Below are 163,462 nucleotides of genomic sequence, written 5' to 3' on the forward strand. Positions count from 1 at the left end.
TGGCCTTTGTGATTGACCCCAAGGTCGAAGGCGCGAATCTGCTCAAACCGCGTTTCGAAGCCTTGCTGGAAGGCGTGATCCACGCGCGGGTGTTTCCCCACAGCCAAGGCGCACGCCAGTGGATGCTGCAGCAACTCGGCCGCGCCTGAAAAAACTAAAATCAGGGGGTGAACACCATCCTGAACATCTCCACCTACAAATTCGTTCCTATCAGCGATGCCCCAGCCTTGCGGGAGCTGCTGCTGGCGCGGGCTACAGCGCTGAACCTCAAGGGCACCATCCTGCTGGCCGAAGAAGGCATCAACCTGTTCCTGGCTGGCCCGGCAGACGATGTGCGCGGCTTTGTGGCCCAGCTGCACACCGACCCGCGCTTCGCCGACATTACGCCCAAGGAGAGCTGGTCGGACACGCAACCGTTCAAGAAGATGCTGGTGAAGGTCAAGGGCGAGATCATCCGCATGAACCACCCCACCATCAAACCTGCTGACGGCCGCGCACCTGCCGTAGCGCCCGCCACGGTGAAGCGCTGGCTGGACCAGGGCCACGATGACGAAGGCCGCCCCGTGGTGACACTGGACACGCGCAACGACTTTGAGGTGGACGAAGGCACGTTCGACGGCGCCATCGACTGGCGCATCACCAAGTTCACGGAGTTTCCCGGCGCGCTGCGCAGCCACCTGGACGACCTGAAAGACAAGACCGTGGTGAGCTTTTGCACCGGCGGCATCCGCTGCGAGAAGGCCGCCATCCTGATGCGCGAAGAAGGGCTGCAGCACGTCTACCAGCTCGAAGGCGGCATCCTCAAGTACTTCGAGGAGACCGATGGCAGCCACTACCACGGTGGCTGCTTTGTGTTTGACGAGCGCCGCGCGCTAGGCGCCGATCTGCAGACCGTGGGCCTGGCCCAGAGCGCGGAAGAGTCGGCCGCTTAGCGCAGCGTGCCAACCGGCTGCGCGGTGAGTTTGGCGCGCTGCATCCAGTCGAACACCGAATCTACCGTCACCGTCTCGATGCGGTCCGAGAAACGCTTGGCGTTCGGGTGGTCGTCAAATGCGATATTGGCCGCCGTCATGCGGCCACCCAAACGCGTCAGGGGACCAATCTTCAACGGCGTGGGCTGGTAGTCCTTGGCCATTAGCCAGGCCTGCGCCTGCGCCCTGCCCGCCTGGCCACCGGTGCTCGTTGCCCCCATGGCCAGCGCCAGAGTTTCAATCGCCCACTGGTTGGATTGCTGGTACTTCTGGCTCCAGGCGTAGCTGACCATGCTGTAGGGCTTGTGGTGCAGCAGCACCGAGCGCGGTTCGTCGCGCAGCACCTGCATCAGTTGCGCCTGCACCTCTGGCGTGAGCACCACCCAGGCCGCCTCATAGCGCCACAGGTCGTCCATGAAAAACTCGCCCAGCCCCTGGCGGTAAATGGCAGACACCGCAGAGCCGCAGAGATTGAGCTTGTGCAGCACCCGCCACACGGGCGCGCCGCCCGCGTCGGTTTGCCGGTAGGCAAAACCAAAGTGGGAATAGTGCAGGCCGTACTTGGTCAGGTCCTGGCCTGCGCGCGCCAGCAACACCACATCGGCCCCGCTGGCGTCCAGCGCGGTGAGCGTGAGGGTGGCCAGCGCCAGGCTGCGCTCCAGCACCGCCGCTTTGAGCGGCATCGGAGTATCGCAATTGCGCCCGGCCTGGGCCGGCAGCACGGCCCACAGCAGCGCCCAGGCCAACGCGGCCCGCGCTATCCAGCGTGCGCTCACAGGGCCACGCGCTCGTTGTGCAACAGCGCACGCCCCAGCGCATTGGGGATAAAGGCCAGCACTTCGCCCGCTGCGGACAACACGGTACCCGCACCAATCACGCTCACTGTCACGGCCGTGCCTACGGCAGCAGACGCGAGAACTGCGCCGCCCGACAGCACCTGCACGCTGACCTGGGCGCCATCCGATGCCCGCTCCAGCAGGTACACCGTGCCCTTGGCGCTCACCTCCACGGCCTTGATCACCAGCACGGTGCCGGCGGTGGACAGCATGACCGGAACGGCCACCACAGCCCCCGCAACGGCACTGGCGCCCACCACCACCGAGGCCACGGGCATGGCGGAAATGGCGCTGAGTGCGGACGCCTCGCTCTGTGCTTTGGCATCAAGACTGGCCATAGCCCCCATGGATATTGCGCAAGCAGCTATCAAAAGTGTAGTGAATGGACGTCGCATGGTGAACTCCTGAAGGAACAATAACGTTGACTTACTCGGCATCGGCCGCACTGCGTTGCATGCGACCCTGGATGCGGGCTTCCATCAGATCGGCCTCGTGACGGTCGCGCAGGGTCTTGGCCAGCGTAAAGGTGCAGGTGATCAGGTAGAGCCAGCTCACGCCCAGAAAGGCCTTGTAGGTGTCGTTGAGCTCCATGCGCAGCAGGCCCCAACCGGTCAGGCCCATGGCCAGGAAGAAGCCACCCCACACCACCAGGCCGAACATAGGGGTGTCGCCCTGTCGGTCTTCGCGCTTGGTCTTTTCGTTGTCCCGCACAAACTTGGCCAGCACAAAGGCGGCCGACAGGCAGAAGAAATAACCCATGACCATGAACACACGGTCCAGGTCGGCACCAGGCAAATAGGCCAGACCCACGGCGCACAAAAACACGGCCAGGCCGAACGATACCCAGACCTGCAGGGTCCAGGCCTTGCTGTCACGGTGAATCAAAACTTTGCTACCTGCTTGCATGGTGGTCCTCATTGAAAAAGTGGTTACGCGAAACGGATGCTAGCCAGCCCCGCGCCCAAAGGCGCGACAAGCTGAACCAGTTTAGAGAAAGAAGGCTATGGGTATCGGAAACCGATACCACTAGGCAGCCAGAAGCTGGGCTACCCGCTGCTGCAGCAGTGCGGGCTGCACCTCGGCCGGTGCTATTGGCGTGCCGGCGTTCAGGCCCACGCGGCTGAACATGCCGCGGCGGAACGGGCGCACCATGGCACCGCCCTTTTCCACGCGGCTGAAGAACGAGCCCCAGAGGTTGGTGAGCGCCATGGGCACGACCTGCACGGGCGTGCCGGCGGCCATGGTGCGCTCCAGGATCTTCATGATGCCGCCCTTGAATTCCTGCAACGTGCCATCGCGGGTGATGCCACCCTCGGGGAATATGCAGACGAGGTCGCCATCGGCCAGCACCTTGGCCGCCGAGGCAAATGCAGCCTCATAGGCTTCTGGGTCCTGCGCCCGCGGCGCAATGGGAATGGCCTTGGCCAGCTTGAACAGCCAGCCCAGCACCGGCACCTTGAAGATCTGGTGATCCATGAGGAAGTAGATGGGCCGAGGGCTGGCCGCCATGAGCAGCACCGCATCTACAAAGCTCACATGGTTGCACACCAGAATAGCCGCGCCCTCGGTGGGAATGTTGTCGTCGCCCTGCACCTTGAAGCGGTAGATGAAGCGCGAAGCCACCCAGGCCACAAAGCGCAACAGGTACTCGGGCACCAGCAGGAAGATGTAGGCCGCCACCACCGCATTGGCAATGCCGGTGGCCAGAAAGACCTGGGGCACGGTGAAGCCCATGCTTAGCATGGCGCCCGCTGCCACCGAGCTCACGATCATGAACAGCGCGTTCAGGATGTTGTTGGCGGCAATGATGCGGGCGCGGTGCGAGGGCGCGCTGCGCAACTGGATCAGCGCATACATGGGCACGCTGTACAGGCCCGCAAACAGGCTCAGCAGCGCCAGGTCCGCCATCACGCGCCAGTGCGCAGCCTGGCCCATAAACTGCCCCACCGTTTGCGCGGCAGCAGGTGGCAGGCCGCGCGATGCGAAGTACAGATCGATCGAGAACACGCTCATGCCAATGGCGCCCGCAGGTACCAGGCCAATTTCCACGTGCCGCTTGGACAGCAGCTCGCACAGCAGCGAGCCAATGCCGATGCCAATGGAGAACACCACCAGCAGCAGCGAAGCCACATGCTCATCACCATGCAGCACATCCTTGGCAAAGACCGGGAAGTTGCTGAGGAACACGGCACCAAAGAACCACATCCAGCTGATGCCCAACAGCGAACGGAAGACCACCGTGTTGCCATGCGCCAACTTCAGGTTGCGCAGCGTTTCGCTCACGGGGTTCCAGTTGATGCGCAGGCCGGGATCGGTAGCGGGCGTGGCGGGCACATACTGCGCCGTCACGCGGCCCAGCAGCGCAGCGCCCACACAGGCCACGCCTACATAGGTGGCACCCACGCCGGGCAGTGCGATGAGCAGGCCGCCGGCCACGTTGCCCAGCAGGATGGAGACAAAGGTCCCCATCTCCACCATGCCGTTACCGCCGGTCAGTTCACGCTCGTTCAGGTGTTGCGGCAGGTAGGCAAACTTCACAGGGCCAAACAGCGTGGAATGCAGCCCCATGAGGAACACGCAAGCCAGCAGCACACCGGGGTTGTGGCTCACAAAGCCGACCGCGGCCAGCAGCATCACGCCGATTTCCAGGTTCTTGACGAAGCGGATGACCGCCGTCTTGTCGTACTTGTCGGTGATCTGCCCGCTGGTGGCCGAGAACAGCAGGAACGGCAAGATAAACAGCGCACCGATGGCCAACCCCGCCTTCTCCGGTGGCAGCCAGCTCACCTGCAACTGGTAGGTCACCATGACGGTGAACGCGAACTTGAACAGGTTGTCGTTGCCGGCGCCCAGGAACTGGGTCCAGAAAAAAGGCGCAAACCGGCGCTGGGACAGCAGCGCAAACTGATTCGGATGCTCGTTGTGACTCATCGGGTCTCCTGGGGTCTGTGGGTCATCTGATTTTTTAAACCGCTTGGGCCAACGCCCCGCAGCTTTTCTTTTGGGCGCCATTGTGCATGACGCCCAGCACCGGCCAGGCGGCCATGGCCGCAGCCACATGCTTCAGGCTGTGGCCGGATACCCAGCCGTGGGTTGCGGTGAAGACCTGGTGGTCACCCAGCTCCAGCAGCTTGGCCAGCGCATACCAGGCAATGACTGCCACCAGCGGCAGGCCCCAGCCTTCGGCCAGCTTGGGGCGCAGGGCCATGGCCAACACCAGCACCATGCCGCCGCCCTGCAACACGGACCACGGCAGCAGATTGCCACTGGCTGACCAAACCGCCACACTCACCGGGCCCAGCAACAACACAACCAGCGCCAGCACCCAGCCCATGCGTACGCTCACCCGGTCCGCCACGGCCAGGCCCAGCAGGCCCGCAAAGGCCAACACCATGCCGGTGCGATCCACCACCAGACCGGCGTTGTCGGGCTGCCAGTGGTAATAGCCCGAGCACACGGCGGTCACCACCAGACCCGCAAAGAACAGCGAGGCCAACTGCACCCGCGCATCGCCCCAACTGGCACGCAACAGGGCCAAGCGCCGCAGCCCCAGCAAGCCCGCCAAGGCAAACGGCAGGTTGGAGAGCACATCCAGCGCACAGGGCAGGCCCAGCCAGCTGCGCTGGTCGGCAAACGCGTGGTAGTGCGCGTATTGCTCCACAAACGGGCCCCAGCAGGCCAGTGCGAGTGCGGCCAGCAAGGCGCCGGTCAGTGTGGTTTCGGTGCGGGTGAGCGGTTGCATGGTGTTCATCTCCTTCAGTGCATGAAAGAGCCTCAGTGTGCGGACGGGTCTCTCGAAATTGACACTCCAACTGCCCTTGTGTTGTGTTGCGCTACGAAAAGTATCAATAATCGATACCTATGAGCACCACCGCCGACCTCGTCACCGCCCTGAAAAAGGAACTCAAATCCGCCCAGATGACCTATGCGGACCTAGCCACGGCCCTAGGCATGGCCGAGTCCAGCGTGAAGCGGATGCTGGCCAAGGGCGATATGCCGCTGTCGCGCATCGACGCCATCTGTCGCGCGCTGACGCTGGACTTTGCCGACCTGGCGCGGCGTGTGGCCGACAACCAGCCGCTGCTGGCACAACTGAGCCAGACGCAGGAAAGCGCCGTAGTGGCGGACAAGAAGCTGCTACTGGTCGCCATCTGCGTGCTGAGCCAATGGACGCTGGAGCAGATCGTTGGCACCTACCGGCTGACAGAAGCCGAGTGCATCCAGACACTGGCCCAACTGGACCGCATCGGCATCATCGAACTGCGGCCATTGAACCGCTACCGATTGAAGCTGGCCAAGACCTTCCGCTGGCGCCCACACGGCCCGGTGATGACCTACTTCCGAGAACACGCGCTGCTGGACTATTTTTCAGGTGGCTTTGAGGGGGCCGGCGAAGGCCTGTTGCTGGTGCACGGTTCCGTCAGCCGCAGCCTGGCACCTGCGTTTCTGGAGCGCCTGCAGCGCGTGGCGCAAGATTTTGCGCAACAACACCTGGCGGACCAGAAGGTGCCGGAATCCGAGCTGGAGGGCTACACGCTGCTGCTGGCGATGCGGCGTTGGGAGTTTGAGGCGTTTAGTCTGCTGCGGCGCTAAGGCATCGTGCATGCGGCCGGCAAAGCGTCGGGGAACAGTCGCGGCAATCGACCCAATGCGGACACTCACCCGTCAAGGAGGCAGTCACTCAACGTTTGAGGTAAGCCGCCCGCTTTAGCGGGTCGGTTTGACCGACAAGTTAGGAGTACTTCGCACGAATCGCTCTATGAAACTGTTCTTGTGTCGAAGTTTCGGAAAGCGCAAGAAGCTCCTCGTGAGACCAAGCGCGAAGGCCTCGCTCCTTGGCGGTGGACGTCGCCCCCCCGAAGAACATCGCATCATGCACCTCATCAGGGGGGGGGGGCCCGTCAGTGGAGAGCTCCAAGTACTTCAGATGAGGCCAGACTTCTACTGCCGCCTTAATTGCAGCAACAGCACCCGCGGCTTGGACACGAGCTCCAACCCAAATGCACGCTGAATCATCTAGAGAGTCAAAATTTCTTTCAGTCTCTAAGTGCGAGTCGTAATTCTGCGGCTCGAAACCCGCGCCACGTAGCCGAGAAAGAACTTCTTTTGAGCCGGGGCATTGACCATTCACCTCAATGTGAAAACTTCGATCTACAGCCGAGGGAACAACTGTCTTATCTCGGGTAGTGCGCGACGTCCGCTTGGGCGCTGCCTTCTCTTGGTCTATCAAGCCGGGAGAGTATGAGTTTTTGTCTTTCAGCCACTGAGCGTACTCCTTCCCTTCTTGCAAGTGCGGGCGGAACAAAGTAAGCATCAAAGTGACGCAGCCGATAACGATGAGAGTCACAACTGAGGAGAAGACGACCAGATAACCAGAAGCCCAGTCAGGACTTTTGATGTTTGCCGCAGCAGCAAGAAGGACGGAATCGAGAAGGATCAGCATGGCGAACCACGCCGCCATTAGCTGAATGGGGCTAGTGATCTTCTCTGGCGCCAACTTTGTACCAGCCAATGAGTACTCCTAACGTAATGTATAGAGCAAAACCTGCTCGATAAACTGGCACGTACTCGATATTCTGACCATTGGATCCCCAGGAAACTGGCTTGCGGTCTGGCTTGTAAACAATGCGTTGTTTACTCGCACAGCTATAAAATTTCTGTGAAATACCGCAGTATGTTGCTGCCGATTTTGACGCTCCAACAAACGTTTGCCCATCCCCCAAACGGGGGAATCTGCGAACGTCCGCTGTTGGCGCTAAGCCCCATTTGACCCGAAGCTGATACCCCCCATGAGCATCATTCAGCAGACAGCATTCGCCGCTTTGGCTCCCTACTATGCAGGTACACAGCAAAAGTATCCCAAGGCAACGGTAGAGAAAGCTGCGTCATGATTCGACCCACTTCACCGCGGTGATATCCACCGTGGGTGACGACGTGGATCAGCATCTCTTCGCGCGTCATGTACCCGCTGTCTCCGTCCGTGAAAACAAATGACACCGATTCGGATAGCGACTCTGCAGTCACCTCTCTCAGATATTCAAGGTACCAACGGTCCGATGCCGCGATGGCCCTGTGCAGATCTCGCAGCGACGGCGTCCCCGGCGTGTTGTCTGCAGAAAATTTGTGTTTCTCGCCAACGAGGTGAGCCGCAAATATCTGGTTGACGACAAGGGAGTGGTTGATCAATCGCAAAGCGGTGTGATGCTCTTCTTTGTGTTGCTTCGGGTCGAACCCTTCCATCTTTTTCAATAGCTCGTCATTTGCCCAAGCCTGATAGCTGAAGAGTGCGTGAAGCGATTCTGGTGCGCTCATTTTGTAGATCCTTCGAAATTTCTAAAATGCGAGTAATGTGTTGATATTTTGATTTTGGAGAGCCACTTTGACTACTCGCATTCCCATGGCCGACTCTCCCATGCGCAAGGAGCCGCGCCAAGCGCGTTCTCGCGCGACGGTCGGATCGATCGTGCAAGCCGGAGCTCGCGTTTTGGGTGAGTTGGGATGGGCCGGCTTCAATACGAACGAGGTAGCCGACAGGGCTGGGGTAAGCATTGGGTCTCTCTACCAATACTTTCCGGACAAACAGGCATTGGTCGAAGCGATTCGACAACGACACCTTGATGACGTTCTTGCAGTTCTGCCCAAGCCGCAAGAAAGCGATGTGCCACTCCAACAACTTGTCGACGATCTGGTCACAGGCATGATTGCTGCACACAGCGTCCACCCGGCGTTGCATCGAGAGCTACTTGAAGTGGCACCGCCACATTCAGGGCAAAGCGCCGCACAGGCCTTATTTCAGGAAGAATATTTGTCCCGCTATCGGGCAATAGTGGCGGCGTCGCCACGATCCAAGGGCAAGTCTGGGAACGAAATGGTGGTGCAAGTGCTCAGCGCCACTGTTGAAGGAGTGATCCATAGCGCTGCACGATCTGGGTCACTGAAATCAGCAGCCCTTAAGACTGAACTTGTACACATGGTGTGCTCATACTTGGTGCCAAGGGAGCGTTGAAGCAGAGTTGGCAGTCGACCCTAACTTGTCACACCAGTCGACCCCAAAAACCTTTCTTCGGCGGCTACTAAAACCGCGTCGCAAAGCAGCCGGGGGACTAACACCGTGGCACAACGCACTCCAACGGCCACCTAAATGCCGGCGCTTTTAAATGCGATGTCCCCCTCGTAGAATTGCGCAGTAAAGGGTCAACATAAAACGCACCGGCAAGCAAACTGCTCAGAATATATCCCTCTCTCCATGTTGAACCCCAACAACCTGCGTAGCTTTGCCAGAACGCTCGTTATCGTCAATGTAGCGATCTTGGCCCTATTGTTGCTGACCCTGGCCCTTGCCCTCCAATCCAGCCGCCAATCCTATTTGGCACGTGCGCGGCAGGCTGCCGAGAATCTTGCCAGCACTTTGAGTTTGGCAGTTGGCGCAGAGATCAGGCAGGTTGATATTGTCTTGCGTTCAACAGCACTGCAACTTAACAGGTTGGATGCGTTGGGCAACCTCAATGCCGCGCTTGCAGCAAAAATAGCCGATGAACAGAAGGCGCAGGTGCCGCAGGTGGACACTGTGCGTTGGACCGATGCCAATGGCTTGGTACTCAACGCCGGGGGGCCTCCGATGGTTTCTGTGGCTGATCGAGATTACTTCCAGAAGGCCCGCAAGAAGCCGGATGAACTAACCATCTCAGAGCCCATCCGGGGCCGCATTCTCAAGAAATGGGGCATTGCGCTTGCACGTGCGCGTGTCGCGGAGGATGGCCGCTTTAAGGGCGTGGTGTACGCCAATTTGGCCAGCGATCATTTTGTAGATCTGTTTGACGACATTTTTTTGGGTTCAAAAGGCGCGGTGACACTGCGCGCGGAAGGCTCTCTTCAACTGATTGCACGCTATTCGCCGATGGAAAAGCAGACCACTGCCGCCATCGGAACTTCCAACGTTTCGGTGCAATTTGAGGAAGCGCTTGCAGGCAACCCTTTAAGTGGTCACTTCATCGCCCACGCAGCATTGGACGGCATAGAACGGGTATCAGCTTACGTGCGTGTGCCAGGGTACCCGATGGTATTGTTGGTCGGCCTGAGTACAGATGATTTCTACGCTTTATGGCGCAACGAGGCGCTGGTCTTGGCCTCTCTGACGTCACTGCTGGAAATATTAGTGATCGGGGCGTCAATACTCTTCTATAAGCGCCTTGCGATTCAGGTAGAAACCCAAGAAAAAATCGCCCGTCTGGCCGCGGAGCGGGAAGCTTTGCTGCAAAGTGGCTTGGTGGGGATGACCAAAGTAAAAAATCGCGTCTCACTATGGCACAACCATGCGCTGAGCGACATCTTTGGGTATGGTCATGGCGAATTGGATGGACACGCTACTCGCCTGCTATATCCCGACGAAGATTCATATGAACAAGTGGGCAAGGCTTACAGCCAATTGGCGGAGGGCGGCCAGTACCGCACGCAATTGCAATTGCTACGCAAGGACGGACGACTAATTTGGATTGACTTGAGTGGTACTTCACTTCCACACGGGGAGTCCTTATGGATTATGGTGGATATCACTGCTGTCAAAGAAGGCGAGATGCAGGCCAGGCACTTAGCACAGCGCGACTCCCTGACGGGCCTGGCGAATCGCATGCATCTGATGCAAGCCCTCGACTATGCTTTGCGCGACGCCGAACGAAACAATCGCAGTTTAGCGGTGTGTTATCTCGACCTGGACGGATTCAAGGCTGTCAACGACCAACATGGCCATGAAGCGGGAGACTTGTTGCTGCGGGAGGTCGCACGGCGACTGGTAGAAAGTGTGCGCGGCAACGATCTAGTGGCCCGCATGGGAGGCGACGAGTTCGTTATCTTGCTAAACGACTTCAATGAAACCACTCAGCTTGATATAGCGCTTCGTCGGCTGCTAGGCGCCATGTCTGAACCCGTAGACTTGGGACACGGGGCATCCGTTACTGTTGGCGCAAGCATAGGTGTAGCCCTGTACCCAGAGCACGCGGCGCAGGCGGATCTATTGCTCAAACTATCTGACCAAGCGATGTATGACGCTAAGCGCGGTGGTAAGCATCGGTTTCATATCTACAAAACACTTATAACCGTCAATGCTATTGAAGAAGTTCAGGCAGCTTGGCGCAAGCCTCGAGGCACACATGACGAATCCTGAACAGATATTTACCGAGCCCGACCACTTTACCCGAGCCGTCACAGAACTGGGCGAGAAGCGATCGGTTTTGACGACGACTGCAATCTTCAATGAAACAGGCGTGAAGATCGTTGAAAAAGGAACGCTAATTAACGCCGGCATGTACGAAAGGCTGATGCAGCACAAGCTGTCCCAGCCTATCGAAAATTCGGTTGCAACCACCCCGACCGTCAACGGCGACGTGCTGCGAAAGACCGCGGAAACTCTTTTCCGAGACATTTCATTTTTTGAGCGCATGGCCGCGGAACCTGGCGTGCGGGCCCTGCTGCTGGATTCGGTTTCTCATATTCCTTTGCCGCCACCCATTGCCTTTCAAGCAACTCTGTGCTGTGAAGTGCGGTATGAAGGATTTGTCCACTCTGTGCAAGTCGCGCTGATTGCTGCGTGGCTGGCCAAGACACCCACCGCATTGCGCTTTGACGTTGGCATGGCCGCATCTGCAGGCCTGTTGCATGACCTCGGTATGTTGCACTTGGATCCCATACTTTTGCAGCCGAAAAAAAGCCTCAGCAGAGCCCATCGACGTCAGCTGTACACGCACCCACTGATCTCCACCATACTGCTAAAGAACCACCGCGAATATCCCAAAGAAGTGATACGGGCGATAGAGGAACACCATGAATACCTCAACGGCTCCGGTTACCCACGTAATCTGGCAAGTGACGCAATTAGCCCGTTGGGCCGCATTTTGGGATTGGCCGAGGTTGTGTCAGCCATGTTCGGTGCTGATCGGGTCGCACCAGAGATGCGTCTGTCGGTGTTGCTGCGTATGAACAAACACCGCTTTGACGCGGTTTTGGTAGACCGGGTCATGCAGCTATTGAAACCAGAGCGTGACGCTGCCAGTGCGATAGGTCTTGTGTTGAACGACCCTATAAGGCGATTGTGCGATATCGAAGAAGCCATTGCACAATGGCCCAGTTCTTTGGTAGATGCACCTGATCTTTCTCCAGAACGACTGAAAGGTCTACATGAGCTTGCAAGGCAAACAACGCAGTTACGGCGCACCCTTGCTACTGTAGGCATCGCACGCGAACAGTTGCTCCAGATTGGTGATGTCGAAATGGACAACACTGTAAAAGTAGAGCTGTCTATGTTGGCGCTGGAGGCCGCTTGGCAATTGCGCGCCATGGCGAGGCAAGCACGGCGTCGGTGGCGTGTTGGAGTCGACGGTGTTTACCCTGCTGAGATGCAAGTGTGGCTCGATAGGGTAGATGCTTTGGTAGCGGAAGGTGGCGCTCAATCCAGTATGGAAGAACTTGAAGCGTAGTCGATGGGACAGAATCTCAGATCGGCCGACCAGTCAATTGCACTGTTTAAAGCTTTCGGAGCAGGACTACAAATTCTCCTATAGCCCCTTGAGCGACCGCAGTTGGCCCAAAACAGCCCTGCTACAAAACTCACCACTTGCGGTCCTCCACAAAAAAGCCCCCTGCACTCACGCGCAGGGGGCTTGGCTTCAGCGTAAAACGCTACTGACTTAACCGCGCTTGGCAGCCAGCGCAGCAATGCGCTCGCCGTACTTACGGCCAGTTTCCAGGTCGCCGGGGTTCATTTCGTCGGCACTGGCATCACCCGGGGTTTGGGCGATGGGGCCAGCGTTGGAGGCCATGTAGTTGATGTCCGTGCGCTTGGCGGCCTTGGTGTTGTTGAACGCAATGCCGGTACCGACCCACAGGCCTCCGTGTTGCATGGCCAGGGTCATGAAGTAGTGCAGAGTGGAGTGCTTGTCGCCGTCCACGTTGGCACTGTTGGTGAAGCCGCCAAAGATCTTGTCCTTCCAGGCCTGCACATACCAGGGCTTGCTCGACGCGTCGGCGAACTTCTTGAACTGCCAGCTCACGCTGCCCATGTAGGTGGGCGAACCGAAGATGATCGCGTCAGCCGCGGCCAGGGTGTCCCAGGCGGCTTCGGGCACATTGCCTTCAGCGTCGATGGTGATCAGGTCCGCACCGGCGCCCTGCGCCACGGACTGTGCCAGGCGTTGCGTGTGACCGTAACCCGAATGAAATACCACTGCTACTTTTGCCATGTCAAAGCTCCTTGAAAAGGTGAAGGTAAAGGCGAGAACGAAGGGCCCGCTGCGTGCGGGCCCAAAGGGGGATTACTTGCCGCGCTTGGCGTCCAAGCTCAATGCGCCGGCGCCGAATGCCACCAGGGCCAGCAGACCGCCGGCAATGGCGATGTTTTTCATGAACATGATCTGGGTAACCATCACTTGGTCAGCAGGCACAGACCAGTAGGGGTGAAAGAACACACCTGCAGCCAGTGTGAACACGGCCAGTGCCAGTGCAGCGAGGCGAGTCTGGAAGCCCAGCAGCAGCGCGATGCCACCGCCAGCTTCGGCCAAGATGGCCAGCACGGCGCCCACGGCGGGCAGCGGTAGGCCCACCGATCCGATGTAGCCCACGGTGCCGGCAAAGCCTGCAATCTTGCTGATGCCTGCAGGCACAAACAATGCAGCCAGCAGAATGCGCGCGGCCAGGGCCAGGGGGTTTTGGAATTTGTCAAACATCACTCTCTCCTTCGTTGGTTAAAAAATCAGGCTTCCAGGTCAAACACCAAGACTTCGGCGTTGGACCCGTGGGCCAGGGTAATGCGGCTTTCGCCCTCCAGCAGTGCCGCATCACCCGTCGTGAGTTTGGCACCGTTGACTTCTACTCCACCGCGCAGCACCTGTACGTAGGCCTTGCGGGCGGGGTCCAAGGCCAGTTCGGCGCTCTGTGCACCGTCAAACAGACCGCTGTAGAGCTTGGCATCCGCATGGATCAACACGCTGTTGTCTGCGCCGTCGGGCGACGCTACCAGCCGCAGCTTTCCCTGCTTCTCTGCAAGGTCAAAACTCTTTTGCTCGTAGCTGGGCGGGATGCCACGCACATTGGGCTCGATCCAGATCTGGAAGAAGTGCGTGGTCTCGCCCTGGGCGTGGTTGAACTCACTGTGCTGCACGCCGCTGCCGGCGCTCATGCGCTGCACATCACCGGGTGGGATGCCCTTGACGTTGCCCATACTGTCCTTGTGCGCCAGATTGCCCGACATCACGTAGCTGATGATTTCCATGTCGCGGTGGCCGTGGGTGCCAAAGCCGGTGCCGGGGGCAATGCGGTCCTCGTTGATGACGCGCAGGTTACCCCAGCCCATGTGGGCGGGGTCGTAGTAGCCGGCGAACGAAAAGCTGTGGAAAGACTTGAGCCAACCATGGTCGGCTTGGCCACGGTCTTGGGATTTGCGTAAGGTCAACATACGGTGTCCTTTCTCTGGGTGTCTTGCTGATGGAGTGAACTTTAGGCTTCGGGAGGGTGTTTTCCATCCATGTTGTTTGATGGCATCATTCAAACCAATTCAACTTAAAGGCATGCTTCATGCAAAACGCCCGTGACTTTCTGACCCCGGATGCACTCTCCATGCTCCAGACCATCGCGGTGGCCGGCAGTTTTGCCGCTGCGGCGCGCGAGATGGGTATGGTGCCCAGCGCCCTGACCTACCGGGTGCGCCAGATTGAGGATGCGCTGGACGTGCTGCTCTATGACCGCAGCTCACGCCAGGCCCAGCTTACCGAGGCCGGGGCCGAGCTGTTGCGCGAGGGCGCACGCCTGCTGGAAGACATTGACGCCGTGGCCAACCGCGTCAAACGTGTGGCCACAGGCTGGGAGCCCCAGCTCACCATCGCCGTCGACACCGTCATCTCCAAACCCACCATGATGGAGCTGTGCGAGAGCTTTTTCAGCCAGTCGCCGCCCACACGCATCCGCCTGCGCGAAGAGACCTTGTCGGGCACGCTGGAGGCATTGACGCGTGGCCAGGCCGACCTGGCCATAGGCGTGGGGCCCGACTCGGCGCGCACGGCAGGGGTGCACAGCAAGCCGCTGGGCCACATCACCTTTGTTTACGCGGTGGCACCGCACCACCCCCTGGCCAATGCGCCTGAGCCGCTCAGCGACGACGTCATCCAGAAACACCGCGCCGTGGCCGTGGCCGACTCCATCAGCCGCGGTGCCGGCCAGACCTTTGGCTTGCTCAGCGGGCAGGATGTGTTCACCGTGCCCACCATGCATGCCAAGCTGGACGCCCAACTGCGTGGCCTGGGCGGCGGCAACCTGCCGCGCTACATGGCCGACAGCTACATCGAGACAGGCCGCCTGGTGGTCAAACGGACCGAGCGCGCCCAGCGCCAGGTGCCCCTGCACTACGCCTGGCGCACCAGCAAGGCCAACCAGCAAGGCAAGGCGCTGCAGTGGTGGCTGAGCCAACTGGAAAGCGCCACCACACGCAACGCGCTGCTGGAAGAACACCGCAGCGCGTAAGCTGGCGAGCCCCGGCCAGCGTGTATAAAGACATCACTACAACTATTGGAGATTGCGCCCATGACCACACCGCAACATATCGCTATCGTGGGCGCCGGCATGGCCGGTATCGCTTGCGCACGCACGCTGGTGCAAGCGGGCCACCGTGTCACGGTGTTTGACAAAAGCCAGGGGTTGGGTGGTCGCATGTCTACGCGCAGCAGCGCATTTGGCACGTTTGACCATGGCGCGCAGTACTTCACGGTGCGAGATGCACGCTTCGAGCTGGCCCTGCAGACCACGCCCGGCCTGTGCCGCCCCTGGAGCGCCAACACCGTGCGCGTGCTTGACTCCCACGGCCGCGTGGCCGCCGCCGGCCTGCCTGCGCGCGAGTCGCACTGGGTACCTACCCCAGGCATGAATGCCCTGGTCAGCGCCTGGGCCAAACCGCTCACGGCAACCGGCAGCATAGAACTCCAAGCCAAGGTTACGGCCATTGAACCCGATGCTCTGAACAAGCAACAGTGGCAGCTACGCACCGCAGGTGATGGCGGAAGCAGCCATGTGTACAGCGGCTTTGATGCCGTGGTACTGGCCATTCCCCACCCGCAGGCCCAGGCCCTGCTGGCCACCACGCCCAAAGGTGCTGCCCTGGCCAAAAAGACCGGCAAGGTTTCCGTGGCTCCCTGCTGGACGCTGATGCTGGCCTATCCCCAGGCCGTGCAACCCGGCCTGACAACCCTGGGCCCGCAGTGGAACGCTGCACGCAGCACCCACCACCGCATTGCCTGGCTGGCGCGCGAGTCCAGCAAGCCCGGCCGCGGCCGCGTCGAACGCTGGACCGTGCAGGCCAGCGCCGCCTGGTCGCAAGAACATTTGCAGGACGACGCCCCCCGCGTGCAGGCCAAGCTGATCAAGGCGTTTGCCGAGATCACCGGCATCCGCGCCGAACCGGCCCATGTGGATGTGCACCGCTGGATGTATGCCAAGACTGAAAAGGCCTTGGGCACCAGCCATCTGTGGGATACCAAGGCCGGCTTGGGTGTGTGCGGCGACTGGTGCCTGGGCCACCGCGTGGAAGATGCCTTTGTCTCCGGACTGGAGCTGGCACTGTCTATGGCGTGACCCAGCGCATGAGCTACCGGGGGCGCTTCGCGCCCTCCCCCACGGGCCCGCTGCATGCGGGCTCGCTCGTTGCAGCGCTGGCCAGCTGGCTGGACGCTCGGGCGCATGGGGGCCAGTGGCTGGTGCGTATCGAAGATGTGGACACGCCGCGCTGCGTGCCGGGCGCTGACCAGACCATCCTGCAGCAGTTAGCCGCCTGCGGCCTGCAGTCTGACGAAGCACCGGTCTGGCAAAGTCAGCGCAGCGCGTTGTACCTGCAGGCGCTGGACCAACTGGTGGCCGCCGACCTGGCCTACCCCTGTGCCTGTTCTCGCAAAGACATTGAACTGGCGCTGGCTGCCCAGGGTGGTGGCAAGTCGCGGCACGGTGAACTGGTCTACCCCGGCACCTGCCGCCATGGCCTGCACGGCAAAACGGGGCGCACCTGGCGCTTACGCACCGACAGAGATAGTTTTGAAGGAAATAAGCCTCTAGCCCCCATAAAACCTACGCAAACAGCTCCTAAAACCATAGCACCTATAGATCCGTCGCTGCATTGGACCGACCGCCGCCTGGGCCCCCAAAGCCAGAACGTGGCCCAGGAGGTGGGCGACTTTGTGCTCAAACGGGGAGACGGTTTGTGGGCCTACCAGTTGGCCGTTGTGGTGGACGACGCGGCGCAAGGCATCAGCGATGTGGTGCGGGGCGAAGACCTGACCGACAACACGGCACGGCAAATTCTGCTGCAACGGGCACTGGGCCTGCCCACACCGCGCTACCTGCACACCCCGCTGGTGCTGGGGACCAACGGCGAAAAACTCAGCAAGCAAAATGGTGCCCAGGCGCTGGACACCGCCACCCCCGAGGCGGCATTGCACGCCCTCCAACAGGCTGCCCGCATGCTGGGGCTGCCCGCAGCACCAACCCATTCCAGCCGCGGCGACCAACTTGCGCTCTGGACCCAGGCGTGGCGCTCAATCCAGATCAGCCGCTAGGGTATCTCCGGCCTCTGCCTCGCGGTCGGAACGCCGCTTTTTCATGTGCGCCTTGGACTGGTACATGCGCTGATCGGCCTCAGCAATGCAGTGGTCCAGCGAGACATCGGCACCGCTGCGCATGGCGTGGCCCATGGCGGCGCTGGGCCGGCCCCACTCGCCGGATACCGCGGGGTGGCTGGTTTGGGCGCAGCGTTCACGCAGCGCCTCTAGGCTCAGCAGCACCTGGGGCTCCTGCGTGGCCGGCAGCACCATCAAGAATTCGTCGCCCCCAATGCGGAAGAAATGCCCCTGGGGCCACTGCTGGCGCACCAGGTCCGCAAACAGCACCAACAGCGCATCGCCGGCCGCGTGACCAAAACTGTCGTTCACGCGCTTGAGGTTGTTCAGATCCGCCACCACGATGGCTTGCGGGTAGACGGCTGGAATTTCCTGGTCTGCCTTGTGGCTGAAGTAGTTGCGGTTGTGAAAACCGGTTAGCGGGTCGGTGTAGAGAAACTGCTCACGCTCAGTGAGGAACTGGGTGCGTGCCTTTTGCTCCGCCAGCTTGCGCACCACTTTGATGACCACCAGCAGAATGCCGACCAGCACCACCAAAAGCCCCGCCACAATCAGAATTAACTGCCGATTGGCCTCGTTGCGCAAGGCCGGAACGCTCTGGATGCCGGCGTACTTGGCATCCTCAAAACGGATCAGCGGGATCACCTTGTCCATGATGGACGCCAGTTCGGCTTGGCGGCGGCTCACGCCGAAGTACACGAACGAGTCCTTGGAGGTGTTGCCCCGTTTGACCACATCGGTGTAGCCCAGGCCGTTGATGTAGAACTCCACCACGGTCGGGTTTTCAATCATGTAGTCCACATCGCCGCTGCGCACCAGCCGCAGCGATTCCATGATGTCGGCCGTGCGCACAATCTGCGGGTTCTTGAGGTTCTTGCGCAGATACTCCTCGTGCCAGAAGCCGTCAATCACGGCCACCTTCTTCCCGTCCAGGCCGTACACATCCTGCACCGGCGGGCTGCTTTTCAGGCCGACGATGATGTCGCGCTCATTGCTGATGGCATGGGGAAAGATGAAGTCCTTCAACCGGTCTTCGGTCTTGGCCATATTCACCACATCCACATCCCCCGTGCGCGCCTTTCCCATGATCTCGGCAAAGCTGCCGCTGACCACCTTGAAACGTATGCCCACGGTATCGCCAATGCGCTTGAGCATCTCGCCTGCAATGCCCCGGTACTCGCCGCTCTCGTAGTAGTCGAACGGCAAATAGTCCTCGGCCACGCCCACCGTGGCGGTGCCGCTTTTCTCCAACCAGCGCAGCTCCGCCTCGCTGAGCCGCAGGATCTTGCGGTTGTACAGGCGCTGTGCGCTGTCCTTCATGGCGCGGATGGCCACTTCGCGCTGCGCGATGTACTGATCCAGAATGCCCGCCAGCACCTGCTCGTCCCTGGCCACGGCCATGGTCATGTCCGAGGTGATGGCCCGCAGCTCTGCCACCAAGGCCAGCTTGGGGTGCGCATAGAGAAACTCATACTCCAGCCCGCCGCCTGCCGTCACAAAGCCATCCACCTGCCCACCCTCCAGGGCTTGCAGGCCCTTCTCCTGCTCGTCAAACTCCACGGGCTGCAGGTGCACGTTGGGAAACTCGCGGGGCAGTTGCTCGATGACAAAGTCGTTGCGGATAAAGCCAACGCGCTTGCCGTCCAGATCACCCAGCGTCTGCACCGTCGAATCGTTGCGGGCGAACACGGTGTAGGGGTACTTCCACACGGGCCGGGTAAACCGCATGATGCGCTCGCGTTCAGGCGTAGGGTTGGCGCCATAGAGGATGTCGATGTCCCCCTGCACAAACCGGCTGTACGCGTCGTCCCACCCCTTCACCTGGGCGGGCACCACGCGCAGCCCCAGTTGCTCCTGCATGTCCTTGAGCAGCGCGTGCAACAGGCCTATGCGGTTGCCGCGGAACTCAAAGCTGTCCATGCCTGCAAACGGGTCAAACCCCACGGTGTAAGTTTTGCCCTTGTGGGCCGCCAGCCAAGCTTGTTCTTCGGCGCTGATCTTCAGGCCCTCGGGTGCCGCCTGCGCCAGGCCTGAAGTCAAACTGCCCAGTACCAACAGCACAGCCACGCGCAGCCAGGCGGCGTAACGCGGAAGCAGGCGGGTCAACAGCATGGTTGGGCCTTGCAGATGAGTGGGGTTATAGAGGATGGGCCGCCGGCAATTCTGCAGGCAATGTCCGGCGCCCCGCAACCGCATCGGCCAGCGCCTGCAGCGCGGCCTGAATCGCACTGGCGATGGCGGGGGTGGCCACCATGCCCTCTTCATCCAACCGGGCACCGACCAAAGGCAGCGTGACGGAGGCTGGCTCCACAATCACCGCGGCCATGGTGGTCAACACCTCGCGCAGGGCATCGTCCGCATGGTGGGCCCGTGGCGAGGCGTTGAGTACAGCCACGGGCTTGTAGGCAAAGGGCTCAAAGCTCACCAGCCAGTCCAGCGCGTTCTTGATAGTGCCCGTCATGCCATGCGCGTACTCGGGGCTGGCAATCAGCAGGGCATCGGCCTGCGCCACCTGGGCGCGGAACTGCTGTACGGCCAGCGGCGGTGCGGCTTCCAGGTCCGGGTTGAACAGAGGCAGCTCGCCCAGACCGGGACACTGCGGGACCTCGATGCCCGCGGGCGCGAGTCGGGCTGCGGCACGCAGCAGCGCAGAATTGATGGACGCGGCGCGCAGGCTGCCCGAGACCGCCAGCAAACGCATCACCATTTGGGCGCGATACGTGCACCGGGCATGAGGTCATAGGGCGCGACCCAGCCCGACAGTGCCTTCATGCGCTGCGCCCAGGCACCCACATGGGGGTAGCGGGTGTGCAGGTCCAGGCCGTTTTCCTCTTCCGGGTAAAAGGCGTAGCCACACATGGAGAAGTCGGCAATCGTGGGCGCATCGCCCACCATGAAGGGTGTGTGGGCCAAGTGCTTGTCGACGATGTCAAAGGCAACCTCAATCCGGCCCTTAAGCCAGGCCATCACGGCCGGATCGGGGGCTGCGGGGCCAAAGGATTTGCTGAAGCGGTAGCTGGCAAAGTAGCTGGTGAACTTGTGGTTGTCGAACAGGATCCAGCGCAGCACCTCCAGCTTTTCCTCGGGCGTGGTGCCCCCAAAGGCGCCATGCTTGTCAGCCAGGTAAGTAAGGATGGCGCCGGACTGGGTGATGCGGCGCGCGCCGTCTTCCAGAATCGGCGCCTCGCCCATGGGGTTGGTGGACTCGCGCCATGCAGGGTCGCGCGAGGCGCCGTTCATGAAGTCCAGAAACACGGGCTCATACGGCTGGCCTAGGGCGCGCAGGAAAAAAGCCACCTTGAAACTGTTGCCCGATTGGGCGAAGCAATGCAATTTGTACATTACGTATGTCCTCTAAATTCGGTAAATAGTGCCTCGAAAAGCCTTAAATTTGACGCGACGGCTATTGGGGCAGCAAAGATCATGATCCAATTCATGAACCTCCAACGCAGATCTGGTCTTCCCAAGTGCCTTCACTCGTGAAAGATACCACCTGCCACCCCAAGAATCATGCTGCTTTTTCTCGCCAAATTTGGACAATGCCTCGACGCCTCGAAGGCTGTGGCCCTCAGCCGACACTCAGGCGCAAGGGTAACCGTCATACTCGTTGCGGGCCTATTGGGCCTTTGCCAACTGGCCCCAGCAGCGGCAATATCTGCGGCATCGCTAAAAGCACCCGCAGACAGCGTATTCCTCGAAAATCTGACGTCCTTCGAGCTCAAAAGCTTGATTGCGAACGGAACCACGACGGTCTTGGTTCCTATTGGTGGCACCGAACAAAACGGCAAGCACATGGCGCTGGGCAAGCACAACGTGAGAGTGAAATATCTTGCGGGGACGATCGCGCAGCGACTTGGAAATGCGGTGGTCGCCCCGGTCGTCGCCTATGTGCCAGAGGGCTCCATTGCGCCGCCCGCGGCCCATATGCGCTTCACTGGAACGATCTCAATCCCGGATGCCACCTTTGAATCACTCTTGGAATCCACCGCAAAAAGCTTGAAACAGCACGGATTTCTGCATGTCATATTCCTGGGCGACCATGGAGGCTATCAAAAGAATGAAGTAAATGTTGCCAATAAAATCAATGCGGCAAAAAGCTCAAATCCCGGCTTCGGCGTGTTCGCTCTGGCCGCGTATTACGAAGCTTCGCAAGGGCCGTGGATTGAAGTGTTGCGAAGCAAGGGCTTCTCCGACGCAGAGATAGGTACCCATGCCGGTCTTTCGGATACATCCCTCATGATGGCCATCGACAAGTCCTTGGTTCGGGACAAGCTCCTCGACAGTGGGGTTGCAATGAGTCCCTCCGAGGGGGTGTATGGCGACCCCCGAAAGGCATCTGCCGAGTTGGGCGCGATCGGCGTTGAACTCATTGTGAGCCGGTCTGTGAAGGCAATTCAAGATGCGTTGACCAAGATGTCGACGCAGAAATAGGTAAATGGATCAAGGTAGTTTGTGGTTTTCAAAATTCAAAAGTTTTTCGCATTAGCAGTCTTCACTATTTTGCTGGTCATTGGGGCGCTCAAAGTCTCAACATTTTCAATTGCAGCAGACCAACCCGACGGGCTAGACCTCAAGGCCAGTTCTGAGTTGTTTTTGAATGTGTACCGCAACGCCAGAGCCGACAACTTGAGTCCCGCGGTGATGGATGACTTGAACCGCGTCTATGTACCCGAGCTTCGTGGCAACTCCGTTGCTGTCATAGATCCAGAGACACTAAAGGTGATTGACCGCTTTTCTGTGGGCCGTAGCCCCCAGCACATCATTCCCTCCTGGGACCTGCGTACGCTCTGGGTTGCCAACAATGCAGAGCGCCGCAAGGATGGAAGTCTTACGCCTATTGATCCACGCACGGGAAAACCAGGTACGCCCGTGAGCGTGGATGACCCCTACAACATGTACTACACGCCCGATGGGCAACATGCCATTGTTGTGGCGGAAGCCAAGCACCGTCTTGATTTCAGAGACCCCAAGACCATGCAACTGGAGTACTCCATTGAGGCCCCGCAGTGCGGGGGCATCAACCACGGAGATTTTTCCTCCGATGGGGGATACGCCATCTTTACCTGCGAGTTCGATGGAACCATCGTAAAAATCGATTTGGACCAAAAATTGGTTATGGGGTACCTCAAACTGACCCTACCCAAAACACGCTACCGAGACAGCACGGGCCCCGCGGCCCCCTTGGAATCAGAGATTTGTACCTCTACCAAGGCCATGCCTCAAGACATACGCATCGCTCCCAACGGCCGCCTCTTCTATGTGGCCGACATGGAATCCGACGGCGTACACCTCATTGACGGAGAAACTCTCACCGAAGTGGGGTTTATTGCAACAGGTGTCGCTGCCCACGGCCTTTATCCCAGCCGGGACGGGAACAGCCTGTATGTCACCAACCGCGGATCTCATGCGATACATGGAAAAAAGAATGGCCCGGGCAGCGTCACGGTCGTCAACTTTTCCACGAACACGGTGACTGCCAACTGGTCCATCCCCGGTGGAGGGAGCCCCGACATGGGCAACGTCAGCGCAGACGGAAAGTGGCTCTGGTTGTCGGGACGCTATGACGATGACGTCTACCGTTTCAACACCGCATCAGGCGCTGTCGACAAAATCCATGTGGGCAGTGAACCACACGGGCTTACCGTCTGGCCACAGCCCGGCAAATTTTCCCTGGGCCACACGGGAAACATGCGCTGACCCGCACCTTCGATCGTCCAAATCCAAGATTGCTGCCCGCCTGCCTACAATGCAGGCCCTAGCCTTGCGCCACCGTTGCTGACCATGACCACCCCTACGCCCGACTCCACCCCGCCTGAGCAATCCGCCGAAGAAGGCGCCAAGCCCTTCATGCGCACCATCAAGAGCTTTGTGAAGCGCGCGGGCCGCATGGGCAGCGGGCAGATCAAGGCGATGGAAGAGCTGGGACCGAAATTCCTGTTTCCCTACCAACCATCTGCTATCGATTTCGAAGCTGCTTTTGCAGGAGCGGCGGGGGCTGGCGGCCAAAATGGTGCCAAACGCCCTGTGGTGCTGGAGATCGGCTTTGGCATGGGCGAGGCCACGGCCAAGATTGCAGCCACACTGCCCGACACCAACTTCCTGTGCTGTGAAGTGCACGAGGCCGGCGTAGGCGCCCTGCTCAAGCGCATTGGCGAAAACAACCTGACCAACATCCGCATCTGCAACCACGACGCTGTGGAGGTCATCGACCATATGCTGCCATTGGGCAGCCTGGACGGCGTGCACATCTTCTTCCCTGACCCCTGGCACAAGACCAAGCACAACAAGCGTCGCCTGATCCAGAGTCCGCTGGTGGCCAAGCTGGCCGCCCGCCTGAAGCCCGGCGGCTACCTGCACGCGGCCACCGACTGGGAGCCTTATGCCCAGCAGATCCTGGAAGTGCTGAGCGCCGAACCCAAGCTCAAGAACCGCGCGCTGGCCAACCACCCGGAGCTGGCCGGATACGCGCCCAAGCCACACTACCGCCCGCTCACCAAGTTCGAGAACCGCGGCATCAAGCTGGGCCATGGCGTGTGGGACGTGGTCTTCGAGCGCATCTAGTCCGCTGGCATGGCGCGCCCCCGCCCCAATGCCCCGCCCCCACGCAACGGGGTGGGCCCGAGTTCTGTCGTGCTGCCCCAGGGGCCCTGGACCACGGTGCTGGAATTTCTCGTGCAACGCTTCCCCGCTATCAGCCAGCCCCAATGGCTGCAGCGCCTGCAGGACGGCGATGTGGTGGACGACGTCGGCCAGGTGCTGACGCCGCAAGAGGCTTACACCCCCAAGCGCAGGCTCTACTACTACCGCGCACTGGAAACCGAGCCGCCTATTCCCTTTGATGAGGTGGTGCTGTGGCAGGACGAGCACCTGCTGGTGGTGGACAAACCGCACTTTTTGCCGGTCATGCCCTCGGGCAAATACCTGCAGGAAACCGTGCTGGTGCGCCTGAAAAACCGGCTGGCCCTGCCCGACCTGACCCCCATCCACCGCATCGACCGCGACACTGCGGGACTGGTGCTGTTCTCCATCAACCCCGCGACCCGCAATGCGTACCACGCCCTGTTTCGTGACCGGGTGGTGGACAAAACCTACGAGTGCATCGCGCCCTGGAACCCCGCCCTGCCCTGGCCCGTCCACCGCGAAAGCCACATCACCGTGGCCGCGCACTTCATGCAGCAAACCGAGGTGGACGGGGCGGTGAATGCCATCACCGACATCACCCCGCTGGAAACCCTGGGGAAGTGGGCGCGTTATCGCTTGCACCCCCTGACTGGTCAGCGCCACCAGCTGCGCGTGCACATGGCGGCGCTGGGCCTGCCTCTGCTGTTTGACGGTATCTACCCCACGCTCACGCCGGAAGACTCCACCGACTACGCCCGCCCGCTGCAACTGCTGGCCCAGCGCATTGCCTTCACCGACCCGCTGAGTGGCCAGCCACGCCAGTTTGACAGCCAGCGCCAGCTGCTCTCGCTGCAGGACTTGCAAGAAATTGACCGCCAGCCCCTGTGAAATATGCGCCAACAGCTCCTAAAATAATAGCGCCACACAAGCCGCATGGCTGGCGGTACACTGCGCCAGCGCTCTGCATGTTCGTCCCGGCCGCGAGGTGTCTTTGAACAAGAAGCTGACCATCACCATGGCAATCCTCGCCGGCCTGCTGGCCGGAGCGGTCCCGGTTGTCGTCTCCCTGCACCTTGCCCAGCAACAAAGCCTGCAGGCCGAACAAGAGCACATGCTGGGCTATGCCCGCGACGTGCTGCTGCGCTCCGAGAACACCACGCGCGAGGCCTACCGGGGCATAGACCGCCTGATCCAGGCCCGTGCCCAAGACCCCTGCTCCGCCACACAGATTGCACTGATGGGCGAGATTGACCTGGTGTCCGCATCCATCCAGACCATGGTCTATATCGACAAGGGACAGTTGGTCTGCACCTCGCTGGGCAAACTTCCCCAGGCCTTGCCCGTGGAGGCCGAACAAACGGCCACCATCAAGGAAGGCGTCACGCTCTACACCAAGGTAAAGCTGCCGTTTGCGCCTGGCGTCACCTTCATCGTGCTGGAACACGGGGGCTACGCGGCGGTCATCCACGAGGCGATCACGCTGGACATTCCCACCAACCCGGCCAACGTGTCGCTGGCTACCTACTCACCGCGTGCGCGCAGCATCCGTTCCTCGCGCGGCTATGTGCGCCAGGAGTGGATGGAACACCCGCGCCCCGACGGCGAGACCACTTTTGTCGCCGACGGCTACCTGGTGGCGCTGGTGGAGTCGAGCCACTTTTCCACCGTCACCATGGCCGCCGTGCCGCTGTCGCAGCTGCATGCGCGCACCGTGGCGGCCGCCAAAAACCTGGTTCCCCTGGGCATTGCCGCCGGGCTGGCGCTGGCATTCCTGGTGCTGCTGGCCACCCGCCAGCAAATGGCCCTGCCTGCAATGATCCGCGCCGGGCTGCGGCGCGGCGAGTTTTTTGTGCTGTACCAGCCCATCGTGAACCTGCAGACCCTGCAGTGCGTGGGGGCCGAGGCCCTGGTGCGCTGGCGCCGCACAGACGGCAGCATCACCCCGCCCGACCGATTCATTCCCGCGGCCGAAGAGTCCGGGCTGATCCAGTCCATCACCCACCGTGTGCTGGCGCTCTGTGCACGCGACCTCAAGGACTTGCTGCAGCGCCATCCGGGCTTTCATCTGGGTGTCAACCTGTCTTCGGTCGACCTGCAGTCCAACGACACCATCACCCATCTGCGCACCCTGAGGCAGGCCACCGGTGCCGGGCCACAGCAACTGGTCATGGAAGCCACCGAACGCGGACTGATGAACGCCGAGCAAGTGCGCGCCATCATCCACGGCATCCGCGCACTGGGCATGGAAGTCGCGGTGGACGACTTTGGCACCGGCTACTCCAGCCTGTCCTATTTGGGCACGTTTGAGCTGGACTACCTGAAGATCGACAAGTCCTTCGTAGACACCCTGGGCACCGACGCCGCCACCAGCCACGTGGCCATGCACATCATCGACATGGCCAAGAGCCTCAACCTCAAGATGATTGCCGAAGGTGTGGAAACCGAGGAACAGGCGGCACTGCTGCGCGCACGCGGTGTGCAGTTCGCCCAGGGCTGGCTGTTTGGCAAGCCCATGCCCATGGACGAACTGGCCAGGCGACTGGAAGAAGAAGCTACGCAAGCCGTAGCGACCCTGCCGCCAAGCACCTAATTGTCGTTGGCTGGCTTGGGGGTTTTGGCCTTCTTCAGGGCGTCGGCAATGGCTTGGGGGTCTCCGCTGCGCAGCTCCTGTGACAGCGCCCGGGCCGCCTCGGCCCGCTGCGCGGCGTAGGCCTGCAAGGCTTCCAGGGTCTTGGCCGATGGGGCAGCACCACCCGGTGTGGCCGCTGCCAGTTCTTCAAAGCTGCGCTGGTATCCGGCCGCCACCTCGGCGTCAATGCGACCGGCCAGCTGCTCGAACGACTGGCCGCTATGGGGCGCGACGTCCAGCAAACTGCCCCAGCGCTGGCTGATACGCTGGTCTTCCTGCAAGAACTCGGCAATCGACTCACGCGCCTTGAGCTCTTCACCAAACAGGTAGGCCGGCGCTGGCAACTTCCACACCAGCCCGGCAACGACCAGCACCAGGGCCAGGGCCGCGCCCCATTGCAAGCGCCGTGTGGAGGGACTCTGCGCCGTCCAGGGCCGTGCCAGCAGGCTGCCGATCAACGCGCCCGCGACAAATCCACCCGCGTGGGCTGCGTTGTTGATGCTGACAATGAACTGCCCCAGCCCCAACATGAGCGCAGAAAACGCCAAAGCGCCACCGAACAACCATTTGAACTCGCCGGCCTCCACCTGCCGGCGCTCACGCCACAAAAAGGCAAGCAAGGCCCCGTACAGGCTGAACACTGCGCCCGATGCACCGCCTGACACCGCCTGGTTGCCCTGCACCACCAGGGGCAGCAGGTTGCCCACAATGCCACTGCCAACGTACAGCAGCAGCAGACGCCACGGCCCTAACAGGCGCTCCACCAGGCGGCCTGCATCCCACAACGCCCACATGTTCACCGCCAGGTGCACCACGCCCCGGTGGACAAACATGGCGGTGACCATGCGCCACCACTGACCATCCTGCGTTGCCGGCCCGAAGTTGGCGCCCCAGGCCAGTTGCACCTCGTTGGGGGAATGCCACCACCCTGCACCGGCCAACACCATGGCAAGAAACACCAGCACGTTGACCGTGACCAAGGTGGTCACCATGGGCACCGTACGTGCGGGGCTGCGCATCAGGTCCGTGAGAGCGGGCGGGCGGGCGGAAGCAGGCAAAGTCATAGGTAGTGTGTGCGCCTCTCAGCGCCCAAACGGTGCTGCCAAGGGTTCCCCCACAAACACGCCTTGCGCGGGCCAGGCCACGCTGCGCCAGTAGGCCTCCAGGGCGCTGGCGCCCTGAGCGTAGTGCGCCAGCAGCAAGGTGGGATGGGGAAACTTCTGCGTGTGGTTGCAAGGCTCACTCACCGTGCCATAGCTGGCCGTGGCACCCGCCTCCAGCCAGTCCAGTGCACTCATCTGGCCCTGCGCGTTGAGGAGCTGCCCACCAAACGACGTAAGGTGGTCCGCCAGTGCGCCGGGTAGCCAGGAGATGCGCGCCATGTGCTCCTCGCGCAGCGTCCCGGTCTGGTAGAGGATCACGCGGGGCAAGGGATCTGATTGGCTGCTGTCCACACGGTCGATCTGCAGGCCCACGGCGGATACCACCGCCGCCTCGGGGAACAGAGGAGCGCGCACGTTGCGCGCCTTGTCTGGAGTAGACACGAACACGGCATGCGCCAACGGCACCCCGCGCTTGCCCAACTGCTGGTCCGCGGCCAGACCGCGGTCTATCAACGCCTTGGCACTGTCGATGCTGCGGGCGGCCAACAGCATGGAGGGCCGCAGACCGTCATCGGTATGCGCTGGGGTGAGCACGCGGTTGTACAGTGGGGAGGGCTTGCTGGGGGCGCACGTGTTTTTGCAGACCTCGGCATCAAAGCCCAGGGTGACGGCGGCGGTAATGCCATTGCACTCCACCGCATAGGGCTGGGCCCAGGCCAGTACCAAAGCACGGGTTTTGCCACCAAAGGCCATCTTCAGTTGCGCTTGAAAGGGTTCAAACTCGGCCGCACTGAGCACGGGCTTCACGGGCAGGTCCACAACCACCACCTGGCTGGCATCGAGGCCGCGCTGGCGCGCATAGTAGTCGCCCACCGCCACCGAATACGGGTCGGCCTGGTTGATCACCAACCCCAGGTCGGCGGGCAACAGGCGCTTGGGGCCCTGGGCCTGCACCTGTACGCCCACGCCTGCACCGATCAGCAACAGCGCGCAGAGCGTCCTACGCGGCCACGAGCTCAGCATCCAGCCACCCCCGCAAACTGTTGACAAAGGCCAGCCCCTGCGCACGCCGCAAGTCTTCAATGCGCACGACCGCCTCGGTCAAACGGCCACTTTGCAGGTGTACGGCCCGCCCAACGCCGGGCAACAAGCCACTGCTCAGCGGGGTCGTAACCCAGCGGCCATCCAGCAGTACCGCGACGTTGCCCCGCGTGCACTCGGTCACCTCACCCTGCGCATTGAACAGCACGGTATCGAACACGCGGGCGTCGGCAGGTGTGAACGCGTCGTAGTGCGCGCGGCGTGTGGTCTTGAAGCGCACAAACTCGCTGTGGGCCTCTGCCAACGGCGCATTGGCCAACTGCAGCCGCACGGGCTGCGGTGTATCCGCGAGCCCAAAGGCCTGGGCCTGAAAATATCCGTTGGCGGGCAGCAGCAATCGCACGCGGTACGTGCCCTGGGGATGGGTGGCGGCCAAGGTCTGCAGCGCCTGCAACGCGCGCGTCCGGTCCCATGGAGTGCCGAAGTGCTGGGCAGCTGTGGCCATGCGGTCCAGATGCAGATCGACGTGATGCAACGCCCCGTCCCGCAGCGCCAGGGTTTCCAGTAGTTCAAACGGCTGGCTGGCGCGCTCCAGAAACATGCGCTTGCTGCGCCACTCCTTCCACTCGCCTTCGGCCTGCGCATCAAAGGTAATGCCGCTGCCAATGCCACAGCGGGCCGCATTGCCTTGCACGGTGGCCGTGCGAATCGCCACATTGAAGGTGGCATGGCCGCCGGGTCGCACCACACCCACGGCGCCGCAGTACACGCCGCGTGCCTCGGGCTCCAGTGCCTGGATCATGCGCATGGCCTGCACCTTGGGCGCACCGGTGATGGAACCACAGGGGAACAGCGCTGTGAACACATCCAGCAGCGTGGTGCCGGGGCGCGTGGCTGCCTCCACATCCGAGGTCATTTGCCACACGGTGGGCAGTGCCTCCAGGTGAAACAGGCGTGGCACCTGCACGCTGTGCGGCTGGGCAATGCGTGAGAGGTCGTTGCGGATCAGGTCGACGATCATCACGTTCTCGGCCCGTTCCTTGGGCGTGTTGCGCAGCTGCGTGGCGTTGGCGGCATCGTCCACCGGGGTAGCGCCACGCGCGGCCGTGCCCTTCATGGGGCGGCTGAGGATGCGCTCACCATCCCAGTCAAAAAACAGTTCGGGCGACACGGACAGCACCTGCTCTGACCCGGCATCAATGAACGCGCTGTACGCACGCGGCTGTGCACGGCGAAGTGCCGCAAAGTAGGCCAGCGGACTCCCGGCAAACTGCGCTTGCAGCGGCGCCGTGTAGTTGACCTGGTACAGCTCGCCGGCCGCTATGGCGCGGTGGATTTCGGCCATGTTGCTGTCAAACACCGACCTGTCCAAGCCGGCGTCCCACACGACCGTGGGCTCCGCCGGGTTGTCTGCCAGGGGTTCTGCCAATGGCTGGGTGTGCACGCCAAACCATGCCAGCGGACCATCGGCTGCATGCACCTGAAAGGCGGCATCAAAGGCGGGCGCCGCCTCGTAGCGCACGTAGCCCACGCACCAGCGGCCTTGGCGGCTCAGCGCGTCTACCTGCGCCAACACCCCGGCCACCTCGTCCACCGCATGCGCCACCAGCACCTGATCGGGTACACCGAACGCCAGCCGCAGCGGAGCTGCGCCGGTGTTGTGCGGGTCACCAAAGTCGATCAGGGCATGGGGCATAGGCAAATGGGAGGCGCGAGTCAGGCCATTCAGGCAACAATTTCCTTGGCGCTGATTTGGTACTTGAAATCGTCGGGTGCGTAGGAGTCCAAACGGCCCGCCGCAGTCTCGGCCGCGGGGTACATGAAGAAGCCGAGCTTGGGACCCTTGGACTGGGGCAGCACCACGTCGTGCGCCACGTTGTAGGCCATCCAGTTACCTTCCCAGCCGCCAAACAGGCCCTTGTTCACCGGGGCCACCAGCGGGTTCTTGGCGGTCTTGATCCACTCGGGGGTTTCCTGGCGCATCACCTTGGCTACGTCCGCCGGGTCCATGCCCACCCAGCCGTGGCCCTTGAGGTACACCTCGGCGCGGCAGTGCTGCGCGCCCTTGAGGCTGGCGGAGTTGCCGCCCAGTTCGCGGTAGCCAAAGGCGCTGGGCGCCACGCGCAGGCCGTACACATCGCGTGCGGGAATGCCCACCGCGCGGCACAGGCCCACAAACAGCGCGTTCAAGTCGGCGCACTTGCCGCCCAGGTTGTTGGTTTCCAGCATGGTCTTGATGTCGCCTTCGCCACAGCCGCGCACCTTGGGTTCGCGGTAGGTGTTGGTAACGATCCAGTCAAACAGCATTTGTGCCTTCTCCACATCGGTCTTGGCGCCGCGGGTGGCTTCCACGGCCGTGCTGCGCACGATGCCATCGGTCGGCAGCAGGTCGGTGGGTTGGGTCCAGTATTTCAGCGTGGCGGCGTCTTCGGCCACAACGCCTTTGCGCGACCAATCCTGCTTGCGGTTTTGCGTCTGGATGCGGCTGGTCAGCTCCACATAGGGCTTAGCCTCGTTCTCGGCAAACTCCACAAACAGCATGCGCGCGCCCGTGGTGTTGTCGTCTTCGATGCGAGCCGCGCCATTGCTGCTGTAGCTGCTTTCCAGCGATTTTTGCCAGTCGCTGTTGACCGAGGGAATCGGCAGCCACAGGCGCGTGCCGCCCTGGGGCTTGGCAATGTCCACGCGGGTGGTGACCTCAAAGGTGCGCCAGGCACCGGGAACGGGAGAGAACTGGCGCTCGGCCGTGCTCGCCGATTGCGCAAAATTGATAGCAGGCAGCGCAGCGCTGGCGAGGGCTACAGCCGTTTTTTGGATAAAAGTACGACGCGAAGCCGCGCGGGAGGCCACGGGGGCAACAGAAGTAACGGGGGTCATACAGAGATCTCCGGGTGAATGAAAAGGCAGCGCGTACGGCGTAACACAAAGTACCCCGGGGTAGCGCAAGGGCGATTATCCCTGCTGCCTGTATATTCAGCCCTCCCCCGCGCTGAAGGTCCCCCGTTTGTCCGACTTTTCCTCCCTGCCGCCAGCCAGCGCCGCCCTGGCCCAGCACGCCCTGCATGCCTTCGAGCAAGTGGTGGGCAGCACGTCTGGCTTTCGTCGCCGCCCCGGCCAGCACCAAATGGCCGAAACCGTGGCTGCCACACTGGCGCAGGCCGACATTGGCGAGCACCCCAACCCGACCAAGGCCATTGCCGTCATCCAGGCCGGCACCGGCGTGGGCAAGAGCGCGGCCTATGCCAGCACGGCCATTGCCATGGCGATGGAGCGCAAGACGCGCGTCATCATCAGCACCGCCACCGTGGCCCTGCAAGAGCAGCTGATGACCAAGGACCTGCCCGCGCTGGCGCGCAGCATGGACCAGCCCTTTGCCTACGCGCTGGCCAAGGGCCGCGGCCGCTACGTCTGCAAGGTCAAGCTGGAACGTCTGGTAGGCAGCGGCGCAGCCGAGGACGACATGTTTGACGACGACATGCCGCAGCCCAAGGTGAGCGCCCTGTCGCAAGAGGCCATTGAAGAACGCCGCCAATCGCTTTACGAAAGCATGGCGCACAAACTGGCCGTGGTGAGCTGGGACGGCGACCGCGACACTCTGGCCGACACACCCGACCCGCGCGACTGGTCGGCCGTAGCCGCCGAGCGCCACACCTGCACCGCACGCCACTGCCCGCGCTACAAGGAATGCAGCTACTACAACGCACGCACCAAGCTGGCCGAGGCCAATGTCATCGTGGCCAACCACGACCTGGTGCTGGCGTCCTTGGGCATGAAGACCCTGCCCGACCTGGACAACTGCCTGGTGGTGTTTGACGAAGGCCACCACCTGCCGGCCGTGGCGCTCGACCAGTTCTCCAGCGCCATGGACCTCTCCAACCTGCGCTGGCTGGACAAGCTGCCCAAGGCCATGAACGAGGTTGCCGGCAAGCTGGCCCTGCATGTGGGCGAAGACGTGCAAACCGTGACCAGCCAGCTCAAGGGTGCACTGACCACGCTGGCGCGCCTGGCTATGGACCTGGTGTGGGCCCACACGGGGCAGAACGCGCGCGGTGAAGGCAATGATGGCACGCTGCGCTTTGCCAACGGCGTGCTACCCGATACGCTGCATGAGCCGGTGACGCAAATCCATGCGCAGGCCCATGGCCTGTCCAAGGCACTGGAGGCGCTGGGTGTGGACGTGAAGGCTGTTGCCAAGGAAGACCCATCGCAGGCCGTGCTGTGCGCCCAGCTCTATGCGCAGCTGGGTGGCTTGGCACCGCGCCTGGGCAGCCTGGTGTCTACCGCGCAGCTGCTGCTGGAGCATGGTGAACAGCCGCTGGCCAAATGGCTGCAGGCCGAGAGCGAAAACGGCTACCTGACGATGACGGCGCACGCCTGCCCCATCGTGCCCGGTGACCTGCTGCGCCAGTTTTTGTGGAGTCAGGTGCGGGGTGCCATCGTCACCAGCGCGTCCCTCACCAGCTGCGGCAGCTTCGATTACTTTTTGAAGGAAGCGGGCCTGTCCAACAAACCCTACGTGACTGCCTTAGAAGTGGCCAGCCCCTTCAACTACGCCAAGCAGGGCAGCCTGACCGTGGTCCACACCCAGGCGGACCCCAAACATGCCGACACCTACACCGCCGAGATGGTGCGCGCGCTCATGGAGGACATCGAACAGGTAAAGCGCGGCGCGCTGGTGCTGTTTACCAGCCGTGCGCAAATGCGCACCGCCACCGACGCACTGCCCGGCCATTTGATGGACATGGTTCTGGTGCAGGGCACGCAGTCGCGCACACGCCTGCTGGCCGCGCACGCAGAACGCGTCGAGAGCGGCATGCCCTCGGTGCTGTTTGGCCTGCAGAGCTTTGGCGAAGGCCTGGACCTGCCCGGCGCGCTGTGCGAGACCGTGTTCATCGCCAAGCTGCCGTTTGCCCCGCCCAGCGACCCGGTGGACGAGGCACGTGCCGAGTGGCTGCGCAGCGTGGGGCGTGATCCGTTCAACGAACTGGTCATCCCCGCCACCGGCGTGAAGCTGCTGCAGTGGACCGGCCGCGCCATCCGCACCGAGGAAGATCGCGCGCAGGTGATTTGCTACGACAAGCGGCTGACGCAGACGAGTTATGGCAAACGCATGCTGGCGGGCTTGCCGGCCTACAAGTTGGGAACGCGGGTGGTGGGCGGGTAGGATGGACTACCGTTTTGCGGCGTTGTCAGTCGTTGGCGAAAGTCTGCTTACTGGAAGTTAGTCAGTGAATCAGTCAGCAGGCAATCGTAGACTTCACGTTTGCCGCGATAGATGAATTTCCGGGGCAAGACTCAACTTGTTGCAATACCCGTAGTCGTTCCACACACTATTCCTTAGTCAACATGCGAAAGCACCTTGCTCTAATTTCGGTCATCACATTGATACACGGCAGCGCCGTTGCTGCAGGTCTAGAAGGCACATGGTTTTCGTGTCTTCCTGAAATGAAGAGCTCGGACATACTCTCAATCGAGCGCGAAGGATCCAAGTACTTATGGAAGTTTTGGTGGGGCCAGCACGAGTCGGGTGAAGGATATGTAGAGTTCGCAGGCAAAGAGGCGATTCTCTTCGGTTGCAAATCCTACCGGGGTGAAGTTGAAAAGGACTGCAATGAACTGAATCCGCCTGAAGCAGCCAGATTGTTCGTGGCTGAACTCAAGCAAAAACACAGATCACGTGTTGCGGCGTTAAAAGGCGGGGTTTGGATACGTACGACTGATGTTGGTTTGCGCGACCTTGACCGCGAATGTGACGCGGTCCGAGAAACACCGTAGACACCTCTGCAAAGCGGCGGAAGCAGTCATCCTGCAAGCAGGCTCGGGTTTTTGCGAGTCAGACGACTTTTTCATGCATTATTCGTAGTCATCAAAAAATTTCCATTGCAACCAATCGCATGGCCTCAATCAAAATCATTTTCGCTGCGGTTGTACTCACCCCCTTTTTCTCTATATCTTGGGCTCAAAATCAACCGAAGCCCGTGCCAACTGATGTTTGGTTTCAGTCCATATATCCATTAATGACTGAGGATTTTTGTAAGCCTGAAAGCCCGTTTCGCCGGGAATACCGTGGCAAGGCCACTGAGTGCCAAGTCATGGTCGCGGTCTGGATGAATCATTGCTATATGGATGTGTTGCGGCAACGGTTCCCTGCGGCATTGAATACACAGCAAGAGGGTGTCAAAGCAGGCGAAATTCTCGGTTTGTGCGTCTATCAAAGCCAGCAGAAGGAAAATTCGACCACGGCTTCGACACCTAAGTCATAACAGGTTGATCGGTACGGATGCGCAGCAGCACAGTGCCGTTTCTTGGCACCTGCTGCTGACCGGGCATCTGAACGACTGCATGTTCTTGCCATTCTGTGCCAGGATGCGCGCCAAGTTAGTTTGGAGTCGCTGCTACATCACCAAAGTGATTCAATTGAATTTGGATCATTCTTTTTGCACTAAAAATCATTGGTACGACTGACAGCAACAATGGAGGTGCAAAGAACAGCAGTGGAATCATTGAAATAATGCCGCCAGCAATGCCCAATCTGTAGCCAAGTGAAAACTTGAATGGCTTGCTGTTCATAGTTCGAAAAACTAGCTTCCAATATTGAAAGAGACTATGCGCCGCAATTACCGCTGCCATCAGTACAAAAGAGCTTTCGAACGATAGCCAATGGGTCACTTCAAACATTGCAAACAGGAGTAGCCCGTATGCTCCCAAAGTCAATACTGTTACCGGCAATCCGCATACCAGCGCAAATGCCCAAAGTTGCCTCTTGGAACGGGTCAAATTTATAACCTCATGGATGAACTGGGTTGCCAAATAGTTCCCAGAGACTATCAGACTCAGCACATCTGGGTAGCTCTTGGACTAAGGCTGTAGGACCGCTCACAGTCCATGACAGCAGCACACGCCGACGAACAACTTTCCGCGAAGCTGCCCCTAGAACTAGGATGCCAATGTCCGCTCTGACGCTTGTTAGGTGTCAATAGCTTGGGCAGCTGTCAGTCTGCTAGCGCCTCAGTGCACCGGCAAAAACAGACATCGGTAAAAGCTCGTGTCTGGCCCTTATAAAAATCAGATTCAAGCTGCAGGCGAGCTGAGAGAATACCGCTTTTTCCCAGAAGGTACTTGTGAACCCATCCCCCGCCCACGCTGATCTCATAGCCACCTACCGCAGGGCGGAGGCCGAGGCTGCGCACAAGTTGGGATTGATCAAGGCGGCGACCAGCAAGGGGCCGAAGGCCATTCAGGCGGCCACCGACACCGCAGCCAAGGCCGCCAAGCGCCGGGATTCGTTGGCCAAGAAGCTGAGCGCCCTGGGCGTGGAGCTTAGGGATTGAGGGCGGGGTTACCCGCCGTGCCCATGGCCTGCTGTTTGCGCGCTGCGTGGTAGGCCGTCAGCACCTGCGTGGCCACCATGTCCAGCGCCGGGCGTGTGTTGCCTTGTTTGTCGGTCCAGACTTTGGGGGTTAAGGCACCCGCGATTGCGACCGCGTCCCCATCGTCCAAGGCCATCAGCGCCGCACTGGCCTCGGCCGCAAACGCAATCACGTTGACGATCAGACTTTCGCCATCCCCCGCCGTTGCCTTGACCTTGGCCAGCGCGAAGCTGCTGCCGTTCTTACCCTGCCGGGTTTCGGCCAGGCCCACCAGGGTGCCTGCCATCAATCCTTCCACCATCGTGCTTCCTCTCGCCCCGCAGGGCAACCACTACAATCGCGCACCTTTTTCACGTGCGCTTTCCATGACCGACACCAATGCCACCTGGCGAAACCGCAGCCTGCAGGCCGTCTGGCACCCGTGCACCCAAATGAAGCTGCACGGCACACCTGACAGCCCGCGACAACCGCTGGTCCCGATTGTGCGGGCAGACGGCGTGTGGCTGGAAGACGCCGAGGGCCGGCGCTACCTGGACGGCATCAGCTCCTGGTGGGTCAACCTGTTTGGCCACAACCACCCCGCTATCCGCGCCGCACTGGTGGACCAGTTGGAACGGCTGGACCACGTGATGCTGGCCGGGTTCACGCATCCACCCGTGGTGCAACTGTCCGAGCGACTCACACAGCTCACCGGCCTGGGCCATGCCTTCTATGGCAGCGACGGTGCCTCGGCCACCGAGATTGCGCTCAAGATGAGCGCGCACTACTGGCGTAACACCGGCCGCCCCGAGAAGTGCCAGTTTGTGGCGCTGGAGGGCGGCTACCACGGGGAGACGGTGGGCGCCTTGGGCGTGACCGACATTCCGCTGTTCCGCACCGCCTATGCGCCTTTGCTGCGCCTGGCGGCCACGGTGCGAAGCCCCGATGCACGCCGCGCTGTGAATGGGCAAACACCCGAGCAGCATGCAGAAGCGGCAGCGGAGCAATTGCGGGACTGGCTGGAACAGCACCACACGACCACGGCCGCAATCATTCTGGAGCCTCTGATCCAGTGCGCCGCAGGCATGGCCATGCACCACCCGCGCTACCTGCAGCGCGTGCGGGCGCTGTGCGACCAGTACGAGGTGCACCTGGTGGCCGACGAGATTGCGGTGGGCTTTGGCCGCACCGGCACCATGTTTGCGCACCAGCAGGCGGGCATTCGACCCGATTTCATCTGCCTGTCCAAAGGCCTGACCGGTGGCACCCTGCCCTTGTCGGCCGTGCTGACCACCGACACGGTGTACCAAGCGTTTTACGACGAGGATGTGGCACGCGGTTTTCTGCATTCGCACAGCTACACCGGCAACCCGCTGGCCTGCCGCGCCGCGCTGGCCACGCTGGACCTGTTTGCGCAGACCGGCATTCTGGAAAAGAATGTCCAGGCATCCGAACGCCTGTGGGCCCAGTTCGCCCCGCTGACCCAACACCCCCGTGTGCAACATGCGCGCCGCCTGGGCATGGTGTTCGCGTGGGACGTGCCCAACCGCCTGCCCGACTTTGCCAAGCGCTTTGCCGCCCATGCGCTGGCGCGTGGTGCCGTGCTGCGCCCCATAGGCCACACGGTCTACGCCATGCCGCCCTATGTGATCAGCGAGGCCGAAGGCACGCTGCTGGCGCAAGCCGCGCTGGGGGCGCTGGAAGCCACTCTGGCCGAGGAGGCTGCGGACCAGCCCTCCTTCGTTGCGGGAGTCGTCGATGGCGTCTGAACCTGCCTGCCTGTTTGTCACCGGCACCGACACGGGGGTTGGCAAAACCCTGGTGAGCGCCGCCCTGCTGCACGCGCTGCGTCGCCGCTATCGGCGCGTGGTAGGCATGAAACCGATGGCCGCAGGGCTGGAGTTGCGCAATGGCCAGTGGGTCAGCGACGATGCGCTGGCGCTTGCCGAGGCCTCCAGCATCATCGCACCAGCGCGACTGGCCAACCCGGTGGCCCTGCGCCATGCCATGTCCCCCCACCTAGCCGCTCGGCTGGAAAACAGCCACACCACGGTGGCCGATCTGCTGGCTGCCCAGCGCGAACTTGCCACACTGTGCGACGCCATGGTGGTGGAAGGCTCGGGCGGCTGGCGCGTGCCCATCAACGACTCCGAAACCCTGGCCGATTTCGCCATTGCAATGCAAGCCCCCGTGGTGCTGGTAGTAGGCGTGCGCCTGGGCTGCCTGAACCACGCCCTGCTGACCGCCGAAGCCGTACGCCGCGATGGCCTGACGCTGGCAGGCTGGGTGGCGAACACGCTGACACCGGACATGCCCGCACTGACTGAGAACATAGACACCCTGCGACAGACTTTGGGTGCGCCGCTGCTGGGCGTGGTGCCCTGGTCGGCCGCTCCCGATGCGCGCCATATCCCCATGGAGTTGCCATCGCTATGACCGCTAGTTGGCTAGATGAATTTGCGCCACGCATCACCGCACTGGAAGCCCAAACCCTGCTGCGCCGCCGCCGCGTGGTCACCCCCATGGATGGTGCCCGCCTGATGGTGGATGGCGAGTCCCTGTTGGCGTTTTGCAGCAATGACTATTTGGGCCTAGCCCAGCATCCCTTGCTGCGCGCAGCGGTGCATACGGCAGTGGATGCGTATGGCGTGGGCGCAGGCGCTTCGCCCATGGTCAGTGGCTACAGCGCGGCCAACGCGGCGCTGGAAGACGAGCTGGCCCTGGCTGTAGGTCTACCGCGTGCGCTGTATTTTTATGCCGGCTACTCCACGAATGCCAGCGTGCTGCCGGCGCTGGTGGGTGCCGGGGACGCGCTGTTTTCCGACAGCCTGAACCACGCCTGCCTCATCGACGGAGCGCGCCTCTCCAAAGCCAACATCCAACGCTACGCCCACTCCGATCTGGCAGCCCTGGAGCGTTTGCTGGCGGAATCAACTGCGCGCAAGAAGCTGGTGGTTAGCGACGCCGTGTTCAGCATGGACGGCGATGTGGCCAACATCCCTGCGCTGCTGGCACTGTGTGAACAGCACGACGCGCTGCTGATGCTGGATGATGCCCACGGCTTCGGCGTGCTGGGGCCGCAGGGTCGTGGCTCGCTGGCTGCCGCAGGATTCATCGGACCAACCGCCTCGCGCCGCGTGCTCTATATGGCTACGCTGGGCAAGGCCCTGGGCGTGGCCGGTGCCTTTGTGGCGGGGGACGTCACGCTCATTGAATGGCTGCTGCAAACCACCCGCAGCTACACCTACGCCACGGCAGCCCCAGCGTTGCTGGCAGAGGCCGTACGTGCGGGCTTGCAATGCGTGCTGGGGGAAGAAGGCGAACACCGACGCGCGCATTTACAACAACTGATCGCGCAGCTGCAGGCGGGCCTGGCACCGGGCGCCCACCCCGCGGTGGATGCGCGAGGCTGGACGCTGATGCCGTCCAGCACACCCATCCAGCCGCTCATCATCGGCAGCAATGCCGATGCCATGGCGTTGACCCAGCAACTGCGGGCGCAGGGGTTCTGGGTACCGGCCATCCGCCCACCCACGGTGCCTGCGGGCACGGCACGCCTGCGCATTGCGCTGTCGGCCGCACACACGCGGCACGATGTGCAGCAGCTGCTCGGCGCGCTACAGGCGCTGGCGTCCGCCGCTTAGGCGGCGGGAATGGTGGAGCGGGTCTTCAGGCCCAACTTACTCAGTAGGGTCACGTCGGCCCCCACATCGGGGTTGCCGGTCACCAACAGCTTGTCGCCATAGAAGATGGAGTTTGCGCCGGCCATGAAGCACAGGGCCTGCACCGCGTCGCCCAGCTGCTGGCGCCCGGCCGATAGCCGCACACGCGCCTTGGGCATGAGGATGCGGGCCACGGCAATCACGCGCACAAAATCAAACGGGTCGATGGGGTCGCTGTCGGCTAGCGGGGTGCCGGGCACGCGCACCAGGCTATTGATGGGCACCGACTCGGGGTACGGCGACAGGTTGGCCAGTTGGGCCAGCAGGCCGGCGCGGTGGGCCGGCGTTTCGCCCATGCCGACAATGCCGCCACAGCAGACGCTGATGCCGGCCGCACGCACATGGCCCAGCGTGTCCAGGCGATCTTGGTAGGTACGGGTGTCCACCACTTCGTTGTAGTACTCGGGGGCGGTGTCCAAGTTGTGGTTGTAGTAGTCAAGCCCCGCGTCACGCAGCTGCGTGGCGTGGTGCGATTCCAGCATGCCCAGCGTGGCACAGGTCTGCATGCCCAGTCCCTTCACCGCGCTGACCAGCTCGGCCACCTTCTCCACGTCGCGGTCCTTGGGAGCGCGCCAGGCGGCACCCATGCAGAAGCGCGTGGCACCCGCATCCTTGGCGGCCTGCGCGGCGCGCAGCACCTCGTCCACCTCCATGAGTTTCTGGGCCTTCACGCCGGTGTCGAACTCTGCGGCCTGCGGGCAGTAGCCGCAGTTCTCGGGGCAGCCACCGGTCTTCACCGACAGCAGTGTGGCCAGCTCAATATCGCCCTCGGGCCAGTGCTGGCGATGCACGGTCTGCGCCTGGTGCACCAGGTCCAGCAGTGGCGTGTCCAGCAGGGCTTGCACGGCGTCCACGCTCCAGGTGGTGGAGGCACTATGCCCGCTCTCTGTGCGCTTGGGTTGAAAGTGCAGGGTTTGGGTGGCGGGGGCGTATTCCAGTGTTGTTGTCATCTGTCTCTCTCAAAAAATCCAACGAAAGCGGTTGAAAAAAAGCGCCCCTCAGGACGCTTTTTTCTTGTCCGGCCAAGCCGCTTATTGTTCTACAAAAGCGCGCTCCACGACATAGTCCCCTGGGGTAGTCGTGTTGCCTTCCTTGAAGCCCTTGGCATCCAGAATTTCGCGCATGTCCTTGTTCAGGCCCGGGCTGCCGCAAATCATGATGCGGTCGGTGGCCGGATCGAGCGGGGGCAAGCCCAGGTCAGCCGGCAGCTTGTCAGACTCGATCAGTGTGGTGATGCGGCCCTGGTGCTCAAACGCCTCGCGGGTAACCGTAGGGTAGTAGAGCATCTGGTTGGTCACCATTTCACCCAGGAACTCGTGCTTGGGCAGCTCGTTCTTGAAGTAGTCGTAGTAGGCCAGTTCCTTGACTTCGCGCACACCGTGCACCACGATGACTTTTTCAAACTTCTCGTAGGTCTCGGGGTCACGCGCCACGCTCAAGAACGGGGCCAGGCCCGTGCCGCTGCCCAGCAAATACAGGTTCTTTCCGGGCAAGAGGTAATCAATCAGCAGCGTGCCGGTGGGTTTGCGACCCACCACAATCTTGTCGCCCACCTTGATGTGCTGCAGCTTGGAGGTGAGCGGGCCATCTTGCACCTTGATACTCAGAAACTCCAGATGTTCTTCGTAGTTGGCACTGACAATGGAATAGGCGCGCAGCAACGGCTTGCCATTCTCCTGGCGCAGGCCAATCATGGTGAAGTGACCATTGGAAAAACGCAGGGCCGGATCCCGAGTGGTGGTGAAGCTGAACAAACGGTCTGTCCAGTGGTGTACGCTTAAAACTGTTTCTTCCAGAAATGCACTCATGGGGGCCTTGGGTGAGGGTCAGTCAGTGGGGGATGCCCGCGGCCACTTCCGGCTAGGGCGAAACCCTATATTGTAAAACTCCATACCCCCACGACTTGTTATATCGATATTGATTTGAGTCATTAGCGCGACCGATATGCCCCACGCCTCTGCCCCGCCTGAATCCCCTCTCACTGGACTGCTGGTGGTCTGTCTGTGCGCCCAGTGGTGTGGCACCTGCACCGAGTATCAACCCCTGTTTGCGCAGCTGCAGACCGACTTTCCGGATGCGCGTTTTATGTGGGTGGATATTGAGGACGAAGCAGACCTGGTGGACCCGATCGAGGTGGAGAACTTCCCGACCATCCTGATCAGCCACAGCGATCAGCCCCGGTTTTTCGGCACAGTGACGCCACATCTGGACACCCTGCGCCGACTCATCCAGTCCAGCAGTGCAGCAGACGCCCGCCCCGTGGAGGTCCCGGAGGTCGTGGCCCTGGCTCAGCGCTTGCGCGCACGCTGAGGCTGGAGCAGGGGTTGCCAAAGGCGGTCGCCCTCGGGGCCGGCCCAGTCCAGCGCGCCGCGTACCACGCCACGCACTTGGCTTTCGGTATCCATCAACACGGTGGAGGGGTAAATGCGAATGCCCCAGGCTTTGGCGATGTCACCTTGCACGTCCCGCACCACGGGCAAGGCTAGTCTCGTGTTGTTGATAAAGCGGGCAATGGCGTCGAACGACTCTTTGAGGTTGATGGCCAGCACCACCATGCGCTCCGATTCCCGCGCGGCAAGGGTTTGCAGCGCAGGCATCTCGGTGCGGCAGGGTTCACACCAGCTCGCCCAGAAGTTGAGCAGCACCACGCGGCCACGCAGGTCGGGCAGGCTCCAGTGTTGCCCTTCCAGGTCCACCAGATCGCCCGCAGGCACCGCCTGTTTGGGCCCCCAGGGCTGAACGTCATAGCCGGGGTTGGACACAGCAGCCGCAACAGTTGGCACCAGACTGGCTGCGCCCAGCAGGCCCAGCAGTTGCCGGCGCATCATTGGCACTTATGCATCAAATACGGCCCTAGCCCGCATGGAATATGCGCAAGCAGCTTCATTTTTGATAGCGCCACGCTGTCCTGTCACAGCTTGGCAGTCACCCAGGCCTGCACGCTGGCCAGCGCGCCAGCCAGCTTGGCGGGCTCGGTGCCGCCGGCCATGGCCATGTCGGGCTTGCCGCCGCCCTTGCCACCCACTTGCGCGGCCACAAAGTTGGCCAGCTCACCGGCCTTGACCTTGCCCGTGGTGTCGTTGGTCACGCCGGCAGCGATCTGCACCTTGTCGCCGTCTACCGCGCCCAGCACGATGACGGCGGTCTTGAGCTTGTCCTTGAGCTTGTCCATGGTGTCGCGGAGGGTCTTGGCGTCGGCGCCGTCCAGCTTGGCGGCCAGTACCTTGACGCCGTTCACGTCCACAGCGCTGCTCATCAGTTCATCGCCTTGGGCAGACGCCAGCTTGCCCTTCAGGGCCGCCACTTCTTTTTCAAGCGCCTTCACCTGGTCCAGCACCTGGCCCAGGCGGCCGCCCAGCTCAGCCACCGGGGCCTTGAGCGTGGCTGCCGCTGCGCCCACGGTGTCTTCGAGATCCTGCAGGTAAGCCAGCGCATTGGCGCCAGTCACGGCCTCAATACGGCGCACGCCAGCGGCCACGCCGCTTTCCGCCACAACCTTGAACAGGCCGATGTCACCCGTCGCTTTCACGTGGGTACCACCGCAGAGCTCGCGGCTGGAGCCGATATCGAGCACGCGCACGGTCTCGCCGTACTTCTCGCCGAACAACATCATGGCGCCAGTCTTCTGGGCCGACTCGATGTCCATCACACGCGCCTGGGCGGCCGCGTTGGACAGAATTTCGGCGTTGACGATGGTTTCGATCTGGCGAATCTGCACGTCGGTCACGGGTGCGTTGTGCGCAAAGTCGAATCGGGTACGCTCGGCGTTCACCAGCGAGCCCTTTTGCTGCACATGCTCGCCCAGCACTTCGCGCAAGGCTTTGTGCATCAGGTGGGTGGCGCTGTGGTTGCGCACGGTGGCGGCACGCACCGCGGCGTCCACATGGGCCGTCACCGCATCGCCAACCGCCAGGATGCCGGTTTGCAGCACGCCATGGTGGCCAAACACATCGGCCTTGATCTTCTGCGTGTCTTCCACCTGGAACAGGCCTTCGTCGCTGAAGATGGCGCCCTGGTCACCGACCTGGCCGCCGCTTTCGGAATAAAACGGGGTGGTTTCCACTACCACCACGCCGGACTGACCGGCTTTGAGCGTGGCAACCGGCGTACCGTCTGCGTAGAGCGCTACGATTTTGGTTGCTTGGGTCAAGTGCTCGTAACCGACAAAGGTGTTGCCCGCACCGGTGTACTCCAGCGCTTTGTCCATCTTGAACTTGCCCGCCGCGCGGCCTTTGGCTTTTTGCGCTTCCATGGCCGCGGCAAAGCCGGCACTGTCCACTTCCACGCCATTTTCGCGGCACACGTCGGCCGACAGATCGAGCGGGAAGCCATAGGTGTCGTGCAGCTTGAACGCCACCTCGCCGGGCAGCACTTTCACGCCGCCGGCCAGGGCCTCGTCCAGGATCTGCATGCCGGTGGCCAGGGTTTCAAAGAAGCGCTCTTCTTCCACCCGCAACACTTCGGTGATGCGGGCCTCCTGCGACGCCATGTTGGGGTAGGCCGCACCCATCACCTGCACCAGGTCCTTAACCAGCTTGTGGAAGAACGGGGTCTTCTGGCCCAGCTTGTAGCCATGGCGGATGGCGCGGCGCACGATGCGACGCTGCACGTAGCCGCGGCCTTCGTTGCTGGGGATCACACCGTCGCTCACCAAAAAGGCGGTGGCGCGAATGTGGTCAGCAATCACGCGCAAGCTCTTGTTGTTCAAGTCCGTGCAGCCGGTTTCGCGGGCCGCTGCCTTGATCAGTGCGTCGAACAGGTCGATTTCGTAGTTGCTGTGCACGTGCTGCAGGATGGCGGCCAGGCGTTCCAGGCCCATGCCGGTGTCCACGCAGGGGGCGGGCAGCGGCGTGACGGAACCGTCCTCGGCCATGTTGAACTGCATGAACACGTTGTTCCAGATCTCGATGAAGCGGTCACCGTCCTCCTCGGGGCTGCCGGGAGGGCCGCCGGGGATGTGGTCACCGTGGTCGTAGAAGATTTCCGAGCAGGGACCGCAGGGGCCAGTATCGGCCATCATCCAGAAGTTGTCACTCTTGTAGCGGCCGCCCTTGTTGTCCCCAATGCGGATCACGCGCTCGGGCGGCAGGCCGATTTCCTTGGTCCAGATGTCAAAGGCCTCGTCGTCCTCTTCGTAGACCGTGGCCAACAGGCGCTCTTTGGGCAGTTTGTAGACCTCGGTCAGCAGCTCCCAGGCCCATTTGAGCGACTCGCGCTTGAAGTAGTCGCCAAAGCTCCAGTTGCCCAGCATCTCGAAAAAGGTGTGATGGCGGGCGGTGTAGCCCACGTTTTCCAAGTCGTTGTGCTTGCCACCGGCACGCAGGCAGGCTTGTACCGAAGCGGCACGCACGTACGAGCGCTTGTCGGTGCCCAGAAACACGTCCTTGAACTGCACCATGCCCGAGTTGGTGAACATCAGCGTGGGGTCATTGCCGGGCACCAGCGGGCTGCTGGCCACCACGGTGTGGCCCTTGGAGGCAAAGAAGTCGAGGAAGGTTTTGCGAATGTCGGCAACACTCATTACGGGCTGGGTCATGTCTGGTTTTCTTCGCGCGTGGGGTCTATGGAACCCACTATTATCGCCGCCCCCGGTACCCTGCTGACTGCACAGCGCAAGTCTGGGCAGCGCCCGCCTGGGCACGGGTTACTACCAACTCCGGACATCGCAAACAACAACTAACATGTTAGTCATGACGCAGCCCAGTATCACCCCCATCGCCGATGAGGCCACCAGCCAGCGTGCGCGGGCTTACCAGGGCTTTACCCAGCAGATCTTCAACGGTGGCATTCGCGCCGGGCAATTCATTTCCCAGCGCGAGCTCATGCTGCTGCTGGACATGCCACTGGGCGCCGTGCGCGAGATGATCCCCCGGTTGGAGGCGGCGGGTCTGGTGAAGACCGTGCCCCAGCGTGGCCTGCAGGTCGCGCATGTGGACTTGAAGCTGATTCGCAACGCGTTTCAGGTGCGTTCCATGCTGGAACGCGAGGCGGTGCAGCAGTTTGTGCAGACCGCCAGCGACGCTGAGCTGGCCGCGATTGAGGCCAGCCACCGCCAGATCCTGGAACGTGCCAACGCGGCGGATGCCCTGAACGACCGCACCCTGCTGGACGATGCCCAGGCCGTGGACTGGGGCCTGCACGACCGCATGGTTGATGCCCTGGGGAACGACATCCTCTCCGACATGTACCGCGTCAACAGCCTGCGTGTGCGTCTGATCAAGCTGGAGCACAGTGTGATCACGCCTGGCCGACTGGTGCCCGCCATGCAAGAACACCTGCGCTTCATTGATGCGCTGCGCCAACGCAATGCGGCATTGGCCGTGGAGCTGTTGGAGGCGCATATCAGCAGCGCCCGCAACCGTGTGATGCACGCACCGCTGGAACAGGTGCGCAGCGAATGGACACTTCCCCCCCAATCCGACAGGAGAACCTCTTGACCCCAGCTATCCATGGCCTGTGGCCCGCCTTGCTGCTGCCCGTCAGCACCACAGGCGTGTTAGACACCCCCCGCACCATTGCCCATGCCCAGCGCCTGCTGGCCGCGGGCTGCGATGGCATCACCCTGTTTGGCACCACCGGGGAGGGCCCGGCCTTCACCATGGCCGAGCGCAAAGGTCTGCTGAAGTCCATGCTGGGCAGCGGGGTGAAGCCGGACCAGATTGTGGTGACCATCACAGCGCTGGCGTTGGGCGACGCCATCGAGCTGGGCCAACACGCCGCCCGCTATGGCGTGCACCGCCAGATGCTCATGCCACCCTTCTTCTTCAACCAGCCCAAAGACGCCGGCATTGTCGAAGCGGTGTCGCAAGTGGTGCGCGGCATTGGGGACGACGACCTCAAGCTGCTGCTCTACCACTTCCCTGCCATGAGCACCTTCGGGTTTTCGCATGCCGCCATCGCCGAGCTGGTGCGGCGTCACCCGCAGCAGGTGGTAGGCGTCAAAGACAGCAGCGCCAACCTGGAACACTCGCTGGGGCTGGTGAAAGCCTTCCCGCAGCTGTCCATTTTGGTCGGCGCCGAGCCCCATGTTGCGCCTGTGATGGCCCAGGGCGGCACCGGGTCCATCAATGGATTGGCCAATATTGCCCCGCGGCTGATGCGGCGGGTAATGAGCAACCCCAGCCAGATTGACCCGGCAGATGCGCAGCTGATTCTGGATATCCTTGCGCTGATGTCGGTGCGTCCGGACATGCCGTTTGTGGGCGTGTACAAGGGCATGCTGGCCGAGCAGACGCGCGACGATGCCTGGCTGCACATGCGCGCCCCATTGAGTCCCCTGGACCCCACTGAGCTGGCCATTGTGCGCAGCGGTTATCGTGCGCTGGGGGCGGCGCTGGACCGGCTGTAAGCCAGCGCCATCCCAAGACCCATAAAAAACACAGGAGACAAGACCATGACCGAAACAAGCCACCTGAACCGCCGCGCCCTGCTGGGTGTCGTTGCTGCGCTGAGTGCCAGCGCCCTGCCCGCACTGGCCCAGACCAAGACTGTGCTGCGCATTTCCACCCCCGCCGTTCCCGACGATTGGCACGCCAAGATGTGGACCGTGTTCAAGGAGCAACTGGACAAGACCGCACCCGGCGAATTCGATGTGCAGATCAACCTGAATGCCACCCTCTTCAAGCAGGGGGCAGAGCCCGCGGCCATGGCGCGCGGCAACCTGGAGCTCTCCAGCATATCTGCGTTTGACATCGCCAAACTGGTACCCGAGTTTTCCATCTTCACGGCGGGTTATGTGGTGCGCGACCCAGAGCAGCAACAGAAGATTTTCAACGGCCCCATTGGCGCCGAGCTGTTCAAGGCCGTGTCCGAAAAAATGGATGTCACGCCGTTGGCAACGGTCTATCTGGGTACTCGCCAAGTCAACCTGCGCGAAGCCAAGCCGGTGAAGACCCCTGCCGACCTCAAGGGTGTGAAACTGCGCATGCCAGGCTCCAAGGAATGGCTGTTTCTGGGCGACGCTCTGGGCGCCACCGCCACGCCGCTGGCTTTCGGCGAGGTGTACATGGGACTGAAAACCGGCACCATCGATGGCCAGGACAACCCGCTGCCCTCGGTGCGCGCAGCCAAGTTCTACGAAGTAACCAAACAACTGGTGCTGACCAGCCACCTGGTGGACGGCATTTTCATTGCCATCTCCAACAAGAGCTACAACGCGCTGACCGTTGCGCAAAAGCAAAAGGTGACCGCAGCGGCCCAGGCTGCCGCCGCCTACAACAACGAAAACCGTATCAAGGAAGAAAGCCAGTTGGTGGAGTTCTTCAAGAAGGAAGGCCTGCAAGTCAGCACACCGGATGTGGAGGCGTTCCGCAAATCGGTGCAAACCACTTACCAGGCGTCTGACTACGCCAAGGTCTGGCCCAAGGGCTTGCTGGACCGCATCAACGCGACCAAGTAAGTATGGCGCGCCGACTACAACAGGCTGCCAACATTCTGGGCGGCGGCCTCTTTCTGGCCCTGTTTTCCATCTTCATCATCCAGATCGCGGCGCGCTTCGGTTTCAACAAGCCGCTGCCTTGGACCGACGAAGCGGCGGTAATTCTCTATGTCTGGATCATCCTTTGGGGCGCGGCGGCGGTGGTGCCTGAGCGCGAACACGTGGTGTTTGACCTGGTGTGGAATAGCGTAGGCCTGCGGGCCCGCCAGGCCATGCGCATTGCTGGCAACCTGCTGGTGGGCGGGCTGGCGATGGTGGGTATTCCGGCCAGTTGGGACTATGTGCACTTCATGGCGCGCGAAGGGTCGCCCGTGCTGGGCATCTCCTTCATGTGGATTTACCTGCCCTTTGTGCTGCTGCTCATCGCCCTGGTGATCCGCAGCGCCTGGGCCATCTGGAACGCCGTGCGTGGCATCGGCCTGGAAACGGAACTGCGACTATGACCAATGGAATCTGGATTCTCATCCTCGTGCTGGTCGCGGGGATGCTGCTGCGCATGCCGATTGGTTTCTCCATGCTGGTGTCCGGCATTGCCTACCTGCTGGTTAAGGGGCAGGACATCGGGCTGGTAGCCGAGCAGATCTGCAATGGCCTTTACAACAGCTACGTGCTGCTGGCGGTACCGCTGTTTGTGTTTGCTGCCAACATCATGAATGCCGGAACCGTGAGCGAACGCATTTTTGACTTCTGCCGCATCCTGGTGGGCCGCATGCGCGGCGGGCTGGCGCAGGTGGACATTCTGGTCAGCGTGATCTTCTCAGGCATGAGCGGCAGCGCCATCGCCGACGCCGCCGGCCCTGGCTTGGTCACCATTCGGCAGATGCTCAAAAAGCCGGAGTACACGCGCGGCTTTGCCGGGGCGGTCGTAGTGGCCAGCGCCACACTGGGGCCCATCATCCCGCCCAGCATTCCCATGGTGATTTACGCGCTGGTGTCGGGGGCATCGGTCGGAGCCCTGTTTCTGGGTGGCGTGGTACCAGGATTCTTGATGGCGGCACTCATGATGGGCGTGGTGCACATCATTGCCGTCAAACGCAATATGCCGCGCGATGAGCCTGTGCCTCGCTCCGAATGGGCTGGCTTGATCTTTCGCGGAGCGTTGCCCCTGTCCATGCCTATCGTACTGTTGGGAGGCATCTACTCCGGTGCCTTTACCCCCACTGAGGCCGCCGCCGTGGCGGCACTGCACGCGCTCATCCTGGCGGCCGTAGTGTTTCGTGCGCTGACGTGGCGCAGTTTTTGGGGTGTCGTGATGGAGTCCACGCGCGGCAGCGCGGTGATCACCCTCATCCTGGCTGGTTCTTTCATGCTGAACTACGCGTTCACGGCCGAGGGCGTCCCGCAAAGCATGGCGATGTGGGTAGACAGCATGCACCTCACCAGGCTGCAGTTTTTGCTGTTGGTGAACGTGATGTTTCTGGTGCTGGGCTGCTTTCTGGACGTGTCGGTGTTGCTGCTCGTCTTTGTCCCCATGCTGCTACCCGCAGCCAAATTGCTAGGCGTGGACCTGGTGCACTTCGGAGTGCTGGTGGTGCTCAATATGATGATTGGACTGATCCATCCGCCCTTTGGCATGCTGCTGTTTGTGACCAAGGCACTCACGGGTATCCCGATTGGCGAGATGATGAAAGAGGGCTGGCCCTTTCTCATCATGCTGCTGGCCCTGCTGCTGGCCATGACCGTGTTTCCACCAATCGTCTTGTGGTTGCCCCAAACTATGGGCTACATCACTCACTAACACGCCCACTCGCCATGCAACTTACCCCCGAAAACACATTGCCCGTTGACGGCACCACAGGCGCGCTGGCCGCCCGCATCTGGCGCGAAGACCAGCAAGGCCCCAGTGTGGTGGCCCTGCGCGATGGCCAGGTCATCGACATCACGCGAAGCTACCCCACCATGCGCGACCTGTGCGAAACGGCGGACCCCGCCGCCGCCCTGCGTCAGGCCACGGGCAATGTACTCTGCAATGTGGCGGAGTTGCTGGGCAACACCGTCGTACGCAATCCGACGCTGCCTTGGCTGCTGGCGCCTTGCGACCTGCAGGCCATCAAGGCCGCCGGCGTGACCTTTGCCACGTCCATGCTGGAGCGGGTCATCGAGGAAAAGGCGCGCGGGAACCCAGCCGCTGCTGCCGCTATCCGCACGGAAATTCAGGCCCTGATTGGGGACGATTTGTCGCGCCTGAAACCCGGATCGGAGGCGGCTCTGGCCTTGAAACAAGTGCTGATTGCCCAAGGCGCCTGGAGCCAGTACCTTGAGGTAGGTATTGGACCAGATGCCGAAATCTTCACCAAGGCCCCTGCCATGGCCGCCGTGGGCACGGGCGCTGAAGCAGGCCTTCACCCCGCCTCCAACTGGAACAACCCGGAGCCTGAAGTGGTGCTGGCAGTGAACTCCCAAGGCCATATCGTGGGCGCCTCTTTGGGCAACGATGTGAACCTGCGTGATGTGGAGGGGCGATCCGCCCTGTTGCTGGGCAAGGCCAAGGACAACAACGCCTCGGCGGCCATCGGCCCGTTCATCCGCTTCTTCGACGCCAGCTTCACGCTGGACGATGTGCGCCAGGCCACACTGACCCTGCGCGTGGAGGGTACCGATGGATTTGTCATGGACGGCTTCTCCAGCATGGCCCGCATCAGTCGGGACCCGGCGGATCTGGCGGCGCAAATGATTGGCCCCCACCACCAATACCCGGACGGTGCCATGCTGTTCTTGGGCACGCTATTTGCTCCTGTGCAGGACCGTGACACACCGGGTGGTGGCTTTACCCACAAGCTCGGTGATGTGGTCACTATCACCACGCGCAAGCTAGGTACTCTGACGAACCGCATGCAACGCACCGACCAGTGCCCACCGTGGACTTTTGGCGTCTCCCACCTGATGCGCAATCTGGCGCAACGAGGATTGCTGTAAATCATGGCTGAAACACGTTTTCCCACCCAACTGCTTATCAACGGCCAACGCGTTACCGGTGAGGGACGTTCAGAGCCCATCCTGAACCCGTCTACTGGCGAACAGCTGTGTGAGGTGCGCGAGGCCAGCGCCGACCAGTTGCGCTTGGCGGTAGCTGCCGCGCATGCAGCCTTCCCCGCCTGGGCGGCGCTTACCCCCAAGGACCGTGGCGCCTATTTGTTCAAAATTGCCGAAGCCATTGAGGCGCATGGGGACGAGTTCGCCATGCTGGAATCTCTGAACTGCGGCAAACCGCTGGCCGCGGCGCGCAATGACGAGGTACCTGCGATTGCCGATGTGTACCGCTTTTTTGCCGGCGCCATCCGCAACATGTCGGGCGCCCTGGCCGGTGAATACCTGCCCGGTCACACCAGCATGATCCGCCGCGACCCGTTGGGTGTGGTGGCCTCCATCGCGCCATGGAACTACCCGCTCATGATGGCGGCCTGGAAGCTGGGACCGGCCATTGCCATGGGCAATACCGTCGTGCTCAAACCTTCCGAAATGACGCCGCTAACCACGCTGCGCATGGGAGAGCTGCTGGCAGACATTTTGCCGCCCGGTGTAGTCAACATCGTGTGTGGCCGGGGTGACACCGTGGGTGCCCCGTTGATCCGTGACCCGCGCATCCGCATGGCGTCTCTGACCGGCGATGTCTCTACTGGCAGCAAGATCATGGAGTCGGCCGCACACGGCATCAAGCGCACCCACCTGGAGCTGGGCGGCAAGGCCCCGGTCATCGTGCTGGACGACGCGGACTTAGGGCAAGTGGTCGAAGGTCTGCGCACCTTTGGCTACTACAACGCAGGACAGGACTGCACCGCCGCCTGCCGCGTCTACGCCACCCAAGGTATTTACGAGAAGCTGGTAGCCGACCTCAGCAGCGCCGTCTCCACCATCAAGACCGGCACCCAGCAGGAGCCCGGTGTGGAGATGGGCCCACTGATATCGGCCCGCCAACGCGACCGCGTGGCCGGCTTTGTAGACCGCGCCAGCCAGTTGCCGCATGTGGAAATCACGGCGGGTGGTAACACAGTGGGCAACAACGGATTTTTCTACAAGCCCACGGTGGTCGCCGGAGCACTGCAAGACGATGAAATTGTGCGCAGCGAAGTTTTCGGACCGGTGGTTTCCATCACCCGTGTGAAAGATGCCGAGCAGGCCGTGGCTTGGGCCAACGATTCGGACTACGGACTTGCCAGCTCGGTGTGGACCCGTGATGTGGGCCAGGCCATGGGCATTGCCTCACGCCTGCAGTACGGCTGCACCTGGGTCAACACCCACTTCATGCTGGTGTCCGAAATGCCACACGGTGGCATGAAGCACTCGGGCTACGGCAAGGACATGTCGGTCTATGCCCTGGAAGACTACAGCTGTGCCCGCCACATCATGGTGAAGCACGGACACTAAGGCGTGTGACCCAACAGCCTATCCGGGCTCGCCACTCTGCCCCATCACAATTCGCTTGTCCAGGAAGCTCCAAAGGCGCTCGTCGGCACAAAAAGCGACGTTAAATCGCAACCAGCCGGTGGGCCGTGGCTCCACCAGAAAAAGCTGCCCGGGCCCCAACATGATGCCCTCACTGGTGCCCGCCTGCGAGATCTCCGCACTGTCGGGAATGTCTGGATGCCGGGCCCATAGGTACATGCCGGCTTCGGGCTCGTGGAACAGCTCAAACCCCAGCCCCAACAAACGGCGACTGACTTTGCGGTGGGCGTCACCCAGACGATCGCGCAAGGACTTCAGGTGTTTGCGCCAGCGCCCATCGGTAATGGCACCGAAGGTGATGCGCTCTGCAATATCGGAGGACGTGAGACCGGCAATCATTTTCAGTTGCACAAACTGCGCAGAAAGGTCTGGCCGCGCCAGCAAGTAACCCACACGCAAGTTCGGCGAAATGGTTTTGGAATAGCTACCCACGTACACCACCCGCCGCAGTTGGTCCAAGCTTGCCAAGGTGGTGCGCGAAGCCACATCCATATCCGCATAAATGTCGTTTTCCACCAGCAGGAAATCGTGTAGCTCTGCCAATTGCAGCAGGCGATGCAATTGGGCCACAGAAGCTACCGAACACGTAGGGCTTTGCAAGCGGGGTTGGGTGAAAAAAACCTTGGGCTTGCGGGTGGCCAAAATGCCCTCAAGAGCAGCCAGGTCGTAGCCCACGCCGGTGCGCGGAACGCCGATGACCTCGGCCCCCAGAAAGCGCAGCATGAACAACAAATTGGGGTAGCCCGGGTCGTCCACCAGCACCGTATCGCCGGGCTTGAGCAGGCAGCGCGCCACCAGATCCAAGCCCTGGCTGGAACCATGGGTCAGTAGCACCTGGCCGGGGTCTGCCGATATCTGGTGCTCCGCCAGCGACTCCGCAATGATCATGCGCAGGGCCATGTGCCCGTAGGGCAGGCCGTAGCCGTCCAGCTCGGAGCCATCGCTGGAGAGCTGACGCATGCTGCGGCGTACGGCATCGCCAAACAGCCAGTCGTGCGGCAACCAGCCGCAACCGGGTTTGAGCGGCAGATTGCGATTCTCAAAAATCTGCTTCAGGTACCAGCTGGCATCAAAACGGGGCGTTTCTGCCTCACGGACAGGTGCCCCCACGCTGCCGCCCTCGTCTCTGCGTTTGACAAAAAAACCAGCATGAGCACGCGATACCAACCATCCCTGGGCCACCAGGCGGTCATAGGCCTCTACCACCGTGAATACGCTGACATTGTGCGAAACAGCAAACGCCCTGATGGAAGGCAATTTGCTACCGGGTTTCAGTACCTGACCGGCAATCAGCCCACGCAATCCGTCCACGATCTGGCTTACCAAAGGCGTCGCAATATCCGGGCTGAGTGTGAGCATCAAATGAAGGTGAAGTGGGGTCTCTGGCGCATCGAAATGCACCAGATTAGGGATTCTCTGTACAGGATTTTAGACCTGCACAGTGTCTCGAAACTTTCATCATGGTGTACATGGTTGTTTGTGTAAACGCTTCCTATAGTTCCGCCACCCGATCAACAACACCGGACCACTTTATGCAAGCCGATCGCAAACTGCTCAATGCTGCCCTGTATGCCCGCCGCCAATCTGCCGTTGCCCGCGGCGTTGGTCAAGCGCACGAGATTTTCATCAAAAACGCGCTGAACGCAGAGTTTTGGGATGTCGAAGGCCGCCGCTTCATCGACTTTGCAGGCGGCATTGCTGTGCTCAACACCGGCCATCTGCACCCCCAGGTGATGGAGGCTGTTAAAGCCCAACTCGATCTGTACACCCATACCTGCTTCCAGGTGATCGCCTACGAACCCTATGTGGAAGTGTGCGAGCGCCTCAACGCCATGGCACCAGGGAACTTCGCCAAAAAGAGCCTGCTGTTGACGACTGGCGCCGAAGCCGTGGAAAACGCCATCAAGATCGCCCGCGCCTACACCAAACGCCCCGGCGTGATCGCCTTCACCGGTGGCTACCACGGCCGTACCAACTTCACACTGGGCCTGACCGGCAAGGTCGCCCCTTACAAACTGGGCTTCGGCCCCTTCCCTGGCGAAGTGTTCCATGCCCAATTCCCCAACGAACTGCATGGCGTGAGCGTGGCCGATGCGCTGCATTCGGTCGAACTGATCTTCAAGAACGATGTGGAGCCCGAGCGGGTGGCTGCCTTCATCGTGGAGCCGGTGCAGGGGGAAGGCGGCTTCTATGTGGCGCCCCCGGAGTTCATCTCTGGTCTGAAAGCCCTGGCTGATAAGTACGGCATCCTGCTGATCGCGGACGAAGTGCAGACCGGCGCCGGCCGCACCGGAACCTGGTTTGCCTGCGAGCAGTGGCCTGTGGCGCCTGACTTGATCACCACCGCAAAATCGCTGGCTGGTGGCTTCCCCTTGTCGGGTGTGGTGGGCCGTGCCGACGTAATCGATGCCCCCGCTGCCGGCGGCCTGGGTGGTACCTATGCAGGCAGCCCGGTGGCTTGTGCCGCTGCACTGGCGGTGATGAAGGCATTTGAAGAAGAGAAACTTTTGCAACGCAGCAAGGATATGGGTGCCTTCCTGGTGGAAAAGCTCAAAGCCATTGCCACCAAGATCCCGGCCATCGGTGACGTACGCGGCCTGGGCGCCATGGTCGCCATCGAGCTGTTTGAAGGTGGCGACGTACACCGCCCTGACGCCGTGCTGACCAAGAAGGTGGTGACAGAAGCGGCCCGTCGTGGGCTGATCCTGTTGTCCTGCGGCACCTATGGCAACGTGATCCGTATTCTGGTGCCCCTGACCGCGCCGGATGCTTTGCTCGAAGAAGGCCTGGCCATTCTGGCCGACAGCTTTGCAGCTATGGCTTGATCGCCTTGTCTGAATCTGCTCCTCAAAGAACACATGTCCTCTACAGAACCCTTGGTGCGCTTTAGCGGCGTACAAAAAACGTACGACGGCGAACAGCTGGTGGTGCGGGAGCTGAACCTCGACATCCAGCGCGGTGAGTTCCTCAGCCTGCTGGGCCCTTCGGGCTCCGGCAAGACCACCACCCTGATGATGCTGGCTGGGTTCGAGTCCCCCACGGCGGGCGACATCCTGCTCGATGGCAAGCAGATCACCCGCACCCCGCCCCACAAGCGCAACTTTGGCATGGTGTTCCAGAACTACGCCTTGTTCCCCCATATGACCGTGGCACAGAACGTGGCCTACCCGCTCACCGTGCGCAAAGTGCCCAAAGACGAGCAAACCAAGCGCGTGCAAAAGGCGCTGGACATGGTACGTCTCACCGGCATGGGCGAGCGGTTGCCCACCCGCCTATCGGGCGGCCAGCAGCAGCGCGTGGCGTTGGCGCGCGCGCTGGTGTTTGAGCCCCAGCTGGTGCTCATGGACGAGCCCCTCGGTGCGCTCGACAAGCAGCTGCGCGAGCACATGCAACTCGAACTCAAGGAACTGCACCGCCAACTGGGGGTGACCTTTGTGTATGTCACGCACGACCAGGGAGAAGCCCTGACCATGAGTGACCGCGTGGCGGTGTTCAACGAGGGCGTGATCCAGCAACTGGCCGATGCCCAGAGCCTGTATGAAACCCCGAGCAACCGGTTTGTGGCCGGCTTTGTGGGCGACAGCACGGTGCTGCGCGGAACGCTGGGTGGTACTGCGCAGGCCCCGTGCATTGAGCTCGGCCTTGGCCAGACGCTGCAGGGCATCAATGTCAATCAAGCAGCCGCGGGCTCTGCGGTGGAAGCCTGCGTGCGACCCGAGCGCATTGCGCTGCATGTGCAGGCCCCAGCCGCTCTGAATACGGTGTCTGCACAGGTGGCCGGCATTGTGTATTACGGTGACCACATGCGTCTGCAGTGCGACTTGGGTGCCGGTCAGGCGCAAGCCACCGTCAAGCTGCCGCTGACCCATGCCTGCGCCCTCACACCGCCCGCCGTGGGCCACACGGTGCACCTGGAGTTTCCAGCCCCGTTTACGCGCATTTACGCACTCTGAATTTTTCCCCCGTCCCTTCCTCAACCTCTAAAGGAAATTTCTCCATGAAAAAAAGCCTGATCGCGTTGGCATCTCTTGCTGCCTGCGTTGCGATGAATGTTCACGCTGAAGACACCATCACCGTGGTGAACTTCGGTGGTGCCAATGCCAACGCCCAGAAAGCTGCCTACTACGAACCGGTCGCCAAAGAAGGCCTCAAGGTCACGGCAGTCGAATACAACGGCGAGCAGGCCAAGATCAAGGCCATGGTGGAAACCAAGAACGTGACCTGGGACCTCGTGGAAGTCGAATCCCCCGACGTGGCCCGCGGCTGCGACGAAGGCTTGTTTGAAAAACTGGACTACAGCAAGATTGCGCCCAAAACCGACCTGCTGCCTTCCGCAGTCAGCGAGTGCGGCGTGGGCGTGTTTGTGTGGTCCACCGTGATGGCCTACAACGGCGACAAGCTGAAGAAAGCCCCCACCAGCTGGGCTGACTTCTTCGACACCAGCAAAATTCCCGGCAAGCGCGGCATGCGCAAAGGCGCCCGTTACAACCTCGAATTTGCCTTGCTGGCCGACGGTGTGAAGCCTGCCGACGTCTACAAGGTGCTGGCCACCAAAGACGGTGCCGAGCGCGCATTCAAGAAGCTGACCGCCCTCAAGCCCAACATCCAGTGGTGGGAAGCCGGTGCCCAGGCGCCCCAGTTCCTGGTCGCCGGTGACGTGGTGCTGTCCACCGTGTACAACGGCCGCATCGACGCCGCCAACCGTGAAGGCCGCAACCTGCAGATATTCTGGCCCGGTGGCATCTATGACCTGGACTACTGGGTCATCCCCAAAGGCACGGCCAAGAAAGACGCGGCCTACAAGTTCCTGAACTTCGCCATGAAGCCTGAGAACCAAGCCGTCTACGCCCAGAACATCGCTTACGGTCCCACCAACAAGAAGGCTCTGGCCAAGTTGGACAAGAAGGTGCTGGATGACCTGCCGACTTCCGATAAAAACGCCAAGGAAGCCTTGCAGTTCAACACCACCTTCTGGGCGGACCAGGGCGAAGCTCTGGAAAAACGCTTCGCTGCCTGGGCCACGCAGTAATCCGCAGACCGTCAGGAGCCTGAACCCATGTCCATGCAAGCCAGTGCCATCCAGCCCCCGGGCGATCTCCGTGCGGCACTCTCCCGTGCGGAGTCCCGCCGCAAATGGCGGGCCTTCAGCCTGACACTACCCTTGCTGGTGTTTTTGCTCCTGACCCTGCTGGTTCCCATCGCTGCCCTCTTGATGCGGGCGGTGGAGAACCCCGAAGTCGCCAAGGCCCTGCCCACGACGGTAGAGGCCTTGGCCAGTTGGGACCGCACATCCCAGCCCCAAGCGGCTGCCTATGCAGCCCTAGTGCAAGATTTATCGCACCTGCCTGACACGGCAGATGCTGGCGCGCTGGCGCGCCGCCTGAACACCGAAGCCCCCGGCGCCCGCTCGCTGATCATGGGCGCTTACAAGAGCTTGCCCATCGAAGGCGATGCCGAAACCGTTCGCCAGCAGTTGCTGGACAAAGACGCCCGCTGGGCCGAACCCGAGTTCTGGCAAGCCATTGCCAAAAACGGCTCGCGCTGGACACCGGACTACCTGCTGGCCTCGGTGGATTTGAAGCGCGATGCCAACGGCCACATCGAGCGTATGCCCGAAGAGCAACGTGCTTACAGCGGCATTCTGGTGCGCACCTTCCAGATCAGCTTCACCGTCACCCTGCTGTGCCTGCTGCTGGCGTATCCGCTGGCCTACTGGCTGTCCACCCTGCCCGAACGCAAGGCCAATGTGCTGATGATCCTGGTGCTGGTGCCGTTCTGGACCTCCATCCTGGTGCGGGTGGCGGCCTGGATTGTGTTGCTGCAATCCGAAGGCTTGGTGAACGGCGCACTATTGGGCATCGGCGTGATCAGCGAACCGCTGGCCCTGCTGTTCAACCGCACGGGGGTCATCATCTCCATGGTGCACATCCTGCTGCCCTTCATGATCCTGCCCTTGTACAGCGTGATGAAGAGCGTTCCACCTACCTATGTGCGTGCCGCCGTCTCGCTGGGCAGCGCGCCGCTGACTGCGTTTGTCCGCGTCTATATGCCGCAGACCTTTCCCGGTGTGGGCGCAGGTGCCCTGCTGGTGTTCATCCTGGCCATTGGCTACTACATCACACCCGCCCTGCTGGGTGGCGCAGATGACCAGATGCTGAGCTACTACATCGCCCGCTATACCAACGTGGAGGTGAACTGGGGCATGGCCTGCGCGCTGGGCGCGTTGCTGCTGATCACCACCATGGTGCTGTATGGCGTGTACCGCCGCATCGGCAAATCTGACCTGGCGCTGGCCTGAGGAACGCACCCATGTTCAAACTGCCCGAATTCCCCCTGTACTTCACGCTGGCCGACAAGGCTGGCTGGTGGCTGCTGCGCATCGTGTGTGTGCTGGTACTGGGCTATCTGCTCGCACCCATCCTGGCCATCATCCCGCTGTCGTTCTCCAGCTCGTCCTTCCTGACCTACCCGATCCCCGGGTGGTCACTCAAGTGGTACCAGAACCTGTTCCATGCGCCCGAATGGTCCAGCGCCATGCGCAACAGTTTCATCGTGGCGCCGGCCGCCACCGCCATCGCCACCGTGCTGGGCACCCTGGCCGCCGTCGGCCTGACGCGCACCGAATTCCGCTTCAAAGGCCTGCTGATGGCAGTCCTGATCGCCCCCATGGTGGTGCCGGTGATCGTGATCGGTGTGGCCACCTACCTGTACTTCGCCCCGCTGGGCCTGAGCGACAGCTACATAGGCCTCATTGCCGTGCATGCCGCCATGGGCGCGCCCTTTGTACTCACCACGGTGCTAGCCACACTGTCCAACTTCAACCACAACCTGGTGCGCGCCTCGCTGAGCCTGGGCGAAACCCCGTTCAACACCTTCATGCGTGTCACCCTGCCGGTGATTGCCCCGGGTGTGATCTCGGGTGCGCTGTTCGCGTTTGCCACCTCGTTTGACGAAGTGGTGGTCACGCTCTTTCTGGCCGGTGCAGAGCAAACCACCCTGCCGCGCCAGATGTTCACCGGCATCCGCGAAAACATCTCCCCCACCATCGCCGCCGTGGCCACCTTGCTGATCCTGTTCACCACCAGCATGCTGCTGGTGCTGGAGTGGCTGCGCGGCCGCAAGGCCTGATCATCGACATGGAACTGAACCAACCTCTCTCCGGCAACGCGATGCCGCGCTTTGGCGGCATCGCCAGCATGATGCGCCTGCCCCAGGCCACCACCGCCCAGGGGCTGGACGCTGCCTTCATCGGCATCCCGCTGGACATCGGCACCTCGCACCGCCCCGGTGCGCGCTTCGGCCCGCGCCAGATCCGCGCAGAATCTTGCCTGCTGCGCCCCTACAACATGGCCACGGGCGCGGCCCCGTTTGACGCCCTGCAGGTGGCGGATCTGGGTGATGTGCCCATCAACACCTATTCGCTCACCAAGTCGGTGGACATCATCACGGCGTACTACACCGAGGTGCTGGGCCACGGCTGCATCCCCCTCACACTGGGGGGCGACCACACCATCGCCCTGCCCATCCTGCGCGCCATCGCCGCCCAGCACGGGCCGGTGGCGCTGGTGCATGTGGACGCTCACGCCGATGTGAACGAAGACATGTTCGGTGAACGCATTGCCCACGGCACACCGTTTCGCCGCGCCGTCGAAGAAGGCCTGCTGGCCTGTGACAAGGTCACCCAGATCGGCCTGCGCGGCACCGGCTACGCGGCAGACGACTTTGACTGGCCACGCCGCCAGGGCTTCACCATCGTGCCTGCGCACGAGGTCTGGTACCAGTCGCTGGCCCCGGTCATGGAACAGGTACGCCAGCGCGTGGGCAACACGCCCTGCTACCTCAGCTTTGACATTGACGGCATCGACCCCGCCTATGCCGGGGGCACCGGCACGCCGGAAATCGGCGGCCTGACCGTACCCCAGGCGCTGGAAGTTATCCGTGGTTGCCGCGGGCTTAATATCGTTGGTGCAGACTTGGTGGAGGTATCGCCTCCCTATGACACCACGGGCAACACGGCCCTGCTGGGCGCCAATCTCCTGTACGAGATGCTCTGCGTGCTGCCAGGTGTTCCGCTGCGATAAGGCCAGGTCCGGTTTCGCTACATTTTTCATAGCTGCTCGCGCATATTCCATGGGGGCCAGCAGCCCATTTACTGATTTTTTGGAGCCATGATGTCGAATTTCCCCCTTTCCCTGCTCAAAGACCCCAGCCTGCTCAAGACCGACGCGCTGGTCAACGGCGCCTGGCTGCGCGGCGCCAGCCGCTTCGACGTGCTGGACCCCGCCACCGGCCAGAAGCTGGCCGACGTGGCCAACCTGGGCCCCAAGGACGCCGAAGCCGCCATCGCCGCCGCCAACGCCGCCCTGCCCGCCTGGAAGGGCAAGACAGCCAAGGAGCGCAGCATCCTGCTGCGCAAATGGTTTGACTTGCTGATGGCCAACCAGGACGACCTGGCCCGCATCATGACGGCCGAGCAAGGCAAGCCCTTTGCAGAGGCCAAAGGCGAGATCGCTTATGGCGCTAGCTTTGTGGAGTGGTTTGCCGAAGAGGCCAAGCGCGTCAACGGCGAAACCCTGCCCCAGTTCGACAACAACCGCCGCCTGATGGTGATCAAGCAGCCGATTGGCGTATGCGCCGCCATCACGCCCTGGAACTTCCCGCTGGCCATGATCACGCGCAAGGTGGCACCCGCCTTGGCGGCCGGCTGCACCGTGCTCATCAAACCCGCCGAACTCACGCCGCTGACGGCGCTGGCCGCCGCCGAGCTGGCCATCCGCGCCGGCATCCCGGCCGGTGTGCTCAACCTGCTCACCGCCGACAGCGAACAGTCGATCGCCGTGGGCAAGGTCATCTGCGCGAGCGACGTGGTGCGCCATCTGAGCTTCACCGGCTCCACCGAGGTGGGCCGCATCCTCATGGCGCAGAGCGCACCCACCATCAAGAAGCTCTCGCTGGAGCTGGGCGGCAATGCGCCCTTCATCGTGTTCGACGACGCCGATGTGGATTCGGCCGTGGAAGGCGCGATTGCCAGCAAGTACCGCAATGCAGGCCAGACCTGCGTGTGTGCCAACCGCTTCTATGTGCAGGCTGGCGTGTACGAGCAGTTCGTCGCCAAGTTCAGCGCCAAGGTCAAGGCCATGAAGGTCGGCAACGGTTTTGAAGACGGCGTGCTGCAGGGCCCGCTGATCGAGGACGCCGCAGTCGAGAAGGTCAAGCGCCATGTGGCCGACGCCGTGGCCAAGGGTGGCAAGGTGGAAACCGGCGGCCATGCGCTGCAGGGCCAGTTCTTCGAACCCACAGTCGTATCGGGCGCCACTGCAGACATGCTCTGCGCACGCGAAGAGACCTTCGGCCCCTTCGCTCCGGTCTTCAAGTTCAGCACCGAACAGGAAGCCGTTGACGCCGCCAACGCCACCGAGTTCGGCCTGGCCAGCTACTTCTACAGCCGCGACATCGGCCGCATCTACCGCGTGGGCGAGGCGCTGGAGTACGGCATGGTGGGCGTGAACGTCGGCATCCTGGCGACCGAACACGTACCCTTCGGCGGCGTCAAGCAGTCCGGCCTGGGCCGCGAAGGCTCGCACTTCGGCATGGACGACTATGTGGAGGTGAAGTACCTCTGCCTGGGCGACATCCTGAAGTAATCGCGATTGACCCAAAAAAAACGCCGGTTGACCCGGCGTTTTTTTTATTGGACTGCAACCAGCGTTCGATAAGACGGTACCGCAGCAAAGGCGTCAGCGGGCTTGCTGAAATCAATGGCCCGACCCGCAGCATCCTGTAGCTGCTCTCCCCACGCTTTCATGCGCTGGATCAAAGCGGCCCTGTCCTTGGAGTCCCGCAACGCATCCTCGCTCCAGTCGGACACTCGGGTGCCGCTGAACCCCAGCACATCGGCCATCAACCGAAGATCCATGACGTAAATGCGCCCACCACTGCGGGTTTGTGTCACCTTGATCGAGAAGAAAGTCGCTGGCCCAGACTGCGACTGGAAGCTGTCCGCATCAATCGTCATGCAGTTGTCGTAGACACCTGCGCCTTTTTTGAGAGTCACCACATGAGAACCGCCGCACGGGGTGCCCAAGGTGAACTGGTTTTGCCCCGTCGTCGTCAAATTTACGGCCATGGACAAGGACCCAACCACGTCCCCACTGGCGTCCACTTGCAGCATCGTCCCATATCCGCGCTTGATGGACTGCGCATCGCCCTGAGTGGAAGACATGGTTCCGCCGAGCTCAAGCAAGTGCCACGTGCCTACGTCATGCAGCATTGCATAGCCACCGATGGTGGTAGCAGGTGCAATGGCTGCACCTTTGACAAACTCGATCGGCTTTCCATCCTCAAAAAGGTCTACTGCAAAAACCGAAGACGCGGCCATTGCAAGCGCCACAAAAGTACCAACCAAACGCATAAAACTCCCTGATAAAAATAAGCGTTTGATCGTATTGACCATGCGGTCAAGAAACCATCCCCCATTCGAGTGAATTTGAAGGCAGTCGCCACTTCAATGCCTTATCAATGAAAGCCCAGACAAAAACAGCCTTGACAATTATTGCCTAAGCAATTAATATTAAGGCCATGCAAGATTCCGACACCCCCCCCAGCTTCTATTGCGCGGCAGGCTACAAGCCTGAGGGCAGCGTGGGCTACTTGATGCGACAAATCATCAACCATGTGGGGCAGGAGGTGGAGCGCCAGCTGGCGCACACCGAACTGACCAACGCGCAGTGGATTCCGCTCTACAAGCTGTACACCAAGCGCGCATCCACTGTGGCCGAGCTGGCCCGTGAATGCCAGCTGGACGCCGGCGCCACCACCCGCATGCTGGACCGGCTGGAAGCCAAAGGCCTGTGCCAGCGCAAGCGCTCGGAAGAAGACCGCCGCGTGGTGCACATTGAACTGACGGAGGCAGGCAACAACGCTGCCTCTGAAATTCCCCGGGTGTTGAGCGGGGTGCAAAACGCTCACCTGGAAGGCTTCTCGGCAGAAGAATTTGAACTCCTCAAGAGCCTGTTGCAGCGCATCTTGAACAACTCCAAAGCTATCGCCGCTACGGCCATGGCCCCCAATACAACCACCACAGGAGGCCCCGATGCGGCTTGATTCCCCCACTTCCGCCCGCTGGGCACGCCACACGCTGACCGTCGTGGCCCTGGCATCGCTTACCGCCTGTGCCAATTTCTCCGGCATCTTTTCGCAGGCCAAGCCGATTGCGCCCCAGGCCGTGGGCCTGTCGCAAGAGGCCATTCCCGCGGCCAACCCCGCGCTGGACGCCCAGTGGTGGAAGACATTTGGCGACAGCCAGCTCAACACCCTGGTAGACCAGGCGTTGGCCAAGAGCCCCTCACTGCGCGTGGCGCAAGCCCGGCTGCAGCGCGTACAAGCGGCCATTGACGGCGTGGATTCCAATACCCTGCCCCAGGTCAACGCCAGCCTGGACGCTACCCAGCAGAAGTACACCAAGAACGGCATGATCCCCGCACCGCTGGCCGGCTCTATCCGTGACAGCGGCACCTTGCAGGCCAGCGCCAGCTGGGAGTTGGACCTGTTCGGCAAGAACCGCGCGGCGCTGGATGCCGCCATCGGCCAAAGCCGCGCCGCCCAGGCCGATGCCCAGGCTGCACGCATGCTGCTGGCCAGCAACGTGGCCCGCACCTACTTCCAGTGGGTGCGCATTCAGGGCCAGTTGGACGTCGCCCAGCGCACGCTGGCACAGCGCCAGCAAGCCCAGCAACTGGTGCAGGACCGCGTGAAGGCCGGGCTGGACACCGCACTGGAGCAACAACAAAGCGACAGTGCCCTGCCTGATGCGCGCTACCAGATCGAAGCGCTCAAAGAGCAGGAAGCCCTGCTGGTGAATACCCTCACCGCCCTGACTTCACAGCCAAACGGTGCTCTAGCCCTCGTCAAACCTGAGCCAGCAGCTATCAATACCGTAGCAAATGCGCAGACGGAAGTGAAGTCTATCCCGCTGGACTTGCTGGGTCGCCGGGCCGATGTGTCCGCCGCCCGTTGGCGCGTGGAGGCGGCCACGCAGGACGTGAGCAACGCCAAGGCGCAGTTCTACCCCAACATCAACCTGACCGCATTCGCCGGCTTTTCCAGCATCGGGCTGGAACGCCTGGTGGAAACCGGTAGCGACCAGTGGGGTGTGGGCCCGGCTATCCGTCTGCCCATTTTTGAAGGCGGCCGCCTGCGTGCCAACCTCAAGGGCAAGACCGCCGACCTGGACGCCGCCATCGAGACCTACAACGGCGCAGTGATCGACGCCGTGCGTGACGTGGCCGACCAGTTGACCAGTACCCAGGCCATTCGCCGCCAGCAGGCTGAGCAACGCGCTGCGCAAAGCTCGGCCGAAACCGCCTATGCCATTGCCGTGCAGCGCTACGAGGCAGGCCTGGGCAACTACCTCAACGTGCTCAACGCCGAAACTGCCGTGCTGACACAGCGCCGCTTGGGCGTGGACCTGGCCGCCCGCGCACTGGACACACAAGTACAGCTGATCCGCGCGCTGGGTGGTGGCTACACCGAGCCCGACTCCACCACCGCTGTGGCCACCGCCAAGTAATTTGAACCGAACCCCATATCTCTACAGGTACCCATCATGAACGCACCTACAACCTCCGCTCCCGCTCCAACCGACGCACCTAACGGCAAGCGCAAAAAGGCCCTCACCGTCGTATCCATCGTGGTTCTGCTGGGCTTGGCCTATGGCGGCTTCCAGTGGTATGGCTCGCGCCATTCCGAGGAAACCGACAACGCCTATGTGCAAGGCAATGTGGTACAGATCACACCGCAAATTGGCGGCACCGTGACGGCCATCCTGGCCGACGACACCGACTACGTGAAAGCCGGCCAGCCCCTGGTGCAACTGGACCCTGCGGACGCCAAGGTGGCGCTCGACCAGGCAGAAGCCAATCTGGCCCAGGCCGTGCGCCAGGTGCGCACCCTGTACGCCAACAACGGCAGCCTCTCGGCCCAAGTAACCCTGCGTGAATCAGACATTGCCAAGGCGCAAACCGAAATTGCCCGCGCCACCGATGACCTGAACCGCCGCCAAGCCTTGTCGGGCAACGGCGCCGTGTCCAAGGAAGAGCTCAACCACGCCAAGTCGCAGCTTGCCACCGCACAAAACGCGCTGGCCGCCGCCCAGGCCGGTGTGGCCGCCGCACGCGAACAGCTGAGCAGCAACCAGACGCTGACCGAAGGCACCAATGTAGAAGGCCACCCCAGTGTGATGGCCGCTGCCGCCAAGGTGCGTGAGGCCTATCTGGCGCTGCACCGCGCCGCCTTGCCTGCGCCCGTGGACGGCTATGTGGCCAAGCGCACCGTGCAACTGGGTCAACGCGTGGCCGCCGGCGCACCGCTGATGTCCATCATCCCGTTGAACCAGCTGTGGGTGGATGCCAACTTCAAGGAAGTGCAGTTGCGCAACATCCGCATTGGCCAGCCTGTCACCCTGACTGCTGACCTGTACGGCAAACGCATGGAATACAAAGGCACCGTGGCTGGTCTGGGTGCCGGTACCGGTGCAGCGTTTGCATTGCTGCCTGCGCAAAATGCCACGGGCAACTGGATCAAGGTGGTTCAGCGCGTGCCTGTGCGCGTGGCACTGGATGCAGAGCAACTCGCCCAGAACCCGCTGCGTGTGGGCCTGTCCATGGAAGCTACCGTGGATGTGACCGACCAAACCGGCAAGTCTCTGGCTGACGCCCCTCGCACCGCGAGCAGCGTGCAAACCGAGGTGTACTCCGCACTGGACGGCCAAGCCAGCAACGAGGTGAAGCGCGTCATTGCCGCCAACCTGGGCCACAGCGCCCCGCGCACCGCTGGCCACGCTGTAGCCCACGCAGCTGCGGCTGCCACCCTGGTTCAGGCCAACTAAGCCCGGGTCTGCATGAGCTCCCCTGCCGCTTACACGCCGCCGGCGCCACTGCAAGGCTCCGCGCGGCTGTGGGGCACCATTGCCCTATCCGCTGCCACGTTCATGAACGTGCTGGATTCCTCCATTGCCAACGTCTCGTTGCCTGCCATCGCAGGTGACCTGGGCGTCAGCCCCAACCAGGGCACCTGGGTCATCACCAGCTTTGGCGTGGCCAATGCGATTGCGCTGCCACTGACAGGCTGGCTGTCACAACGCTTCGGACAGGTGCGCCTGTTCGTCACCAGCGTGCTGTTATTCGTGCTCTCGTCGTGGATGTGCGGACTGGCTCCCAACATGAACACGCTGATTGCGGCCCGTGCGCTGCAAGGCTTTGTTGCTGGCCCCATGATGCCGTTGGCCCAAACGCTGCTGCTCTCCAGCTACCCGCCGGCCATGGCCGGCATGGCCATGGCACTCTGGGCCATGACCACGCTGGTGGCGCCTGTGATGGGGCCGCTGTTGGGCGGCTGGATCACCGACAACGCGCACTGGGGCTGGATCTTTTTCATCAACATCCCTGTCGGTCTGCTCGCAGGATTCATCACCTGGACCATCTTCCACAAGCGTGAAACGCCAACCCGCAAACTGCCTATCGACACGGTGGGCTTGGGCCTGCTGGTGGTGGCCGTCACCGCCATCCAGATGATGCTGGACCGTGGCAAAGAGCTGGACTGGTTCCACTCCACCGAAATCGTCACGCTGACCGTGGTATCGGTGATTGCCTTTGCCTACTTCATCGTCTGGGAGTTCACGGATGACCACCCGGTGGTGGATCTGAAGCTGTTCAAGGTACGCAACTTCTGGACTGGCACGGTGTCCATGTCTGTGGCCTACAGCCTGTTCATGGGCAACCTGGTCTTGCTGCCCTTGTGGTTGCAGCAGTTCATGGGCTACACCTCGACCCAGGCTGGCATGCTGATGGCACCTGTGGGGCTGTTCGCCATCATCCTGTCGCCACTGGTGGGGAAGAATATTGCCAAGTTCGATCCGCGCAAGCTCACCACCTTTGCATTTATCGTGTTTGCTGTGGTGCTACTCATGCGGTCCCATTTCAATACCTCGGCAGACTTTGGCACGCTGATGATCCCCACGGTGATCCAGGGCGTGGCGTTGGCGTTCTTCTTCATCCCGCTGACCACGATCACGCTGGGTGGTGTGCCGGGGGACAAGATCGCCTCCGCCTCCGGGCTCTCCAGCTTTGCACGGGTCTTGGGCGGGTCGTTTGGCACCTCCATTGCCATCACCATCTGGCAGGACCGCACGACCATGCATCACGCCCAGCTGACGGAAATGATCAACCGCGGCAGCAGCGCCTCGAACACCGCCTTGGCAGGTCTGAATGCCTCGGGCATGAACAACGAGCAGGCACTGAGCCAGATCAACCGCATGATTGACCAGCAGGCCGCCACGCTGGCCGCCAACGATGTGTTCTACGCCTCGGCCGTGATCTTCCTCCTGCTCATTCCGCTGGTGTGGCTGGCGCGCCCCAAGCGCATGGGCGCTGCAGCCGCCAAAGAAGCCGCCGCCGGCGCCCACTGACGGGCACGCTGCTTTGCAGGCAACAAAAAAAAGGGGCTTGAAGCCCCGTTTTTTTGTTGCTGAACTGCGCTACGTTTAGCGGCCCAGTTCCGGGCCCTGCGGCGCAGCCGTGGCACGGCTGTTGCGCGCGCCGTTGTTCACGGACCAGGGAATCACGGGCGACTGTTCAATGGGTTTGGCCTTGGTGAACAGCGCCTGCCAGAAGAAGCCTCCCTGGAAGGCAATCACTTCAAACAGGATGTAACTCTGCGAGCTGCTGGACAACCAGAGGTTGTAGGTGGGGTAGAACACGATGGGCGACACCAACAGGGGCAACACAATGCGACCCACCTGCACCGACTCCAGGCCCTTGCCCATGTTGAACAGGTCCCAGTAGTAGTTGGAGAACATGCCCATCACCATCCAGCAGGCAAGATGCCACACAAACACGATGCCGTGGTTGCGCACCAGCAAGGCAATCCAGGGCTGCGAGCCCTCGTCCGCATTGACGATGAGAACCATGAAGGCACCCGTGGTGATCAGCACCACGGCGTAAATGAACATCAGGAATTTAAGAGCTCTGGACATGTTTTCCCCGGGTTTGAAATGGCGATCGCATCTTACCCGGTGTCAGCAGGCTCTCAGAGCAGGGGAACCCCTGTTTTCTCCTGCAGCTCTTCACGGCTCACGCCCGGTGCCAGCTCCACCACTTTCAGGCCTTCGGGCGTCACGTCCATCACGGCCAGGTCCGTGATGATGCGGTCCACCACGCCCACGCCAGTCAGCGGCAAGGTGCACTGGGGCAGGATTTTCAAGTCCGTGGTGCCGTCCTTCTTCTTGGCCACGTGCTCCATGAGCACGATGACGCGCTTCACGCCGGCCACCAGGTCCATGGCACCGCCCATACCCTTGACCATCTTGCCGGGAATCATCCAGTTGGCCAGGTCACCCTTGGCGCTGACCTGCATGGCGCCCAGGATGGACAGGTTGATTTTGCCGCCGCGGATCATGGCAAAACTCTGGTCCGAGCCAAAAATGCTGCTGCCCTTGATGGTGGTCACGGTTTGCTTGCCGGCGTTGATCAGATCGGCATCCACTTCATCTTCGGTGGGGAACGGACCGATGCCCAGCATGCCGTTCTCGCTTTGCAGCCAGACTTCCTTGTCCGCGGGCACATGGTTGGCCACCAAGGTGGGAATGCCGATGCCCAGGTTCACATAAAAGCCGTCTTCCAGCTCATGGGCCGCGCGGGCCGCCATTTGGTCTTGGTTCCAGGCCATGGTCAGACTCCTTCTTTCGGGGTAATGGTGCGTTTCTCGATACGCTTTTCAGGATTGGCGTTCAACACAATGCGGTGCACGTAGATGCCGGGCAGGTGTACCTGGTCGGGCGCAATGGCGCCGGTTTCCACGATCTCCTCCACCTCCACCACCGTGATCTTGCCGGCCATGGCGGCTGCGGGGTTGAAGTTGCGTGCGGTAAAGCGGAACTGCAAATTGCCCGACTTGTCGGCACGGTGCGCCTTCACCAGCGCCACATCGGGCACCAGGGCGCGCTCCATCACATAGGTCTCACCATCAAACTCGCGCAGCTCTTTGCCCTCGGCCACGATGGTGCCAACACCCGTCTTGGTGAAGAAGGCCGGAATGCCTGCTCCACCGGCACGCAGCTTCTCGGCCAGCGTGCCCTGGGGGGTGAATTCCAGCTCCAGTTCACCCGCCAGGTACTGGCGCTCGAACTCCTTGTTCTCGCCCACGTAGCTGGAGATCATCTTCTTGATCTGGCGGGTTTCCAGCAGCTTGCCCAAGCCAAAGCCGTCCACGCCCGCGTTGTTGGAGATGGCGGTCAGGTTCTTCACGCCGCTGTCGCGCAGCGCGTCAATCAGCGCCTCGGGAATGCCGCAGAGGCCGAAGCCGCCCACGGCCAGCAACTGGCCGTCCTTGACGATGCCTTCAAGTGCCTTGGCGGCACTGGGATAGATTTTGTTCACTGCGCGTATCTCCTAGGTGGATGAAAACAACATGGCCGCTACGATACTACTTATAGAACTACGTAGTTTTTCGTAAAGCCTAACCCTCGAACCTTTGTCCCACTCCTTCACTCCATGGACATCGATTACCGCCTGGCGTTCAGCATGGCCCCCGTGGGTCTGGCCCTCTCACGCAACCGCACCATCGTGGACTGCAACCAGCAACTGTGCGACATGTTTGGCGCCGCGCGCGAGCAGCTCATCGGCCAATCTTTCCAGATTTTGTACCCCAGCGCCGACGAGTTTGAACGCACTGGCGCCCGCATCGCCCCCATCATGAACCGGGATGGAGCCTATGCCGACGACCGCATCATGAAGCGCGTGGACGGCCGGTTCAAGGGCGAGGCCTTTTGGTGCCACGTGACCGGACGCGCGCTGAACCAGAATGCGCCGCACGAAGCCGGCATATGGTGCTTTGAAGACCTGAGTGCCCGCCGCCCCGTGAAAGCCGAGCTCACCCCGCGTGAACGCGAAGTCGCTGCGCACTTGATGCAGGGCCTGACGTCCAAGCAAATCGGCAAGACACTCGCCATCAGCCACCGTACAGTGGAGATCTACCGTGCGCGGCTGATGCGGAAATACAAGGCGTCAACCACTGCGGACTTGGTACACAAATTGATGGCGGGGTGAGCCTTCACCCACGCCCCATGCAAACTTGCTAGAACAGCAGGAGGAGAACATGACAAAGCTCGACGCCAATCCAAGCCCATCAGCATCGGACCTCATCTCCCAGCGAATCGCCGATCTCGGGGACTGGCGGGGAGAAACCCTCCGCAGGATGCGCGCGTTGATCCAGGAGGCGGACCCGGCCATGGTCGAAGAATGGAAGTGGATGGGTACCCCGGTCTGGTCGCACGACGGCATCATCTGTACCGGTGAGTCGTACAAGGACAAGATCAAACTCACCTTCGCCAAGGGCGCGTCCCTGCCAGACCCATCTGCACTCTTCAATGCCAGTCTCGACGGAAACACACGTCGCGCGCTGGACATTTACGAGGGGCAAGAAGTAGACCCATCCGCCTTCAAGGCGCTCGTTCTTGCGGCGGTTGCGTTGAATAGTGCGGGTAAAGCCAAGTCTGCGAGAAAAACCAAGTCCTGACGGCTCGCCATGCCACGTCTAGCCCAAGCGCCAAACCTGCAGATCGCCACGCTATGGGCTGATGCGCTCCAGGCCGAGGGCATTGAAGCGAGTGTCCAACGGCAATACCTGGGAAGTGCTGCCGGCGAGCTCCCTCCGGACCAATGCCTGCCGGAAGTCTGGATCAAGCACCCCGAGCAAGAGGCCAACGCCCGAACACTGTTGCACCATCTGCAGAACGTTCCGCAGCACCGCTGGCAATGCGAATGCGGCGAACTGGTCGAAGGCGGATTTGAGCAGTGCTGGAACTGCGGCACCTGGATGCCGCGCTAGCTCGCGCCCTTCACGCCTCGCCGGGTTGCGGTCCGTCAAACCCTTCAATGAGAAGGATGTCCGCCGTAGCAGCGCCCAAGCGAAGGCTTTTGGCGTGCTGGTACTCCGGGGAATTCCAGCAGTCCTGCGCAGCCTGGTAGCTGGGAAATTCGATGATCACATTGCGCTTGCGAGCGCTGCCCTCCACAACCTCGTAGGCTCCGGAGCGCACCAAAAAGCGCGCCCCGTATTTGGCAAACGGGATGGCGTTGGCGGTGACATAGCCCTGGTACTTTTCCATGTCACTCACGTCCACGCGGGCGATCCAATAGCCTTTGGTCATTGTTCTTGCTCCTCAGTTCAAATCAGGTTGCGCATGGCGCGCGCAGTTTCCTGCAACACGGGCAACACGCGGGCGGTGGCCGCCTCGGTGGACTCCTTGCCCATGGGCATCGTCACATTCAGCGCCCCCACCAGCACGCCGTGCCGGTCTATCAAGGGTACCGCCACACCACGGTAGTTCAGTTCCAGCTGTTGTTCGGATGCGGCCCAACCTTGCTGGCGGATGCGCGCCAGCTCTTGGCGCAACTGGTCCTTGCTGGTGATGGTGTGGGAGGTGTAGGCCTTAAGTTCGTGGTTGCGCAGCCAGCGCTCCAGCCATTCCGGTTCGCGCATCGCAAGAATAAGCAAGCCAGCCGCCGTCACCTGGGCCTGCACGCGGGCACCGAGCACAAAGCCCGTGTTCATGCTGCGGTTGCTGCCATTGCGGGCGATGTAGACGATGTCGTCCCCGTCCATCACGCTCACATAGGCAATCTCCTGGATGCCCGCCGTCACACGCTGCAAAAAAGGCTGCACCGTGCGCGGCAAGCGGGCGGACTCCAGGTAGGACTGGCCCAGCCGCAGCACGCGTGGCGTCAACCAGAACAGCTTGCCGTCCGTAGCCACATAGCCCAGGTGCTGCAGCGTCAGCAGGTAGCGGCGTGCGGCGGTACGTGTCATGCCACAGCGCTCGCCGGCCTGGCTGGCGGTCATGCGGGGGTGGGCATCGTCAAAGACTTCAATGATGGCAAGCCCCTTCTCCAGACCCGCAATCCAGTCCCGGCGGTCCAACACGGAAGCAGGTGGCTCGGCCTGCAACGGCATGCTGGAAGGCGGGGCCTGCATAGAGGGCATGGGGACTACCGGCACTACTTCAAACATGGCAAAAACCCTTGCATCGATCGTTTATCGATCATAAATGATCGATAAACGCACAAACAACCCCAAAAACCGGTTTCTAAAACCACCCTGCCTCACTACAGTCACGCGCAACCTGACTCCCAAAAAGAAACCCATGGCCATCGCCTCCAGCCCCTCCCGCCCCAGTGGCGCAGACCGCGAACACATTGACGAAGGCCCCAACCCGCTGGGTCTGGAAGGCATCGAGTTCATCGAATACGCCACCTCCAAGCCGCAGGCGCTGGGCCAGGTGCTGGAGGCCATGGGCTTCCGCCCGATTGCACGCCACCGCTCGCGCGAGGTGCTGCTGTACCGCCAGGGCGACATCAATGTCATCGTCAACGCCCATGGCCGCGGCGCCGCGCTGACCGAGAAACCGGTGATTGCCGCCATTGCGCTGCGCGTGCACGACGCCTCGGCCGCCTACCAGCGCGCGCTGGAGCGCGGGGCCTGGGCCGTACCGGTGCAGGTGGAGGTGATGGAGCTGCACATTCCCGCCATCCACGGCGTGGGCAACAGCCGCATCTACTTTGTGGACCGGCACCGTGAGTTCTCCATTTACGACGTGGACTTCACCCCCGTGCCGGCGGTGGACAAACACCCATCCGCCATTGCGGGGCTGCACTTCTTTGGCGTGGTGCAATACATCGGCAATGACCGCAGCGACGACTGGACCGAGTTTTACAGCGCGCTGTTTGGCTTCACCGCCCTGCCCGCAGACACCCGCTTTGGCATCCTGCCCAAAGGGCTCATTCTGCAAAGCCCTTGCAAGACCTTCTACCTCCAACTCATTGAGCCCGAGCCCGGGGTATTGGATGTGGAAGATGATGAATGCTTCCAGCGTGTGGGCCTCGGTACCCCCGATGTGCCGGCCACCGTGGCCGCGCTGCGCGCACGCGGCGTGGAGTTTGTGCCCAGCAAGGACCCCGCACAGGACAGCAAGGGCGCGCTAACCCGGCCCACCATGGGCAATGCCATGTTCGAGCTGGTGTTGCACACCCGGAGCTGACCCCATGAGCCAATTCGAAGGCAGATTTGACGACTTCGGGATGGACACCATCTCGTTGGCTGGGCCGCTCAAGGCCAAGCTGGACGCCATGCGCGCTGCTGGCTTTGGCCAGGTGATGCTGGCCGCCCGCGACCTCGTAGGCCACCCCCAGGGCTGGGAGGCCGCCGTACAGGAGGTGAAAGACAGCGGCCTGCGCGTCACCGGCTTTCAGGTGCTGCGCGACTTTGAAGGCCTGTCGGGCCACCTGCATGCCTACAAGGTAGACATTGCCAAAAGCATGATGGAGATGTGCCAGGCCCTGGACTGCCGCGTGATGCTGGCCTGCTCCAGCACCTCCTCCCACGCCACGGGCGACACCGATGCGCTGGTGAAGGACCTGCGCAAGCTGGCCATGCTGGCCATTCCCATGAACATCAAGGTGGCGTTTGAAGCCCTGTCCTGGGGCCGCACCATCAACGAGTTTCCACAGGCCTGGGATGTGATCACCCAGGCCGACATGCCCAACCTGGGCCTGGGCTTTGATTCCTTCCACTTGTTCGCCACTAAGACCCCGCTGGACGAGCTGGAGATGCTAGACCCCAGCAAGATTTTTCTGGTGCAGCTGGCGGACTTCATGTGGAACGAAATCAAGACCGTGGAAGAGCGCATCAGCACCGCGCGCACCTTCCGCGTGTTCCCCGGTGAGGGCGTGCACAGCGCGGCGCTGGCCGAGCTGGTGCTCAAGCTCCACCAGTTGGGGTACCGCGGCGACTATAGCTTTGAGGTTTTCAACGACGACTACCAGCAAATGCCCCTGCCCACCGTGGCCGCGCGCGCGCGCCGTGCTGCGCTCTGGCTGGGCGAAGACGTGCTGCGCCGCTCCGTGCCCCTGCCCAACCAGCTGCGCCTGAAGCAGACTGCCAAGTACTAAATCGCTGCGTCCTGATACGGCTTTGATGCGGCAACTCCGCTTAAGGGAAAGCCCTAGCCGATATTGAAGAACCGGTATATGCCGTTTGAAGCTCTGTATTGGCGCAAGCCGATACAGAGACGTAACCTGAGATGCAGATTCTCACTGCATCGTATTGGTTATGAAAACACAAAATCGTTGGATCTGGACTTGGGTCGCCATCGTCAGTGCGCTCGCAGGGCCTTGCGCCCAGGCAGCCACAGACATTACCGTGGCCACGGTAAACAACCGGCAGATGATTGAAATGCAGAAGCTCAGCGTGCATTTCGAAAAGGCCAACCCCGACATCCACGTCAAGTGGACCACCATGGAAGAGGCCGACCTGCGCCAGCGCGTGAGTGCCGACGTGACCAACAAGGGCGGCCAGTTCGACGTGGTCACCATCGGCATGTACGAGACGCCCATCTGGGCCGCCAAAGGATGGCTGCGCGAGATCACGCCTACCGACGCCTACAACGTGAAGGACCTGATCCCCACGGTGCGCGATGGCCTCTCATACAACAAGCGCCTGTACGCCGCGCCCTTCTACGGCGAAGGCTCCATGACCATGTACCGCACCGACCTGTTCGACAAGGTCGGCCTCTCCATCAGCAACCGCCCCACCTGGGAGCAGATCGCCGCCGCTGCAGCCAAGATCCACAACCCCGCGGCCGGGTTGTATGGCATCTGCCTGCGCGGGCGTGCGGGCTGGGGCGACAACATGGCCCTGCTCAGCACCATGGTCAACACCTTTGGCGGCCAGTGGTTTGACATGGGCTGGCACCCGCAGATCAACACCAAGCCTTGGAAGGACGCCATCTCGTTTTACATCAAGCTGCTGACCCAATATGGCCCGCCCAATGCGGTGAACAACAGCTTCAACGAGAACCTGGACCTGTTTGCCCAGGGCAAATGCGGCATCTGGGTGGACGCCACCAGTGCCGGCGGCGCGCTGATCGATCCCAAGTTCAGCAAGGTAGCCGCCCTGACGGGCTTCTCGCTGGCCCCCACGGCAGTCACCACCAAAGGCGCGGGCTGGCTCTGGTCCTGGGCACTGGCGATTCCGGCCAGCAGCAAAAATGCCGACGCGGCGCAGCGCTTTGTGCAGTGGGCTACCTCTGAGCCCTACCTGCGCTTGGTGGCCGACACCAATGGCTGGGCCGCCATGCCATCCGGCACACGCCTCTCCACCTACCAGCGCCCCGAGTTCACGAAGGCAGCGCGCTTTGCCATGACCGAGGCCATTGCCATGGTGACGGCCAATCCGCGTGATGCGACCGAGGGCAAGGCGCCCTATGTAGGCGTACAGTTCGTCGCCATTCCCGAGTTCCAGGACATCGGTGAGATCACCGGTGCCGAAATCCGCGATGCACTGGCCGGCAAGCAGACCGTGGACCAGGCCTTGCAAAAAGCGCAAGCAAAAACCGACCAGCTGATGCGCGGAGCGGGGTATTACAAATGACAAGGAGCAGCACCATGCCCACCACTTCTTTTTGGACCGTAGGCCGCCAACTGGGCGCGGCCTTTGCCGCCATGGTGGCGCTGGGCCTCATGCTGGCGCTCACCGGCTGGAGCCGCATTGCTGCCATCAACCAAGACCTTGAGTCGCTGGTAGACCAAACCCTGCCCACGCTGACTGCGCTGAGTGAGGTGAACGACCGGCTGCAGGTGGTGCGCACGGCCGAACTCAGCCACCTGGCAGCCCTGACCATGCCCGCCAAGGACCGCGAAGAGGCCGCGGTAAAAACCGCGGTGAAGGCGCTGGACACCGCGCTGCAGCGCTACACCGCCACAGGCGGCGCGCAAGACCAGGGTGCCGAGGTGAAGACGCTGACCGATGCGCTGGCCAAGTTCAATGCCTCGCGCGCCACCTTCCTGCAAATGTCCAACTCCGCCGCGGGGGCTGAGTCGGAACGCGCGGTGGAGGCCAGCGACTATTTCAGCGGCCCCAGCCAACAGGCCTACCAGGGCGCATACGACGCCGTGCAGAAACTCTGGGCCGCCCACGTGGCCCAAGCCGAAGCCGCCAAGACACAAGGGCGCGCCTCCGTCATGCGCGCCAACCTCATGCTGCTCAGCGTCTCGGGCATTGCGGTGCTGGTGTCCATCGTGCTGGGCGTTTTCATCACGCGCCGCCTGCTGGGCGAGCTGGGCGGCCAGCCGGCCTACGTGGCCCAACTGGCCCGCGCCATTGCCGATGCCAACCTGGCCACGCCGATTGCCGTGCGCGAGGGCGACAGCACCAGTGTGGTGGCGGCCATGGCGCGTATGCAGGCCTCGCTCACAAGGATCGTGCACGCGGTGCGCCATGGTGCCGATGGTGTGGCCAACGCCAGCTCGGAGATCGCGCAGGGCAACCACGACCTCAGCAGCCGCACCGAACACCAGGCCAGCGCACTGGAAGAAACCGCCTCCAGCATGGAAGACCTGAACGCTAAGGTGCGGCAGAACGCGCTGAGCGCGGGCCACGCCAACCAGCTGGCGCTGGACGCCTCCGCTGTAGCCGTGCAAGGCGGCGATGTGGTGGGCCAGGTGGTGCAAACCATGAAGGGCATCAACGAGGCCAGCCGCAAGATTGCCGACATCATCAGCGTGATTGATGGCATTGCCTTCCAGACCAACATCCTGGCGCTGAACGCGGCCGTAGAGGCTGCGCGTGCCGGTGAGCAGGGGCGCGGCTTTGCGGTGGTGGCGTCCGAAGTGCGCAGCCTGGCTGGGCGCAGCGCCGATGCCGCCAAGGAGATCAAGCAGCTCATCGGCACCAGCGTGCAGCGCGTGGAGCAAGGCACCGCGCTGGTGGACCGCGCCGGTAGCACCATGGCCGAGGTGGTGGGCGCGATCCGCAAGGTGAGCGATATCGTGGCCGAGATCAGCGCGGCCAGCTCGGACCAGAGCGCGGGTGTCTCGCAGATTGGCGAAGCGGTCAACGAGATGGACCAGGTGACCCAGCAGAACGCAGCCCTGGTGGAGCAGATGGCCGCGGCCGCCAGCGGCCTCAAATCCCAAGCCAGCGAACTGGTGCGCGTGGTGGCCGTCTTCCAGACCGACGACAGCGCGCTACCAAATCAGGAGCTGCTTGCGCTTAATTGACGGGGGCTAGCAGCCTATTTGACTTCAAACTGTCGGCACCAGGCAGTGCTGCACAGGCCTGGGCTACAAACTCGCGCAGCAGGCGCAGCGCCGGGGTGAGCTGGCGCCGGTCCGGCAGCACCATGTACAGCGGCACATGTTCGGTCTCCCACTCGGGACACAGCGCAACCAGCCGGCCGGCCGCCAGATCATGGGCCACGTCGATCCATGCCTTGTAGGCCACACCGCGCCCGGCCAGGGCCCAGCGCCGCACCACGTCGCCGTCGTTAGTCACATGGCCACCCTGCACGCGCACGGCCAAGGTCTGGTCGTCGCGCGAGAAATTCCAGCGGTCATTCACCTCGCCGCCCAGCATGAAGCACAGGCAGTCGTGCTGCGTTAAATCCTGCGGCGTGTTGGGCGTGCCACGCACTTGCAGATAAGCCGATGAGGCCACCAGCACGCGCCGGTTGTCGGGGGCCACAGGCAGCGCCACCAGGCTGGAGTCGCGCGGCTTGCCGTGGCGAAAAGCTGCATCCACCGGCTCGCTGTACATATTGGCCATGCGGTCGGACAGCGTCAGGCGGTACCGCACCTGCGGGTGCTGGTCCTGAAACTCCTCCAACCAGGGCAGCAACACATTGCGCCCCATATCGGACGAGGCCGCCAGCCGCAGCACGCCCTGCACCTGGTGGCGGCCCGTGCTCAGGGCCTGCTGGCCTTCGCCCAGGGTGGTCAGCGCCAGGCGGGCGTGTTCCAGAAATACCGCACCCTCGGGCGTTAGCCGCAGGCTGCGGGTGGAGCGCACCAGCAGGCTGGTGTGCAGCTCAGCCTCCAGCCGCTTGAGCGCGGCGCTGGCCGCCGCCGGGGTGATGTCCAACGCCCGTGCGGTGGCCGAGAGGCTGCCGGTGTCCACGGTGCGCACAAAGATGTCCAAGTCTTGCAGGGCTTTCATTTTCAAATTTTATTTGAAGGAGGAATCAATCTAGATCCTATTTTTCTTTCAAAGCAGAAGACTGAAGATTCAGTCCTCTGTTCACTCTGCAAGGAAATTCCCCATGAAAGCCATTGGCTACACCCAGGCCCACGCCCTCTCCGCCCCCGTCGGACTGCAAGACATCACCCTGCCCACGCCCGTGGCGCAGGGGCACGACCTGTTGGTGGAGGTGCACGCCATATCGGTCAACCCCGTGGACACCAAGGTGCGCGCAAGTGCCGCGCCTGCACCGGGCCAGGACTACAAGGTGCTGGGCTATGACGCCAGCGGCATCGTGCGCGCCGTTGGGCCGGAGGTGACGCTGTTCCGGCCCGGCGACCGCGTGTACTACGCCGGTGCCATCCAGCGCCCCGGCACCAACAGCGAGCTGCACCTGGTGGACGAACGCATCGTCGGCCACATGCCCACCAGCCTGGACTTTGCGCAGGCCGCCGCCCTGCCCCTGACCACCATCACCGCTTGGGAGCTGCTGTTCGACCGCCTGGGTGTTCAACCCGGTAAAAAACCCAACCCCAGGAGCCTGCTGGTGATTGGCGCAGCTGGCGGCGTGGGCTCCATCCTTGTGCAGCTGGCGCGCCGCCTCACGGCACTCACCGTCATTGGCACTGCATCGCGCCCCGAGACCCAAGCTTGGGTCAAGGAACTGGGCGCCCACCACGTGGTTGACCATAGCAAACCGCTGACAGAGCAACTGGCGCGCATCGGAATGCCTCAAGTAGACATCGTCATCAGCCTGAGCCACACGGGCCAGCACCTGCCGCAGATTCTGGAAGCGCTGGCGCCGCAAGGCCAGTTTGGCCTCATCGACGACCTGCCCGCGCTGGATGTGATGCCTTTCAAGCGCAAGGCCGCCTCGGTGCACTGGGAGATGATGTTTGCCCGCCCCATGTTCAACACGCCCGACATGATCGCCCAGCACCACTTGCTGAACGAGGTGGCGCAGCTGGTGGACGCGGGCCTGGTGCGCACCACGCTGGCCGAGAACTTTGGCCGCATCAACGCCGACAACCTCAAGCGCGCGCACGCCTTCGTCGAGTCGGGCACGGCCCGCGGCAAGGTGGTGCTGGAAGGCTGGAACTAAGCTGCGCTGGGCAGGGTTACCGTGATCGTGGTGCCCTGCGGGTCCGATGCATCCAGCGCCACGTCGCCATGCTGGGCATTCGCCAGCACCTTGGCCGAGTAGGTGCCCAAGCCCGTGCCGCCAGGTTTTCCGTGGGTCACAAACTTCTGGAAAAAGCAGTCCTGGATTTCCAGCGGCACTGCGCCCTGGTTGTGGACCACCACTTGCAGCGGCTGGGTGGCCGATAGGCGCACCGACACCGTGCTGTCGGCTGGCGCGGCCTCGCAGGCATTTTTGATGAGGTTCTGGAACAGCGAATAGCACAGCATGGTGTCGCCCAGCGCCTGCGGAGCGGCCTCCAACGGCCCACCAGTTTCCAGCGCCAGCGTGAGCGGCTTGCTGGCATAGGTGTGGCGCGCAATTTCCACCAGACGGAACAACACGTCTGCCACCTTGACTGGCCCCGCCTGCAGCGTGAAGCGCCCCGTCTCGATCTTGTAGAGCTCGGAAGAAAGGTTGATCATGTCCAGCACCTGCAGCGTGGTCTCCTCGGCCAGCCGCAGCTGCGCGGTCTGTGCAGCCTGCAGGCTGGTGTCGCCCGCCAGCGTTTGCACCAACCCCAATACACCGGCCAGCGCACCTTTGAGGTCATGGCGCGTGATGTGCTCCACGTCCTCGCGTAACCGCGCAGCCTCCTGCATCGAGTCGTAGTCCGCCTGTAGCTGCTTGTGCAGCTCCACATAGCGCATGAAGTTGCGCACACGCGGCTTGAGTACGTCGGGGTCCACCGGTTTGGTCACAAAGTCCACCGCGCCCAACGACAGGCCTTTGAGCCGCGCATCATCGTCGGTCATCGCGGTGACAAAGATCACCGGAATGTGCTCGGAGCTGGGGTGCTCACGCATACGCTGCGCCACCTCAAAGCCATCCATGCCCGGCATCATGATGTCCAGCAGCACCAGGTCGGGCGGCGTGTCCGAGTGGCAAATAGCCAGCGCTTTTTCACCACTGGAGGCCACACGCACCTTGTAGTCGTCCTTGAACAGCGCCGACAACAAATGCAGGTTGTCCGGCGTGTCGTCCACCACCAGAATGGTGGGGCGTGCCGCAACCGCCGTGGCAGCGCTTGCGGGCGCTGCAGTTTCGGAGCCACCAACATCACCCGCCAGTTGCAAGGGAGCCGCGGGCTGCAGTGCTCGCGCAATGCGCGACTCCAGATTGGCAGCCGAATACGGCTTGACCAGAATATTGCTGACGCCGCAGGCAATGGCCTCCTGGATACGGGCACGCTCCACCTCGGCCGTGATCATGACAAAGGGCAGATGGCGCAGCTTGCTGTCGCTGCGAATGGCCTTGAGCAAATCAAGCCCATGCATGACCGGCATGTTCCAGTCCGAGATCACCACATCAATGGTTTCAGAATGCAAGACCTTCAGCGCCTGCACGCCGTCCTTGGCCGTGAAGATGCGGGTGTAGCCCAGACTCATGAGCTGGGTGCTGGTGACTTTGCGCATGGACTCGAAATCGTCCACCACCAGAAAGCTCAGCTGTTTCATGTCGCGGGTCCGTCGGCCTCGTTGGCGCTCTTGAGAAAGTCGGCCTTCTTCTCCAGATCGCTATCGGAGTCCGCGTAGCGCTGTGCAATGCCACGAAAGACTTCCTGAATCTCCAGGAAACCATCCACGATGTCAGGATCGAAATGGCTGCCTTTGCCTTCCACGATGATCTCCACCGCTTGCGCGTGAGACATGCCTTCCTTGTAGACGCGCCGGCTGATCAGGGCGTCGTAAACATCGGCCAGCGCCATCATCCGGGCCGAGATGGGAATGGCGTCGCCGCTCAGCCCCTCCGGGTAGCCCGTGCCATTCCATTTCTCCTGGTGCGACAGCGCAATTTCCTTGGACATGCTGAGAAACTCCACCTGCGTGTCCAACGCCTCTTCTGCATGGGCGATCGCATCACGGCCCAGCGTGGTGTGGGTCTTCATGACCGCGAACTCTTCGGTGGTCAAGCGCCCGGGCTTGAGCAGGATGCGATCGGGAATGCCCACCTTGCCAATGTCATGCAGGGGGGCGGATCGGAACAGCATTTCGATGTTGTAGGGCGTCAGGAACGCCGAGAACCGCGGATGCGTCCGCAAATGCTCCGCAAGCGCCTGCATGTAGTGCTGGGTGCGTCGGATATGGTTGCCCGTGTCCGAATCCCGTGTTTCTGCCAGCGAGGCCAACGCCAGAATGGTCACCTCCTGAATGGCCATGACCTCCTGGGTGCGCTTGGCCACTTCCTGCTCCAGAAAATCATTTTTATCGCGCAAAAAATCGGCGCTGGCCTTGAGCGAGAGCTGGGTGGCAACGCGCGCCATGACGATGGGCGGGCTAATGGGCTTCGTAATGTAGTCCGCCGCGCCCAGCTCCAAGCCTTTCCTTTCGTCCTCCGGGTCCGACTTGGCGGTCAGGAAGATGACCGGAATTTCGCGCGTGGCGGGATGCGCCTTGAGCCGGCGGCACACCTCGTAGCCATCCATGTCCGGCATCATGATGTCCAGCAAAATCAAATCGGGAGGATTCTCGGACATGGCAATTTTCAAACCCTTCTCGCCATGGTTGGCCACCTTGACCTTGTAGGTGTCTTTCAGCAGCGCCGCCATGAGGGTCAGGTTTTCGGGGGTGTCATCCACCACCAATACCGTGGCTTTTTCTGTGAAGTCGAGAGAGTCCATAGCCCGTTACCCCTATTCAAATCAAACCTGTATGCCCGCCTGCAGCAACGCCTGGTTCAAGGCGTCCAGCGCAGCTTCAAAATCGAAACCATCGACCGCAGCCTCCACGGCGCGGTAGCCTGAGCCCAGCGCTGCTTTCAGCAAAGGCGCGTGGTCCCTGAGTACGTCTGCGGCTTCGGAATCGTCATCGCCCAGCAGCGCCGCCAGGCGACGGCTGACCGTGGCGACCTGACCCGGGTCTGCCGCCGCACCCACCGCTGCCGCCTCGGGTGGCAGGGCCACCGCCAAATCGGCCAACAGCTGCGCCAGCAACTGTCTGGGTTTTTCCATCAAGGCATGCACCTGCAATGAAGGCTCCTGGTCGTGCAGGGCGCGCTCCACCAAGGCCATGGCGGTCTGCAGGTCACTGGCGCCAATGTTGCCCGCCACACCTTTGAGGGTGTGGGCCAGGCGCTCCGCGGTAGCGCTGTCACCGGCCTCCAGTGCCTCCACAATGGGCGCCAGGCCGGCCTGCTGCCCAGCCACAAATTTGCGCAACAGACTCAGGTACAGGGCTTCCTTGCCCATCACGCGCCGCAGGCCCAGCTGGGTGTCCAGCCCCGCGATACCGGTGGGAACCTGCACCTCGGTCGCATCTGCATCTGCCGCAGCCAAGGGCCCGGCGGCATCGCTCTCCAATGCGGGCGGCTGGCCCAGCCCGGCGCGGGGCCGGATCCAGCGCACCAGGGCTTGCCACAGGGCATCGGGATCTATGGGCTTGGTCACAAAATCGTCCATGCCCGCGACGATGCAGCGATCCCGGTCCACCTGCATGGCGTTGGCCGTCATGGCCACAATGGGCAGGTTGGCATGGCGCGTGTCCTTGCGAATTTCCAGAGTGGCACTTACGCCATCCATCACCGGCATTTGCATGTCCATCAAGACAATGTCGTAGGCGGACTGCGCCGGGTCCATGATCTTGTCCAGGGCAATGCGGCCGTTGTCGGCCACATCCACCAGAAAACCCGCATCCTGCAGCAATTCCATGGCAATCTGCTGGTTCAGATCGTTGTCTTCGACCACCAGAATGCGCGCGCCACGCAGCGGCGCCAGTTCTTGCATGCTGGAGGGCTTGCTACCTGGTCGGGCCACACCATCGCCGGCGGTATGGCCGAGCAACCGCAGCATGGTGTCAAACAGCACGGAAGCGCTGACAGGCTTGATCAGCACATCCTCAATCCCGGCTTCTTGCGCGCCCTTGATCACCTCTTCACGGCCATAGGCGGTGACCATGATGGGACGTGGGTGCGAAGGCAGCTGCAGGGCTGCAATGCGTTGGGCCGCCTCAATACCGTCCATCTCAGGCATCTGCCAGTCCAGCATCACAAAATCGTAGGGCTTGCCGTGCAAGCCCGCCTCGCGCACGGCATCCACCGCCGTAGCCCCCGAATGCACCGAGGCCACGGTGAAGCCGATGCCTTCAAGCAAATCTGCCAGCACGGTGGCCGCGTGCTCGCTGTCGTCCACCACCAGCACACGGCGGCTCTGCAGCTCGTGGCGCGAGATATGCAGCTTGGCCCTCGCCTCCCCCAGCCCCAGTCGCGCGGTGAACCAGAAGGTGGAACCCTTGCCGTGTTCGCTCTCCACGCCCACGGCTCCGCCCATGAGTTCGGCAAGGCTCTTGCTGATGGCCAGGCCCAGACCCGTACCCCCGTATTTGCGCGTGGTGGAGGTATCAGCCTGCTGAAAACTCTGGAACAGGCGCGCCATCTGCTCGGACGTGAGGCCAATGCCGGTGTCGCGTACCTCAAAGCGCAACAGGGCCTCATGGTCAGCACCCTCTTTCAGGCGCACCACGATACTGATCTCTCCGCGCTCGGTGAACTTGATCGCGTTGTTGGCGTAGTTGATAAGCACCTGCCCCAGCCGCAGCGGGTCGCCGATCAGGTTCTGCGGCACCTCGGGCGCGACATCGCAAATAAGCTCCAGACCCTTGGCACTGGCCTTGTCCACAATCACCGTCGCCACGTTTTGCAGCACCTTGTCCAGCTCGAACGGGATGTGCTCCACCGTAAGCTTGCCGGCCTCCACCTTGGAGAAATCCAGGATGTCGTTGATGATGCCCAGCAGGTGCTGGCCCGACTGCTGGATCTTGCTGATGTAGTCGTGCTGGCGCGGGGTGAGCTCGGTTTTCAGCGCCAGGTGCGACATGCCGATGATGGCGTTCATGGGGGTGCGGATTTCATGACTCATATTGGCCAGGAAGTCACCCTTGGCCTGGCTGGCCGCATCGGCCGCATCCTTGGCGCGCTGGAGTTCTTCGGCGGCCAGGCGGTCCTTCGTGATGTCTTCAATCACCCATACCGTGCCCCACTCGGGATGCTCCATATCCAGCGCGCGGCCATGCACACTGGCCCAAAAGCGGCTGCCATCCCGGCGCCGGTACTCTTGCTCACCGACGTACAGATTCCCTTGGGAAATCACTTGGTAGGGTTCGGCGCCGGCCTGGGCGTAGCCCTCAGGGCTGGCATACAGCATCTCTGTAGACTGGCCGCGCAAGTCCTCTGGACCGTAACCAAACATGGTTTCAATGGCACCGTTGAAGCGCCTGATAGTGCGGTCCACGGTGAGCAGCACCCCCAGGCTGACCGCCTCAAATATCACACGCTGCTCCTGTGCGGCCTCGGCAATGGCGCGCTCGGCGGCCTTTTGCTCCGCCACGTCCACAAAGGTGCCCACCAGGCCGGCTGGCGCCCCATCCGCGCCGGCAAAGCCCGAGACGAAATAGAGCGTTTCGTGCAAGCGCCCATCGGCAAACGGCATGACCATCTCACGCTGGGCATTGCCCAAGTTGGCAATGATGCCCTCATCCTCCAATTGGTAGGCCTGCCGGTCCTCGGCTGGCAGGTATTCCAGGTCCAGTACCCGCTTGCCCAGCAGGCTGTCGCGCTCCACGCCAAACACGCGCTCGTACGCACGGTTCACCCCCCGGAAACGCGAGTCGGCGCCCTTGTAGAACACCGGGTAGGGGATGGTGTCCACCAGCGCACTCTGGAAGCTGGCTTGCTGGGCAAGGTGGTCCTCCATGGCTTTGCGCTGGCTGATGTCTTCCAGCACCCAGATGGACGCGACCTCAAAGCCCTGCACCCGCAGACGACGGCTAACCAGCTTGCCTTCAAAGGCACTGCCATCCAAGCGCAGGAAGCTGCCCTCCAGCACCAGTTGGTCATCCTGCGCGGTGGGTTGCAAAAATGCGTCACGTTCTTCGGGGCGCGCGAATAGAAACCCGGCGCCCTCGCCCATTGCCACTTCGGGGCTTGCTCCGGTAATGGCACAAAAGCCCGCGTTCAGTTGCTGAACCTTGCCATCGCCCAACAACACCAAGCCCAGCGGGATATTCTCAAAGATGATCTGCTGCTGCTGGAGCAGGGTTTGCAGCTGCGCATCGCGCTGCTTCAGGTCGTCAATGCTGCGGACAAAGCCGGTCCACAGCGTGCTGCCATCCGCCTCGCGCCTGGGCGTGGCTGCCAGGTTGACCCAGTGCAATTCCCCCCCTGGCAGGCCCATGCGCATATCCAGGTTGCAGGGCTCCAGGGTTTGCGCAGCCGCCGCACCAAAGGCCTGGAGTTGGCGGCTGTCTTCTACATGCACGCGGCTGAAAAAAGCCGCACTGTCAGCCACGATGGATGAGGCCTGTACACCGGACAAGTCCTCGATCTGGTGGCTGAAGTAGGTAAAGCTCAGGCGGCCTGCCACATCACGCCGGGCCCGAAAAATAGCGAGCGGCAAGGCATCCGTAATCTCGTGCAGTTCCTGCTGTGCAGCGCGCAAGGCTGCGTCTTTTTCAAGGCGGGCTGCGGCGCTGGCCAGCTCCATCTGGCTGTGCATGGACGCGGCCTGCGCGGCAATGCGCTGGCGATTCTGGCGCAATGTGGCAATGGCAAACAGCAAGGTCAACCCACACAGAAAACCGGTCAACGCAGCATTGGTGGTGAGCTGCGATTTGACTTCCGCCGTGCGGGCATCCACCGTGAGCGCGGAGGACTGCCCGGCTTCCACGGTCAGATCCCGGATTGGGTCTTTCAGCGTGTCCAGCAACTGCTTCATTTCCTGAAACACTGCCGGATCGGGCAAATGCCGGGCGTCCGTACTGCCGAAGGTGCGGTCTGCCAGGGCCATGAACGCTTTGAGCGAAACCAGCGCGTCCTTGTAGACATCCTGGTTATTGATAAGCCCGCGGACGTCCGCACGGTCCAGGGCGCCGGTGCGGCTGACAAAGATCTCGTAGCGCAACTGCAGCTGCTCCAGCGTGATGCTGTCGGGCGACAGCACGCGCTGCGTCAGCGCATTGCAAAATCGCAGGTATTCGCTTTCCAGTTGAAAAAACGTCCAGAGCGCCTCACGGTCACTCTTGAGCATGACCCTCTTGAGGCTTTCGTCCTGGCGAAACTGCACCACACCGATGGCCAGGTACAACCCGGCCAGGCCTGCAATGATCAACAACATCAGCAGTTTGCTGCGCTTCATGGGCCGCCCTGCGCCTGTCGCTGCGGTGTTTACTGCACGATGAGTCGGGACAGCTGCCAGGCTGACCGGTTGTAGTACACCTGTGACTGCAACTCAGGCTTGGAGTCCAGCGGGTAGACAATGAATAGCGGTCCTTTTTCTCGCACTGGCATGGGCTTGCCATTCATGAGGCGCGCCAGAATGACGTCATGCTGCGTGACGTCATCAAACGGAATATCCGTCTTGTAGTCATTCAGGGCCACGGCCACCAACTTGCTGCCCTTGGCGCCCGCCGCTGCCAGAACATCGCGTAGCAAAGGCCCTGTGAACTCGGCACCGTCCGGGTACCAAGGCGACTTGGTGAACACCTTGTGCTGTGGCAGCTTGGCCAGCATCTCCATGCTGAAAACCGCATTCTTGCCCACGTTGGGGACGCTGACCTGTCCCGAAATTGTCAGCACCACAGGGTCCGAAGGCTTGTCCAGTGCCCAGGCGGCGGGGGCAAGTGCTAGAAAGGCGCCCAGCAACACCGTCAAAAAGGAAGAAACTGTGGCGCTGTACGTGCTCTTGGCAGATTTCATATGGGTTCCCCTGAATCGCTTTTTGCAGACTGCGCACCGCATAAAGCTGCGCTTGCAAGCGACATGTGCATGTATATCACACGCAGCCTGAATTCGGGTGGTACCGGGCTACACGTCTGGCGATGGCTTCGCCGCCCATTAGGAGGCTCCCAATTGACTGCTTGGGGTTGCTCACAAAACCCTCAAATTGCTATTAAATTGGGAGCTAATAGTTCATATTTCACGGGGGCTGTAGCCAAATTCAATTCAAACTTCTTTCCCCCAAAGGAGTGTGCATAATGCGGGCGAGGGAGGCCCCATCTGGGGCGACACACCATGCAAGCGGATGTCTTCTCATTAAGGTTTTTCCAGGCGCCACAGCGGCCCCATGCTGCACTCCGCTGGGCTGCACGCTTGGGTCTGTGGATCGTATTTGCAGCTATGGGCTGCGCTTGGGCCGAGCCGCTGACACTGGCGGTGTCGCGCACCCCACTCTCCTTGCCGCTGTACGTCGCACAGCAGAACGGCTACTTCAGCGCAGAAGGGTTGGAGGTCAAGTTCAACGAATGTCTGGGTGGCCACCGCTGCCTGCGCCAGGTGCTGGACGGCCACGCCGACGTAGCCACGGTGGGGGAACTACCCGTAGTCATGAACAGTTTCTCCAGCAGCGACTACGCGGTGATTGGCACGTTCACCAAGTCCAGCGACGACGTCAAGCTGGTCGCCAACGCACGCGCTGGCGTCAAAACGCCGGCCCAGTTGGAGGGCAAGCGCATAGGTGCTATCAAGGGCACAGCCAGCGAGTATTTTTTGGAGCTCTATCTGTTGACCGCCGGTGTGGACCCGCAAACCCTGACCGTGGTGGACGTGCAACCCGAGGATATGGTGCAGGCCCTGCAGTCTGGCAAGGTGGACGCGATCTCGGTCTGGCAGCCCTATGGCTACCTGGCGCTGAAGGTCATGGGTGCAGGTGCTGCCATGCTTCCCAGTGGTAGCTCCTATATCCAGAACTTCAATCTGGTCAGCCACCGAAAGTTGGTGGGCGCCCGCGACGGCGCGCTGGTCAAGCTGCTGCGCGCCGTGGAGCGGGCCGAGCGTTTTATCCAGGACCAGCCTGCCGACGCTAAAGGGATTCTGATGCGACAGCTCGCGCTGGAGCAGAGTTTTGTTGAGGCGGTGTGGCCAGGGATGCACTACCGGCTGGGGCTGGACCAGGCCCTGCTCGTCACCATGGAAGGCGAAGCCCGCTGGGCACGCCGTGAAGGCCATGCCACCGGCCCGCTCAAGCCCAACTTTCTGCAGTTAGTGCACAGCACGCCACTGCGCAATGTCAAACCCGACGCTGTAGCCACCCTGCGTTAACCGATCATGAAACTGCGCAATCTGTTGTTTAGTGCCAGCCTGGTGTCCTTGGCCGTTGGCCTGGCGGCCATGCTGGCCGTAGTAGACGCTGGGCGCGAGGAAAACCGCACCAGCGCCATTCGCACCCAGGCCCAGGAGGCCTCTCACGAGGTCTCTGGCCTGTTGGTGCTGACCCAGGAGTACGCGCGCCATGCTGAGCCGCGCGCCGCCGAGCAATGGCACCAGCGCCACAACACCATTGCCAAGGTCTTGGGCAACTACGAGCTGACACTGAACGAAGACCCAGCGCTCACGGAACTGCGCGACGTGAGTCAGTCCCTGCCAGAACTGTTCGAGGCGCTGGAAAAGATTCCGCAAGACGACCGCCCTTTCAATCTGCGGCGCAAGGAGGTGCTGCTGGACCAATTGCTCACCAGCACCCAGGCCATGAGCGACTACGCCTACCAGTGGTACCAGAACGCAACCCAGACCCGCCATGCTGCAGACCGGCGCTTTCAACTGCTGGCCTTTGTCACGCTGTCCGTCATGCTGCTGATCCTGCTGTCACTGGCATTCCTGGTGCACCGGCGCGTGCTACGGCCCCTACGCAACCTGGACGAGGCCACCGCTGCCGTGAGCCGTGGCGACATGTCCCCGCGCACTGCCAGCTTGGCCAACGACGAGCTGGGCGATCTGTCCCGCCGCTTTGACGGCATGACGCAGACCCTGGCCCACAACCGCCAACAACTGCAGAATTCTGAGAAGCGCCTGCGCTTGATCACCGATAACATGCCCAGCCTGATCGCCTACATCGACCGCGATCTGCGCTACCAGTTCGTAAACGCCTACTTTCAGCAACTGCTGGCGATCGACCCAGTCAATTTGGTGGGCAAGCGGGTGGTCGACGTGCTGGGACATGTCAACTATGGCTCGCTGCAGCCCCATCTGGAGGCGGCCCTGGCAGGCCAGCGACAGCACTTTGAACGCATGAACATGGTGCGTGGCAAAGAGGTCTGCCTGCTGACCGACTACATCCCCGACTTCAATGAGGCAGGCGAGGTGGTTGGCATCTTTGCCACCGCCAAGGACATCACTGAGTTGAAGGCCATTCAGGCGGCCCTTGCAGAAGGCGAACAACGCTTGCGCGCCATCACCAACAACATCCCCGCCATGGTGGGCCACTTCGACACCCAAGAGCGCTGCCTGTTCGCCAACGACACGGTGCTGAAACTGCAGGGCATTGATGCAAAGGACGTGTCCAAGCACACGCTGCACTCCGGGCTGCGGGACGACAGCTACGCCCAGCATCTGCCGTATGTGCGTCGCGTGTTGCAAGGAGAGATCTGTGGCTTTGAAGGCCATATCCAGCGCAATGGGCAAGACGTCTATTTCCAGGCCCACCTTGTGCCTGATGTGGACTCGCAGGGTGAAGTGCAAGGCTTCTACCTGATGTCATTTGATGTCACCAAAGTGCGCCGTGCCGAGCAGGCGCGAAAGCGCAGCGAACAGCGGCTGCGCCAGATCACTGACAACCTGCCGGTATTGATCTCTTACATGGACCAGCAGTGCGTCGTGCATTTCGCAAACGAGACTTACCGCACCTGGTTGGGTGTCGACCCCAAGACCATGTTGGGGCGTCCAATCCACGACATCGTGGGTGCCGCGCTGTACGAGCCGCGCCGCCCCTTTGTGGAACGCGCGCTGCGTGGCCAGCGAGTGGACTTTGAGGCCGAAATCATCGCTATGGGCGTCACCCGCAGCCTGACTACCAGCTACATCCCTGACATTGACAGTGACGGCAAGGTTTTGGGGATCTACGCCCTCAGCTCCGACGTCTCTGCCCTGAAAGCCTATGAGCGACAGTTACAGTCGCTGGCACGGTTTGACACGCTCACCGGCCTCCCTAACCGCCTGCAGTTCAACGAAAAGATGGCCGAAGCGTTGGAGCGCGCTGAGCGCTCCAAAGACGGTTTGGCGCTGATGTTCCTGGACGTAGACCGCTTCAAGTCCATCAACGATACGCTGGGTCACGCCTCGGGAGACGCAGTGCTGCGCGAATTCGCCAAGCGCCTGCAGGCCAACGTGCGCCAGGTGGACTTGGTGGCCCGGCTGGGTGGGGATGAGTTTGTAGTGATTCTGGAAGGGCTACACAGTCGCGCAGAGGCGGCCTCCGTGGCACGCAAGATTGTGGATGCTGCATCCGTTCCCATGGCCCTGGACGGTGGGCCGCTTCTGGTCACCACAAGCATCGGTGTCGCCTTCCTGGACCCCAGCGATCCCGCAATGACCGTACCCCAACTGCTGGCCCGTGCCGACGAAGCGCTGTACGATGCCAAGGCCGCTGGACGCGATACTTTTCACATGGCATGAACCGGTTTCCCACCCTCCGTTTTCCCCGCCTGGCCACACTATTGGCAGCATGGGCCTGTGGCTGTGCAATGGCCACCCCGCTGAACCTCGCGGTGTCCAACGGCCCCGTGTCGCTGCTGGTGTATGCGGCGGAAGGCAATGGTTATTTCAAAAGCGAAGGCATAGAGCTAAACCTGGTGGAATGCAGTAGCGGGCGCAGTTGCCTGAGGCTGTTGACCGATGGCACAGTCGATCTGGCGACGGCCGCGGACGTGGTGGTCGCGATCAACAGTTTTGCTCGGTCTGACCTGGCCATCCTGGGGACCCTGAGTGCCTCGTCCCACCAGATCAAGCTGATCGCACGGCGCAGCGCTGGCATTGCTTCCCCTGAACAGGTGGTGGGCAAGCGCTTGGCCACGGTGCAAGGCACATCGGCCCAGTATTTTTTGGACAGTTGGCTGCTGTTCCATGGCATTGAAGGCCGCATGGTGCAGCACATCTTCCTACCACCCGACGAGCTGGGGCTCGTGCTGCAGCTCAAGGACGTGGATGCCATTGCAATTTGGGAGCCGCTTGCGTCCAATGCCATGAAGCTGTTGGGTGACGACGCGCTGGCTCTGCCCAACCCGCGGGTTTACACCCAACATTTCAACCTGGTCAGCACCCGGGGCGCCATGGCTGCGCGCCGGGCAGAAATCGTCAAGGTACTGCGCGCGCTGGCCCGGGCCCAGCAATTCATTCGCGAGCAACCCGATGCTGCCACGCAACTGCTGGCGCGGCGGCTGGGCATAGACGCTGCCTCCGCCTCGGCCCAGATGAAAGAACAGGATTACCGCGTGCGGCTGGACCAGTCCCTGGTCAGCACCCTGAGCAGCCAGCTCCGCTGGGCCGTGCGCGAGGGCCACGCCAAGCCGGACGCAGAGCTGCCCAACTCCCTGCGCCTCGTCGAGCCTGCCCTGCTGCGCGAGGCTGCCCCGTCGGCGGTCGACACCATCAAATAGGCGACAGCGCTAGACCTACCCACCGACCACTTCGTTGGCTGTGCGAAACGCCTCCACCGACGCAGGCACACCGCAATAAATCGCCGCGTGCAGCAGCACTTCCTGAATTTCGGCCGCAGTCGCGCCGTTGTTCAGCGCGCCGCGAACGTGACCTTTCAGTTCGTTTTGCTTGCCCAGCGCCGTGAGCATGGCCACGGTGACCAAGCTGCGGGTTTTCAAATCCAGCCCTGGGCGCTGCCAGACGTCGCCCCATGCCGCGCGGTTGATGTGGTCCTGTATCGGCTGGGTGAATGGGGTGGTACTGGCAACAGCATTTGCCACAAACGCTTCACCCATCACCTGCTTGCGAGTGGCCAGGCCCTGGTCGTGGGCAGTTGTGGCGGGGGATGCGGAGGAAGTTGCAGGCAGGGCTGTCATGAAAGCTCCGGAAAAAACAACATGGTAGCGGCACGGGATACAAGTCGTTTAGACTGGAGACGCAAAAAAGACGGAGCTTGCATGCCAGCGAATGTGCCGGAATTTGGAGCGCCGCCGCCTGCCAAAACCACCGGTACGTCCGCCCCCCTTTCTGAACGGCGACAACTGCTGTGGCTGGCAGCGGCAGTTGTGGTTGTATCGGCCGGCCTGATCGCCGCGGTCTTGGCCTACCTGCGCGCGGAGGCCATCGATACGGCCGAGCGGCTGACCAGCTCCTTTGCGCAGGTTATTGAAGAGCAGACCACGCGCACGCTGCAGTCGGTGGCACAAAGCCTGCAAATCACGGCCACCACGCTGGCGCAGATGGAATCGACCGGAACCCTGAACGAGGAATCGGCTGGCCATCTGCTGCACGACCAGTTGCAATCCATGCCCTTCGCCCGCGTGATGTGGCTGACCGACGCGCAAGGACATGTCCTCTACGACTCAGGCACTGGGCTTGCGGGCATCGACATGTCAAGCGCCGCGTTTTTCCGAGCCTTGCAGGGGGCGCCTCAAACCCCATTCCTCGTCGGCACACCGGTCAAGAGCCCATCCGACGGGTTGTGGCTGATACCGGTGGCCAGGCCTTTGCTGGGTGCGGGCGGCGCCTTTGCCGGCACCGTCGTCGCGGCCGTCGACCCGCTGTATTTCGACAAGTTGTGGCGGTCCATCGACCTGGGGGCGAACGGCTCGGTCACGCTGTTCCGCAAGGACGGCACCATGATGGCGCGAAGCCCCTTTCACGAATCCAGCATGGGCAAAAATTTCAGCAGCAACACAGTGTTTGCTGATTACTTGCCCAAGAGCGCCTCCGGACAGCTGCAAAGCATCAGTGGCGTGGACGGCGTGTCGCGCCTGTTTGCCTACCGCACGCTGTCGGCCCAGCCCGAGCTGGTCGTCATCGTCGGGCAGTCGTTCGAACTGGTGCTCGAGCCCTGGCGCAAGCTGGCCCTGCTGGCCTTTGCCATCTGGCTGGCAGCAACCATCGCCATTGCGCTGATGTGCTGGTTTCTCAGCCGGGCCTGGCGGCAGAAAGCCCTGGTGCAGGCCGAGGCCGCGCAGTCAGCCGAACGGCTGCGGCTGGCCACCGACGCTGCGGAGATCGGCATCTGGGAATGGGATGTCACCCGTGCCGACCAGTGGTTCGCGACCCCCACCTACTTCACGATGCTGGGCTACGAACCCTCGGAGGGCATGGCCGACCGGGCGCAATGGATCGCCCGCCTGCACCCCGAGGATCGCGAAGGCGTCAGCAGCCACATCCAGGCGGTGCTGGGGGGCAAAGACATCCCCTACCAGTACGAGGCCCGCATGTTGCACGCCAACGGCAGCTACCGCTGGATCCGTGTAGTGGGGCGCGTGCTGGCGTTCGATGCCGATGGCAAAGCCAGCCGCATGATCGGCGTGCGCTTGGACATTACCGAGCGCAAGCAGGCCGAAGAGGCCCTGCGCCAGAGCGAGGACAACCTGTCCATCACGCTGCAATCCATCGGCGACGCCGTCATCGCTACCGACGCAGCGGGCAACATCACCCGCATGAACGCGACCGCCGAACGCCTGACAGCATGGACGCTGCAAGACGCCCAGGGCTTGCCACTGACACACGTGTTCCGCATCGTTCACGCACAGACGCGCAAGCCGGCCGTAGACCCGGTTCGGCTGGTCATGGAGAAAGGCGAGGTGGTGGGCTTGGCCAACCACACAGCGCTGCTGGCCCGTGATGGCAGGGAGTACCAGATCTTCGACAGCGCCGCGCCCATCCGCGACCGTGCGGGGCAGATTGTTGGCGTCGTGCTGGTATTCAGCGATGTGACCGAGCAATACCGGGTGCGCGAGGAATTGGCCACCACCATGGAGCTGATGGAGCGCACCAACGCGTTGGCCAAAGTCGGGGGGTGGAAAATGGATTTGCGGACGCAGCAAGTGACCTGGTCACCGCAAACCTACCGCCTGCTGGAGGTTGACACACAGGTAACACCGGATGAGCAAAGCGCGATGGGCTTTGTGGCCGAACATGCCCTCCCGACGATGGAGGCCGCAGTGCACGCAGCCTTCGAACTTGGCACCCCCTGGGACCTGGAGCTACCGATGATCACCGCCAAGGGCCGTCACATCTGGGCCCGCGTGCAGGGCTTTGTTGATGTGGACGACATGGGCGCCCCCCTGCGGCTGCTGGGCACGTTTCAGGACATCACCGAGCGGCGGGATGCGCAGGCCCTGGTGCTGCAAAGCGAAAGCCGCTACCGCGCGCTGTTCGAGTACGCGCCGGACGGCATCCTGATCGCCGATGCCCAGAGCAACTACCTGGATGCCAATGCCAGCGCCTGCCGCATGCTGGGCTACACGCGGGACGAGCTGATCGGGCTGCATGCTTCAGACATCGTGCTCCCGTCGGAAATACCGCATGTCGAGACCGCGCTGGGTGCCATCACCCAGCAGGAGGACTACTACCGAGAGTGGCAATTCCGGCGCAAGGATGGCAGCGTCTTTCCCGCAGAAGTCATCGCCACGCAGATGCCAGACGGCAATCTGATGGGCATGATCCGTGATGTATCGGATCGCAAGCGCGCCGAGGCCGCCATGCGCGAAGCCATGGTGCACACGCAAACCATTCTGGACAACATCGTGGACGGCGTGGTGACCTTCAACGACCAAGGCATTGTCGAGTCCTTCAACCAGGCGGCCAGCGCCATCTTTGCGTACGCACCGCATGAAATCATTGGTCGTGACGCGGCTCAGCTGATCAGCGACCCGGACGCGCATTTTGAGGAAGACTACCTGCGCCACCGGTTCAGCTCGAAGCGCACTGGCGTTGCGAACCTCTCACGCGAGGTGCAAGGCCGACGCAAGGACGGCCGCCTGTTCCCCATCCACCTGTCCGTATCGCGCATCTTCCGCAACGAAGTGGTCCACCTGATTGCCATCGTGCGCGATGTGACGCAGCAACGCCACGATGAGGAGGAAATCCGCCGCCTGGCCTTCTTCGACCCCTTGACCTGTCTGCCCAACCGCCGCCTCCTAATGGACCGGCTCAAACAGGCCATGGCAACGTCGGCACGTACCGGCAAGCATGGCGCGCTGATGTTCCTGGATCTGGACCACTTCAAACAGCTCAACGACACCCAGGGGCACGACGTGGGCGACCTGCTTCTGCAACAGACCGCGACCCGCCTGACCGCCTGTGTTCGCGACGACGACACCGTAGCCCGGCTGGGGGGTGACGAGTTTGTGGTCCTACTGGAAGCCCTGAGTGGCAACAGCCATGAGGCGGCCCAGCAGGCCGAGGCCGTTGCCACCAAGCTGCTGGATGCGTTCAAGACACCCTACAGCCTGAACAGCTACAACCACGAAGGCACGACCAGCATCGGTATCGTGATGTTCATGGGCGACCTTGACTCCATGGACGACTTGCTGAAAAAGGCCGACCTGGCCATGTACCAAGGCAAGTCCGCAGGCCGCAACACCGCGCGCTTCTTCGATCCCGCCATGCAGGCTGCCGTGGCCCAGCACGATGCACAAGAAAAGGACTTGCGCCGCGGCATTGCCATGCGCGAGTTCGTACTGCACTACCAGATCCAGGTGAACCGCGACGGCAAGCCGATTGGCGCAGAGGCGCTGGTACGCTGGAACCACGCGCGCCTGGGCCTGGTAACCCCTGCACATTTCATTGCACTGGCCGAGCAAACGGGATGCATCCTCACACTGGGTCAGCAGGTGCTGGAGATGGCCTGCGCGCAGCTGGCGGCTTGGGCGGACCAACCCGATCGCGCATCGTGGACCCTGGCGGTCAATGTCAGCGCTTCGCAATTCGCACAGGCAGGGTTTGTCGCCAATGTCTCACACGCGCTGGCGCAAACCGGCGCCAAACCCAAGTTGCTGAAGCTGGAGCTGACCGAAAGCATCCTGGTGCACGATGTGGAGGATGTGATCGTGAAGATGACGGCCTTGAAGAACCTCGGCGTAGGCTTCTCGCTCGATGATTTCGGCACCGGCTATTCCTCACTGTCCTACCTGAAACGGCTGCCGCTGGACCAGCTGAAGATCGACCAATCCTTTGTGCGCGATGTGCTGACCGACCCCAGCGACGCCGTCATCGCCCGCACCGTGCTGGCCCTGGGCCACAGCCTGGGCCTGACGGTGATTGCGGAGGGCGTGGAGACCGAGGGCCAGCATGCATTTCTGACAGAGGCTGGCTGCGACGCCTTCCAGGGTTACTACTTCGGGCGCCCGCAGCCAGCGGACGCCCTGACGTAGTTCGCTATTGAATCAGGAGCGCCTACCGCTGTATTAACGGGGGCTAGCGCCCTATTTGACCCTGCGATTCGCTAGCACCGGCCCGCGGCCTCAAAGATCAAAGCGGTCCAGGTTCATCACCTTGGCCCAGGCCGCGACGAAATCCTTGACCAGCTTCTCTTTCCCGTCCGCGCTGGCGTACACCTCGGCATAGGCGCGCAGCACCGCGTTGGAGCCGAACACCAAATCGGCGCGTGTTCCGGTGTACTTCACTGCGCCCGTCTTGCGGTCTTTGCCGTGGAACACTTCGCCGCTGCCGTCAGCGGCCTTCCACTCCGTGCCCATATCCAGCAGGTTGACGAAGAAGTCGTTGGTCAGCGCACCGGGTGTGCTGGTGAACGCGCCGTGCTGGCTGCCATCGGCATTGGTGCCCAGCACGCGCAGGCCACCGACCAGTGCAGTCATCTCGGGCGCGGTCAGTGTCAGCAGTTGGGCCTTGTCCAGCAGCAGCGCTTCGGTCGCAGCACCAATGGGGCCCCGCTTGTAATTGCGAAAGCCATCGGCGAGGGGTTCCAGCACGGCGAAGGATGCGACATCCGTCTGTGCCTGTACCGCGTCAACGCGGCCCGGTGCAAACGGCACGCTCACGTTGACCCCGGCCGCTTTGGCGGCCTGCTCCACACCAACACCACCGGCCAGCACGATCAAATCGGCCAGCGACAGCTTGCCGGCAATGCCCTGTAGCTTGGCGACCGCCTTGGCTACACCCTTGTTGACGTCCCAGTCCTTCTGCGGCGCCAGCGCCAGCCGCGCACCGTTGGCGCCGCCGCGCTTGTCGCCGCCGCGGAAGGTGGAGGCCGAGGCCCAGGCCACGGACACCAGCTCGCTGACCGACAGCCCCGAAGCGGCGATCTTGGCCTTGGCATCCGCAATGTCGGCGGCCGTGGGCTTGAGCGTGGCAGCAGGCAATGGGTCTTGCCAGATCAAATCAACCTTGGGCACTTCAGGGCCGAGGTAGCGCGCCTTGGGGCCTAGGTCGCGATGGGTCAGCTTGAACCAGGCGCGGGCAAAGGCTGCGGCGAAGGATTGCGGGTCGTCATGGAAGCGCTTGGAAATCTTGCCGAACTCGGGATCGAAGCGCAGCGTCAAATCGGTGGTCAACATCGTGGGTTTGTGGAATTTGCCCTTCACATGCGCGTCGGGGATGATGTCCGGCGCATTCTTGGCGACCCACTGCTTGGCGCCCGCGGGCGACTTGGTGAGTTCCCATTCGTACTTGAACAGGTTCTCAAAGAAGTTGTTGCCCCACTGCGCGGGGGTTGTGGTCCAGGTCACTTCCAGGCCGCTGGACACGGTGTCTTTGCCATGACCGCTGCCATAGCTGCTGCTCCAGCCCAAGCCTTGCGCCTCAATGCCTGCACCCTCGGGCTCGGGGCCTTTGTGGTGTTCAGGCGCAGCACCGTGGGCCTTGCCGAAGGTGTGGCCTCCGGCGATCAGCGCCACGATCTCTTCGTCGTCCATCGCCATGCGGTAGAAAGTGGTGCGGATGTCCTTGGCCGCAGCCAGGTAGTCGCCGCTGGCGTTGGGTCCTTCCGGGTTCACGTAGATCAGGCCCATGTGGGTGGCGGCCAGGTTCTTGTCCAGTTCGCCTTCGCCCTTGTTGCGATCAACGCCACCGCTGAAGCGCTTGTCAGCAGCCAGCCAGGAGGTCTCGGAACCGAAGTTCACATCCATGTCGGGTTCCCACACGTCTTCGCGGCCACCGGCAAAACCGAAGGTGCGAAAGCCCATGGATTCCAGCGCCACGTTGCCGGCCAGGATGAACAGGTCGGCCCACGAAATTTTCTGGCCGTACTTCTGTTTGATGGGCCACAGCAGGCGGCGCGTCTTGTCGATGTTGACGTTGTCGGGCCAGGAGTTCAGTGGTGCGAAGCGCTGCTGGCCGCGCCCGCCGCCTCCCCGGCCATCCAGCGTGCGATACGTGCCAGCACTGTGCCATGCCATGCGGACCATTTGCGGGCCGTAGTGGCCAAAGTCGGCGGGCCACCAGTCTTGCGAGTCGGTCATCAGCTTGACCAGGTCGGCCTTGAGCGCGGCGTAGTCCAGTTTCTTGAATTCTTCGGCGTAGTTGAAGATTTCACCCAAGGGGTTGGACTTGTTGCCGTGCTGGTTCAGCAGATCCACGCGCAACTGGTTCGGCCACCAGTCTTTGTTCGTGGTGCCGCCACCGGCGGCGTGGTGGAAAGGACACTTGGCTTCGTTCGACATGGCTTGTTCTCCTTGGGGTGTGGGTACGGGGACTGTCGGAGCCAGTGTAGATTTTCAAACCCTATCAAACAAGATAGTTTTATTAATGAAATCTATAGACAAAGACAATGCCCAAGACCAGAGCTAATGCGGGCTTAGGATGTCGCCAGGAGACACGTCCATGACCAGCCCCACCCCGCGCTACCCTTTGCCCGATCTGAATACCCTGCCTGAAGACATCCGTGCCAAGATTCTGGAGGTGCAGGAAAAGTCCGGCTTTGTACCCAATGTGTTTCTGGCGTTTGCACGCCGCCCGGCCGAGTGGCGCGCCTTCTTTGCCTACCATGACGCGCTCATGCTGCGCGAAGGCAGCAGCCTGACCAAAGGCGAGCGCGAGATGATCATCACGACGACGAGCGCGGCCAACCACTGCCTCTATTGCGTGGTGGCCCACGGCGCCATCCTGCGCATCTACGAAAAAAAACCATTGGTCGCCGATCAAGTGGCAGTGAACTACCGAAAGGCCGACATCACAGCGCGCCAGCGCGCGATGCTGGACTTTGCGATGAAGGTCTGCCTGCACAGCGCCACGGTGGAAGACGCCGACTTTGACGCGCTGCATGCGCACGGCTTTGACGACGAAGACATCTGGGACATCGCGGGTATCACCGCCTTCTTCGGCCTTTCCAACCGCATGGCCAATGTCACCAGCATGATGCCCAACCCCGAGTTCTACCTGCTCGGCCGGGTGCCCAAGGCGAAGTGAGCACCATGCCGCGCATCTGCACGCTGGCGCCCACGGCCCTGTTGATCGCCATGCTGACAGGCTGCGCCAGTGCGCCGCCCGCCTTGCAGTACAGCACGCCCGTGCAACCCGAAGGCGCCACCGGCAGCAGTGCCAAGCCCGGCTGGGCCACCCGAACCTACGCGGTGGCCGCCGCCAATCCGCTGGCCACCGATGCCGGCCTGCAGGTGCTGCGCGCAGGCGGCAGCGCGGTGGATGCTGCCATCGCCGTACAAATGGTGCTGGCCCTGGTGGAGCCGCAAAGCAGTGGGCTGGGTGGCGGGGCCTTTTTGCTGCACTTTGACGGCAGGAAAACGCAGGCATTTGATGGTCGCGAAACCGCACCTGCCGGCGCCACCCCCGCGCTGTTTCTGGACCCACTGGGCAAGCCCCTGGAGTTTGCCGACGCGGTGGTGGGGGGGCGCTCAGTGGGTGTGCCGGGCGCTGTCGCCATGCTGGCGCTGGCGCACCAGCAACACGGGCGCCTGCCCTGGGCACAACTGTTCACTCCGGCCATCACACTGGCCACCCAGGGCTTTGCAGTCAGCCCACGCATGGCCACCTTGCTCGCCAGCGAACCGTATCTCAAGAGGGACCCGGTAGCCGCAGCGTATTTTTACGATGCAAGTGGCACCCCCTGGCCCGCCGGCCATGTGCTGCGCAACCCCGAACTGGCTGCCGTGCTGCAACGTATTGCCAACGAAGGGCCTGCGGCTTTGTTGCAAGGCGAGATGGCCCAGGCCATCGCCCGCAAGGTGCAGGGACACCCCAGTAACCCCGGCACGCTCAGCACCCAAGACCTGGCCCGCTACCAGCCGCTGGTGCGAGAGCCACTGTGCTTTGACTACGCCGTCCCGGCCACGGCGCGGGACTACCGGATCTGTGGCATGCCGCCCCCCAGCTCGGGGGCCATTGCCATCGGGCAGATCCTCAAATTGCTGGACAACACCCCGGCAGACCGCCTGCCCCTGGCGCAAGGAATGCCCACCGCCGACTGGCTGCACCTCTACACCGAAGCCGCCCGCCTGGCGTTTGCCGACCGCGCACAGTTTGTGGCGGACCCGGCCTTTGTGCAGCCGCCAGCTGGTAACTGGCAGAGCCTGCTGGCCCCAGCCTACCTGGCCCGCCGTGCCCAGGCCATTGACGCCAGCCCCACGGGCCGCAGCATGCAAACCGCGCCGCCTGGGAATCCCGGAGCCACGCCCGTGGCCTATGCGCCCATGCCCAACCAATTGGAATACGGCACCTCACACATCTCGGTTGTCGATGCCTATGGCAACGCGCTGGCCATGACCAGCACGATCGAAGACGCCTGGGGCTCACGCCAAATGGTGAACCGCGGTGTGGGTCTGGCGGGCGGCTTTTTGCTGAACAACCAGCTCACCGATTTCAGCTTTTTGCCCAATGGGGCAGATGGCCTGCCGATTGCCAACCGTGTGGAGCCCGGCAAGCGGCCGCGCTCCAGCATGTCGCCCACGCTGGTCTTTGACAAGGCCTCCGGACAGTTGGTCATGAGCGGCGGCAGCCCGGGCGGCGCGCTCATCATCCACTTCACCGCCAAGACGCTGTACGGCGTGCTGCACTGGGGCCTGAACACCCAGCAGGCGATTGACCTGCCCAACTTTGCCTCGCTCAACGGCCTCACGCTGCTGGAGGAAAATCGGTTTGATGCAGCCACCCTCGCCGCCCTGAAGGCAAGGGGCCACACGGTAGTAGAAATTCCCATGCCCAGCGGGCTGCAAGCCATCCAGCGCACCGCCGGAGGCTATTTTGGCGGCGCCGACCCGCGGCGCGAGGGCGTAGTGCTGGGGGATTGAAACAGGACGATTCGATGCCAAATTGGCACCTAGCCCCTGTGGAATATGCGCAGGCAGCTATACAAACCATAGCAAATCCAGAACCAAGTCGGCAATTCCGCGCCGGGCCGCCCCAAGCGGAATTAGCCCCCTTTGGGGGGCAGCGACCCGCGTAGCGGCGGAGCGTGGGGGCCACGTTCCTACAATCACCCCATGGCCATCCCCCAAACCTTCATCCAGGAACTGCTTGCGCGCACGGACGTGGTGGAGATCGTGGGCCGCTACGTGCAGCTCAAGAAGGGCGGCGCCAATTTCATGGGCCTGTGCCCCTTCCATGGCGAAAAGTCACCCTCCTTCTCGGTCAGCCCCACCAAACAGTTCTACCACTGCTTTGGTTGCGGCAAGAACGGCAACGCCATCAGCTTCCTGATGGACCATGCGGGCATGACCTTCATCGAGGCGGTGAAGGACCTGGCCGGCCAGTACGGCATGGTGATCCCCGAGGAAGAAAGCAGCCCGCAGGACCGCGCCCGCGCCCAGGAGCAGCGGCAAAAGCAGAACACCCTGACTAGCGTGCTCGAAAAGGCCGGCGACGCCTACAAGCGCGGCCTGAAAGAATCGCCGCGTGCCATCGAGTACCTCAAGGGCCGCGGCCTGTCGGGCGAAGTGGCCAAGCAGTTTGGCCTGGGCTACGCGCCCGAGGGCTGGCGCAGCCTGGCCAGCATCTTCCCGCAGTACGACGACCCGTTGCTGATTGAGAGCGGCCTGGTCATCCTGCACGAAGCCGAAAACGGCGGCGACGAAAAGCGCTACGACCGCTTCCGCGACCGCGTGATGTTCCCCATCCGCAACATCAAGGGCGAGTGCATAGGCTTTGGCGGGCGCGTGCTGGGCGACGAAAAACCCAAATACCTCAATTCGCCCGAAACCCCGGTCTTCAGCAAGGGCCGCGAACTCTATGGCCTGTTTGAGGCCCGCAGCTCGCTGCGCGAGTTTGGCTATGTGCTGGTGACCGAAGGCTATATGGATGTGGTGGCACTGGCGCAGCTGGGTTTTCCCAACGCCGTGGCCACGCTGGGCACGGCGTGTACCAACGAGCATGTGCAAAAGCTGTTCCGTTTCACCGACGCTGTGGTCTTCAGCTTTGACGGCGACGCGGCCGGCCGCCGCGCCGCGCGCAAGGCGCTGGACGGCGCCCTGCCCTTTGCCACCGATGTGCGCAGCATCAAATTCCTGTTCCTGCCCGCCGAGCACGACCCCGACAGCTTTATCCGTGCGCACGGCAAGGAGGCGTTTGCCGACTACGTGTCCAAGGCCACACCGCTGAGCCGCTTCCTCGTCGAAGCGGCCCAAGAGGGCTGCGACCTGAGCACCGCCGAAGGCCGCGCCCATATGTCCAGCAATGCCAAGCCCCTGTGGACGCAGTTGCCCGACGGTGCGCTCAAGTTGCAGCTGCTGGCCGAAATCGCCAGCCTGGTGCAGCTCAACAGCACCGAGCTGGGCGCGCTATGGGCCAGTTCCGGCGGCAAGCCGGCCGCTGAACCGCAGCGCCGCAAAGCCACATCGGCACCGCCTCCGTCTTACGACGGTGCGCCCGACGACGGCCACTACGCCTACGAAGAACCGTCGGAACCCTGGATTCCCCAGGAAGAGTGGAAGAAGAAAACCGACTGGAAGAAAGAAGGCTGGACGCCGCGCAGCGGCAAGTGGGAGGGAAAGGGCGGCAGCCGTTTTGGCGCCCGCGAGCCCCGCCCGAGCGGCCCGCGTGCCAAGCTCGACAGCCGCCCTGACCACGCCGCGCGCATTCTGCTGAGCCACAGCGAGCTGTGGGAGGTGCTGTCCAGCGAAGACCACGGCCTGCTCTGTGAGCTGCCCGCCCCCCACGGCGAACTGTTTATATGGCTGGAAAGCCAGCTGCATGAGCACGGCCCGGTCTCGCGCGGCACGTTACGCGATGCCATCGTCGGCCATCCGGCTGAAGACTTGGCGCTGCGCCTGCTGGCCGGCCCCAGCGTGGCCACCGAGCCATTGGCCGAGTCCGGGCCCGAACTGCGCGATCTGGTCAACCGCATGCTGATTGACCGCATCAAGGAGCTGGAAACCGAGGCCATTGCTGCCTCCGCCCACGACGCCGGCGCCCTGCAGCGCTACCGGGAACTGCAGCTGCGCCGCAAGCAGCTGGAGCTGGCAGTCCAGCCCAACGCGGCCGCTTAACACAAAAATTGAATAAATCCGATTCCCGCCTATAATGCTGGATTGTTTCGGCAAGAGCGACAGCAGCACCTCCGGGCCAGGCCAACCGTTGACACTAGTTCACGACCGGCCACCTTACCGCAAGGACTGCATCCCAAATGATCGCCCTCCCTTCTTGCCATTGGGGAATGACCTTCCCTGTCTTGCCACCTACTTCGCCTGTCGCGTGACGTAGCTGGTCTCTGTTCTGTTTGCCAGTTTTTTTGTTGTTCTGAGGTTTTTGCATGCCCGCTTCAAAATCCGCCAAGCCCGTCCAGCCCGCCAGCAAGTCCGCGTCGAAGACCGAAAAGAAAGCCTCCTCCGTGCCCGCCTCCAAATCCAAAGCCGACCTTCTTGCCGCCGCCGACGAGTTACTGAAGAAAAAGAAACCCGGACGCCCCGCCAAGGCTGCAGCGGCTGAGTCCGAGGCGCCCGCCAAGGCCACGACAGGTGCCAAGCGCGGCCGCAAGCCCAAGGCTGCGGCCGAATCCTCGGGTGACGATATGGACATGTCGGACATTGAAGCCGACCTGGCCGGTGAACCGGAAGTCGCTGCGGCGGCCGGCGAAAAGGTCAAGCCCCTGCGCATGAAGATCAGCAAGGCGAAGGAACGCGCCTTGATGAAGGAATTCGGCCTGGACGAAACCGTGCTCTCCGAAGAAGACATGGCCAAGCGCCGTGCACGCCTGAAGGCCCTGATCACCTTGGGCAAGACCCGCGGCTACCTGACCCACGGAGAAATCTCCGACCACTTGCCCGACAAGCTGGTCGACGCAGAAACGCTGGAAGTCGTGATCTCCATGTTGAACGACATGGGCGTGGCGGTGTACGAGCAAACCCCTGACGCAGAAACCCTTCTGCTGAACAACAACGTCTCCACGGCCGCTACGGCCGAGGAAGCCGAAGAAGAAGCCGAAGCCGCGCTGTCCACCGTGGACAGCGAGTTCGGCCGCACCACAGACCCCGTGCGCATGTACATGCGCGAAATGGGTACCGTGGAACTGCTGACGCGCGAAGGCGAAATTGAAATCGCCAAGCGCATTGAAGGCGGTCTGATGGCCATGATGGAGGCGATCTCTGCATCGCCTGCCACCATCGCTGAGATCCTGCGCCTGGGCGAGGAAATCCGCGAAGGCAAGGTTGTCATCACCACCATCGTGGACGGCTTCTCCAACCCCAACGAGGCCGACGACTATGTGGCCGAAGAAGACTTTGATGAGTTTGACGAAGCCGACGACGACGACGGCAAGGGTGGCTCCAAGGCGCTGACCAAAAAGCTCGAAGAGCTGAAGAAGCAGGCACTGGAACGCTTTGACAAACTGCGCGAGCTGTTCGAAAAAGTGCACAAGGTCTACGACAAGGAAGGCTATGGCACCCCCGCCTACGTCAAGGCGCAGAAGGCCCTGAGCGAAGAGCTGATGACCATCCGCTTCACCGCCAAGGCGATCGAGAAGCTGTGCGACATGGTCCGCGGCCAGGTGGACGATGTGCGCAAAAAGGAGCGCGAGCTGCGCCGCATCATTGTGGACAAGTGCGGCTACCCGCAAGAGCACTTCATTACCGACTTCAGCGGCCGCGACAAGAACGGCAACAAGATTGCCTCCAACCTGCTGAACCTCAAGTGGATCGAGAAGCAAGCCGCCTCCGGCAAGCCTTGGGCTGCCGTTATGGGCCGCAACATTCCGCCCGTACAGGACCTGCAGCAAAAGCTCATGGACCTGCAAGCGCAAGTCGTGGTGCCCCTGGACCAGTTAAAAGACATCAACAAGCGCATGAACGAGGGCGAGTACTCGTCCCGCGCGGCCAAGAAGGAAATGATCGAGGCCAATTTGCGCCTGGTGATCTCGATTGCCAAGAAGTACACGAACCGCGGTCTGCAGTTCCTGGATCTGATCCAGGAAGGCAACATCGGCCTGATGAAGGCGGTCGACAAGTTCGAATACCGCCGCGGCTACAAGTTCTCGACCTACGCCACCTGGTGGATTCGCCAGGCCATCACCCGCTCCATTGCGGACCAGGCGCGCACCATCCGTATCCCGGTGCACATGATCGAAACCATCAACAAGATGAACCGCATCAGCCGCCAGCACCTGCAGGAGTTCGGTTTTGAGCCGGACGCATCCGTGTTGGCTGCCAAGATGGAGATTCCGGAAGACAAGATCCGCAAGATCATGAAGATCGCCAAAGAGCCGATCTCCATGGAAACGCCAATCGGGGACGATGACGACAGCCACCTGGGCGACTTCATCGAAGACAGCGCCAACACCGCACCCATGGAAGCCGCCATGCAGGCCGGTCTGCGCGATGTGGTCAAGGACATCCTGGACAGCCTGACGCCCCGCGAAGCCAAGGTGCTGCGCATGCGCTTCGGTATCGAAATGACTTCGGACCACACGCTGGAAGAAGTAGGCAAGCAGTTTGACGTGACGCGCGAACGCATCCGCCAGATCGAAGCCAAGGCGCTGCGCAAACTCAAGCACCCCAGCCGTTCGGACAAGCTTCGCAGCTTCACCGATACGCTGTAAAGTCCACCGGCTTTTACAAGCCATTTAGCGCCCCAGCCCACATGGAATGTGCGCGGGGCGCTATTTTTTTGATAGTACTTTTTGCATTCCTACCCGATGGCCAACGATCAACTGTACCGACTTGCCGGCGTCATGGGCTGGCCCGTAGCCCATTCCCGCTCGCCGGTCATTCACTCGCATTGGATTGCAGAGCACCGCCTGCGCGGCGCCTATGTGTTGCTGCCCGTGCAGCCTGATCGAATTGAACAGGCACTGCGCGCCCTGCCCACCTTGGGTTTTGCTGGCTGCAATCTGACGATCCCGCACAAGGTGGCGGCCATGTCCATCGTGGACCACCTGGAACCCCTGGCCCAACGCATTGGCGCGGCCAATACCATCGTAGTCGGGGACGATGGATCGCTGACCGGCCGCAATACCGATGCATTCGGCTTCATCCAGAGCCTGAGGGATGCCGCGCCGGCCTGGCGGGCCGATGCCGGCCCGGCGTGCGTGATAGGTGCCGGTGGCGCAGCCCGGGCCGTGATTGCAGGTCTGCTCGACGAGGGGGCGACTGAAATCCGCCTCTGTAACCGCAGCGACTCCAAGGCGGTAGACATGGCCCAGGAGTTTGGCCCACAGGTGCACGCCGTACCCTGGGCTGAACGCCATGGCGCACTGGAAGGCGTGGCGCTGCTGGTCAACACCACCAACCAAGGCATGCACGGCCAACCCGCGCTGGATCTGGATTTGCACGCCCTGCCCGCCAGCGCCCTGGTGTCAGACATCGTCTACGTGCCGCTGGAAACTCCGCTGCTCACCGCAGCCCAAGCACGTGGCAACACCACAGTGAACGGCCTTGGCATGTTGCTAAACCAGGCACGCCCGGCGTTTGAAGCCTGGTTTGGAGTACTGCCTTCGATTTCGCCCGCGCTGCTGGCCAAGGTGACAGCGACTTTCTGACGCAGCCTGTCAGAGGTTGGCTTTGGCCGAGCGCTCGCGCACAAAGCCAAAAGCAAACTGCAGCACCTCTTCCAGCGACAGCTCGATGGCGTGGCGCTCCTGCTCGGTCAGGTAGAACATCATGTCCACGTCGTGGCGCACATAGCGCGCCGGCAGGCGGTTCAGCGCCACACAGGCCACATCAGCCAACATGTCGTTGGTGAAATCCTCAAACATGGGCGCACGGCGCACCACTTCCTCGAAGACCAGGCGCTCGTAGTAGTTGTGAACCTGCTCAAAGTTGAAATTCATTTCCAGTCTCCAGATAGGGCGTGCCAACGCGCCTTGACAGGCTGAACTTAGCATCTCCCCGTAGGGCTGGCAAGAGCGTCCGCACGGTTGCATAAATGGTGTTTTTAGGGGTTAGCCCCCGAAAAGTGAGCCCCACCAGCTATGAAACTTGTAGCAGCCAGAAATCTGCGATATAGTTTCCCCTCATTTCAGCGGTTTGTGCCAAGGCGCACAACCAGTCATGGTCTAGACAAAGGGTAAGGTAATGAGTGCAAAAGAAACGGTCGCTGTGGGTCAATTGCTGGGATTGCTGGAATCCCGCTACGCGATTCGTGTTTTGTGGGCCTTGCGAGACGGCCATGCACAAACCTTCCGTTTGCTGCAAGACAGCGTGGGTGGCATTACGCCCAACACCCTGAACACCCGCATCAAGGAACTGCGCGAAGCCGGCCTGCTAACCCATGGCAGCGACGGCTACATCGTCACCCCCGCAGGCGCCGACCTGCTCAAGCGCTTGGGCGATTTGCAGGCCTTTGCCGTGAAATGGTCCACCAGCCTGGCCAAGAAGGCCAAGTAACCCCAGCTCCGGGCCCCTGATGGGCCCTGCTCCCCCACAGACAGGTTTAACCTGTCTTTTTTTCGTCTGCGGCATAATTTAAGGTTTTCTGGCTCTGGCGCCGCTGTGCGCCATATGCTGCCAGCTACCATTTTCATAGCAAAAGGATTTTCCATGCCAACCACCGCTTCCGGCCTGCAATTTGAAGACACCATCGAAGGTACCGGCCCCGTGGCCACCAAGGGCCAGAGCGTCAAAGTGCATTACACAGGCTGGCTGTACAACGATGGCACGCAAGGCGCCAAGTTCGACTCCAGCAAGGACCGCAATGACCCCTTCGTGTTCCACCTGGGCGCCGGCATGGTCATCCGCGGCTGGGACGAAGGCGTGGCCGGCATGAAGGTGGGTGGTGCACGCACGCTGATCATCCCCGCGGCCCTGGGCTATGGCGCCCGCGGCGCCGGTGGCGTGATCCCGCCCAATGCCACACTTAAATTTGATGTGGAATTGCTGGGCGTATCGGGCTAAACACCCTTGAAATGGCGCCCCTGGACACCAACTGGGGCGCAATCCCGCCTAACTTCGATCCAAACGCATGTCTGACACTTCATCCTCCCCCACTCCCAATCCAACGGCCGCCGACTACCAAAGCACCGAGGAAATGGTCGCAGCCCAGGCCGCCAACGAAGCGGATGCCTTGGCTCAGGCACAGGCAGAGCTGGCCACCCTGCAGGCCAAGAGCAGCGATCTGGCAGACCAGTTTCTGCGCGCCAAGGCTGAGGCTGAAAACGCCCGCCGCCGCGCCGACGACGAAATCGCCAAGGCCCGCAAATTTGCCGTCGAGTCGTTTGCCGAAAGCCTGCTGCCCGTGGCTGACAGCCTGGAAGCCGGCTTGGTGATCAAGGACGCCACCGCCGACCAAATCCGCGAGGGCGCCCAAGCCACCTTGCGCCAACTGGTTGCAGCGCTGGAACGCAACAAGGTCATCGCCATCGCGCCCACGGCAGGTACCAAGTTTGACCCACACCAGCACCAGGCCATCAGCGTGGTGCCTGCCGAACAGGAGCCCAACACGGTGGTGAGCGTGCTGCAAAAAGGCTACTCCATCGCGGATCGCGTGCTGCGACCGGCGTTGGTGACGGTGACCGCTGCGAAATAAAGCAAGCGCCCTAAAAAATAACACTTTGAGCGCTGTGGGCTCTTGAAAAGAAAAAAGTAACCCACACGTTATCCACATCTGAATTTTCAAATTAGCAGGAGTAAATCATGGGAAGAATCATCGGCATTGACTTGGGAACCACCAACAGCTGCGTCGCCATCATGGAAGGCAACACTGCCAAAGTGATTGAAAACGCGGAAGGTGCACGCACCACACCCTCCATCATTGCGTACCAGGAAGACGGCGAAGTGCTGGTCGGTGCATCCGCCAAGCGCCAGTCGGTGACCAACCCCAAGAACACCCTGTATGCGGTCAAACGCCTGATCGGCCGCAAGTTTTCCGAAAAAGAAGTGCAAAAGGACATCGACCTGATGCCCTACACCATTGCGGCCGCCGACAACGGTGACGCCTGGGTGGAAGTGCGCGGCAACCGCATGGCCCCCCAACAGGTCAGCGCCGACATTCTTCGCAAGATGAAGAAGACAGCCGAAGACTACCTGGGTGAGGAAGTGACCGACGCCGTGATCACCGTTCCCGCCTACTTCAACGACGCACAACGCCAAGCCACCAAGGACGCCGGCCGCATTGCCGGTCTGGACGTCAAGCGCATCATCAACGAACCCACCGCAGCTGCGCTGGCCTTTGGCCTGGACAAGAACGAAAAGGGCGACCGCAAGATTGCCGTGTACGACTTGGGCGGTGGTACGTTTGACGTGTCCATCATTGAAATCGCCGACGTCGATGGCGAGAAGCAATTTGAAGTGCTGTCTACCAACGGCGACACCTTCCTGGGCGGCGAAGACTTCGACCAGCGCGTGATCGACTTCATCATCTCCGAATTCAAGAAAGAGCAAGGCGTCGACCTGTCCAAGGACGTGCTGGCCCTGCAGCGCCTGAAGGAAGCCGCTGAAAAAGCCAAGATCGAGCTCTCCAGCAGTTCGCAGACTGACATCAATCTGCCCTACATCACTGCTGATGCATCTGGCCCCAAGCACCTGAACATCAAGCTGACCCGCGCCAAGCTGGAAGCCCTGGTAGAAGAGCTGATCGAACGCACCATTGCACCTTGCCGTACAGCGCTGAAGGATGCTGGCGTTTCCGCGTCTGATATCCACGATGTGATTCTGGTGGGTGGCATGACCCGCATGCCCAAGGTGCAGGAAAAGGTCAAGGAGCTGTTCGGCAAAGACCCCCGCAAGGACGTGAACCCCGACGAGGCAGTGGCCGTGGGCGCCGCGATCCAGGGACAAGTGTTGTCGGGTGACCGCAAGGACGTGCTGCTGCTGGACGTGACGCCCCTGTCTCTGGGTATTGAAACCCTGGGCGGCGTGATGACCAAGATGATCAGCAAGAACACGACCATCCCGACCAAGTTTGCACAGACCTTCTCGACGGCTGAAGACAACCAGCCGGCTGTGACGATCAAGGTGTTCCAGGGTGAGCGCGAAATCGCCGCCGCGAACAAGATGCTGGGCGAGTTCAACCTCGAAGGCATTCCGCCCGCAGCACGTGGCACACCGCAAATTGAAGTATCCTTTGACATTGACGCCAACGGCATCTTGCACGTGGGCGCCAAGGACAAGGGTACCGGCAAAGAAAACAAGATCACCATCAAGGCCAACTCCGGTTTGTCCGAAGCAGAGATCCAGCAAATGGTGAAAGACGCCGAGCTGAATGCTGCCGACGACAAGAAGAAACTGGAATTGGTGCAGGCCCGCAACGAAGCCGAAGCCAACGCCCACAGCGTCAAGAAGAGCCTGACCGAGTACGGTGACAAGCTCGAAGCCGGCGAAAAGGAAAAGATTGAAGCGGCCATCAAGGACGTGGAAGACAGCCTGAAGTCTGACGACAAAGACACGATCAAGGCCAAGAGCGAAGCACTCATGGCCGCCAGCCAGAAGCTGGGCGAGAAAATGTACGCCGACATGCAGGCCAAACAAGCCGCGGAAGGTGGCACAGAAGCTGCTCCCGAAACAGGCGCACAGGCTTCCAAGCCAGCAGATGACGACAACGTGGTCGACGCGGAAGTCAAGGAAGTCAAAAAAGGCTGATTGCGCTGACACGCGCAGCTGAAAGATGCCGCGTTGAACGCCAGCTGGGGTTCAACGCGGCTTTTCTGTTGTAAACAGGCACAGAGACACACATGGCCAAACGAGACTATTACGAAACCTTGGGCGTAGCCAAAAACGCGTCCGAGGAAGAGATTAAAAAGGCCTATCGCAAGCTGGCGATGAAGCACCACCCTGACCGCAACCAGGGAGATAGTGCCAAGGTCGCGGAAGAGAAATTCAAAGAGGCCAAAGAGGCCTACGAGATGCTGTCGGATGCGCAAAAGCGCGCTGCGTATGACCAGTACGGCCACGCGGGCGTGGACCCCAACCGGGGCGGCGGCGGGGGGGGAGAAGGCTATGGCGGTTTTGCTGAAGCCTTTGGCGACATCTTTGGCGACATGTTTGGCCAGCAACGCGGCGGTGCCCGCGGTGGGCGCCAGGTCTACCGTGGCAGCGACCTCAGCTACGCCATGGAAGTGACACTGGAAGAAGCCGCCCGTGGCAAGGATGCGCAAATCCGAATTCCCAGCTGGGACAGCTGCGACACCTGCAAGGGCAGCGGCGCCAAACCCGGCACCCAGGTCAAGACCTGCGGCACCTGCAATGGTGCAGGCTCGGTGCAGATGCGCCAAGGTTTCTTCAGCGTGCAGCAAACCTGCCCCACCTGTCGCGGCAATGGCAAGGTGATTCCGGAGCCCTGCACCGTCTGCAGTGGCCAGGGCAAGATCAAACGCCAGAAGACACTGGAGGTGAAGATCCCTGCAGGTATCGACGGTGGCATGCGCATCCGCAGCGCGGGCAACGGCGAACCCGGCACCAATGGCGGCCCGCCCGGTGACCTGTACATCGAAATCCGCCTGAAGAAACACGATATTTTTGAGCGCGATGGCGATGACCTGCATTGCTCGGTGCCCATCAGCATCGTGACGGCTTCGCTGGGTGGAGAGATCGACGTGCCCACGCTGGCTGGCAAAGCTGCTATCGACATTCCCGAAGGCACGCAGACGGGTAAACAGTTCCGCCTGCGTGGCAAGGGCATCAAGGGTGTGCGCTCCAGCTACCCTGGCGACTTGTATTGCCACATTGCCGTGGAAACGCCCGTCAAGCTCAGCGAGCACCAACGCAAGCTGCTCAAGGAGTTGGACGAGTCCTTCAAAAAAGGCGGCAGCAAACATTCCCCGTCGGGAGACAGCTGGACCGATCGCTTGAAGAGCTTCTTTAGCTGATCCAGGTCAAGAAAAGCGGGGCTTACTCGCACTTCCCACAAGCCGCCCGGTCTATAAACGATCCGGCGGCTTTTTTCTTGGAGAATTCCATGGGCGTTTCCATCACTTTTCTCGGCGCAGCGGGCACGGTCACGGGCTCCAAGTACCTGGTGCAGCACGGTGACCAACGCTTGCTCGTGGACTGCGGATTGTTCCAGGGCTACAAGCCCCTGCGGCTGCGCAACTGGACCCCTTTGCCCGTAGCGCCCGACCAGGTGGACGCAGTGTTGCTGACCCACGCGCATCTGGACCACAGCGGCTACCTGCCACTGCTGGTCAAAGAAGGCTATCGCGGCCCCATCTACGCATCGTCGGGAACGCGTGATCTGTGCCGCATCCTGCTGCCCGACAGCGGGCACATCCAGGAGGAAGATGCCGCGTTTGCAAACCGGCACGGCTTTTCCAAACACAACCCTGCCTTGCCGCTCTATACGCGGCAAGATGCCTTGGACTGCCTGCCCCTGATCAAAACCGTGCGCCACCGCAGTACCATTCAGCCCCTGCCTGGCTGGCGAGCCACCTTCCAACCAGCAGGCCATATCTTGGGGGCATCCAGCATCCTGCTGGAAGTCGCAGGGCGCAGAATTTTGTTCTCTGGTGACCTCGGGCGCCCTGATGATTCGCTGATGAATCCGCCGGATGCCGCACCGGCTGCCGACACCGTGCTGATCGAATCCACCTATGGTGACCGCAGCCATCCGCAGGACAACCTGCTGGCCGAACTGGGGCCTGCTCTGCAGCGCTTGGCGGCTCGTGGCGGAGTTGCTGTGGTGCCCGTGTTTGCCGTAGGGCGCGCCCAGGCCCTGTTGCATGCCATTGCCCAACTAAAGGCCAATGGCACGCTGCCCCACAGCCTGCCGATTTTTCTGGACAGCCCCATGGCAGTTCACACCACCCATTTGTTCGAACAGCATGCGGGAGAACACCGGCTCAGTCGCGACGAAGTGCATGCCATGACACACGCTGCCATCATGCTCCAAAGCACCGATGAATCCAAGGCCCTCGCTTCACGCCATGGTCCGATGGTGATTCTCTCGGCCAGCGGCATGGCCACCGGTGGCCGGGTACTGCACCACCTGGCCCACCACGCGGGCAACCACCGCAACATGGTCATCCTTACTGGATATCAGTCTCCGGGCACGCGTGGCGCCACATTGGCAAGTGGTGCACGCAGTGTGCGCATCCATGGGCGGGACGTGGAGATCCAGGCCGAAATCGTGCAACTGGAATCGGCCTCCGCCCACGCAGACGCGACTCAGCTCTTGGACTGGTTACGCAAAAGCCCCACCACGCCGGGCCAGGTCTATGTCGTGCACGGGGACATGTCCGCCGCCGACACCTTGCGCGGCCGCGTTGAACACGAACTCCTTTGGCGCGCCATGGTGCCCGAACACGGATCCACCTGGCCCTGCTAACCCCCCAAGCGCTGCCCCAAGGCACAATTGCCCTATGTCTCCTCATCGCTACCTGACTGCCGCTTTCTACAAGTTTGTGGACCTGCCCGACTACGCCGAACGCAAACCGGCGTTGTTGGCTTTCTGTGAAGCGCGCAACGTCAAAGGCCTGATCCTGCTCGCCCGCGAAGGTATCAACAGCACCATTGCCGGCGCCCCCGAAGACGTGCGCGCGGTGTTGGCCCATCTGCGAGCCGACCCGCTGCTGGCTGATCTGCAGCACAAGGAATCGTTTGCGGACAAAGCCCCCTTCTACCGCATGAAGGTGCGTTTGAAAAAAGAGATCGTCACCATGCAGGTGGATGGCATCAGCCCCACCCGGATGGCAGGCACCTATGTCAAACCCCAAGACTGGAATGCGCTCATCGCCGATCCCGAGGTGGTGGTGGTAGACACCCGCAACGACTACGAAGTGGAGATTGGCACCTTTGCCGGCGCCATCAATCCGCATATCAAGACTTTTGCCGAGCTGCCGCGGTGGGTGCAGCAGTCCGAAGCACTGCAAGCAACAGGGAGCAAGAAACCCAAAGTTGCCATGTTTTGCACCGGTGGCATCCGCTGCGAGAAATCCACCGCATATATGCGGGCACAAGGCTATGACGAGGTCTACCACCTGGAAGGCGGCATCCTCAAATACTTGGAGACCGTCGCACCGGAAAATAGCCTGTGGCAAGGCGAGTGCTTTGTATTTGATGAACGCGTTTCGGTCGGCCATGGTTTGGTACCCGGCCACCACGGCCTGTGCCGTGCCTGTCGGCAGCCACTGGAAGATGGCGCCACGGAATCCCCCTTGTACGAGGCCGGCGTGAGCTGCCCGCGCTGCCACGCCCACACCAGCGACACCCAGAAAAACAGTGCCCGTGAACGCCAGCGCCAATGGGAACTGGCCAAGACACGCCAGCAGGTGCACATTGGTGCGGTTCTGCCCAAGCCCGTAGCAGGCTAAGGTGGGCATGCCTCTACCGGTGCTGTACTCGTTTCGGCGCTGCCCTTATGCCATGCGCGCGCGCATGGCCGTAGCGGTGAGCCAGCGGCACTGCGAACTGCGCGAAGTGGTGTTGGCCCATAAACCTGCGGAGCTGCTGCAGGCCTCCCCCAAAGGCACGGTCCCCGTTTTGGTGCTGGCTGACGGCACAGTGATTGACCAGAGCCTGGACATCATGCTGTGGGCTCTAAAGACCCATGACCCGGAACACTGGTTACCAGATACACAAGCCGCATGGGAGCGAGCCCGTGCCTGGATCGCCCAGAACGATGGCCCCTTCAAACAGGCGCTGGACCGTTACAAATACCCCCACCGCTTTGGCCTACCCGACGGCGTGGTGCACCGGACCGACGGTTCGGCGTTTTTGCAAGCACTGGAGGCGGTGTTGCGCAACCAGGCCTACCTGGCCGGCCCACAATTCGGGCTGACCGATGCCGCGCTGGCCCCCTTTGTGCGCCAGTTTGCCCACACCGATGCCCTGTGGTTTTCGCAACAACCCTGGCCTAGCCTGCAGACATGGCTGACGCAGTTCGAGCAATCGCCGACGTATCTGCGCGTGATGGACAAGTTCCCGGCATGGGAATCCGGGCAAGCCAGTGTGACTTTTCCATCCATTTGACGGAAATTTACAACTCGTTACGAGAAACTGTGTATCAAGCGGGTAAATCTGGGCGCGTGGCTGTGCCGGGGCCTAGGGATGGGGCATGGTCCATGCGATCATTCCGCATCAGAAATTCAGTCGATGGACGAGCGGTTCGCAGGCCACAGAGGTCGCGTCACCTTTCAGTAGTACATGAGCGCATTTCAGCCCTTCTCAGCCAGCAACAGCACCCCGGAGTCGCGCGCACAGGCGTTGCGGTTGGTGCGCGCAATGATGGGCAAGACGCTGGGGTATTTTGAAGACCGCGAAGACGCCCAACTGAAACAGCTTCGCATCCACCTGCTGGATCTGGCAGACAGCAAGCTGCCCTTGCTGCAATCGCAAAACCTGCGCACCGCGGCCATGCTGCTAGACCGGCAGTCCACGGCCTTCAACCGCCTCTACCGCGATGCCTTGCAGCAAACTCTCAACGAGGAAGTGCGCAATGTCTGGCCCGAAATGGAAACACTGGGCGCCAAGCCAGCGGCACCACTGACCGACCACGCGCTGGACGGCATGACCTTGAGCCTCATTGATGTGGACGAGGTGCACCGCATTCTGCTGCTGGACCGGGTGGCCCAGCAGTTCAACAACCACTACGATGCCACGCTCGCCCCGCTGACGCAGAAGTTGGGCGCCCTGTTTGGCTTGGAGTCCCCCTCCACGTCCACTAACCCGTTTCGCCCCGAGATTCTGCTGCGTGCCTTCATGGTGGCCTGGGAAAAAGGCGAGTTCGACCCCCAAGCCACAGAGCACTTGGTGCAAGCCCTGGCACCTGCCCACACCATCAACCTGGCGCCGCTGTACACCGACCTCACGGCCACACTGACCCAGGCGGGTGTGCAAGCACAAACAGTGCACCGCATTCGCAAATCGGTATCGTCTACTTACGTCCCGCTGACCGGGTCCGCGCCGCTCAGCGAATCGGGCGCGCAGAGCAGTCAAGCACCGTTGCAATCGGCCCCAGCACCTTTGAGTGGCGGCAGCGGCCCCGGACCATCGGGCGCAGCAGCCTTTGCCCAAGAGCCCGCACGCAGCCCCTGGAGCGCGCTGGCACCCGCCGGACAGCACATCGCCACCCAGGTCAAGGCCTTTTTGCAACGCTTAGGTGTGGGGTCTGCTGCCGTGGGCCCCCGTGCAACGCAGGGTGCAGGGTCGGGTACGGCTGGGCATGGGCCATTGGGATATGGCGGCGGCGCCCCGGGAGGCGGTGGCATGCACGCCGGTACCCACGATGACTTTGACGGCAGCACCCAGGGCCAGCAGTATGACTACGTGCCCGGGCAGTACAGTGGAGGCGCGCCAGCCGACCCCGCGCTGCTGAATTACCTGGGGCAAATGCAGGCTGGTGCCGGTGCGGGCCAGGTGTCCTCGCGCTTCCAGTTTTTGCAGCCGCAGGAAGATGGCCCCGGTCACCACAACGTGCTGCGCCAGATCCGCGAACAGGAAGAAATACGCCAGGCCCCGGAGCTGGACCGCGGCACCGTGGATGCGCTGGCCGAGGTGTTCGATTACGTGTTCGCCGACCAAGCCATCCCCTCGCAAATGAAGGTGGTCATTGGCCGCCTGCAGATTCCCGTGCTGCGCGCCGCCATGATGGACCGGGACTTTTTCCTGAGCAGCGAGCATCCTGCGCGCAAGCTGGTGGATACGCTGGCCTCATCGTCCGTGGCCTGGACCCCGGAAAAGGGCGAGCAGGACCCGCTGTACGTGCGCATCGAGCACACCGTGCAACGCGTGCTCAACGAGTTCGAGGACGACCTCACGCTGTTCAGCCTGCTGCTGGCCGAATTCACCGAATTCCTGTTCGAGAGTGAGCAGCAGGCGCAGCAGCAGATTGAGCCCGTTGCTGATGTGCAGCGTGACGAGGAAGCGCTGAATGCCGCGCTGGCCCATGCCGATGAAATCATCCATGCCCGCATCAGCGCCCTGCCCGACAGCCTGCCGCTGGTGCCTTTCCTTAAGCCCTTTCTGACCACCGAGTGGCGTCAGGTGATTGCTGCGGCCTGGATGGGCGAAGACCATGAACCCGGCCGCTGGAACGCCGCGCTGCAGACCATGGACCAGCTGATCTGGAGTACTCAGCCCAAGACCACCTCGGAAGAGCGCAAGGAACTGGTGGCCGTGCTGCCCGAGCTGGTGCGTGTGCTGAACGTGGAGCTGGATGCCATCCACTGGTACGGCGACCCGCGCGCCACCTTCACGCGCCGCCTGATCGGCACGCACATGCTGGCCATCCGCATGAAGGCGCCGCCGCCCATCGACACGCAAAGTGCGGCACTCGAAGAAAGCGCGGGCGAAGCCGCCATGGAAGCGCTGGACCAGCGGCGTGCCACGCAGCTCACGGTGCAAGACCCGTGTGCCATGGACGATTTCGACGCCAGTGCCCAGCTGCTGACGCGCGGTGTGTGGTTTGAGGTGGCAGAGCCCGACGCAACGCCACACCGCTGCCGCCTGAGCTGGGTCAGCCCCATGCGCACGCGTTTCCTGTTCACCAACCGCGAAGGCTTTGACGCCTTTGTGCGCTCCGAGCGCGAGGTGGCCAACATGCTGCGCCTGGGCCACCTGCAGTTGCTGGAGCAGGCGCCTATCGTGGAACGCGCGCTGAACCGCCTGATGGCCGACAACGAAGAAGAGTTGCGGCTACAGGCCTGAGTATTTCAGGGCGCTCCAAAAAGAATAGCGCTCCGCGCAGATTCTGCGGGGGCTAGAGGCCAAAAAACTTTAAAACTACGCGTAGGTGCGCGCCAGCAGCTCGGCCTTGGCCACCGCGTATTCGCGCTTGAGCTGGGCCACGTACTCGCCCGCCGGCTGTACCTTGGTCACCGCGCCAATGCCCTGGCCGCAACCCCAGATGTCCTTCCAGGCCTTGGCCGATGCACCGCCAAAGTTCATCTTGCTGGGGTCGCTCTCGGGTAGCGCTGCCGGGTCGAGGCCCGCGGCGCGGATGCTGGGGGCCAGGTAGTTGCCGTGCACCCCAGTAAACAGGTTGCTGTAGACGATCTCGTCGGAGTCGTGGGCCACGATCGCGTCCTTGTACGCCTGCGCGGCGCGCGCCTCGTCGGTGGCGATGAAGGCCGAGCCGATGTAGGCAAAGTCGGCGCCCATGGCCTGGGCCGCCAGCACGGCAGCGCCGGTGGAAATGGAACCGCTCAGCGCCACGGGGCCGTCGAACCACTGGCGGATTTCCTGGACCAACGCAAACGGGCTCTTCACACCCGCATGGCCACCAGCACCTGCGGCCACGGCGATGAGACCGTCAGCGCCCTTCTCGATGGCCTTGTGCGCGTGCTTGTTGTTGATGATGTCGTGCAGTACCACACCGCCATAGCTGTGTGCCGCGGCGTTGATTTCTTCGCGCGCGCCCAGGCTGGTGATGATGATGGGCACCTTGTACTTCACGCACAAGGCCATGTCGTGCTCCAACCGGTCATTGCTCTTGTGCACGATCTGGTTGATGGCAAAGGGTGCTGCGGGCTTGTCGGGGTGGGCCGCGTTATAGGCGGCCAGTGTTTCGGTGATTTCCTTGAGCCACTCTTCCAGCAGTTCGGCCGGGCGGGCGTTGAGTGCGGGCATGGAGCCCACCACGCCGGCAATGCACTGGGCAATCACCAGCTTGGGGTTGCTGATGATGAACAGCGGCGAGCCGATGACCGGAAACGGCAGCGCGTTCAGGGGTGCAGGCAGTTTGGACATGGTCAGAACGCCTCCAGTGCCAAGGCAGTCACGCTCTCCGCGCCTTCCACAATGCTGTCGCGCAGGCCACCGGCCTTGCTCAGCAGATGGTCGGCGTAAAAACGCGCGGTGGTGATCTTGGCTTGCATGAAGGGCACGTCGTTGCCAGCGGCAATCTGCTTCTCGGCCACCAGCAGCGCGCGCGCCAGCTGCCAGCCTGCCATCAGGTTGCCGGCCAGCATTAGGTAGGGAACGCTGCCTGCAAACACGGCGTTGGGGCTCGCCTTCGTGTTGCCGGCCACAAACTCCACCACGTCGATAAACGCCAGGCGCGCAGCCTTCAAGCGCTTGGCCACGGCCAACGCATCGGCGGAGCCACTGGCGGCCAGTTCGGCTTCGGTCTTCTCGATCTGCGCGGCAATGCCCTTGGCCGTCTGGCCGCCATCGCGCGAGGTCTTGCGACCCACGAGGTCATTGGCCTGGATGGCGGTCGTGCCTTCGTAGATGGTCAGGATCTTGGCATCGCGGTAGTACTGGGCTGCGCCCGTTTCCTCGATGAAGCCCATGCCGCCGTGCACCTGCACGCCCAGGCTGGTGACTTCCAGGCTCATCTCGGTGCTGTAGCCCTTGATGAGCGGCACCAGATATTCATAGAAGGCCTGGTTCTGCTTGCGCGTATCGGCATCGGGGTGGTGGTGGGCCGCGTCGTAGGCGCTGGCGCCCACGCTGGCGAGCGCCCGGCAGCCCTCGGTATAGGCGCGCATGGTCATGAGCATGCGCTTCACATCGGGGTGGTGGATGATGGGTGCGCTGGCGGCAATGGAGCCATCCACGGGGCGGCTCTGCACGCGGTCCTTGGAGAACTGCACAGCCTTCTGGTACGCGCGCTCGGCAATCGCAATGCCCTGCACGCCCACGCCGTAGCGCGCGGCGTTCATCATGATGAACATGTACTCCAGGCCCCGGTTTTCCTGGCCCACGAGGTAACCGATAGCGCCACCATGGTCGCCGTACTGCAGCACCGCAGTGGGGCTGGCTTTGATGCCCATCTTGTGTTCGATGGAAACGCAGTGCACGTCATTGCGCGCGCCCAGCAAACCATCCTTGTTGACCATGAACTTGGGCACGACAAACAGGCTGATGCCCTTCACACCTTCGGGCGCGCCGGTCACGCGTGCCAGCACCAGATGGACGATGTTCTCGGCCATGTCGTGCTCACCCCAGGTGATGAAGATCTTGGTGCCAAACACCTTGTAGGTACCGTCGGGCTGCGGCTCGGCGCGGCTGCGCACCATGGCCAGGTCGGAGCCCGCCTGGGGCTCGGTCAGGTTCATGGTGCCGGTCCATTTGCCGCTCACCAGGTTTTCCAGGTAGGTGGCTTTGAGTTCGTCGGAACCCGCCGTCAGCAGCGCTTCAATCGCGCCATCGCTCAGCAGCGGGCACAGCGCAAAGCTCATATTGGCGCTGTTGACCATCTCGCCACAGGCGGCACCGATGGTTTTGGGCAGACCCTGACCGCCAAAGTCGGTGGGGTGCTGCAGGCCTTGCCAGCCGCCGTCAGTGAATTGTTTGAAGGCCTCCTTGAAGCCGGGGGTAGCCGTGACCACTCCATCTTTCCAGCTCGAGGGGTTCTTGTCGCCTTCCCAGTTCAGCGGTGCCAACACGCCTTCGGTGAACTTGGCGGACTCTTCCAGCACGGCCTGGGCCGTGTCCAGACCGGCGTCTTCGAAGCCGGGAAGTTGCGCGATCTGTTCAATGTTGGCCAGGTGTTCGATGTTGAACAGCATGTCCTTGACGGGGGCGACGTAGCTCATGGGAGTCTCCAAAAATTCTTGTTGCAGGCGGGGTACACAGGCCTTCAGGCCAAAAAAAAGGGCACCGCAAGCGATGCCCTTTTTGATACTGGCATCAGAGCGCCGCAATCAGTTCGGGCACGGCCACGAACAGGTCGGCTTCCAGGCCAAAATCAGCCACGCTGAAGATCGGTGCTTCGGGGTCCTTGTTGATCGCCACGATGACCTTGCTGTCCTTCATGCCAGCCAAGTGCTGGATGGCACCGCTGATACCGCAGGCCACATACAGCTGGGGCGCCACGATCTTGCCGGTCTGACCAACCTGCCAATCGTTGGGCGCATAGCCCGCATCCACCGCAGCGCGCGAAGCACCCAGTGCAGCACCCAGCTTGTCGGCCAGGGGCGTCATGACTTCCATGAACTTTTCGCTGGAGCCCAAGGCGCGTCCACCAGACACGATGATCTTGGCAGCGGTCAGCTCGGGGCGGTCGTTTTTGGCGATCTCGGAACCTACAAAGGTCACGTTGGCGTTGGTCGCGGCGGCGGCCACGGTCTCCACGGCAGCAGAGCCGCCGTTGGCAGCAGCAGGGTCAAAGCCGGTCGTGCGTACGGTCAACACCTTCACGGCGTCTGTCGCTTGCACGGTGGCAATGGCGTTGCCAGCGTAGATGGGGCGCTCAAACGTGTCGGCGCTGATGACCTTGGTGATGTCGGACACCTGACCCACATCGAGCTTGGCCGCCACGCGGGGGGCGATGTTCTTGCCCGATGCGGTGGCTGGGAACACGATGTGGCTGTAGGCCGAAGCGATGGCCAGCACTTGGGCGGCCACGTTTTCGGCCAGGCCGTGCTCGAAGGACGCGCTGTCAGCGTGGATAACCTTGGACACTCCGGCGATTTGCGCAGCGGCCGCAGCAGCAGCGCCAGCATTGCTGCCAGCCACCAGCACGTGCACATCACCACCCGCCTGGGCGGCAGCAGTCACGGTATTCAGGGTCGCACCCTTGATGGATGCGTTGTCGTGTTCGGCGATTACGAGTGCGGTCATGGTCAGATTACCTTTGCAACGTTCTTCAATTTGTCCACGAGCGTGGCGACATCGGGCACCTTGATACCGGCGCTGCGCTTGGCCGGTTCGGCCACGCTCAATGTCTTGATGCGCGGAGCCACGTTCACACCCAGGTCCTCAGGCTTGAAGGTGTCGAGCTGCTTCTTCTTGGCCTTCATGATGTTGGGCAAGGTCACATAGCGGGGCTCGTTGAGGCGCAAGTCGGTAGTGATGATGGCGGGCAGCGTCACAGACAAAGTTTCCAGACCACCGTCCACTTCACGCGTCACATTGGCCTTGCCGTCGGCCACTTCCACCTTGGAGGCAAAGGTGGCCTGGGGCAGATCGGCCAGAGCTGCCAGCATCTGGCCGGTCTGGTTGCAATCGTCGTCAATGGCTTGCTTGCCCAGGATCACCAGGCCGGGTTGCTCTTTGTCGATCAGGGCTTTGAGCAGCTTGGCCACGGCCAGGGGCTGCAGCTCTTCTGTAGTTTCCACCAGAATGCCGCGGTCAGCACCAATGGCCATGGCGGTACGCAGGGTCTCCTGGCACTGGGCCACACCGCAAGAGACAGCGATCACCTCGGTGACCACGCCCTTTTCCTTCAGGCGCACGGCTTCTTCCACCGCAATTTCGTCAAAAGGGTTCATGCTCATCTTGACGTTGGCGATGTCTACACCGGTGCCGTCCGATTTGACTCGGACCTTCACGTTGTAGTCGACCACGCGCTTGACGGGTACCAGGACTTTCATTGCTGCCACTCCAGAGGTTAAAAATGGGTCTGTTTAGTTGACGTGCACGTCAATCAGTCGATTCTATGCGGGACGGGCTTCCGGGCCTGACTATCGTCTGTGCCCCCATCATAAACACAAAATAGAACGATCGTGCTTTTTTACGATTATAGCGGCGCCAATGCCGCCTTCTGCCGCTTTGGTGACTTAACTTAGAGGCAGCGCATTAAAAGTGCCGGATGGTCAGCGCGTGTGAACCACGCGCTGTGGGTAGGGAATGTCGATGCCATGCGTGCGCAAGGCGCGCAGGATGGCCAAATTGATCTCCGAGCGCAGATTGCTCTGCCCGTTTTGCAGGTCATTGATCCAATAGCCGACGGTGAACTCCAGACCATCTGCACCAAAGTTGGCCAAACTGATGGACGGTGCTGGGTCGCGCAGAACGCGAGGCTGGCTCAACGCTGCCTCCAGCAGCAAGGCCATGACGCGCTCCACATCGCTCTCGTAGCCCACCGCCACATTGATGACCTGGTGCACACGGCTGTCGGCCAGGGACATGTTCTCTACCCGCTGGGTGATCAGCATCTCGTTGGGCACGATGGACTCGCGCCCGGTTTGCGAACGGATCACGGTGTAGCGCGCATTGATCTCGGTGATGGTGCCTTCGAAGTTGTCCACGCGAACCACGTCGCCAATGCGCATGCTGCGCTCGGCCAGAATTACAAAGCCGCTTACGTAGTTGGCCGCCAGCTTCTGCAGGCCAAAGCCGATCCCCACCCCCACCGCACCGCCCAGTACCGAGAGTGCAGTCAGGTCAATGCCCACGGCGGACAAGGCCAGCATCAGCCCCACAAACATCAGCAGCGCGCGGGCCGCATTGCTCACGGCTTTGCGCAGTGACAACTCACCCCCTGTCGCTGAACGCAGAAGGCGCGACTCGATGCCCGCCGAGATCCACAGTGTGATGATAAGCACCGCACCAGCGGTGATCAGGCCCTCGATGATGTTGCGCACTGACAAGGTGGTGCCACCCACCTTCCAGGTAATCTGGTCCAGCTCATTGAGGATGACCGGCAGCAAGCCGCTCACCCACAACACCATGGCCAGCCAGGCCACCCACGAAATGGTTTGCTCCAGCGGCTTGATCCAGCGCGATTCGGTAAAGCTGGCCTGCAGCACTTTCACCCCGACACGAATCACCACCAGCGACATCAGCACCGGAATGGCGATGCGAAAAACCGCCACCGGCACAAAATTACTCAGCAACTCCAGCGACACATAGCCCAAGCACAGAAATACCAGCGGGAATAGCACACCGTCCACCACGCGCTTGCCAAACCAGATCGAGCGCTCGTCCTGCTGGCCCAAGGTGCGTCGCAGGGCCGCCACCGTGCCCCAGGCCAGTGCCACGCTGAGGGCCAGCGCCAGCAGCTCGACCAGCACCGTGGGCTGCGTGAAGGCTGCCAGCCAGCCCTCAAAATCATCAATGGGTCGGGGGGTGGGAAGGTGTTTGAGGATGGTCATCACAAATCGGCCAGCACCCGCACGTGGGCTTCCACACTGCGGGCCAGGGCGTCCAGGTTGTAGCCACCCTCCAGGCAGGACACGATGCGCCCCTGCGCATGGCGCTCCGCCACGGCCTTGAGCTGTTGGGTGATCCAGGCATAGTCTTTTTCGACCAGGCCGAGCTGGCCCAGGTCGTCGTCACGGTGCGCGTCAAAACCCGCGCTGATAAAAATCATCTCGGGCCGGTAAGCCTCCAGCCGCGGCAGCCAGTGCTGCGCAATCAGTTCACGTACGTGTTCACCCTTGGTATAGGCCGGAACCGGTACATTGACCAGGTTGCTTGCACTGGAACGTGAGCCACCTTCCGGGTAAAACGGGTGCTGGAAAAAACTGACCATGAGGATGCGCTGGTCACCGGCCACGATGTTCTCGGTGCCGTTGCCATGGTGCACATCAAAGTCGACGATGGCCACGCGCTTGAGACCGTGGCGCTCCAAGGCATACCGGGCCGCCACCGCCACGTTGTTGAAAAAACAAAAGCCCATGGCCTTGTCCTTGCAGGCATGGTGGCCCGGCGGGCGTACGGCACAAAACGCATTGGCCACCTCTCCGGCCATCACGGCATCCGTTGCCGCCAGGGCCGCACCAGCAGCACGCAGAGCAGCGTCCCAGGTGTGGACGTTGATACAGGTATCGGGATCGATTTGCGCGTGGCTGGGGCCGCCAGCATTAATGTCTTCGCGCAGCCCATCCGTGAGCCCGCGCAGCGAGGCCACATACATGCGGCCATGCGCCAGTTCCAGATCGGTAATGGGGGCTTGTGGTGCCTCGCGCTGGTCCAGCGCATCGGCCACGCCAGTGATGAGCAACCGGTCTTCAATCGCATCCAGGCGCTCCGGGCATTCCGGGTGCCCGTGGCCCATGTCGTGCTTGCGGCAATCGCGGTGCGAAAAGTATCCGGTCTTGTTCACCAATGCGCTCGTCATTCAGGATTTTCGGGTAACGTCGTGCTATGGATGCACAACACAAGCTTAAATCATTGCTGGCTCAGCTTAACACGGTGATTGTGGGGAAACCGACCCAGTTGCAGGACTGCGTGGCCTGCCTGCTGGCCGGCGGTCACTTGCTCATTGATGATGTACCCGGAGTGGGAAAAACCACGCTCGCACACGCACTGGCGCGCAGCTTTGGGCTGCAATTTTCGCGGGTGCAATTCACCTCGGACCTGATGCCCAGCGATCTGTCGGGCGTATCGATTTACGAGCGCGGCAAAGAGGCCTTTGTGTTCCACCCCGGCCCCATCTTTGCGCAGGTGCTACTGGCGGATGAGATCAACCGCGCCAGCCCCAAAACACAAAGCGCGCTGCTGGAGGCCATGGAGGAAAAGCAGGTCACCGTAGAGGGTGAAACACGCCCCCTGCCACACCCGTTTTTTGTCATCGCCACGCAAAACCCGCTGGACCAGCTGGGCACCTATGCCCTGCCCGAGTCGCAGCTGGACCGCTTCCTCATGCGTATTTCCCTCGGCTACCCGGACCGCGCCTCCGAGCGCGCGCTGTTGGCAGGCGAAGACCGCCGCGCCATGGTGGACGCCCTGCCCAGCCTGCTGGGCGAAGGCGAGCTGCTGCAACTGCAGGCCGCCGTGCTGGCCGTGCACGCTGCCGGACCGCTGCTGGACTATGTGCAGGACCTGATCGCCGCCACGCGCTCGGGCCAGTGGTTTTTGCAAGGCTTGTCGCCACGCGCCGGCATCGCTGTAGTGCGTGCGGCCAAGGCGCAGGCACTGCTGAGTGGGCGCGACTATGTGGCGCCTGACGACGTGCAGGCCGTGCTGCCGCAAACCATTGCCCACCGGCTCATCCCCGTGGGCGACGCGGGGCGCGGCGCCGTAGAACAAGTGCGCGCCATGCTGCAGGCGGTGCCGCTACCGTAAAACATGGCTCCCCCCCGAAGCGCCTCCGGCGCCTCCCCCCCAGGGGGGCGCACCCTGTGGCCCGGCAAAGCCGGTTCCACGGGAGCCCTGACATGGAACCCCATGGTGCTGGTGCGCCGCCGTTTCCAGGCGTGGTGGCAATCGCGCTTGCCGCTCAAGGACAGCACCACGCTCACCCAGCGCAATGTCTACATCCTGCCTACCCGCCCCGGCCTCATGCTGGGCCTGACACTGGCGGTGCTACTGGTGGCCAGCATCAACTACCAGCTCAACTTGGGTTATGTACTGACGTTTTTGCTGACCGGTGCGGCGGTGATCGGCATGCACGTGTGCCATGGCACGCTACGTGGCATTACTATGCATTTGGTAGCACCCGACGCACAGTTTGCGGGGGCTAGCGTGCATATTCCCATCCACGTTCAAAGCGACCGCAAAGGCGTGCGCTACGGCATCGGGCTGGCGGTGCTGGGTTCCGACCACTGGAGCTGGACCGATGTGCCCTCGCAGGGCAGCGCCAAGGTGCAGGTGGCCTTCCAGTCCGAGCGGCGTGGCCTGCACCGCGTGCCTGCTCTGACGGCCGAGACGCGCTTTCCGCTGGGCACCTTCCGCGTGTGGACCGTCTGGCGACCCGCCGCCCAGGTGCTGGTCTACCCCGCACCTGAAGCGCACCCGCCTCCACTGCCACCTGGCGAACCGCGCGCCGGTGGCGCGGCGACTGTGCGCCCACAAACGACCGGGGAGTTTGACGGCGTGCGTGCCTACCGCCGCGGCGACCCGCTCAAGCTGGTGGTCTGGAAGAAAGCTGCCAAAGCCGACGAGCTGGTGAGTCGCGACGCCCAGCAGTCGCAACGCTTTGAGCTTTGGCTGGATCTGGCCCATGCCGCACAGGGCCTGGGCAATTCCCGTGAACACGCCCTTTCGCGACTATGTGCCTGGGTGCTGCTGGCCGAAAAGCAGGGCTTGCGCTACGGCCTGCGCCTGCCCGGCACCGAACTGCCGCCCGACAGTGGCCCGGCCCACCAGAAGAACTGCTTGCAGGCGCTGGCACTGGCTTAGGTCTCTCCATGTTCCAACGCCTGAACCATCTGCCCCGCGAAGCGCGTGACACGCTGTTTCTGCTGCTGGTCATTGCCTGGACCATTGGGCCGCAAACCGCCCAGTTGCCGCTGTGGTGCAGCAGTATGGCCGCGGCCGTGCTGCTATGGCGCGGCTGGCTGGCCGTTCAGGGCCAGCCCCTGCCGTCGCGCTGGTGGCTTATGGCCCTGCTGGTGCTGGCCACGGCGGGCACGGCTTTCACCTACAAGACCATCCTGGGACGCGATGCGGGGGTGACCTTCATCGTCGTGCTGCTGGCACTCAAGACGCTGGAGATGCGCGCCCGGCGCGATGCGTTTGTGATCTTCTTCCTGGGCTTCTTCACCCTCCTCTCCAACTTCTTTTTTTCGCAAAGCCTGCTCACTGCTGCCTCCATGCTGGTGGCGTTGCTGGGGCTGCTTACTGCGCTGGTCAATGCGCACATGCCCGTAGGCCGTCCGCCCCTGATGCAGGCCGCTAAAACTGCCGGCTGGATGGCACTGCTGGGTGCGCCCATCATGGCGGTGCTGTTCATGCTGTTTCCGCGCATTGCGCCACTGTGGGGCCTGCCAGGTGATGCCATGAGCGGACGCAGTGGCCTGTCGGCCAGCATGCAGGTAGGCACCATCGCCAGTCTGGCGCTGGACGACAGCATTGCCATGCGCATCCGATTTGACGGACCGCCACCTGCACAGGCTGACCTGTATTTCCGTGGCCCAGTGTTCTCCACCTTTGACGGACGCGAATGGCGCCCGCTGCGCTCCAACTTTCCACCGCGCTACCAACTGCAATCCGATCTGCAGGTGCAGGGCGAACCCGTGAAGTACCAGGTCACCCTGGCCGCCAATAACCGCCCTTGGCTCTTGGTGCTGGACGCCACCCCCACCAAGCCCGAGATCGTGGGCTACGCGCCCAGCATGTCGCCCGATCTGCAATGGCTATCGGACCAGCCGATTGCGGACCTGGTGCGCTACCGTGCCACCAGCTACCCGCAGTTCCGCCATGGGCCGAACAAGCTCTCTGTGGGCCTGCAAGACTATGTAGACCTGCCGCCAGGCTTCAACCCGCGCACACTGCAGCTGGCCGCTGAGATGCGGCGAAGCCCCGCATTGGCGCGCGCCGGCACGCTTCAGCTAGTCGACGCCGTGATGGAGCGCCTGCGTACCGGCGGCTACCAGTACACGCTGGAACCGGGTGTGTATGGCACCCACACGGCCGACGAATTCTGGTTCGACCGCAAGGCCGGGTTTTGCGAACACATTGCCTCCAGCTTCGTACTGCTGATGAGGGCCCTGGACGTGCCTGCGCGCGTGGTCACCGGCTACCAGGGCGGCCAGGTGAACAGCGTGGACGGCCTCTGGACCGTGCGCCAGAGCGACGCGCATGCCTGGGCCGAGGTCTGGGTGGCAGGCCAAGGCTGGGTGCGCGTGGACCCCACCTCGGCCGTATCGCCGGCGCGCACCGGTTCGTTCACACGGCTGCAGGCGCCGCAAAACGTGTTCGCCCAGGCGCTCAATACCATGAGCCCGGGCTTTGCCGTCAACCTGCGCGCCATCTGGGAAGCCGCCAACAACCGCTGGAACCAGTGGGTGCTGAACTACAGTCAGGCCAAACAGCTGGACCTGTTGCGCAACCTGGGGTTTGAGACACCCGGCTGGGAAGACCTCAGCTACGTGCTGATCGCCCTCATCGTGCTGGCCAGCCTGATGGGCGCCGCTTGGACGCTTTGGGAGCGCTACCACCGGGACCCTTGGCTGCGCCTGCTGCATGGCGCCCAGCAGCGCCTGCAACGCGCCGGCCTGACAACCTCTGCCCAGACACCACCGCGCCAACTGGCCACGCTGCTGCAACAGCAGTGGTCGGGCGATCCTGCGCAGACACAGCAACTCAGCGACTGGCTACTGCGCATGGAAGCCTGGCGCTATGCCCCCAACCCAACCGCAGCGACGCTGGGTACACTGCGGCGAGAATTTCGGCAACTGCCCTGGCCCGCGCGCCAGCCCTGACCATTGGACCCTGTGATCTTTTCTCTCCGCCTCACTGCTACGTTTTTAATAGCTGCTTGCGCAGTATCCGCGGGGGCCAGCACCCCAAAATATCACAAGCCCGCCACAAAACACGCCCACCGGGCCAAAGTGGCAGCACCATCGCCAGTCGCGGCCAACGCCGGACCGCTGTACGCCACGCGGCCCGAGGTAATGCTGATCGCTGACGACATCGCCCAACGCCGCAACCTGGACCGCGACTGGGTGCGCAACGCCGTGGGCCAATCGCGCATGGTGGCCTCCGTGGTGCGCGCCATCACGCCGCCCGCCGTGGGCACGCCCAAGAACTGGGCCGTCTACCGCAGCCGCTTTGTGGAGCCCATACGCATCAAGGCCGGCGTGAAGTTCTGGCAAGACAACCGCGAGACCCTGGAGCGCGCCGAGCGCGAGACCGGCGTGCCCGCCAGCATCATCGTGGGCATCATTGGGGTGGAGACCATTTACGGCCAGCAGACCGGCACCTACAGGGTGATGGACGCGCTGGCCACGCTGGCGTTTGACTTCCCCAGCGCCCACCCGCGCAAGGCCGAGCGGGCCGCTTTTTTTCTGTCCGAGCTGGAAGCCTTCTTGAGCCTGACCGCCCGCACCCAGACCGATCCGCTGGCCCTGCGCGGCAGCTACGCTGGCGCCATGGGCTTGCCGCAGTTCATGCCGTCGAGCTGGGCCAAGTACGCGGTGGACTTTGATGGCGACAGCCGCGTAGACCTGTTCCACAGTGCGTCCGACGTGATCGGCTCGGTGGCTAACTATTTTGTGGCCTACAAGTGGCAGCGCGACCTGCCCACCCACTACCCTGTGCAGCTGGACCCCGCCCGCCTGGACCGCGCTACGTTGCTGGCGCCCGACATCGTGCCCAGCTTCACGCCCCAGAGCATGGCCGACAAGGGTGTGCTGCTGGACGCGGCCGCCTTGGCCCACCCCGGCAAGCTGGCCCTGGTGGAGCTGCAAAACGGCGCCGATGCGCCCCTCTACATCGCGGGCACCGACAACTTCTACGCCATCACGCGCTACAACTGGAGCAGCTACTACGCGCTGGCCGTCATTGAACTGGGCAACGCGGTAGCGGCTGCGGTCGCCAGCGCCCCCGCCGTGCCAAAATAAACCATGGCCACCGCCCCCACCACTGCCCTGGACAACACGGACGAACACTCCACCACCGCGCTTTACCGCGCGGCGATTGGAGATGTCAACAGCGCGTACTACCTGCCACTGTTCACGCGCTTTGAAGCGGCGGACCGCGCTGGCCTGAGCTGGAACTGGTCGGCAGCGCTGTACACGCTGAACTGGCTGGCCTTCCGCCAACTGTGGAACGCAGCGCTGCTGTACCTGGGCTGCGTGGTGGCGCTAGCGCTCTCGGTGTTTGGCATTGGGCGCCTTGTGTTCCAGTTTTCCGAAGGGACACAGTGGGGTCTGCTGGCCACGTTGCTTGTCATCGCGGTAGCCGCGCCCGGTCTGGGCGGCAATGCCCTGCTACACAGCGCCACGCGCAAACGCATGCAGGCTGCACTGGCCGCCAGCGCCACGGTGCCCGAGGCCTGCGCCCTGCTGGCGCGTCAGGCCAGCACACGTCGGCGCCTGATCGTACTGGCCGCTCTCAACCTGCTTGTCGCTGCGGCAGCCGTCTATTCATGGACCCACTTCAGTGGTTTCGAACCCCTGCCGGGATACGCCGACAAGGCCATCGACAAATTGGCCGACGCCCGCAATCTGGCCGTAGGCCGCGCCACCGATGCCACTGCCGCAGCGCCGTCAGCATCGGCACCTTTGGCAGCTCAGCCCGCTGCACTGCCGGCATCGGCGCCCGCATCTGCGGCGGTGGCATCTGCGACCGCAGTGGTTGCAGCCTCAGCCCCCAAGCCGGCAGCTTCAGTTCCGATTGCCAAAAATACTCCGATGCCAACCGTGGCGGCGGGTAGCAGCATTGCAGCGGCATCCGCCGCCAAGCCTGCTGCCAGCGCCGCAAGCAAGGCCGCCGCGGCCAAGCCCGTCGACGCCAAACCCGCCACCATGCCCAAGCCCGCAGCAGTGCCGCCCCCACGCACCAAAGCCAAGCCTCCGGCAGATCCACAAACCGCCCCAACAGTGAGCCCCCGCGCTGCGCCCACGGGTCGCTACATCGTCAACGTAGGCGTGTTTGCCGACGAGAACAACGCACGCAACGCGTTCACGCGGCTGATGGATGCCAACCTGCCCGCCAACTCCAAAGCAATTCAGGCCCGCAAGGGACCGCGCACCCGCGTATGGGTGGGGCCGTTCGAAACACAAACCGAAGCCGATACCGCGGCAGAAAAAATCCGTACTTTTGGTTTGGATGCCTTGGTGGCGCCGGAGTAAGCCGCCCCGATGGGCGAGGCTGGACTAGAAACCGACAGGCCCCTCAAACTGGGGTTGCAGCGCATCCAGCCACTGTTCCATTTCCACTTCACTCACATGCAAGTGGGCCAGGCAGGCCGTGCCGTGCTGCTCCCACTCCTTGTGCGCCTGCACACCTTCGTGCATCAGCACCAAGCGCTCCGCCAGCAATGACATCGCCACCAGCGCGCGCACCTCGGCAGGAAATCGCACGTCGTCCAGTATGCTGAAATCATGGTGCAAGCGCACCGCAATCGCCACCACAGGGGGCAGCCGCCAGGTTTTGGCCACAATGGCGCCCACCACCGCATGGTCGGTGCGATGCGCAGCATTTTCCACATCCGTAAAGGTGCGATCCATGTGGGCGGTGGCTTCGTGCAGCGTGGCGTCATAACCCGGCAAGCTCTGCAGCAAAATCGGCAAGCCTACGTGGCAAAACAGACCACAGGTATGGGCGATGTCAGCATTCATGCCGTACATCTGGCGCGCTATGTAGCCCATGGCATAGGCGCGGCGTGTGGAGGACTCCCAAAAATGCTCAAGCAAGGGAGACTGCACATGAATGACGTCGCGGAGCAAGAATCCGGTGAGGATGGACACAGTGTGCGCAATGCCCAGCATGGCCACGGCATCGGCCACCGTCGAGGCCGCTCGCGAACGCGCATAGACCGCGCTGTTGGCGATTTTGATCAGTGCCGCAGCCATCGCTACGTCGCGCGAAGCAATCGCTACGACCGCAGCAGGCTCAGGGTCAGGCCGACTGAGCTCCGTGCGCAGGTCAATCAGCAGCCCGGGGCAAGGCTGGATGACGATCTCACGCAGCGGGCCGTCTGCTTTGGCCGCGTCAATCTCCCGGTCCACATCGGCAACTCGCATGCATGCTCCTTGTTACATGCATTATGCTGAAAAGCCTATCCGGGGGCTATTTGGCTGGCCAAATCATTTCCTTGGGCGATCCACCTGAACCCAACTGAAGTTGATGAACTTGGCGTCCGGCAAAAACACTGTTGCGCAGATCATCCATGACCTGCTGCGCGCCTCCAAACGGGACTAACAAATCAATGATCCAGATTTGATCTCCCGACTTCCAGTCGTTCGCCGTCAATTGATGTGGCGCAGCCGCATAGCGAAATGCCGCTGCATCCGACAACATCGCCCAAGATACATAGGCAACGGGGGAGTCGTCGCGCATGTAGAGCTTGGCCTGCTCCAGCACCAACGCAGGCATCACCGTCCACTCCAATTCGCTCAACAAGGTGTGGCGCGTCGCAGTTTGCTGCATCATCAACCAGCTCACTGCTCCCAACAACGGCAGTTTTCCAATGACACGCTTGGCTTGCTTTTTTAGCAATGAAGCAAGGTCAGCAACATCCGTAGGGTTCAGATCTGGTGAGTCGCTTTTCGCCAGCACGGGGGACACTTCTGTATTGTTCATTTCAAACTCTGTCTATTTTTGTTCACTACGGATAATTGAACTATCCAGCTCTGCGACGTCGTCTTCTGTCAATCCTCCTGCCGCCGCCTTGAGCTTGAGCCCCTGAATTGCGATCTCCGCGCGCGCCTTGGACAGGTCTCTCAATGACGCATACAACTGCTGCTCCGCGTTCAACACATCCGGGTTGATACGGGTACCTATGCGAAATCCAATCTTGTTTGATTCCACCGCATTTTTTCCCGCCTCCACGGCCTCCCGCAAAGCAGTCACTTGCGCTTGCCCATTGAGCACGCCGGCAAATGCCTGGCGTACTTGGCTTGCCGCATTGCGACGCGCCAAGGTAAGCTCATCCTGGGCTTTGCCCTCCAGTGCCAATGCCTCGCGCACACGGGATTGCACCCCGCCCCCTGCGTACAGCGGTATTGTCAATTGCACGCCCGCCTGATTGGAGTTCACACGTGTTGACAGATCCGCGGGGGAACTCAGCGATCCCGAACTGAAATTGACAGCACGATTCAACACCAAATCTAAAGTAGGCAAATGTGCAGCCTCACTCTTGGCAACCTCTTTACGGGCTATATCGAGTGCCGCCTGCTGAACTTTTACCTGCAAATTCTTCAGGTCAGCCTCCATAAGCCAATCGGCAAGAGGCTTCAGCACACCCTTGGACAATCCAGCCTCATTGAACTCTCGTGTATCCACCCGTGGGGGCTGCCCCAACATTTTCTCCAGTTCTGACAGTTTGTTGTCTCGCTCAATATTCGCGGCAACACCTTGTGCTTGACTCAAGGCCCACTTCGCTTTTGCTTCGTGCACATCGGTAATTGTTCCGGTGCCTACCGAATAAGTCCTTTGCGCCAGGGCCAATTGCTCACCCATCGCCACCACCTGGGTTTGCATGACCTCGGCATTTTGCACGGCGACCAACACATCGAGATAGGCTTGTGAAACACGCAGGATCAAATCCTGCTCCGCCAAAGCGAACTGCGTGGCAGCCTGCTGCGCCAGCGCATTGGCTTGTTGATAACCGACCCAACTGGCCCACCGGATCAACGGCTGGGTGAGTTGTGCGTTCCAGGACCAGGACTGCACGTCCCGATCGATGGGATCTGCGTCTGCAAATGCAGCTGAACCGAACTGGCGATTTTTACTGGCATTCAAACTCACAGACGGCAACAACCCTGCACGAGCTTGAGGCAATTTTTCCAACGATGCCACGAACGCCTTTGTGGCAGCCAAATATTGCGCATCTTGCAACTTAGCCTGCTGATATACAGCCCATAGCCCCTGTGAAAAAGCGGACTGCACACCAATGCAGAGGTACAAAGAAAGTGCCCCGACAACGAACCTACGGATTCCTGAATTGCTAGCGCTCACGCAACGCCTCCTGCTTGTATCGCAACATGGGAGCCAGAAGGTAGTCGATCAATCGTCGTTGATCAGTGCGGATCTCCGATGTGACACTCATCCCTGCTTTGATGAATCCATTGCGTCCATTAACGGCTGTTGGCGTCTCGGTGCTGGCCAACTTGATTCGAACAGGGAACACAGGACCCATTTTGGGGTCTTGGACTGCATCTGTTCCAACCCACAGCACCTCACCCTCAATGTATCCATATCGTGTGAAATCATAGGTCTCCACCTTGTTGATTACGCGCTGCCCAACACGAACATGGCCTATATCCCGATTCATTACCTGCGCCTCTAACTCAAGCGGAGAGTTTTCTGGAACGATCGTCATCAGCGGTTGCGCTGGCGTCACCACACCGCCAACCGTGGTTACCGCCAATTGCTGAACCACGCCGTCGATAGGCGATCGCAGCGTCTGCAGTGCCAGACGTTGGCTAACCTTGATGAACTCTTGCTGCGCTATGTCCCTTTTTTTGATCGCTTCGAGCAATTCGCTGCTGGTTCGAGCCCTGAATTCCGCTATCGCTTGCGCACGTTGCTCTACCGCCGACTGGTAGCCAGCCTCTGATTCCTTGAGCCTATTTCCTTGCACCGCCAAGTCTTTCTCTGCGTTGATCAGCTCCATGCGTGATTCGATGACACCTGCCTGTGCAATGTGCCCAGTCTTAGCCAAGTCTTCCCGCATGCTGTGCTTCTGCTGAATGAGCGGGAGGCTCACGCGCTGTTGCGCGAGTCCACTGCCTATGGCGTCGGCATCTGCTTTGCGCTTGCCTAAATCAGCCTCCAAGGCGGAAAGTTTCGCTCGCTGCTCTGCCAGGCGGCTCTGCAACACCGCCGTCTGATTGCGGGCGATTTCCGCAGGCATATCGGCCATGCCGGCAATTTGAATTTGTCCCGCAAGTTGGGCCGTGGCTCTAAGAACTTCAGCCTTGGCTTCCCATAATTCGTGCTGCACGCGATCTCTGTCAGCCCCCGTGCTGGTCAAATCCAGCTCCACCAAGACATCGCCCACCTTCACCGCCTGTCCGTCACGCACGGAGATCGCGCGCACCACACCGGACTCCAGTGGTTGCACCACTTTGCTCTTGCCTGCCGGAATCACCTTACCCTGTGCAGATACAACGACATCCATTTGGGCGAAGTACGAAAACACCAATGCCATGCCGACCATGACACAGATGGCAAGCGACACCATGCGTACCACATAGGATGGAGGCTGCGCCATGATGGCCAGTGCTGCTGAGCTGAATTGGTTGAATTCAGTTTTCCGCGAATTGGGGCTCATGCAAGAGCTCCCTCAAGCTGCAACACTTGATGCGCGCGATAAAGTGATGCATACCGCCCGTCTCGTTCCAGCAGCTGAGGATGACTACCAGTTTCAATCAATCTGCCATCGTCAAATACAAAAATCCGATCTGCCAAACGCAATGTGGACAAACGATGTGCGACGATGAATACTGTGCGGCCTTGCGCGATCTCGGCCATCTTGTCTTGAATCAAACGTTCACTTTCATAGTCCAACGAAGCAGTAGCTTCGTCCAGCAACAACATCGTCGGATTCGTTGCCAACGCACGCGCAATAGCAATCCGCGCCCGCTGCCCGCCACTGAGTCGGCTGCCACGCTCCCCAATCACTGTGTCATAGCCATCAGGCAATTTCAAAATGAAGTCATTGGCGCCCGCCAAGCGTGCTGCGGCCATAACAGCCGCCATATCCAACCCGGGATCTGTCAACGCGATGTTGTCTCGCACGCTGCGGTTGAACAGCAAAGTATCCTGACCAACAATACCCATCTGGCGGCGAAGCCATGAGGTGTCAACCAAATTAACATCCACCCCGTCTATCATGATGCGGCCAGTCTCAGGGGTGTAAAGACGCTGCAGCAGACGCATCAGCGTTGTCTTTCCAGACCCGGATACGCCTACGATACCAATCACCTCACCGGACTTCACATCAAAACTCACGTCATTGAGAACGGTAAGACCTTTGGGTGAGTACTTGAAAGTGACGTGTTCGAAGGTAACCTGCCCACTTACATCGGGCGGAACAGATCTATCGGGACGAAATGCAGGCTCAGGTGAAGAGTCCAAAATATCACCCAACCGCTTGATGCTGACCTTCATCTGGGTAAAGTCTTGCCACAGGGAAGACAACTTCAAGATGGGCGCATTTACCCGTCCACTCAACATGTTGAAGGCGATCAACCCTCCTACCGTCAACGCCCCATCTATCACCTGCCGGGCCCCCAACCACAGTAAAGCCACGGTAAGCACCTTGCTTGCCATCCCAATGAACTGATTGGTTGCATTTCCCAGGTGCCCTCCCTCAAAGGAGGTGTTGACATAGCTTGCAAGACGCCGCTCCCAGGCACCTTGCCATTGAGGCTCCACGGCATGACTTTTCAACGTCTCCATGGAGGTAACCGTTTCCACCAAGAACGCCTGGTTCTCGGCACCAAGAGCGAACTTGTCTTCTAGTTTTCTGCGCAACAACGGAGTAATGATGGCAGAGGCACCAAAGAACACGGGAAGCGCAGCAAGGACTACCAGCGTCAATGTCACGCTGTAATAGAACATGACAGCGATATACACCAAGGCAAACAGCAGATCCAACCAACTAGTGAGTGCTTGCCCAGTCAAGAAATTACGCGCGTTGTCCAACTCTCGGACACGGGCCACGGTATCACCACTGCGTCTGCTTTCAAAGTATGACAGCGGCAGGTGCAACAAATGCTTGAACAGTTTGGCACCCAGCTCCACGTCAATACGGTTGGTTGTATGGCTGAGCAAATAGTGGCGCATGGCCCCGAGCACAACCTCAAAAAGGCTTACGCCCAAGAGCGCCACCACCATGACATCCAAAGTCGAAAGTGTGCGATTGGTCAATACCTTGTCAATCACCACCTGAAAAATTAACGGCGTAATCAAGGCCATGATCTGCACAAACAAGGACGCGAGCAGAATTTCTGCCATCAATCCCTTGTACTTTTTAAGCGAACGCCAGAACCAGCCCAGACCGAACTTGCTCGCATCATTTGCGCCGCCATGGATACCTGCAGTTGGTATCGCATCGGCGAGTCGGGCCTTGATCCATTCACCAGCAAATAGCGCATCAAATTCGGCCAGCGCAATTTGATGCGCCCCAGGCTCGCCTGCGAGCTGCAAAACGACGGAACCCGTGAGACCTGCTGTATCAATCTTGCCAACCAGCATCAGCCCGCCGTCTCGTGTTGGCATCAACGCAGGCAAGGAAATTTGTGAAATGGCCTTGATGTTTCCTCGTTGTAATTTGGCTTCAAAACCCAGTTGCTGCAAGACCAGTATTACCTCCCCGACGCCAAACTTGGGGTTACCGCCGACGTCGAAAATGCTGCTGAACTGATGGTTTAACTGTGATGTATCAAGGTGGAGATGATGAAGTTTTGCGTAGAGCCCAATAAGCTGTAATTTCGATTGCACTGGAAATGTCCCCGGATATCTCTCTTTTTGTTGTGCAGTCGGCAACACCGACCTCACTGCGTCAAGCAAAGTCATTGGTTCACGGTAGGTACGGTTGGTTTGAAACTAACCTACGCGGTTACTTTGACGCAAGCGGGATAATTTACCGATTCCAGATTGGTCAGTACATCCCCCAAACGAGTGAATTTGCAGTCATGTGCAAGACATGACTGCATTCAGGAGGGACACCTTGAAGGCGACTAGCGTCGCTTTTTGGCAGCCTTCTTCGGCGCTGCGGCCGCTTTGGCGCCTGCCTTGGCATTGCGTGCCGGCTTGGCACTGGCGTGCTGGCGCACCTTGGTTTTGTAACTGGTGCTGCCAGGCATCTCTGCATCGGAACGGTCGACAAACTCGGCACGCCCTTTGCCCTCACGAGGTGCACCTTTGTCTGAACCCGTCCGAGGCTGCAAACTTTGCCCTTCCTGGACCAATCGGAAATCGATCTTGCGACCATCCAGGTCCACGCGGCTTACCTGGATGCGCACCCGCGTACCGATGGCGTAGCGGATGCCCGTGCGCTCACCACGCAGTTCCTGGCGCGCCTCGTCAAAGCGGAAGTATTCGCCACCCAACTCGGTGATGTGCACCAAGCCTTCGACGTACATGGCATCCAGTGTGACGAACAAACCGAACGTAGTGGCAGAAGTGACCACACCGCCATATTCCTCGCCCAAATGCTCGCGCATGTACTTGCATTTGAGCCATGCCTCCACATCGCGACTTGCTTCGTCCGCACGACGCTCGTTGGCACTGCAATGCAGGCCGGCAGCTTGCCAAGCCATGCCCTCCGCGTTCATTTTCTTGGGCTTGATACCGGGCTCCGCCACACGGCTGGCCAGGTTCTTCTCCAGGCGGCGTGCCAACTTGGCATGTGCCTCGCCCGGTGTGGGCAACGCGGGCAGCTGATACTTGGTCTTCGCCAGAATCGCCTTGATGACGCGGTGCACCAGCAAGTCGGGGTAGCGGCGGATAGGGCTGGTGAAGTGGGTGTAGGCGCTAAACGCCAAGCCGAAGTGACCGCTGTTGATGGGCGTGTAAATCGCTTGTGACATGGAGCGCAGCAGCATGGAATGGATTTGCTGCGCGTCCGGCCGGTCTTTGGTGGCGTTGGCAATGGCCTGGAATTCACCGGGCTTGGGGTTGTCTCCAATCGTCAGGCCTATACCGGATGCCTTGAGGTAGTTGCGCAGGGTTTCCTGCTTCTCGGGCGTCGGGCCTTCGTGCACCCGGAACAGGCCGGGGTGTTTGTTTTCCGCAATGAAGTCAGCGCTGCACACATTGGCTGCCAGCATGGCCTCTTCGATCAGACGATGGGCTGTGTTGCGGGTGCGCGGCACGATCTTCTCGATACGGCCGTTTTCATCGCAAACAATTTGCGTCTCGGTGGTTTCGAAATCCACCGCGCCACGCTTCTGGCGTGACTTCAGCAACGCCTGGTACACACCATGCAAGTCCAGCAGCTGGGGCACCAGATCGCGGCGCTTGTTGGCTTCGGGACCGCGGGTGTTACCCAAAATGGCGGCGACCTCGGTGTAGGTGAAACGCGCATGGCTCCACATCACCGCAGGGTAAAACTGGTACGCGTCGACCTCGCCGTCGGCGGTGACGAACATGTCGCACACCATGCACAGGCGCTCCACCTCGGGGTTCAGCGAGCACAGACCGTTGGACAGCTTCTCGGGCAGCATGGGAATCACGCGGCGCGGGAAGTAGACGCTGGTGGCACGGTCATAGGCGTCCACATCGATGGCTGAGCCTGTCTCTACATAGTGGCTCACATCGGCAATGGCCACCAACAGGCGCCAGCCCTTGAGTGCGGTCTTGCCCCGGCCCTTGGTCGCCGGTTCGCAGTACACGGCATCGTCAAAGTCACGTGCGTCTTCGCCGTCGATGGTGACCAGCGGAATGTCCGTCAGGTCAACGCGGTGCGCCTTGTCCTGTGGGCGTACCTTGTCAGGCAGCGTGCGGGCCAATGCCACGCAGGCGTCTGAAAATTCGTGCGGCACGCTGTACTTGCGCACGGCAATTTCAATCTCCATGCCGGGGTCGTCCACTTCGCCCAGCACTTCCTTGATGCGCCCCACGGGCTGGCCAAACAAGGCGGGGGGCTCGATCAACTCAACCACCACCACCTGCCCGGCTTTGGCCACGCTGGTGGCCCCCTTGGGGATCAGCACGTCCTGGCCATAGCGTTTATCTTCAGGCGCTACCAGCCACACGCCGCTTTCCTGCAGCAGGCGGCCGATGATGGGTTGCGTGGAACGCTCCATTATTTCGGCCACGCGCCCTTCGGGTCGCCCCTTGCGGTCACTGCGAACGATGCGGACCTTCACGCGGTCCTTGTGTAGCACCGCACGCATCTCGTTCGGGGGTAAATAAATGTCGGGAGCACCGTCGTCGCGGGACACAAAACCGTGCCCGTCGCGATGACCTTGCACAATTCCTTCAACTTCTTCCAGCAATTGGCTGTTAGGGCTTAAATTTTTGATATACTTCTCTCTTTCCTGAGATGCCCAGATGGCGGAATTGGTAGACGCACTAGTTTCAGGTACTAGCGAGTAACATCGTGGAGGTTCGAGTCCTCTTCTGGGCACCAACAATGGTAATGTAGATATAGAAAAGCCGCTGTGAAAACAGCGGCTTTTTTTTGCCTGTTTGATTCATGCCACTGACCTGTTGCTGCATGGTCAGTGGCAGTGAATTTAAATGGGCAAGGCCACGAGATCGTGCCCTTGTGCGCTCACAATGCGCGCCTTGGTGAACTCACCGACTTTCAGCGTTTTGCTGATCTTCTCGGGTGGCAGCAAACGCACCACACCATCAATCTCGGGGGCATCGGCATAACTGCGCCCCACCCCGCCCTTGCGACCCAGCGCTGGCGCAGAATCCACCAGCACCTGCATCACAGAACCCACCCGGCGTTGCAAGCGCGCGGCAGACACCTCTTCGGCCACGGCCATGAAGCGCGCCCGGCGTTCTTCACGCACTTCAATCGGCAACATGCCCGGCAAATCATTGGCCGTAGCGCCATTCACTGCGCTATAGGCAAAGCAGCCAGCACGGTCAATCTGCGCTTCGCGGATGAAGTCCAGCAAATGCTCAAACTCCGCTTCGGTCTCACCCGGAAAACCGGCAATGAAGGTGCTGCGCACCACGAGCTCGGGGCAGGCTGCACGCCACTGCTGCAAACGGTCCAGATTCTTCTCGCCGCTGGCAGGGCGCTTCATGCGACGCAGCACATCCGGGTGGCTGTGCTGCAGCGGCACATCCAGATAGGGCAATACGCGGCCTGTGGCCATGAAGGGGATGATGTCGTCCACGCTGGGGTAGGGGTACACATAGTGCAAGCGCACCCAGGCACCGTAGGGTTCGGCAATGTCGCCCAGCGCCTGCACCAGCTCCAGCATGCGGGTCTTGACCGGCTTGCCATCCCAGAAACCGGTGCGGTATTTCACGTCCACACCATAGGCCGATGTGTCCTGGCTGATCACCAGCAGCTCTTTTACGCCACCTTCAAACAGCGCTTTCGCCTCGGTCAACACATCACCAATCGGGCGGGACACCAAGTCGCCGCGCATGCTGGGAATGATGCAGAAAGTACAGCGGTGGTTGCAGCCTTCGCTAATCTTCAGGTACGCGTAGTGACGCGGTGTGAGCTTGACGCCCGCTACACCAAAGGACTGTGGCACCAAGTCTAAAAACGGATCATGGGGTTTGGGCAGATTCAGGTGCACCGCATCCATGACTTCTTGCGTCGCATGCGGGCCGGTCACGGCCAGTACCTTGGGGTGCATCTGGCGCACCATGTTGTCACCACCCTCGGTGGTTTTGGCGCCCAAGCAACCGGTCACGATCACACGGCCGTTTTCAGCCAGCGCCTCGCCAATGGTGTCCAGGCTTTCCTTGACCGCATCGTCGATGAAGCCGCAAGTGTTCACGATCACCAGGTCTGCGCCCTGGAAGGTCTTGGAGGTTTGGTAACCCTCAGCGCTCAGTTGCGTGAGGATCAACTCGGAATCGGTCAGGGCTTTGGGGCAGCCCAAGCTGACAAAACCGACTTTGGGAACTGGGGAGGTGCTGACAGGGGATAAAACTTCGCTCATCCCCCTATTGTCCCAGCATTCAGCCTAGGAGCCCAGACCAAGGGGCTTCGGGCATATTTTGCGTCAGCGTTTAAGGCCGAAAGTACCCAAGAATTGCTCGGTCTGCTTTTGCATCTGCTCCTGCATTTGCTGGAACATATTATTGCCAGCCACGCCCGGCACCATGGGCATTTGCATGTCCATCAACGCCTGCATGTTCTTCTCCAGATAGCCACCCATCATGCCCTGCATGGTGTGGCCATAAAACCGGATGATGTTGGCCAACACTGGCGTGGTGAACATGGGGGAACCATTGGCTTCTTCTTCCAAAATGATTTGCAGAAGAATGCTGCGCGTCAGATCCTCACCGGTTTTGGCGTCTACCACTGCAAAGGCCTCGCTGTCCATCACCAGGCGCTTGATTTCTGCGAGTGTGATGTAGGTCGACGTGTCGGTATCGTAGAGACGGCGGTTCGGGTATTTCTTGATGACCCGTTGTGACGACTTGGAATCTTTGGAGCTAGGTTTTTGCATTGCGATCGCCGCCACTCAATGTGAAGGTCAAAATAAGTGTTGCACTGCAACACATTCTAGGGGCGGGCCGCCCCGTTACGACCTAGGATAACCCTAGCGCGAAAGACGCTACTGCAACTGAATCGGTATCTTCTTGAGCCGTTTGTAGAGATGGGGGTACTGGAAAGCAATGCGCTTGAATTCCAGCTCCGCCTGTTTAGTCGTCAGCTTTTGATTGCGAAATAGTGCTGCGTACAACACGGCAAAATTCTTTTCAAACACCCAACGGTGGTGCAGGTTGACAAAAACCGCCTCCCGCGAGAGGGTTGCCGAGGTACCAAATGTCCGCCAAGTTCCATCACCTACACCGACGGCGCGGTCAGACTGGGTGAAGCCGGTGTAAGACACATCGCGCATCGCCAGATAGTCCCCGGTCTGCGCCAGCATTTCCTCGTAGCTTCCCAAAATCTGAAAGTCGCTCAGCTTTAGCGTGTTGTTGAGCTTCGCCCCCCAGGCCTGCAAAAAGCTTTCAGCCAGATTCCGCGTCACCTTGCCAGGCCCGAAAAGCGTATTCACTCCTTTGCTTCCGTCCTGGCTGGCATTGCCAACCAGCGTGGCATGGCGCCCGGGCATGGTGGTGATGAAAAATTCTGTACCCGGAGCGAGTGATGGCAAAACCGGCGAGAAACCACGTGAGCGTTCGTCGGCGGCGTAAATGGCCACGTAGCGCTTCACGTTGCGACCCAAGGTGATCCTGCGGGTGTCAAAGTTGCCAGAGCCCGGAACAGGATCACAGGCAAAAATGTTGATCGGTATGTTGGACCAAGCTTCGATCTCGGCCAGTGCATTCGCAAACATATGGCATGTCACACCGCCACGACTCCAGCCCACGACATTCACACAGTCAATGGGCTTGTTCTTGCGCATGATCTGGATTTTTCTCTGCTGGAGGGCCTGCGGCGAGATGCGAGCATGCAAATCAAAATTGACCGTCTTGGTTGCACCTAGCAAAGCTCTTTCAACCCTGCCAGTGCGCTCTACGGTGTCCACCCCCACCCCGGCAGCCCGAAGAATTTTCGTCTCCGCACGGGTATGAGCCTTGCGCTCCTCGTAGTTCGTGCCTATCAGCACGGCCACAGCATGCTTGACGTTTTCTTCCCAGCCCTTGCCCTGCAGAGTGCCGCGGAGCCCCGAATAATTGCCCGCTGGCACCCACTTTTCTGCTTCCTGAATATTGCCGCTGCCCGGGCCATCCACGATGATCCAGTCCACGAACTCATGTCCCGCATGGTTCTTTGCCAACGTGGAGATCAGCTCGCCCTGGTGGTAGTTCGTATTGGCAAAGTCGTAGCCATTCGAACCAGTCCCGCAGAAAAAGATGGTGAATGCAGCCATTCGCGCCATTCTAGAGCCAAGCAAACGGCTACGACAGGCAACAAAAAAGCACTTCACGTTGCCGTCAAGTGCTTGGTATTTCTCTGAAAATTGGTAGGCGCAATTGGACTCGAACCAACGACCCCCACCATGTCAAGGTGGTGCTCTAACCAGCTGAGCTATGCGCCTACATATTCGAGAGGTGAGAGTATAGCAGCAAACCAGGCGGTGCCCGGACGACCATCGACTGGATCCTGCATTTACAGCATTGCGCTGCGCCATAATTGACGTTTACGTAAACGTAAACAAACCCAACCAACCCAAGGAGTTTTCTATGGATATCGCAGGCAAAGTCTTTATCGTCACTGGTGGTGCTTCGGGCCTGGGCGAAGGTACGGCCCGCATGCTGGCGGCCAAGGGGGGCAAGGTGGTGATTGCCGACATGCAGGCAGAAAAGGGCGAAGCCATTGCCAAGGACATCGGTGGCGCATTTGTGAAATGCGATGTGAGCAATGAAGCCGACGGCCAAGCCGTTGTTGCCAAAGCCGTCTCCCTGGGCAAGCTCATGGGCCTGGTGAACTGCGCAGGCATTGCGCCCGCCGAGAAAACCGTGGGAAAGAACGGCGCACACGCGCTAGCCTCGTTCAGCAAGACCATCACGGTGAACCTGATTGGCAGCTTCAACATGATTCGCCTGGCTGCGGACGCCATGAGCAAAAACGACCCCGAAGCTACCGGGGAGCGTGGCGCGATGATCTCCACGGCATCGGTTGCTGCCTATGACGGGCAGATTGGCCAAGCCGCCTACAGCGCCTCCAAAGGCGGCGTGGTGGGCATGACCCTGCCGATCGCACGCGACCTGGCGCGCAATGGCATTCGCAACATGACGATTGCCCCCGGAATCTTTGGCACGCCCATGCTCTTCAGCATGCCGCAGGAAGTGCAGGACGCGCTGGCGGCCGGTGTGCCCTTCCCTTCGCGCCTTGGCACGCCACAGGACTACGCCAAACTGGCTGTGCACATTTTTGAGAACGACATGCTCAACGGCGAAGTCATCCGTCTGGACGGCGCCATTCGCCTGGCACCGAAATAAGTCAACGGCTCTATCCGTCCGCTCACTTTTTAGCGATGCGCCCGGATAGACGCGATGATGCCCAGCACAAACACCCCGCTGGCCAGCAGCTGCTGCCAGTGGGGCCACACCCCATAACCCACAAACGCATAGAACAAGGCAAACAGCGTCTCACTCACGATAAGCTGGCCGCACAAGCTGGCGCTCAAGCGGCGACTGGCAATGTTCCACAGCACGGTGGCCAGCCATGCCGATCCCACACCAGTTGCTATACAAACCATAGCTGATCGCGCAATATCCTCGCGGGCTAGCAGCACATTCGACTCTGAACCCAGCACCAACCACAAGGCCACAGCCCCCAGTCCGGACGCAATGCCAAGCCAGTTCGTCCAATCGGTCACATTCACCGCATGGTGGTGCTTCAGCCAGGCTGCGTTGAGCACTGCAAACGCCGTCCAGCAGGCCATGGACAAGAGCGCGAAGCCAATGCCACGCCAGTACACCCAGCCACCGGAGGTGTGTTCTGCGACACCTGCCGTCTCCGCACCCATCATCAACAGCACGCCCGTGATGGTGAGCAGCAAGCCCGGCAACAGGCTGCGCCACAGCAGATGCTCCGGCTTGCCGAGCAGCATCACCCAGATGGGAATGGTGCCGATGATGAGCGTGGGCACCTCCACCCCCGCGTCGCGGATGGATAGCACCAGCAGCAGGTAGTAGCCAGAGAAGCCCAGCACACTCAAGCCCAAAGCCGCACCCATCTGTCGCCAAGTGGGCCAGTGCCGCTTGCCGCGCGCCAGCAGCATCACCAGCAAGGCGGTCAGTCCATAGCTGGCAAAGCGGCCGGCGGCGAGATCCACCGCGGCCAAGCCGGGCGCCAATGCAGGCGCTACAAACACCAGCCCCCATAGCGCCCCGGCGGCCAGCCCGGCCAGGACGCCGACTAGCAAACGCGCACCTGACCGTCCAAACGCAAATCCTCAGATACCAAAGCCATCGTCCGCAGCAATCACCGCTCCGTTGATGAAATGGCTTTGGTCCGAACACAGCGTGACCAGAATGGCGTCCAGGTCTTGGGGGTGGCCAATACGCTTGCGCGGCAGCATCTGCACCAGCTTCTGCCCTCCATCGGTTTGCCAGTGGTGGTGGTTGATCTCGGTATCGATGTAGCCTGGGCACAGCGCGTTCACGTTGATGCCGAACTTGCCCCACTCCAGCGCCATGGCCTTGGTCATCTGGATCACGGCCGCCTTGCTCATGCAGTACACGCCAATTTGCGGCAACGGCCGCAGGCCCGCCATCGACGCCACATTCACAATGCGCCCGCCGGTGTAGTTGCCCGGCGCTGCACCCTTGGCGCGCGCCAGCATGCGCTTGCCAACTTCCTGGGCCACAAAAAATGCACCCTTCACATTCGTATTGAACATGAAATCGTAGTCTTCGTTGGACACATCCTGCAGGCGCTGCGTGGTGCTCACTCCTGAGTTGTTGACCAGTATGTCGATAGACCCGACCTCGGTTTCGGCGCGCGCAACGGCGGCCCCAATGGAATCCTGGTCGGTCACGTCCAGCTCCACCACATGGGCGTCTCCCCCCATGCCTTCAATCTGCGCGCGCAAATCCTTGAGTTTGTCCACTCGGCGACTGGCCAGCACCACCGCGGCACCCGCGCTCGCCAATGTTTTGGCAAACTGCGCGCCGAGTCCACCGGATGCGCCCGTAATGAAAGCTACACGCCCTGAGAGATCGATGCTGTAAGCCATTTAGAGTGCCTCCTCAAAATAAAAAGAACGGTCGTTCTTTTTTGTGAATTCAGCGAATAAAATCCAACTCCAGTTCGGTCCGCCTTTGAGTACGCGTGCCAATCAGAAGACCACCCATTATTAAGCGAGACACCCCATGACAAACCAGGAAATTCTGGCCCAGTTCGGCCCCCGTGAATCCATGGAGTACGACGTGGTCGTCGTCGGTGGTGGCCCCGGTGGTCTGGCGACCGCCATCCGCCTGAAACAACTGGCGGCAGAGAAAGGCACAGACGTCTCGGTGGTGGTGTTGGAGAAGGGTTCCGAGCCCGGCGCGCACATTCTGTCGGGCGCCATCATGGACCCCAAGGCACTAACCGAACTGATCCCGAATTGGAAAGAACTGGGCGCCCCGCTGAACCAGCCGGTGACTGATGATGCCTACGTCTTCCTGGGTGAAAAAACCGGCGTACGCGTACCCAATTTGGCGCTGCCGCCGTTTGCCCATAACCACGGCAACTACATCATCAGCCTGGGTGCCGTCACCAAATGGCTTGCCGAACAAGCAGAAGCGCTGGGCGTGGAGATCTTCCCTGGCTTTACCGCAGCTGAAGTGCTCTACAACGACGACGGATCGGTGAAAGGCGTGGCCACCGGCAACATGGGCGTGGGCAAGGACGGCGAGCCCATGGAAAGCTTCCAGCTCGGCATGGAGCTGCTGGGCAAATACACCGTGTTTGCCGAAGGCGCACGCGGCCACCTCGGCAAGCAACTCATCGCCAAATTCAAACTTGACGAAGGCCGTGACCCGCAAAGCTGGGGCATTGGCATCAAGGAACTGTGGGAGATTGACCCCAGCCGCCACAAGCCGGGTTTTGTGATGCACACCGCGGGCTGGCCCATGGAGTCCGACACCTATGGCGGCGCCTTCCTATACCACCTCGACGGCAACAAGGTGGCTCTGGGCTTTGTGACTGGCTTGGGCTATTCCAACCCCTACTTGAGCCCCTTCGAGGAATTCCAGCGCTGGAAGACGCACCCCAATGTGCGCTACTACCTCGAGAACGACAAGGGTGAAATCACCGCCAAGCGCCTGGGGTATGGCGCGCGCGCCATCAACGCCAGCGGCATCAATGCCCTGCCCAAGACCGTGTTCCCCGGCGGCGCACTGATTGGTTGCAATGCGGGCTACCTGAACGTGGGGCGCATCAAGGGCAGCCATGCGGCCATCAAGACCGGCATGCAGGCCGCCGAAGCCGCCTACGACGCGGTCGTGGCAGGCCGCCAGCACGACGAGCTGAGCGCCTACCCCGAAGCGTTCGAGAAAAGCTGGCTGCACACCGAGCTGAACAAGGACCGCAACTTCAAGAACTGGTTCAAGTACGGCCTGACCATTGCGACGTTGATGAACGGATTCGAACAGCTCGTCCTGCGCGGCCATATCCCCTGGACGCTGCGCCGCACCAAACCGGACTACGCTTACCTCAAGCCCGCGGCCGAGTGCAAGCCCATCGTCTACCCCAAGCCCGATGGCAAGCTGACGTTTGACCGCCTGTCCAGCGTGTTCATCAGCAACACCAACCACGAAGAACAGCAGCCCGCGCACTTGACGCTGAAAGACGCATCGGTGCCCGTCAAGATCAACCTGGCCAAGTACGCAGGCCCCGAAGCCCGCTACTGCCCCGCAGGTGTGTACGAGTTTGTGAAGAACGAGGACGACACCGACCGCCTGCAGATCAACGCGCAGAACTGCGTGCATTGCAAGACCTGCGACATCAAGGACCCCACGCAAAACATCGTCTGGGTCACACCCGAAGGCGGCGGCGGGCCGAACTACGCCGGCATGTAAAAAACGGGGCTTCGGCCCCGTTTTTTATTTATGCCAAGGAATTACGCCGGCGCTGCCACGCTCCACTGCCGTGTCACCTCACCGGCGCTGTTCACGCTTTCCAGCGCCACCCCAAAGCCCCAGAGGCGCGCCGTGTGCTTGAGCACTTCCAACGTGCTGTCGCCCAGCGGCCGGTTCTGAAACTGGGTGTGGCGCAGCGTGAGCGTGCGGTCGCCGCGCAAGTTCATGTTCCAGACCTGGATGTTGGGCTCGCGCGTGCCCAGGTCGTACTGCTGCGACAGGGACTGGCGTAGCTCCCGGTAGCCCAGTTCGTCGTGGATGGCGGCCACCTCCAGCTGTGCCTTCTTCTCATCGTCATGCACGGCAAAGAGGCGCATGTCGCGCATGAGCTTGGGCGAGAGAAATTGGCCGATGAAGCTCTCGTCCTTGAAATTGCGCATGGCGTGGTCCAGCGTGGGCAGCCACGGACGACCGGCAATATCGGGGAACCAGAAGCGGTCTTCGTCCGTCGGCGCATCGCAGATACGTTTGATGTCGGTGTACATGGCAAAGCCCAGCGCATAGGGGTTGATGCCGCTGTAGGCGCGGTGCCCCACGGGCGGCTGAAAGATCACGTTGGTGTGCGAACTCAGCCATTCCATCATCATGCCGTTGCTCAGATGTCCATCGTCGTACATGGTGTTGAGCAGCTTGTGGTGCCAGAACGTGGCCCAGCCTTCGTTCATCACCTGGGTCTGGCGCTGCGGGTAAAAGTACTGGGCAATCTTGCGCACTAGCCGCACCACTTCACGCTGCCAGGGCTCCAACAGCGGCGCATTTTTCTCAATGAAGTACAACAAGTTCTCTTGCGGTTCGGCGGGAAAGCGCTGGCTCTCGGGTGCATCCTCGGGCTTATCGGCGCCCTTGGGCACCGTGCGCCACAGGTCGTTCACCTGCTGCTGCGCGTAGGCCTCACGCGCGCGCCGCGCACTGAGTTCCTGCGCCAGGCTCTTTTTGCTGGGCCTTCGGTAGCGGTCCACCCCAAAATTGGCCAGCGCATGGCAGGAGTCCAGAAAAAGCTCCACCGTCTCCAGGCCGTAGCGCTCTTCGCACTCACTGATGTAGCGACGCGCAAACACCAGGTAGTCGATGATGCTGGAGGCGTCCGTCCACATGCGGAACAGGTAGTTGCCTTTGAAGAAACTGTTGTGCCCATAGGCCGCATGCGCAATCACCAGTGCCTGCATGGCGGTGGTGTTTTCCTCCATCAGGTAGCTGATGCAGGGGTCCGAGTTGATGACGATCTCGTACGCCAAACCCATGTGGCCGCGGCGGTAGCGCTTGTCGGTGGCGATGAACTCCTTGCCATAGCTCCAGTGTCGGTAGTGGATAGGCATGCCCACGCTGGCATAGGCATCCATCATCTGTTCAGCCGTGATGATTTCCAGCTGGTTGGCATAGGTGTCCAGGCCAAAGCGGGCGGCGGTTTCGCGGATCACATCGTGGTAACGCTCAATCAGTTCAAAGGTCCAGTCGCTGCCGTCCGGCAAGGGCTCATTCGCACGCGGCGGCGCTGGCATGGGCTCTTGCAAGACAATGCGCGTGCGGCGCTCGCCGCTCGGCGGAATGCGGGCCGGGTCGTCCAGATGACGGTGCTCCACCGGGCGCTGCGCGAGGATGGGAAGCAGGTCACTCATACAGTCTCGCCTTCCTTCTTGAACAGGTCTCGGAACACCGGGTAGATGTTCTCGGGACTGGTGACCTTGCGAATGGCGAAGTTGGCGTGCTCTTCGGCCAGCTGCGCATATTCTTCCCACAGGTCCTGCTCAGTATCGGCCACCTGCACATAGGCAAAGTAGCGGCACAGCGGCAGCAGCGCGTCGCTGAGCAGATCGCGGCAACGCCCGCTGTCGTTGCTGAAATTGTCCCCATCACTGGCCTGGGCGCCGTAGATATTCCATTCCGACGCAGGGTAGCGCTGCTCCAGAATTTTTTGCATCAGCTCGAGCGCACTGCTGACCACCGTACCGCCGCTCTCGGTAGCGTGGAAGAAGGTGTCTTCATCGACCTCCTGCGCCTGCGTGTGGTGGCGGATGAAGACGATGTCGATCTTTTCGTAGTGGCGGGTCAGAAACAGATAAAGCAGGATGAAGAACTGCTTGGCCAAGCCCTTACGCTCCTCATCCATGGAGCCAGACACGTCCATGAGGCAGAACATCACGGCCTTGGAAGTGGGCACAGGTGTCTTCACCCGACCGCGGAACCGCAGATCCACCGGATCCAGAAACGGGATCTTCTTGATCCGCAGCTCTAGCTCCTGGATCTCCAGGCGCAGCGTGCGTATCTCGCGCTCGTGACCCGAGGGATCGCGTTCCAGTTGCGCCAGCAACAGCCTCTTCTGTGCCAGCTCCCGCCGCGCGCCGGTACCCAGCGCCAGGCGACGGCCAAGAGCACCGCGCATGGAACGCAGGATGTGCAAGTTGTTGGGTGTGCCGTCCCGCGTGTAGCCTGCGCAATGGGTCTTCCACTCGGGTGTCTCGCCAATCTGGGTGCGCATCAGGTGGGGCAAGGCCAGCCCTTCAAAAAACACCTGCATGAACTCTTCCTTGCTGAGCGTGAAGACAAAATCATCTTCGCCCTCGCCCGAATCACTGGCCTGCCCTTTGCCCCCGCCTGCACCGCCCTGGGGGCGCTTGATGCGGTCACCACGCAGGTGGTCGGTGTTGCCGGGGTGCACCGTGTCGCGCACACCACCCTCCCCGTGGTGAAACACAGGCTCGCTGATGTCTTTCTTGGGAATGGTGACGTTCTCGGCTTGCTCGATGTCACGAATGCCGCGGCCTGCCACGGCCTTGCGCACAGCTTCGCGGATCTGGTCTTGGTGGCGGCGCAAAAACCGCTCCCGGTTGCCAATGGACTTGTTCTTGCCCGCCAGTCGGCGGTCAACGATTTGCAGGGCCATCTTCAACCTTTCGTGCCGGACTCCTTACGAACTCTTGCGCACCCTCAGGTACCACTCGCATAGCAGGCGCACCTGCTTGGCGGTGTAGCCTTTTTCCACCATGCGTGTCACAAAGTCTTCGTGCTTCTTGGCCTCATCGGCACTGGCCTTGGCATTGAAGCTGATCACGGGCAGCAGCTCCTCGGTGTTCGAGAACATCTTCTTCTCGATCACCTGGCGCAGTTTCTCGTAGCTGGTCCACGCCGGGTTCTTGCCCTGGTTGTTGGCCCGCGCGCGCAGCACAAAGTTGACGATCTCGTTGCGAAAGTCCTTGGGATTGGCAATGCCTGCCGGCTTCTCGATCTTCTCCAACTCGGCGTTCAGGGCCACGCGGTCAAACACCTCGCCCGTATCGGTGTCCCGGTACTCGTTGTCCTGGATCCAGTAGTCCGCATAGGTGACATAGCGGTCAAAGATGTTCTGCCCATATTCGCTGTAGCTCTCCAGGTAGGCGGTCTGGATTTCCTTGCCAATGAACTCTGCATAGCGCGGGGCCAACAGCTCTTTGATGAAGCCGGTGTACTTCTGTTCCAGATCAGCCGGGAACTGCTCCCGCTCAATCTGTTGCTCCAGTACATACATCAGGTGCACGGGGTTGGCCGCCACCTCAGCGCTGTCAAAGTTGAACACCTTGGACAAAATCTTGAATGCAAAGCGCGTGGACACGCCGGTCATGCCCTCGTCCATGCCTGCGTAGTCCCGGTACTCGTGGTAGCTCTTGGCACGCGGGTCGGTGTCTTTCAGGCTCTCGCCGTCGTACACCTCCATCTTGCTGAACAGGCTGGAGTTCTCAGGCTCCTTCAGCCGCGTGAGGATGGCAAACTGGCTCATCATCTTGAGTGTTCCCGGGGCACACTTGGCCTGGCCGAGTGACGAATCGCGGATGAGTTTTTCGTAAATCTTGACCTCTTCGCTCACACGCAGGCAGTAAGGCACCTTGACGATGTAGATGCGGTCCAGAAACGCTTCGTTGTGCTTGTTATTGCGGAAGGCTTTCCACTCGCTCTCGTTGCTGTGGGCCAGCACCACGCCGTCAAACGGAATGGCGCCAAAGCCTTCGGTGCCCTTGAAGTTGCCTTCCTGTGTGGCCGTCAGCAGCGGGTGCAGCACCTTGATGGGCGCCTTGAACATTTCCACAAATTCCAGCAGCCCCTGGTTGGCCAGGCACAGGCCACCCGAGAAGCTGTAGGCATCGGGGTCGTCCTGCGAAAAGCTCTCCAGCTTACGGATATCCACCTTGCCCACCAGGGACGAAATGTCCTGGTTGTTTTCGTCACCGGGTTCGGTCTTGGCCACACCGATCTGGCGCAGAGTATTGGGATAACGCTTGACCACCTTGAACTGGCGGATGTCGCCACCAAACTCATCCAGCCGCTTCACGGCCCAGGGCGAGAGGATGCGTTGCAGGTACCGCGGAGGAATGCCGTAGTTCTCCTGCAGCACCGGGCCATCTTCCTGCGCATCAAACAGACCCAACGGACTTTCGTTCACCGGCGAGCCCTTGATGGCATAGAACGGCACCTGCTGCATGAGGTGCTTGAGTCGCTCGGCCAGAGAACTCTTGCCACCGCCCACAGGGCCCAGCAGGTACAGAATCTGTTTGCGCTCTTCCAGCCCTTGCGCCGCGTGGCGGAAGTAGCTCACCACCTGCTCGATGGCATCTTCCATGCCATAGAACTCGGAGAAGGCGGGATAGACCTTGATCAGCTTGTTGGCAAAGATACGCGAGAGCCGTGGGTCGTTGCGGGTGTCCAGCACCATCGGCTCACCGATGGCTGCCAGCATGCGTTCAGCCGCCGTGGCATATGTGAGCGGGTTGCGTTTGCACTCAGCCAGATACTCGTCGAGAGTCATCTCTTCTTCGCGGCTGCGTGCATGGCGGGCTACGTAGTTACCAATGGCGTCCATAAGACCTCCGGGCTGGAACAACAAACCTGAATCCCTCACGATGGATTCTTGATTTCAGTATATGCCTTGGACTGCGGCACAGTCCAGTTGGTTCCCCATCTCGGTGTTGTTTGGAAGGCGAATAAACACGCGGCTATGCCCCTGCTTTTCAGAGGACTTCTTTTCTCGCTAGGCGTGCTGCGTATCCAGTGCGTTCAGGCCCGCCACCATCTGCGCGCGGCAATGCTCCATGAGCGCGGGCATATCGTTCAACGTCATGCCCTTGGTGGCGATAGGCGGCAGAGTTTGGATGGTGATGGATCCGCTGTGCCAGCGGTTGAGGTCCATGCTGCGCTTGTAGTTGCTGCAGCACAGCGGAATAATGGGCACGCCGGCGTTGATGGCCATCTGGAACGCGCCCTTCTTGAAAGGAAGCAAACCCTGGCCAAGGTTGCGTGTCCCTTCCGGGAACACCCAGATCGATGTGTCCTGGTGTTGCATCACGTCAGTGGTTTTGAGCATGGCCTGCTTGGCCTTGAACGCATTGCCACGGTCAATCAGGATGTTGCCTGCCAACCAGTAAATCTGGCCAAAAAAAGGAATCCATTTCAGGCTCTTCTTACCCAGGGACACGGTGCGACGTGGCACAGCGCCCCCCAGCACAAACAGGTCCCAGTTCGACTGGTGATTGGCCACGATGATGAAGGGGTTGGACAGTGTCAGCATGCCCAGCGTGTCCAACTGCACCTTCAGACCCAGAATGCGAAGCGCCGGTGCGGAATACACCCAGCCACACAGCCGCGAGTTGTCGGGGTTGAATGGACGGGCAAAGCAGATGACAAAGTTGATGGCCGAAGCCAGCAGGAAGTACAGACCCAGCAAGGCCAGGCGAAGGATAAGGAGCATGCGCGCAAGTTTAGGTGAGCCGCTGCGGCCCCACTTTGCGGTGGGTCAGAGATCGCGCAACCCATCTGGGTTGGCCAGGTCGTGGCGGCTGGTTTAGAATTCCGACCAGTCAGGAGAGAGCTTCCCGTGTGGAGGCCGCCGAAGGCGCAGGACGGCTGATTGCAGCGGTCTGAACGCTCAGGCAAAAGGACTGACATCCGTTGGCGGCTTGGCTGCCAACGACACCCCACTGGAGAGAGGCTACACACGCTGCAGCCCACCGAAGGAGCAACCCGCAGTCTGCGCACACTGTGCACGCAGGCCCGGCGAATCTCTCAGGTAAAGCGGACAGCGGGGGCAGCACCGGGCGGGCGCAGCCATGCACCCACCCCGGTTTTTGACTTGCCCCTACCTGGATTGCCGCCATGTCCGCCACCGACGCCGCTTTGTTGACCACACCGCTCAACGCCCTGCACATCGAACTGGGTGCCCGCATGGTGCCGTTTGCCGGCTACTCCATGCCCGTGCAGTACCCCGCCGGCCTGATGGCGGAACACCACCACACCCGCAACGCCGCCGGCCTGTTTGATGTGTCGCACATGGGCCAGTTGCGCCTGGTGGGGCCGGACGCCGCCGCCGCGTTTGAAACGCTGATGCCCGTGGACGTGATCGATCTGCCGGTTGGCAAGCAGCGCTACGGCCTGCTGCTGACGGACGAGGGCACCATCATTGATGACCTGATGTTCTTCAACAAGGGCGACAACGAACTCTTCGTCATCGTCAACGGCGCCTGCAAGGTGGGCGACATCGCGCACATCCAGGCCAAGATCGGCAGCCGCTGCCAGGTCGTCCCCCTGCCCGACTACGCGCTGTTGGCGCTGCAGGGCCCGCAGGCTGTGACCGCCCTGTCCCGCCTGGCGCCCGGTGCGGAGAAGCTGGTGTTCATGACCGGTGGCAACTTCACCGTGGACACCGGCACCCAGAAGATTGACGTGTTTTTGACGCGCAGCGGCTACACCGGCGAAGACGGGTTTGAAATCTCCGTCCAAAACGACCACGCGGAAGCCCTGGCCCGTGCCCTGCTGGCCCAGCCCGAAGTGAAGCCGATTGGCCTGGGCGCGCGCAACTCGCTGCGCCTGGAAGCCGGCCTGTGCCTGTATGGCAACGACATCGATACGACCACCAACCCGGTGGAAGCCAGCCTGCTCTGGGCCATGCAAAAGGTGCGCCGCACTGGCGGAGCACGGGAAGGCGGCTTCCCGGGTGCTACAAAAATACTAGCTGCTATCGCAGACTCTACGGGGGCTGTAGCCCGGAAACGCGTAGGACTGATCGCGCTGGAGCGCATCCCCGTGCGTGACCACACCGAGCTGCAGGACGGCGCCGGCAACAAGATCGGCGAAGTGACCAGCGGCCTGCTCGGCCCCACCATCGACAAGCCCGTGGCCATGGGCTATGTGGACGCGGCCTGGGCGGCTGTGGGCAGCAAGGTGGTGGCCATCGTGCGTGGCAAGCCCGTGCCCATGGAGGTCAGTGCCATGCCCTTTGTGCCCACACGCTATTACCGCGGCTAAACCCGGCGCCGGGGCGGCTAAAGTCTGCCTTGGCAGGTTCGTTTTTATTGTTTGATTCCTTTTCTATTACCCGTTTTTCAGGAGTTCTCCATGTCTATCAAATACACCCCCGACCACGAATGGCTCAACGTTGAAGGCGGCATCGTCACCGTGGGCATCACCCACCACGCGCAAGACGCGCTGGGCGATGTGGTGTTTGTGGACCTGCCCGAAGTGGGCGCGTCGATCGACGCCAAGGCCGTGGCCGGCGTGGTGGAGTCCGTCAAGGCCGCTGCCGACGTCTACATGCCCGTGAGCGGCGAGATCACCGAAGTGAACGAAGCCCTGCGCGCCGACCCCAGCCTGGCCAACACCGACCCGCTGGGCGCCGGCTGGTTCTTCAAGGTCAAGCTGTCCAACCCCTCTGAGTTGGACGGCCTGATGGACGAAACGAGCTACACCGCCTTCTCCGCCAGCTAAACACCTGCCGCCTGCCTGCCATGCCAACGACCTCTGCCCCCACCTCCACACCCACGCTCAGCCAGCTGGAAAACGCCAGCGAATTCCACGCACGCCACATTGGCATTGATGCCGCCGACGAAGCGCTGATGCTCAAGGCCATCGGCGAGACCTCACGCCGTACGCTGATCGACAGCTTCGTGCCGCGATCGATCGCACGATCCAGCAAGATGGACATTCCCGCTGCGATCACCGAAGCCGCGGCGCTGGCCGAGATCAAGGTGCTGGCAGGCAAGAACAAGGTGCTCAAGAGCTTCATTGGCCAAGGCTATTACGGCACACACACGCCCGGTGTGATCCTGCGCAACATTCTGGAGAACCCCGCCTGGTACACCGCCTACACGCCCTACCAGGCCGAGATTTCGCAAGGCCGCATGGAAGCGCTGGTCAACTTCCAGACCATGGTGTGTGACCTGACCGGCATGCCGATGGCCAACGCGTCCATGCTGGACGAAGCCACGGCAGCGGCCGAAGCCATGACGCTGGCCAAGCGCAGTGTCAAAAGCAAGAGCAACGTGTTTGTGGTGGCCGGCGACTGCCACCCGCAAACCATTGAGGTGATTCAGACCCGCGCCAAGCCGCTGGGCATCACCGTGCAACTGGCCAACTCCGCGCCCGAGTGGGAAACCGCGCTGGCCGGCGACTACTTTGCCGTGCTGGCGCAGTACCCGGCTACCAGCGGCCGCATTGACGACCTGCGTGCCGATGTATCCACCGTGCATGGCAAGAACGCCGCCTTTATCGTGGCCGCCGACCTGCTGGCGCTCACACTACTCACGCCGCCCGGCGAGTTTGATGCGGACATTGTGGTCGGCACCACGCAGCGCTTCGGCATGCCGCTGTGCAACGGTGGCCCGCACGCCGCCTACATGGCCTGCCGCGACGAATACAAACGCTCCATGCCCGGCCGCATTGTGGGCGTGAGCATCGACACCCATGGCAACCCGGCCTACCGCCTGGCGCTGCAAACGCGCGAGCAGCACATCCGCCGCGAAAAAGCCACCTCCAACATCTGCACTGCTCAGGTGCTGCCGGCGGTTATCGCCAGCATGTACGCCGTGTACCACGGCCCCGAGGGCCTGACCCGCATCGCCCAGCGCGTGGCCAAGTTCACTGCCATCCTGGCCAAGGGTCTGGAGCAGCTAGGTGCCCCGGTGCGCGCGCAGGCCACCTTTGACACGGTAACGTTGAAGACTGAGGACGCTACCAATTCGATAGCTGCTCGCGCAGTATCCGCGGGGGCCAACCTGCGAATTTACTTTGAGAACTACCTGTGCATCAGCCTGGACGAAACCACCACGCGTGACGACCTGGCGCTGGTGTTGAGCCTGTTCGCCAAGCCCGGCCAGGCCCTGCCCAGCGTGGAAGCGCTGGAGGGCACCGCCGACTCGCTGATCCCCGCCGCACTGCGCCGCACCAGCAAGTTCCTCACGCACCCGGTGTTCAACACCCACCATTCCGAGACCGGCATGCTGCGCTACATCCGCATGCTCTCTGACAAGGACCTGGCGCTGGACCGCAGCATGATTCCGCTGGGCTCTTGCACCATGAAGCTCAACGCCACCAGCGAGATGATCCCCATCACCTGGCCCGAGTTTGCGAACATTCACCCATTCGCCCCCGCCGACCAGCGCCAGGGCTACACCGAGCTGGACGCGCAACTGCGCGCCTGGCTGTGCGCCGCCACCGGTTACGCCGGCATCAGCCTGCAACCCAACGCCGGAAGCCAGGGGGAATATGCTGGTCTGCTGACCATTCAGGCCTACCACGCCAGCAAGGGCGAAGGCCACCGCAACATCTGCCTGATCCCCAGCAGCGCGCACGGCACTAACCCCGCGTCTGCCCAGATGGTGGGCATGCAAGTGGTGGTGACCAAGTGTGACGACAACGGCAACGTGGACATGGCCGATCTGCAAGCCAAGTGCGAACAGCACAGCGCCAACCTGGCCGCAGTGATGATCACCTACCCCAGCACCCACGGCGTGTTTGAAACCAGCGTGAAAGAGCTGTGCGCCCTGGTGCACCAGCACGGCGGCCGTGTGTACGTGGACGGCGCCAACATGAACGCACTGGTGGGCACTGCCGCCCCCGGCGAGTTTGGCGGCGACGTGAGCCACCTGAATCTGCACAAGACCTTCTGCATCCCCCACGGCGGTGGCGGCCCCGGTGTCGGCCCCGTGTGTGTGGTGGCCGACCTGGTACCCTTCCTGCCCGGCCACGCCACCGGTGGCGTGCCTGGCACCGGCGCGGTCAGCGCGGCGCCCTTGGGTAATGCGGCGGTGCTGCCGATCAGCTGGATGTACTGCCGCATGATGGGCGCGGACGGCCTGCAGCACGCAACCGAAGCGGCCATCCTGGCGGCCAACTACATCAGCGCACGATTGACCGACCACTACCCCACGCTGTACGCATCGGCCAACGGCCACGTGGCGCACGAGTGCATTCTGGATCTGCGCGGCTTCAAGGACACCTGCGGCGTGATGGCCGAAGACGTGGCCAAGCGCCTGATGGACTATGGCTTCCACGCGCCCACGCTGTCCTTCCCCGTGCCTAACACGCTGATGGTGGAGCCCACCGAGAGCGAAACGCTGGCCGAGCTGGACCGTTTTATCAACGCGATGATTGCCATCCGCGGCGAGATTGCCCGCGTGGAAAAAGGCGAATGGCCGCAAGACAACAACCCACTCAAGCACGCCCCGCACACGGCTGCTAGCCTGCTCGGTGGCGAGTGGGACCGCCCCTACAGCCGCGAGGTGGGCGCCTTCCCGGTGGCCAGCCTGAAAGCTGTGAAATACTGGCCCAGCGTGGGCCGGGTGGACAACGTGTATGGCGACCGCAACCTGTTCTGCAGCTGCGTTCCGTTGACGGAATACGCCGAAAACTAAGTTGAAATTCAGGGTGGCACTGCATTGCATGCAGCCACCCTGGCCAGGCTGGACCTGGCATCGCAGCGGGAGAGCCTGGCGCCTAAAAGCGCCAGCGCCGAAGGAGCAACCACCCCGGAAACTCTCAGGCAAAAGGACCGCTTCGATCATTAGCACTCTGAAGAGCTGCCGCGGCCAGTCCCGCAGCACACCGCAGGAGCAAGCCGTGGGCCCACAAGGCCGGCGGTGAATCTCTCAGGTCTCAAACAGAGGGGGTCGTCACCGGCACATGGTGTGCGGGTGGGCGACCTCTTTGTTTGCGACTGTTCTTTACGAGAGTGCTTCATGAAACACATTGCCATCATCGGCGGCGGTATCACCGGCGTCACCAGCGCTTACACCCTGGCCCAGGCGGGTTACCAGGTCACCCTGATCGAGAAACACCGCTACGCGGGCATGGAAACGTCCTATGCCAACGGCGGGCAGCTCTCCGCGTCCAATGCCGAGGTCTGGACCCACCCCAGCACGATTGTGAAGGGGCTGAAGTGGATGTTCACCAAGGACGCGCCCTTGTTGATGAACCCCACGCCCACCTGGCACAAGCTAAGCTGGATGGCCGAGTTTGTGGCCGCCATTCCCAAGTACCGCGACAACACCGAGGCCACCACACGCTTGGCCATTGCCGCGCGCCAGCACCTGTTTGGCTGGGCCGAGAAGGAAGGCATTGACTTCGACCACAAGCGCCAAGGCATCTTGCACATCTACCGCAACAAGGCGGGCTTTGACCACGCGGGCAAAGTGTCCACCATGCTGGCCGCCGGTGGTCTGGCGCGCCGCGCGGTGACGCCAGAGGAGATGCGCGCGATTGAGCCCACGCTGCAGGGTCAGTACTACGGCGGTTATTACACGGAGAGCGATTCCACCGGCGACATCCACAAATACACGCACGGCCTGTCACAGGCCTGCGCCCGCCTGGGCGTGACGTTCTTGTACGGCCACCAGGTGCTCAAGGCGTCCGCCGATGGCACACGCGCAGAGCTGGTGTTGCAGAGTGAAGCAGGCACCGAAACCCAGACGTTTGACGGCGTAGTGGTGTGTGCCGGTGTGCATGGCCGCAGCATTGCCGCGCAGTTGGGCGACCGTTTGAACATCTACCCGGTCAAGGGCTACTCCATCACCGTGCACCTGAATGACGAGGCCAGCCAGCAAGCCGCGCCACAGGTGAGCCTGCTGGACGATGAAACCAAGTTGGTGACCAGCCGTCTGGGCCAGGATCGCTTCCGCGTGGCGGGCACGGCCGAGTTCAATGGCTTCAACCACGACATCCGCGCTGACCGCATCCGCCCCCTGGTGAACTGGGTCAACCAATGCTTCCCCGGGGTGAGCACGCGCCGTGCAGAGCCCTGGGCCGGCCTGCGGCCGATGATGCCCAACATGCTGCCGCGCGTCGGTGCAGGCAAAAAAGCCAACGTGTTCTACAACACCGGTCACGGCCACCTGGGCTGGACCCTGTCGGCCATCACCGCGCACCAATTGGTGGGGCATGTGCAACAGCACTTTGCAACACAAGCCACTTCATCCACACTAAGCACCCTAGGAGCCCCCCATGGCAGTATCCGTATTTGATCTCTTCAAGATCGGCATCGGCCCCAGCAGCTCCCACACCGTGGGGCCCATGCGAGCAGCGCGGCAGTTCGTCACGCGGCTGCAGCACAGCGGTCTGCTGACACAGACGGCCACGGTGCGCTGCTGGTTGCACGGCTCGCTGGGCGCCACGGGCAAGGGCCACGCCAGTGATGTGGCCGTGCTGCTGGGCTTGAGCGGTTTGGAGCCCGACACGGTGGAGGTAGAGCAGATCGCGCCCACGCTGGCACAACTCCGCAGCAGCCAGCGCATCACGCTGGGCGGCGTGCAAGCGATTGACTTCCGCGAGAAAGACGACCTGCTCTTCATGCGCGCGCCCCTGCCCTTCCACGCCAACGGCATGCGCTTTGTGGCGCTGGATGCGGCAGGCAACGAGCTGTCGGAGCGCATCTACTACTCGGTGGGCGGCGGCTTTATCGTGAGCGATGAGGTGGCGGCCGACGGCACACGGCAAAAGGTGATCGCGCCCGACGCCACCGTGCTGCCCCTGCCCTTCACCAGCGGCGAGGCGCTGCTGCAGCTCACGCAACAGCACAGCCTCAGCATTGCGCAGATCATGCGCCGCAACGAGCAGCATTGGCGCAGCGACGCCGACATCGACAGCGGCCTGCTGCGGATCTGGCAGGTCATGCAAGCCTGCGTGCAGCGCGGCTGCGCCACCGAAGGTGTGCTACCCGGCGGCTTCAAGGTCAAACGCCGCGCCAAGGCCCTGCGCGATGCGCTGGTGGCCAAGCCCGAGGAAGCGCTGCGCGACCCGCTGCAGGTGCTGGATTGGGTCAACCTCTACGCCCTGGCCGTGAACGAAGAAAACGCCGCCGGTGGCCGCGTCGTCACCGCACCCACCAACGGCGCGGCCGGCATCATCCCGGCCGTGCTGCACTACTACACACGCTTTGTGCCGGGCGCCACGGACGCTGGCGTCATCGACTTCCTGCTCACCGCCGCCGCCATCGGCATCCTCTACAAGGAAAACGCCAGCATCAGCGGGGCCGAAGTGGGCTGCCAGGGCGAGGTGGGCGTGGCCTGCAGCATGGCCGCCGCCGCACTGTGCGCGGTGATGGGCGGCACGCCCGCGCAGGTGGAAAACGCTGCCGAGATTGGCATGGAACACCACCTGGGCCTAACCTGTGACCCCGTGGGCGGGCTGGTGCAAATTCCCTGCATCGAACGCAACGCCATCGCGTCCGTCAAGGCCATCAATGCCGCCCGCATGGCGCTGCGCGGCGACGGCAGCCACTTTGTGAGCCTGGACAAGGTCATCAAGACCATGCGCGAAACCGGCGCCGACATGAAGACCAAGTACAAGGAAACTGCACGCGGCGGGCTGGCGGTGAATATTGTGGAGTGCTGAGGCCTTTATCACACGTGCAAGTCTTTTCAAATAACCAACAAAGGTAAGTTTTATAAAATGGACAATTGAACATCCAACCTGGACAAACCTGCTCTTCCGTATTTCGGTGTGTTTGCAGGTGTTACATGTCCCCTACTGCAAGCAATGTCTAGTCGCGAAAGATCCACTACAGCCCGCAAACTTCTGTTGCCGAAGTTCGAAATAACCGAACTTAGTGATGAAACTGATGCTGAGGCGACAACGGTACAGGTACTTGATACAACATACTTTGTTCGCCCCAAACTGGTCCCCGATCACACCATTCGTCGTGATGGCAAACCGCGATGGACACCTCATCAGTTCAACCTCTATCCGGTGGTCCTAGACTCTCATGGGGTTCCTTGGGCAGAAGCTAACGTTTACATACTTGCTCGCCTAGAAGATGCCTTCCGACCTGCGATGTCCACATACGCAGGCATTGCAGACGACCTTGCGGCATACCGAAGATTTTTGGATGAGCGCGACATTGATTGGTTAGACTTTCCCCTTAATAAACATACACGGCCTACTTACCGCTTCAACGGGTACTTAAAGACCGCGATCTGAATCGCCCCGGGTTTTGTAGACACCTGATAACCTCAATTCCAAGAGGTAGAAGTGTTTATGAACAAACAAACGAA

The 163,462-nt window shown here is 61.6% G+C and carries 137 protein-coding genes, 2 tRNA genes and 3 riboswitches (1 of these 142 only partly in view); of the genes, 79 read left to right on the plus strand and 60 right to left on the minus strand.

Annotated elements, in window-relative coordinates; translation table 11 throughout:
- A protein-coding gene (locus tag AC07OE_RS09690; protein WP_495070354.1) for a hypothetical protein crosses the window boundary here: on the plus strand, positions 1-149 show its final stretch. The gene continues 268 nt to the left of window position 1, outside the view; only the last 149 of its 417 coding nucleotides appear in the window; the start codon falls outside the window, past its left edge; its stop codon occupies positions 147-149.
- 18 nt (positions 150-167) lie between these two features.
- Complete coding sequence (locus AC07OE_RS09695; protein ID WP_495070355.1) at positions 168-932, plus strand: sulfurtransferase; 765 nt, start codon at positions 168-170, stop codon at positions 930-932.
- Here AC07OE_RS09695 and AC07OE_RS09700 read toward each other — a convergent pair.
- The 5 genes from AC07OE_RS09700 to AC07OE_RS09720 all read right to left on the minus strand — a co-directional run bounded on the left by AC07OE_RS09700 (position 929) and on the right by AC07OE_RS09720 (position 5,549).
- Positions 929-1,654, minus strand: coding sequence for a DUF2145 domain-containing protein (locus AC07OE_RS09700; protein WP_495070486.1), 726 nt, complete (start codon positions 1,652-1,654; stop codon positions 929-931). The two genes, AC07OE_RS09695 and AC07OE_RS09700, sit on opposite strands and share 4 nt — an antisense overlap.
- Before the next feature lie 89 nt (positions 1,655-1,743).
- A complete protein-coding gene (locus tag AC07OE_RS09705) occupies positions 1,744-2,202 on the minus strand; it encodes a hypothetical protein (RefSeq protein WP_495070356.1) in 459 nt (152 codons plus the stop codon).
- Positions 2,203-2,233: 31 nt separating this feature from the next.
- Positions 2,234-2,713 carry a YiaA/YiaB family inner membrane protein gene (locus tag AC07OE_RS09710; protein ID WP_495070357.1) on the minus strand — a complete coding sequence of 160 codons (480 nt, stop codon included), beginning with the start codon at positions 2,711-2,713 and terminating at the stop codon, positions 2,234-2,236.
- Between the two features lie 120 nt (positions 2,714-2,833).
- Positions 2,834-4,738, minus strand: coding sequence for an MFS transporter (locus AC07OE_RS09715; protein ID WP_495070358.1), 1,905 nt, complete (start codon positions 4,736-4,738; stop codon positions 2,834-2,836).
- 34 nt (positions 4,739-4,772) lie between these two features.
- Positions 4,773-5,549: a hypothetical protein gene (locus AC07OE_RS09720; protein WP_495070359.1), complete on the minus strand. Its 777-nt coding sequence runs from the start codon at positions 5,547-5,549 to the stop codon at positions 4,773-4,775.
- 119 nt (positions 5,550-5,668) lie between these two features.
- On the opposite strand from AC07OE_RS09720, the gene AC07OE_RS09725 reads away from it, so the two are divergent.
- Positions 5,669-6,400: a helix-turn-helix domain-containing protein gene (locus AC07OE_RS09725; RefSeq protein ID WP_495070360.1), complete on the plus strand. Its 732-nt coding sequence runs from the start codon at positions 5,669-5,671 to the stop codon at positions 6,398-6,400.
- Between the two features lie 139 nt (positions 6,401-6,539).
- Here AC07OE_RS09725 and AC07OE_RS09730 read toward each other — a convergent pair whose 3' ends face one another.
- Entirely contained in the window at positions 6,540-7,250 is a 711-nt protein-coding gene (locus AC07OE_RS09730) for a hypothetical protein (protein ID WP_495070361.1), read from the minus strand.
- 353 nt (positions 7,251-7,603) lie between these two features.
- Positions 7,604-8,119 (minus strand): DinB family protein, encoded by a 516-nt coding sequence (locus AC07OE_RS09735; protein ID WP_495070362.1) that lies wholly within the window; start codon positions 8,117-8,119, stop codon positions 7,604-7,606.
- A gap of 85 nt (positions 8,120-8,204) precedes the next feature.
- Between AC07OE_RS09735 and AC07OE_RS09740 the strand changes: the two genes are divergently transcribed.
- The 3 genes from AC07OE_RS09740 to AC07OE_RS09750 all read left to right on the plus strand — a co-directional run bounded on the left by AC07OE_RS09740 (position 8,205) and on the right by AC07OE_RS09750 (position 12,276).
- Positions 8,205-8,813: a TetR/AcrR family transcriptional regulator gene (locus AC07OE_RS09740; protein WP_495070363.1), complete on the plus strand. Its 609-nt coding sequence runs from the start codon at positions 8,205-8,207 to the stop codon at positions 8,811-8,813.
- Between the two features lie 240 nt (positions 8,814-9,053).
- The gene (locus AC07OE_RS09745) at positions 9,054-10,967 is read left to right on the plus strand and encodes a bifunctional diguanylate cyclase/phosphodiesterase (protein WP_495070364.1); all 1,914 of its coding nucleotides are present in this window, start codon (positions 9,054-9,056) and stop codon (positions 10,965-10,967) included.
- Positions 10,954-12,276 (plus strand): HD-GYP domain-containing protein, encoded by a 1,323-nt coding sequence (locus AC07OE_RS09750; RefSeq protein WP_495070365.1) that lies wholly within the window; start codon positions 10,954-10,956, stop codon positions 12,274-12,276. Before AC07OE_RS09745 ends, AC07OE_RS09750 begins: the two co-directional genes overlap by 14 nt.
- 210 nt (positions 12,277-12,486) lie before the next feature.
- Here AC07OE_RS09750 and AC07OE_RS09755 read toward each other — a convergent pair whose 3' ends face one another.
- The 3 genes from AC07OE_RS09755 to AC07OE_RS09765 form a co-directional block, all read right to left on the minus strand.
- Positions 12,487-13,038 carry a flavodoxin family protein gene (locus AC07OE_RS09755; protein WP_495070366.1) on the minus strand — a complete coding sequence of 184 codons (552 nt, stop codon included), beginning with the start codon at positions 13,036-13,038 and terminating at the stop codon, positions 12,487-12,489.
- 72 nt (positions 13,039-13,110) lie between these two features.
- Positions 13,111-13,521, minus strand: coding sequence for a DoxX family protein (locus tag AC07OE_RS09760; protein ID WP_495070367.1), 411 nt, complete (start codon positions 13,519-13,521; stop codon positions 13,111-13,113).
- Between the two features lie 26 nt (positions 13,522-13,547).
- Positions 13,548-14,249 (minus strand): pirin family protein, encoded by a 702-nt coding sequence (locus AC07OE_RS09765; RefSeq protein ID WP_495070368.1) that lies wholly within the window; start codon positions 14,247-14,249, stop codon positions 13,548-13,550.
- 119 nt (positions 14,250-14,368) lie between these two features.
- Between AC07OE_RS09765 and AC07OE_RS09770 the strand changes: the two genes are divergently transcribed.
- From AC07OE_RS09770 to gluQRS, 3 genes are read left to right on the plus strand one after another with little or no spacing between them, the layout of a single operon-like run.
- The gene (locus AC07OE_RS09770) at positions 14,369-15,310 is read left to right on the plus strand and encodes a LysR family transcriptional regulator (RefSeq protein ID WP_495070369.1); all 942 of its coding nucleotides are present in this window, start codon (positions 14,369-14,371) and stop codon (positions 15,308-15,310) included.
- A 60-nt stretch (positions 15,311-15,370) separates the two neighbouring features.
- Positions 15,371-16,414 carry an NAD(P)/FAD-dependent oxidoreductase gene (locus AC07OE_RS09775; protein ID WP_495070370.1) on the plus strand — a complete coding sequence of 348 codons (1,044 nt, stop codon included), beginning with the start codon at positions 15,371-15,373 and terminating at the stop codon, positions 16,412-16,414.
- Positions 16,415-16,422: 8 nt separating this feature from the next.
- Positions 16,423-17,388, plus strand: a complete 966-nt coding sequence (gluQRS, locus tag AC07OE_RS09780; protein WP_495070487.1) for a tRNA glutamyl-Q(34) synthetase GluQRS — start codon at positions 16,423-16,425, stop codon at positions 17,386-17,388.
- Here gluQRS and AC07OE_RS09785 read toward each other — a convergent pair.
- From AC07OE_RS09785 to AC07OE_RS09795, 3 genes are read right to left on the minus strand one after another with little or no spacing between them, the layout of a single operon-like run.
- Positions 17,368-19,560, minus strand: coding sequence for a diguanylate cyclase domain-containing protein (locus AC07OE_RS09785; RefSeq protein ID WP_495070371.1), 2,193 nt, complete (start codon positions 19,558-19,560; stop codon positions 17,368-17,370). The two genes, gluQRS and AC07OE_RS09785, sit on opposite strands and share 21 nt — an antisense overlap.
- Before the next feature lie 25 nt (positions 19,561-19,585).
- A complete protein-coding gene (locus AC07OE_RS09790; protein ID WP_495070488.1) occupies positions 19,586-20,149 on the minus strand; it encodes an NADPH-dependent FMN reductase in 564 nt (187 codons plus the stop codon).
- Positions 20,149-20,790: a glutathione S-transferase family protein gene (locus AC07OE_RS09795; RefSeq protein WP_495070372.1), complete on the minus strand. Its 642-nt coding sequence runs from the start codon at positions 20,788-20,790 to the stop codon at positions 20,149-20,151. The genes AC07OE_RS09790 and AC07OE_RS09795 overlap by 1 nt, the downstream gene beginning before the upstream one ends.
- Before the next feature lie 168 nt (positions 20,791-20,958).
- Between AC07OE_RS09795 and AC07OE_RS09800 the strand changes: the two genes are divergently transcribed.
- From AC07OE_RS09800 to AC07OE_RS09820, 5 genes are all read left to right on the plus strand, one after another.
- Entirely contained in the window at positions 20,959-21,879 is a 921-nt protein-coding gene (locus AC07OE_RS09800) for a creatininase family protein (RefSeq protein ID WP_495070373.1), read from the plus strand.
- 21 nt (positions 21,880-21,900) lie between these two features.
- Positions 21,901-23,145 (plus strand): YncE family protein, encoded by a 1,245-nt coding sequence (locus AC07OE_RS09805; RefSeq protein ID WP_495070374.1) that lies wholly within the window; start codon positions 21,901-21,903, stop codon positions 23,143-23,145.
- An 84-nt stretch (positions 23,146-23,229) separates the two neighbouring features.
- Entirely contained in the window at positions 23,230-24,009 is a 780-nt protein-coding gene (gene trmB / locus AC07OE_RS09810) for a tRNA (guanosine(46)-N7)-methyltransferase TrmB (protein ID WP_495070375.1), read from the plus strand.
- 9 nt (positions 24,010-24,018) lie between these two features.
- Positions 24,019-24,957: a pseudouridine synthase gene (locus tag AC07OE_RS09815; RefSeq protein WP_495070376.1), complete on the plus strand. Its 939-nt coding sequence runs from the start codon at positions 24,019-24,021 to the stop codon at positions 24,955-24,957.
- A gap of 127 nt (positions 24,958-25,084) precedes the next feature.
- Positions 25,085-26,659: an EAL domain-containing protein gene (locus AC07OE_RS09820; RefSeq protein WP_495070377.1), complete on the plus strand. Its 1,575-nt coding sequence runs from the start codon at positions 25,085-25,087 to the stop codon at positions 26,657-26,659.
- Here AC07OE_RS09820 and AC07OE_RS09825 read toward each other — a convergent pair.
- The 4 genes from AC07OE_RS09825 to AC07OE_RS09840 are packed head-to-tail and all read right to left on the minus strand — an operon-like array spanning position 26,656 to position 31,719.
- A complete protein-coding gene (locus AC07OE_RS09825; RefSeq protein WP_495070378.1) occupies positions 26,656-27,762 on the minus strand; it encodes a rhomboid family intramembrane serine protease in 1,107 nt (368 codons plus the stop codon). The genes AC07OE_RS09820 and AC07OE_RS09825 overlap by 4 nt on opposite strands.
- 18 nt (positions 27,763-27,780) lie before the next feature.
- Positions 27,781-28,824, minus strand: a complete 1,044-nt coding sequence (locus tag AC07OE_RS09830; protein WP_495070379.1) for a TIGR03790 family protein — start codon at positions 28,822-28,824, stop codon at positions 27,781-27,783.
- Complete coding sequence (pabB, locus tag AC07OE_RS09835) at positions 28,802-30,538, minus strand: aminodeoxychorismate synthase component I (RefSeq protein ID WP_495070380.1); 1,737 nt, start codon at positions 30,536-30,538, stop codon at positions 28,802-28,804. The genes AC07OE_RS09830 and pabB overlap by 23 nt, the downstream gene beginning before the upstream one ends.
- Before the next feature lie 29 nt (positions 30,539-30,567).
- Positions 30,568-31,719, minus strand: coding sequence for a transglutaminase-like domain-containing protein (locus AC07OE_RS09840; protein WP_495070381.1), 1,152 nt, complete (start codon positions 31,717-31,719; stop codon positions 30,568-30,570).
- Between the two features lie 127 nt (positions 31,720-31,846).
- On the opposite strand from AC07OE_RS09840, the gene dinG reads away from it, so the two are divergent.
- The 3 genes from dinG (at position 31,847) to AC07OE_RS09855 (ending at position 35,105) form a co-directional block, all read left to right on the plus strand.
- On the plus strand, positions 31,847-34,006 hold the full coding sequence (gene dinG, locus AC07OE_RS09845; protein WP_495070382.1) for an ATP-dependent DNA helicase DinG: 2,160 nt from the start codon (positions 31,847-31,849) through the stop codon (positions 34,004-34,006).
- Positions 34,007-34,188: 182 nt separating this feature from the next.
- Positions 34,189-34,617, plus strand: coding sequence for a hypothetical protein (locus tag AC07OE_RS09850; protein ID WP_495070383.1), 429 nt, complete (start codon positions 34,189-34,191; stop codon positions 34,615-34,617).
- A gap of 119 nt (positions 34,618-34,736) precedes the next feature.
- Complete coding sequence (locus AC07OE_RS09855; RefSeq protein WP_495070384.1) at positions 34,737-35,105, plus strand: hypothetical protein; 369 nt, start codon at positions 34,737-34,739, stop codon at positions 35,103-35,105.
- A 115-nt stretch (positions 35,106-35,220) separates the two neighbouring features.
- Here AC07OE_RS09855 and AC07OE_RS09860 read toward each other — a convergent pair whose 3' ends face one another.
- Positions 35,221-35,619, minus strand: a complete 399-nt coding sequence (locus AC07OE_RS09860) for a hypothetical protein (protein WP_495070385.1) — start codon at positions 35,617-35,619, stop codon at positions 35,221-35,223.
- 344 nt (positions 35,620-35,963) lie between these two features.
- Here AC07OE_RS09860 and AC07OE_RS09865 point away from each other — a divergent pair, with 344 nt between their 5' ends.
- On the plus strand, positions 35,964-36,173 hold the full coding sequence (locus tag AC07OE_RS09865) for a hypothetical protein (protein ID WP_495070386.1): 210 nt from the start codon (positions 35,964-35,966) through the stop codon (positions 36,171-36,173).
- Here the strand turns inward: AC07OE_RS09865 and AC07OE_RS09870 are convergent.
- Positions 36,163-36,513: a single-stranded DNA-binding protein gene (locus AC07OE_RS09870; RefSeq protein ID WP_495070387.1), complete on the minus strand. Its 351-nt coding sequence runs from the start codon at positions 36,511-36,513 to the stop codon at positions 36,163-36,165. The genes AC07OE_RS09865 and AC07OE_RS09870 overlap by 11 nt on opposite strands.
- A gap of 64 nt (positions 36,514-36,577) precedes the next feature.
- Here AC07OE_RS09870 and bioA point away from each other — a divergent pair, with 64 nt between their 5' ends.
- Genes bioA through AC07OE_RS09885 form a run of 3 tightly spaced genes read left to right on the plus strand, consistent with a single transcriptional unit; the run spans position 36,578 to position 39,835 of the window.
- Entirely contained in the window at positions 36,578-37,960 is a 1,383-nt protein-coding gene (gene bioA, locus AC07OE_RS09875) for an adenosylmethionine--8-amino-7-oxononanoate transaminase (RefSeq protein ID WP_495070388.1), read from the plus strand.
- A complete protein-coding gene (gene bioD / locus AC07OE_RS09880) occupies positions 37,950-38,627 on the plus strand; it encodes a dethiobiotin synthase (protein WP_495070389.1) in 678 nt (225 codons plus the stop codon). The genes bioA and bioD overlap by 11 nt, the downstream gene beginning before the upstream one ends.
- Positions 38,624-39,835, plus strand: a complete 1,212-nt coding sequence (locus AC07OE_RS09885) for an aminotransferase class I/II-fold pyridoxal phosphate-dependent enzyme (protein ID WP_495070390.1) — start codon at positions 38,624-38,626, stop codon at positions 39,833-39,835. The genes bioD and AC07OE_RS09885 overlap by 4 nt, the downstream gene beginning before the upstream one ends.
- Here AC07OE_RS09885 and bioB read toward each other — a convergent pair.
- Both bioB and AC07OE_RS09895 read right to left on the minus strand, forming a co-directional pair.
- Positions 39,832-40,863: a biotin synthase BioB gene (gene bioB, locus AC07OE_RS09890; protein WP_495070391.1), complete on the minus strand. Its 1,032-nt coding sequence runs from the start codon at positions 40,861-40,863 to the stop codon at positions 39,832-39,834. The genes AC07OE_RS09885 and bioB overlap by 4 nt on opposite strands.
- A gap of 81 nt (positions 40,864-40,944) precedes the next feature.
- On the minus strand, positions 40,945-41,721 hold the full coding sequence (locus AC07OE_RS09895; protein WP_495070392.1) for a ferredoxin--NADP reductase: 777 nt from the start codon (positions 41,719-41,721) through the stop codon (positions 40,945-40,947).
- A 136-nt stretch (positions 41,722-41,857) separates the two neighbouring features.
- Between AC07OE_RS09895 and AC07OE_RS09900 the strand changes: the two genes are divergently transcribed.
- On the plus strand, positions 41,858-42,223 hold the full coding sequence (locus AC07OE_RS09900) for a thioredoxin family protein (protein WP_495070393.1): 366 nt from the start codon (positions 41,858-41,860) through the stop codon (positions 42,221-42,223).
- Here the strand turns inward: AC07OE_RS09900 and AC07OE_RS09905 are convergent.
- A complete protein-coding gene (locus AC07OE_RS09905; RefSeq protein WP_495070394.1) occupies positions 42,202-42,738 on the minus strand; it encodes a TlpA family protein disulfide reductase in 537 nt (178 codons plus the stop codon). The genes AC07OE_RS09900 and AC07OE_RS09905 overlap by 22 nt on opposite strands.
- 86 nt (positions 42,739-42,824) lie before the next feature.
- Positions 42,825-45,449 (minus strand): alanine--tRNA ligase, encoded by a 2,625-nt coding sequence (alaS, locus tag AC07OE_RS09910; RefSeq protein ID WP_495070395.1) that lies wholly within the window; start codon positions 45,447-45,449, stop codon positions 42,825-42,827.
- Between the two features lie 154 nt (positions 45,450-45,603).
- On the opposite strand from alaS, the gene AC07OE_RS09915 reads away from it, so the two are divergent.
- From AC07OE_RS09915 to AC07OE_RS09945, 7 genes are read left to right on the plus strand one after another with little or no spacing between them, the layout of a single operon-like run.
- A complete protein-coding gene (locus AC07OE_RS09915) occupies positions 45,604-46,350 on the plus strand; it encodes a GntR family transcriptional regulator (protein WP_495070396.1) in 747 nt (248 codons plus the stop codon).
- Complete coding sequence (locus AC07OE_RS09920; RefSeq protein ID WP_495070397.1) at positions 46,347-47,261, plus strand: dihydrodipicolinate synthase family protein; 915 nt, start codon at positions 46,347-46,349, stop codon at positions 47,259-47,261. The genes AC07OE_RS09915 and AC07OE_RS09920 overlap by 4 nt, the downstream gene beginning before the upstream one ends.
- A gap of 45 nt (positions 47,262-47,306) precedes the next feature.
- Entirely contained in the window at positions 47,307-48,311 is a 1,005-nt protein-coding gene (locus tag AC07OE_RS09925) for a sialic acid TRAP transporter substrate-binding protein SiaP (RefSeq protein WP_495070398.1), read from the plus strand.
- A gap of 2 nt (positions 48,312-48,313) precedes the next feature.
- Entirely contained in the window at positions 48,314-48,793 is a 480-nt protein-coding gene (locus AC07OE_RS09930; RefSeq protein ID WP_495070399.1) for a TRAP transporter small permease, read from the plus strand.
- Positions 48,790-50,088: a TRAP transporter large permease gene (locus tag AC07OE_RS09935; RefSeq protein WP_495070400.1), complete on the plus strand. Its 1,299-nt coding sequence runs from the start codon at positions 48,790-48,792 to the stop codon at positions 50,086-50,088. Before AC07OE_RS09930 ends, AC07OE_RS09935 begins: the two co-directional genes overlap by 4 nt.
- A 14-nt stretch (positions 50,089-50,102) precedes the next feature.
- Complete coding sequence (locus tag AC07OE_RS09940; RefSeq protein WP_495070401.1) at positions 50,103-51,266, plus strand: fumarylacetoacetate hydrolase family protein; 1,164 nt, start codon at positions 50,103-50,105, stop codon at positions 51,264-51,266.
- Between the two features lie 30 nt (positions 51,267-51,296).
- Complete coding sequence (locus tag AC07OE_RS09945) at positions 51,297-52,715, plus strand: gamma-aminobutyraldehyde dehydrogenase (protein ID WP_495070489.1); 1,419 nt, start codon at positions 51,297-51,299, stop codon at positions 52,713-52,715.
- 18 nt (positions 52,716-52,733) lie between these two features.
- On the opposite strand, the gene AC07OE_RS09950 is transcribed toward AC07OE_RS09945, so the two are convergent.
- Positions 52,734-54,152 (minus strand): aminotransferase-like domain-containing protein, encoded by a 1,419-nt coding sequence (locus AC07OE_RS09950; RefSeq protein WP_495070402.1) that lies wholly within the window; start codon positions 54,150-54,152, stop codon positions 52,734-52,736.
- Between the two features lie 173 nt (positions 54,153-54,325).
- On the opposite strand from AC07OE_RS09950, the gene gabT reads away from it, so the two are divergent.
- From gabT to AC07OE_RS09985, 7 genes are all read left to right on the plus strand, one after another.
- On the plus strand, positions 54,326-55,618 hold the full coding sequence (gene gabT / locus AC07OE_RS09955; protein ID WP_495070403.1) for a 4-aminobutyrate--2-oxoglutarate transaminase: 1,293 nt from the start codon (positions 54,326-54,328) through the stop codon (positions 55,616-55,618).
- A gap of 33 nt (positions 55,619-55,651) precedes the next feature.
- Entirely contained in the window at positions 55,652-56,746 is a 1,095-nt protein-coding gene (locus AC07OE_RS09960) for an ABC transporter ATP-binding protein (RefSeq protein ID WP_495070404.1), read from the plus strand.
- Between the two features lie 44 nt (positions 56,747-56,790).
- Positions 56,791-57,822 (plus strand): ABC transporter substrate-binding protein, encoded by a 1,032-nt coding sequence (locus AC07OE_RS09965; protein ID WP_495070405.1) that lies wholly within the window; start codon positions 56,791-56,793, stop codon positions 57,820-57,822.
- A 27-nt stretch (positions 57,823-57,849) separates the two neighbouring features.
- On the plus strand, positions 57,850-59,091 hold the full coding sequence (locus tag AC07OE_RS09970; protein WP_495070406.1) for an ABC transporter permease: 1,242 nt from the start codon (positions 57,850-57,852) through the stop codon (positions 59,089-59,091).
- Positions 59,092-59,102: 11 nt separating this feature from the next.
- Entirely contained in the window at positions 59,103-59,921 is an 819-nt protein-coding gene (locus AC07OE_RS09975) for an ABC transporter permease (RefSeq protein WP_495070407.1), read from the plus strand.
- Between the two features lie 2 nt (positions 59,922-59,923).
- Entirely contained in the window at positions 59,924-60,874 is a 951-nt protein-coding gene (gene speB / locus AC07OE_RS09980) for an agmatinase (RefSeq protein ID WP_495070490.1), read from the plus strand.
- 90 nt (positions 60,875-60,964) lie between these two features.
- Positions 60,965-62,437, plus strand: coding sequence for an NAD-dependent succinate-semialdehyde dehydrogenase (locus tag AC07OE_RS09985; RefSeq protein WP_495070408.1), 1,473 nt, complete (start codon positions 60,965-60,967; stop codon positions 62,435-62,437).
- Between the two features lie 44 nt (positions 62,438-62,481).
- On the opposite strand, the gene AC07OE_RS09990 is transcribed toward AC07OE_RS09985, so the two are convergent.
- Positions 62,482-63,246, minus strand: coding sequence for a hypothetical protein (locus tag AC07OE_RS09990; RefSeq protein ID WP_495070409.1), 765 nt, complete (start codon positions 63,244-63,246; stop codon positions 62,482-62,484).
- A 125-nt stretch (positions 63,247-63,371) separates the two neighbouring features.
- On the opposite strand from AC07OE_RS09990, the gene AC07OE_RS09995 reads away from it, so the two are divergent.
- Genes AC07OE_RS09995 through AC07OE_RS10010 form a run of 4 tightly spaced genes read left to right on the plus strand, consistent with a single transcriptional unit; the run spans position 63,372 to position 68,256 of the window.
- Complete coding sequence (locus tag AC07OE_RS09995; protein ID WP_495070410.1) at positions 63,372-63,896, plus strand: MarR family winged helix-turn-helix transcriptional regulator; 525 nt, start codon at positions 63,372-63,374, stop codon at positions 63,894-63,896.
- Positions 63,886-65,361 carry an efflux transporter outer membrane subunit gene (locus tag AC07OE_RS10000; protein ID WP_495070411.1) on the plus strand — a complete coding sequence of 492 codons (1,476 nt, stop codon included), beginning with the start codon at positions 63,886-63,888 and terminating at the stop codon, positions 65,359-65,361. Before AC07OE_RS09995 ends, AC07OE_RS10000 begins: the two co-directional genes overlap by 11 nt.
- A gap of 36 nt (positions 65,362-65,397) precedes the next feature.
- Positions 65,398-66,678: an HlyD family secretion protein gene (locus tag AC07OE_RS10005; RefSeq protein ID WP_495070412.1), complete on the plus strand. Its 1,281-nt coding sequence runs from the start codon at positions 65,398-65,400 to the stop codon at positions 66,676-66,678.
- Positions 66,679-66,690: 12 nt separating this feature from the next.
- Positions 66,691-68,256 carry a DHA2 family efflux MFS transporter permease subunit gene (locus tag AC07OE_RS10010; protein ID WP_495070413.1) on the plus strand — a complete coding sequence of 522 codons (1,566 nt, stop codon included), beginning with the start codon at positions 66,691-66,693 and terminating at the stop codon, positions 68,254-68,256.
- A gap of 75 nt (positions 68,257-68,331) precedes the next feature.
- Here AC07OE_RS10010 and AC07OE_RS10015 read toward each other — a convergent pair whose 3' ends face one another.
- Genes AC07OE_RS10015 through AC07OE_RS10025 form a run of 3 tightly spaced genes read right to left on the minus strand, consistent with a single transcriptional unit; the run spans position 68,332 to position 70,225 of the window.
- Positions 68,332-68,823: a hypothetical protein gene (locus tag AC07OE_RS10015; protein WP_495070414.1), complete on the minus strand. Its 492-nt coding sequence runs from the start codon at positions 68,821-68,823 to the stop codon at positions 68,332-68,334.
- A gap of 53 nt (positions 68,824-68,876) precedes the next feature.
- Positions 68,877-69,515, minus strand: coding sequence for a CoA transferase subunit B (locus AC07OE_RS10020; RefSeq protein WP_495070415.1), 639 nt, complete (start codon positions 69,513-69,515; stop codon positions 68,877-68,879).
- A 2-nt stretch (positions 69,516-69,517) separates the two neighbouring features.
- Complete coding sequence (locus AC07OE_RS10025; RefSeq protein ID WP_495070416.1) at positions 69,518-70,225, minus strand: CoA transferase subunit A; 708 nt, start codon at positions 70,223-70,225, stop codon at positions 69,518-69,520.
- Positions 70,226-70,339: 114 nt separating this feature from the next.
- Between AC07OE_RS10025 and AC07OE_RS10030 the strand changes: the two genes are divergently transcribed.
- From AC07OE_RS10030 to AC07OE_RS10040, 3 genes are read left to right on the plus strand one after another with little or no spacing between them, the layout of a single operon-like run.
- Entirely contained in the window at positions 70,340-70,894 is a 555-nt protein-coding gene (locus AC07OE_RS10030) for a LuxR C-terminal-related transcriptional regulator (RefSeq protein ID WP_495070417.1), read from the plus strand.
- A 49-nt stretch (positions 70,895-70,943) separates the two neighbouring features.
- On the plus strand, positions 70,944-71,363 hold the full coding sequence (locus AC07OE_RS10035) for a DUF1801 domain-containing protein (protein WP_495070418.1): 420 nt from the start codon (positions 70,944-70,946) through the stop codon (positions 71,361-71,363).
- A 9-nt stretch (positions 71,364-71,372) separates the two neighbouring features.
- Positions 71,373-71,675 (plus strand): DUF2007 domain-containing protein, encoded by a 303-nt coding sequence (locus tag AC07OE_RS10040; protein WP_495070419.1) that lies wholly within the window; start codon positions 71,373-71,375, stop codon positions 71,673-71,675.
- Positions 71,676-71,685: 10 nt separating this feature from the next.
- Here AC07OE_RS10040 and AC07OE_RS10045 read toward each other — a convergent pair whose 3' ends face one another.
- Complete coding sequence (locus AC07OE_RS10045; RefSeq protein WP_495070420.1) at positions 71,686-71,997, minus strand: DUF1330 domain-containing protein; 312 nt, start codon at positions 71,995-71,997, stop codon at positions 71,686-71,688.
- A 17-nt stretch (positions 71,998-72,014) separates the two neighbouring features.
- Complete coding sequence (locus tag AC07OE_RS10050; protein WP_495070491.1) at positions 72,015-72,800, minus strand: IclR family transcriptional regulator domain-containing protein; 786 nt, start codon at positions 72,798-72,800, stop codon at positions 72,015-72,017.
- A 190-nt stretch (positions 72,801-72,990) separates the two neighbouring features.
- Here AC07OE_RS10050 and AC07OE_RS10055 point away from each other — a divergent pair, with 190 nt between their 5' ends.
- From AC07OE_RS10055 to AC07OE_RS10070, 4 genes are all read left to right on the plus strand, one after another.
- A complete protein-coding gene (locus AC07OE_RS10055) occupies positions 72,991-73,884 on the plus strand; it encodes a 4-hydroxyphenylpyruvate dioxygenase (protein ID WP_495070421.1) in 894 nt (297 codons plus the stop codon).
- A gap of 4 nt (positions 73,885-73,888) precedes the next feature.
- Positions 73,889-74,794: a sugar phosphate isomerase/epimerase family protein gene (locus AC07OE_RS10060; RefSeq protein ID WP_495070422.1), complete on the plus strand. Its 906-nt coding sequence runs from the start codon at positions 73,889-73,891 to the stop codon at positions 74,792-74,794.
- 160 nt (positions 74,795-74,954) lie between these two features.
- Entirely contained in the window at positions 74,955-76,274 is a 1,320-nt protein-coding gene (locus AC07OE_RS10065) for an ABC transporter substrate-binding protein (protein WP_495070423.1), read from the plus strand.
- A 14-nt stretch (positions 76,275-76,288) separates the two neighbouring features.
- Positions 76,289-77,902, plus strand: coding sequence for a methyl-accepting chemotaxis protein (locus AC07OE_RS10070; protein ID WP_495070424.1), 1,614 nt, complete (start codon positions 76,289-76,291; stop codon positions 77,900-77,902).
- Here AC07OE_RS10070 and AC07OE_RS10075 read toward each other — a convergent pair.
- On the minus strand, positions 77,895-78,836 hold the full coding sequence (locus AC07OE_RS10075) for a LysR family transcriptional regulator (RefSeq protein WP_495070425.1): 942 nt from the start codon (positions 78,834-78,836) through the stop codon (positions 77,895-77,897). The two genes, AC07OE_RS10070 and AC07OE_RS10075, sit on opposite strands and share 8 nt — an antisense overlap.
- A 103-nt stretch (positions 78,837-78,939) precedes the next feature.
- On the opposite strand from AC07OE_RS10075, the gene AC07OE_RS10080 reads away from it, so the two are divergent.
- Complete coding sequence (locus AC07OE_RS10080; RefSeq protein WP_495070426.1) at positions 78,940-79,959, plus strand: zinc-binding alcohol dehydrogenase family protein; 1,020 nt, start codon at positions 78,940-78,942, stop codon at positions 79,957-79,959.
- Here AC07OE_RS10080 and AC07OE_RS10085 read toward each other — a convergent pair.
- Genes AC07OE_RS10085 through AC07OE_RS10100 form a run of 4 tightly spaced genes read right to left on the minus strand, consistent with a single transcriptional unit; the run spans position 79,956 to position 87,723 of the window.
- The gene (locus AC07OE_RS10085; protein WP_495070427.1) at positions 79,956-81,494 is read right to left on the minus strand and encodes an ATP-binding response regulator; all 1,539 of its coding nucleotides are present in this window, start codon (positions 81,492-81,494) and stop codon (positions 79,956-79,958) included. The two genes, AC07OE_RS10080 and AC07OE_RS10085, sit on opposite strands and share 4 nt — an antisense overlap.
- Positions 81,491-82,657 carry a response regulator gene (locus AC07OE_RS10090; protein ID WP_495070428.1) on the minus strand — a complete coding sequence of 389 codons (1,167 nt, stop codon included), beginning with the start codon at positions 82,655-82,657 and terminating at the stop codon, positions 81,491-81,493. The genes AC07OE_RS10085 and AC07OE_RS10090 overlap by 4 nt, the downstream gene beginning before the upstream one ends.
- 21 nt (positions 82,658-82,678) lie before the next feature.
- Positions 82,679-87,163, minus strand: coding sequence for a PAS domain-containing hybrid sensor histidine kinase/response regulator (locus AC07OE_RS10095; RefSeq protein WP_495070429.1), 4,485 nt, complete (start codon positions 87,161-87,163; stop codon positions 82,679-82,681).
- 29 nt (positions 87,164-87,192) lie between these two features.
- Positions 87,193-87,723, minus strand: coding sequence for a putative pterin-binding protein (locus tag AC07OE_RS10100; RefSeq protein ID WP_495070430.1), 531 nt, complete (start codon positions 87,721-87,723; stop codon positions 87,193-87,195).
- Positions 87,724-88,116: 393 nt separating this feature from the next.
- Between AC07OE_RS10100 and AC07OE_RS10105 the strand changes: the two genes are divergently transcribed.
- From AC07OE_RS10105 to AC07OE_RS10115, 3 genes are all read left to right on the plus strand, one after another.
- Positions 88,117-89,064: an ABC transporter substrate-binding protein gene (locus AC07OE_RS10105; protein ID WP_495070431.1), complete on the plus strand. Its 948-nt coding sequence runs from the start codon at positions 88,117-88,119 to the stop codon at positions 89,062-89,064.
- 6 nt (positions 89,065-89,070) lie between these two features.
- On the plus strand, positions 89,071-91,413 hold the full coding sequence (locus tag AC07OE_RS10110; RefSeq protein ID WP_495070432.1) for a PAS domain-containing protein: 2,343 nt from the start codon (positions 89,071-89,073) through the stop codon (positions 91,411-91,413).
- 68 nt (positions 91,414-91,481) lie between these two features.
- Entirely contained in the window at positions 91,482-92,393 is a 912-nt protein-coding gene (locus AC07OE_RS10115; RefSeq protein ID WP_495070433.1) for an ABC transporter substrate-binding protein, read from the plus strand.
- A 15-nt stretch (positions 92,394-92,408) separates the two neighbouring features.
- Here AC07OE_RS10115 and AC07OE_RS10120 read toward each other — a convergent pair whose 3' ends face one another.
- On the minus strand, positions 92,409-92,810 hold the full coding sequence (locus AC07OE_RS10120; RefSeq protein WP_495070434.1) for a carboxymuconolactone decarboxylase family protein: 402 nt from the start codon (positions 92,808-92,810) through the stop codon (positions 92,409-92,411).
- 81 nt (positions 92,811-92,891) lie between these two features.
- Between AC07OE_RS10120 and AC07OE_RS10125 the strand changes: the two genes are divergently transcribed.
- Positions 92,892-97,106, plus strand: coding sequence for a bifunctional diguanylate cyclase/phosphodiesterase (locus AC07OE_RS10125; protein WP_495070435.1), 4,215 nt, complete (start codon positions 92,892-92,894; stop codon positions 97,104-97,106).
- Positions 97,107-97,196: 90 nt separating this feature from the next.
- Here AC07OE_RS10125 and katG read toward each other — a convergent pair whose 3' ends face one another.
- Positions 97,197-99,353: a catalase/peroxidase HPI gene (gene katG / locus AC07OE_RS10130; protein WP_495070436.1), complete on the minus strand. Its 2,157-nt coding sequence runs from the start codon at positions 99,351-99,353 to the stop codon at positions 97,197-97,199.
- Positions 99,354-99,513: 160 nt separating this feature from the next.
- Here katG and AC07OE_RS10135 point away from each other — a divergent pair, with 160 nt between their 5' ends.
- The 5 genes from AC07OE_RS10135 to AC07OE_RS10155 all read left to right on the plus strand — a co-directional run bounded on the left by AC07OE_RS10135 (position 99,514) and on the right by AC07OE_RS10155 (position 107,608).
- Entirely contained in the window at positions 99,514-100,098 is a 585-nt protein-coding gene (locus AC07OE_RS10135) for a peroxidase-related enzyme (RefSeq protein ID WP_495070437.1), read from the plus strand.
- Positions 100,099-100,103: 5 nt separating this feature from the next.
- Entirely contained in the window at positions 100,104-101,933 is a 1,830-nt protein-coding gene (locus AC07OE_RS10140; RefSeq protein WP_495070438.1) for a gamma-glutamyltransferase family protein, read from the plus strand.
- A 192-nt stretch (positions 101,934-102,125) separates the two neighbouring features.
- The gene (gene dnaG, locus AC07OE_RS10145; RefSeq protein WP_495070439.1) at positions 102,126-104,126 is read left to right on the plus strand and encodes a DNA primase; all 2,001 of its coding nucleotides are present in this window, start codon (positions 102,126-102,128) and stop codon (positions 104,124-104,126) included.
- A 263-nt stretch (positions 104,127-104,389) separates the two neighbouring features.
- Positions 104,390-106,669 carry an RNA polymerase sigma factor RpoD gene (gene rpoD, locus AC07OE_RS10150; protein ID WP_495070440.1) on the plus strand — a complete coding sequence of 760 codons (2,280 nt, stop codon included), beginning with the start codon at positions 104,390-104,392 and terminating at the stop codon, positions 106,667-106,669.
- Positions 106,670-106,765: 96 nt separating this feature from the next.
- Entirely contained in the window at positions 106,766-107,608 is an 843-nt protein-coding gene (locus tag AC07OE_RS10155; protein ID WP_495070441.1) for a shikimate dehydrogenase, read from the plus strand.
- Between the two features lie 9 nt (positions 107,609-107,617).
- Here AC07OE_RS10155 and AC07OE_RS10160 read toward each other — a convergent pair whose 3' ends face one another.
- Positions 107,618-107,899: a late competence development ComFB family protein gene (locus tag AC07OE_RS10160; protein WP_477887113.1), complete on the minus strand. Its 282-nt coding sequence runs from the start codon at positions 107,897-107,899 to the stop codon at positions 107,618-107,620.
- 244 nt (positions 107,900-108,143) lie between these two features.
- On the opposite strand from AC07OE_RS10160, the gene AC07OE_RS10165 reads away from it, so the two are divergent.
- From AC07OE_RS10165 to AC07OE_RS10205, 9 genes are all read left to right on the plus strand, one after another.
- Complete coding sequence (locus tag AC07OE_RS10165; RefSeq protein ID WP_479597968.1) at positions 108,144-108,455, plus strand: winged helix-turn-helix transcriptional regulator; 312 nt, start codon at positions 108,144-108,146, stop codon at positions 108,453-108,455.
- Between the two features lie 153 nt (positions 108,456-108,608).
- Entirely contained in the window at positions 108,609-108,962 is a 354-nt protein-coding gene (locus AC07OE_RS10170; RefSeq protein ID WP_495070442.1) for an FKBP-type peptidyl-prolyl cis-trans isomerase, read from the plus strand.
- 67 nt (positions 108,963-109,029) lie between these two features.
- Positions 109,030-109,593, plus strand: a complete 564-nt coding sequence (grpE, locus tag AC07OE_RS10175) for a nucleotide exchange factor GrpE (RefSeq protein WP_495070443.1) — start codon at positions 109,030-109,032, stop codon at positions 109,591-109,593.
- A gap of 107 nt (positions 109,594-109,700) precedes the next feature.
- Positions 109,701-111,644 carry a molecular chaperone DnaK gene (dnaK, locus tag AC07OE_RS10180; protein WP_495070444.1) on the plus strand — a complete coding sequence of 648 codons (1,944 nt, stop codon included), beginning with the start codon at positions 109,701-109,703 and terminating at the stop codon, positions 111,642-111,644.
- A gap of 92 nt (positions 111,645-111,736) precedes the next feature.
- A complete protein-coding gene (dnaJ, locus tag AC07OE_RS10185; RefSeq protein WP_495070445.1) occupies positions 111,737-112,870 on the plus strand; it encodes a molecular chaperone DnaJ in 1,134 nt (377 codons plus the stop codon).
- Between the two features lie 89 nt (positions 112,871-112,959).
- Positions 112,960-114,324 (plus strand): MBL fold metallo-hydrolase, encoded by a 1,365-nt coding sequence (locus tag AC07OE_RS10190; protein ID WP_495070446.1) that lies wholly within the window; start codon positions 112,960-112,962, stop codon positions 114,322-114,324.
- Between the two features lie 34 nt (positions 114,325-114,358).
- Positions 114,359-115,309, plus strand: coding sequence for an oxygen-dependent tRNA uridine(34) hydroxylase TrhO (gene trhO / locus AC07OE_RS10195; protein ID WP_495070447.1), 951 nt, complete (start codon positions 114,359-114,361; stop codon positions 115,307-115,309).
- Between the two features lie 7 nt (positions 115,310-115,316).
- Positions 115,317-115,967 (plus strand): glutathione S-transferase, encoded by a 651-nt coding sequence (locus tag AC07OE_RS10200; protein ID WP_495070492.1) that lies wholly within the window; start codon positions 115,317-115,319, stop codon positions 115,965-115,967.
- A 174-nt stretch (positions 115,968-116,141) separates the two neighbouring features.
- Positions 116,142-118,643: a DUF1631 family protein gene (locus tag AC07OE_RS10205; RefSeq protein ID WP_495070448.1), complete on the plus strand. Its 2,502-nt coding sequence runs from the start codon at positions 116,142-116,144 to the stop codon at positions 118,641-118,643.
- A gap of 75 nt (positions 118,644-118,718) precedes the next feature.
- Here AC07OE_RS10205 and AC07OE_RS10210 read toward each other — a convergent pair whose 3' ends face one another.
- From AC07OE_RS10210 to AC07OE_RS10235, 6 genes are all read right to left on the minus strand, one after another.
- Positions 118,719-119,684 (minus strand): NAD(P)H-dependent flavin oxidoreductase, encoded by a 966-nt coding sequence (locus tag AC07OE_RS10210; RefSeq protein ID WP_495070449.1) that lies wholly within the window; start codon positions 119,682-119,684, stop codon positions 118,719-118,721.
- A 2-nt stretch (positions 119,685-119,686) separates the two neighbouring features.
- A complete protein-coding gene (locus AC07OE_RS10215; protein ID WP_495070450.1) occupies positions 119,687-121,477 on the minus strand; it encodes an acyl-CoA dehydrogenase in 1,791 nt (596 codons plus the stop codon).
- Positions 121,478-121,571: 94 nt separating this feature from the next.
- Positions 121,572-122,504: an electron transfer flavoprotein subunit alpha/FixB family protein gene (locus tag AC07OE_RS10220; protein ID WP_495070451.1), complete on the minus strand. Its 933-nt coding sequence runs from the start codon at positions 122,502-122,504 to the stop codon at positions 121,572-121,574.
- Between the two features lie 2 nt (positions 122,505-122,506).
- Complete coding sequence (locus tag AC07OE_RS10225) at positions 122,507-123,256, minus strand: electron transfer flavoprotein subunit beta/FixA family protein (protein ID WP_495070452.1); 750 nt, start codon at positions 123,254-123,256, stop codon at positions 122,507-122,509.
- 222 nt (positions 123,257-123,478) lie between these two features.
- Positions 123,479-124,759: a mechanosensitive ion channel family protein gene (locus AC07OE_RS10230; RefSeq protein WP_495070453.1), complete on the minus strand. Its 1,281-nt coding sequence runs from the start codon at positions 124,757-124,759 to the stop codon at positions 123,479-123,481.
- Positions 124,759-125,712 (minus strand): histone deacetylase family protein, encoded by a 954-nt coding sequence (locus AC07OE_RS10235; protein WP_495070493.1) that lies wholly within the window; start codon positions 125,710-125,712, stop codon positions 124,759-124,761. The genes AC07OE_RS10230 and AC07OE_RS10235 overlap by 1 nt, the downstream gene beginning before the upstream one ends.
- A 41-nt stretch (positions 125,713-125,753) precedes the next feature.
- Here AC07OE_RS10235 and AC07OE_RS10240 point away from each other — a divergent pair, with 41 nt between their 5' ends.
- The 5 genes from AC07OE_RS10240 to AC07OE_RS10260 all read left to right on the plus strand — a co-directional run bounded on the left by AC07OE_RS10240 (position 125,754) and on the right by AC07OE_RS10260 (position 132,127).
- The gene (locus AC07OE_RS10240; protein ID WP_310338250.1) at positions 125,754-126,674 is read left to right on the plus strand and encodes an AAA family ATPase; all 921 of its coding nucleotides are present in this window, start codon (positions 125,754-125,756) and stop codon (positions 126,672-126,674) included.
- 3 nt (positions 126,675-126,677) lie between these two features.
- Positions 126,678-127,730 (plus strand): DUF58 domain-containing protein, encoded by a 1,053-nt coding sequence (locus AC07OE_RS10245; RefSeq protein WP_495070454.1) that lies wholly within the window; start codon positions 126,678-126,680, stop codon positions 127,728-127,730.
- An 8-nt stretch (positions 127,731-127,738) separates the two neighbouring features.
- Positions 127,739-129,754 (plus strand): transglutaminase TgpA family protein, encoded by a 2,016-nt coding sequence (locus AC07OE_RS10250; RefSeq protein WP_495070455.1) that lies wholly within the window; start codon positions 127,739-127,741, stop codon positions 129,752-129,754.
- Positions 129,755-129,883: 129 nt separating this feature from the next.
- Positions 129,884-130,894 (plus strand): lytic murein transglycosylase B, encoded by a 1,011-nt coding sequence (gene mltB, locus AC07OE_RS10255; RefSeq protein ID WP_495070456.1) that lies wholly within the window; start codon positions 129,884-129,886, stop codon positions 130,892-130,894.
- 3 nt (positions 130,895-130,897) lie between these two features.
- Positions 130,898-132,127: an SPOR domain-containing protein gene (locus AC07OE_RS10260; RefSeq protein WP_495070457.1), complete on the plus strand. Its 1,230-nt coding sequence runs from the start codon at positions 130,898-130,900 to the stop codon at positions 132,125-132,127.
- Between the two features lie 24 nt (positions 132,128-132,151).
- Here the strand turns inward: AC07OE_RS10260 and AC07OE_RS10265 are convergent, their stop codons facing one another.
- The 6 genes from AC07OE_RS10265 to rnr all read right to left on the minus strand — a co-directional run bounded on the left by AC07OE_RS10265 (position 132,152) and on the right by rnr (position 140,950).
- A complete protein-coding gene (locus AC07OE_RS10265) occupies positions 132,152-133,021 on the minus strand; it encodes an HDOD domain-containing protein (protein WP_495070458.1) in 870 nt (289 codons plus the stop codon).
- A gap of 46 nt (positions 133,022-133,067) precedes the next feature.
- Entirely contained in the window at positions 133,068-133,580 is a 513-nt protein-coding gene (locus AC07OE_RS10270) for a toxin-activating lysine-acyltransferase (RefSeq protein WP_495070459.1), read from the minus strand.
- Between the two features lie 12 nt (positions 133,581-133,592).
- Complete coding sequence (locus tag AC07OE_RS10275) at positions 133,593-134,957, minus strand: TolC family outer membrane protein (RefSeq protein ID WP_495070460.1); 1,365 nt, start codon at positions 134,955-134,957, stop codon at positions 133,593-133,595.
- Positions 134,947-136,275, minus strand: coding sequence for an HlyD family type I secretion periplasmic adaptor subunit (locus tag AC07OE_RS10280; RefSeq protein ID WP_495070461.1), 1,329 nt, complete (start codon positions 136,273-136,275; stop codon positions 134,947-134,949). Before AC07OE_RS10280 ends, AC07OE_RS10275 begins: the two co-directional genes overlap by 11 nt.
- Entirely contained in the window at positions 136,272-138,524 is a 2,253-nt protein-coding gene (locus AC07OE_RS10285; RefSeq protein ID WP_495070462.1) for a type I secretion system permease/ATPase, read from the minus strand. The genes AC07OE_RS10280 and AC07OE_RS10285 overlap by 4 nt, the downstream gene beginning before the upstream one ends.
- Before the next feature lie 164 nt (positions 138,525-138,688).
- Positions 138,689-140,950, minus strand: coding sequence for a ribonuclease R (gene rnr / locus AC07OE_RS10290; protein ID WP_495070463.1), 2,262 nt, complete (start codon positions 140,948-140,950; stop codon positions 138,689-138,691).
- 49 nt (positions 140,951-140,999) lie between these two features.
- On the opposite strand from rnr, the gene AC07OE_RS10295 reads away from it, so the two are divergent.
- A tRNA-Leu gene (locus tag AC07OE_RS10295) sits at positions 141,000-141,084 on the plus strand.
- Positions 141,085-141,190: 106 nt separating this feature from the next.
- On the opposite strand, the gene rimO is transcribed toward AC07OE_RS10295, so the two are convergent.
- The 4 genes from rimO to AC07OE_RS10315 all read right to left on the minus strand — a co-directional run bounded on the left by rimO (position 141,191) and on the right by AC07OE_RS10315 (position 144,646).
- On the minus strand, positions 141,191-142,591 hold the full coding sequence (gene rimO, locus AC07OE_RS10300; protein ID WP_495070464.1) for a 30S ribosomal protein S12 methylthiotransferase RimO: 1,401 nt from the start codon (positions 142,589-142,591) through the stop codon (positions 141,191-141,193).
- 63 nt (positions 142,592-142,654) lie between these two features.
- Entirely contained in the window at positions 142,655-143,104 is a 450-nt protein-coding gene (gene phaR / locus AC07OE_RS10305; protein WP_495070465.1) for a polyhydroxyalkanoate synthesis repressor PhaR, read from the minus strand.
- 108 nt (positions 143,105-143,212) lie between these two features.
- Positions 143,213-144,478 (minus strand): hypothetical protein, encoded by a 1,266-nt coding sequence (locus AC07OE_RS10310; protein WP_495070466.1) that lies wholly within the window; start codon positions 144,476-144,478, stop codon positions 143,213-143,215.
- A 91-nt stretch (positions 144,479-144,569) separates the two neighbouring features.
- Positions 144,570-144,646: transfer RNA gene (locus AC07OE_RS10315), tRNA-Val, on the minus strand.
- A 145-nt stretch (positions 144,647-144,791) separates the two neighbouring features.
- Between AC07OE_RS10315 and AC07OE_RS10320 the strand changes: the two genes are divergently transcribed.
- Positions 144,792-145,550 carry a 3-hydroxyacyl-CoA dehydrogenase gene (locus AC07OE_RS10320; RefSeq protein WP_495070467.1) on the plus strand — a complete coding sequence of 253 codons (759 nt, stop codon included), beginning with the start codon at positions 144,792-144,794 and terminating at the stop codon, positions 145,548-145,550.
- A gap of 29 nt (positions 145,551-145,579) precedes the next feature.
- Here AC07OE_RS10320 and AC07OE_RS10325 read toward each other — a convergent pair whose 3' ends face one another.
- On the minus strand, positions 145,580-146,479 hold the full coding sequence (locus AC07OE_RS10325; protein WP_495070468.1) for a DMT family transporter: 900 nt from the start codon (positions 146,477-146,479) through the stop codon (positions 145,580-145,582).
- Between the two features lie 30 nt (positions 146,480-146,509).
- The gene (locus tag AC07OE_RS10330; RefSeq protein WP_495070469.1) at positions 146,510-147,292 is read right to left on the minus strand and encodes an SDR family oxidoreductase; all 783 of its coding nucleotides are present in this window, start codon (positions 147,290-147,292) and stop codon (positions 146,510-146,512) included.
- A 136-nt stretch (positions 147,293-147,428) separates the two neighbouring features.
- On the opposite strand from AC07OE_RS10330, the gene AC07OE_RS10335 reads away from it, so the two are divergent.
- The gene (locus tag AC07OE_RS10335; RefSeq protein ID WP_495070470.1) at positions 147,429-149,120 is read left to right on the plus strand and encodes an electron transfer flavoprotein-ubiquinone oxidoreductase; all 1,692 of its coding nucleotides are present in this window, start codon (positions 147,429-147,431) and stop codon (positions 149,118-149,120) included.
- Positions 149,121-149,161: 41 nt separating this feature from the next.
- On the opposite strand, the gene AC07OE_RS10340 is transcribed toward AC07OE_RS10335, so the two are convergent.
- The 4 genes from AC07OE_RS10340 to AC07OE_RS10355 all read right to left on the minus strand — a co-directional run bounded on the left by AC07OE_RS10340 (position 149,162) and on the right by AC07OE_RS10355 (position 154,893).
- Positions 149,162-150,679 carry a SpoVR family protein gene (locus tag AC07OE_RS10340; RefSeq protein ID WP_495070494.1) on the minus strand — a complete coding sequence of 506 codons (1,518 nt, stop codon included), beginning with the start codon at positions 150,677-150,679 and terminating at the stop codon, positions 149,162-149,164.
- A gap of 113 nt (positions 150,680-150,792) precedes the next feature.
- Positions 150,793-152,061: a YeaH/YhbH family protein gene (locus AC07OE_RS10345; protein ID WP_495070471.1), complete on the minus strand. Its 1,269-nt coding sequence runs from the start codon at positions 152,059-152,061 to the stop codon at positions 150,793-150,795.
- A gap of 24 nt (positions 152,062-152,085) precedes the next feature.
- Entirely contained in the window at positions 152,086-154,008 is a 1,923-nt protein-coding gene (locus tag AC07OE_RS10350) for a PrkA family serine protein kinase (protein ID WP_495070472.1), read from the minus strand.
- 168 nt (positions 154,009-154,176) lie between these two features.
- Positions 154,177-154,893, minus strand: a complete 717-nt coding sequence (locus AC07OE_RS10355) for a lysophospholipid acyltransferase family protein (protein ID WP_495070473.1) — start codon at positions 154,891-154,893, stop codon at positions 154,177-154,179.
- 100 nt (positions 154,894-154,993) lie between these two features.
- A riboswitch (glycine riboswitch) is annotated at positions 154,994-155,096 on the plus strand.
- Between the two features lie 16 nt (positions 155,097-155,112).
- Positions 155,113-155,234: riboswitch (glycine riboswitch) on the plus strand.
- 63 nt (positions 155,235-155,297) lie between these two features.
- Here AC07OE_RS10355 and gcvT point away from each other — a divergent pair.
- The 5 genes from gcvT to AC07OE_RS10380 all read left to right on the plus strand — a co-directional run bounded on the left by gcvT (position 155,298) and on the right by AC07OE_RS10380 (position 162,803).
- On the plus strand, positions 155,298-156,446 hold the full coding sequence (gcvT, locus tag AC07OE_RS10360; RefSeq protein WP_495070474.1) for a glycine cleavage system aminomethyltransferase GcvT: 1,149 nt from the start codon (positions 155,298-155,300) through the stop codon (positions 156,444-156,446).
- 90 nt (positions 156,447-156,536) lie between these two features.
- The gene (gene gcvH, locus AC07OE_RS10365; RefSeq protein ID WP_495070475.1) at positions 156,537-156,905 is read left to right on the plus strand and encodes a glycine cleavage system protein GcvH; all 369 of its coding nucleotides are present in this window, start codon (positions 156,537-156,539) and stop codon (positions 156,903-156,905) included.
- A gap of 20 nt (positions 156,906-156,925) precedes the next feature.
- Entirely contained in the window at positions 156,926-159,829 is a 2,904-nt protein-coding gene (gene gcvP / locus AC07OE_RS10370; protein WP_495070476.1) for an aminomethyl-transferring glycine dehydrogenase, read from the plus strand.
- A gap of 56 nt (positions 159,830-159,885) precedes the next feature.
- Positions 159,886-159,979, plus strand: a riboswitch (glycine riboswitch).
- Between the two features lie 174 nt (positions 159,980-160,153).
- Positions 160,154-161,434: a D-amino acid dehydrogenase gene (locus AC07OE_RS10375; protein ID WP_495070477.1), complete on the plus strand. Its 1,281-nt coding sequence runs from the start codon at positions 160,154-160,156 to the stop codon at positions 161,432-161,434.
- Positions 161,415-162,803, plus strand: a complete 1,389-nt coding sequence (locus AC07OE_RS10380) for an L-serine ammonia-lyase (RefSeq protein ID WP_495070478.1) — start codon at positions 161,415-161,417, stop codon at positions 162,801-162,803. Before AC07OE_RS10375 ends, AC07OE_RS10380 begins: the two co-directional genes overlap by 20 nt.
- The last annotated feature ends 659 nt before the right edge of the window (positions 162,804-163,462 follow it).

The sequence above is a fragment of the Rhodoferax sp. GW821-FHT09E07 genome (assembly GCF_059416145.1).

Excerpts from the sequence above, each read along its gene's own strand:
- AC07OE_RS10225 (WP_495070452.1), bottom strand. The coding sequence starts at position 123,256 with ATGAAAGTCCTGGTACCCGTCAAGCGCGTGGTCGACTACAACGTGAAG.
- AC07OE_RS10265 (WP_495070458.1), bottom strand. The coding sequence starts at position 133,021 with ATGCGAGTTGCCGATGTGGACCGGGAGATTGACGCGGCCAAAGCAGAC.
- AC07OE_RS09855 (WP_495070384.1), top strand. The coding sequence starts at position 34,737 with ATGGCCTCAATCAAAATCATTTTCGCTGCGGTTGTACTCACCCCCTTT.
- AC07OE_RS09785 (WP_495070371.1), bottom strand. The coding sequence starts at position 19,560 with ATGCTGTTGACCCGCCTGCTTCCGCGTTACGCCGCCTGGCTGCGCGTG.
- AC07OE_RS10250 (WP_495070455.1), top strand. The coding sequence starts at position 127,739 with ATGTTCCAACGCCTGAACCATCTGCCCCGCGAAGCGCGTGACACGCTG.
- AC07OE_RS09975 (WP_495070407.1), top strand. The coding sequence starts at position 59,103 with ATGTTCAAACTGCCCGAATTCCCCCTGTACTTCACGCTGGCCGACAAG.
- AC07OE_RS09930 (WP_495070399.1), top strand. The coding sequence starts at position 48,314 with ATGGCGCGCCGACTACAACAGGCTGCCAACATTCTGGGCGGCGGCCTC.
- AC07OE_RS10095 (WP_495070429.1), bottom strand. The coding sequence starts at position 87,163 with ATGAAGCGCAGCAAACTGCTGATGTTGTTGATCATTGCAGGCCTGGCC.
- AC07OE_RS10190 (WP_495070446.1), top strand. The coding sequence starts at position 112,960 with ATGGGCGTTTCCATCACTTTTCTCGGCGCAGCGGGCACGGTCACGGGC.
- AC07OE_RS10380 (WP_495070478.1), top strand. The coding sequence starts at position 161,415 with ATGGCAGTATCCGTATTTGATCTCTTCAAGATCGGCATCGGCCCCAGC.
- bioD (WP_495070389.1), top strand. The coding sequence starts at position 37,950 with ATGGCGTCTGAACCTGCCTGCCTGTTTGTCACCGGCACCGACACGGGG.
- AC07OE_RS09705 (WP_495070356.1), bottom strand. The coding sequence starts at position 2,202 with ATGCGACGTCCATTCACTACACTTTTGATAGCTGCTTGCGCAATATCC.
- AC07OE_RS10240 (WP_310338250.1), top strand. The coding sequence starts at position 125,754 with ATGGATGCACAACACAAGCTTAAATCATTGCTGGCTCAGCTTAACACG.
- AC07OE_RS09735 (WP_495070362.1), bottom strand. The coding sequence starts at position 8,119 with ATGAGCGCACCAGAATCGCTTCACGCACTCTTCAGCTATCAGGCTTGG.
- AC07OE_RS09800 (WP_495070373.1), top strand. The coding sequence starts at position 20,959 with ATGCTGCTTTTTCTCGCCAAATTTGGACAATGCCTCGACGCCTCGAAG.
- AC07OE_RS09870 (WP_495070387.1), bottom strand. The coding sequence starts at position 36,513 with ATGGTGGAAGGATTGATGGCAGGCACCCTGGTGGGCCTGGCCGAAACC.
- AC07OE_RS10000 (WP_495070411.1), top strand. The coding sequence starts at position 63,886 with ATGCGGCTTGATTCCCCCACTTCCGCCCGCTGGGCACGCCACACGCTG.
- AC07OE_RS10285 (WP_495070462.1), bottom strand. The coding sequence starts at position 138,524 with ATGACTTTGCTTGACGCAGTGAGGTCGGTGTTGCCGACTGCACAACAA.
- AC07OE_RS09750 (WP_495070365.1), top strand. The coding sequence starts at position 10,954 with ATGACGAATCCTGAACAGATATTTACCGAGCCCGACCACTTTACCCGA.
- AC07OE_RS10080 (WP_495070426.1), top strand. The coding sequence starts at position 78,940 with ATGAAAGCCATTGGCTACACCCAGGCCCACGCCCTCTCCGCCCCCGTC.
- AC07OE_RS10310 (WP_495070466.1), bottom strand. The coding sequence starts at position 144,478 with ATGGCTGCATTCACCATCTTTTTCTGCGGGACTGGTTCGAATGGCTAC.
- AC07OE_RS09990 (WP_495070409.1), bottom strand. The coding sequence starts at position 63,246 with ATGGTCAATACGATCAAACGCTTATTTTTATCAGGGAGTTTTATGCGT.
- AC07OE_RS10160 (WP_477887113.1), bottom strand. The coding sequence starts at position 107,899 with ATGAATTTCAACTTTGAGCAGGTTCACAACTACTACGAGCGCCTGGTC.
- AC07OE_RS10155 (WP_495070441.1), top strand. The coding sequence starts at position 106,766 with ATGGCCAACGATCAACTGTACCGACTTGCCGGCGTCATGGGCTGGCCC.
- AC07OE_RS10345 (WP_495070471.1), bottom strand. The coding sequence starts at position 152,061 with ATGGCCCTGCAAATCGTTGACCGCCGACTGGCGGGCAAGAACAAGTCC.
- AC07OE_RS10230 (WP_495070453.1), bottom strand. The coding sequence starts at position 124,759 with ATGACCATCCTCAAACACCTTCCCACCCCCCGACCCATTGATGATTTT.
- AC07OE_RS10070 (WP_495070424.1), top strand. The coding sequence starts at position 76,289 with ATGCCCACCACTTCTTTTTGGACCGTAGGCCGCCAACTGGGCGCGGCC.
- AC07OE_RS09745 (WP_495070364.1), top strand. The coding sequence starts at position 9,054 with ATGTTGAACCCCAACAACCTGCGTAGCTTTGCCAGAACGCTCGTTATC.
- AC07OE_RS09960 (WP_495070404.1), top strand. The coding sequence starts at position 55,652 with ATGTCCTCTACAGAACCCTTGGTGCGCTTTAGCGGCGTACAAAAAACG.
- AC07OE_RS09710 (WP_495070357.1), bottom strand. The coding sequence starts at position 2,713 with ATGCAAGCAGGTAGCAAAGTTTTGATTCACCGTGACAGCAAGGCCTGG.
- AC07OE_RS09900 (WP_495070393.1), top strand. The coding sequence starts at position 41,858 with ATGCCCCACGCCTCTGCCCCGCCTGAATCCCCTCTCACTGGACTGCTG.
- grpE (WP_495070443.1), top strand. The coding sequence starts at position 109,030 with ATGTCTGACACTTCATCCTCCCCCACTCCCAATCCAACGGCCGCCGAC.
- AC07OE_RS10050 (WP_495070491.1), bottom strand. The coding sequence starts at position 72,800 with ATGCCGTTGCAGGCCGAGCCACCTGCTTCCGTGTTGGACCGCCGGGAC.
- pabB (WP_495070380.1), bottom strand. The coding sequence starts at position 30,538 with ATGCCCCATGCCCTGATCGACTTTGGTGACCCGCACAACACCGGCGCA.
- phaR (WP_495070465.1), bottom strand. The coding sequence starts at position 143,104 with ATGCAAAAACCTAGCTCCAAAGATTCCAAGTCGTCACAACGGGTCATC.
- AC07OE_RS09895 (WP_495070392.1), bottom strand. The coding sequence starts at position 41,721 with ATGAGTGCATTTCTGGAAGAAACAGTTTTAAGCGTACACCACTGGACA.
- rpoD (WP_495070440.1), top strand. The coding sequence starts at position 104,390 with ATGCCCGCTTCAAAATCCGCCAAGCCCGTCCAGCCCGCCAGCAAGTCC.
- dnaK (WP_495070444.1), top strand. The coding sequence starts at position 109,701 with ATGGGAAGAATCATCGGCATTGACTTGGGAACCACCAACAGCTGCGTC.
- AC07OE_RS09755 (WP_495070366.1), bottom strand. The coding sequence starts at position 13,038 with ATGGCAAAAGTAGCAGTGGTATTTCATTCGGGTTACGGTCACACGCAA.
- gcvH (WP_495070475.1), top strand. The coding sequence starts at position 156,537 with ATGTCTATCAAATACACCCCCGACCACGAATGGCTCAACGTTGAAGGC.
- AC07OE_RS10205 (WP_495070448.1), top strand. The coding sequence starts at position 116,142 with ATGAGCGCATTTCAGCCCTTCTCAGCCAGCAACAGCACCCCGGAGTCG.
- AC07OE_RS10165 (WP_479597968.1), top strand. The coding sequence starts at position 108,144 with ATGAGTGCAAAAGAAACGGTCGCTGTGGGTCAATTGCTGGGATTGCTG.
- dnaG (WP_495070439.1), top strand. The coding sequence starts at position 102,126 with ATGGCCATCCCCCAAACCTTCATCCAGGAACTGCTTGCGCGCACGGAC.
- AC07OE_RS10355 (WP_495070473.1), bottom strand. The coding sequence starts at position 154,893 with ATGCTCCTTATCCTTCGCCTGGCCTTGCTGGGTCTGTACTTCCTGCTG.
- AC07OE_RS10260 (WP_495070457.1), top strand. The coding sequence starts at position 130,898 with ATGGCCACCGCCCCCACCACTGCCCTGGACAACACGGACGAACACTCC.
- AC07OE_RS09935 (WP_495070400.1), top strand. The coding sequence starts at position 48,790 with ATGACCAATGGAATCTGGATTCTCATCCTCGTGCTGGTCGCGGGGATG.
- AC07OE_RS09770 (WP_495070369.1), top strand. The coding sequence starts at position 14,369 with ATGCAAAACGCCCGTGACTTTCTGACCCCGGATGCACTCTCCATGCTC.
- AC07OE_RS10020 (WP_495070415.1), bottom strand. The coding sequence starts at position 69,515 with ATGGCCTGGAACCAAGACCAAATGGCGGCCCGCGCGGCCCATGAGCTG.
- AC07OE_RS10090 (WP_495070428.1), bottom strand. The coding sequence starts at position 82,657 with ATGGACTCTCTCGACTTCACAGAAAAAGCCACGGTATTGGTGGTGGAT.
- AC07OE_RS10030 (WP_495070417.1), top strand. The coding sequence starts at position 70,340 with ATGGACATCGATTACCGCCTGGCGTTCAGCATGGCCCCCGTGGGTCTG.
- AC07OE_RS09795 (WP_495070372.1), bottom strand. The coding sequence starts at position 20,790 with ATGTACAAATTGCATTGCTTCGCCCAATCGGGCAACAGTTTCAAGGTG.
- AC07OE_RS10010 (WP_495070413.1), top strand. The coding sequence starts at position 66,691 with ATGAGCTCCCCTGCCGCTTACACGCCGCCGGCGCCACTGCAAGGCTCC.
- AC07OE_RS10135 (WP_495070437.1), top strand. The coding sequence starts at position 99,514 with ATGACCAGCCCCACCCCGCGCTACCCTTTGCCCGATCTGAATACCCTG.
- rimO (WP_495070464.1), bottom strand. The coding sequence starts at position 142,591 with ATGAGCGAAGTTTTATCCCCTGTCAGCACCTCCCCAGTTCCCAAAGTC.
- AC07OE_RS09740 (WP_495070363.1), top strand. The coding sequence starts at position 8,205 with ATGGCCGACTCTCCCATGCGCAAGGAGCCGCGCCAAGCGCGTTCTCGC.
- AC07OE_RS09995 (WP_495070410.1), top strand. The coding sequence starts at position 63,372 with ATGCAAGATTCCGACACCCCCCCCAGCTTCTATTGCGCGGCAGGCTAC.
- AC07OE_RS10100 (WP_495070430.1), bottom strand. The coding sequence starts at position 87,723 with ATGAAATCTGCCAAGAGCACGTACAGCGCCACAGTTTCTTCCTTTTTG.
- AC07OE_RS09790 (WP_495070488.1), bottom strand. The coding sequence starts at position 20,149 with ATGCGTTTGCTGGCGGTCTCGGGCAGCCTGCGCGCCGCGTCCATCAAT.
- dnaJ (WP_495070445.1), top strand. The coding sequence starts at position 111,737 with ATGGCCAAACGAGACTATTACGAAACCTTGGGCGTAGCCAAAAACGCG.
- AC07OE_RS09720 (WP_495070359.1), bottom strand. The coding sequence starts at position 5,549 with ATGCAACCGCTCACCCGCACCGAAACCACACTGACCGGCGCCTTGCTG.
- AC07OE_RS10215 (WP_495070450.1), bottom strand. The coding sequence starts at position 121,477 with ATGAGCTACGTCGCCCCCGTCAAGGACATGCTGTTCAACATCGAACAC.
- AC07OE_RS10340 (WP_495070494.1), bottom strand. The coding sequence starts at position 150,679 with ATGCCAGCGCCGCCGCGTGCGAATGAGCCCTTGCCGGACGGCAGCGAC.
- AC07OE_RS09905 (WP_495070394.1), bottom strand. The coding sequence starts at position 42,738 with ATGCGCCGGCAACTGCTGGGCCTGCTGGGCGCAGCCAGTCTGGTGCCA.
- AC07OE_RS09850 (WP_495070383.1), top strand. The coding sequence starts at position 34,189 with ATGCGAAAGCACCTTGCTCTAATTTCGGTCATCACATTGATACACGGC.
- AC07OE_RS09915 (WP_495070396.1), top strand. The coding sequence starts at position 45,604 with ATGACGCAGCCCAGTATCACCCCCATCGCCGATGAGGCCACCAGCCAG.
- trmB (WP_495070375.1), top strand. The coding sequence starts at position 23,230 with ATGACCACCCCTACGCCCGACTCCACCCCGCCTGAGCAATCCGCCGAA.
- AC07OE_RS09925 (WP_495070398.1), top strand. The coding sequence starts at position 47,307 with ATGACCGAAACAAGCCACCTGAACCGCCGCGCCCTGCTGGGTGTCGTT.
- AC07OE_RS10040 (WP_495070419.1), top strand. The coding sequence starts at position 71,373 with ATGCCACGTCTAGCCCAAGCGCCAAACCTGCAGATCGCCACGCTATGG.
- AC07OE_RS10060 (WP_495070422.1), top strand. The coding sequence starts at position 73,889 with ATGAGCCAATTCGAAGGCAGATTTGACGACTTCGGGATGGACACCATC.
- AC07OE_RS10375 (WP_495070477.1), top strand. The coding sequence starts at position 160,154 with ATGAAACACATTGCCATCATCGGCGGCGGTATCACCGGCGTCACCAGC.
- AC07OE_RS10110 (WP_495070432.1), top strand. The coding sequence starts at position 89,071 with ATGAAACTGCGCAATCTGTTGTTTAGTGCCAGCCTGGTGTCCTTGGCC.
- AC07OE_RS09825 (WP_495070378.1), bottom strand. The coding sequence starts at position 27,762 with ATGACTTTGCCTGCTTCCGCCCGCCCGCCCGCTCTCACGGACCTGATG.
- AC07OE_RS10115 (WP_495070433.1), top strand. The coding sequence starts at position 91,482 with ATGGCCACCCCGCTGAACCTCGCGGTGTCCAACGGCCCCGTGTCGCTG.
- AC07OE_RS10170 (WP_495070442.1), top strand. The coding sequence starts at position 108,609 with ATGCCAACCACCGCTTCCGGCCTGCAATTTGAAGACACCATCGAAGGT.
- AC07OE_RS09700 (WP_495070486.1), bottom strand. The coding sequence starts at position 1,654 with ATGCCGCTCAAAGCGGCGGTGCTGGAGCGCAGCCTGGCGCTGGCCACC.
- gabT (WP_495070403.1), top strand. The coding sequence starts at position 54,326 with ATGCAAGCCGATCGCAAACTGCTCAATGCTGCCCTGTATGCCCGCCGC.
- AC07OE_RS10210 (WP_495070449.1), bottom strand. The coding sequence starts at position 119,684 with ATGTCCAAACTGCCTGCACCCCTGAACGCGCTGCCGTTTCCGGTCATC.
- AC07OE_RS09885 (WP_495070390.1), top strand. The coding sequence starts at position 38,624 with ATGACCGCTAGTTGGCTAGATGAATTTGCGCCACGCATCACCGCACTG.
- AC07OE_RS09940 (WP_495070401.1), top strand. The coding sequence starts at position 50,103 with ATGCAACTTACCCCCGAAAACACATTGCCCGTTGACGGCACCACAGGC.
- AC07OE_RS10200 (WP_495070492.1), top strand. The coding sequence starts at position 115,317 with ATGCCTCTACCGGTGCTGTACTCGTTTCGGCGCTGCCCTTATGCCATG.
- AC07OE_RS10015 (WP_495070414.1), bottom strand. The coding sequence starts at position 68,823 with ATGTCCAGAGCTCTTAAATTCCTGATGTTCATTTACGCCGTGGTGCTG.
- AC07OE_RS09775 (WP_495070370.1), top strand. The coding sequence starts at position 15,371 with ATGACCACACCGCAACATATCGCTATCGTGGGCGCCGGCATGGCCGGT.
- AC07OE_RS10335 (WP_495070470.1), top strand. The coding sequence starts at position 147,429 with ATGACAAACCAGGAAATTCTGGCCCAGTTCGGCCCCCGTGAATCCATG.
- AC07OE_RS10350 (WP_495070472.1), bottom strand. The coding sequence starts at position 154,008 with ATGGACGCCATTGGTAACTACGTAGCCCGCCATGCACGCAGCCGCGAA.
- AC07OE_RS10270 (WP_495070459.1), bottom strand. The coding sequence starts at position 133,580 with ATGAACAATACAGAAGTGTCCCCCGTGCTGGCGAAAAGCGACTCACCA.
- AC07OE_RS10085 (WP_495070427.1), bottom strand. The coding sequence starts at position 81,494 with ATGAAACAGCTGAGCTTTCTGGTGGTGGACGATTTCGAGTCCATGCGC.
- AC07OE_RS09715 (WP_495070358.1), bottom strand. The coding sequence starts at position 4,738 with ATGAGTCACAACGAGCATCCGAATCAGTTTGCGCTGCTGTCCCAGCGC.
- gcvP (WP_495070476.1), top strand. The coding sequence starts at position 156,926 with ATGCCAACGACCTCTGCCCCCACCTCCACACCCACGCTCAGCCAGCTG.
- AC07OE_RS09725 (WP_495070360.1), top strand. The coding sequence starts at position 5,669 with ATGAGCACCACCGCCGACCTCGTCACCGCCCTGAAAAAGGAACTCAAA.
- bioB (WP_495070391.1), bottom strand. The coding sequence starts at position 40,863 with ATGACAACAACACTGGAATACGCCCCCGCCACCCAAACCCTGCACTTT.
- AC07OE_RS09830 (WP_495070379.1), bottom strand. The coding sequence starts at position 28,824 with ATGCTGAGCTCGTGGCCGCGTAGGACGCTCTGCGCGCTGTTGCTGATC.
- gcvT (WP_495070474.1), top strand. The coding sequence starts at position 155,298 with ATGTCCGCCACCGACGCCGCTTTGTTGACCACACCGCTCAACGCCCTG.
- AC07OE_RS10055 (WP_495070421.1), top strand. The coding sequence starts at position 72,991 with ATGGCCATCGCCTCCAGCCCCTCCCGCCCCAGTGGCGCAGACCGCGAA.
- AC07OE_RS09815 (WP_495070376.1), top strand. The coding sequence starts at position 24,019 with ATGGCGCGCCCCCGCCCCAATGCCCCGCCCCCACGCAACGGGGTGGGC.
- AC07OE_RS09950 (WP_495070402.1), bottom strand. The coding sequence starts at position 54,152 with ATGCTCACACTCAGCCCGGATATTGCGACGCCTTTGGTAAGCCAGATC.
- AC07OE_RS10045 (WP_495070420.1), bottom strand. The coding sequence starts at position 71,997 with ATGACCAAAGGCTATTGGATCGCCCGCGTGGACGTGAGTGACATGGAA.
- AC07OE_RS10120 (WP_495070434.1), bottom strand. The coding sequence starts at position 92,810 with ATGACAGCCCTGCCTGCAACTTCCTCCGCATCCCCCGCCACAACTGCC.
- AC07OE_RS09965 (WP_495070405.1), top strand. The coding sequence starts at position 56,791 with ATGAAAAAAAGCCTGATCGCGTTGGCATCTCTTGCTGCCTGCGTTGCG.
- AC07OE_RS10330 (WP_495070469.1), bottom strand. The coding sequence starts at position 147,292 with ATGGCTTACAGCATCGATCTCTCAGGGCGTGTAGCTTTCATTACGGGC.
- katG (WP_495070436.1), bottom strand. The coding sequence starts at position 99,353 with ATGTCGAACGAAGCCAAGTGTCCTTTCCACCACGCCGCCGGTGGCGGC.
- AC07OE_RS09820 (WP_495070377.1), top strand. The coding sequence starts at position 25,085 with ATGGCAATCCTCGCCGGCCTGCTGGCCGGAGCGGTCCCGGTTGTCGTC.
- AC07OE_RS10065 (WP_495070423.1), top strand. The coding sequence starts at position 74,955 with ATGAAAACACAAAATCGTTGGATCTGGACTTGGGTCGCCATCGTCAGT.
- bioA (WP_495070388.1), top strand. The coding sequence starts at position 36,578 with ATGACCGACACCAATGCCACCTGGCGAAACCGCAGCCTGCAGGCCGTC.
- AC07OE_RS10320 (WP_495070467.1), top strand. The coding sequence starts at position 144,792 with ATGGATATCGCAGGCAAAGTCTTTATCGTCACTGGTGGTGCTTCGGGC.
- AC07OE_RS10075 (WP_495070425.1), bottom strand. The coding sequence starts at position 78,836 with ATGAAAGCCCTGCAAGACTTGGACATCTTTGTGCGCACCGTGGACACC.
- gluQRS (WP_495070487.1), top strand. The coding sequence starts at position 16,423 with ATGAGCTACCGGGGGCGCTTCGCGCCCTCCCCCACGGGCCCGCTGCAT.
- AC07OE_RS10125 (WP_495070435.1), top strand. The coding sequence starts at position 92,892 with ATGCCAGCGAATGTGCCGGAATTTGGAGCGCCGCCGCCTGCCAAAACC.
- AC07OE_RS09730 (WP_495070361.1), bottom strand. The coding sequence starts at position 7,250 with ATGCTGATCCTTCTCGATTCCGTCCTTCTTGCTGCTGCGGCAAACATC.
- trhO (WP_495070447.1), top strand. The coding sequence starts at position 114,359 with ATGTCTCCTCATCGCTACCTGACTGCCGCTTTCTACAAGTTTGTGGAC.
- AC07OE_RS10035 (WP_495070418.1), top strand. The coding sequence starts at position 70,944 with ATGACAAAGCTCGACGCCAATCCAAGCCCATCAGCATCGGACCTCATC.
- AC07OE_RS10005 (WP_495070412.1), top strand. The coding sequence starts at position 65,398 with ATGAACGCACCTACAACCTCCGCTCCCGCTCCAACCGACGCACCTAAC.
- AC07OE_RS09840 (WP_495070381.1), bottom strand. The coding sequence starts at position 31,719 with ATGACCCCCGTTACTTCTGTTGCCCCCGTGGCCTCCCGCGCGGCTTCG.
- AC07OE_RS10280 (WP_495070461.1), bottom strand. The coding sequence starts at position 136,275 with ATGAGCCCCAATTCGCGGAAAACTGAATTCAACCAATTCAGCTCAGCA.
- AC07OE_RS09970 (WP_495070406.1), top strand. The coding sequence starts at position 57,850 with ATGTCCATGCAAGCCAGTGCCATCCAGCCCCCGGGCGATCTCCGTGCG.
- AC07OE_RS10140 (WP_495070438.1), top strand. The coding sequence starts at position 100,104 with ATGCCGCGCATCTGCACGCTGGCGCCCACGGCCCTGTTGATCGCCATG.
- AC07OE_RS10245 (WP_495070454.1), top strand. The coding sequence starts at position 126,678 with ATGGCTCCCCCCCGAAGCGCCTCCGGCGCCTCCCCCCCAGGGGGGCGC.
- AC07OE_RS10220 (WP_495070451.1), bottom strand. The coding sequence starts at position 122,504 with ATGACCGCACTCGTAATCGCCGAACACGACAACGCATCCATCAAGGGT.
- AC07OE_RS09760 (WP_495070367.1), bottom strand. The coding sequence starts at position 13,521 with ATGTTTGACAAATTCCAAAACCCCCTGGCCCTGGCCGCGCGCATTCTG.
- AC07OE_RS09985 (WP_495070408.1), top strand. The coding sequence starts at position 60,965 with ATGTCGAATTTCCCCCTTTCCCTGCTCAAAGACCCCAGCCTGCTCAAG.
- alaS (WP_495070395.1), bottom strand. The coding sequence starts at position 45,449 with ATGACCCAGCCCGTAATGAGTGTTGCCGACATTCGCAAAACCTTCCTC.
- AC07OE_RS09765 (WP_495070368.1), bottom strand. The coding sequence starts at position 14,249 with ATGTTGACCTTACGCAAATCCCAAGACCGTGGCCAAGCCGACCATGGT.